We start from the raw sequence: 230,686 nt of genomic DNA, 5'->3' as shown, positions 1-230,686 counted from the left end.
ATTCATCCGGCTTATAACCAACTCCACAGATGACAAACCCGTCGCCGTCGATTGCCGGCAACTCAAGATCGGTCGCGCGAGACACCGACGCGAGAAATGCCCGGATACCATCGTCAGGTTCTGTCGGTGTCACCTCACACACTCGCAATGCGCACAATGTCGAGGTCTCATCCATCGACGAGATCCACGTGAGATACCGCCGAACAACAACGTCCGTGCGAGCGATGGGCATCGTGAACGAGTGCGTGTTTCCGACGCCTTCTTCACTGCGAACCGAGGCCGACCCAAGATTGATACAGGCCAATTGGCCAACCACGCTCAGCCCAAGGCCGAAGCCCTTGGTCTCCTTCGTGTGAGATACCGTATCTGGGCGGAAGCACTCGCCCACGCGAGCGAGTTGGTTGGGGGTCAGCGCCGAACCGTGATCAATCACATCCAGCCTGACGGCCTCCGGACCATCGAGATGGGCACCAACCACCACGCGCGAATCCGGCGGTGCGGTCTTGATCGCGTTGACCACGAGGTTGGTGAGGGCGCGTCGAGCCCGCTCCAGATCGACGTAGACCTCGGGTAGATCCGCGCCGGTCTCACGCACGAGCTCGATGCCGTGCGTACGTGCCCGCTCACTCAGCCTGGACCAGCAAGAATCGAGGATCGCGTCCACACCATGGGCCCTTCGATCGACCCGCAGCGTGCCGGCACGCAGCTTGCCGCTATCAAGGAATTGTCAACGAGTTCGGCCAGGTCCCGCGTGGCGCACGAGATGAGGTCCAGAAACTCGCGGTGCTTCTCGTTCACGTCGCCGCCGATTCCGTCGGCCATGATCGAAGCGAACTCCTGGATGACCGTCAGCGGCGTGCGAAAGTCATGAGCCACATCCTCGACGAATCGATGGGCCGATTCGGACAATTCCGAGAGCCGCTCGCTCTTCTGCCGGAGATCCTGTGTTACGGTCTCGAGCTGGCGCGCTAAATCGGCAGCGTCAGCACCATAATCGGAGCTCACAGCATGGGAGTTGTTCGGCTGGCCATTCGCTGCCACGCTGGACCCCTTTCGCCAGCATGGAATCGGTCCCCCTTAACGGATGATGGAATGGTCTCGACGACCATCGCTCGACCGGGTCTGCCTGTGCGGACCAAGCACGACTGGGGCCAGTCTGATAAGCCCAGCCGCACGCAACGGAGCGTCCATAACGCGGCCGGCGTACTCACGAGAGCCGCTGGACGAGCCACCACAGCGCGATCGCGGCGATCACCACCGAGAGCGGCAGCGTTACTCGGGTGCGATACCAATCCTTCCCCCGCCACCAGCCCAAGATCCCAAAGGCGACCACGAGGATCGTCGCGTGCCCGACCTCCACGCCAACGCTGAAGCCAACCAGACCGAGTACGAGCTGGTCCCGCGGCAAGCCGATGGTGTTGAGCTCGGTCCCAAAACCCAAGCCGTGCGCCAGCCCGAATACGAATGCCGTCGCGCCACGCCACGGGCGCGACTCGGTCACGAACACGTTCTCGATCGCCACGAACGCGATCGACCCGGTGATCACCGGCTCGACGATTCCCGGAGAGACGCGCACCACGTCGAGCGATGCGACGGCCAGCGTGCACGTGTGCGCCAGGGTGAAGACCGATGTTTGCAAGAGCAGATCTCTGAGTCGCGTATTCAACAGGAACAACGCCAATATGAACAATTGGTGGTCCGTTCCCTCCGGCACGATGTGGCGATATCCCAGGACCACGTACCGCCAACCGATGCCGAGCCAGCCCGGCGATTCCACAATGACAGCTTCCTCGCCCGTCCCCCCATTCCCACCTTCTGGCTCGGGCACCCCCACCATCGACACGTCAACCGCCGGCGAGACCTCGGCGACACCCAGCGGCAGGTACACCGCCTCGGTCCCCGGCCGGTGTACAACCAGGAACACCCCATCGAGCACGTGGGGCGCACGCATCGACAGGGCGGTCGCGCCCGTCGGAAGCCCCGCACGCAACACAAATTCCATCGTGACGGGCAGCCGAAGAGACGGGTTCTCCGTTTTCCAGGTTTCAACCGCACCCAGCGTGGGGGCTTCCACGATGTCAAACGGGATGCGACGCCCATCGGCGATCAACTCGAACCCGGCCGCAAACCGCTCACGCCCATCCCGCAGCGCCGCGGCCAGTGTGTCGGCCGGGCCCTCGAGCAGCTCGTACATCTGCCAATCCATGACGCGGGCCGACGTGTCGTTGAGCGCGTACGCCAGCGCGTCGTGTGTCACGATGACCTCGACCACGCCGCCGTGCTCGCCCTGGCTGACGCGCACCTCCGCCACCGTTGGCACCGTCGGATGTGCGTCGACGCACCCGGCGACCAGCAGGGCGATGGCGATGCAGGCGCGGATCATCGCGGGGAACTATCGAGCAACGTATCGATGGCCTGCTCGGTGAGCGCCTGGTCCCAGATGGTCAGGCCCGCGAGGTCGCCCCCGAACTGGTACCGCCGGTCCCACGGGTCGAGCGGGGCGATCTGGATGAGGTTGGCGTCATCAGACAGCCGCACCGTGCGCTGGCCGATCAGCTTGCCGTCCTTGTACAGCTTGCCGACACGGCCGTCGTAGGTCGCGGTGATCATCTGCCACCGGCCCGTGTCGTACTGCGTCCGGCTGGGCACGTCCTGGTTATGGCTCCACATGTGGACGCCGCTGGCGAACTTCGTGAGGTACCGCGCCTGCCCGCCATTGCGCGCGTCGCAGTTGCCGAAACCGACCAGCACCGTGTGGTTCGTCGGTTGCCCCTCCATCTTCGCCCACACGTTGATGGTCCATGGGTCACCGGCGTTGACAGGAAGGCCTGGCGTGTTCTCGATGGTCGAGCCGTACTGGCTCTTGTCGATCGTCTCCAGCGAGAACACCGGCCCCGAGATCACGAAGGTCTGGCGATGTGTATCGAGCCCGTTGCCGGCCGGCGAGCGATCCTGCACCGCACGAGTGAGCAACGTGTAGGGCGTGCCCATCTCTGGAGCACTCGCCAGGTCGATCGTCGCGGCACGGAAGTCGTTGTCCATCTCCACACGCCGCACGGCGATACTCGGATCGAGCTCGAAGTTTCCCGGCCCGAGTTGCTTCACCGGCTCGGAGAACTCAACGCGGATCTGCGGCATCTCGTACATCGCAAGGACGCTCCGCACGCTCGGGCACGTCTCGTCAACCACGCGGACCGTCCGGGTCTGGGCGGGCCCCAGTGTCCCTTGGGTGTCGACGGCCGCGGTGCTGATCGTGGTGGTCTCGGTGAGCGTGATCGCACCAGAGTACACGGGGGAATCCGTCGTCGGCTTCGAGCCGTCGGTGGTGTAGTGGAACGAGCCGGGTTGCCAGTACAGGCTGGGCTCGATGGTCGCCTCGATAGTATCGGTATAGGCCCCGTTGCGGCCGGTGGGCACGCCGGCGACCTCGATCACGGGTGGTCGCTGCTGGTGGTCGTCCAGCGTATCGAACAACGCACGGGCGGGCTCGGCGGTCGCACCGACACGCGCCACACTGGCCGCAAGAATCTTGATGCGCGGATCGTCGGGCAGCGTGACGGTGCGGGTCCCCTCGGCCAGCTCGATGCTCTTGCGGAACACGTAGCAGTAGCGGTAGATCGCGTCTTCACCACCAGAGTGGTGATGCGAGGCGTACCAGGCGATCTCGTCGGGCTTGATGAAACCCGGTGTCAACCCGATGATGTCGCTGCGCCCCCAGGGATAGCGCGGGTCGGTCACGTCGCCCGGCCATTCGCGGTGGTCCCACTGGCCGACGTAGCCGTCCCAGGCCGGGGCTCCCAGATAGTGCTCGTCGCCGTTGATGCTGACGAACGCGTGGGCGTCATCGTCACTCGAAGCCAGCAGCAGGTAGAGCGTATCGAAGTCGCCCATGGGGAGTTGCAACTCCTGGCCACGGCACGCCATCGCGTTGTTCTCGTCGGCCTCGCCGAGTTGGAATTCAACGCCGCCGAGCGTCAGCGCCGGGGGCAATTGCTCGGCGGGGTACGAGCGGCCGCTCGCCATGCCGCCGGCGGTACGGTCGGCGTTGGTGCTGATAGCATCGGTGTTGTACCGCAACCGGACGGGCCGGGATTCGGGCTTGGAGGCTCGGGTCGCAACCTCGTCGATGGTCAGCGCGATCGCCTGGAGGCCATAGCTCCCGATGTCCGTCTCGATCGCACCGTTATTGATCGTGAGATCGGCGAGAGCACGCTCCTGGCCATCGACGAGCCGGGCCCCGGAGATCATCCCGAGATCGCTCCCGATGGAGATGTTGTTCGCTGCTTGGCCCGACTGCTCACGCAGACGGATCACGATCTCGCCGGTGTCCTCGGCCTTCTTCATGGCCTGGACGCTCACGGTATCGCTGCTCAGGCTCAGGAGCGAGACCGACTTGCCCAGGTCGCCAGCGTGCGAGGTCGTGCGGAACGGGATGAGTGGCTGGTTGAGGCCGGCGGCGTTCGCGAAGCTGCGCCCCTCGCGCCAATCTCCAGCGTGGCCCTGGACGGCGTAGAGCACGTGGTGGCGGCCGATATCCTGGCTCTGCTGGTCTGGGTAGCCGCCGCGCACGCCGGGGGTGAACAGCAGCGTGAGGCGGACGGTGCTGTCGTCGGGCTTGTCGGCGGCGTACTTGCTGTCGCACATCACGGTCGTGCCGAAGTCGCCCGAAGTATCGGTCAGGTCGAACCACTGGTGGAAGAGGTACTCGTATTGGTTCGGGTGGCCGTTGCCGCGTTCGGTCGTGCCCAGGTGGATGTCGTAGGTGGCCGTCGGGTTGCTTGCGGTGAGCGGGAAGGCGGTGCGGACGCTGCGCTCGCGGGTCTTCCAGTCGATGTCGGTGTCGAACTCGACGCGCTGGCCTCCGCTTGCCAATCGGATGCGCTGGGTGAAGGTCGATCCTTCGGCCTCACGCGTTACCTGCACGGCGACGCGGGCGGGGCCGTTCTCGATGACTTCGACGCTGACCGGGCCACTCTCTCCGACGAAAGCCTTCGCGGGCAGTTGGCGGTCGGCCCAGTCCATGTTCCACGCGGGCCACTGGCTGGGGTTCTCGTAGTGCAGGCCGATGCGCGCGGGGGCGCTGAGTAGCTCGGTGTCGGCCTGCTTGTCGAAGATGGACTCCACGTCGCCGCGCGCATTGAGCTTGACGATGTAGTTGCCGTTCTCCAGGCGGCGGCCGTCGGGGGTGATGCTCAGCTCGCTGGAGCGGCCGGGGAACTCGTTCTGGCTCAGCCGCACGTCGAAGGCCGCAAAGCCGATGGAGGGGACGGTTCCCGTGAATGCGATGCGGGCGACGCCGTGGTCATCGGCCCAGAGCACCTGGGCGGGCACGGGCTCGCCCTCGGCGTTGAGCACGACGACAGCCTTGGGCGCTTCGCCCTCGAAGGGGATTTCGGCCTCAACGAGGTCGTGGCGATCCCACGAGAGCGGGTTGAAGACGATGACCGATGTGCCCTGGGCGGTCGTGTCCATCGCGCCGATGATGGCCGAGGCCGAGTCGGCCAGGACCGCGCCAAACTGGTTGGCGGCGATGACCTCGTCGTTCCAGGAAAGGTCGTAGGCCAGCGGCACGCTGGTGCCGGGCAGGATGTCGTGCATCTGCGAGCCCAGGACCAACTCCCAGGCGTCTTGCAGGCGTTGGCCGGGATAGTCGCGCGCGCCGAGGAGCATCGCACCGACCGCGGCCTTCTCGGCGGCGTCGGCGAGTTGCTCGTTCTTCCGGTTCCAGCGCTTCATATAGGCCTGGGAGCTGATGCTGCCGGCCGAGTGCTCGATGAGCTGGAGCTCACCGGTGTAGGTCGGCAGGGCGGCTCGCTGCTCGGGCGTGATGGCCTCGAACATCATGTCGGCCCGTTGGGCGATGACGTTGATCTTCGCGTCCTTGTTCTTGCTGTTGGCCACGCTCTGCTCGACGAGTGCGACCGACGGCTCGCGGGGTGCGCCGCCCTGGTCGCCCACGCCGTAGTAGTGGTAGTCGACGTAGACACCCGATTCCTCGCCGTTATTGTTGATACGCTGGAACCAGCTCTCGTCCTTTGACAAATCGGTGCGCACGTCGGCGACGTAGGCACCGGGATCGAGGGCGGCGATGATGGAGTTGCCGTCGGGGCCTTCCCACACGCCCACCTTGAAGGGGATGGGCGTGACGGCGTTCCATGTGAGCTTCTGGGTGCTGAAGCCCTTGAGTCCGCTATGGGCCAGCAGGCTGGGCAGGGCGGCGGGGAAGCCGAAACAGTCGGGCAGCATGAACTCGCTGCTGGTGACGCCGAAGGTGTCTCGCGTGTACTTGTTGCCGTAGAGCACGTGGCGGATCTGGGACTCACCCGAAGGCACGTTGGCGTCGTTCTCATCGACGGCGGACCCCGAGGGGAACCAGCGCCCCTCGGCGACATGCTTCTTGAGGGTCTCGAAGTCCTCGGGGTAGTACTCTTCCATCATGCGGAAGCGTCGGGTCCCGCCGAAGTTGAAGACGTAGCCGGGGTACTTCTCGAAGCGGTCGAAGTTGTGGTGGAGCGTGTTGGGGATGAACTCGCGGATGGTGTCGTGATAGGTCCAGCGCCACTGGGTGTCGAGGTGGGCGTAGCCGACGACGAAGAGGGTGGGCTCGGTCAGATCGATGTCGGCGGGGTCGGGCCGGGTGTTTTCGACCTGATCTTGGGCGTGGCCGAGGGTTGAGGCTATTGCCACCGCCATGCCCGCCGCCGCCCGGATGATGCTGTTCATCGTCTTGCTCCGTCTGTTGGGGGCGTTTGGCCCCCGAATCCGTGAAGTGAACCCGTCGAGATCGATGGTACCCCGGCTGGTGGGCGTGTCGGCCAGGGGTGGGTGGATGACCGGCAGATTGCGCGGCAGGGCGGTCGTGCGGCTTCGAGTGGGGTTTGTTGGTACGATTGGCGCTTCGGGCGGGTTGGTCCGGGCATGGACTGGGGGCTGGCGATGGACGCGATCGTGCAAGAACTGAAAAAGCTGCGGCAGCACCTGCTGACGGGGGTGTCGTTCGCGATCCCGTTCATCGCGTGCGGCGGTATTCTGATCGCGCTGTCGCTGGCGTTCGCACCGAAGATCGAGGGCATGGGTCTCGGCGAGAGCTTGGCGCTGCTCGAGCCCGAGTGGGCACGGAACATTCTGCTCACCACGCTGGCTATCGGTGGCGCGGCGTTCACGCTCATGCTGCCGGTGCTGGGCGGGTACATCGCGTACTCGGTCGCGGGCAAGCCGGGACTCGTTGCGGGCATGTTGGGCGGATGGTTCAGTGGGAATCTGGTGGTGCCGTGGGACAACGCGAGCGAGTCGGTGAGCGCGGGCTTCCTCGGTGCTATCGTGGCGGGGTTGATCGCGGGCTATGTGGTGCTGGGGCTGAAGCAGATTCCGGCGAACAAGTTTGTCAAGCCGTTGATGCCGATCCTCGTGATCCCAGTCATCAGCGCGCTAGTGATCGGTGTGTTGATGCTGCTCGTCATCGGGCCACCTATCGCGGCGCTGATGGCGTGGATGACCGCGGGGCTTGAAGGCATGCAGGGCGGCAGCGCTGTGCTGTTGGCGGCGCTGCTCGGGGCGATGATCGCATTTGACATGGGCGGGCCGGTGAACAAGGTCGCATTCTTCTTCGCGGCGGGACTGATCCAGGACGGGAACATCCTGATCATGGGCCCCGTGGCCGCGGCAATCTGCACGCCGCCGCTGGGGCTCGGGCTGGCAACGGTGATCGCTCGGAAGATGTGGCGTGAGGACCAGCACGAGGCAGGCCTGGCCGCGCTGGGCATGGGCATGATCGGCATCACCGAGGGAGCGATCCCGTTCGCGGCGGCCGATCCGTTGCGCGTGATCCCGTGCATCATGCTGGGGTCGATGGCCGCCAGCGTGACGGCGATGCTGGCCGCAGTGGGCAACCACGCGCCGCACGGCGGTCCGATCGTGCTGTTTGTTGTGGAGCACAAGCTGATGTATATCGTCGCCATTGTGCTGGGCACCGTGGTGACGGCGGCGGCGGTTCTGGCTGTGAAGAAACTGACCGGTGGGCTGCCACCCGAAGAGGCGTCCGCGTAGGAGACTCGGTATGAAGATTGTTGCCGTTACGGCCTGCCCGACGGGTATTGCGCACACCTACATGGCCGCCGAGCAGATCGAGACGTTTGCCAAGCGGGCCGGCCATGAAATCCGCGTCGAGACGCAGGGCTCGATGGGGATCGAGAACGAGCTTAGCGCTCAGGCCATCGCCGATGCGGACGTCGTGATCTTCGCGGTAGACATCGAGGTGGAACAGAAGGAACGGTTCGAGGGCAAGAAGATCATCCAGGCGAGCGTGTCCGAGGCGATCAAGAAGCCCGAGGCGCTGCTGGCGCGTGCGGGTGGGTGATGGCGACGAAGGCCGAGCATCGCTTCGTGTGCCGCCTGGCCAACGGGCTGCACGCCCGGCCGGCGAGCGTGCTGGCTGAGGCGGCGGCGGGGTTCGTGTCGAGTATCGTGATCGAGCGAGAGAATGGCGAATCGGCCGACGCGCGGAGCGTGCTGTCGATCGTGGGGCTCGATCTGCAGCGCGGGGATGGCTTCGTGGTCCGCGCCGACGGGCAAGACGCTCCAACCGCGATAGCAGCCCTGCGCGAATTGATCGAGACAGGGTTGCACGAAGACGAGCACGTGCCAGTCGCCAGTAGTGAATGCCGCCTGCCGCCGGTGTTGCGGATGCTGGGCGTGGAGCACATCCGGGGAGTTGGGGCGGGCGGTGGCGCGGGCATGGGTACGGCGGTGTGCGTGGGTGGGCTGTCGTTGCCCGCGGCCGCACTCGACGCGGGCTCTCGCGGCCCTGATGCCGAACTTGGTGACGCACGCCGGGCGGTGGACTCTGCTTCGAACGAACTGGCACGGCGATCTTCCGAATCGAACGACGCCACCGAGGCGGCATTGCTGCGGGCGCACGCGCAGATTGCGGGTGATGCGGCGTTGTGGGCGGCGATCGAGTCTCGCGTGCGTGAGGGCGAGACGGCGGCGCGGGCGGTCGTCGGGGCGGCCGAGGAGATGGCGTCAAAACTGCGCGGCGTGCGGAGCGCGTACGTGCAGGAGCGCGCGATCGACGTGATCGACATTGCCATGCAGCTCGTCGAACGGTTGTTGCCCGGGTCGATGGCGGCGGCGTGCCCGGCCTTGGAGCAGGGCTCAGTGGTGTTCGCCGAGATGCTGACGGCGAATCAGTTGCTGGCATTGGATCGTGGGCACTTGCGAGGGCTGGTGCTCGGAGGCGTCGGGCGGACGTCGCACACGATGATCCTGGCACGCGGCATGGGGCTGCCATGCGTGATCGACGTGGCGGGCGCGCCGGCGGTCGTCCACCCAGGTGACACCGCCGTTGTCGATGGGGATGGCGGATTCGTGATCTCGCCCGTGAACCAAGAGGTCCGTAGGTTTTACGAACGCGAGCGATGGGTGGACGAACGGCGGCGCGCGAGGGTGTTGCCCGTCGTCTGCCAGCCCGCCAGAACGGTCGACGGCCAGCTCGTCGAGGTTGGTGTGACCGCTGTTGATGCGGCTGAGGTGGCAATGGCGATCCGCAACGGCGCGGATGGGGTTGGGTTGTTTCGTACGGAATTTATGTACCTCGAACGCGAGGCACCGCCACCGGAGGACGAGCAGCGCGAGGTGTACTCGGCGGTCATCGAGGCGGCGGGCGGCAAGCCGGTGATCCTGCGAACATTCGATATCGGCGGCGACAAGCCTGCACCGTATCTCGGATCCGGCCAAGAAAACAATCCGTTCCTGGGTATTCGCGGCGTTCGGCTCTACCAGCGACAACCCGAGCTGTTGCGAGCGCAATTGCGGGCGATGCTGGCGGTTGCCGATGGGCGGCCGGTGAAGATCATGGTGCCGATGGTGGCGAACGTACGAGAGATGGTGTGGTTCCGTGAGCACGTGGAGACAATCGGGAGCGGGACCCAGATCGGGATGATGGTCGAGGTTCCTTCGGTCGCGTTATCCATCGATCGATTCGCGCCGCACGTGGACTTCGTGAGCATCGGCACCAACGACCTGTGCCAGTATTGGATGGCGGCGGACCGCGGGAACCCGGGCGTGGCGGGCCTGTGCGACGAGTTACAGCCGGCGTTCTTGCGGGTATTGACGCGGATCGTGAACGACGCGAAGGCGGCCGGGTTGTGGGTGGGTGTGTGCGGCGAGATGGCAGGACGCGTTGAGAACGTGCCGCTGATGCTCGGGCTCGGAGTGGACGAGGTCAGCGCTGGACCCGGGGACGTTGGTGCGATCAAGCTGGCAGTGTATGAGGCGGATGCGGGGCGGTGCCGGGAGCTGGTGCGTCGGGCGTGCGAGTTGGATCATGCCGACGAGGTGCGTGGGCTGCTAGCGGACTTTGCGTGGCGCGCGGAATTGGAGGCGCCGGCGGTTGTTGATCGGGCGTGCATCGAAGTGGGCGTCGACGCGGTCAGCAAGGCCGAGGCCATCAAAGCGGTGGTCGACCTGCTTGGGATCTCTGGTCGAACGGACAAGCCCCGTGCTGTCGAGGAAGCGGTGTGGGCGCGCGAAGCGGCGTACTCAACGGGGCTCGGGCACGGGTTCGCGGTGCCGCACTGCAAGTGCGCCGCGGTTCGGTGGCCGACGCTTGCGGCGGTGAGGCTGGCCGAGCCCGTGGATTGGGACGCCATGGACGGGAAGCCCGTGCACACGGTGCTGCTTTTGGCGATGCCCGACGGGGAAGCGTCTGGTGGTGGCGCGGCACATCTGAAGATCTTCGCAGCACTCGCCCGCCGGCTGATGCACGAGGGTTTTCGCGAGCGGCTCGGAAGCTGCGCCGACGGCCAGGCGATCGAGGCATGCTTGCGCGAAGAAGTGGCCGTGTAGGCCGAATGGTGGCCGTTATTCGCTGAGCGTAAGGCACCAGAGTTCGTGGGTGCGGTGGTGGCCCCCGGTAATCTTGTGCTCCTGGGTTTCGGGCTGGTGGACGAAACCGATTCCTGAGAGCAGCGCCTGGGCGCGTGTGTTGTCCGGCTGGACGTACGCGCGAACCGAGGCAACACCGAGGCCCTTGGGCAGGTCGTTGAGCGCGTGCTCGGTGACGGCGGCACAAGCCTCGCGAGCGATGCCCTTGCCCCGCGCATCGGGGGTGAGCCAGAATGCGAGCTCGGCGTACCACTCGAGGCCGCGTTCGATGGTGATGAGGTTGCACGCGCCAAGGACGGTCTGCTCACCGTCGTTGCGATCGAAGATGGCCCGGCGGAGGGCACCCCCGGTGCGCAACCCCTTGGCGGTCAGGTCCAGTTGGCGTTTGACGATCTGGCGTGCTTGCTCGCCGGGCAGGTTGACGCCGCTGGCGCCATCGCCCGACGCGATCAGAGCATCGATGGCCGACTCGAACGGGCCGGTATCGGCGGGCGTCGCGGGGCGAATCGAGAGACGAGTGGTGTCTAGGCGGGTGCCGGGGGTGTCGTGGGCGAAGACCTCGACGGGAAGTGAAGGTGCGGCGGCTTCGATCTTGGTGCGATTGGGTGGGGTGGGCATAGCGTTGTCAATAGGCGTGCAATCAGACGCGACAGGCGACTCCTACTCCGATCGGTAGTGTCGGCCCGATTGTGGGTGAACGTGTACAAATGCCCGAATCGAACCGGACTTACTCTACGGTCACGCTCTTGGCCAGGTTGCGCGGCTTGTCGACATCGTGCCCTCGTAGCACCGCGGCGTGATAGGCCATGAGTTGCAGCGGCACGACCGCGACGATCGGGCTGAGGCACTCGGGCACGTCGGGGATGTAGAACACATCCTGGGCGTGGTTGCCGATTTCCCGGTCGCCTTCGGTAGCAACAGCGATGACGTGGCCGCCGCGGCTGCGAACCTCGCTGATGTTGCTCATGACCTTCTCGTACTGGCTTCCCCGGGTGGCGATGAAGACCGCGGGCATGCCCTCGTCGATCAGGGCGATCGGCCCGTGCTTCATCTCGGCGGCGGGCATGCCCTCGGCGTGGATGTAGCTGATCTCCTTGAGCTTGAGCGCACCCTCGAGGGCGGTCGGGTAGTTGTACCCACGGCCAAGGAACAGCCAGTTCTCGCGTTCGATGTATTTCTCGGTGATGGCGCGGATGGAGTCGTTGAGCTCGAGGACCTTCTCGATCTTGTCGGGGATGAGTTCGAGTTCTTTGATGAGTTTGCCGCACTGCTCGGGGCTCATGAAGCGGCGGCGGGCCATGAACAGCGCGATCATCGTGAGCACGGCCACCTGGGCGGTGAACGCCTTGGTGCTGGCCACGCCGATCTCAGGGCCGGCCCGCAGGTACACGCCGGCATCAGTCATGCGAGGGATGCTCGAGCCCACGGCGTTGATCACGCCCAGCGCCAATGCGCCGCGTTCTTTGGCCTCGCTGAGGGCCGCCAGCGTGTCGGCGGTTTCGCCGCTCTGGCTGACGGCGACAACGACGGTGCCCTCTTCGATGATGGGGTTGCGGTAGCGGAATTCGCTGGCGTACTCGCACTCGGCGGGGATCTTGGCGAGGTCCTCCAGGAGATACTCGCCGATCATGGCCGAATGCAGGGCCGTGCCCTGGGCGGCCAGGATAACGCGTCGGCTGCGTACGAGTTGGGGCGCGAACTGGCGAAGGCCGCCCAGCACGACCATGCCGTCGTCGCTGTTGAGGCGACCCCGCATGCAGTTTCGCAGGGCGGCGGGCTGCTCGAAGATCTCCTTCTGCATGAAGTGGGCGTAGCCGCCGAGTTCGATCTGCTCGAGGTCGAGCTCGAGCTGCTCGACCCGGGGCGTCACGGGCACGTTGTGGATCGTGCTGGTCGTGAACTTCTCGCGGGTGATCTTGCAGACGTTGTAATCGTCGAGTGGGAAGGCCTGGTTGGTGTGGGCGACGATGGCCGAGGGATCGGACGCGACGACATACTCGCCGTTGCCCACGCCAACCAGGAGCGCGCTGCCCTTGCGCGCACACACGAGCGTGTCGGGCTCGTTCTCGCACACGACGGCGATGGCGTAGGCGCCGGTGACCTCACGCAGCGCGGCTTGGACCGATTTTTCCAGGTCCATGCAGTGCTCGGGGTCGTAGAGCTCGCCGATGAGCATGGCCAGGACCTCGGTGTCGGTCTCGCTGGTGAAGGTGTGGCCGCGCTCGGTGAGGTAGGTGCGCAGGGCGCTGTAGTTCTCGATGATGCCGTTGTGGACCAGGGCGATGCCGTTCTTGTCGTCACGGTGCGGGTGGGCGTTGGCGTCGGTGACCCCGCCGTGGGTAGCCCAGCGGGTGTGGGCGATGCCCAGGGTGCCCTCGAAGGTGGCGTCGCCCTCGACCATGGCCTCGAGGTTGGCCACGCGGCCGACGGCCCGGGCGACATGCAGGCCGCCGTCGATGACGGCCATGCCCGCCGAGTCGTAGCCGCGGTACTCCAGGCGCTTGAGGCCCTCGATGAGCAGGGGGCGGGCCTGGCGGTGGCCGAGGTAGGCGACTATTCCACACATATACCGAATCTCCTGGTGGCGACCCCCGCATCCGAGCCGGGGCGATCCCAACGGTACACGATCGGCGTTCGGGGGGTTCGGGCTTGGGCTTGCTGAGCAAACGCGAACGCCGAGGACAAGTGATGGGCTATCGGACGAAATGAGGGGCCCTGTGCCCGCACCTACCCTTGGAGATGACCGCGACTAGCCCCGTATCCACCGACGCCTCCAGCCTCATCAACCCCCTGACGATCGCCGGCCGGACGGTGGACAGCCGCCTGTTTGTGGGCACGGGCAAGTACGCGAGCTATGACCTGATGCAGCGGGCCCTGGAGGCCAGCGGCTGCCGCGTGGTGACGGTGGCGGTGCGGCGCGAGCGGCTGGTGAACGAGAAGGGTGAGAGCCTGCTGGACTATGTCGACACCGGGAAGTACACCATCCTGCCCAACACGGCGGGGTGCTTCACGGCCGATGACGCCGTGCGTGTGGCGCGGCTGGGGCGCGAGCTGCTGAGCCAGATCGACAACACGGGGCAGGACTGGGTGAAGCTGGAGGTGCTGGGCGACAAGCGCACGCTGCTGCCCGACCCTGTGGGCACGATCGAGGCGACCAAGACGCTCGTCGACGATGGCTTCAAGGTGCTGGTGTACTCGAGCGACGACCCGATCGTGGCCAAGCGGCTGAAGGATCTGGGCGCGGCCAGCGTGATGCCGGCGGGCAGCCCGATCGGCAGTGGGCGGGGCGTGGTCAACCAGGCCAACATCGTGCTGTGTCTAGAGGCGCTCAAGGAGAACGACCCGGACTATCCCGTGATCGTCGACGCGGGCGTGGGCAGCGCGAGCGACGTGGCGGTCGCGATGGAGCTGGGAGCCGACGGCGTGCTGCTGAACACCGCCATCGCGCACGCGAAGGACCCGGTGGCGATGGCCCACGCGATGCGCATGGCGCTGGAGGCGGGGTACCTGAGCTATCGCAGCGGCCGCATCGAAAAGAAGCTGCACGCGACGGCGAGCAGCCCGTTCGAGGGGGCGATTAGTTATATTCCGGGGGAGTGATCACTCGGAATGTCCAGCCCGGTACACGTCCGTTGGCACGCCCGCGAAGCCCCAGTTCTGCTCGTCGACCTCGTCGATGACGATGTGGGTGGACTCGGGGCGTTTGTCGAGCACGCGGGCCAGAGTATCGGTGATCTCGGCGATGATCTGGGCCTTCTGGTCGCGCGAGGCGGCGGGGGTGATGCGGACGTTGACGTAGGGCATGGGCGGGCTCCTTTGCTGGGTGCTCCTTCGCACCCGGTGGCGAGGGGTTTGGGCGTGCAATGCGGGCTTCGAGCTAGCCGAGCACCGGCAGCATCACCGCCATGGCCGCGGCAACCAGCAGGATGGCACACAGGAAGTACCGTGCGGCGACGCGGCGGCCGTTGCACCCGCCGGCGTGGACCGCCGCGACGTACGCCACGCGGGCAGACACGATGCCCGCGGGCACGCCGATGGCCAGCATGAGCAGGCCGTACGAAGTCAAGAAGAATGCCGAGCCGCCCGCGCGGAAAGCCAGCGCGATGAGTGCGACAGGGGCGCTAATGGCGGAGATGATCCACGGCGCGAGCACGTACACGCGCGTGCAGGCCGGCACCGGAGGCGGGTCGGTGGCCTCAGACATGCTGCCTTCTGCCCTCGGCGGCCTCTTGGGTCGGCGCATCGGTTGCCAGCCGCCGCTGGACCTCGATGACCAGCGTGTCGTCTTCGGGCACGCCGTGGCGGCGGGTGTCGAGCTCGCCGATGATGCGGCGGGGCCAGTCGCCTGGCTCGCAGTTCGCCGCGGCGATCATGGCGGTGAGCCACTGGCGGCCGATGCATTTGCCCTTGTCGTTGCGGGCCTCCATCGCGCCGTCGGTGTAGGCGATGAGCATGTCGCCCGGCATGAAGGTATGGGCCTGCGGGTCGGCGTGGAAGTCCTCGGGCAGGCAAGCACCGAGCACGATGGCGGTCGAGTCGAGCTCTTCGATGGTGCCGTCAACACCGCGCAGGAACATGGGTGGGTGGCCGGCGTTCGCGTAGGTGAGCTCGTTGGTGGTCGGGTCGATGCGCAGGCAGACGGCCGACGCGTAGATGCTGTGCTGGGCGAGGGTGAGATGGACGTAGCGGTTGAGCAACCCCAGCACGTGGCCCGGCTCGGCGTGTGGGTTCTCGGCGAAGATGCGTTCGAGCTCGCCGTGCAAACGATTGACCGTGAGTGCGGCGGCCAAGCCGTGGCCGGTGACGTCGATGAGCACGACGTTGACGGGTACGCGGCCCTCGATGCCCGGGCTCTCGTGGAAGAAGAGGAAGTCGCCGCCGATCTGGCGCATGGGCTGGTAGGTGTAGCGGAAGACCATGTCCCCCACGTCGCGAGGCTCGGGGAAGAGGTCCTCGTGGATGCGGCGGGCGTCGGTCATCTCGCGGCGGACCTCGCCGTAGCGGGCCGAGAGGAACCGCATCTTGAAGCTACGCATGCGGGCGGAGTGCTTGACAGCACAAACGGCGAAGCCGGGCCCGACGAAGAATGGGAAGAAGATCAACCAGAACCAGTTCGCGTTCGGCGGGAGGTTGACCGCCATTAGCACGACGGCGTGGAGGGCGAGCACCACGCCGATGGTGTGGTAGACCTCCTTGGGCGACCAGGGCAAGAACAGGCACGCGAAGAAGAACGCCATGCCGAAGTTGAGCGTTGCCCCCGGGAAGCCCGCGATGGCAAAACTCGTTCCTGGAACTTCCAGGAAGTACTGGGCGAGCCCGATCGTGCCGACGTAGAGCAGGAGTATGCGCGTGAGTTGGAGGATCGCGGGCTTGTCGGGGCGGCTACGCAGCACGCGGCGGAAGAACCAGACATACACGGAGATGTCGACGCCAGCGATGATGAAGGTCCACACGCGTGTGGACAACGGTGCTTTCGAGAACTCGCCCCAGAACATCAGCACGGCGAATAAGCCAATCGCCCAGAACGCGAGATTGAACCCCAGAAACCACAAGAACCGCCGGCGCAGCAGTTGCCCCGTCTCGACGTCGAACTCCTGTGCGAACTCGCTTGTGAAGTTGGCGGTGGCCATGTTGGTGTCTTGGTTCGCTAGTGAGAGTCTCGATTCGCGCCGGGCTTCCACAGCACGTCGCCGGTGGGGTTGGCAATACGACCCAGCACGAACAGCAGGTCGCTCAGCCTGTTGAGGTATCGGATTACGTTGGCATTCGTTTCGTCGGGCTCGGCTTCCAGGGTGGCCGTGGCCAGGCGTTCGGCCCGCCTCACGATGGTCCGGGCCAGATGCAAGCCGGCTGCGGCGGGCGTGCCCCCGGGCAGCACGAAGCTGGTGAGGGGCTCGAGGTCTTCGTTGAAGCGGTCGATGAGGGCCTCCAGGCGATCGATCTGGCTGGGGATGACCCGGAGGCGTTCGCTCTCCTTGCCATCGTCCTTGATCGGCGTGCAGAGGTCGGCCCCGCAATCGAACAGGTCGTGCTGGAGGGACTCGAGGATGGACACGAACCCCGCGGCGGGCTGGCCGGCGTCCTTGCAGGCGATGACGGCCAGGCCCAGGGCGGCGTTGGCCTCGTCGGTGGTGCCATAGGCCTCCACGCGAGGATCGGCCTTGGGCACGCGGGAGCCGTCTCCTAGACCGGTGGTGCCGTCGTCGCCGGTGCGGGTATAGATCTTGTTGAGCTTAACCATCCGGCTAGTCTACGGCCATGCCCCCCACCGCCCCATCCGACGCGGCCACCAACCTTCGTGGCCTGACCAAGCGATGGCGGCTGCCAGAGCCCACTGGGCCTCTGGACGCCTCGCTGCCGCCTCTGGTGGCCCGGGTGCTGGCGGGGCGGCCCCACCTCGACGCGGCGAGCCTGGAGCCCAAGCTGACCGGGCTGCACGACCCCTCGGGCATCCCGGACCTGGACAAGGCCGCCGAGATGCTGCTGGAGGCCGGGCGGGCGGGCGAGGTAATCGCGATCTATGGCGATTACGACGTCGATGGGACGACCGGATCGGCCATCCTGCACCACATCATCCGCGAACTCTGCCCCGATGCGAGGCTGGTACACTTCGTGCCCCACCGCCTTCGGGACGGCTACGGCGTGCATGTCCACGCGATCGAGAAGCTGGCCTCCGACGGAGCCGGGGTCATCGTGACGGTGGACTGCGGGATCACCGCCAACGAGCCGGCCACGCGGGCCCGGGAATTGGGCGTACGGCTGATCGTGACCGACCATCACAACCCCCCCGCCACCGCCGACGAGCTCCCGAAGGCCGACGCCGTGGTACACCCTGGGCGGCCCGACTCGGCCTACCCGTTCGCGGGGCTGTGCGGGGCGGGCGTGGCGTTCAAGCTAGCGTGGCGGATGGCGACAATGGCGGGCGAGGGCGGCCGGGCGGCACCGGGGCCCCGGGCGTTGCTGCTGGACCTGCTGCCGCTGGCTGCGCTGGGAACCGTCGCGGACGTATCGCCGCTGATCGACGAGAACCGGATCATCGTCACGCACGGGCTGGCGTTGATGCGGCGGACGCGGATTCGCGGGCTGGCGACGCTGGCCGGGCGGTGCGTGCGTGAGAATCGGCCGGTGGGCGTGGGCGACCTTGGGTTCCGCCTCGGGCCGCGCATCAACGCGCTGGGACGGGTGGCCGACGCGGGTGAGGCGATCGAGTTGCTGACCACGGGCGACGAGGATCGGATCGCGGCCATTTGCGACACGATGGACGAATTGAACCAGCAGCGGCAGGCGATCGAGAAGCGGATCGTCGAGCAGGCGTGCGAAGAAGTCGTGCGGCTGGGTATGGATCGGGATGAGCACCGGGCCATCGTGCTCGCGCACGAGGATTGGCACCCGGGCGTTATTGGCATCGCGTGCTCGCGGCTGGTCGAGCGGTTCGGGCGGCCGACGATCCTGATGCAGCGCGACGCGGACGTGTGCAAGGGATCCGGGCGCAGCATCTCGGGCTTCAACCTGCACGGCGCTGTACACGCGTGCGCGGATCATGTCGAAGGCTTCGGCGGCCACGACGCGGCGATCGGGTTGCGCGTGTCGTCCGATCGACTCGGGGCTTTTATCGAGGCGATGGTCGCACATGCGAATTCGCGATTGACCGTTGAAGACCTGACACCCGAGGTCCGAATCGACGCCGACGCGGGGCTGCACGAGCTCGACGAGAAGGGCATACTGACGCTGGAAAAGCTCGGACCGTTCGGGCGCGGCAACCCGACCCCCCGGTTGCGGCTGCGGGGCATTCACGTGTCCCAGCCGCCGACGCTCATGGGTTCGAGCAGCGCCCACCTGTCGATGTTCGTGCGCGACGACGCGGGCTCAACGCTCAAGCTCGTCGGCTGGGGCTGGGGCCGCCACGCCGAGAAGATCAAGAACGGAACGACCCTGGACGTGGTGATCACGCCCAGGGTCGAAGAGTACCGCGGTCGCCGTTCGGTGCGCGGCGAGATCGCCGACGTGCGAACGGCTGATTGAGTCGAGGCTTATTGGCCGTCGTCGGGCACGCCGACGAAGGTCTTGGCGTACTGCGCGTCGAGGGCCGCGATCATGCGGGTGACGCTCTCGTTCTCGGGGTCCAGCTTCTGAGCGGCCTCGAAGCTGGAGCGGGCCAGGCCGGGCATATCGGCCTGCTGGGCGATGAGGCCCCGCAGGATGAGCGGCGCGGGATCGCTCTCGCTGCGCTGGATGGCCAGGTCGAGGCTGGCCAGGGCGCCGTCGAGGTCGCCCGTGCCGCGCTGCTGCAGGGCGCGGAGCAGGTAGCCCTCGCTGCGCTGCGGGGCCAGCGCGATGACGCGGCCGGCGGCGCGACGCACGCGGGCCATGTCGCGAAGCTGGTAGCAGACGTGGCCGAGCTGGATCCAGGCGTCCAGGTCCTTCTCGCCGCCGCTGGTTTCCGTGAGGCTCACGAGCACGTCGCGGGCCTCGACGGGGCGATCGACCTCGACCAGGCAGCGGGCACGCATGTGCTGGAGGTCGCGGCGGGTCTCGAACTCTTCCTTGCTTAGCAGCTCGGCGAGGTTGTACTCTGCCTCGGCGAAGCGGCCTGAGGCCAGCTCGGCGCGGGCGAGGTCTTCTTGCACACCGGGATCATCCGGAGCCAGGAACCGGGCCTCGGTGAACCACTCGGTCGCCTGCTCGGCATCGTTGCGCATCATGGCGATGTGGCCCAGGGTCTGGCGCAGGCCGGCGTTGTGCCGGTAGATTTCCAGGCGATCCTTGAGGTAGGTCTCGGCGTCGTCGGTGCGGCCGATGTCAATAAGCATCTCGGCGGCGGCGACGGCGTAGATGGCACGGGCCGTGTCGAGCTCGGCGGCGCGCTGGTAGCGTTCCATCGCACTCTCCTTCTCACCAATGCGTTCGTAGGCAACCCCCAGGAAGTACTGGGTGTCGACGTCTTCGGGATCGAGGATCTCGGCCTTCCCCAAGGAGGCCATGGATTCCTCGAAGTTGCCCAGTTCCATCATGATGCGGCCGCGGAGCACGTGCGAGCGCACGACGCTGTCGTTGAGCGCGATCGAGCGATCGATGTGGTCGAGGGCCTTCTGAGGATCGCCCGAGAGGAAGGCCTGGCGGGCCATGTCCCACTCGGTACCGCTCTTCATGCCGGCCATGCGCTCGGCAGCGTTAATCCGGGCTTCCTTGGCGGTGCGACCACTGCCCGAGCAACCGGTCAGGGCCATGGCTCCCACCACCGCACCGGCCAGCAGCGCAAGCTTGGCGGTCCGCGTCATCGTGTTCATGCGTCGTTCGTTGTGCATCGTCCTGCGTCCTCTCGCCGCCCGCCTTCTCTGGCGGGCCTGGGCTTTTGGACGCGTGGTACTGCACGCGTCCGACTGTCCTTACCTTCGGCCCTTTTGGGGCCACGCTGAACCCGCCCCGCGTGCGCGGGGCGGGTGTGATGGGTTATCAGTCCTTGGTTGGGTTCTCGGAGGTCGTGCCCCCGAAGATCGGGCCCTTAAAGGGCGCGTCCTGCGGAGTCGAGGTCTCGACCGTGGAAGCCTCGGGCGTCGAGGTTGCGGCGGATGCACCCTCGGCATCCGAATCAACCCAACTGGCGGGCTCGGTGTAGCCGTCGCGCGACAGCGTGGGCGACCACTCGAACTCAGAGAAGCTCAAGGAATTCAGCAGGGCCTCACCCAGCGCGTCGTCGATCTGGGCCTCGATCGGGCTCGACTCGTCGAAGTCGGGCGACAAGCCGACGGGCTCGGGCACCTCGAACTCGGTTGTCGATTCGATCGTGGTCTCGACCGACTCGCCGGACTCGGTCTCGGCGGTCGCGATCGAGAGCGGGGCGTCGACGCTGGTGGTCGAACCCGAATCGATCACTTCGAGATCGGTGAGGCTCGCCGGATCATCGGTCGAGGCGATCACCGGGGTGGTCGTCTCGGCGGCCTTGAGAGCGGCTTCATCGGCGGCAGCCTTTTCTGCAGCGGCGAGTGCGGCTTGCTGGGCAGCAACTTCCGCGGCTTCCTGAGCGGCGATGGTCTCGAGCGGCAGCACGCGGATGACCTTGCCCTCTTCGACGTAGCCCAAGCCCTGGCTGGGAAGGACGGCGTCGAGGGTCTCTTCGAGCGACAGGCCGTAGAGCGAAGCGCTCACGGTGCCGGCTACCTCGGGAGAGACGATGATGCTGCGGCGGGCCTGGCTCGACAGGTCGCGGAGCAGGCCGGGTAGCGGCGCGTCCTCGATGTTGATGTCGAAGGTGCGCGCCTCGCTGTCGAAGGCGATGGCGGGAACCTCGGGCTCGATGGTCGTCTCGACCGGCTTTTCGGTCGCATCGGCGGCGGCACCGATCTCGGCCTGAGCGAGGCTGCTGATCCAATCCGAATCCTCGAACGCGGTCTCGCTGGTAGTGCCTTCGGTCTCGGACTCGCGGGCGTCGGCCAGTTCGGTGTCGTCGAACGTGTCCTCGGTCGCTGCGAGAGCCTCGGCCTCGGCTGCGGCGGGGTCAACGGTTTCGATATCCGTCTCGGTGGTGGTGTCGGCCGGATTGGCCTCGGCCAGTTCGGTCGTCTCGATGGTGACAGGCCCGGTCGACTCGGCCATCGGCTCGCCGTCGATCGACTTGAGGATTGTCACGTTGCCGGACTCGACCTGGGTATCGCTGGCGGCGATGGTGGTGTCACCATCGGTCATGAGCGAGGCGCCCGCGTCGCCCATGTCGACCTGGGTCGGCTCGAAGAGGTCGCCGTGCTCGTCGAGGAAGAGGTCCATCTCGGTGTTGAAGGTGCTCTGGAGCACGCTCATAGCCGGCCAATCGCGCGTATTGGAGGTCAGGCGCTCCAGCAGCGAGCGGGCCTGCGGCTGGTTGGGGTTGAGCGAGAGCGAGCGGCGGACGCAGTACAGAGCCTTCTTGGTGTTGCCCTCGCCGGCGTGCTGCTGGGCCTCGACGAGCAGGCGCGAGGCCTGCTTGTCGCGGCTGAAGGGCAGCAGGCCCTCGCGGGTGCCGGCCACGGCGCTGTCGATGAGGTTCTTGGCGCGCTCGGCGTGCTCGGACATGATCTGGTCGTTGATGATCGTGGGCGTGATCATGAAGATGATCTCGGCGCGATCGGTGCTGTCCTCGCGGCCGCGGAACGGCGCGCCGATGAACGGCAGGTCGGCGATCCAGGGGAGCTGGCGGCGGGTGTACTGGGTCCGCTCGCGGAAGAGGCCGCCCAGGACGATGGTCTGCCCGTCGCGGACCATGACGTTGGCGGTCAGCTCGTTGGTGGTCTCATCGGGGATGGTGACCGCCGAACCGCCCGAGTCGGTCGCGTCGCGGATGACGGCTTCCGACACCTGGGGCTTGAGCTCCATGCGGATGAGTCCGTCACGCGAGACGAACGGCCGGAAGTAGAGCTGGGTACCGGTATCGAGGAACTCGACCGTCTGGGTCGTGCCCGTCTGCGTCGTGGTGCTGCTGAGGTAGCCCACACGCTCGCCCACCAGCACGCGGGCGGGCTGGCGGTTGAGGGTCAGCACCTTCGGGCGTGCGATGATCGTGGTGTCGGTCACCTCGTCGAGCACGCGGAGGAAGGCGGCGAAGTCGCCAGCGACGACACCGGCCTTCAGCGAGGCCGGGCCATCGACGCGGCCGATGCTCGTGTTGACGGCGTTCGCGGTGCCGTTGTTGCTGCTGGGCAGGGCGGTGGGCGAGCCGGTAATGTCCTCGCCCTGGCCGTTGATCAGGTTGTTGGCGGCGTTGAGCGGGCCGCCCAGGAAGTCGCCGAAGTTCATGTTGCCGATAATCGAGAAGTCGACGCCGAAGGCGTTGTTCTCGGTGAGTGCGGCCTGGAGGATCGTGGCCTCGACCAGCACCTGGCTGGGCTTGGTGTCGATCTGCACGAGCAGGTCGCGGATGGCGTCCACGTTCTCCTCGAAGTCGACCACGACGATGAACGCCTCGGCGGCCATGTCGTCGGCACCGATGGGCGCGTTATCGGGGATCTGGAACGGCGCCGTCTTGCCCGGTGCCTTGATCTGCCCGTTCTCGCTGAGCAGGGCCTGGGCAAACTCCGCGGCGTCGCTGGAGTTGATGTAATCAAGGGGGATCACGGCCGTGGTGCGCTGGCGGCTGCGCTCGACCAGCTCGGCGATCTCCTCGGCGGTGTAGACGTAGATGAAGTTGCCCTCCTCGACGTAGCCGAAGCCGTTGACGTGGAGGATGGCGTCGAGCGCCTCGTAGAAGGTCACCCCGTAGAGCGTGGCGGTCACGGTCGCGGCCACGTTGCGGCTGGCGACGATGTTCCGCTGGCTCTGGATCGAGAGCATCTGCAGGACGTCGGCCAGCTCTTCGTCGACAACGTGGAGGTCAACGATCAGGTGCTCGTCGACCGAGATCTCGCCCTGCATGGGGAGCTTGGTGTCCTCGGCGCCCTCGGTCGCTTCCGGGACGATGAGGTCGGGCGTCTTCTGGAGCGAGAAGGCATCGCCGGCCTGCGCGAGTGCGGCGGGGCTGCCGGCCAGGGCGCCAAGCGCCGCGGCCGAAGCTGTGGTCAGCGTCACGTTCTTGGTCGACGCGGTCTGCTTGTTGCTGTGAACCGTCATTGAGTGTTCCCTCGATCCGTGGTAAGTCAGTCCATTGCCTGATGGTCACGGCCCCTGCGGCTCGCCCACGGCAACAACCCACCTATTCCTCGACACACAGACAACCGCACTCGCCTACCCATCATCACAAATCGAAACAACCGGCCAACCTGTGCCGGGTGGGCAAGGCGTGCCGGTTGCGAGGGATGTGTGGGTTGGCCTAGCGGCCTGACGGCACGGCGTCGCGATCGCGACGATCGGGCGTGACCACCTGCCGCTCCTGCGGCTTGGGCTCGGCGTAGGCCTGACGCGGCACGTCGGTCACGAGCCGCAGACGGAGCCAGATGAGCGCGGTGAAGAGGAGAACCGCCAGCGCGATGCCAAAGCCCGAGCGTCCGAAAAACGCGAGCCACTCGTGACGGGCAGGGGCGGCCGTGCGATCGTCTGAGCTTTGGGTGGTTGTCGCCATGGCAGGATGCCTCCGACAAGTATGTCGGTCGGCACGCGGTGGCGATTGAGTGGAACTACGGCCTTCCGACCGGCGGCCGGCTACTCGCGCTCGACCAGGACGCGGCCGGTGTAGGCTTCGACGGTGATGCGGAAGGTCTGGCCGATGGCGTCGCGGATGCGGATCACGCCGCCAGAACTGGGCCGATCGCCCGTCGCGGTCTCGACGGGACCGCCGAGCTCGTCGAAGATCAGGATGTTATCGCCATCGAAATCGACCTCGATGATCGCGGCGCCGGCGGTCCGGTCTTCATCGAAGGTCACGTCGTACCGCGCCCCATCGCGGGTGATATCGAAGAGCGCATCGACGTCCGGATCGATCACCGAACCGCGGACCTCGCACAGCACGTACCGGCCCTCGCTCTCGAAGAAGACGATCGCACGGCGGGTCTGGTACGCCACGGCGTCGCTCTGGGCGAAGGTGATGTCGGCCACCATTTCGCGGACCGCGGCCTGGATGCGTAGGTTGCCCGCCGAACTCATCGACGGGACCACCATCGCGGCGGCCGTCCCGAGAATGGCAACGACCACCAGCACTTCGAGCAAGGTGTACGCGCGAGCGCGCATGGGTGGTCCTTTCGGTTACGGGAGCTTGGGCAGCGGGAAGTCCTGGTCGTCGAAGCCGCCGGCCCAGATGCGGCCCGTGTTGGCGTCGTAGATCCAGGCATGATCGGTCTGGAAAGCCGCGTCGGGCGTGTCGCTGTAGGAGATCACGCGACGGTTCTCGCCGCCGACGTACGCGTTCACGGGCGGATGCATGAGGTAGTTGCTCGTATCACCCACGATCTCGCCCCAGGTGCCATCACCCTCTTCGATGGTTGGGAAGGCGTCCTCACGCGAGCGATAGACCACCACGTGGCGGCGGATCTTGCCCAGGTCGTACAGCGTCGCGTTGACCTGTGACTCGGACTGGGCCCCCACCATCTGTGGCACGACAATCGCCGCGAGAAGCGAGAGGATCACCACCACGATGAGGATCTCGACCAGCGTAAACGCGGCCCGGATACGACCCTTGACCTGAGCCATGCTCGAATACCTCCGTCGAATCCCTTGCACCGCAAAGCCCGACCCGGGCGGTAGCCCGGGGCGGACGAAAATCATGCAAACCGGGGAGGTTTACGGCTCGATCCACTCGCCGGCGCCCTCGTCGAATCCGTTCATCCAGATTCGACCGGTGGCCTCGTCGTAGATCCAGCCATCGTCACCAGCGGCGACGGCGGCGGCAGGAGCTGCCACGCCAGCGGCCAGGGTGGCGGTGCCGGTGCGGGGGTTCTGCGGGGGAGTACGCAGGTAGTCCGCGTTCACGATGCTCAGCCAGCCACCAGCGGGCTCGGTGAGCGGGTCGGCGGCATCACCAGTAAAGATATTGGCGATCGTGGGGGCCGTGCCGTTGTTGCGAACGCGGAACAGCTCGATCTGGTTGCGAACCGTCTGGAGCTGGCTCTCCGCGCTGCTCACCTGGGCCTCTTCACTGGCACTGGTGAACTGGGGAATGACGATCGCGGCCAGAATGCCGAGGATCACCACGACGATCAGAATTTCAACAAGCGTAAACGCCTTACGAACCTGTGCGCGCATCATTGCGTGCCCTCCATGGGTACCCGTCGACCGAGCTCTCGCCGAACCTCTCGGCATCGCGTCGTCACGCTCGCACGGGCGACCTTCTGTCAAACAAACCCCGCGGCGGACACCATGCCCGCCACGGCCGCTATCAGCATCGGATTCGCTGCCGCTGCAGTCCGGCTCTTGAACATCGTCGAGCGCGAAACGGTGTGGGTTGTGACGGCTGGCGGTGCTGCGAGGGGCGTTGGAAGGGTTTTCGGTGTTATTGAACGTGGCGGATGTCGAAAATCGCGCACGAAAAAACCCGGGCTTGCACCCGGGCCTCGTTCGGATCTCGATTGTTCTCGGAAGTTCTTAGCCGCGGTCGTCGAGGATCAGGCCGGCCAGGTCCTCGCTGGGCACGCCGAGCGAGCCGAGCAGGCCCGCGGCGGCGATGGCCTCGGCGTCGTTGCCGTCACGCGCGATCTGCAGCAGTCGCTGGATCTGACGCTCGAGGAGCTGATTCCCGTTGCGGCGGGCCGAGTTGGTCGTGTGGCCGAGCAGGGCAACACGCTGGGCGCCCTGGGCCTGGATGGCGCGATCGAAGATGGCCTGCTGGGCGTTCGCCTGGCCGATCCAGGAGAGCAACTCGGCCAGGCGGAGCTCCATGAGCCCGTCGTCCTGCTCGAGGGCCTGGACCAACTGGCTGGTCGCGTCCGACGCGATGATGACCTCGTTCTCGGAGATCGCCAGTTCGAGCAGCGCGTCGATCGCCTCGGCGGCGTAGATCGTCGCTTCCTCCTCGGATATCGGGCCACCGAGCGAACGCTCGGACAGGTCTTCGATGGTCGCACGCATCTGCTCGCTACGGATGCCGGCCGTCCGAACGGCGATGGCACGATCGGAGCCGTACCGACGATCGAGTTCGATCTCGGCGGCACCATCGGAGAGCATGAGCAGCGGGGCGGCCATCAGGCGGTTGGTCGCGCGCATCTGGGCGACCAGGCCCACCGATTGGTCGAGCGGTAGGCTGGCAACAACGAGATCGACACTGGAAGCCGATTCGTACTCCTGTTGGAGGGCGCCGAGCGACTCGCCGGCCGGGCTCACGCGGTAGCCCATGCCCTCGAGCATGCGTTGCAGGCCGCGGCCCACTTCTGGATCGCTGGCGACGACCAACGCGTAGCGATCGGTCGCACCACGGATGGACGAGGCGAGGATCGGAGCGACCAAGTCGCTGCGGTCGAATTGCGAGCGGGGCTGCGCGTTGGCGAAGGCCAGGGCGGCCTCGTACTGCACGCGGCGGTTGGGGTAGGTCAGCGACGCGACGAGCGGCTGGGGCGTGCCGGCGGCGCCAACCCACAGGTCTTGGCCGCCGGCGGTCCGGCCGATGGCCTCGATGGCCTTGCGCGCGAGCTGGGTGTTGCTCGTCGCCAGAGCCCGGGACAGGACGTTCTGGGCGATCGTCGAGCCCGAAGCAACAGCATAATACATCGGCTCACGTAGGCCCAGGTCGAGGTTGGCGTCCTCGGGGCGCTCGATATCCAGACGCAGGTACGACGCGACCCAGAGGGCGGCCGCCGACGCGTTGGGCGTGCGCACCAGGCGGAGCGAATCCTCGCTCAGACGCATGGCCATCATCTCGTGGTACACCGGCGTTGGGATCGAGCTGAACAGCAAGCCGCCGGCGGTCGCCTCGTAACGCCACATGGGCTGGCTCGCCTCACCCGGGAAGCTGGTGACGCTGGCGTCCTCGGCGGAGTAGTTCTCGGCGATCTGCACGTAGAGCTCGTTCGCGGGGGCGCCCTGGGCGTCGATGACGCTGTCGAGCGCACGCTCGGCCGCCTCGCGGACGGGGCCGTTGCTGGTCGTCTGCGCGATCTCGGCCAGGAAGGGGGCGGCCGTGTCATAACCGATCTGGCCGAGCAAGTCGGCGATGGCGCGCTGGGTCTGCGGCGCGGTGTCACGCATTGCCACACTCAGGGGCATCACCGCCTGCTGTCCCAGTTGCACCAGCACGGCGCGGACTTCGCGGACCAGAGCCGGATCGGCACCCGCATCGATCACACGCAGGAGCTGAGGCACGGCGTACTCGCCGGCGGCCACCAGTCGCTCCTTGGCGATCAGCCGGCCGCGCAAAGGGCCGGTCAGCATGGCGATGTTCTCGGCGATCTCCTGGGGATCGCGGGCGCGCTGGAGGCGGCCTTCGCTGTACAGCTTGCGGAGCGCGGCGGCCTGCGACTCGGCCAGGCCGGCGCGGATGGCTTCGCTCACCGCACGATCGAAGCGATCGCCCAGACCGGCACCCTCGACGAGATCAACGAACTCGCGAGGGTCGATGCCACGCCCGAGAAGCTGGGCGGCGTAATCGGCCGCGACATCGTCGCGGTCAATAAAGACAAAGTGAATGAACTCGTCGAGGAGTTGGCGATCGGTCAAGCGATCGGGGCCCTCCTGGGCGAGGGCCGGGGCGGCCAGGTGCGTGGATAGGGCCAGTGCCAGGCAGCCGGCGAAGGTTGGCAGGGTCGATCGCGAGAACATGGGCACGAGCTGCACTCCTCTACTTCATTCAGTTCGGTGAGGCCAGAGTCAGTTTCTTGAGGCCTGAAGCGGGTCCACGCCGATCCCGATCGGGCCGGAACGGGCCCTGCCGGGGGTCGTGAGGATAGACCAGCGCCGCCCCGATGGCTGGCTCGGGAAAAACGGACGTGGCCTCGGTGGGTGACGGTACGGGTCTCCCGCCGGATGGATGCAGCCCGATCGCCCTCCTCGGGGGGTGTTCGCGATCGGATCTGGGTGGCTCTCAGGCTCTGCTTCGCTGTCGATGGCCGGCTGGACGTCCATTGCGCTTGCTGGGGTTATGCTGAGCCGATAGCTCGGGCGGATCGTCCCAAAAGCGGCTTTCCCACGCGGGAATGTCCGCCTAACCCACAGAAACAGCAGAGTTTACGGCGTATCCATCGCCTCCCGCGTTAAGCGATCTACCGGCGCAGCCGATTCCATTGGCGTCCGCAGCAGGACGCCGCGCTCGGGGCGCTGGCGAGGGATGTGAGGTGTGCCCATGCCGTTCGAAAAGGACGTGCTGACGACCGGTGAAGTAGCGGAGATCTGCAAGGTCGCCCCGCGAACGGTGAGCAAATGGTTCGATTCCGGGGAGCTCGAGGGTTATCGGATTCCGGGGTCGAAAGACCGCCGGATCCCCCTGCCGGCCCTGGTCAAGTTCATGAAGAAGCATCGGATGCCCCTGGACGGGCTGAAGACCACCGGCACGCGGGTGCTGCTGGTCGACAGCGACTCGGCCGTCGTCGAGGGGCTGGGCAGCATCATCGCCGAACAGACCGACTACGAGGTCTCGACGGCGGCGACGAGCTTCCAGGCCGGCATGCTCTGCGAGAAATTGCGCCCGCACGTGCTGCTGATCGACATGCACCTGGGCGAGAACGAGGCGATGCAGGTCGTGCAGATGGTGCGATCCAACGACCACCTGGCGATGACCCGCATCGTGGCGCTCAGCAACCGGCTGACCGATGGCCAGGCCCAGGGCCTCAAGAGCCAGGGCTTCGACGCCTTCCTCCGCAAGCCCTTCCCGGCACGCGAGGCGCTCCGGATCATCGAGGCGATGACGACGATGGTTTGAGCCGGACTCACACGCGGAACAGAACTCAACGAGCCCACGTCGACGGACGTGGGCTCGTTTCGTTTCTTTCGATGTGTACGAAACGAAGAGGTCCGCGAGCTTACGCTCGCGGCTCGGAAGGACGTGCTAGAGCGTGCTGAGCGTCGCCGCCACGATGTCACGCGCGGCGGCGAGGTCTCGGCGATCGATCATCTCGGTGACGGTGTGGATGTACCGCGTGCCGCAGACGATGCCGACGGCCTTGGCACCGGCCGCCATCTGCTGGGCGGCGGCGCCGTCCTGGCCGCCCCGCGCCAGGATGGTGCGCTGGTAGGCGATGCGCTTCTTCTTGGCGATCGCCTCGACCTGGTCGACCAGGTCGTAGTTGGCGATGAAGCTGCCGTCCTGGATGTGCAGCCCGAAGCCCTTGCCGTGCTGGTTCACGGCTTCGGCGTCGGGCACGCCCGGGGTGTCGCAGGCCAGGGAAACGTCGATGCCCAGGCCGATGTCGGGCTTGACGGCGTAGGCCGCGGTCTTGGCGCCGCGCAGGCCGACCTCTTCCTGGGTTGTGAAGGCGACGACGACCTCGCACTTGTGGCCGTTGCCGCTCTTGTGGAGCTTGCGGATGCTCTCGATGCCCAGCCAGCAGGCGAAGCGATTGTCGAGGGCCTTGCTGACGACCTTGGTGCCGATCTCGATGAGCGGCTCGTCCATGACGACGTAGTCGCCGATGCGGACCTTCTCCTTCACCTCGTCGGCGGGCATGCCGGTGTCGACGAAGAACTCCTTGACTTCGGGGACCTTGTTGCGCTCTTCGGGGCCCGAGATGTGGACGGGCCGGCCGCCGGGGTTCATAACAGCTTTCAGGTCTCCGCCGCTGGTGCAAACCAGCACGCGGCGGCTGAAGAGGTTGCGCGTGTCGAAGCCGCCGGCTGGGTTGACACGAATAAAGCCCTTGTCGTCGATGTGGCTGACGTAGAAGCCGATCTCGTCCATGTGGCTGAGGATCATGACGCGTGTGGCGTCGGCCTTCTTGCTCGAGCTGGCCTTCTTCTTGGTGGACTTCTTCGAGGACGAGCCCTTGGCCCTGGGATATCGCGTGCAGATGAGCGATCCCATGGCGTCGGTGTGCGTCTCGTCGAAGAGGCCGTCGACCTCTTCCTCGATCAGGGCGCGGACGCGCTCCTCGCGGCCCGGCACGCCGGGGGTCTCGCACAGTCGCTTGAGCAGGTCGATGTTCAGGTCGTCTTTCACGGGGTCGCTCCTTCTCGATGCGTTCCGACCGGGGGTTTCCGGCCATGGGTAGGCTCCCAGTCTACGGCCCAATCGCTCAAGGGGCTTAGCATGGGGCATGGCTACCCAGAGTCCCATGCTGGACCTCTACCGAGAGACCGAAACCGCCCTGCACCCCTATGGCGACCCGGCCCGCGGGCTGCTGGTGCCGATGGTGCACGAGCACGTCGAGCTTGAGTATGCCGCCATCCGCAAGGGGTGCGCGCTGGTCGACCTGCCCCAGCGGGGCACGATCGAGGTCGCCGGGGCCGATCGGCTGGCGTTCCTGAATAATCTCATCACGCAAGAACTGAAGGACCTGGAACCCATGTGGAGCGTGCGGAGCTTCTGGCTGAATCGCAAGGGTCGCATCGATGCCGACCTGCGGCTGTGCGATACGGGTAACGCGACCATCATGGCCGCCGACGCGCTGGTTGCAAGCACGACCGCCGAAGCGTTGGCCGAGTTCGTGTTCACCGAAGATGTCACGCTCACCGACGCGACCGAGTCGATGCATCGGCTCGCACTGCACGGGCCGCTGGCGGCACCATCGCTGATGGCGGTGGCCGATACGGACGAGCACGTGGGCCTCGAACCGGGCCAGGCGATGACCGCGATGGTGCGCGGCGCGAGCGTGCTGGTGGAACGCGAGGACAGCGCGGGCGAGATGGGGCTGATGTTGACCATGCCGACCGAGGCTGCGCGATCGGTCTATAACGCGCTGGCAAGCGTGGAGGGTGTGCGCCAGTGCGGCTGGATGGCGTACAACATCGCGCGCATCGAAGCGGGCTGGCCCTTGTTCCAGATCGACTTCACTAGCGAGAATTTGCCCGGCGAGACGGGCGTGCTGCACGACCGCGTGTCGTTCACCAAGGGCTGCTATCTGGGGCAGGAGGTCGTGGCGCGGATGCAGAGCCTGGGCAAGCCCAAGCAGATGATGGTGGGGTTGCGAGTGGGCCCAGCTCAGGAAGGGCGGCTGCCCGGCGAGCGAGCCTCGATCTACGCCGACGAGGAGTCTGAAATGGTGATTGGCACGGTGACCAGCTCCACCATCGCACCGATGCTCAGCGCATCGCCCATCGCACTCGCCCAGGTGCGCACGGCGCACGCCGATGCCGGGACGAGGTTGTATGTCGAGGCCGAGGGTGATCGCGTGGCGTTCGAGGTCCAGCCTCAGCTCGCGTTCTGGTCGGCCACGCCCGCCCGGCAGTAGGTCAATTCGACGTCTTCGCCAACGCGTCGCACACGACCGAGCCGCAGCGTGACGCCCGCAGAGAGCGCGGCGGCCACCCGCCCCACCGCCACCGAGCGGGCTAATTCGTCGCCCAGCAGCAGCGGCGCGATGTAGGCGATCGCCGTGTCGACTACGTCGGCCTCGAACATCGAGCCGAGCAGGCCCGCGCCGCCCTCGACCATCACGGTGCAGATGCCGGCTTCCTTGTGCAACAACTTGAGCGTCTCGCGCAGGTTGAGCCCGCCCGAGCCGGCCGGGCAGCCCAGGATGCGGCAACCCGCCTTGGCGAGTTCGGCCCGCTTTGTCTCGCTTATAGCGGCGGTCGCGAGTTTCGATTCGCAGCAGATGATCGTGGGCGTTTCCCTGGCCGACTGCACGAGCTGGCGATCGAGGGGGATGTCCAGGTCGGCGTCGAGAACCACTCTGGCTGGGCGCATGCGCGGGTTGCCATGGCGCACGGTGAGGGCGGGGTCGTCGGCCATCACCGTGCCCATGCCGGTCAGGATCGCATCGACACGGCCGCGCAGGGCGTGGACGCGGCGGCGCGAGGTGGCGTTGGAGATCCACTGGCTGTCGCCCGCGCGGGTGGCAATGCGTCCGTCGAGGGTCTGGGCCCACTTGGCGATGACCCAGGGGCGGCCTTGCTCGATGCGCTGGCGGAACGGCGCGCTCACCGCGATCGCCAGCGGGCTCGCGTCGCTCTGCCGCACACGAACACCAGCGTTGGCGAGAATGGCCGCGCCGCCCCTGGCCAGGTTATTGGGATCGGCCGCAGCGTACACGACCTCGCCGATGCTGGCTTCGACGAGCGCGTCGGTGCATGGCGGCTGCTTGCCCGTGTGCGCGCAGGGTTCGAGTGTGACAAACGCGGTTGCGCCCCGCACATCGTGGCCGTTGGCGCGAGCGAAGTCGAGTGCCCGTGTCTCGGCGTGCCGACCGCCGTACCGGCGGTGCGCTCCGACACCCAATACACGATCCCCACGCGCTATGACACAGCCCACCAGGGCCCCATCGCCAATGTTCCCAATACCCAGCATTGCCAAGCGTGCGGCACGGTCGAGCATCGTCTTGTCGTGGGGGTCGGGCACGGGGCGATGATAGAGAGTTGGTATCAGGCCAGCCGGATGAGCGACCGGAGTTCCTGGTCGCTCAGCGCCCCGTCCATATCGGCCAGCCAACGCCGCGCGTCGGTGGTGTAGCCGGCGGTGGGCTTGACGCCTGCCCGGCGTTGGCTCCAAAATGCGTTGAACCGTTCCATGCTCAGCTCACGCACCAGCTTGGCCTGCATCGATGCGAGGGCGACCGGGAAGTGCCCGTCCTCGGCCTTGGCCTGCACGCGGATGCGGGCGTTGGGCAGATCGGCGAACTCGTACGTGCTTGCCTCGGCGGCCTCGGCGAGCGTGCGCAAGGGCCGGCCAAAGACATGGCTCAGCGCCGCCTCGTACCGCGTCCGGCCGCCCTGGCGGTCGATGACGATGCGGGTGTGGACCTCGCTTGCCCCACGACCATTTTCGTCGATGGCGTTCTCGATCAACTTGATGATGTGCGGCGCGTGCTCGGCGATGGCGGACAGGGTCGTGTTGGCCTTCGAGCGGCCACCGGCGACCATCGCGTTAAAGCGCGCCTCGTCGGTGCGCGCGACGCGGAGCAGGTCGACCCCCACGCCCGCGTGCTTGAGCGTAACACACAGGGCATTGGCGGCGATGGCCGCTTCGGCCGCGTCGGCGTGGGCTGGGCATGGCGTTGGCTCGCCGGCGTACCAATCGAGCGAGCCGGGCGTGACCGCGAGAGCCTCGAACAGGTCCCGGTCGCTGCGGGGCATGGCACCGGTCATCGCCTGCACGAACCCCAGCACGCTCCGCTCGGCCTCGGCCAGCCTGCCCGCGCCATGGGCCATCGGCTTGCACAGCTTCTTGCTGTCGGCGACGGCGAGGCGGGCCTTCGAATCTCGTGGAGATTTGCAGACCGCGGCCTTGAGGTGGGACCAGAGATCGGGCACGCCGTCGTCGGGCTTCCATCGCTCCAGACGCATCGCGGCCACGCCCACGCACAGCGGGCCCAGCATGGGGCCGTAGCCCGCTTCGTCGATGCCGATGTAGAGGAGCACAGGCGATTGTTGGCGTTGGCCCCAAGACACGCCGGGCACCGACCCCAACCCGACCGGCCAACGTAGAATCGCCCGATGCAACCCCTACGCCCCACCCGGCCCATCTTCGTTGGCAATCAGAGTACCGGCGTCGTCCAGATCGGCGGTGGCCTCGACGGCACCCGCTCGGCCCCGGTCAGCGTCCAGACCATGACCGCCGGCTACACGCACGACGTCGATGGGTGCGTGGCGGAGATCCACAAGCTCCAGTCGGCCGGGGCAGACATTGTGCGGGTGGCAGTGCCCGAGAAGAAGGACACCGAGGCGCTGAGGGAGATCCTGGCCCAGACCAGCGTGCCCATCGTCGCCGACGTCCACTTCCACTTCAAGCGGGCGCTCGAGGCCGTCGAGGCGGGTGTTCACAAGATCAGGCTCAACCCGGGCAACATCAACGATCGCGAGCAGGTGATCGAGGTCATCAAGGCGTGCAAGGACGCGAAGCTGCCAATTCGCGTGGGCGTCAACGAGGGCTCGATCATCGAGCGTCGTGACAAGCAGGCCCGCGCGAAGGAACTGGGCGCCATCTTCGGCGAGCACAAGCATGGGTACATGCTGGCCATCATGATCGCCAAGCTCGAGGAATACCTCGACATCTTCTACGAGCAGGACTTCCACGACGTGGCCATCAGCGCCAAGAGCATGGACGCGACGATGGTGATCGATGCGTACACCGAGATCAGCAAGCGCTTCGACCACCCGCTGCACCTGGGCGTGACGCACGCGGGCCCAAAGGAGACCGGCTGTATCCGGTCGGTCGTGGCGCTGGGCACCCTGCTCGCGAACGGCATCGGCGACACCATCCGCATCAGCTACGCCAACGACCCGATCTATGAGGTGCAGGACGGGCTGGAACTGCTCTACACGCTGGGATTGCGCGATCGCATTGGCGCGGAACTCATCGCCTGCCCCACGTGCGGTCGCATCCAGGTCGACCTGTTTTCGCTTGTTCAGGAAGTGCGGGCCAAGCTCGAGAGCGATATCCAGGTGCCCATGAAGGTCGCCGTCATGGGCTGCGTGGTGAACGGGCCGGGCGAGGCCGAGGGCGCCGACGTGGCCGTCTTCGCCGGCGACCGTCGCGGCATCATCTACGTGCAGGGCGAGAAGGTCGCCAACGTGAACGAGGACGAGATCCTCGATCGGCTGCTCAAGGAGTGCCTCGATTTCCAGGCGGCCGTCCGCAGCGGCACGGCCAAGCTGGGCGAGAAGAAGGTGGACATCGTGCCGCCAGACCCATTGGGCGAGCTCGGCAGCGGGTGGGAGAAGATGGCGGCCGAGCGGATCAAGGGGGCGGATTTGACGATCGGAAAATCGAACTAGCTCAAGGCTAAATGAATAGCGGCTTTCGCCCAGCGGCTTGGCGAATGCAGGCAACCTGGCCCGCATGATACATGGTGTGCATCGCAAGACCGCTCAGGCACTGGCCAACCGACTCGAACTTCGGACCCGGCCAATCGTTATCGTGGCAGTGTGTCTGCAGATTCATATCGGGCATCGAGCCAACCCGGGAAAGCAACTCTGATCACACGGTGTCGAGTTCATCGAGCAAAACGCCATACGCTGGACCGATTGGCGCAGGCTGGGCCGGAACAGATCCGATCCCGAACGACTGAATCCAGTTCTGGTACCGATGGGCTTTACCATCGAGATACTGATCCAGCACCGCCGCCTCAGACACAACAAGGTGCCCCGCAAGCCAATAGCAGTGCGGACCAGCATCGGAGTGAGACCGAACCGTTGGCGCGTCGGCCATATCCCTCAACAGCCCCATCGCAAAGCCATGCGAATCACGCAACGATGCCGCGATCAGGTCGGTCGATGCCATGTTCTCACTCCCTCTGGTTCCGAGCCGCAATCAATACCTCAGTACACTTTCACCGCCGGCGGCTTGTCATTGGTCAATCCCGCCGCCGCCAGGCACTCGTGCAACGCATCGGCGTCTCGCGTCGTGAACGCCCCGCGGCTGAAGCTGTCCAGGTCGAACACGCCCCAGCACTCGCCGTGCGAGTCGAACAGCGGGATGACCAGTTCGGCCAGATCCTTCGGATCGCACGCGACGTAGCCCTCGCCCAGCGTCGCGACGTCGCGCACGACGAGCGTCGTGTGCTTGACGAACGAATGCCCGCACGCGCCGTGCATGCCGATGGGCGAGCAGGCGGGCTTGTCTCGCCGGGGGCCCAGCAGCATCTGCTCGGCGTTCTCGGGGTCTGGCACGTAGAAGCCCAGCCACGAGACGTCCTCGTCCGCCAGCGCTTCCCAGGCGCAATCGACAAGGCCCGCCATCCGCGTCGCGCGATCGCCGGTAAGGCTTCGGCAGGCGGCCAGCAGGCCTGTGTAGTCCCGCGAGCGGGGCTGGGTTTCGGTCATCGCCCCGTCTCGATCGGAATCAGAGCGTGGCCGAGGTGTAGGGCAGCAGGCCCATGAAGCGGGCCCGCTTGATCGCCTGGGCGATCATGGCCTGCTCCTTCGCGGTGGTGCTCAGACGCTTGCGGCCGTAGATCTTGCCGTTGGGGCTCATCATGCGGCGCAGGTTGTCGGCGTCCTTCCAGTCGACGTACACGACGCCGGTGCCGGAGGTGCGAAGGACACTCTTCTTGTTGGGTCCACTGCCAAAGCGGGAAAAACGGCTCATGCGGGCCTCCGTCGTGGTCCTGGGCGCCCGAGGCGAGACGATCTCGCATTGGGGCGCGACGGGAATCGGGCGTAAATTAATCCCAGCGGGGCTTGGGCGGCTCGTCGGCCGCCGGCTGACCCGTGGGCGGGGATGATAGCGGGGTTGGCCGCACCGGGTCCACCGCGATGGGGGTCTGGTCCGAGGCCGGTCGGGCCGGGGCGGTCGACGCGGGCTCGCGAGCCGCGTCGATTTCGCCCTTGGAGGATGCCAAGAGGCGATCGAAGGACAGCCGCCCGCCGCCGCGGATGAGCAGGTACAGGCAACCCGCCCCCAGCACGCCGTTACGCCAGAGGTGGCAGGTGCCCACCACGTCGCCGCAGGGGAAGTTGAAATCGCCGAAGCAGCCGCACTTGACGTTGAGGTCTTGAATGATGACCGACGCAATCGCCCAGATGAACACGCCCACCGCGCTCAGCAGGATGAACGACGCCGATCGGGTCCACAGGCCGAACAGGATGAGCACCGCACAGATCGCTTCGGCCCACGGCACGGCAAAGCTGGCCAGGACGACCAGGTGCTCGTGGTCGATCACGCTGAGCATCTCGAACGCGCGGATCGACTCGGCGAATGCTTGCGTCGCGTCGTTGCTCTGGAGCTTCATGAACGCGGCAAAGCCGAACACGCCCGCGATGAACAGGCGGACGAACAGGGTGACGATCAGGTCGATGCGCTGCCCGGTGGTCACTTAGCCACCCCCTACGGGTTCGGTCGGGTGGCCCGCGGCCTCCCACGCCCCGAAGCCGTCGTGCATGATGTAGACCTCGGCGTAGCCCCGGCCGATGAGGCGCTGGGCGACGTTCTCGGAAGCATCGCACTCGCCGCCCCCACAGAACACGATGACCGGGAAGGCGGGCTCGAGTTGGTTGAGCACCTGCGCGCTCATGCCGCTGATGAAGTGGCGGGTCTCGAGATGGAAGGCCCCCTCGATGGTGCCCACCTCGCGCTCGGCGTCGGTGCGGGCGTCGACGAAGGGCATGCCCTCTTCCCATAACTCGTACGCGCGGGCGACGGAGATGTAGTAATCCGGAAGGTCTCCGGCGGTGTCTGGGGGCTCGACCGGCACTGGCACAGGGTCGGGCGTGCCGGGCTCGCCGCCGGGCAACTCGTCGCCGCCGTTGGATTCAGATCGCTCGGGATCACTGGCTGCATCCGAACCCTGCTCGGGAAGTCCGGGTTCGATGATGCCCCGCGCCTGAGCACGAGCCCGGGCATCTTCGATGTCGCGGGTGATCGGCCACACCATCGAGTGCGCCACGGCGGCCCCGAAGGCCACAATCAGGATGATCGTGACTCTGCCAACGAAACGCATGCTCACTCGCCCGAGCCGGCCCGGCTATCGACGACGCGACCGACGTAGGGCAGCATTACCAGCTCTTCGAGCGGCACGCTGGTGTGGACGACGAAGTTGCCGCGAATTCGGCCGGCCTGGGCGATGCTCGGCAGCACGATCTTCACGCGGTAGGCGTCCACGGCCTTGCCGTTGGCACCGGCCTCGGGGTCGATGGGCTCGACCGAGAAGTCAACGGGCATCGTCGCCATCCCGGTGGGCTGCAGCGGGCGCAGTTCGACGCCGGTAATCTTGAACGGCTCGTTGCGGCCGTGGCGGACCTCGATGACCTCTTCGAGCTCGCGGCCCACGTGGAGCGTGCCGAGCGACATACGCATGGGGTTGATCACCACATCACCGTCGACGCTGGCCGCCACAGGCACGTTGATGAGCTTCTTGCGCTCGTCGTTGGCGCGGATGACGGCGATGGCTTGCGCACGACCGGGAGGCGCGTCTTCGCGGAGCGTGACGAGGATGTCGGTGCGCGACACCGTCTCGCCCTCTTGTTCCAGGGCGTCGGTGCCCAGGATCTCGACGTCGAAGTATTCGGCACCCGGCCCGACCAGCGTGACGTGGTAGGCCTCGAAATCGCTCTTCATGCCGGTCAGGCTGATGAGCGTCTCCTTGCGGGTGTGCTTGGCGACGCTGCCCATGTTGACCTGCATGGGCTCGATGGCAACCAGCGGCTTCACGAACGCCCGAACCTTGACGGCAGCCATCGGGTTGGATCGGTCGTTGGTGCGGAACGTCACCGTTTGCTCGTGGCGCCCCGGGGCCTTGCCCGTGGGGTCGAACGTCACCGTCACCTCGCACGACTCGCCCGGTTCGAACTCGTTCTTGGGCATGTTGGCGGCCGTGCAGCCGCAGGTCGTGCTGGGCTGGGGCACGTTGAGGATGGCGTTGCCCGCGTTGCGGAAGCGGATCGTGCCGGTCGCCGGTTCGGTGTCGAGGATGGTGCCGAAGTCGATGATCGGCGTCTCGAGCTCGAACACCGGCTTGGCGTTGTCCTCGCCGTTCTGGCCTTCCTGCTCGGTCTGAATGATCTGCGTTGCCGGCTGGAGGCCCGTGGACTCGTTGCCCTGGGCCAGCGTCGCCGGCGAGAAGGCCAGTGCCATGCCCAACCCAAGGCTGGCCAGGATCGTGTTCCGTCGCTCGTTGCTCATCGCCTTCTCTCCTGCTGAACGGGTGCGATCGCACCCGGGCCTCGCGCTCCCCGGCTGTCTGCGGCACAAAGCGGCCGCTCCAACACATTGTTCGGCCCTCGGGCCGCCATGTCAGCATACCACAAGCGTGGCCGCCTGCCCACCATGAAGCGCAAGCCAGCCTAAACCGTCACGACAGCCCGGTATCCCCTTTTCGGACCAGGAGATACCGGGTAAATCCCAATCAGATTACTCCATCGCGTCGGCGAGGCGGTTCAGGGCGTGGGCGTAGCAGGCCGTCCGCATGGAGATCTTCTCGGACTGCATCAGGTCGAAGACCTGGTTGAACGAGTCGGACATGATCTCGCCCAGCCGCTCGTGGACGGTGTCGAGCTTCCAGTAATAGCCGCTGATGTTCTGGCACCACTCGAAGTAGCTCACCGTCACGCCGCCGGCGTTGGCCAGGATGTCGGGCACCACCAGGGCATCGGTCTTGGCGATGATCTCGTCGGCTTCCTTGGTCAGGGGGCCGTTGGCCAGTTCGATGAGGACCTTGGCCGACACGTTGCCGGCGTTGTCCTTGGTGATGGCGTTCTCAAGGGCCGCGGGCACCAGCACATCAACATCGAGTTCCAAAAGATCCTCGTTGCTGATGGCCTTGCCCTGGCTGGGCAGGCGGCCGGTATCCTGCTTGGCCGACAACGCGGCGGGCACGTCCAGGCCACTCTCATCGTAGATGCCGCCGCGCGAGTCGCTGACGGCGACGACCTTGTATCCCGCGTCGTTCGCCAGGCGCGCGAAGTGCTGGCCGGCATTGCCGAAGCCCTGGATGGCCACGGTGATATCGCTGGTGTCCCACCCACGCTTCTTCTCGATCTCTTGCAGGCACACGAACCCACCGCGGGCCGTGGCATCGTCTCGGCCGAGCGAGCCGCCGCGGGACACGGGCTTGCCGGTGATCACGCCGGGGTAGCGGCCGCGCTTGATGGTGTCGAACTCGTCGCTCATCCAGCCCATGATCTTGGCGTTGGTGTACACGTCGGGGGCGGGCACGTCGATGTCCGGGCCCAGCACGTCGGCCATGCCGCGCATGTACCCACGGCTGAGGGACTCGAGCTCGCGCTCGCTGAGCTTGCGTGGGTCGACGATGACGCCGCCCTTGCCGCCACCCAGGGGGATGCCGACGGTAGCGCACTTGAAGGTCATCCAGAACGCCAGGGCCCGCACCTCCGCCTCGCTCACGTCGGGGTGGTAGCGGATGCCGCCCTTTGCCGGCCCGCGCACCGTGTTGAAACGGCAGCGGTAGCCCGTGAAGATTTCGAGTGATCCATCGTCCTTGCGGACGGGGATGGAGATCTCTGTAAACCGCTCGGGGTGGCGCAGCGTCTCGACCGTGTCCGAGTTGGCCCGGCTGTGCTTGGCGGCCAGGTCGAGCCGGGGCAGGGCCTCGTCGACAAACACGTCCGGGGCCTTGGCCGATTCGGGCTTGGTGGATTGGCTGGCACTGGGCTTGGCTTCGTCAACGAGTACGTTCGGGGCCATCGGCATCTCCTGTGGTAGATCTCTTGTGCGAGAAGTATCCGCATGGGGCGATCGGTCTTCGAGTACGCCCGCCGTTACATTCGGGGGAACCCTGTCAGCCCGAGTCCCCAGCCGGGGCCCTGAAGGCCAGCCGGGTATAGGCCAGCCCGAAGCCCAGCCGCACGGCGTTTCGCTCCGTCGGGATTCCGGGCTGGCACTCGATCACCGCCGCCGAGCAGCCCTCGGCCTGCCCCTGGAGCAGCCGCCTAGCGATGAGCGCCTGCTGGATGCCCCGGCGGCGGAAGCCCTCGCCCACCACGGCACCCCAGAGTGAGGCCACCCTCACCGACCCTTGGCCGGGTGAGGGCTCGACCGAGATCACTTCCATGCCGCAGGTGCCGGCCAGCTCGCCATCGATGGAGGCGAGGAAGCCGCGGGACCGCGGATGGACCAGGCTCCTGACGGTCGCCTCGAGTTCGCCCGCGGATGGCTCGATGCCCTCAGGTGTAAAGCCCCACGTCGTGTGCTCGGCGTGTGCCCGCAGATGGGCCTCGTGGTCGGGGTCGAGCTTCTCAACAGAAAGGCCGTCGATTTCGGGGATCTTCACCGGCCCCGACAGGCTCCGGGCCAGCACTCGCTCGGTCTCATCGAGCACGAGCCCCGCGTCGGCCGCGACAACGTACGCGCTCTGGCCGCTCTCGTCGGTCAGGTCGATGCGCGGCCGGCCGCCCCGGCTGGCGACATATTCCGCGATGTATCGTGCACCCTCCGGGGTGAGCGGTGTATCGATCCCGCAGCCGATGGCCCCACACAGCCAACGCACGCCCCGCTTGTATGCCACCACGCCGCCACCATGCTCGGCGGGAATCGGCTCGTGCTCGTCGGCCAGATCCGCGAGCACCAGCATCTGCCGGCGTTCGTTGATGCGCATGATGGCGGTGGAATCGAGTTCTCGGGCCATGGGTGCAACTGTACCGAACCAACCAACACCGGGCGCGGGGCCCAAGGAGAGAGAACCCGCACCCGGCGTTGGATGGAACTACTCCGCTTGGCCTTAGCAGCCAGACACGAAGGCGTTCTGAAAGCAGAGGAAGTCGAAGATGTTCAAGGCACCGTCGCCGTTGCAGTCGGCGGTGGCATCACCGGTCGCGAACGCGTTCTGGAACGCCAGGAAGTCGAAGACCGTGAGAACACCGTCGCCGTCCATGTCGGCGTAGCAGCTCGTGTCGAGGAAGGTCACGGTGCCGCTCACGTCGCCCGTGCCGGTGAGCGGGTCGACCTGCCAGCGGCCCTCGAACTGGATGTGGTTCGAGCGGTTGCCGGCGATGTCTCCGGTGCCCGCAACGACGACCACGATCTGGTCGTCGGTAATCGGCGGGCTTAGCTCGACGATGATGTCGGCACCCGGGCGTGCGGGCGGTGCCGATGGGGGCGCATCCTTCTTGTCGATGGCGTTCGAGATGTTGACTGCCGCCCCGGCACCCACGACGGTGCCCGCGCCCACGCCACCGACGCTGCCGAGCGCACCGCCGACGAGGATCTCAGCCGCATACACCCACCACTTGGGCTTGAGGCTACCGCCGTCGTCGGCGACCTCGCGATAATCGAGCGTGGTCAGGTTGCCATCGGCATCGGTGCCCCAGAGGCCATCGATGCTGCTGTGCCACTCCTCATCGAGGATGCTGCCCGAGCCCTGGACACGCGACTCGAAGCCGTCGGGTGTCGGCGTCAGATCGCCGAAGTAGTCGAAGTTCATCGTGCCGCCACAGACGTCGCCCTGGCCAACCAGGGACCACTGCTGGGGGTTGAAGCTTCCGCTCACGTTCATCTGGCCACCCGAGCACGTTTCCCAGGCCGAATCCGGGTCGCTGGTCTGCATGTGCAAGCCGTGCAGCATGCTCTCGATCATCATCTGGACATTGGCGTGCTCTCGCACGCGGAGTTCCTGATCCTGGGCGCTGGCGACAGTACCGGCCAGCAGGGACAAACCAACAAACGACTGCACAGCGATAGCGCGAACACGCATGAGACACCTCCACGATGTGTTGAAGAACTCGGCCCCGGGGTCCGGCCGCGATGCTGACTGCACCGCTGCCCGCCGGCCCCCATCGGCCAATAGGGGAAGCGTGCGATGGGGCGATCACTCACGTGACAGCCGCGCACATTCATGAAGTTTCTGCCAGGTTTGCGCATAAGCACCTATTCTCGTGCCATGCCGACTGCCAAGAACAACGCCCAACCCATGACCTACCGCTGCACCCTCCTGCGCGCCGGCCGGCTATTGCTCGACGCCGGCGGCATGTTCGGGCTCATCCCCCGCGTGGTGTGGGAGACCATGGTCGACCCCGATGACAAGCACCGCGTCGAATTGCATCACAACTGCCTCTGGCTCGTCGGCACGCAGGACGACCCGGAGTTGGGTAGGCCCCGCCAGGTCATCATCGAGGCGGGTACGGGCGACAAGCTCGACCCCAAGATGGCGGGCATCTTCGGCCTCGACGGCCGCACCGTCGAGACCGCGCTCACCGAGGCCGGCGGCGATCCGACGAAGATCGACGACGTGGTCATCAGCCACCTGCACTTCGACCACGCCGGCGGGCTGACCCGGCGCCTCCGGCCGGGCGAGAGCCCCGACTGGACGGCCGGCCCAAAGCAGGCCAGTGGCGATGCGAGCCAGGTGAAGCTGACGTTCCCCAACGCGACCATCCACGTCCAAGAGAAGGAGTGGCACACCGCGCTCGCGGGCGATTCGGTGATGACCCGCACGTATTACGCCGACCACCTCGCGCCAATCGAGGGCAAGCTCAAGCTCCACGACTCGCCCCGCCCCTTCGAGCCCGGCCGGGTGCCCCACAAGAACGAGCACCCCGCCCTGCCGTGGGAGCGGCGGACCACGACCATCCTGCCGGGCATCAAGGTCTTCCTGACCCCGGGCCACACGTGGGGCCAGCAGGCGATGTGGTTCACAGACGACAGCAATCGACAGGTGGTCTTCACGCCCGACGTCATGCCTACCGCCTGGCACAGCGGCAAGGCGTACAGCCTGGCCTACGACGTGGAGCCCTACACCAGCATGGTCAGCAAGACCTGGCTGCTGAGGGAAGCGGCCGAGCGCGGGTGGACCCTGGTGCTCGACCACGAGCCGGGCGACCCCTGGCGGCGCGTCAAACCCAACAATCGGGGCTGGTACGCCCTCGAGCCCGCTGGAACCGCGTAGGCGAACCGCTCAGTGCCTAGGGGTCTACCATCGGCCATGCCCCCCGCGGTGAACGACACGGCGGCGTCCAAAGCCCGACCGCAGGCCGACATTTCGGCCGCCGAGGACTCCCGCGCCGACGCCGAAACCGAGCCGGGCGAGGCCCCACAGGCCGAGGCCTCCACCCGGGGCACCAAGCCGCGCTCGGGCCAGAAGAAGAAGCGCAAGCGCACGAGGTGGGTCCGGGTCGAGGCTTTCATCAGCCGCCTGAGCACCCGCAACCACTTCTGGCACCGCGTCTGCTCGCGTATCTGGCTGCCGCAGGCCTACTTCAGCGGCATCAAGATGAAGATGATCGACGCCAAGACCTTCGAGGCCGTGGTGCCGTTCCGCCGCTTCAACCGCAACTGGTACAACGCCATGGCCGGGGCAGCCCTGCTGGGCAACGCCGAGATCGCCGGCGGCTCGTACATCTTCCGCGTGTGCGGGGCCGACTGGACGGTCGTGTGCAAGAAGCTCGAGTACAAGTTCCTCCGTCCCTGCCTGGGCCCGGCGGTGTACCAGATCGAGCCCGAAGAGGACATCGAGGCCCTCATCGCCGCCGGCCAGGAGTTCAACCTGACCATCAAGATGAACGTGGTGCAGCAGCTCCGCCGGCCCAGCGACCGCGTGAAGCGCGTGGGCGTGGCAACCTCGACCTTCCATGTGACCCCCAAGGCCCACCAGCGCAGCCGCGGCCGGCTCAAGTAAGCGCCCATGGCCGGGCCCTCCATTCCATCCGCATTAACAAGAACGTCGCCGCTTGCCGCGCTGGGCTGGGGGTTCTACCTGGCCGTGTCGTGGACGTGGGTGATCGGCATGATCCTGCCGGCGCTGCTGCTGCGTGATTTTGGCTGGTGGTCGCTCGCCGTGTTCCTGCTGCCCAATGCGATCGGTGCAGCGGCGATGGGTACGGTACTGAAGAATGCTGAGGCGGCCCAGCGGTTGCGACTGAACCACAACAAGGCGGTCCAGTGGTTCTCGATGGTTACCATCGCCTTCCACCTGTACGTGCTGGGGGCCATCGCGCTCTCAACCGCTGGATTCCCAAGTTCGAAGGGCCAGATGGGCGTGCTCATCTTCGGTGCGATCTTCGCGGTGGTGCTGCTCACCGTGCGTCACTGGCTTGTCACGGCGTTCCTGGTGTGGCTGACCAGCATCGGGCTGGCCATCGCCTACGCGGCCACGGACTCGTCGGTCGTGCTCAACAACCCACAGGTTTTTACCGACACTCCAACGAAGGACCTACTGCTACTCACGCCCGTCGTCGTGTTCGGCTTCGCGCTGTGTCCATACCTCGACGCCACGTTCTTGCGCGCCCGGGCAGCTACTTCACCGACGGCCGGTAAGCTCGCGTTCGCCTTCGGCTTCCTCGTCCCGTTCGTCATCATGATCGGCTTCACCGTGCTCTACGCGAGCGCCATCGCGACCGGCCACGCCGTGGGTTGGCGGCTCATCCTCGCGCACCTGGCGATCCAGGCCGGATTCACACTCGCCGTCCATCTCCGTGAAGCCAAGCTGAACCTGCCACAACGCGGCATCACGCTCGGTGTCACCGTCGCCACCTTCGTGACGCTCTGGTCGCTCCCCGACGGCCCCATCCCCTGGGCCGACGACATGCTCGCCTGGGAGATCGTCTACCGCCTGTTCATGTCCGCCTACGGCCTGTTCTTCCCTGTTTACGTCCTGTTCGCCGTAGTCCCCGACGCCCTGAAGATGGGCTCGATGCCCCGCGCCGGCCGGGCCGTCACGGCCGTCACCATCGCCGCCGTGATGCCGCTGTACACGCTGGGGTTCATCGCCCGCCAGGAGCAATGGCTGCCCCTCGCCCTGGGCCTCATTCTGGGCGGCGCGTTCGTCACCTTCACCATGCGACGCCGAGCCGCGAGTACCGCCCATGGCTGAAGCAACCTTCCTAGCTGCGGCTGATATCCACCTGGGCCGGCCCATCGCCAGTCTGCCGGATTCGTTGCGCGATGACGCGCACACGCTCGGCCCCTTCGGCGCGTTCGATCGCATGATCGATCTCGCGGTCAAGGAACGCGTCGACGCCGTGCTGCTGGCCGGCGATGTGGTCGACGACGACGGCGCGTACTTCGAGGTCTTTGCCGCCCTGCAAGACGCGGCCCGGAAGCTCGACGGCATCCCGATGCTCGCCATCGCTGGCAACCACGATGCCAATGTACTACCACGGCTGGCCGACGCCATCGACGGGCTCACGCTCCTGGGCAAGGGCGGCACTTGGCAGAGCCACACCGTCCACGCTGGCACTGGGGGCGTCGAGATCCTGGGCTGGAGCTTTCCCGACACCCACTGCCGAACGTCGCCGTTCGAGACCCCGCCACCAAAGAGTACCGGCCGGCGCATCGCGATGCTGCACGGCGATGTCGACACGCCCGGCAGCGTGTACGCCCCGTTCACCGCCGCCAATCTGCGCGAGTACGCGGCCGACGCGTGGTTGCTGGGACACGTCCACAACCCGTCGCACCAACGGCTCGGGGCACCCACCCCCGCCGGTTACCTCGGCAGCGCCTGCGGGCTCGACCCGAGCGAGGCCGGCCCGCGCGGCGCGTGGCTCGTGCGGTGCGATCCGCAAGGCGTACGGCTCGAACATCGCGAGATCGCCCCGATCGCCTGGGCGAGCGTCACGCTCGACGCCACCGGGCTCGATCCCGATTCCCTCGACGCGGCGCTGCGCCAGAGTGCCGAAGAAGCCTCGGCCGCGTTCCAGCATGCCAGGACCGTTGGCACGCGGATCGCGCTCGTTGGCGAGCACGACGCCTGGCAGTCTTTCAACGACCGCGCCCGCAAGATCGAGCCCGGCCAGCCCTGGCAGCACCACGACGCCCGCGTGTTCATCGACAAGATCGATGCCCGCCTCACGCCGCGGTTGCCGCTCGCCGCGCTCTCGAAAGAACGCACCGCCGCCGGCCGCATCGCAAGCCTGATCCTCGAGTTGCAATCGGATGGAGCCGGCGAACTCGTTGCCGAAGCCGCGACCCGGTTCTCCAACCTCTCGAACGATCGCAACCTCCGCGTGCCCGACATCGGCGAGCACACGCTGCCCGCGCCCGACCCGCGTACCACGCTCGCACGCGAGGCCCGCGCCATGCTCGGCGAGCTGCTCGCCCAACGCCCGGCGGAGGCGAACTGATGCGCGTGCGCTCCGTCGACATCCGCCGCAGCCCGGGCATCTCGGAGGGGTTCAAGGTCCACGAGTTCAGCGATGGCCTGACCATCATCGAGGGCCGCAACGAGTCGGGCAAGAGCACGCTGGCGGGCGCGATCCGCGCGTTGGTCTGGCCGCAGCGCAGCGCAACACTGCGCGCTCGGGGCGAGTTTTACGCCGACGCGAGTCGGTTCAACGCCTTCGTCGACCAGCACGGTGGCGGATGGGAAGGCGACGCGCCCGCGGTGCCCGATCCAAGCGCCGGCCGCGGCATGATCGTGGGCATTGGCGACCTCTGGCACGAGGACGAGCACGACCAGGCCGTCCGCAACGCGATGACGCGGGAGCTCCAGGGCGGCTACGACCTGGCGGCGCTGCACGGCACCGCCCAGGCCAGCTCGCCCACCAAGCCCGCCCGCGAGGCGCGTGAGGCCGAGCGACAACTGAACAACGCCCGCAACGCCGCCCGCGCGCTCATGGCCAAGGAAGCGACGCTCCCGGACCTGCGCGCCCAGGCCGATCGCGGCCGAGCCCATGCCGCCCGGCGATCACAGATCAAGGCCGCCATCGAACGCCTCGACCTGCTCGAACGGCTCGCCGCGCAACGCCACGAGCTGGAACCCATGCCCGAGGGCGCCCAGCGTGTCACCGGCAACGAGGAACAACGCCTGCGAGCGATGCGCGCGGCGATCGATGAGGCTCAGGCCGCGATCACCCAAGAGCACAACGCCGCCCGGGAAGCACGCGGATCACTCGATCGGCTTGGCCTGCCCGAGCACGGCGTCCCGCTCGGCGACCAGCAGGTGCTGACCGATCTGGCCAGCGAACTGGCCGCGGTCGAGCGGCAGCTCAGCGAGGCCACGCGCCGCGCTTCGCAAGCCCAAGCCGAAGCCGACGCGACCACGACACCGGCCCGCGTGCTCAACTCCGATGAACTCACCAATCTCGAAACAGCGCTCGACGCGGCCCACCAGGCCCGCGAGCAACGCGCCCGCGACAAGGCCGCCGCGGAACAATGGGTGCCGCCGGCGGTAGGGCGTCAGCCCGCGGTGCTGCCGGTTGCGATTCTCGTGACCGCCCTGCTCGCCGGCACCGCCGCGGCCATTGCGAGCGCGTGGATCTCGGTGGGTTTCTCGGTTGTCGTACTCGTGCTTTCCGTCCTCCTGCTCCTACGCAAGCCCGAGAGCCTGGCCGACCCGCTCGCCGAACTCCGAGAACGTGCCGAACGCAGCGAAGCGAGCTACCAGGCGTGCGTGCAGGCCGTCCGCGAGATCGCCGGCAACGACGACACGCTGACCTCCACGCTCGCGATCGCCACCGCTGCCGACCGGGCATCGAGGCACGACAAGCTGCTGACCGACCTGCACGGCGCACGTGCGGGCGTCGAGGCGCTCGGTGCCGAACGCGACGCTGTCTTACGCCGCGCCGCGGCCTCGCTCTCGCAATACACCGAGGAGCCCTGCACGTCAGCCGACGACCTCACGCGCCAGCTCGCCGATCTCAAGCAACGCGCCCAAGAGCACGCCAGGCTGGCACAGGACGCGACCCAGGCCGATCAGCGTGCAACCCAGAACGAGCAGAGGCGTGACAGGGCCCGCCGCGACTACCAGACCGAACTGGAGACACTCAGCCTCACCGAAGACCGCCTGCCCGAACTGAGCGAGTGGCTGCGCTACCGCGAGCCCGCGCAGCGGCTGGCTTCGCAGGTGCGAGAGAACGAGGCCCTCCTGAAGGGCCTGGACGAGTCGCTGGCTACCACTCGCGACCTGCGCGGGCTCGATCGTCCGGCACTCGAGACCAAGCTCAACGCCTGCGACACCGCCGAAGCCCACGCGGACAAGCTGCGACAGGACATCGGCGGCATCGAGAGCGAGATCCGAAACGCCAAGGCCGGTGCCGATGTTAGCCAGGCCCTGGCCGGCCTCGAACGTGCCGCCCAGGCCGTCGCCGATGCTCGCGACCACGAGTGCGCCAAGGCCGCCCGCCGCCTCATCCTCGACCATGCCATGGCGAGCATGGAACGCAACGACATGCCAGCCCTCGTACGCCATGCCGATGAGTTGCTCATCCGATTCACCTCGAACGCCTACGGCCTGCGCATCGGCGATCGTAGCGAGCCGGTGGTCTACGACCTTCGCGCCGGGAGCACCAAGAACTACGACCAGCTCTCCACCGGCACGCGAGCGCAGGCGTTGCTCGCGATGCGGCTGGCGAGCGCGCTCGAGGCCGAGCGACGGGCCGGCTCGACCCCGCTCCCCCTCGTCCTCGACGAGCCCCTGGCCACCACCGACGATCAACGCTTCGAGGCCGTCGCGCGAGCCATGTTCGAGTTGGCCGTTGAGGGCCGCCAGCTCATCTATCTCACCTGCGAGCCCGCGCACGCGCACCGCCTCGAACGCCTAGCCGCCGAGCATGGCATCTCGAGCGCTCGCAAGAGCCTCGATGCGATACGTGGCCGCGAGGCGACCGAGCGCAATCCAGCGCGAGCGATGATCGAGCCCAAGCCCGTACCCACGCCCCAGACAGTTTCTCGCGAGGGGTATCTGGAGTGGCGCGGCGTCGTGCCCCTCAACCCCTGGGCCAGCACCGATGCCATCGACCTCTACCACGTGCTCCCCGAACACCTCGACACGCTCCATGACCTGAAGCTGCGCGGCATCACCACCGTGGGACAGCTCCTTGATCTTGCCCGCCGGCAGGGCGAGAAATCCCAATTCCCAGAATTCGTTCTCGCGGCCCAGGTCACCACCCGGCTCATCGAGGCCTGGCGTCAGGGCCGCGCCAGGCCCGTCGAAACCGCGGACCTCGTCGAGTCCAACGCCGTCAGCGACACCTACCTCGATCGGGTCGTCGAGTTGAATTCCAGCCTCGGCGGCTCGGCCAGGGCGCTGATGGACGCCATCGAATCGGGCGGGGTGAAGGGCTTCCGCGCGAATAAATCAGAGCAACTCCGCGATTGGCTCGGCGCCCGGGGCCTGCTCCCCGTCGTGCCTCCCGAACCCAGGGCGGAGGTACTCAGGCGGGCCCTGGGCGACCTGATCATGGGTATTTCGAACCAGAATCACAGCTTCTTGCTCACGACCTCCAACCGGTTGCTCGACCTATTGGATTCCCCAAACCCACACCCGAATGAAGCGCCCGCCGATTTACAGGCGTAACCATCAGGACACCCAAGCCCAATCCACCCCGGCCATGGCCCGGATAGGGGTTTGCGATACATTGAACAGGCGGGGCCCGTGCCCACGCGTTGTCATCGATATGGGACCAAAATCCGAATTCCGGCAAGAACTGTTGGCCGGCACGCCCGTATCGGGGGCATTCTAGGGAGGTTTCAGAATATGCATTCCAAGATGGGACTCGTTCTTTTGTGCGGCTTGGCCATGGGCTTTGCCGCTCCGCTGACACCGGCCGATGACGCGCTGCCCGCCGATGCGGTCACGCTGCAGACCCAGCCGGGCCAGCACCCCACCCTCACCCTCGACGGCCAACCGTTCCATCAGGCAGCCGGCGCTGTGCTCGACCTGGAGCAAGCCCGGGTGCCCGGCAGCGAAGCGATCATGATGTCGTGGACCGAGGCGACTGCGCAGGGCGAGGTCGGCTACACCGCCATCTCGCTTACGGGCCAGCGCGTCGAGCGCGTGGCCCCCAGCGCGGACACCATCCGCCTGCGCTATGCCGAGTTCGACCCCGATCAGTCCACGCCCGCCATCCCGGGCCAGCTTGCCGCCGCGCCGGGCAACGACGCGTACATCGTGCAATTCATCGGCCAGCCCGTTGAGGCCGCCGACCTCGCGCTCGAGGCCGCCGGCGCGACCATCCTGCGCGCGTTGCACGACCACGCCCGCATCGTGCGCATGGGCCCGGACGCCAAGGCCGCCATCGAAGCGATGGGCATCGTCCGCTGGGTGGGCAACTACGAGCCCGCGTACAAGCTCGAAGAAGAGATCCTCCAACCGCTCGTGCTCGGCGGCGCGTTCGCTGGTACGGGCGCACGATACTCCATCGAACTGCTCACCGACGGCAACGCCGCCATGGACCGCATGGCCCGGGTCGTCACCAACATGGGCGCGGCCGTCAACCTCACCGTACCCGAAGTCGGCCGCTTGGAAGCCACGCTCACCCCCGCCCAGATCCTGGCGATCGCCGCCGACAGCGACGTGCTGTTCATCGACCGCTGGCAGGCCCCCGAGAACGACATGAACCTGGCCCGCTCCATCGGTGGGGCCAACTACATCGAGGGCATCACCGGCTTCTCGGGCGAGGGTGTGCGAGGCGAGGTCATGGACAGCGGCCTGCTGCGGACCCACCAGGAGTTCACCGCGATGCCCCCGCTGCTGCACGGCAGCACGGGTGTCGACAGCCACGGCACGGGCACCTACAGCATCAATTTCGCCCGCGGCGCTTCGAGCATCGCCCGCGGCATGGTGCCCGACGCGCAGGGCATCTTCGCCAGCTACAACTTCGTGGGCAACCGCTACGCCCACACCGCGCAGCTGATCAACCCCTCGTTGCCCTACCGCGCCGTGTACCAAACCAATAGCTGGGGCAGCGGCCTGACCACGACCTACACCACGGCAAGCAGCGAGATGGACCGCATCATCTTCGACATGGACATCCTGATCACCCAGAGCCAGTCGAACCAGGGCAGCCAGCAATCTCGCCCGCAAGCGTGGTCGAAGAACATCGTGTCGGTCGGCGGCGTCGCCCACCGCAACACGATCACCAAGGCCGACGATTGCTGGTGCAGCGGTGCCAGCCGGGGTCCGGCGTCCGACGGACGCATCAAGCCCGACCTGACCCACTTCTTTGACTTCACCCGCGCTGCCCACAGTTCGAGCGCGAGCGCCTACCAGGAATTCGGCGGCACCAGCGGTGCCACGCCCATCGTCTCCGGCCACTTCGGCGTGCTCTTCCAGATGTGGAGCGAGGGCGTCTTCGGCAACCCGACCTCGGGCGGCGACGTGTTCGATGAGCGCCCCTCGTTTACCACCGCCAAGGCGCTCATGATCGCCTCGGCCGACCCGTACAACTTCACCGGCACGAGCACCGCCACCGACAAGGCCCGCGTCAAGCAGGGCTGGGGCATGCCCGACCTTCGCCCGCTCTACGACGGCCGCGATGAGATCTTCATCGTTAACGAAGACGACGTGCTGACCGAGTTGCAGACCGCGGTCTACCCCCTCAAGGTGCCCGCGGGCACGCCCGAGCTGCGCACCACGCTCACCTGGGCCGACCCCCAGGGCACGACTTCCAGCACCGTCCACCGCATCAACAACCTCGACCTCAAGATCACTTCGCCAAGCGGCGACGTCTACTGGGGCAACGGCGGGCTGAACGGCGGCATCTGGAGCACGACCGGGGGCTCGGCCGACACCGTCAACACCGTCGAGAACGTGTTCGTGCAGAATCCTGACGCCGGCACCTGGACCGTCGAGGTTTTCGCCGCCGACATCAACGTCGACGGTCACCGCGAGACCGGCGGCCGCGATGCCGACTTCGCCCTGGTGGTCATGGGTACCGATGGCCTGGCCGCAGCCTTCGAGCTGCCGTTCGAGGACGACTTCCCCGACCTCGACCTGGACACCGAGAAGTGGATCGAGGTTTCGGCCAGCACCGGGCCCACCTCGCTGGGCATGAACCCGCCCAGCGAGCCGTACAGCCTGCTGATGCTCAACGATGCCACGCTGGCCTCGTCACGCATCAACGTGCCGATCGACCTGATCCCCGACATGCCCGTCGAGGTCGCGTTCCACAGCCAGCACCGTGGTGTCGAATCGGGCAAGACCCTGAACGTCGAGTACTACAGCGGCTTCCACGGCGAGTGGCGTGACCTCACCGAGGTCGTCTCCGATGGCAGCGACCAGACCACCTTCACCGCCAGCGCGACCACCATCCCGCTGGACGCCTACGGCGACGGCTTCCGCGTGCGTTTTACCACGCCCGGCAGCGACGTCACCGACTTCTGGTACATCGACGACGTCCGCGTGCAGATCGTCAGCGACGACCCGACCTGCCGCGCCGACCTCGATGGCGATGGCAGCCTGACCATCTTCGACTTCCTCGAGTTCCAGAACCTCTTCTCCAGCGGCGACCTGGCCGCCGACTTCGATGGCGACGGTCAGTTGAACATCTTCGATTTCCTGGCGTTCCAGAACGAGTTCGCCGCCGGCTGCTGAGCGCGATTCTCAACCTAGATTCGACAAGCCCGGGCGCGAGCCCGGGCTTTTCATCCCAACCAGGATCGCTTGCCGTTGCAATACCCAGAATCCAACACGAACCGAAACCCAGCACCAGCTTACTCCAAAGGAAGCCTCGTGCCCAAGTTTGCTACCTCGGCCATACTTTCCGTCGTCCTCTCCTGCATTCCAGTTGCCACGGCCTTGGCCCAAACCCAACCACGATGCGGCGAGTGGTTGCCGTTGACCGGTCCCGATGGTCAAGGTCTCGACGGCAGCGTCCGCGCCATGGCCACCTTTGACGGCGGCGACGGACCGATGCTCTACGTCGGCGGAGACTTCGTGACCGCCGGCGGGCAACGCTCGCCCTACTTGGCCCGCTGGGACGGCGAGCAATGGCACACCGTGCCGGGGCTAGACAGTCCAGGGTCGGAGTTAGACGCCTTCGTACGCACGCTGTACGTTTGGGATGACGGCGCGGGCCCCGCCCTCTACGTGGGTGGTGGATTCACCATGGCCGCGGGACTCTTGGTCAACCACGTCGCACGATTCGACGGTGCCGAGTGGTCGGCACTGGCCGGGCCGGACGGCATCGGCACCAACGACCGACTCAGCGAGTTGCACGCCCACGACGATGGCTCGGGCGAAGCCCTCTACGCGTCGGGATCGTTCATTGAGGCGGGTGGCGCAGCGGCCAATCGTGTGGCACGATGGGATGGCTCGGCATGGTCTGCCGTGGGCGACGGCGGCGACATCAACACGCCCGTCATCGGATTGGAGACCTACCAGGGCGACCTGCACGCGGCGCTGACCTATCTGAGCGGCGGCGCACGACGCGTGCCCGGCGTGGCGCGATGGGATGGAGAGACATGGTCACGCCTGTCCGGGCCCGACGAGACGTACTGGACCGAGCAGGTCTGGCCGTTAACCGCGTGGGACGACGGGGACGGAGAGCGGCTGTACGCGGGCGGCTCCTTCACCATGTCGCGAATGGGCGAGAACTTTGCCTACAACTTCGCGTGGTGGGACGGCCAGCAATGGGACGGCATCGACTTCTCAACCTTCCTTGCCTCACAGGTGACCGACATCCTGCCATTCGACGACGGCGACGGTGAGAAGCTGTACGTCTCGGGCCGCTACCGGAGCCCTACCGGGCGATTGCTGGCCGTTGGCCGCATTGTCGACGGCCGGGGCCAGGATCTTCAGAACGCCCCGAACCCCGTCGGCCGCGTGCTGGGCGTGTTCGACGCGGGCGACGGGCCAGCCCTGCACGTGGGTGGCGACTTCCCAACGCTACTCGGCCTGCCAGGGGGCACCCAGCCGGGCTACATCGCACGATGGCGACCGCGCCGGGCCTGCCCCGCCGACGTGAACGGCGACTGCGCTATCAATCTCTCGGACTTCCTCGAGTTCCAGAACCTCTTCGCCGCCGGCGACGACCGTGCGGACTTCGACGGTGACGGCCAACTCACCATTTTTGACTTCCTGGCCTTCCACAACGCCTTCGACGCCGGATGCCCATAGCTCCGCCAGCAAATTCGCTCAACCCCTTGACTCCCACCCGCCGATAGGAAAGATTCATCAATGCCCATGCGCACCGCCAGCACGACCACCCTCAACGGGAAAGCCAAAGCCAAAGGGACCAAACCCTCCGGCGACGGTCGCGTGCGCGTCCGCTAAACACCCTTGCATCCACAATCGCAAGGCCCGCCGGAACCATCCGGCGGGCCTTTTTCGTGTATCCATCCAGTTTCCAACACGCGGAATTACTCAGGAGCCAATCTCATGAGCCAGATCGCACCCCCCAGCACCGAGACCCTGACCGCCACCTGCCCCGAGTGCGGCTCGACCATCACGCTCGCCCGGGCACCCCGACGCCACGAGATCGTCCGCTGCCCCGATTGCGGGGCCGAGCTCGAGGTGACCAGCGTCGAGCCGATCACCCTGGCGCTGGCTCCCGAGGTCGAGGAAGACTGGGGCGAGTAAGCGGCTTGCCAAGAGGACCACACCCATGCGCATCACCCTGCTGCACACCCGCGTCCGCGTCGAAGAGCGGCTGCTGCTCGACGAATTCGAGCGCCGCGGCTTGGCCGTCGACCTCGTCCACGCCGACGAGGCGGTGCTCGATCTGACGGCATTGCGTGAGCCCAGCGACGAGCCGCACGTGCTGCTCGACCGCTGCCTGAGCCACACCAAGGCCCTGGCCATCGTCCGCGCATACGAATCGCGTGGGGCGATCTGCCTCAATCCCTCCGCCGTGACGCACACGTGCGGCGACAAGTTGCTGACCACGCTAGCACTTACTGACGCGGGGGTCCCATCACCGCGCACGGTCGCCGCATTCAGCCACGAGGGCGCGGTCCAGGCCGCCGAACAACTCGGCTACCCCGTGGTCATCAAGCCCTGCGTGGGCTCGTGGGGTCGCATGGTCGGCCGATTGAACGATCGCGACGCGCTCGAGGCCGTCCTCGAACACAAGATCGCCCTGGGCGGCCCGCAGCACGGCGTGATCTACCTCCAGGAACTGATCAACAAGCCCGACCGCGACATTCGCGCCTTCGTCGTCGGCGGACAGACCATCGCCGCCATCATGCGCCACGGCGAGCACTGGATCACCAACACCGCGCGAGGCGGGCGGGCGGAGGGGCTGCCCGTCTCGCCGGAGTTGGACGATCTCTGCCAGCGTGCGGCCTCGGCGGTCGGCGGGACGGAACACAGCCTGCTGGCAATCGACCTCATGGAGTGCCCGCAGCGCGGCCTGCTCGTGTGCGAGGTGAACTCGACCATGGAGTTCCGCAACTCCATCGAGACCACAGGCGTCGACATCCCAGCACGGATTATCGACCACGCGATCGAAGTTGCCATCAACCAGGCGGTGGTCGCTTGAGTGCCCTCAAGCCGGTCAGTGTGGGCATCATCGGTGGCGCGGGATACACCGGCGGAGAACTCCTGCGCCTGCTCGCCGCCCATCCGCACGCCACGGTCGCGTGCGCAACCTCGAGAGGCCGAGCCGGCTGGCCCATCGGCAGCATCCACCCCAACCTCCGCGGCGTGCTCGACCTCTCGCTCATCGATCCGCAGGATGTTGATCCGGTCGACGTGCTGTTCCTCTGCCTGCCCCACGGCGAGACGGCAGCCAACATCGAGCACTACGCGAGCCTCGCACACCGCGTCATCGACCTCAGCTCGGACTTCCGCCTGCGCGATCCCGATCTCTACGAACGCACGTACGGGCAGCCCCACCCGACCCCCACCTGGCTCGACCGCTTCGTCTACGGCCTGCCCGAAGCCGACCGCAACGAATTGATGGACGCCCGGTTCATCAGCGGCGTCGGCTGCAACGCCACCGCAATGAACCTCGCTCTATTGCCCCTCGCCCGCGCGGGCCTCATCGACAGAGTGATCGCCGACATCAAGGTCGGTTCGTCCGAATCGGGTGCCGAGCCGAGCGCCGCCAGCAACCACGCCGAGCGCACCAACGCCCTGCGCACCTTCGCCCCCACCGGCCACCGCCACAGCGCCGAAGTTCGACAAATCTGCGGCGAGTTCCCCCTCCACGTCACCGCCACCACCACCGATCTCATCCGCGGCGTGCTGGCCACCTGCCACGTGCTGACCAACCGCGAACTGACCGACAAGGAAGCCTGGCAGCTCTACCGCAACGCGTACGCCAGCGAGCCATTCGTCCGCGTTGTGAAGGAACGGCGCGGCCTCTACCGCCTGCCCGAGCCCAAGATCCTCGCGGGCACCAACTTCGCCGACGTGGGCTTCGAGATCGAGCCCGATGCGAACCGCGTCGTCGCGCTGTGCGCCATCGACAACCTGGGCAAGGGCGCCGCCGGCTCCGCCATCCAATGCATGAACCTCGCCTGCGGCTTCGACGAGACCGCCGGCCTCACCTTCTTCGGTCTGCATCCCGTTTAGGAGATCATCATGATCGTCATCAAGATCGGTGGGGCCGAGGGCATCGGCCCAGAACTCGCCTGCGACGACATCGCCGCCCTCGTCGCCGATGGCCAGCAGATCGTCGTCGTCCACGGCGGCTCGCACGAGACCAACACACTGTCACAGCAACTCGGCGTCGAGCCGCGGTTCATCACCAGCCCCAGCGGCCACACCAGCCGATACACCGACGCGACGGCCATCGACATATTTCAGATGGCCTGCCGCCGGCTGAACGCTCGCATCGTCCGCATGCTCCGCGAGCGCGGCGTCGACGCGGCCGGCCTGAGCGGCATCGACGGCGGCCTGTGGATCGGCAAGCGCAAGGCTGCCATCCGCGCGGTCGAGGGTGGCACCACCACGATCATCCGCGACGACCACTCGGGCATCATCGAGCGCGTCGACGCGAACTTCCTGCACGCCGTACTCGGAAGCGGCAAGGTCCCCGTGCTCTGCCCGCCCGCAATCAGCCACGACCACCAATCCATCAACGTCGACGCCGACCGCGCCGCGGCCATCACCGCCGGCTCGCTGCACGCCGACACGCTCGTCATCCTCTCCAATGTGCCGGGCCTGCTGCGAGCGTTCCCCGACGAGACCACGCTCATCCCAAGCCTCGCACGAACCGACCTCGAAAGCGCCATCGAACTGGCCCAGGGCCGCATGAAGCGCAAGGTGCTCGCCGCGGGCGAGGCCATCGACGCGGAAGTCTCTCGGGTCATCCTCGCCGATGCACGCCGACCCAACCCCATCCAACGCGCCCTGAGCGGCCAAGGAACCACCGTCTCGTGACACCAATCACCGACCAGCAAGCCATCGACCTTCTCCACGACCTCGTTGCCATGCCCAGCGTGTCGGGCGATGAAGCCCAAACGGTCGCGCTCCTCGTCGATCGCATGTCCGCCCTGGGCTACCGCGCGCACATCGACGACGCCGGCAACGCCGTGGGAACCATCGGCAGCACCGACGCCGATGCCATCGAGATCATGCTCCTGGGCCACATCGACACCGTGCCCGGCCACATCCCCGTGCGCATCGAGGACGGCATACTCTGGGGCCGCGGCTCGGTCGATGCCAAGGGCCCACTGTGCGCCTTCACCATCGCCGCGGCAACCGCAACCATCACCGACAACACACGCCTCGTCGTCATCGGCGCCGCCGGCGAAGAAACGCCATCATCCCCCGGCGCGACGCTCGTCCGCGATCAATACAGGCCCCACGCGTGCCTCATCGGCGAGCCCAGCGGCTGGGAACGTTTCGCCATCGGCTACAAGGGCCGCCTGCTCGCCCATGCAGTGTTCACGCAGGACGCCGGCCACTCCGCCGGCCCGCACGGCTCGGTCGCCGAGCGCGCCATCGCCTGGCATCGCGACATCGCTGCGCACATCAACGAATGGAACCAGGGCCACGAAGGCCTCTTCGACACCATCCAAACCAATCTGCAAAGCATGAACACCGAAAGCGACGGCCTGCACGACACCGCCCACCTCACCCTGGGCCTGCGCTTGCCCACGTGGACCAACCCCTACGACCTCGAACGCAACGTCCGAGCCGCCTCGCCCGGCATCGAGTTGCGATTCGAGGGCCACGCCGTCGCCCATCGGGGCCCCCGCACCGGCCCACTGCCCAGCACGCTCTCGGCGGCCATCGGCAGCCTCGGCGGCCGCCCCACCGCCACCGTCAAGACCGGCACCAGCGATATGAACACCGTCGCCGCGGCGTTTGATTGCCCCATCGTCGCGTATGGCCCGGGCGACAGCACGCTCGACCACACACCCCACGAACGCCTCGACCTCCCAGAATACCTGCGCACGATCGCCGTGCTGCGGGCCGCGTTGCCCGACCTGGCAGAGATGCTCACACCCTCGCGCTCTGCACCATGAGCCGCTTCATCTCGGCAACGGCCTCGCGAAAACCGGTATAGATCGATCGGCTGACAATCGCGTGCCCGATGTGGAGTTCCTCAACGCCCGGTAGCGCCGCGATCGGCCCCACGTTGTGGTAGTTCAGCGCATGCCCCGCGTTGAACCGCATGCCACGCGCCGCGATCTCCCCGCCGGCCACCGCGACTTCTTCCAGCGCCGCCGCCAATTCGGTGTGCCGGAAGTCGCCCCCGCAATGCATCCACGCGTGGGCGTACGGCCCGGTATGCACCTCGCACACGTCAAACCCCGCGGCGTGCGCCGCCTCCACCTGCGGCAGCGCGGGATCGATGAACGCGCTGACGATCAGCCCCGCCTCTTTGAGTCGCCCAACCACGTTCTTGAGGCCCTGCACCTGCCCAACAACGTCCAGCCCGCCCTCGGTGGTCACCTCCTGGCGTCCCTCGGGCACCAGCATCGCCGTGTGCGGCTTCAGCTTCCGCGCAAAACCGACCATCGCCCCGGTCGCGGCCATCTCCAGATTCAGCCTCACGTTGATCGTGTCGCGCAACCGTCGCAGGTCGTGGTCTTGCACGTGCCGGCGATCCTCGCGCAGGTGTGCGGTGATGCCATCGGCCCCACCAAGCTCGGCCTCGTGCGCCGCCCGCACCGGGTCGGGCTCCACGCCCCGCCGCGCCTGACGCACCGTGGCTACGTGATCGATGTTCACACCCAGTTGGATCATGCTCCAACCATAGCGTGATAGCCTACCTCTCGGCCTCCAAGCTCAGGCTCAGCACCGCGAGCGCGAGTACGTGCCGGCGGTCGAGCCATACGTCGTCGTTATCGGCCTGATCGAGTCCTTCGGCGATTTCCAGCCGCATCGCCCCACCATCGTCCAGCCGGTGCCCGGTCGCGACCAGCGTCCGGCCACGCCGGAATTCCATCCGCTTCCAGGGCCCATTGAACGCCATCACGATCCCCACCGGCCCGGAGATCAAACCCGCAAGGAGCGACGCAAGATTGAGATAGTCACGCACGACCATCACCGACACCTCGGGCGTCGGTCCGGCCGGCGTGGGCTCGTCCTCGCTCAACGACATGCCCACGCTATACAACTTCGCCGCGAGCCCGTTCAACTCCGCGGCTGCGGCGGCGGCCGCTTCCTCTTCAGTCGGCGGCGGCGGATCGATCGGCTCGAACCCGCGCACGCGCCACCTCCCAAGCCGGCGGGCCACATCACCGAACATCCGCTCCTGCTCATCGCGCAGCGCGTACCACGACTGCTGCCCGTTCCGCTCGGCCAGCACCATCAGCGGTGCGCGGTCGAGCCCGCCCGGTAAATCGTCGTGGAAGCGATACTCCCGCGTCGGCTGGAACATGAGCACGACCACCAGGCCAACCAGCCCCACCGACGTCGCCATCGCCAGCCCAAGCAGCGGCGGCAACCCGATGCCAGCGGGCACGAGAAACACCAGAGCGACCGTCGCGATCACGCCAGCCAGCACCGCAAAAAACTTCGCACGATTGACCCTGGGCCGGACCGCAAGCAACAGCCGAACCGCCGAGTCCTGGATCCCAATGCGAATCCGCTCGCCGCCATGGTCCTTGATACGGACCAGCAGGAACTCGCCGCCATCGACCAGCAGGTCGAGTCCATCCACGGGCGGCACGAGCTGCGCGGGATCGGTCGTCGTCATGGCACCGGGCTAGGCCGAACTCGCCTGGTTCATGCCGATCAACGCCTCGTTGCTCTCAAATCGCTTGAGCGCGTTGAGCAGTTGCTCGATCTGTTGCGGCGGGGGCATCGAGAGCAGCCGACGCCGCAGCGCGTTCACCGTCTCCAGTTCCTGCTTGGGCATCAGCAGGTCTTCCTTGCGGGTCCCGCTCGCGGCCAGGTTGATCGCCGGGAACAGCCTCCGCTCGGACACCTTGCGGTCGAGGATCAGCTCCATGTTGCCGCTGCCCTTGAACTCCTCGAAGATCACCTGGTCGCCCTGGCCACCGGTATCCACCAGCGCCGTGGCGATGATCGTCAGCGAGCCGGCCTCCTCGGTCTGCCTCGCAGCACCGAAAATCTGGCGAGGCACCTCCAGCGCCTTGCTGTCGATGCCGCCGCTCAGCGTCCGCCCGCTGCTCGAATACTCCCGCGAGCGATTGAACGCACGCCCGAGCCGCGTCAGCGAATCCAGAATAATCACCACGTCCTTGCCAAGCTCCACCAGGCGCTTGCACCGTTCCATCGTCACCGTGGCGACCTGGATGTGCCGCTCGGCGTCGTGGTCGGCGCTCGACGCAAGCACCGTCACGCGCGAGCTGTCCCAGGGCTTGTCGGGGTCGTCCTTCCCGTGCCCGGTCAGCGAACGCCGGAAGTCGGTCACCTCTTCGGGCCGCTCATCGACGAGCAGCACGAACAATTCCGTCTCGTCGTGGTTCCGCAGGATGCCCGTGGCGATGTCCTTCAGCAGCGTGGTCTTGCCGGCCTTGGGCGGGCTCACCACCATCGCGCGCTGGCCGAAGCCGATCGGGCAGAACATGTCGACCAATCGGCACGACGCCGGACAACCGCGGTACTCCAGGGCCATCCGCGGGCTGGGGTCGATCGTGGTCAGCTCGGCGAACGGCGTCGGCTCGGGCGCATCCTCGGGCGCGATGCCCTCGATCGACAACAATCGATCCGCGAGCGGCGCCTTGACGCCACCACCCGAACGCTGGGGCTTGCGGCCGCGCTGGTTGCGGCCGCGACCACGCCCCTGCTGCCCGTTCTGCCCCACGCTCGCCGTGCGATCGCTCAGCCGCACCTCGACCATCGTCCCGGGCAACAGCCCGAACCGATCCACCATGGAACGGGGCAATATCGGGTCGTCATCGCGGAATTGCACGGTATCGCCCGCAATGGGCCGAAGCCGGACATCCCCGCGCCGTGGTTGGTCCACCAGGCCGGAAAATTTGGTCATGTTGTCTGTCGTCCGCAAGATCCACGCGCCGTGGGACCAGACGAGGCCCTGCTCGCGAAGATCGGCTTTCCTGTGGTATCGGTCCGCCAGGGGCCAACGCTTAGGGGCGCCCCGGCACGACTGCTCTATCAGAGGCCACCCGGGCCCGCATGTCAATCCAACCGTCCGATTCACTTGGGCATTCCCGACGCCAATGGGCGGCCACACCCCGGTACGCATGGCCCGCCGCACCGGATTCGGCTATGCTCGGCCTTTGGCAGACTACGGGGTTATCGGGAGCCCAAAGACCGAACCCCCCGCACCCCAACACATCCCTTCGGAGCCTACGCCCAATCATGGAGGTCCTACGCGGCATCGCGGTCTCGCCCGGCCTAGTCATCGGCCGCACCTTCCTGCTGGAAGACGAGGACCGCCGCGTCGTCCGCCGCTTTACCCCCGCCGCCGGCTCGGCCGAAGAAGCCTCGCGCGCCAAGAACGCCCTCGAGTTGTCCGTCGCCGATCTCGTGACCGTGAAGGAGCGCGCCGAGAAGGAGATGGGCTCCGAAGCCGCCAAGATCTTCCTCTTCCACATCGGCGTACTCCAAGACAAATCGCTTCGCACCCCAATCTTCGAGCGCATCGAGAACGAGCACATGGCCGCCGAGCACGCCGTCGAGGCCACCTTCGGCGACTGGGCCACCCGCTTCAGCAAGATGGGAGACTCGGCCTTCACCTCCAAGGTCGACGACCTCGAGGACCTCCGCAACCGCGTGCTCGGTCACCTCATGGGCGAGCACAACCGCACGCTCGAAGAACTCGATCACCAAGCCGTCGTCGTTGCCGACGATCTCACGCCGTCGCAGGCCGCCGGCTTCAACCGAGAGTTCGTTCAGGCCTTCGTGACCGACCGCGGCGGTCGCACCAGCCACACCGCCATCGTCGCGCGCGCCCTGAACATCCCCGCCGTGGTCGGCCTGCGCGACATCGCGCGAATCGCCGAGGAAGACACCACCATCATCGTCGACGGCCTCGAGGGCGTGGTCATCCTCGACCCCACCGACGAGCAGCTCGACCGCTACAAGGAACGCCAGGCCCGCATGGAGCGGCGCCGGACCGTCCTCAAGGAGCAGGCCTCCGAGCCCAGCATCACCACCGACGGCGTCCACGTCCGCCTGCTGGGAAACATCGAGTTCCCCGACGAGATCGCGCACGTGCTGGAGGTCGGCGGCGAGGGCGTCGGGCTCTACCGCACCGAATTCCTCTACCTCACCAGCGACACCGAGCCCTCCGAAGAAGAGCACTACGATGCCTACCGCCGCTGCGTCGAGCAGATGGAAGGCCGCGAGCTGGTCATCCGCACCGTCGACCTGGGAGCCGACAAGTACACCCAGCACAGCTTCGAGCTGCCCGAGCGCAACCCCTTCCTGGGCAACCGTTCCATCCGTTTCTGCCTGAGCAACCTGCCGATGTTCAAGCGCCAACTCCGGGCCATCCTGAGAGCCAGCGCCCACGGCCCGCTCAAGATCATGTTCCCGCTCATCACCACGGTGCAGGAGCTCCGCCAGGCCAAGGCCATCGTCCGCGACGTGATGGAAGACCTCGTCGAAGAGGGCATCCCCTTCGACCCCGACATCCCCATGGGCATGATGGTCGAGGTGCCCGCCGCCGCCGTCATCGCCTCCAGCTTCGCGCGAGACGCCGCCTTTTTCAGCATCGGCACCAACGACCTGGTCCAGTACACCCTGGCCGTCGACCGCACCAACGAGCGCGTGGCCGACCTCTTCACCGCCATGCACCCGGCCGTCCTGAGGCTCATCCGAGACGTCATGCGGGGGTCCAAGTCCAAGCAGATCCCGGTGTCCTGCTGCGGCGAGTCGGCGGCCGAACTCGACTTTGCCGTGTTGCTGATCGGCCTGGGCGTGCGTACCCTCTCCGTGGGATCGTACTCGATTCCGCAGGTCAAGCGGCTGGTTCGGAGCGTTTCCGCAGAGGAATGCGCCCGCATCGCCCGACGGGCCCTCTCGCTGGAATCGCCATCGGACGTCACCGCGTACGTCCGAGAACGCGTCCGCAAGGTCATGCCCGGCGTCTTCGATTCGGGTGAGGATTAGTCCTCAATCGGCCGATAAACCTCTGGCCGGGCCCGTTTTCACGACCATTGGCCAAACCCCCGACCCGCGTGGGCCGTAGATGTGTGTGGGGCGGGGGAGATCTTCAGGACTCGAGCAACCACGGCCCTTGCATCCCATCGTGTGCCACCGGCCCGCTTTGGCGACTTGATTCATGGCTCATCGCATGAGCCCGACAGCAGACATCGACGCCACGCCCTGAGGCCCCGGATTGGCCAGGCCCGGCAAGCGTCCAACCAACTGGCAAGATCGATTCCGATCGCAGCCGCACACTCCTTGTGGAGCACGCCGAAGTGACCCCCCGAACCGTCCTCGCAGGCCCGACCGCCGCCCACGGGTGTGGCGTCGCCGGCCGCGCGGTGGTGGCGGGCGGCCCGGCCCTCCCAACACGAAAGCGCCCACATCATGGCACGCAGGTCCTCCACCGCTTCCGACAACGGAACCACCAAGTCTGATTCCGACAGCACGACCGACTCGACCAAGAAGACTACTAAGAAGAAAACCTCCCGCTCGCGCCCCTCATCGTCAAGCAGGGGCCGCTCGAGCCGCCCGCAGAGCAACGCCATCGAGTCCAGCAGCGGCGCGCCCGACGCGTCGCGCATGATCGTCAACTACATCCCCGGAGACGAGTGCCGCATCGCCTTCGTCGAAGACGGCAAGCTCGAGGAATACCACGCCGAGCCCACCGGCACCACCAGCCGGGTCAACAACATCTACTTCGGCGTCGTCCGCAACGTCAACACCGCTGTCCAGGCGGCGTTCGTCGACTTCGGCCTCGACGAGCACGGCTTCCTCCACACCACCGACGTCCACCCCCGCTACTTTCCCAAGAACGAGGACGCCGCCGAGCGCGTGGGCCTGAAGACCCCCCGCCGCGACCGACCCCCGATCCAGAAGTGCTTCAAGCCCGGCGACCGCATCATGGTCCAGGTCCTGAAAGAAGGCGTCGGTACTAAGGGCCCCACCCTCACCAGCTACATCTCCATCCCCGGCCGCTACCTGGTCATGATGCCCGGCATGGACAACGTGGGCGTCTCCCGCAAGGTCGAGGACGACGACACCCGCCGCGCCATGCGCAAGGTGCTCGACCAGCTCGACCTGCCCGAGGGCTTCGGCTTCATCCTCCGTACCGCCGGCATGGATCGCACCAAGACCGAGCTCAACCGCGACCTGGCCTACCTCAAGCGACTCTGGGCCGACATGGACAAGCGCCAGAAGGGCAAGAAGGCCCCGCTGGCCCTCTACGCCGAGAGCGACCTGCTGCTGCGGGCCCTGCGAGACCTGGCCGGCACCGAGGTCACCGACATCATCATCGACGACCCCGGCGCCCTCGCCCGGGCCGAGCGATTCATCAAGATCGCCTCGCCCCGCAGCCGCCCCCAACTGCGACAGTACACGGGCCGCGCCCCCATCTTCGCCGCCTTCGGCATCGAGCAGCAGATCCACAACATCCACTCGCGCGAAGTCCCCCTGCCCAGCGGCGGGCGGCTGATCTTCGACGAGACCGAGGCGCTGGTCGCCATCGACGTCAACAGCGGCCGCAGCCGCGGCGCCCGCGATGCCGAGTCCAACGCCTTCAACACCAACATGGAAGCCGCCGACGAGATCTGCCGCCAGCTCCGCCTGCGCGACATGGGCGGCCTGGTCATCAACGACCTCATCGACATGCGCCACGCCAGCAACCGCAAGGCCGTCGCCGAGCGTTTCTCCGAGCGCCTCAAGCGTGACCGGGCCAAGAGCACCATCCTGCCCATCAGCGAGTTCGGCCTGCTCGAGATGACCCGCCAGCGCATGCGTTCGAGCCACGAGCGCACCCACTTCGCCGAATGCAACCTGTGCAAGGGCCGCGGCGTCATCCGCCGGCCCGATAGCGTGGCCGCCGAGGCGCTGCGTGACCTTTCCCTCATCGCCAGCCACGACAAGGTCGCCCGCGTCGAGATGGTTGTCTCGGCCCAGGTCGCCAGCCACCTACTCAGCGGCCGCCGCAAGCAGCTCAGCCGCATCGAGCGCGTCACCGGCGTGATCACCGAGGTCCGTGTCAGCGAGAACATGGCCGCCGAACGCTTCGTGCTGCACGCCTACGACACCAACAACAACGACATCGATATCGACAAGCTGCCCAAGCTGCCCGATCCCGAGCAGTTCCTTGTCGAAGCCGAGGGCCTGTCCGATTCGGAATCCAACCTGTCCGAGTCCATCGACGCCCACGACGAAGACCACGACGATACCCACACCGTCGAGGCCCACCCCATCGAGCTCGATGCCGACTACGACGAGAGCGAGCAGGAAGAGTCCGAAGGCACGGGCCGCCGCAGGCGCCGACGCCGCCGGGGCGGACGTGGCCGTGGTGGCGATTCCGCCCAGCGCGACCAGGAACCTGTCGATACCGACGAGGATGCCGAGCACGACGACCGCCGCGAAGTCCACGACCCGGAGTCCGAAGAAGAATCCGACCGTCCACGCCGCAGACGCCGCCGCCGCGGTGGACGCGGTCGTCGTGGTGGCGGCGATGCCCAGCGCGACGAGGTCGAGGCCAGCAGCGAAGACGACCACGACGAGCAGGCCTCGGCAGACGACCACAGCGAGGCCCACGACGGAGATTCCGAAGAAGCTTCCGATCGCCCCCGCCGCAGGCGACGCCGCGGAGGCCGGGGCCGGAACCGCTCGGGCAGCAGCACCGACTCCGAAGACCGTCGTAGCGACGAGCAGGACGACGAAGGTGAGTCCGACTCCCTCGCCCGCCGCCTGGGCAGCGCCCTCTCGACACCCGTGCACACCGACGATGAGGATGAGGACCAGGACGACGACGCCCAAGAAGACTCCGACCGCCCCCGTCGCAAGCGTCGACGCCGCGGCCGTGGCGGGCGCGATCGTGACGAGCAACCCGAAGTGGTCGAGGAGCCCGTCGCCGTCGCCGATGTGGACGAGGAAGAAGACGAGGAGGACAACGAGTCCCCCACCGTCGAGGTTGTCGCTCCCGAACCCGCGCCCAGCGGCGTCATCGAACCCCGGCCCAAGCGTGGACGCAAGGACGACGACGAGCCCAAGGCCGAGAAGAAGCCCAGGCCGCGTTTTCTGTACGCCGCCCACCGCAAGACCAAGCCCGGCGGACCCGACGGGGGCTAACTCATGACCGCCGCCAGCGGCCACCCAACCACCCGGCGGCTCATCGTCCTGGGCAGCACCGGCTCCATCGGCCGGCAGACCCTCGACACCGCCGCCCATCTGGCATCGCTCGCCAAGGACCAGGGCCGGCCCCCACCCATCGAGGTGGTGGGCTTGGCCGCCGGTCGGCGTGCGCGCGAGCTGCGCGAGCAAGCCGACGCCCTTGGCGTGAAACACACCGCGCTCTGCGAGGGTGAAACCGATGCCGCGACGTTCATCGGCAATGACGCCGCCGAACGCCTCGTGCGCGAGGTCGACGCCGACATCGTCATGGCCGCCGTCGTGGGTGCGGCGGGCCTGCCCGCCACGCTCGCCGCCGTCGAACTCGGCCGCGACGTCGCGCTCGCAAACAAGGAAACCCTCGTCGCCGCCGGCGCGCTCGTCGTCCCAACCGCGCAACGCACTGGTGCCAAGCTGCTCCCCGTCGATAGCGAGCACTCCGCCCTCTGGCAATGCCTGCACGCCATCGCCGGCCCAAACGCCGCACCACCCATGCAGCCGCCATCGCACGTCTCGCGTCTCGTCCTGACCGCTTCGGGCGGCCCCTTCCGCACCGCGTCGGCCGACGCCGTCTACAACGCCACGCCCGACCAGGCCCTGGCCCACCCCACCTGGGACATGGGCCCCAAGGTCACCATCGACTGCGCCTCGCTCACCAACAAGGCCCTCGAGGTCATCGAGGCCCACTGGCTCTTCGGCTTCCCCTCCAGCCAACTCGGCGTGCTCGTCCACCCCCAATCCATCGTCCACTCGCTCATCGAGACCATCGACGGCTCTGTCCTCGCACAACTCGGCATCAGCGACATGCGCCTGCCCATCCAGTTCGCCCTCACACACCCACACCGCGCACCGGGCAACACCCCAGCGCTGGACCTGGCCGCCCTCTCCCGCCTCGACTTCGAGGAGCCAGACGAGCAACGCTTCCCCGCCCTCGCCCTGGCCCGCTGGGTGATCGACACGGGAGGCACCGCCGGCGCCATCTTCAACGCCGCCAACGAGGCCGCCGTCGAAGCGTTCCTGAAGGGCGACATCCCCTTCGGCCGCATCGGCGAGCTCACCCAACACGCCTGCGAGCACGTCGAGGTCACGCCCCTGAACACCCTGCAGGACGCCACGCGGGCCGACACACTCGCCCGCAAGCACGTCGCCGCGCGCATTGTGGCGGCGCTCGCCCGCTGAGACCGCAACCCACACACGCCGAACCCGTATCCTCGGGCATGGCACACCTCCCCTCCCGCCGCGGCGGCATCCTCAAGAAGCTCCTGATCACCCTGGCGATCATCATCGCCCTGGTCGTCGTGCTCGTGGGCTACGAGGCCTTCCTGGCCGTCACCTCCAAGCCCGCCCCCACGCAGAACTACTCCAAGCAGATCCACGACCGAGCCCTCGAGCGCCAACGCGCCCACTTCGGCGGCGGGCTGAACCAATGGCCCCGGTTTGAGGCCGCCATGCGCGAGGTCGACAAGGCCAGCCAGTGGCTCAGAGAATACAACGAAGCGCTGCCGAGCGAGGAGAAAGCCTCGCGTTACAACTACATCAGCTTTTATGTCTTGGTATGGCCCGCTGCCGAAGGCGGAACCCGAGCGCAGTACGAGGTCGCCCGCCGGCGCGCTTTGGAGGTGCTCGATTACTGGCAAGCGATGGGGATCTTCGACCGAGCGACCGACATCGCCGCCCTCGAGCGTGTCGCTGTCCCGCCCATCGATACGCCCACGATCGAGATGATCCTGCCCTATCTGGGCTCGGTCCGCCAACTCGCCCGGGCGCACGCCGCCCGCATGCGCGTGGCTGCCGAAGCGGGCGACGACAGACAATTCCTAACAACGTTTGAGGAAAGCCTCGCCCTCGGCCGCATCACTTCGGGGCAGGGCTTCCTGATCTCCTGGCTCGTTGGCGTCGCGATCGACGCGATGGCCCTCAATCAGCTTGCCGAGTGCCTCCTGCTCCATCCCGTGGCCGAGGAGCAATGGCTCATCGCCGCCGACGCCGCCATCGAACGCGAGCAATTCGAGCTCTACCCGCCGCTCCAGCATGTCATGGAGGACAAACGCCTCGAGACCGCCGACGAGGTCCAACGCTCGTTCACGGCCTCGGGCAGATTCATCCCGCTCGCGCATGCCCGGCTGCTTTACGCCAACGACATGACCTACGCGCCAGATGAGCTCCTGCCCTTTGGCGAGACCAGATTCTCCAACCTCCACGCCCGCCTCTTCCTGAGCCGTCGGGCGGCCGACGCCTGGCTCGATCGCGCCACCGAACTCAGCATTATCTCGGCCAACGCGACGGGCAGCGCCTCTATCGGGGCCGACCGAGCGGTCGAGGCGTTCACCGGCGACGTGACCTGGCGAAACCCGATCGCCGAGTACTATTCGTACCTGGGCCAACTCGCCCGAACAGAACGCGCCCGCCAGATCAACGCCGCCGGCACCCGCGTCATCCTCGCCATCGAGCGCTACCGCCTCCGCAATGGCGGCGCCATCCCCCAAACCCTCGACGACCTGGGCAACCTGCTCCCCGAAGCGCTCCGCACCGACCCCTTCACCGAGCAACCCTGGGATTACCAGCCCTCGCCCGTCACCACGCGCAACGACGGCGATCCGCTCCAGCCGGGCAGCCACGCCTGGCCCTACACCCTGCGCAGCCGCCCACTGCCCGGCAGCCCGCCGTCGGACACGCCCTACCCCATCCACCCCAACCACGGCATCCTCATCACAACACCCATCGAGGCACCGGAATTCGATGAATAGCACGCATTGCTCGCGCCGCCGCGGCGGCATCCTCAAGAAGCTCCTCGCCACCATCGCGATACTCGTCGTGCTCGTGCTGTCCGTCGTGGGCTACGAGTTCTACCTCGGCGCGACCGCCACGCCCACGATCGCGACGAACTACACCGAGCAGATCCACGACCAGACACTCGAACGCCATCGCGCCCGCTCGGGCCCGGGCCTGAACCAGTACCCCGCGTACGAATCGGTCATGATCGAGGTCGACGCGGCCAACGACTGGCTGCGTCAGGAATCCGCCAACCTCCCCGACGACCCGGACAACCCGTGGGATTACATCGACCTCTCCACGATCTACTACGTGCCAGAAGAGGGCACGCCCGAGCAGCACGCCGAAGCGGTACGGCTAGCCACCGACGCGCTGGCCGAATGGGAACGCCGCGGCATCTTCGAGGGTGCGGCCGAGATCTCCGAGCTCGAACGCGTCGCCCGCCCCCCGACCGAAGAGCCGATGGCGAACTTCCCGATGGGTTACCTGGGCACGTCGCGTGCGTTCTCCCGCGCTCTGGCCGCCCGCGCCCGCCTGGCCGCACAACGCGGCGACCACGAGCAGCGGCTGCTGGCCATCGAACACATGCTCGCTCTCGGCCGGCACGCGGCCGACCTCGGCTACCTCATCGACCTGCTCGTCGGCGCAGCGATCCAATCCGTGGGCCGCACGGTGCTGCTAGAGAACCAGCTGTTGTACCCCGTGGGGGACGACCAATGGCTGCAACGCGCCGACGCCATCGTGCAGCGCGAGCTGGTGGAGCTGGCCCCATCGCTCGGGATCGCACTCGACAACGAACGCCTCTACGTCGCCGACATGTTGCAACGCTGCTATACGGACAATGGCAAGGGCAAGGGCAACGGCCGGTTCATCCCGCTGCTGTTCGCCGAAATCATCGGCGAAGACCCCGAAGGAGCCGCAACGAGCCTGACCCCGTTCGGCGACACCAAGCTCTCGAACATCCACGGCCGGCTATTCATCGATCGCGAGCAGGCCAACGAGTGGCTCGACGGCGCGTGGGACCTGCACCGCGCCGCGGCAGTCGCCAAGGGCATGGACGCGCTCGAAGCCGATCGGCGAGCGGCCGAGTACTACCAATCGGCCGACTGGCGGAACCCGCTGGCGATGAATCTGGCGACGTTCGGGAGGGTCGGCACGGCCGACCGCACCCGCCACGTCCAGGCCGCCGGCACACGCGTGCTGCTCGCTATCGAACGCTACCGCCTAGCCAACGGCGGCGACGTCCCCCAATCGCTCGACGACCTGGGCGACCTGCTACCCGACTCGCTCCGCACCGACCCATTTACGGGCCAGCCCTGGGACTACAGCCCCACACCCCTGACCGTCGATCCGTACGGCGATCCGTTGCTGCCCGGTCACCACGCGTGGCCGTACACCCTCCGCAGCCGGGGGCTGCCGGGCGAGGAAGCCGAGCACACGTACGAGAACGACCACCACGCCCACCACGGCGTGCTGATCACGGTGCCGATCGACGGCCCGCAGTATGATGAGCCCGAGATCGATCCCCAGTCGGAAGGGAGCTGACCATGCGGATCTTGCTGGCCATCCTGGTTCTGGTTCCGGCCGCGTTCGCCCAGGACACGCCGCCGGTGGGCGAACAAGCGTTCGCCGCCTTCGCGCGCGCCCAAGCGATCGTGTTCGACCAGGAACAATTCCGGCGCGACCTGCCCGAAGTGTGGGGCGTATCGGTCACCCTCCGGCAAGGACCGCGGCGGTTCACCGCCGACTCGATGGCGTTCGACCAGGCCCGCATCGGGCTCATCGACGCGGTCGCCCGAGAGGTCGAGAAACCAACCGAAGAGAACGCCGAGAACGCGAAGCTCACCGTCGAGCTCGCCGGCCGGCCATCGGCCATCGAGGGCGAGCGTGGGCTGGCCGACGTGGCGCTCGCGATCCGGCCCGGGCTCGACGCCGTAGCCGTGCGCGCGGGCGACTCATCGGCGGTGGTCTTCCCCGATGCCGCTCTGGCCGGCGCGATGCTGCCGACGGACATGGTGGTCGCGGCGCTGCGCGAAGCCCGGGGCGATCGGCTGCCCGTTGGCATCGCCGACGAGCCGGGCGCGTGGGATCGGTACGCCGACGTGGCCGTGCGCCAGGGCGAGGCCGCCGTGTACCGCGCGCCCGTCACCGTGCTGGCCCAGCCCAACGATGCGCTGGCTCCGGTTCTGGTGCATCGCGGCGGCCGGGTCGTGAGCATGGGCGAGCTGACCCCCGATGCGCTCGAGGGCTGGGCGGCGGGCATGGCCGACCACCTGCAACGACGCCGCTACGGCGGGCTGGAGCCCTACGGCCTGCGCGGCACGCTCGATGCGCTCCGCGGCGAACCGACCACACCGCTCGATACCCCGTTCAACCAAGCCCTCGCGGCCCACGCCCTGATGCGGTACGGCACGTCGAACTGGGCACCCGAAGACAGCGCCAGCCGGGCGCGCACCGGGGGTGTGGTGCTGCTGCGGCAGCTCGCGCTGGTCACGCCCGTGCGCATCGACGCGATGGCCGGGCTGGGCGATGAGGCGCCGCTCGAGCCCGAGCCGTGGGGCACCGTCGCATCGGCGGCCATGGTGCTCATCGCGATGGATTCGCTCGAGGCCGACGCGTTCGAGTTGTACCCCGAATTAGCAGCAATGCGCGAGCGATGCGCCCAGGTGGTGCGCCCGGCGGTGAGCCTGTCGATCACCGGATCGGCCGTGTTCGACACCGCATCGCCGGTCACCGCGTACGCCCTGATCGCGCGGGCGATGGTGGCGCTCGGCAACTCGGATATCGCGAATCAGGCAGACAGCCAGATCGGTCGGGCGGCGGCGCGGGCCATCGTCGCTCGCGTCGAGCCCGAGGTGCTGGTACCGCAGATGCCCTGGCTCTTGGCGGCCCTGGGCGATACCGAGCAACTGACCGGGGCCGACGCGCTGCAGCGGATGCGGGGGCTGGTGTGGGAGCACCAACTCGAAGGGCCGGCCGTCGAGGGCGACAATCGCGATCTGGCCGGCGGCATCGTGTTCACCCGCGGCGGCGTGCCGCTGCCCACGTGGCAGACCGCGCGCGCGGCGTCGGCGATGGGCTCGATGCTGCTCGACCCGCGCCTGACGCCGGCCGACCAGCGGGCGGGCGAGTTCCTCAGGATGCTCAAAACGCTGCGTTTCCTGCGACAACTGACCGTGGACGACAGCCTCGGGCATCTGCTGGCCGATCCCGATCTGGCGGCCGGGGGTGTCCGCGCGGCGCTGTGGGATCAGCGGCAGCCGTCGGTGGCCACCAGCCTCACCCTGATGGCCGTGTGCGACGCCCTGGATACGGCGTATCAGCCCTAGCATGCTGACCCTTTTCAACCCCGGACGACCTACAATTCGGCTTCGCTCTACGGCCGTGACGCACGGCATTTGTCTGGTGATTCGTAGGTGGTTTCGGAGGGCTTCGATTGGCCGACGCGCACGATGAGGCTGGGACTCCCCAGAACGGTGATGGTTCGGACGGCACGGTCGTCGGAGCCGGCCGGATTGTCGACCTGGAGATCGATCGCGAGCTCCAGGAAAGCTACCTGACCTACGCGATGAGCACGATCATGGACCGGGCGCTGCCCGATGTCCGCGACGGGCTCAAGCCCAGCCAGCGACGCATCCTCGTCGCCATGAACGACAACAACCTGCGGCCCGGCCGCAAGCATCTCAAGTGTGCGAAGATCGCCGGCGACACGAGCGGCAACTACCACCCGCACGGCGAGAGCGTGATCTATCCCACGCTGGTCGGCCTGGCCCAGAAGTGGCGCATGCGCGTGCCGCTGATCGACCCGCAGGGCAACTTCGGGTCGATCGAGGGCGACCCGCCCGCGGCCATGCGATACACCGAGGCGCGGATGCACCACGCCGCGGTCGACATGCTCCAGGACATGGACCTGAGCACCGTCGACATGCAGGCCAACTACGACGAGCGGCTGATGGAGCCCAAGGTGCTGCCTGGGCGCTTCCCCAACCTGCTTATCAACGGGTCGCTCGGCATCGCCGTGGGCATGGCCACCAGCATGCCGCCGCACAACCCCACCGAGATCCTCGACGCGATCACACGCGTGGTGGACAATCCCGAGATCGAGCTGCTGGAGCTGATGCAGGACGAGCTGGACGAGGCGGGCGAGGTTGTCCGCCTGGGCGTCAAGGGCCCCGACTTCCCGACCGGCGGCGTGATCGTCGGGCGGCGCGGCATCGGCGAGGCGTACGCGAACGGGCGCGGCAAGGTGTACCTGCGCGGCGTGTGCCACGTTGAAGAACTCAACAAGGACCGCCAGCAATTGGTGATCGACGAGATTCCCTACAACCTCAGCCAGCGGAACCTGGTCGAGAAGATCGTCGACGCGGTGCAGGACGAGCGGATCAAGGACATCAGCGATATTCGCAACGAATCGGGTCGGCAGGCCATGACACGCGTGGTGATCGAGCTCAAGCGCGGGGCCGACCCCGCCGTCATCGAGAACCAGCTCTACCAGTTCACGCCCTTGCAGCAGACCTTCAGCATCATCAACATCGCATTGGTTGGGCGCCGGCCGGTGACGCTCGGGCTCAAGGAGATCATCGAGCACTACATCGACCACCGGGTGGAGGTCATCCGCCGGCGCACCGAGCACCTGCTGCGCGAGGCGCGGCGCAAGGCCCACCTGCTGGAAGGCCAGATCTACGCCGTCGTGGATATCGACGAGATCGTTGCCCTCATTCGTGGGAGCTCGACGCGCGAAGAGGCCATCGAGAAGCTGATGGAACGGCGGTATCGCATCCCGCCCGAGCACCCGGCGGCCAAACAGATCCCGCAGCGTTTGCTGGATCATGTCGCCAAGTTCGAAGAGCTCGGCGGCGTGGCGCTCACTCGGCACCAGGCCGAGCAGATCGGCTCGATGCGGCTGATCCAGCTCGTCGGTCTCGAGATCGAGCGCCTGGTCGACGAGTACACCAAGCTGGCCGACGAGATCACCGACTACGAGGACATCCTGGCGAATCGCCCGCGCGTGATGGGCATCATCCGCGAGGACTGCGAAACCATGAAGGCCCGCTACGGCAACGACCGCCGGACGGCCATCGAGGACGCGGTGGGTGAGATCGACATGGAGTCGCTCATCCGCGAGCACGACGTAGTCGTGACCATCAGCCGCGCGGGCTACGCCAAGCGCGTGCCGGCCGAGACGTATCGCGCCCAGGCGCGCGGGGGCAAGGGCATCCGCGCGGGCGGCAGCAAGGACGAGGACTTCGTCCAGCACCTGTTCGTGGCCAGCACGCACGACCACCTGCTGTGCTTCACCAACACGGGTCGCGTCTTCAAGATGAAGGTGTACGAGCTGCCCGAGATGGCGCGGACGGCCAAGGGCCGGGCCATCGTGAACCTGCTGGATCTGAAGGAGGGCGAGAAGGTCTGGGCGTTCCTGACCATCAAGGACTTCGAGGCCAGCAGCCAGTTCCTGACGTTCGCCACGCGCGGCGGCATCGTGAAGCGCACGCCGCTGAGCGCGTATCGCAACGTGAACCGCTCGGGCCTGATCGCCGTGGGACTGAAGGAGGGCGACGAGCTATTCGACGTCTCGCTCACGAGTGGCACCGACGACCTGCTGCTGGTGACCAACACCGGCATGGCGATCCGCTTCTCGGAGGGCGACGTCCGCGTGATGGGGCGCTCGGCCGCGGGCGTGAAGGGCATCGACCTGGGCGACGACGCGAAGATCATCGGCTTGCTGGCCATCCCCATGGTGCCCGACGACGACGATGACGGCGAGGAGCACTGGGCGACCGCGCCAGAGGCGCTCGAGCGGAATCTGTGCCTGCTGACCGTGACCGAGACGGGCTACGGCAAGCGGACGCCCGTGGACGAGTATCGCGTCCAGCCCGAGAGCGGCAAGCCGCGCAGCCAGAGCCGCGGCGGCAAGGGGCGACGCGACATCGCCACCGGCGGTCGAAACGGGATGTCCGTAGCGGCCGTGGGTTTGAGCGAAGGCGAGGAGATCATGGTGATCTCGCGCAGCGGGCAACTCGTGCGCATGGCCGGCGACACCATCCGCGAGGTGGGCCGAGGATCGAAGGGCGTGCGCGTCGTGTCGCTCAACGGGGGCGACGACGTGATCGCCGTGGCACCGGTTGCCGAAAGCGACGACGAGGACGCGGGCGAGAGCGGCGGCGAGGCCGTGTCATGACCACCGACTGGGCCGACGACATCGTGCTGGCCAACCTCGCAGACGAGCCCGCGCTGAGCGACGAGCTCGGTGCGATCCTCGATCGGCTCGAATCGATGGATGACGCCGCACCGCCAAGCGTGGTGCTCGATTTTTCGGCCGTCACGTACATCAACAGCTCGAACATCGCCCAGTTGCTGCGGTTGCGGCAATCGCTGGAGCCTGCGAACCGGCAGCTCAGGCTGGTCGGTGTCGATGGGGACGTGCTCGAGGTGATGCGCACGACCGGGCTCGACCGGGTGCTGAGCTTCTCGCCCGACATGCTGACGGCACTCGCGAGCGTGCAGATCGACCAATCGCCCGATGCGTCGTAGCCTCCCCACGTGAAAGAGAAGGCAACCATGAAGAAGCTCCTGAAGATCGCCGCCATTGCGCTCTTGCCGCTCATCGGACTGGCGGTGCTGGCCGTCGTTCTCGCGTGGGTGTACGTCGACAGCCTGGCCCAGAGTGGCGTCGAGCGTGGTGCGAGCTATGCGCTGGATGTTCCCACCACGCTCGACTCTGCCGACGTGGGGGTGCTCACCGGATCCGTCGAACTCTCGGGCCTGAAGGTCGACAACCCCGAAGGCTTCGAGGCCGAGCACTTCCTGAAGCTCAACAACGCGGACATGAACGTCTCGCTAAACTCGCTGATGGAAGCCACGGTCGAAGTGCCGAGCCTGGTTATTCAGGGCATCGACCTGCGGCTCGAACGAACGCTGGAGGGCGCGAACTACCGCGTCATCATGGACAACCTCTCGCGCTTCGAGGGCGGCGAGAAGAAGGAAGCCGACCCGAGCGCCAAGAAATTTGTCATCCGCACCATCGAGGTTCGCGACATTCGAGTCCAGGTCGACGCCGTGCCGATAGGCGGCGCCATCGGAGACCTGACCACCGCGTCAGTTACCGTCCCGGAAGTCGTGCTCCGCGACGTGGGGACGGCCGGCGAGCCCATGTCGATCGCCGAGATCACCACCGTCTTGCTCAAGGCGATCCTGGCGTCGGCGGTCGAGGTCGGTGGAGGCGTGCTGCCCGAGGACGTGCTGGGCGACATCGGCGATCAGCTTGCCTCACTTGTGGACTTGGACGACGTGGTGGGCAGCATCGAAGGCTTGGGCGAGGCCGCCGGCGATCTGCTCGGAGTACCCATCGAGGCAGCCGAGGGCGTGGGCGAAACGATCGAGGAGGTGGGCGAGCAAATCGGCGGATTGCTTGGTGGCGGGAAGAAGGAAGGCAAAGACCCCGAAGACCCAGGATGATCCGCTCGATCAGCGGGGCTTGGACTTGAACTCGCGCTGGTCCGACAGACGCTCGATCAGTTGAGCTGCCCCGGCGTGGCCGGCTTCCTTCGCCCGACGGGCGTAGGCGAGCGCGGTCGGCCGGTCGCTCGCGCGATCGAGCCATGCCGCTGCCTCGAACGCCAACTCAGGATCCTTGGGGCGAGCGTCGGAAGCCGCGCGATACAGGGCGGCGGCCTCGATGGGCTGCTTGAGCATGCCGTAGCACTCCCCCGCGAGGCGGAGCACCGGCTTGGTCCGCATGGCCTTGTCCGAGAGCGAGCCGATGACCACGACGGCCTTGGACGCGTCGCCCATGCGATTGAGAGCGCGGGCCTGGATGATCTTCCACGCGTCGTTCTCGGGGTCGTGGTGGCGGGCGCGGCCGGCGTGCTGGAGGGCCATCTCGGACTTGTTCTCACGCAGCGCGATCTCGGCGAGCATGCCCCAGATGCGCGGGTCGTCGGGCGAGGCGTGCCGGGCGCGGGCAAGGGCGGCCGTCGCTGGGGCGTAGTTGCCCGCTTCGAGTTCGGCCTGCCCCAGGAACAAGGCGTACTGGGGATTGCTTGGGTCGGCCTCGTGGGCCAGACGCAGGTGGGCGATGGCCTCGGTCTGGCGGCGCAGGCGCGAGGCCAGCGTGCCGGCGGCGAAGTGCAACTGCGGGTCGGTGTTGCCCAGTGTGATGGCCTGGGAGAACTGGTCGTACGCGGCCTGGTCGTCGTCGACCGCGAGGTAGGCCCCGGCCAAGGCGACGCGGACGTCGCGATCGCGGTCGGCCCGGGCGACCATGGGCTCGAGCACGGCCAGAGCCATCGCGGGCTCGCCGTCGGCCATGTAGGTCTGGGCCTGCTCGAGGGCGGCGGTGATGTCGGCCGACTTCACGGCAGAACCCATCGACGCGGCAGCTGCCGACGAGGGCGGCGGCTTGGCACCCTGCCAGAAGACCGCCAACGCGACCACCAGCCCGATGGACAGCAGCCCCACGGCGCACGTGCCCAGGCCCAGCCCCTTGCGGGGCGGCTCTTGGGGCTCGTAGGCCGGGAATCGGGATGGCAAACGGTCCAGGGCGAGCCTGGCCTCATCGCGCGGTGTCATTACCGTTTACTATCGGCTTGCTACACTGGTTTTTCACCCCCAACAGCCCGGATAACTGCCGGCAGACCATGCCGATGCCCCTTCTACCATGCCAGAACTACCCAAGCAATACGACCCGAAAGCCGCCGAAGCCCGCGCATGGTCCCGATGGGACGACGCGGGCGCCTTCGCGGTCGACCCGCGCAGCGTGCTGCGGGGCGACCGGAAGCCGTACGCGGTGGTCATCCCCCCGCCCAACGTAACCGCCCGGCTACACCTGGGCCACGCCCTGAACACCACCGTGCAGGACGCCCTGGTGCGGGCCCACCGCATGAAGGGCTACGAGACGCTGTGGATGCCCGGCACCGACCACGCGGGCATCGCCACGCAGACGGTGGTCGAGCGGAAGCTGATGGAGACCGAGGGCAAGCGGCGGACGGACTACTCACGCGAGGAGTTCGTCGCCCGCGTCCAGGCCTTCAAGGACGACTTCGAGGCGCAGATCACCGACCAGTTCAAGGCCATGGGTGCGTCGTGCGATTGGGCCCGCCAACGCTTCACCATGGACGAGGTGTGCGCCCGGGCCGTGCGGGAGGCGTTCTTCATCCTGTTCCGCGACGGGCTGATCTATCGAGGAAAGCGGCTGGTGAACTGGGACCCGGTGACCGGCACCGCCCTGGCCGACGACGAGGTCGACTCGATCGAGGTCGACGGCACGTTCACGTACCTGCGGTACCCACTCGTACACGCGCCGAAGAACGAGGACGATCCACGGGACACCGAGCCCGTGACCTGGAGCGAATTGGCGGCCCGGGGCTACCCGGCCGAGCACGTGGAGGGCGAGGACGAGCAGCCGGCGTGGATTACCGTGGCGACGACCCGGCCCGAGACGTATCTGGGTGATACGGGCGTCGCGATCAACCCCAAGGACGCTCGCGCCAAGGCGCTGCGGGGGCTTCGCGCCCAATTGCCGATCGTGGGGCGTGTGGTGCCGATCGTCGAGGACGACTATGTGGTACTGCCCGACCCCGAGAGCGGCGACGCGAAGGCGAAGATGGCCACGGGCTTCTTGAAGGTCACGCCCGCGCACGACCCTAACGATTTCGAGCTCGGCCGCCGGCACCACCTATCGATCATCAACGTGATGGCGCCCGACGCGAGCATCAGCGCCGACTATGGCTGGGCCGAGGTCGACCCCGAGGGCGCCAAGGCATCGCACGTGTTCATGGGCAAGGGCCGCGAGGAGGCCCGCACGCTCGTGCAGCGCGAGTTCGAGGCGCGGGGGTTGCTCCAGGGCGTCAAGCCCCACCGCCACAGTGTGGGCCACAGCTACCGCAGCCACGCGCCGGTTGAGCCGTACTACACCGACCAGTGGTACGTGCGCGTGACCGACGACAAGCTGCGCGGGAGCGCGCAGCGGGCGTTACACCGTACGCAACGTGAGAGCGAGGGCTACAAGCCGCGCACGGGCGTGAAGACCGACTCAACCGTCAGGTTCCACCCCGCCCGCTACGCCAAGACGTACGAGCAATGGCACGATAATCTGCGAGACTGGTGCATCAGCCGTCAGCTCTGGTGGGGGCACCAGATCCCCGTGTGGAGCAAGGCCTTCGGCACGTTCACCAACTTCATCGGCGAGGAGGACTCCAAGCAGGACAGGCTCGTCAACCTCATGATGAGCCTGCGTGACCACGACCCCTCGACGCCCATCGTGTACCGCCTGGTGAGCGCGAGCGACATGGGCGTGCCGCTGCGCGATCCCGCCGAGATCCAGGAGTGCGACGACCTGGTGTGCATGGTGTGCGTGCGGCGGCCGGGCGCGTTCGAGACCGAAAAATACGGGACGATCGAGTTCGAGAGCCTGCTCGAAGAAGCCGGCTTCGAGCGCGACCCCGACGTGCTGGACACGTGGTTCAGCAGCGCGTTGTGGCCCATGTCGACGATGGGCTGGCCCGAGCCGGCCATCGCGGGCGAGGAATTCGACGGGCTCCTGGAAGCCTTCAACCCCACAAGCGTGCTCTGCACCGCGCGCGAGATCATCACGCTGTGGGTTAGCCGCATGGTGATGTTCAACCGCTACTTTTTGGCCACGCCCGAGCAGGAGCCCGGCACGGGCCACCAGCCCTTCGACGACGTGTTCATCCACGCGATGATCCAGGACGGCCAGGGCCGCAAGATGAGCAAGACGCTTGGCAACGGCGTCGACCCGGTCGACATCATCGAGAGCCACGGCGCCGACGCGATGCGCTTCACGCTGGCCCACATGACCACGCACACCCAGGACGTGCGCATGCCCGTGGAGGCCGACCCCAAGACCGGCAAGAACACGAGCCCGAAGTTCGACATCGGCCGCAACGTGTGCAACAAGCTCTGGAACGCGACGCGGCTGGCGATGGGCATCCTGGACCAATCCGACCCGCTGCCGGCAACGATCGACAAGAACGCGCTGGGCGTGGTCGACAAGTGGATGCTCTCACGCCTCGGCACGGCTGTCGACGAGATGGACGCCGCGCTCGAGGCGTACAACTTCCACGCCTACGCCGAAGCGTTTTATACGCTCTTTTGGCGTGATTTCTGCGATTGGTACCTCGAAGCCATCAAGCCCACCGCGCGCGAGGACGCCAACCAGCGCGGCGTTCTGAGGCTGGTACTCGAATCGATCCTGCGCGTCGCGCATCCGGTGATGCCGTTTATTACCGAGGCCATCGGCGAGCAACTGGGCCAGCATTCGTTACCAGCGCTGGCCGGTCTGCCGCTCTCGGTCTCGCGCGATGGCGTGCTGGCGACGGCGGGCTGGCCGGTGGTCGACGCCTCGCTCCGAGATGCCGAGGCAGCGGAACAGTTCGAGCGGGCCCGCGGGCTCGTCGGGGCCGTGCGCGAGGTGCGCGCCAAGCACAATGTGAAGCCCCGCCGGATGATCACGCTGCACTCGCCGGTGGAACTGGCCGAAGCCATCGAGCCGGTAGCCGGCGTGGTGCGCACCCTGGCAGAGCTCGAAACCATCTCGACCGACATGCCCAACGGCGAGGCGGCCACCTGCACCTATGACGGCTGGGAGCTGCGTGTCACCAACCTGGCCGACGAGGTGGATGGCCAAGCCGAGCGGGAGCGTTTGGAGCGGCAGATCGCCGAACTCGACGGCTCGCGGAAGACGCTCGAGGGCCGCCTGGGCAACCCGGGCTACACCGACAAGGCGCCCGCGAAGCTGGTGGAGCAATCACGCGAGCAGCTCGAGCGCGTGAAGCAAGAACTCGCGACCGCGCAGCTCGCGTTGGAGCGCCTGAGCTGAAGCGCTACCTCCCGCTGCTGCTGCTCTTGGGCGCACTGCTGGCGGGCTGCGCGGGCGATGCCGTGGGGCCCGACGGCGTCGTCCGCCGCGACCGCTGGGTGTACATGCAGCGCGAGGGCGTGCAGATCTCCACGCCCAACTACCACCTGCTCACCACGGCCCAGCACCTCCCCATCGCGCGGTCGATGCCCGCGTTCCTCGAGGCCTCGCTCGCTCGGCATCGGCGCTTCGCGGGCACGAGCCTGGGCGGTCCGGCACTGCCCAACCCGCCGGGGCGGATGCAGATGTTCCTGTTCGCCGATCGCGAGGAATGGGCGCAATTCACGCGAGCCACGGTGGACGAGAGCGCGCACCCGCTGCTGGCCATCGAGGTGGGCGGGTACTCGGCCGGCGGGCGGGCGGTGCTCTTTGCGCTCCCCCCCGCGTACGACCGCCTGACGCTCAAGATCGCCGCCCACGAGGGCTGGCACCAGTACGTCCAGCGGTCGTTCCGTGAGGCGCTACCCACGTGGACCGACGAGATGATCGCGGTAATGGCCGAGGGGTTCGTGATCGACGCCGACGGCTCGTACCGCTTCGAACCGTTGCTGAATCCCGAGCGGCTCGCACAACTCGGCAGCGTGCTCGACACGGGCCGGTGGCGTTCGCTCGGGGAACTCCTCGCGGGCGACCCCACCGAATTGCTTGGCAGCGAACCCACCCGCGCGGTCGACTATTACGCGCAGCTCTGGGTGCTCGGTATCTACCTCGCGGTCGATGACCAGGGCTGGTCGGGCGTCGAACGCCTCCTCCGCGACGCGGCGCGAGGACGCATGCAGCGCGAGCTCGGGCGACCACGTGCCGGCGATCTCGGGCGCGTCGCGTTCGCGCGATACATCACGTCGGACCTGGCATCCTTCGACGACGGCTACCTGGCGTTCGCGACCACGCTGGTCGAGGAAGCGTCGGCCGAGACGCGATCGGGCTCGACACCCAGGTAGGGCAGCGCCTGCTCCATGATGCGGCGGACGGCTGGGCCGGCGACCTGGGAACCGTAGTAGAGATTGCTGCGGACGACATCCGGCCCGGGGTCTTCGATGCTGACCATCACGACAAGCCGCGGGCGCTCGACGGGCGCACCCGCAACGAAGCTGGAGACGTACTGCCGTTCGAGATACCCGCGAGCCCCGCGCGGGCGGCGGTGCCAGCTCTCGGTGCGCTCGGGGGCCACCTGGGCGGTGCCCGACTTGCCGAACATCGTGTAGGCGAATGGCCCCTCGCTGGGTTCCAGGCGGTTGTCGAGCTTTTTGGCGATGAGCACCATCACGTCGCGTGTGTTGAGTGCGGCCTCGGCCGATACGGCGCGGCGTGCGATCAGGCCGTCTGGCCCGCCCACGCCCACAGCGCTGAGCCGCAGCGCGGGCACGGTGCCGGCGTCGTTGCCATTGCGCGCAAACGCGCAGAACGCTCTGGCAACCTGGGCGACGCTCGTGGTGACCTCCTGGCCGAACGCGATGGAGACATGGGTGTACGTGTTCCAGTTCTTGAGCGAGCGCAGCGTGCCATGGGCCTCATCGGGCAGGCCGACACGAGGTGGTGTGCCAACGCCAAAACGCTCGAGCGCGTCGTGGAACTCCCTTGGCGTGAACCGCTGGGCACCCAACGCCATACCGATGTTCGACGAGTTGACCAGAACCTCCGACCAGGTCTGCTCGCCGTTGACGTGCGAGTCTTGCAAACGCCGGCCGTTAATGAACGTGACCCCGCCCGGCGCGGCCTCGTACACCTCGTCGAGCAAGTCGGGGTGGGCGTCGGTCAGGGCCGACCACACGAACGCCTTGAACGTCGAGCCGGGCTCGTAGGCGTCCTCGACCACGCGGTTGCGCCCGATGGCGGGATCCTGCTCACGCAGCGGATCGGGCCGGACGAACTGGAAGCGTTGGAACAGATCGGGGTGGGGGTCCCACTGCTCGCGCGGCACGCGGTTGTCGGCCCAGGGATAGGGCACGTTCTCAACCTCGCGAAAGACGTCGGCCATCGCCAGCACCTCGCCGGTGGCGGGATCGATCGCGACGACCATCCCACCCGCGGCGTCGGCGTCTTCGACGGCACGCTGCAGCTCGGCCAGCACGATGCGCTGGAGCTCGAGGTCGATCGACAGGTGCAAGGGCGCGGCGGGCGCGGGGGGCGTGGCGGCACCCCGGGCGATCCACAGCGGACGGCCGGCGGCATCGTGCGTGTAGGTGATCGCACCGGGCTGGCCCTCGAGCCGCTCGCGCATCACGCGCTCGATGCCCTCGCTGTACATCGGATCGCTGCCGACCTTCCCAACGATCGACGCGGCAAGATCGCCGCCCACACGATCGCGCGTAGCCTCACGCTCGAGGTGGATGCCGGGCAATGGGTGCGCACGCACGATGGCCAGGCGGCTATCGTCGAGGTGACCGCCGATACGCACGTAGCGGATGAGCGGCTTGGGATCCTCGGCGCCTTCGACCGGCGGAGCGAGCTTTGCTTTGTCAATGGCGACCTGCCGATCGCGGTTCTCGCCCAGAGCGATCTGGATACGGCGGTCGATCTCGAAGTCGTCCTCGCCGGTCATCCACGCCATGGCGGCGGCGAGCTCGTCGATGGTGATCGTGCCCTTCTCGAGTTGCTCGGCGATCTCGATGGGATCGAAGAACACCCGGTGGACGTAGCGCGAGACGGCCAGCGGGCGGCCACGCCGGTCGAGCACATCGGCGCGGGGCACGCCGATCGTGTGCTGCCGTTCACGAGCGTCGAGCACCGACACGATGCGCGAGGGTGGAGCCGCTTGCAAGATCGCCACGCGCACCACGATGGCTCCCAGCATGATCGAGCACGCGATGCCGAGGGCCGGTGCAACCCAGCGGACGCGAAGGGCGGATGGCGCGCTGGGATCATCGCTCATCGGCGGTTTCCAGGCCCACGAGGGCGGCATCGGGCGCGCTATCGCCGGATCCCTCGGCGTCGAGTTCGGCGAGGCGCTCGCGCAGCTCGGCGGGCCCGATGTGCCGGGCGATGTCCGCCCGCAAGCGGCCCGAGGCCTCGTCCACGCGCATCACGCGGAGGCGCAGCGACGCGAACTCGTGGGCGGCCTGCGTTCGGAGCTGGCGAATCGTGAGCAGCGAGGCGGCGATGGCGGCCAAAGCAACGACACTGAATGCCAGCTTGCAGCCGAACGCGCCGCCGATCTGGACCTTCGCTCGCGCCATGTTCAGGAGCTCGGCAGCTTGAGGACCATGCCCGCGCGGAGCTCGTCGGGGTCCTTGAGCACGTCGCGGTTGAGCGCGATCAGCTCGTGCTGGCGGCGGATGGTGCCCAGGACCTCCTGAGAAATCTCGCCGAGCGTGTCGCCCGACTTGACGGTATAGGTCATCGAGTTCGGAGTTGGCCTGGGCGTGCGGTCGCTCGCCGGCTTGTTCGTCGCGCGTGCGCTCTCACGCGTAGGTGTTGTGCCCTGCGTGGGATCAAGGATGCGCAGGGTCACGCCCTCGCGGATCGAGCCGTTGTCGCCGACACGCCCCTCGTTATCCTTGGCGATGCGGCGCCACGTGTTGCCGTCGCCGTAGTACTCGGCCGCGATCTTGTAGAGCGACTCGTTGGCTTGCACGTGGTGCTGCACGACCACGGGGCTCGTCGAGACCCGTCGCGAGACGGGCTGGCCGCGCTCGTCGTCCAGAACGGCCATGCTCTCGATGCCCGAGCCCGACGCCCGGCCCGTGAGGTCGCGGATGCTGCCGGCGAGCCTCTCGGCGCCAACGGCCACGGCGTCGCCCATGCGATCGAGCACGGTCTCCGAGCCGGCGACCCGCTCGCCACCGTTCTCGCCGAGAACGAACTCGATCGGCGCTGGGGGCGTGGTTTCGATGGGCTCATATTCGGGCGCGGTGGCCACGACCGGAGCCTCGTCCTGTGTGGCGCGGACGGCCGCTGCCAACTCACGCTCGGGCATCCGTGTGACCGGCCGGCCGCGGAACTCTTCCTCGGTCTCCGGCAGCGTCACCACGCGGCGGAGGGCCTGGCCTTCGGTCGAATCGACCAGCACGGTCGAGTCGTGTGGGGCGTCCTCGAGGTCGGTCGACCGCGCGGCGGCAAGATGGTCGCTGATCAGCAAACCCACCACCAGCACGGCGGCAAACCCAAGCACCAAAGCCAGCTTCTGCTCACGGGTCAACGGGGCTGTCCCCCTTCCGAGGTCGAGGTCGTCGTCGGGTTCAGTTCGATGGCCCGAAGGCGGGCCGAGCGTGCGCGGCGGTTGGTGGCCATCTCGGCCTCGCTGGGCATGACGGGCTTGCGGGTCAGGCGGCGAGCGGTGCCGGCGTCGGCCAGGGCGGTGAACGCACGCTTGACCATCCGGTCTTCAAGAGAATGGAAGGAGATAATGGCCACCCGTGCCCCCTGGGCCAGCCATCGGCCGCCCGTGTCCGCTGGCCGCCCCACACCCATCTGGGCCGGCCCGCTCTCGCTTGTCTTCGGCCCCACTTGAGACGAGATCGCCCCAAGAAGTGCCGACAGCGCGCCCAGCTCGTCGTTGACGGCTATTCGTAACGCCTGGAACGTCCGAGTAGCCGGGTCGATGCCGCCACCAGAGGTGCATGACCTGACCAATTCTGCCAGTGCGCGCGTGGTGGTTATCGGTTTGGCTTCGCGGGAAGCGACAACTTTCCGGGCGATCCGCCGAGAGCCCCGCTCCTCGCCGAACGCCCACAGAATCTCGGCGATTTCGGCCTCGCTGGCGGTCGCCAGAAGCTCGGCGGCGCTGACTCCCGAGGTCGGATCGAGCCGCATATCCAGCGGCCCATCGTGCTTGAAGGAAAACCCCCGCGAGGGATCGTCCACCTGGGGGCTGGCAAAGCCTAGGTCGGCCAGCAGGGCATCGGCGGCCAGACCTCGCTCGGCCATTGCGGCGGGCAGGCCCGCGAATGAGTCGTGGATCGGCTCGACCCGGATGTCCGGCTGGGCTTGCCGCACCCGGGCCGTGGCCCGCTCGAGCATCGAGGCGTCCAGATCGCCCAGCACGACGGTACCACTGGGGCCAACCCGCTCGGCCGCCATCGCCGCGTGGCCGCCCAGACCGGCCGTGGCGTCGGCGTAGGTCTGGCCGGGTTCCAGGGCGAGCAGGTCGAGCGACTCGGCGGGCAGGACGGATTGGTGATCGAGGGGGAGGGCCATCTCCGGGGATGATTGCACGCGGGACGGGCGGTGGATGTACAGTGGGCCCATGAAAGCACTCATCGCACTGGTTTCCATGGTGTTCGTGCTCGCCGGCTGCTCGCCCCTGGGCCTCACCATCAGGCTGGGCCCCTCGAACGACCAGATGGTGGCCTCCCGCGTGCTCGAGGTGGGCGAGGGCCCGGGCACGCCCACCGATAGGGTCGCGATGATCGTGGTCCGAGGCCTGATCACCGACACCCCCACCACCGGCTTCCTCGGCGAATCCAGCGCCCCCATCGACGCCATGGTCACCCAGCTCCGGCTCGCGGCCAAGGACGACGACGTGAAAGCCGTGCTGCTCCGCATCGATTCGCCCGGCGGCACCGTGGCCGGCAGCGAGACCGCCTACCGCGAGGTCCGGGCCTTCATGGAAAAAACCGGCAAACCCGTGGTCGTCTCGATGGGCGAGGTGGCCACCAGCGGCGGGTACTACCTGGCCCTGGCGGGCGACCACATCATGGCCGAGCCCGGCACGCTCACGGGCTCCATCGGCGTGCTGATCCCCAGCCTGAATTTCAGCGAGGGCATGGCCAGGCTGGGCATCGAGACCCGGTTCGTCACCAGCGGCCCGAACAAGGACCTGGCCAACCCCCTGGCCCCCATGCGCGAGGAGCACTACGAGATCCTCCAGGGCATCGTGCGGGAGTACTACGCCAGCTTCCAGTCGATCGTGCTCAGGCGCCGGCCCATGCTCAAGCCCGAATGGGTCGCCAGGGCCACCGATGGGCGGGTGATGACCGGCGACACCGCGGCGGCCATCGGGCTGGTCGACAGCCTGGGCGGCGTTCACGAGGCCATGGACAAGGCCATGGAGCACGCCGGCCTCGACCGGGCCGTGCTGGTGCGGTACGGATCGAAGGGCAACGCGCCGCGGACGGCCTACGCCGGCGGCACCACACCCACCCCGGTCATGGCCGACCAGTCCATCAACCTGCTGCGCGTCGAGGGAGCCGGCCTGAGCGCCGGAGCGCTCGGGTTGCGGCCTGGGGTTGGGTACTACGTCTGGGTGCCCTGAAGAACCGGGCTTTTGCATCGCAAACGCGGGGGCATCCGATAGGCCCTATTAGAAGTGCGCCCCGGGTGGACCATCCTGCTCTGTGTGCTGACGCTGCTGGGCGTCGGCCTGGTCATGGTGCGCTCGGCCGACACGCGGGTGAACCCAATCCCCACGCCCGAGCCGCTGGACTTCAGCCAGGGCGCGGCCCTGCTCGTTGTGCCCGATCCGCCCGATCCGGTGGATCCCTCGTTTCGCGAGGCCCTGCTGGGCATGGCCACGTCCAGGGCCGCGGTGTACGCCGGTATCGCGCTGCTGGCGACGCTGCTGGCCGCCGCCGCGCCCGCTGGGTTGCTCGACAGGGTTGATTCGCTCGCCGGTGTGAAGCGTCCCGGCCTGTGGCTCGCGGTCGCCGTACTGCTCATCGTGGGCGTGCTGGTCTTGGTGTACATCCCGGGCATCAGCCGCGAGGCCAAGGGCGCCAAACGCTGGGTCGAGCTGACGCTGCCGGGGATCGGCCTGTTCAGTTGGCAGCCCAGCGAGGTGGCCAAGTGGGCCCTGCCGGCGACTATCGCGATCTTCGCCGCCGCCCGTGGGCCGGCCATCGGCACGATCTGGAAGGGCCTGCTGCCCACCGGCATCGCCGTCGCCCTGGTCTGCGGGCTCATCATGAAGGAAGACCTGGGCACGGCCGTGCTCATCGGGGCGGCGTGCGGCGTGGTGCTGCTGGCCGCGGGCATCCGCTGGTGGCACGTGGGCCTGCTGGCGACGGTCGCGATGGCGGCGTCGGTGCAGGCCGTTCGGACCAGTTCGTATCGCATGGATCGGATCACCAGCTTCCTCGACCCCTGGGCCGACCCCGCCGGCACCGGCTATCACATGATCCAGTCCCTGGCGGCCATCTCGGGCGGCGAGCTCACCGGCCGCGGGCTGGGCAACGGGCTGCACAAGCTGGGCTACCTGCCCGAGGACACTACCGATTTCCTCTTCGCCATCATCTGCGAGGAACTCGGCGTGCTCGGCGCGGCGGGCGTCGTGGGCGTGTTCGCGGTGCTCACCTGGGCGTGCATCGGCGTGGTGAAGCACGAGCGGGGCGCGGCGTGCCAGCTCGTCGCGCTGGGCGTGACGGCCACCGTATCGCTCCAGGCCATCATGAACCTGGCGGTCGTTACCGGGCTGGGGCCAACCAAGGGCATCGCGCTGCCGCTCGTCAGCGCGGGCGGCACCGGCTGGGTGCTCACCGGGGCGTCGCTGGGCCTGCTCATCGCGATGGACCGCCGGCAGGCCAGGCGCATGCCCGTGGTCGAGCACGAGCCCGAGCCTCGCCCCAAAGCAGAGCCACGTCCGCATCGCCTCGGTCGCGTGCGCTCGCACCCGGCCGAGGTCGTGGCGTGAGCGAGAAGGCCGGCCTTGGCATCGCGTTCCTCGGAGGGGGCACCGGCGGGCACATCTACCCGTCCCTGGCCATCGCCGAGGCTCTCGAAAAGCTGGACCCGACAACGCACGCCGTCTTCATCACCGGCGATCGGCCCGCCGACGAGCAGTCACTAGCGGGGCAGCTCGTGTTTGGCAACCCTCCCAAGCGAGTCGCGATCGGCGCGAGACCGCCATCGATCAGACCCCGAGCGATGGCCCGCTGCGTTCGCGCTTGGGGCCGATCGCTCCGCGACAGCCGCGAGGCGCTGCGGGACCTGAAAGCCTCGTGCAACTCTGTCGTCGCGATCTCCACCGGCGGCTACGTGTCGGCCCCGGCGGCCCGGGCGGCACGCGTCGAACGCGTACCCCTGGTGCTCGTGAGCCTGGACGCCCGCATCGGCAAGGCCAACCGCTTCATCTCAAAGTCAGCCGCGCACCGACTCGTCGCGCAGAACGAGGGCCCGAGCGGCTGGAACGCCATCGGTCCGATCGTCGGCCAGCGCGCCATCGCGCCGGGCGGCAAGCCCGAGTGCCGGCGGATGCTGGGGCTCGACCCCCACACCCCGACGCTGCTGGTCATGGGCGGCAGCCAGGGCGCAACCTCGATCAACAGGTTCATGGCGGCGCTGGCCGAGAGCACACCCGAGGCACTCGAAGGCTGGCAGGTGCTGCACCTGGCCGGCGATGCGCGCGGGGCGGCCGATACCCAGGCCGCCTACGAAGCAGCGGGTGTCCGAGGCCGCGTCCTCGAACGGCAGAGTCCCATCGGCCCAGCATGGGGCTCGGCTGATCTTGCGCTGTGCCGCAGCGGCGCGGGCAGCGTGGCCGAGGCGCACGCCAACAACGTGCCGGCAATCTTCCTGCCCTACCCCCACCACCGAGACCAGCACCAAGCCGCCAACGCGCAGCCACTGGTCGACGCCGGCGGCGCGGTGCTGCTGGAAGATCGCGTCTCGCCCGGTGCAAACCTGGAAACCGTCGGCCCGACGCTGAGGGAATTCCTCGGTGCGCCCGAGCGCTGTAAAAAAATGGCGGCCGCTCTCGGGTCGTTGCCACGCCAAGACGGCGCCTCGGCGTGCGCCCGGATCCTGATCGAAGCAGCCAAACGGGCCTGAACCCCGCAGAACCGACAGGCCTCGCCGGGCGATCTGGTATACTTGGGGTGATGGGGCAAAACGGCCAAGACCACTTCGCAAAGGCTCAGCATTCCGGGCCCTGCTGCGTGCTGTGGACACCCGCCGGCCAGGAACCACCACGAGAACTCCTCGCGTCGCTCGAACGCCGCGGCTTGGCGTGGGTGGCGGCCCAGGACGGCTACTCGGCGATGGCCGAGATCCTGCTCCGCCAGCGGGCCAGTAACGGCACCAAGTCCGCAGTCTTGGTTCTCGTTCATCCCACAAAATTAGACTTATCGGGCATTGTCGTGGACGCCCTGGGCCGCTTTGCGGGGCCCGTGGCGGTCTGGCGGTACGATCCTGAGGCCCATCCGGTGCTCGCGGCGGCCCAGCGGCACGAACTGGCGACCGTGTTCGTGCGAACAGAGTCCATAGAGCCAAGGCCCGTCCGCGCGCCAGAGCCGAAGCCGAAGCCCCCCTCTCCCAAGGAAGAGGAGGACGAGCCCACGGCTTCGTCGCTGCTGAGCGATGACGAGTTGAGCATGCTGCTGGCCGAGAGGCCCGAGCGTTGAGCGGCCTTGGCGGAAGGATCCTGGGAGTGAGCGTGGGCACCAACGGCACGACACCGCAAGACCAGAGCGCCCGCCACAGCACGGGCGAAACCCGGGCCGAGGGCCCGGCCCGGATCGTGCTCGTCGGTCGCACCGGGCTCGACGGCGTGCTGGCCGCACCGTCGAGCACCGAACTCGTGCGTGTGCGCAGCGGCATGGACGCGTTGGGCGAGGTCTCGGCCTGGAAGCGCGATGGCCACGCCGCTGGCGAGCAAGTGGTCGTGCTGGGTGAGGCCGTCGACGCCGATCCCTCGCTGCTGCGGGCACGCCGATTCGTCGAGGCGTTGCGCCGGCTCGACCCCGAGGTCCGCGTGCTGGCCGTGGGCCGGCCCTTGCACGACGAGGGCGAGGGCGCTGAGGCCTTCGACGGCTGGCTTGACATCGATGACCCGGCGTACTCCTCCCGTGTGCTGCTCCAGGGCCAGCGCAACGCGAGGGCGATGCCGCGCGAGAGAATAGCGCCGAGCAAACCGGTCGAGGTCGCCGCGCCCGAGTTGCCGCACGCGGCGGACGACGACGCCGAACTCGTCGCGCTCCTGCTCGAGGACAAGGGCGTTGTGTCCGCAGCGATCGAACTCGCGTCCGGCCGATTGGGCGTGCCGTTAGAGCTCCGGGACGTTGCCGACGCGCCAGTGGGCCCGGGGCGCGCGCCCCTACCGGGGATTGATGGCAGGGTGCTCGTCGGCCCACGCGCGACCGGCGAAGCGCTCGAACAGGCCGCGGCATGGCTGGCGGGCTGGATCAAGCTCGAAGCCCGGCAGCGCACGCTCGCGATGCAGGCCAGCACCGATCCGCTGACGGGTGCCTGGAATCGGCGATTCTTCGACACGACCCTCGCCGACGCCATCGAGCAGGCGGGCGATGCGAGGCGCGACCTCTCGGTGCTCGTCTTCGACATCGACGACTTCAAACGCTACAACGACCAGCACGGGCACGAGGCCGGCGACGAGATCCTGTGCCAGGTCGTGCAGTTGCTCCAGAGCGTCATCCGGCCCACCGACAAGGTCTGCCGCATCGGCGGCGACGAGTTCGCGGTGATCTTCGACGATCCGTCGGGCCCGCGTGAGCCGGCGAGCCGCCATCCGACGTCGGTCGTGGGCGTCGCCAAACGCTTCCAGCAGCAGGTCGCCACCAAGCGATTCCCCAAGCTGGGCGACGACGCGCCGGGGCGGCTCACGATTTCCGGAGGTCTCGCGACGTTCCCGTGGGACGGGCTCGACGGGGCCTCGCTCGTGCGCGCCGCCGACCAGCGGGCGCTCGAGAGCAAGCACCAGGGCAAGAACGCCATCGAACTCGGCCCCGTCGATCAGCACGACGGCTGATCCAAATCAACTCCTATCGCGCCGCACCAACACCGACGCGTAGCAGCGTGGTGTGCCCCATCGGCGCTGCCGGATCGCACACGAACGACACGCGGTCGGCGCACGCGGCGGGCACGACCACCGTGTGCCCCGCGTGGATCGGCAAATTCGCGGCGTCGTCGCCCTTGACCACGACCTCGCCCACGCCGCTCACGAGCATCAGCACCTGGCAGCGGCCGTCGAAGACAAGCGGGATCTCGTCGCCGCCGTGCGGCCGGGCCTCGTCGATCGAGAACGCGTCGAGCGCGCACAGGCGTCCGGCCTCATCACCCGGCCCCAATCGGGTCGTGGCGGGCGGCGGCCCTTCGAGGATGCACTGGACCGCCTCGTCGAGGTGCAACTCGCGCCCCGTTCGGCCGTACTCCTTGGCCCAGTCGTAGACACGGAAGGTCGTGTCGCTGGGCGTCTGCACCTCGGCCACCAGCGTGCCCGCGCCGAGCGCGTGGATCGTGCCGGTCGGCAGCGCGTGCAGGTCGCCGACCTTCGATGGTGCGCTGTGCAGCATGGCGGGCACGTCACCGCCCTCTCGCGCGACGGTGCGGATGTCTTCGGGTGTCACGCCTGGAGCCAGGCCCTTGAAAATGCGCGCACGCTCGTCGGCCTGCGCCACGTACCAGCACTCGGTCTTGACGTGCGCATCGGCGTTCGATGCCGCGTACGCCTGGCTCGGATGCACCTGCACCGACAAGTCCTCTCGCGCGTCGAGGTACTTGACCAGCAGCGGGAAGCGGCCGTCGAGCGACGCCACCGAACCGAGCAGGTCGGCACCCCACATGGCCACGGCATCCCGGATGGTCTTACCCTCCATCGCGCCACGCGCGATGATGGACGACACCCCGCCGCCGCCCGCGCCCGACGAGCTCGTGGCGTCGAGGTCGGCCAATTCCCAGCTCTCGCCGATGTTGGCACTATCGGGCAGGTCCTTGCCCAGCGTGGCCAGACGCCGACCGCCCCAGACCTTCTCAAAAAGCCTGGGTTCGAGTACGAAGGGCAGCGGTATTGGTGCATTGGGCGGCACGGGAGCGCGCTTAGGCGTTCTCGTTGGCCACGGGATCGATCGCCATGCCCGAGACGGTGGCCTCGAACGCGACGCGATCGCCCACCAGCCCCTGGACGTTCGCGCTGAAGCGGCGGCGGCCGAACTTCACCTCTTCGCCCAGCACGATGAGCTCGTCGCCGGGGGCAACCATCGAGCGGAACGCGGCGTTCTCGATGCGCAGGAACGCGGCCAGGTAGGGCTCGCTCTGCCGCGCCAGGAACATGAAGCACGCCAGCTGCGCGCCGGCTTCGATCTGGAGCACGCCGGGGAACATGGGCTTGCCCGGGAAGTGGCCCGCGACCCAGAAGTCGTCTTTTGAAATGGTCTTGGCCGAGATGGCCTTCGTGAAGCCCTCGTTGTGCCAGATGAGGCGATCGATCAGGCGCATGTGCCCGCGATGGGGCAGCACGCGCTCGACGCCGGCCGCGTCATACACCGAAGCCGAACGATCGATGCCATCGAGAGAGAATAACAAGCCCTTGACCTCCCCCGATGCGGACGCGGGGCCACCACGGGCGCTCGCGCCCGCGGGGCTGGTGACCGAAGTGTCGCTCGAGATCGTCGGCATCGGGTTCGATCAGTCCTGCTTGCGCATCTCCAGGACTTCCTTGCGGAGATCCTGAGCCAGGTTCTTGATCTCCTGCATCGCCGTACGAACACGCGTGCCGGCGGCCTTATTGCCCGCCTTGACCTTGTCCATGTCCTCGGCGATGGAATCGAGGACCTGCTTCATCTGCTCATATTTTTCCATGGACTGGTCTCCCACATAAGGCCCGGTGCATTTCGGCCCCACGGGCCGGCTGTGATACTTCCCACCCCCAACGGCCGGGGCAAGCGTGGGCACCGCCCCAAGACACCGGAGCGGGCCAATTCGAAAAATTCCGACCGAACAGCGTCCTGCCAGACCCCAGTCTATCCCCCCAGAGTCCTCACGGAACGCTCCAGCACCGCCAGGGCACCACTTAGGTAGATCCCGTCGCCCTCGTGATCGAGGTTGGCTGGGGCCGCCGCCGAGGCGATCAGCCGCTTGCTCTGGAGCAGCCTGGCGTAGTCGGGCTCGACCGGCAGGCCCGCGTCCCGGCGGGCCCGGGCGATCCGTGAGACGGGCTTGAGCCCGTACAACCGCTCGCTGCGGCCCCAGAACTGCCGCTCGAGGTACAGGCCGTCCTCGGCCCAGTGGCCCGGGCGAACCAGCCCCAGGTCGATCAGGGCACACTTCTGGCCCTCGTGGCCGTGGCCGTTGTTCGACGCCTGCCGCCACATGGCGTTGGCAGGATGCACGTCGCCGTGCAGCCAGGCGTTGACCGGGCGCGCCTTCCACATCGAGAGGGCCTCGGGCAGCAGCTTGCGGGCGTGCTTGAGGGCGTTGTTCCAGTGCTGGGCGTCGGGGACGGCCCCGTCGTGGGCCATCTGTCGCGCCTGCTCGTGGGCGTGGGCCCAGTCGGGGTCGAAGGCCGTGCCGTGCGGGTCGAACTGCCGATGGGCCCGGATCTGGAAATCGCTGGCGGCCTCGATCAGAGCCTCCAGGGCGTGCTTATCGAAGCTGGTGGCCACCGTGCCGCCCTCGAACCGCTCGACGACCAACCAGCACAAGTCGTACGAGCCCAACTGATCGGCCGACGCCAGCACGCGTGGGGTCGAGAGGGTCTGGCAGTCCGGAGAGGTCCAGCCCCGCTTCCAGCACTCGCCCAGGGCGGTGGCCCAGCGTCGCTCGACCGGGCCGACGGGCACCTTGACCATGCACGGCACGGTCTGGCCGTCGTCAAGGGTCCACGTCGAAAAACCGGTGGCGGCGCCGCCGCGCTGCCAACTGGTCCGGAACCATTCGATGTCACCGAGGTTGTCCCCCGCCGCCTGCTTAACGGCCGGGGCGAGCATGGCCCCGAGCGCCAGCGGATCGCTGGAGTCCAGAGCCGTCGCGTTGGGCTGCGGATCGGCCATCGCCGGGTGGCGCCTCCCTTGCCCGAAGCCCAGGCCTTGCGTGCGGAGTCGTCCTAACCCCGGCAAGCCTGAACGAACACACTGTACACGCCCAAACCGAGCGGACCGTTTCCGCTAAGCTCGGGGTGCCACTGGATCCCTACGTAAAACGACCGCTCGGGGTTGTGGATAACTTCCACTACCCCATCGCGCGCAACCCCCGCCACGGCCAGTGAGCCCGCATCGGCGACCGCTTGGCGGTGTCGGCTGAGTGGATTATCGGAGGCTGTCGTGAGCCAATTTGGTGCGCCCAATTTTGCCTCGATGGCGTGGGGCTTGTGCCAATGCGCCGCCCAGGCCTCGCCCAGCGTGTCGGGCAAGTACTGGTCGAGCCGGCCGCCGGCCAGCAGGGCCATCATCTGCATGCCGTAGCAGACGCCGAGCGCGGGCAGGTTGGGGTGGCCTTCCAACGCGGCAATGAGCGCCGCGTCGTAGCTCTGGCGGAGTTCTTCCACGGGCGTGATGCGGGGATCCGTGGGCTCGCCGAATGGTTCGGTGCGTGGGTCGTCTCCACCAATCAGCAGCACGCCGTTGACGAGCGAAAGTTGCTCGGGGATCTGCTCAACCACTGGCGGCAGGACGATCGGCAGGCCCCCGGCGGCGATGATGGCATCGATGTACGTCATGCGGCAGCAGGAGCGCGGGGCGGGCGGGGCCGCGGGGTCGCTGCTTGGCGCGATGTCGACATCGCCGGCGATGCCGATCAGCGGGCGAATCCTTGGTTGCTGGCCCATAGCCGGCCTCCATGCCGATGGTGCGTTCGAGCGGCCCGTGTTGGGGCGTGGGAGTATGCTGCGCCAATGCCCAAGAAGCCGGTGATCATTGCGTTGGCGGCGGCCATCATCATCGTGGTGGCCTCGATGTGGCTGCTGCGAACACCATCGGCCAGCGCGACCGCCGGGCCGCAGCCGGTTCTCGATACCGACGCCGCGTCGATCGTCGCCTTCGAGACAACGGGACAGGATGGCGGCATCAGCCGCGTCGAAAGGACCCTGTTGGGCTGGCAACTGGTGGGCGAGAGCGGCCCGCCGTGGGCCGTCCAGGATGGTCGAGCACGCGCCGCGGCGCGCATCCTCGCGGACCTTCGGGGCCGGCCGGTGGAAAGCCCCGGCGAGCTGCCACCGGTGGCCTCGACGCTGACCATCACCGATGCGCGAGGCCGGAAGATGTCGCTCGGCCTGCGCGAGCCGGTGGTCGGCGGGCGGCGTGTGATCGACCGCATCGACGCCGACGGCACCATGCAACGGTTCTCGATCGACGAGCCGTTGTACGAGGCGTTCGCCCAGACCGGGCTGTCGGCGTGGCGGGACGAGGGGCTGCTCGGGGCGCTGCCGGGCCGCCCGGCGCGGATCGAACTGACACGCGGCGCCTCCACGCTGGAGCTGGCGCGCGTCGAAGGCAGGTGGTCCTTACGCGCGCCGGTCGCCACCCGCGCCGGTGGCGACGCCGTCGACGGCCTGCTCCAGGCCATCGCGCGGTTGCGCGTCGAACGGTTCGGTGAGCCCGCGCCGCCTCTGCTGGACGCAGCCGAGCCGGTGACCATCACCATCGAGGCCGACACCAGCACGCCGGGCGAAGACCCCGCGCGACCGATGCGCGCCACCGAGCGCGTCATCCTGACCCTGCACGGCCCGGCGGATACGGGCGGCCGGCTCACGCTGGTTGGCGTCACGCGCGAGCGCGCGGAACGCCGAGCGGATGCGAGCGTGGAATCGCTTGGCACCACCTACGTCGCCCTCGACCTCGAACCCCTGCAACAGGTCACGCTCGAAGCCCGTGGATTCGTCGCCACCACGGCGCTGGAGGGCGACGCGTCGCTCGTCGCGGGCCTGCGGCTCGATGACCGCGAATACACACGCACCGCCGACGGCTGGGCCGAGGGCGAAGTAGCGTTGCCAACCGAACGCGCCGCGGCTTTGGATGCCATCGCCGCAATGCTCACTACAACGGCGATGTCTGGCGTAGAACTGACCGAAACCCCCCAGCCGCTGGGCCGCGCTTCGCGGCCCGTCACGGTCAACGCAACGACGATCTCGGGCGACCCCCTCGGCTCCGCCGATGGACTGACGCTCATTGTCGTCGAAGCGCCGGGCGGTGCCGCTGGTGCCCTGATCGTCGGTGGTGGCGTGACCCGCGAGTATCTCGACGCGCCGAGCCTGGCCGCGTCTCGCGCCGCACTCGTGCTGAGCGAACCGGTCGTTCCTGACGACGATCAGTAACCGCTGGAGACCATCTTGGCGGCGCGCTCGCGGATGCCGTCGAGCAGGTCTCGCACCTCCGCGGCCATGGTGCTGTTGGGGAACTCGGCGATGATCCGCTCGCCGTGGTTCGATGCCTCGACCCATCGCTTGTCGCGCACGGCCAGCTTGAACTTGGCACCCAGGTTGTCACGCGCCTTGCCGATGACGCCACGAGCCACCTCACGGAACGGGGCGGCCTCGTCCTCGCGCAGGTGCTGGTCGAGCCGCTTGAGCAGCTCCATGGCTTCTTCGACGCGATCGTCCTCGGCGGCTTCCAGGAACTGGCGTTCCAGGTCGGCCTTGAACCGCTCGACCTCGCGATGCACCCGCTCGGGGGCGGCCTGGGCGCGCGGAGAATCGGGGAAGGTCCGCGCGATGCGGACGGCCTCGCGCTGGGCCTCATCCCACTGGCGGTGCAGCACCAGTTCCTCAAGCTGCGCGATCGCAGACCCGAGCTGGTGTTCGAGCGTTGCCCGGCGGGATCGGTCGATGCGGCGCCGGAAGTCTTCGGCGTCCTGGCGATACCCAAAACGGTCGGCCAGTTCGCTCGAGAGCACCAGGGCGGCATCCCAGTCTTCGGCGGCGATGTCTTCTTCGATCGCACGACGCAGCAGCGTGCGCTCGCGCGTGCGATGCAGCACGCGGCGGGCGTCGTCGCTGAGGGCGGCCTGCTCGCCGAGGGATCGCAGGGCCATGGTCGTGGTGTGCAAGTCCTCGCGGGTCTTACGGACGTCGCGGACGAGGTACACCAGCCCGACCGACGCGGGCGCGAGCACGACGGCCAGCACCATGGCCAGCAGCCCCGCCACGCCCATGCTCTCGGGCACGAGCAGGCCGGCGGTGGTCACGACTTCGCCGGGCGTCAGCGCCGCCTGGGGGTCGCCCGACAGGAGTCCCTCGATGTCGATGCCCGCGGCGCCGGCCACCGCGGCCGGTCGGAGGGCCCACATCACGACGGCGGCCGCGCCAAGGGTGAACACGAAGCCGTGCACCAACAGGACCAAAGCCATGGGCCAGCGGCTGGGCCGGGCCTTGGGCACGTTCGGTTCGGGAGCGTTGTGCACGTTGGGATTCGTCTCGGGCTGCTGATGGTGGCTCATGGTTCGGCCCTCCATGCCGGTTCGGCGCATCCCCGCCTGAACACTATAACGGCTTTGGGGCCGTCTTGATGCACTCCAAGATGCCCAAACGGGCCGATTCCGGCCTTGGTTCGCCCCTGTGGCCGCCCGTGCGGGCCGGGAAGGTGGGTACACTGGGCCTATGGAGCCCATCGATATTTCCGGACTCGTGCCCGAGCAAGGCAACAGTGCCGCCCTGTGGACGATCAGCCTGGGCCCCTTCGAGTCCAACACGTACGTCTACACGCCCGATGGCGCCAACGCGTGGGTGGTTGACCCCGGCTTGGGACCCAAGGCCGTGATCGACCAGGTCAAGGACGCCGGGCTGGGCGTCACGGCGGTCCTGCTCACCCACGCTCACGCCGACCACATCCTGGGCCTCAACGACTTCATGGACGCCTTCGCGGGGACGCCCCTGCTGATCCACGAGGCCGAGAAAGACTGGCCGAGCGACCCGGCGCTGAATCTCAGTGCCGCGTTCGGCACGCCGTTCAGCGGGCCCGAGCCCACGAGGCTGCTCCAGCACGGCCAGGAGATCTCCATCGGCGACGAGGCCTGGACCGTCCGGCACACGCCGGGCCACAGCCCGGGCGGCTGCGTGTTCGTCGCTCCCGGCGGTCGGCTGGCCATCGTGGGCGACACGCTCTTCAGCGGCAGCGTCGGGCGGACCGACTTCCCCGGCGGCGACTTCGATCAGTTGGCCGACAGCATCCGCCGCGAAATCTACTCGCTCGACGGCTCGTGCCTGTGCCTGCCGGGGCATGGCCCCACGACCACGGTGGCCCAGGAGCGGTCGCACAACCCGTTCGTACGCCGATAACCAAAACACAAACCGGGATCGACCGCAAGGCCGACCCCGGTTTGCTCCAAGGAGGGGACACCGCTGAAGCCGGTTGCGTTTAGCAGCCGGCGTCGAATTCGCTTTGGAACGCCAGGAAGTCGAACAGGGTCAGGCTGCCGTCGCCGTCGAAGTCGGCAAGGAGGTCGCCCGAGCTGAAGGCGCTCTGGAAGGCCAGGAAGTCGAAGATGGTCAGGTTGCCGTCGCCGTCGAGGTCGACACGGCAATCACCACACTCGAGGCCCTCGATGATGAACGCGTCGATGGCGACTTCCATCACCGAGTCGTTGGGGCTGTCCGAGACGGTGAATCGCACCTGCACCTGATCGGTCAGGCTGATGTGGTCGGACAGGGTCCATCGCATGTTGGACCACGCGTCGCCGCCCATCGAGTGGTCGACCTCCTCGAGGGTCACCCAGCGGGCTCCCGCGTCGTCGGTGATCTCGATCAGCAGGCGATCGCCATCGGCAACGCCGGCGCGCTGGTCGTCGTTGGAGAACCACCGGGCGTAGCTGAGAACGGCGTTGCCCGGCACGCTGGTGAGGTCGAACACCGGGGTGGTCAGCGAGGTGGGGCCGCCGTCCAGGTCGATACCGCGATCGGAGCCGGTGAGGTAGGCGTTGCCCGAACCATCGAAGTCGGCCCCCGGGGTGCCGCGGAAGCCATCGGGCTCGCCAAGCTCCCAGCCGCCCTCGGCCACGTCGCCGCTGATGGCCCACCCGGGCGCGCTCTGGAAGTCCTGGTTGACCGTCGTGATCACGGCGGTGGCCGCCAGCGCGTCGAAGGCGGTCGTGGGGGCGCCGAACGGCTCGATGGTCTCGCGACCATCCGACGTCGCGCGGACGTAGTACTCGACGACCTCGCCGCACTCGAGCGTCGGGAACGTGGCCTCGAACTGGTCGCCGCCAACGGCGACCAGTGGCGCACTCTGGAACGCGCCGCCCTCGACCGAGTAGAACAACTCGGCCGAGCCGGGATCGAGCGTGCCGTCGACCTCGATGATGGTCACCTCGAAGCTTTGCGGCGAGCCGGGATCGACCAGGTCCAGGTCGGGGACGGAAATCTCGATGCCGCGGATGGGCGGGCAGCAGACGCCCAGCGGGTTGGCGAGCGCATCCTGGAACTCGGGACGGTCGATGGCCGTCCCGTTGTTGCCCGACGTGGTGCTGCAGCCCGCGTGGGTGTGGACGCCGATGGCAAGGCCGGTGGTCTCGTCGAGCACGGGCGAGCCCGAGTTGCCGCCGCTGGTATCGGTCTGGTACGAGATGCCAAAGCCGTCCTTCGCGACGTACGGCCCGAGGTGGGTCTTCTGGATCTGGTTCCACTCGCGGGGCACGCCGCTGCCGGTCGTGCCGTAGCCGGTGATGCGGATGTCACCGGTCGAGATGGGGGCTTCCATGGCGAGTTGGTAGAACTCGCCCTGGGCCTGGCCGGCGGTCAGGCCGGTGTCGCTGTTGGGGAAGGCGCCGAAGTAGGCCCAGTCGTTGCCGATGCCCTGGCCGCCGTTGCTCTGCATCGAGTCGTCGTCGACGGGATACTGGTCTTCGGGTGCGGCCATCACGATGGAGCCGGTCGAGGTGCTCATGGGCACGTTGAACTCGACCACGTCGGCGCTGAACGTGCAGTGGCCGGCCGTGATGAAGCACTTGGCGCAGTCGTCGATGAGCCATGCCGTGCAGCCAACAGGCAGCAGCCGGGCGTTGCGTGCGTCATCGGAAGGCATGCGGTCATCGGTCGGGCCACAGATGCTGTCAAAGCCGGCACCCTGGGTGAAGCCGCTGCCGGCGGTCAGGCCGTCGATCACCACGCGGCCGACGCCATCGCCCGGACGGGCCAGCACCTCGACCAGCAGCGTGTCGCCGTTGAAGTAGGCGGTCTTGTGCTTCCACTGCTTGATGGTGTGGCTGGTCAGGTGCTGGTCGTGCTCGTCCTTCAGGCTCGTGATACGCAGCCGCATGTTGGCAGGCAGCACCGTCGACTCGGCATCGAACCGCACGCGGCTCCACCCCGCACCGGGCGCGGTCAGCGTGGCGCTGAAGATGACCTCCTCGCCCTGGCCGGCGCCGGGCAGGCCCAGCGGGCCGCTGTCCAAATGGCTCACCACGTCGTACTGCTGGAGCGGGTCGGCGACCTGGGCCTGGGCCGAGGCCGTCACGCTCAGGGCACCGCCGCACACGCACGCCATCATCATCGCCGCCAGGCCGCCCCGGCGAACGCTCTTCGATACCTTGGTGAGATTGCTCACGGTCCACTCCTCGGAATTCAGTGGGCCCTTGGCGACCCGTAGGGTAGGGAAAACAAAGAACCCCAACACAACCCGAGCGGTCCCCTGTCCGGCCGGCGTGCTGATGGCGTCTACGCCGCCTCCCAGAGGCTCGTTTCGCGCCACTTACCCCCCGACGGGTCGCAACCATCGATCGAAGGACCGGTATGGTGTCCCATGCGGCTCGAAACCACTCCACCAGCCGTTGCGAGCAGGGTCCGGCTGATGCGGTCGATCACGCTCTGGACGCTCCGCCTCGCGGGGCTCGCGATGCTCATCCGGGGTGTATACCTGTGCCTCAACCGGTTGGCGTTCGGCCTCAGCCAGGCAGACATCGCCCGTGGCTGGAACGCCCACATGGGCGTGGGCGAGAGCCACATGATGGCCGCCGGCGTCGCCGCCACGATCTTGGGGCTCGCCCTCATCCTCACTGCCCGACCGCTCAGCCGCCTTGCCATCGCCATGCCCGACCCGGGCTGCCCGGCGTGCGGGCACACGGGCGAGGTGGACGGGCAGGGGCGGTGCGTGGAGTGCGGTTGGAAACTGACGAGCGACAACGATGCTCCGGGTTCGAGCACCGATGGCGAGCCAGATTCGGGAAATTCGGCTTCATAGATTGGAAAAACCCAACCGAAATCTCCTTGGGAATCCAATGGATTCTGGTATACTGCTCACAGTGATCATGGATCATTAAATGGGAACTGCCAGCAGAGAGGTGGGGTCATGATGAAGCGCGCCGCAACGATTGCCCTAGTCGGAACCATCACCGGAACAGCCGTGGCGCAGGAAATCTGGGCCGGGTACGACGTTGAGTTCAGCAAGACCGACGGTGCCGACTGGACGCTGCCTGAGAATCAGGATCGCCTGACCGACGCCGTGTGGATCACGCGCGCGGACACGCAGGGCATCTTCAACATCGTGACCGAGAGCAGCTATACAAAGAGCTTCAGCCCCGAGGACACCCGCTGGGCAGCGGGCACCACAGCCGACCTCGGCTCGCTGGTGTTTGATTGCTGGGAGTGCCTGATTACCCGACCGTCGGTCATCACGCTTGTTGGCCCATTGGTCGTTCACCTGGTCAGCGAGGACATCTACATCGACATCCAGTTCACGGGATGGACCGGGGGCGGCGCGGGCGGCGGGTTTGCGTACATTCGAGGTACGAGGCCCGACACCTGCCGGGTTGACCTCGACGGCGATGACGAACTCACCATATTCGACTTCCTGGCCTTCCAGAACCTGTTCGACGCGGGAGACCTTCTTGCCGACTTCGACGGCGACGAAGAACTCACCATATTCGATTTTCTCGCGTTCCAGAACGAGTTCGATGCCGGCTGTCCGTAAGGGGCCTGATTCAGACCTCGACGCCTTCCGGCGCACCGCTTGATACAGCCAGCAGCGCCCGCACCTGCTTCTCAATGCCAGCCGCGTCGAGCCCCACCTCGGCCAGCTGCGCCTTGCGGCTGTCCTGCTTGATCCAGCGGTCGGGCATGCCGTGACGGCGGACATCGGCGTTCCTCAGGCCCATCTCTTCGATGGCTTCGAGCACGGCGCTGCCGAAGCCGCCCAACAGGGTGTGCTCTTCGAGGGTCAGGATGGGCACGCCGGCCTCGACCAACTCGCGGATGAGCGAGCGATCGACGGGCTTGGCGAAGCGGGCGTCGTAGACGGCGATGCTCGCGTCGCCCGCCATCGCCTCGGCCGCTTGCACCGCGGCGAGCGCCGGCACGCCGAAGGCGAGGATGGCAGCGTCGGGTTTCTCGCTCGGCTCGGTGAGGAGTCGGGCCTTGCCGAGCTCGAATGGCGGGCACGAATCAGCGAACCGATCGGACACGTCGTCGCGCGGGTAGCGCACGCTCGACAGCCCCCGGTCGTACTCGCGCATGAACTCGAGCGAGGCGATCAGGCTCGACTCGTCGATGGCGGCCATGATGGCCGCGTCGGGCAGCGTGCGCAGGAGCGAGACATCGGCAAAGCCGTGATGCACCGCTCCGTCGCCGCCCACCAAACCAGCACGATCGAGGCACAGCCGCACCGGCAGTCCCTGGAGCGAAGCCTCCTGGAAGGCCTGGTCATAGGCCCGCTGCAGGAATGTGCTGTACACCGCGAAGAAGGGCTTGGATCCGGTCTTGGCCAGGCCCGCCATCATGTCGAGCGCGTGGCTCTCGCAGATGCCCGTGTCCCAGACTCGGCTGGGAAACTTCTCCATCGCCGGCGTCGTGCCGGTGCCGTCGGGCATGGCGGCGGTGCAGGCGACGACCGACTCGTCGCGCTCCATCAGGTCGACCAGGGCATCGCCGAACGCGCTGGTGAAGCTGCGCCCGCCGCTCTTGACGACGACCTTGCAGCCCTCGGATTCGAGCTCCTGCCCCTCGCTCGCGGTGAACGGCTGGGGCGAGTGGAACGTCCGCGCGTCGCCCTCGGCGAACGCGAAGCCCTTGCCCTTGACGGTCTTGACGTGCAGCACGCACGGCCGATCGAGGTCCTTGACCGTTTCGAGGAACTCGATAAGCGTGGGCAGGTGGTGGCCGTCGATGGGGCCGACGGTGAGCAGACCGAAGTGCTCGAACCAGGTGTTCTCGGGGGCACCGTCGCCGACCATGGCCTTGGCGGCCTCGCCCATGCGGTGGTAGGCGTCGCGGATGGCCTCGCCGCCGGGCACGCCCTTGAGCAACTCCTTGGCGTTCTTCTTGAGCCCGGTATAGGTGTGGCTGACGCGCACCCGATCGAAGTGCTGGGCGAGCGCCCCCTGCGGGCCGGCGATGGACATGCCGTTGTCGTTGAGCACGACCAGCATTTGTCGTTTTAATGTGCCGGCGTTGTTGAGCCCCTCCATCGCGACGCCGTTGACGATCGACGAGTCGCCGATCAGGGTCACGACGCGGCGGCCATCTTTACGGGTCTTTGGGTCGTACGCCTCGCCGTTGAGCGTGTCGCCGCGAGCCATGCCCACGGCGGTGGAGATGCCGGTTCCCGCGTGGCCAACGCGGAAGAGGTCGTACTTGCTCTCGTCGGGCTCGGGGAAGCCGCCCATGCCCTCGCGCGTGCGCAGCTTGCTCAAGAGCGGCAGGCGGCCGGTCAGCAGCTTGTGGGGATAGCACTGGTGGCCGACGTCGAACAGCAGGCGGTCCCAGCCGAAATCGAACACGCGGTGCATGGCGATGGTCAGCTCGACCACGCCCAGGTTGGGTGCCAGGTGGCCGCCGGTGCGCGAGACCTGCTCGCAGATGGCCGCCCGGATCTCGCCGGCCAGCTGCTCGAGCTGATCCATGGACATCTCGCGCAGGCTTCCAGGGCCGGTCAGCGTGTCCAGTAGTGCCATGCGAATCCTCCAAATCCCGTGCCGGCCGACAAAAGGCGGCCCCCAACCCTATTTCTTAGGCGGAATCCCAATTGTTTTCAATGATTCTTGAAAATATCAGGATGATCCCTCCGCCCGAGAACCCCGACCCCATCGGCCTCATCGCGTTCGGCTGGCCAGCACACGTGCCAGATCGGCCAGATCTCCACCACCCTCGCCCATCGGCTCGATCACCGACAGGCACTCGTTCAGCAATTTGGCGACTTCGGCTCGCGATGCCTCGACCCCCAGCACGCCGGGAAAAGTCAGCTTGCCGGCCTCGGCATCCTTACCCGTGCGCTTGCCCGCCTGTTCGGTCGATTGCTCGACATCGATCAGGTCGTCGACCACCTGGAACATCAACCCCACCGCCTCGGCGTATCGGGTGATGGCATCGAGGTTGGCCTCGCTGGCCTTCGTGCTGATCGCGCCCATCCGGCAGGCTGCCCGGAGCAACGCGCCCGTTTTCCAGCGGTGGATCAGCCGCAACCGCTCCTCATCATCCGACACGCTCTGATCGAACCCGCCCAGCGAGTCGAGGGTCTGGCCGTCGATCATCCGGGCGCTGGCGTCGGCCAATTCGCCGATGAGCACGCCCGAGAGGGCGGGGTCGCTCACGCGATGCGCCAACGTCCAATAGGCCGCGTTGAGCATGGAATCGCCGGCGAGCAGGGCGGTGGCCTCGTCCGCGTGCACGTGCAGGGTGGGCTTGCCCCGCCGCAGATCGTCGTCGTCCATGCAGGGCATGTCGTCGTGGACGAGGCTGAAGGCGTGGACGAGTTCGACCGCAACGGCGGCGGGCAGGGCGGCCTTGGTGTCTCCGCCGCAGGCCCTGGCGGACATGAGGGTAAGGGCCGGGCGCAACCGCTTGCCACCGACCAGGACGGCGTAGCGGGCCGCCTCGTGCATGGGTGCCGATTGGCAGACGGCGTCGATGACCTCGCTCAACTCACCATCCACCAGCGACGCCAACTCAGCCACGCGCGACTGCATGCGGGCTTCCAGGGCATCGAGTTGGGGCGCGGGCTGGCCGGTCATGGGGCATACGGTACGATCCCGACCCCTTCGGCACCGGAGCGACAGCGTGGAAGCCCTTCTCACCGCCATCAGGCATTGGTTCGACGTCGGCGGCTGGGTCATGCTGCCGCTGGCCCTGGTCAGCCTGCTGGGGCTCACGGTGGTGTTCGAGCGATCGCTGTTCTGGGCCAGGCTTACCGGGCCGGCGGTCCGCACGCGCACCTCCAAGCTGGCGGCCAAGCTGCGGCAGGGTGAATTCGCCGGCGTCATCAAATCGACAGCAGAGCGGCGAGACCCGTACTCCCGGCTCGCGCGAGATCTCTCTGGGGACGTCACCGAACCCATCGGCGAGGCCCAGTCCCGCGAGGCGATTGAGGCCCAGCGGTACGCCGTCGAACGGTTCCAGGGGACGCTGAGCATCATCATCACCGCGGCCCCGATGCTGGGCATCTTGGGAACGGTCACGGGCATCATCACGAGCTTCGCGGCCATCGGCGAGGCGGGCGACAGCGACCCGAGACTGGTGGCCGGCGGCATCGCTCAGGCGCTGTACACCACGGCCTTCGGCCTGGCGATCGCCGTCGCGGCGCTCTTCCCCTACGCGATCTTCAAGGGGCTGGCCGATCGGGCGCTGACTCGGCTGGAACTCCTAGCCGCGTCGGCGATGGAAGGGTCCGCCAAAACGAAGCCTACAGGCCCGCCATCTGCCGGATGATCTTCTCGAGCTTGGCCGGCACCGGCAGCACGCTGAGCCTCGCCTGTCGCACGAGCTCGAAGTCCTGGAAGCGATCGTCGGCCTTGATCTCCTTGAGCGTCACGGGCGTCTTGGCCTTCTTGCCGGCCGACACGTCGAACAGCGGCGCCTTCATCTCGCCTTTGCCGTTGAGGCCCGGGTCGGACGGATCCTCGTAGGGATTTGTGACGATCTTGACCACGCCCATGATGGCCTTGTCGTCGCCCGTGTGGTAGAAGAACGCCTCATCGCCCTTGCGCGTGGCGCGCATGTGCATGCGGGCAGCGTTGTTGGCCACGCCCGTCCACGCGGTGCGTTTGTCCTTCACCATGTCGTCCCACGAGTAATCGCCAGGCTCGGTCTTGATCAGCCACATCGCCATGCACCAGGATAGCCAAAAACAAACAACCGCGTGCTGGGCACGCGGTTGCTCAGAATTTGGCATGGAAGTTCGGAGTTTACTGGGGGGCCTTGGCCAGTTCCTTACCGGCCTCGCACTTGCCGCAGCAGGCGTCGGCATCCTCGCCGCAGGCGTCGGCATCCTCGCCGCAGGCGTCGGCATCCTCGCCGCAGGCGTCGCCCGCGCAAGCCGAGCCGCACTCGGCGGCTTCGGTGGTGGTCGAGATCATCTCGACCTCGGCGGCCTCGCTCGAGCAGGAGGTCTTCTCCGAGCACGAGCTCTCGCAGCTCTCGGTGGTCGTGGAGATCATCTCGACCTCGGCGGCCTTGTCGGTGCAGGCGGTCTCCATGCCGCAGGCGCTCTCGCTGCCGCACGACTCGCCGGCCGCGTCGGTCGCGACCAGGGTGGCGGTGCTCTCGCTGCCGGCCTTCAGGGCGCAGCAGGAGTCACCCGTGCTCTCTGTGGAAACGGCCTGGGCGTTCATCTCGGTGCCGCTGATCGGGCAGGTCGAGCAGTCGCCCGACATCATGCGGTAGCCCGCAACACCCAGTACGGAAAGGCCGGCGATCGTCGCGATCACGATGCTGGTGGTCGAACCCTTGCGCTTCATCTGCTGCCTCCTGAAAAGGTCGTGTCTCGCCGGGCCGAATTCGGAAGGCAGGCGAGCGTCAATTGGTGCTTGAGTCCCCCAAGCGTATCCACCGCACGGCACGCTGCCAGCGGCTTCGCATACACAAGATACCTGATTCGGCCCGATTTGTTCCCGATCTCAGAAAGGTTTGTCCCTTATAGGGATATCTCCTAGAAGGTGAGTGTCCGGCCGATAACGGCGGATCCGCCCGGATTCACCCGCACAACCCACGCCGGACGTTCAGGCCGGCTGCGCACTGGCCGATGACGTCCTGGGACTCGGATCCAGGTACGCACGCCCGAAAACAGGTCGGCCAATGGCACCACACGAAGACCAGCACCATGTCGAAGGCGGCCCCGATATCGGGGAGCGCGAGGGCTACGAGCACGACGGAGATGCCAACGAGGCCCACGACCCGCACGACGCCGACGTCGACAACGTGCTGGCGTCGATCGAACAGGAGTTGAGCGCCCTGGTCGAGCGGTGCGAGCAGACGGCCGCCCAGCATTCCAAGGAACTCACCCAGCGCCAGGCCGAGATCGATCGCACCATCCAGATCGCCATGAAGCGGCAGGTCGAGATCGACCGCCAGACCGCCGAGTTGCGTGGTCTTGCGGACGAGGTCGTGCGTTCCGAGGCCCAACTAGCCGAACGCAAGCGTCGCCTGGCCGCCCGGCTGCGCCGCCGCCGAGAGCGGATGTCGGCGCTCACGACCAGGGCGGTGGACGACCACGCCCGTGAGGCGGCCGAGGAGTTGGAAGCGCGGGCCCAGGAACTGGCCAAGCGCGAGGCGAGCCTCGCGGTGGATTCGGATGCGATCAAAGCAGACGCCGAGGCGGTCGAGCAAGAAGCGGCCCGGCTCAAGGAAGTCAGGCAACTCGTCGAGGAGCAGGCGGGCCTGACCGCCGAGCATGCCCAGAGCATGGAATCCCTGCTGCACAAGCGCGAGCAGGCGTCGCTCGAACTGATCGAACGCCTGAGCGATGCTTGCGGCCTCGCGAACCGCGTGCGCGACCTGAGCGACCAGGTGCGCGAGGGTCGCTTGGAAGTGCGCGAGAGCGCCGAACGGGCAGAGGAAGCCGGGCACGAGGCCGCGGAGGCTCGCTCTGCCCTTGATGCTGCACGAGCGCGGATCGCGCAGCTCGAGTCTCGCGTCGAGGGCCTAAGCCGAGAGAAGCTGCTGATGGAACAACGTTCTTTGCGTTTGGAAGCAGACCTCGCAACCCGAGAGAGCCACTTGACCCAGCGCGAGCAGCGCGTGCAGAAGGAGGCCCTGCGCCTGGCCGACGACCAGGCCGCATGCGACTCCAAGCTGCGCGAGCTTGGCGACAAGCTTTCCGAGAGCGAGCGACGCGAGCGTTCGCGTCGGCTCGACCCCCGCACGCCGCTGGCAATCACCTCGATGCCACTGCCCGTGAGCGTGCGCCGCCGCCCCGAGCTACGGCTGGTGAACTAGGCCCAAAGAGCTATGAACGAGACGAACATGGACCAGAGCACCAACGAACAGCAACGCCTCACCTCCGCCGGCCTGACCGAGGATATCCGAGGCGTGATGTCCGACATCGAACGCCGGCTCGACCGCCTGCGTGTAGCCCACGCCGACCGCGAACGCGAGCGAGAAGAGCTCGAATCACGCAGCGCGGCTGTTGAGCACAAGGCGCGGGAGCTCGATGCCGCGGCAACGGAACTCGCCGAACGCCAGCAGGAGCACGAGCGGGCCGTTGCTGCCGCCGAGGCCCGGTTCGTCGAGCTCGATCAGCGCGAGGTCCAGGCCCGCGAGGCGTTCGAGAAGGCGAAGTCCGAGCACGACGCCGTGCGCAACGAGCTGGCCCGGCAGAGCGAGCAACTCGAACGCGATCGCGAAGCATTCGGCACCGAACGCGAAGGCTTCGAGGCCGAACGGGCTCGCACGCACGAACTGGCAGAGGAAGCCGCCCAGCAGGTGAAGGACGTCGAAGACGATCGGGCAGCGCTCGAAGCAACCGCCCGCGAGATCGACGAACGGCAGAAGGATCTGGACGACCAGGCCTCGACGCTGGCCGAGCGCGTGCGCGAGATCGAGCAGCAACGCCAGGCCCTTGACGCCCGGGCCGAGCAGCTCAAACAGCAGGACCAGAAGCTGGCCAACCTGAGCCGCGAGGCCGCCGAGCAGCGCGAGAAGCTCTCGGGCGATAGCTCCGACCTGGAGCAGCAGAAGCAGTGGCTGGCCGAGCAGACCAAGCAGGCCGACGTGCTCCGCGCCCGCGTGAAGAAGCTCGAAGACGAACTCGAAGCGGCCAGAGAGCAGCTCGCAGAAGCCTCGCAGACGCAGGTCGCGTCGGCCGAGATCGATGAAACGGTCGCCGAGGAACTCGAACTGACTCGCGGCAAGCTGCGCGACGCGGCCGGGATCATCGCCAAGCTCCGCGAGCAGGCCGACCGGGCAGGATCGGGCGGCGATGCCCAGCCCGCGAGCCCCGACGGCGAGCACATCCGCCGTCGCCAGCGGAGGCTTCGCTTCGTTCGCCAGACGCTCCAGCAGGAGCACGCCAAGATCGCCAAGGCCAGCGAGTTGATGCGACAGCGATCCGCCGCGTTCGTCCAGCAGGGCGCGGGCGGTGTGGCAACCCACGCCAAGACCAAGCCCGCCGCGACCGGCCCCATGGCTGCTATCGCACGGATGGGCATGGGCATGGCCGGCGTCGCGGTGGCCCTCGCCGTGCTCGCGGGGGTGAGCTGGATCGCCGCGGGCGAGATCGCGGCACCGACGTACGCCGCCAGCGTCACCGTGGCCCACGATGCTCGGGGCCGCGAGGTGCTAGCCGAAGATCTGGCCGGATGGCAGGCCTTCCACGAATCGCTGATGGACGACCCGCGGTTCTACGAGTTCGCCGCCGATCGCATGCGGCAGCGCGGCCTGCTGGAGTTGGGCGACGCGGTGTCGGTCAAGGCGTTCGTCGAGGGCTCGGTCAGTTGGGTCTCTGGACGAGACGGCGAGCTGATGATCGAAGTCCGCGAGCAAGGCGCGGGCCGGGCCCGGCGTGTCGCCGAGACGCTGGCGATCGCGCTGGTGGGCCAGGCCAACACCGCCCGCGAACGCCGCCCCGATGGGCTCCCCAGCGTGATCTCCAAAGAAGCCACCCCGGACGATCGCCCGCTGACCAACGAGCAACCGATGCTTGCTGGCGGGGTGTTGGTGGGGCTCGCGCTGGTGAGCGCGGCCCTGGGCGGGCTTGTGTCACGCCGCGTGAAGCGGGTGCGCGATGAGGTCGCCGCCGAGGGCCACACCGACATGAACGACATGGGCGAACAGCACGAAGGCCGCATCAACATCGGTTGACCGCGGCCTCCTCGTGGTGTGCATTTTTGTTTGACGCCGGTGTTAGATCGCGATGGTCGCGTCGAGCATAACCTGACGCATACCGGTGGCCACGTTGACGCTCACCAAAGCAAGACGCATGCCGTTGTCGAGCGTGATATCTTCGATCCGCTGGCGGGTCAGGGGACCCTCCGAAGCGAACTGGCGGATCGTGCGGCCGATACGGCCGTTGGCGTCGAGCGTGACCAGTGCGTATTCGACATTCTCTTCGGTCGGAAGGAACTCACAATTCAGGTAGGCGAGTTGCTTCTCGTCGAGGTGTTGCAGCGTAACCGCCACGTTGGATGTGGGATCAACCGGCGTGAAGTAAAAGTTCTTCGCCAGGTGTGGCCTGAGCAGGAGGTCTCTCGCTTCGGCGCCATACGCACCGACCGCGCTATCGAGGGCCACCTTGCCCTCGAAGCGATCGTTGAGATCCTGGTACCGGAGCGTCGAGTGGCCAAACGCCACGCCGAACGCGACCGCAGCGGCAGCGGCGGCGATGGTCCCGATGCGCCAGCCGCGAGAAACCCCCCCACTCTTGCGGATGCTCAGGGGGGCGTCGTCGTCGGCTTCCGAAGCCTTGGCGACCGCGTCGGCCAGCATGGCTTCACGCACGGCGGAAATGACCCGGCTGCGCATTTCAGGTGATGGGGATACTGCGGGCAACACGCCCTCCAAGTTGGCTAAACGGGCCTGCTCGTCGCGCACGCGCAGTTGCGTCGCGGGCGGAGCGGCGTCGAAGGCCGCGTCGAACTCGGCGGATTCATCCTCCTCGAGCATACCGAGCGCGTCAAGGACAGCGAGTTCAATGAGATCGATAAGGTTCATGTGGCGGATTCCTCGACAGCTCTCTCTCGGAGACGTACCAGCGCTCTGCTCAGAGCGGACTTGACCGTGCCGATGGGCGTGTCCAATTCCTCGCCAATCTGCCGGAGCGTCTGCCCCCCTAGATACGCACGAACCACCACGCGCTGTTGCAGTTCGGGCAAGGTCTTTACGAGTTCGAGAACGTCTCGATAACGCTCGTCTTGCTCCAGATGCTTCATTTCGCCCGATCCATCGCCGGGCATGTTGCCGCTGGAATCCCCTAATGCGGTCGTCTTCAGCCTCGCCTGGCTCCGACGGAGCCGGTCGACGAGGTGCCGCCGGCTGAGCAGCATGACCCAGGTCACCAGGGCGGCCCGCTTGGGGTCGTAGCGGTCGGCGGTCTTCCAGAGGCGGACGAAGATCTCTTGGACGGCATCCTCAGCGTCGGCCCGCGTGGGCATGGTCTGGTAGGCCATCCGATACACGAGCGAGCCGAAGCGGTCGTAAAGATCGCCTAAGGCGGCCTCCTCACCGGTCGCGACTCGGCTCATCAATTCGAGATCAGCTTTTGGGTCCCTTGGATGCCTGGTCATATCCCACCTGCCGAGCCGGGCTATACCGGCAGCACGGATATGCCAGCCGATGGCCCAATGTTTCTATTCGTTACGCAACCGATCAGGATCCGTGCGAAAATTTCCGATCGATACGACCAAGTGCCCAACTCGAGCAATTTGATTGGTATATGTTTGGATAATTACTGTTCGGATCTTGACGAAGAGCAAATAAAAGCCTTGTTTTCACCTATTGCTTTCGTGTATACTTGACGCACACGACCAGCCGCTTGGGGAACGCGGATGAGTGGGGTGACCGTGAAATTACGTCCAATGAGCCAGATTCGGCATGCGACTCGCGGACCTCGGGGTCACCGAGGGGCGTTTTCATTGGTGGACGTCATGGTCTCGATCGCGGTTATTACGGTGCTTATTTCGTTGATGATGCCCGCGATCTGGAAGGCCACCGAGACCGCCCACCGCGTCGTGTGCTCGTCCAACGTTCGGCAGATCGGCATTGGTATGCTGATGTACGCCGACTCGAATCAGGACTACATCCCCCCCACCACGTTTTATGACCCCTCGGAGAATCGGGCCGAGCAAATGCTCATCTTGCGGCTTTCGGGCGTGTCGTCGGCCCCAACCGATTTCAGTCCCGAAACCGGAGGCTGGGACGGGCTGGGCCTGCTCTACCATGGCGAGTATCTTGACAACGCCGCGTGCTTCTATTGCCCCTCGCACGATGGCGCGCACCCGATTTCGGAGTATTCGGATAGCTTTGGTGACATTCCGGCGATCGTTGTTGGCAACTACCAATACCGCGGAGCGGGTCCCGATGGCCAACGCCACTTGGGCAAGATCGAACCCCGCCGCACGGCCCTCATCGCTGATGGCATGCGTCTCCGCAGCGACTACAACCACAACGACGGATCCAACGTCATGCGCGCCGATCTCTCGGTGACATGGTTCCGTGATTACGGTGGCAGGATCTTGTCCCGCTTGCCCCTCGATGAGGCCAGTGCCCGGTCGTCGATTGTTATGGAAGCCTGGGATCTCATCGACCGCCAGTTGGATGGCGGAGGATCAGACCGGGGCGATTCGGGTTCACCCAGAGTCAACTGAGACGGCGACTCCAAGTCGTGTTGGATGCGGAGTTGGGCATTGCCCCACTCCGTTTTTGTTTGGATTTATCGCGTGAAGTAGATTCTTCGACCCTGCGGGACCAACCACCGTACCGTTGTGTTCTGCGGGTTTCGCCCGACGGATGGAACGAGCGGGCACACACCTGAAACACGAGTCACCGAGGAGGATCGATCATGGGTACCCATCGAGCCCTGGCGGGCACGCTCACCGGCCTGCGAGTTGTTGTGGCCATCGTCGTGCTGCTGGCCTTGCTGCCAGCAACGACGCATGCCCAACTCTCTCCCGATCGCACGTACTACGGATTCGATCGTGAAGTCCCAGTCACGGTGGCCATGCCCGAGGGACAAGAGGGCGAGACCAGCATCGTGCTGTTCAACGCCAGGGGCGACCGGGTTGCGCGGGCCGAGGTGCTCCCCGGCCGGGTCGACCTTGCGAGCTTCTTCCCGATCCTTTGGGACCAGACAACGCCCATCGTGCTGTACGCGCAGCTCTTCGTAGGAGCCGAGGGTGGTGAGGGCGGCGAGGGCGATCAGGCCAATGGAACGCCCGTCGGTGCCCCGCTGGTTGTGCAGCCGATGGTCACGCCGAGGCGCGCTTCAACGGCCAGCGGCCAGATCGAGTGGGACAACGCACCTCGGATCTTCTCGGGCCTTCGTATTTATGTCGACAAGTTGCTGAAGCTGAACACCACGGAGGGCACGATGGTGTTCCGGCTCCGTCCCGACGAGGCGCCCAATACCGTGTGGCATATCCGCGAGTTGGCGGCCGGCGGCTTCTACACCGACATCGCCTTCCATCGTGTGCTCCCGACGCACCCCTCGGGCAAGCCGTTCGTCATCCAGGTGGGCGACCCGATCGCGACGGGCAACGGCGGGCCGGGTGTGTTCATCGATCTCGAACCCAGCACGCTCGAGCACGATTTCGGCGTGCTGTCGATGGCCCGGACCCCGGACCCCGATTCCAACGGCTCGCAATTCTTCGTCGCGCTCAGCCGCGAGGCGACGGTCCACCTCAACGGGGTGTACACGGCCTTTGGCGAAGCCGTCGAGGGAGCGGAGGCGATCGTGGCCATCGAGCGCACGCCCCTGGCCGACGCCCGGAAGGGCAAGCCGGTCGAGCCGCCCCGCATCACGACGGCCGAGCTGGTCGACGCGCCGCCCTTTGGCACCGGGCCCGAGCCCGTGACGCGGCCGGTCAATCCCGGCGCCGGCGAGCGATAGCCGGCGAGGCTCGGATCAGAAGCTGTACGACAGGCCCGCGTGGAGCATGAGCGTGGGGTCGGTCTCGACGCGGCTGAGGCGGTTGCCGTCGCTGTCCTTGACCTTAAAACGCCGCCAGAGCTGCGAGCCCACGCCGGCGGTGACCTCGACCCCCGGCGCGGGCGTCCAGTTCACGCCCAGCATGAGGTCGATGGCCTTGTCCTGGAACACGCCATCGGGCGCAAAATCGGTGTCGTCCAGGCGGAATTGGCGCTCGTCGTAGCCGGCCTTGAGGTTGAAGGCGAGCTCTTCGGTGGCTTGGTACGAGAGGACGGCGCCACCGATGGTGGCCAGCTTCAGGGTCCATTGCTCGGCGAGCTGGAACTCGGCGTCGACCTGGGGGATCGGGAAGATCTCGGTGTCGTTCTCGAGCTGGCTCTGGGCGAACACGGTCACGCCCAGCGTGACGGTTGGCGCAACGCGGTAGGTGGCGCCCACGCCAGCACGCCAGACGATGGAGTCGCCCACGTCAGCGGTGCGCTCGCGGGCGACCCCGACACCGCCCACGGCCAGCACGCTCCATCGCCGGTCAATGGCGTGGGCGACGAGCAGATCGAAGTTCTGGCGGGTGAAACTGCTGAATGGCGCGCCGTCGACGGGGTCGAGGCCGAACGCCCCGTCGAAGTCGTAGTGGGCGAACTCGTTGCTGACGTCGAGGATCATCTGGGTGCGCTGCGAGGCGAGCCAGGTGATGGAGAAGTCGGTGCGCGTGCTGACGGTCGTGGCGTCGCCCCCGCCGCCAATGTGCGGCACGCTCTGGGCGTCGATGGACGCGCCGACCTTGTAGAGAAATCGAGGCCGGGACGGCTGCTGGGGCTGGGCGTCCTCGGGGCCAGCTTCGGGCGCAGCCGATGCCTGCGCGGGCTGCTCGGGAGGAGCTTCCTCGGATTGGGCCATGGCCACGGGCGCGGCGAATATGAAGCAGACGGCGATGGCAATTCGCATGTGGGGCTCCTGGGCCGGACCGTGGCAAGACCGGGCGGGGCAGCAAGGATAGTCTCCACTAATCTCGTGGGAATGGGGGGCCAGGGATGCCGCCGCCAGTGGATTGGTGGCGTTGTGGCTGCTGGCGTTGGCGGCGGGTCTTGATCGACCGCGGAAGATGCTGCGGTGCCGTGTGGCACGCTGGCCTGCGGGCCGAGGCGGTGCAGCCCGATCGGATTACAGCGTGCCCGGAGTGCGGCGTGGGGTACGTACGGGCGTGGCGGGGGGTGGTCGCGTTGGGTGCGCCCGGCACCATCTTGTGGCTTCGGCAACGAATGATCGCCTGATCAAGCGAGGCCTGCCCGGCCCCATCGAGCCCCATAGGATGGCCGCCATGACCCCACCAGCCGCCCCAGTCGCTCCCACCGATCCCGCCACCAAGCCAAGCCTTCCCGGCGACGGCGAGCCGCCGCTGCTGTCTGTAAAGAACCTCAAGACCCACTTCCCCGTCCGCAGCGGCCTGCTGCAGCGGGTGACAGGGTATGTGAAGGCCGTCGATGGCGTTAGCTTCGACCTGGGCCGGGGCGAAACGCTGGGGCTCGTAGGAGAGAGTGGCTGCGGCAAGACCACGGTCGGCCGGACGCTGCTGAAGCTCATCCCCGGCTCGGGCGGCACGGTGACTTTCGAGGGCAAGGATGTCATGAGGGCCCAGGGCGCCGAGATGAAGGCCCTGCGGCGGGACATGCAGATCATCTTCCAGGACCCCGCCGGCAGCCTGAACCCGCGCATGCGGATCGCCAGCATCGTGGGCGAGCCACTGATCGTCCACGGCATGGTGAAAGACCGCCGCCAGCTCCGCAAGCAGGTCGAGGAACTGCTCGTGCGCTGCGGCATGCCCGCGGCGGCGGCGGATCGGTACCCGCACGAGTTCAGCGGCGGACAGCGCCAGCGCATCGGCATCGCCCGGGCGCTCGCGCTCGAGCCCAAGTTCATCGTGTGCGACGAGCCGACGAGCGCGCTCGACGTGAGCATCCAAGCCCAGATCATCAACCTGCTAACCGACCTCCAGGAAGAGTTTGGGCTGAGTTATCTCTTCATTAGTCACGACATGGCGGTCATCCAGCACGTGTGCAAGCGCATCGCGGTGATGTACAAGGGGCAGATCGTCGAGACCGGCTCGCGCGACGACATCCTGAAGAATCCCCAGCACCTGTACACCAAGAGCCTGCTGAGCGCCGTGCCCGAACCCGACCCGAGGCGGGTGAAGGAGCGGGTGATCTTCGAGGGCGGGGCGATGTAGGCGGTCCCCGCGGGGCGATGGGTGAATTCGGGTTCACCCCCGGGCAGGGCGGGCCGTTGGGGCATATATTCCAGTTCGTAACACCGGCATGCCGCCGGGGCAAACATGGAGAAGCAGCATGGACCGCAACACCGAAACGAAGACAAGCTTGGTTCGCACCGCCCTGACTGGAGTGCTCGTCGCGATGGCCGTGGCCGCCGCCGCGTGCAACACGATGGAAGGTGCCGGTGAAGACGTTGAGGATGCCGGTGAGGCCGTGCAAGATGCGGCCGATGGCTGAGAAGACCTAGAACACCGACGAATGAAGCGGCCAACTTGGCCGCTTTTCTATTGGCCTTCGTCGACGCGCACATCGGCGAGGCGTTCGAGGTAATCCTTAGGAAACTCCCAAAAACCGGTGTCGTCGTTCTTCACGAGCCCCCGTTGCTCGGGCGAAAGTCCGTAGATCAGCAGCAGGCCCACGTCGCCGCTGACCCAGGGGTCGCGTTGGTAATAGCTGTGGCCCAGCAGGTCGCCGAACTTCTTCTCGGCCCGGGACACGTCGATGGCCTCGGTGTGGTCGAAATGGTGGATGGCCTCGAGCTCCCAGTCGTGCAGGTGGCCGACCGAGTCGCCCAGGCGGTCCTGGTGGCTCAGCCAGCGGCTGAGCGAGAGGGCGCGGTCGCTGCGATTCGCGTAGAACACGACGCGCTCGGCCATCTCGTGGAAGCCGTCTTCGCGGGCGGCGAAGAAGCCCATGAGGTCCATGTCGGGCGCGGCCAGCACGAAGCGGCCGATGCGGAAGCGTTCGAGCAGTTGCTCGCGTGATAGGTCGTGGTTCATCAAGCGCAGCTCGCGCAGGCCATGGATGGCGATGGGCGAGCCCGCGCTGTGGGCGATGATGTGGATATTCCGCGCGTTGGTATTGTCGGCCAGGAACTCGATGAGCTGGCGGAACTGCCGCGTGGCGTAGGCGGCGTTGGCGGCGTTGGCCTTGTCGGCGTTGTAGCCCAGGATGGCGTGGCGACTGGGCCAGGCGAAGCTGAGCACCACGCCCTTGCGGCCGGCGAAGTGCCAGAACTCGGCGGCCAGTCCGGTGTTATCAGGGAAGGTCGTGTTGTAGCCGTGGACGTAGATGATGATGTCGGGGCGGTGGGTGTCTTCCAGCAGGCCGTTGAATGCGCCGAGCCAGGAGTCGACGCCCGCCGGGTCGATGGCCTTGTGCGTCTCGTCGATCGCTTCGGCAATCGCGGGGATCGGCAGTGTGCCTGGCATCACGCCGTGGTGCTCGTAGCCCGCGAGCTCGACCTTGGGCGATTGGCCCGTTCGCTTGTCGGTGCTCGAAGCCGCAACGAGTTCGTCCCAGGCTCGCTCCGCACCGATCTCGACACGAGCGATGCCCAGGCGGGTGAGCGGGCTGCGCTCGTCGTCGAAGGGGTGGGTCGCGTCCTCGGGGACCGCCGGCCGGCGCACGCTGGCGATGAATACCGGAACCGATCCCTGGCGAGACTCTGGAACCTCGGCGAACGGATCGACGATGCCAAGTACGATCGACTCTGGCGTGGGCATGAGGCGTTGGGGCTTGCGGGCGCAGGCACCGGTGGTGAACAAGACGATGCTGAGCACGAGAGCGAGGAACTTGGCCATGGCTAAGGCTATCCGCGCTGATTCGCTGTGAAGAGGAGGCGGCGGAGGTCGTCGCGGAGAAGGCCGAGGGCGGAGAATTGCTGGACGATGGCGGTGAGGGCGGCGACCAGTATGACAATGGGCACGGTAGATATGAGGAACCGCAAGAGGGCCCGCATCAAGCCTCCGCCGGGTGCTTGGACTCCGAACCCGTTGAACCCGATCTGGACGACCGCACCCGCACAGACGACGAGCACGGCGATGAGCGACTTCTTCGCGAGCGACATGGCCCGACGGTTCGTTGCTCGGCGAGCGATGGCACGCAGATATACGGAGCCGCAACTGTGCTGCACGATGAAGAGGATGGCGACCGCGGGACCAAACAACGCGAGGACCGCGGGCACGACCAGGCTAAACACGACAAAGAACACCAGCGTCGCGATCAGCGCCACCGCAGACCATCGGGCGCACGTGGCACTGCGTGTGTCGGCGTGCTGCGAGAACCTCGGGTCGGGCGTGGTAACCAGCCACCACCCGGCGACATACGCGCCCACACACACCATCGCCGTGACGACGACCAAGACCTCGGACGCCCACGAGGGCAGCGTCCATGGCAGGATCATGCCGAGCACGATAGACACGACAATTCCACCGACGAGGGTGATGACGATCATCCCGATCGCGACGCGCACCAGCCACAGCCCGCGTTCGAGGCGGGCAAGGTAGGCCGGGCTTGCGTGCACGAGACCCTCGCCATAGAACGACTCGACGACTGGCGCGCCGCACTCTGGGCAGGGACCGTCCGCGTCGAGGCCCTTGAGTTCGTACCCGCAGCTGATGCACGGCATGGCCGAAAGCCAGCCGCAGCCCTCGCATGGCTCGTTCAGCGATCGGCCCGTGAGGTCTCGCCCGCACTGCCCGCACACACGCTTTGGAGCAATGGGTCGTGGACTTGGGAAGGTGCGTTTGGGATTGGCCACGCGGGATGCTAGATCGGGCGGCCCGAGAAACGCGGCGTGCCAGGACGGAGATCGTCACTATGATCAGGCATGACAAGGCGATGGGCTTCGAAACGTACTTGGACCGCGATCATCGTGGCCATCGTGCTCATGGGCGGCTTTGGAATCGGTCCGGCCGTGCTGCTCTTGCCTTCGGATGGGCCCGAACTCTCCGAGTCGGAGCGCGAACGCTTCCGGCTTGCGGAAGGCCTGTTGAGTTGGGGCACTTTTAGAGGCAAGAGCCGCGACGAAATCCAAGCGATCATGGGCGTGCCCGAGCAGACCGACTATTTCAGTGATTGGGACGAGGTCTACGTCTTGGGCCCCGAACGCGGTTGGTTGTCGATCGACCACGAATGGCTGGTCGTGAACTACGACGATCAGGGCAAGGCGATCGAGGCCGCGATCTTGTCGGACTGAGCCATTACAGCAGCCCCTTCGCCCGCGGATAACTCCCCAGCACCGTCAGCCGCCGGCACTTGGTCTTCGCATCCTCGATGGCCCCCACCACCGCCTCGTCCTGCATGTGGCCGGCGGCGTCGATGAAGAACATGTAGGTCCAGTTCTCACGGCCGCTGGGGCGCTTCTCGATGTGCGTCAGGTTCACGCCGTGGGCGCGGAAGACGGCCAGCACGTCGGCGAGCGCGCCCGGCTCGTCGCTGGTCTCGAAGAGCATGCTGGTCTTGTCCTGGCCGGTGCGGCCGGTGCGCTCGCGGCTGAGGATGACAAAGCGGGTGATGTTGTTGGCTTGGTCCTGGATTGATTCGATGAGCACGTTCAGGCCGTACAACTCGGCGGCGAGCGTGGTGCCGATGGCGGCGCTGCCGGGACGGGCACCGATCGCGCGGGCCTTCTCGGTTTCTTCGGAAGCCGTAATCGCTGCGCGGCTGGACGACGCCGCGGGGATGAGCTCGGCCTTGGGGTACCGGGCCGTCAGCCAGTTCTGGCACTGGGCGAACACCTCGGGCTTGCTGTGGATGCGCGTCACGTCTTCGGCCGGACAGCCGGCCATGAGGGCATGGCGCACGGCGACCTGGGCCTCGGCGTAGATCGACACCTCGCCAGCGTTCTCGATGAAGGCGTCGAGCGTCTCGACGATGCCGCCTGCCGTGCTGTTCTCGATCGGGGCGAGGCCGTAGTCGACGTGGCCCTTGATGACCTCGTCGAAGACCGCGCCGATGCTGGTGACGCTGGCGAACTCGACGCTGGCGCCGAAGTGGGCCCGGGCGGCCAGGTGCGAGTACGAGCCGGCGGGGCCGAGGTAGCCGATGCGCAAGGGACGCTCCAGTGCGAACGAGCCGCTCATGAGCTGGCGGTAGATGGCCTCGATCGTGGTGTCGCTGAGCGGGCCCTTGTTGCGGGCCTTGGCCCTGTCAAGCACCATGCGCTCGCGATCGGGGGCGTAGATGGGCGTGCCGTCGCTCTGCTTGCGCTGGCCGACCTCGACGACCAGGTTGGCCCGCTCGTTGAGCAACGCCACGAGCCGCTCATCGGCGTCGTCGATGAGGCGGCGGAGGTCTTCGAGTGGGCGGGGCTGGGCTTGCTGATCCATGCCCCAATTATCGGATGGCAACGGCCCCGGCGTGAGGGCGATCGCCCATTAGGGACACCCGGCATCGAAGGCGTTCTGGAAGGCGAGGAAGTCGAAGATGGTCAGGGAGCCGTCACCATCGAAGTCGGCGGCTGGGTCGCCAGACATGAAAAGATCTTGGAACGCAAGAAAGTCGTACACGTCCAAGAGGCAATCGCCGCTGAGGTCGAGACGGCAGCGCGGCCCAGGCTGCCAGCGGGCGAGGAAGCTGGGGCCACCGCTGAAGTCAATGAAGTTTCCGGCGACGTACAGTGCTGGCCCCGACCCGTCGTCGTGAACAAACATGTCGAATCCGCCCGAATCGACACCCTGTTGCAGTGGCTGTATTTCACCATCTCGTAGGCGGCCGATGCCCGATCGCTGTGCGATCTCGTTGCCGCTCACGAAGAGCGTTTCACCCGAACCATCATCGAAGGCCACGATGTCGATTGGCTGAAAGGGCAGCGGCAAGGCTGGATCCATCGGCGACCAACGCGTGCCGTCCCAGTTGGCCAGCCGTGTCGCGATATGGTCACCACCTTCCCGGATCCCGAAGCGTCCACCAGCCACCAGCACCTCCGCGCCATCGATGGTGTGTGGCAGCAATGGCCAGAACTCGTTGCTGAGTACTTCCTGCCCGGGCCCAGCGGGCACCGACCACTCCGAGCCATCAAATCGCCCGATTCCTGCGCCAGTGGCATCTCCAAGCCTGATGAATCGCCCCGATGCGTAGAGGTCGCCGGCGAAGCTGGTCATCTCGTATACCGCACCATCGGTCGGACCGCTCTCTCCGGCCGTCGACCAAGCGATGCCGTCCCATCGATGCACGCCAGGGGCAGGTTGTGCTGGACCAAACACGAAGTCGCCACCAACATACAAGTGCTCGCCATCGCCGAAATCGTGCGGCTGGATAGCAATTACGCGGCCGAGCAAGCCGGGCAACGATCGATCACCGAGCGTGGTCCACGTCGCACCGTCCCAGCGGACGATGCGATTGGCGTCGAGCCCAGCAGCCGTGGAAAACGCGCCACCCATATAGAGCGCCGGCCCGGTGCCGTTGTCCCACACCTCTAGCGCGATGACGCGGCCGTCCAGCTCCAGCCCCGGGCCGACAAGCCCGGGGACCGCCGACCAGCGTGTACCGTCCCACCTCGCTAGACCCGGCGCTCGCACTTCGCCGAACACGGGATCGATGATGACCTCGAAGTTGCCACCGGCATAGAGCATCGGGCCGGAGCCATCATCGAACACGATCATCTCGGAGATTCGGGCGCCAGCCTCGGGGAACCCGCCACGAATGGTTTCGATCAGTGGCACCCACTCCCCACACACCGACTGGGCGGACGCCACAGCAGCCGAGCAGCACACGGCTGCGAACAGAGTACGAGCCAACTGGAGAGTGGGATGGGGCATGGCGTATCTCCTTCGTACAGCCAGCATACAAGAAACCGGCCGGCTATGCAAGACCTTTTCAGCGTCTCAATCAGCCATGCGCACAAAGAAAAACGCCCGGATGACCGGGCGTTGAAGAAAGCATTGCTGGATTGGTGCTTACCGCTTCGAGAACTGGAAGCGGCGGCGGGCACCGGGCTGGCCGGGCTTCTTGCGCTCGACCTTGCGGGCGTCGCGGGACAGGAAGCCGGCATCGCGGAGGGCGTCCTCGAGGCTCGGGTCGTAGTCGCGCAGGGCGCGGGAGATGCCCAGGCGGACGGCCTGGGCCTGACCCATGTAGCCGCCGCCGTTGCAGCGGACGACCACGTCGAAGCGGCCCTTGGTGCCGGTGACGTCCAGCGGCGAGTACACGTCGGCGCGGTCGCGATCCTCGGTGAAGTACTCGGTGACGGGCTTGAGCTTCTTGCGGGTGCACTGGATCTGCACGTCGCCCTTGCCCTCGTCGGCGGCGGGCTTCATGCGCACGCGGGCCACCGCGCTCTTGCGGCGGCCGGTGCCCCACCACCAGCCGTGGCGGTCGGGCGGGACGGCCTCGCGCACCTTGCGGGTCATGGGCCCGCCCTGGTCGGTGCCCTCGTCGGCGGCGACGGCCTGGGCCAAAGCGCTGCCGCCCAGGAGGCTCGAGCCGCTCTGGCTGGCACCGGGGGTGGTTTCGGTCGAAGTCGGGGTGTTCTCGTCAGCCATTAGAGCTTCATCTCCACCGGTTGCTGGGCCTGATGCGGGTGCTCGCCGCCCGCGTACACCTTGAGCTTCTTGAGCATGACCCGGCCGAGCCGGTTCTTGGGCAGCATGCGACGGACGGCGTCCTCGACCAGCATCTCGGGCCGGCGCTCACGCAGCGAGCCGAAGGTCTCGACCTTGAGGCCGCCGGGGTAACCCGTGTAGCGGGTCCGCACGCTCTGGGCGTCCTTGCGGCCCGTGAGCTTCACGGCCTTGGCGTTGGTCACGACGACGTAGTCACCCGTGTCCACGTGAGGGGTGTACTCGGGGCGATGCTTGCCCATGAGCACCTGGGCGATCTCGGTGGCCATGCGGCCGAGCACCTGGTCCGTGGCGTCTACCACGTGCCAATTCTGCTCGACCTCACCGGCCTTGGCCATATAGGTTTGCCGACGCATTGCAATCTCCTGCGGCCGGCGACACAAAAAAACGTCGCCGGGGGCACTTCACATACGCCGCCTACCGGGCGGGGCGGGCACCCAGGCTGGTGGGCCGGGGTGCAAGATTGACCATCTCGGTCCGCCGGGCGGGGCAATGGCCACCAGCCACCACCGTCAGGCGTGAGGGGAAGCGTAGACCCGCTCTCCAGCCCGTCAAGCCCCACACCCCCGCCACCGGCGAGGTGGCTGGCCACCCGGGGTGGCCCGGGCCCCTCCCCTGGCCGATGATTGGGGCGATGGACGAGCATGACCAGACCCCCGGCGAGCTACACCCCCCCACCGAGCCGCCGTCGCCGACACCCGGGCCCCCACCCGACGCGGGCTCTCGCGGGGCGGCCCGCCTGGCGTGGCTGGTGTTGCTCGTGGTGCTGCCGCTGGTGGTGGTCATGCAGCAACTCCAGGCGTATGGCGGCCCGGAGGTCGACAAGTCCAAGATCGCCGCCCCGCAGGGCGAGGATGTCGAGATCTCGGCCCGGCTGGGCACGCGTGTGGCGTACGGCTACCCGCCAGCGGCATCGGCCCTCCAGCAGCAACTCGACGAGACGGTCATGACCCCGCTCCAGGAATTCCGCGCCGCCGTCGCGGCTGGGGAACTCGTTGGCCCCGAAGAAGCGGCCGACCGGCTGGACGGGGTTATCAACGATCTCGAAGGTGGAGCAAAGAAGTACTACTACCCCGGCGACCCCGATGACGAGGCGCGCAAAGCCCAGTTGCTGACCGATGCCCAAACGCTCAGGGACTACTACCGGGACATTGCCGAATCGGGCGATGCCGCCGAGGCGCTCGACGATGACGTGCTCGAAGGCATCATCGAGCGGCACGGCTACTTTGGCGAGCTCGCCCGCATTGCCAAGCTGCCTGAAGACCACGAACTCCGCGAGGAGCTGCTCGACGGCGCGATGCCGCCCTTGGTTCTCATGACCGCCATGATGGTGCTCATCGGCGTGTGCATCCTCGCCGGGCTGGGACTGGGCATCACGGCGATCATACTGATCGCCGGCAAGCGTGTGCGAGTCGCGATGGACAGGCCCATGCGTGGCGGGAGCGTGTACCTCGAATCGGCGGTGCTGTTCGTGGTGGGCTTCGCGTTGATTTCGGCCACCCAGACGATCGCGGCACAGTTCGGCGAGACCGCCGAGCTCGTCGCGGGCCTCCTGGGCACACTCGCCCAATGGCTGCTGCTGCTCGTGCCGTTGTGGCCGCTGCTCCGCGGCGTCTCGTGGGGCCAGCTCCGCGACGACCTCGGGCTGCGGGCACCGAAGGGCGTGATGGTCGAGATCCTCGCGGGCGTCGGGGGCTATCTCGCGTTGCTGCCACTCCTGATGGCCGGCGTAGGCATCATGCTCGTGCTGCTGGGGGTCCAAGAGCTGATCTTCCCGAGTGATCCCGATGCCGCGGGCCCCTCCAATCCCATCCTGGAGATGGCCCGCTCCCTGGACCCGTTCATCCTGGTACTGCTCTTTGCGCTGGCCACGATCTGGGCACCGCTCTGCGAAGAGCTGATCTTCCGCGGCGCGCTGTTCCGCCACCTGCGATCACGCATGGCCATACCACTCGCGGCCATCCTCAGCGCCCTGGTGTTCGGCATGATGCACGGCTACGCGGGCGTCCAGCTCATCCCAGTCACGGTCATCGGCTTCAACTTCGCGTTGATCCGTGCGTGGCGCGGCTCGCTCTACGGCTGCATCGTGGCTCACGCGCTCAACAACGCCGTCGTGCTCACCCTGCTGTTCGCGTTCGCCCACGTGCTGTTCGGCTGAGCGGCCTAGACCAGCACGTCAACGAGGCCGGTGATACCCAGCAGCACGCTGACCATGCCGTTGAGCGTGAAGAACGCCATCGGGATGCCCGCGGCCCCACGCTTGGCCAGCACGACGTGCTCGTACACCAGTAGCGCGATGGCAGCGACCACACCGATACCGAAGACCACGCCGAACTTTGGATCGGCGATCAACACTCCGATCAAGCAAGCAATCGCGCCAACGTGCATGATTCGGCTGAGTGTGTTCGCGCGTTTCCAACCAAAGCGTGCTGGGATGCTCCGCAGGCCCGCCTCCCGGTCGAAGTCCAGGTCCTGCAGCGCGTAGATCGCGTCGAAGCCGGCGACCCACAGCAGTACCATGCCCGCCAGCAGCCAGAGTGCCGGGTTGGAGAGTGTCTCGATCCCACCAACCGCGATCGCCGCGGCCAGCGGGCTGGCCGCCAGCGCCCCGCCCAGGAACACGTGGCACAGCCAGGTGAACCGCTTGGTGAATGAATAGAACGCGATCCACGCCAGCACGGGCGCGCCCAAGATGGCCGGCCACCAGTTACCGAAGAACACCCCGAAGAGCGCGCACGCCGCTAAAAACAGCCCGGCGCACGCGGCCAGCGTTGTCCAGCCCGCCGCCGGTGGCAAGGTGCCCGAGGCGAACACGCGCCCCCTGGTGCGGGGGTTGGCCGCGTCGATGGCCCGATCGGCCATGCGGTTGACCACCATGGCCCACGTCCGGGCCGCCACCATGCACACCAACACCAATGCCAGCAACCCGGCCATGCGGGGCCAATCGACACCACCGGACCCGACACGCGGAGCCACCATGAACGCGCCAAGCACCGCAAACGGCAACGCGAACACCGAGTGCGCCAGCTTGATGTCGCGGGCGATGAGCGCGATCGCACCCTGGGCCGGGCGGACGGTCTGGGCGTGTGGGGTCATCACCCAAATGTACGCCCTGGCCGAATAGAAAACGCCCGACCAGCATGGTGCTGGCCGGGCGAAGGGAAGCTCAGTCGAGTCGCCGGAGGTTGATCAGTTGCAACCCGCGCCGAACTGGTTCTGGAACTCCAGGAAGTCGAACACGTTGAGCACCGTGTCGTTGTTGAAGTCGGCCCGAGGATCGCCGCTGCTGAAGAAGGTCTGGAACGCCAGGAAGTCGAAGATATTGGTTGCACCGTCCATGTTCAGGTCGATGCGGCAGAACTCGTCGACGCTGACGCTATCGATGAACCACGCGTCGGCGGCGTCCGACCCGATGGCCGAGATGCGCAGCCGGAACTCGGTGCCGCTGGCCTCCAGGGGCAGCTTCCACTGGTTCAGCACGAACTGGTTCTGGTCGCTGCCATCGGACTGGATCGCACCCACCGGCTCCCAGACCTCGTTGAAGGTCGAGAAGTACTCGACGCGGAGGAACTTGCCGCTCTCCACGAAGCGGTGCTGGGACCAGATGCTGACGAAGGAGGGCTTCACGCCCGGGGCGGGCACGTCGTGGCGGGTCGTGGTCAACGTGCCGCCCGGCTGGAAGGTCAGGGCGTTGGGCGCGGTGAACGGGTTGAGCACCGACGGGGTGATGAGCACCGATGAAGCCTCGGCCCACTTGTCCGGGTCGAGGTCACGCGACGCGTCGAAGTTGTCGATGAACGGCAGCGGCTGCGGATCGGGCTCGGTCACGAGCTCGGTCACGCACGGCACCGCGTCCAGGAAGTTGCGGATGATGTTCTTCGACGAGTTGCCGAAGCGGCTGATGTCGCCCGCGCACCCGCCGATACCTGCGCACATGATGCGGCAGTCGCCGCCGGAACAGTGCGGGGCGTTGTTGTTGTGCCCCAACTCGTGGGCATGGACCGCGATGCGGGCCCCCGTGCCGAGCGAAACATACTGGTTTACGTTGTATCCGCGGGTGGTCGTGCAGGTGCCCGACAGCCAGGCCACGCCCAGCGTGCCACCGGCGAAGTTCCGCCCGCTGATCAACGAAGCCGTATCGCGACGGACGGTCGAGTGACGCGTGCGCCACCAGTTGGTCATCTGGTTAAGCAGGCCACCACCATCGGACGTGGTGTACGGATCGTCGGGATCCGACCGGATGATAATCGTGGTGATCTCGATGGCCGTGTCCACGTCACGCTCGTAGATGTTCGAGACCGCGTTCACCTGGGCCTCCACGGCCGAAGTGACCGACGCCTCGGACGAACCGCGGAGGAGGTAGAACTCGTGGTCGGCGTCGATGGCCAACTCGAGCAACAGCGTCTCATCCACACCGGGACCGTCGGGATTCTCGTTGTTGAACAAGCCGCCAAGTGGGTTATCCACCGTACCGCAGACACCGCCAACGGCCGAGATGTCGTCTGCGTTGAGGTGGACGACATGCAACGAAGCGTCCGCCCCGGGCACGCGCTCGCTCAGGGGCTGGACGATCCAGGTGCCCCCAGCGCCCTCGCCGAGCGAGATGACGGCCGAGAGCGAGCCCTCGAAGAAGCCGGCGGTGATGCTGCTGCCGGGCACACCCTCGACAACCCCGCGATACGTCGTGGGGGCGGGCGGCACGATGCGCTTCAGCGAGCCATCGGCCTGCTGCGCCAGCACCTGGAAGTCGGGCGAGCGCAGGCTGTGCGGCCACAGGTCGATCGACACGGCCTGCTCGCCGAGCATGACCGACGTGCTGATCGAGCCCTGGGCATCGACGTTGAAGCCCATCCGCTCGATCGAGTACTCGATCAGGTCATCGAAGACGAGCGGCGATTGCGGCCCGCTCGCGGCGGGTGCGCCCTCTTGCGACAAAGAGCCCTGGGCCAGCGAAACCGTGGCCGAGGCGAAAAACGCCACCGCACACGCCAACACGCTCGCGGCGGACCCGCGAGTCAAAGAACGTCCGATCATGAAGATCAACCTCCCCGGATGTGCCCCGCCGAGCTTGGTCTCGAGCGGGACGGGTTGACAAGACCCGAACATGAGCACACAGGCAGGCATGCTCCGGGTCATGGGTACGCGGGGGGTTAGCCCCCCCTCTCACGAGGCGTTACGGCAACAGCCCGCCCGACTTGTGCAACCTACCACGATTGCTCGCTTCGGGCCAACGCGAGCCCGCCGTGATGTCGTGTTTCTGACGTCTGACGGTTTATCGGGCCATATACGTACACGACGACCCGGCATGCTTATGCTGGGCGATATGGGCGAGAGCAACCTAGACCGGCTCCGGGGGCTGATGCGTGTTACCAGCCAGCCGGCGATCACCATCGCCACCGCTGAGGAGGTCTACGCCCTCGACCTCGTGCGGGATACCGCCGCCGACCAGGGCATGGTGTGCCACCGCTGGACGCTCACCGGCGGGTTGCAGGACGCGGCCGTTGAGGACGACGGCCGGGCGAGCGACACCGCGGCTCCCGAGAAGGCCCTGCGGCAGATCGCAGGCAATCGCCAGCCGGGCGTGTACGTGATGCTCGACCTGGGCCACCACATCGACGAGGTGAAGGTGGCTCGGGCGCTGCGCGAGGCTCTGTTTCGCGCCAACGAGCAGGCCCAGCTCATCGTGCTCATCGACCACGAGCGCATCAAGGAGCCGGTGCTCCGCCAGTACGCGGCCGAGTTCGAGATCATGCCGCCCGAGACCGACGAGATCGAACGGCTCGTGCGCACGCAGCTGCGCGCCCACCACCGCCACACTCCAATTGAAGTCGACGTCAAGCGCAGCGAGTGGGACGCGATGATTCGCAACTTGCGCGGGCTCACTCGCCGGCAGATCAAGAACATCGTGGCCGAGGTCGTCCGCGACGACCAGCGCTTCGACAGCGGCGACTTGCCCCGCATCGTCGCGCGCAAACGCGAGTACGTCCGGGCCGATGGCTTGCTCGAGTTCATCGAGGCCCCCGCGACCCTCGAAGACATCGGCGGGCTCAAGACGCTCAAGAGCTGGCTCTCCAGCCGGCTGCTGACCACCGAGGCCGAGGCCGAGGAGCACGGGCTCGACTCGCCCCGCGGCGTGCTGATGCTGGGCGTGCAGGGCGCGGGCAAGAGCCTGTGCGCCAAGGCCATCAGCGCCGCCTGGAAGCGGCCGCTGCTCCGGCTCGACCCCACGGCCCTGTACGACCGCTTCGTGGGCTCGAGCGAGAGCCGCCTGCGCGCCGCGCTGCACCAGGCCGAGCTCATGGCCCCGATCATCCTGTGGATCGACGAGATCGAGAAGGGCTTCGCCTCGATGGGCTCGGGCGGCACCGACGGCGGGCTCAGCCGACGCATGTTCGGCAGCCTGCTGACCTGGATGCAGGAGCACCGCGAGCCGGTGTTCATCGTGGCGACGGCCAACGACATCGAGAGCCTGCCGCCCGAGCTGATGCGCAAGGGCCGCTTCGACGAGATCTTCTTCGTCGACCTGCCGGGCGAGGACGGCCGCCGGGCGATCCTGGAGATCCACCTGCGCAAGCGGCGGCTGGACGCGGCCGACTTCGACCTGGACAAGCTCGTCAAGGCAACAGATGGCTTCAGCGGCGCCGAGATCGAGCAGGGCATCATCGCCGCGAGGCACGAGGCGTTCTCGCGGCGTGAGAAGGTCTCGACCGAGAGCCTGCTGGGCGTGCTCAAGGCCAGCCCACCGCTCAGTGTGACGATGGCCGAAAAAGTCGCCCAGCTACGCCAGTGGGCGCAGGGGCGATGCGTGATGGCGGACTAATTGAGAAGAGCCCGGGCTTGCGCCGGGGCCTCGTTCGGACGAGAACTCAGCCGTCGTCGCCCGTCTCGATCAGGTTGATCTCGAGCCAGCGCTGGGGGATGTCGTCGCCGCTGGGCGAGTGGTGCCAGCCCTCGAGCGTGCCGCGGACGAAGCGGAAGAACACCGGCTCGTCGTGGATGTGGCCAAAGTTGGAGCTCTCGAAGCGGTACACGCGACGGTCGCGGACCTCGTAGATGAGCACGTCGCCCGAGTCGTGCTTGCGTGAGCTGCGGAAGACGGCCTCGGGGAAGATCTTGCGGAACGCCTCCACGGTCGTGTCCGGCCCGAGCTTGCCAAGTCGCGCGTTCTCGGCCTGGCTGAAGCTGGGCACGTCAGCCTTGGAACGCACCACCGGGGCGCGGTCCTGCTGGGCCGAGGTGAGCGGCGCTTTGTCCTCGACGATGTACTCCTTCTTGCCGCCTCCGATCGAGAAGACGCAGCCCTGGGCGAGGAGCATTGCGCTCGCAAGGCAGGTGCCGATGAGCAGGCGGGTTCGCATGGTGTTCGGTCGCATCACTATCTTCCTTTTCCGTTGGGGAGGTCACGAGTTCGTCGTCCACTGGTATATGGGAAGTCGCTCAGGTTAGTTTCAGCAAACTTATCGAATCTGCTCAGACCCTGAAGATCGCCCCCATCTTCTTGCCCAGCAGGGCGCTCGCGCCCACCAGGGTCACGGTCAGCAGGGCCATGCCCCAGACGCCCATGGCGCTGGCGATGTAGGGGCCATCGCCCTGGCGGTTGCTGAAGGCATAGATCGCCCGGGTGATCGGCCAGTCGTCCTGCTTCTGGGCGAGAAGCAGGCTGTCGGAGACCTCCAGCATGCTGAAGGCGAACACGAGCAGCGCCCCGGCGATGATGTTGGCCACGATGAGCGGCAGCACCACGCTTCGGATCGCCCGCATCCGCGAGGCACCCAGGTTCAGGGCGGCCTCTTCCATCTCGCCGCTGGTCTGCTCGAGCCCCGCCACCACGGCGCGCACGATGTAGGGCAGCCGCCGCACCGCGTAGGCCAGCACGAGCAGGGGGATGGGGTTGGGATTCACGCCCACGACCGACACCACGCCATCGAGCGGCGCACCGAGCTCGGTGAATCCCAGATCGAGCGTGCCGCGGAAGGGCCACGCCAGGCTGACGGCGACGAAGCCGAAGGCCAGCACCAGCCCCGGCACGGCTAGCGGCAGCATGCATAGCGTGTCGAGCACGCTTCGCCCGACCGCCCGCGTGCGCACGATGAGGTAGCCCACCGTCACACCGATGGAGACGTTCAGCAGCACGGCCAGGGCCGAGTAGAACAGGCTGTTGGCGATCGAGCGGAAGGCGGCGTCGCTGCCCAGGGCCACGCCGAAGTGGGCCATCGTGAAGCTCTTGGGCAGCAGGCTCTGGTACCACTGGCCCACGCCGCTGAAGCTCATGAGGATGACGCCGACGTGCGGGGCGACAGCCAGGATCGTGACCACTAGGAACGCCGCCGCCGCCAGCCAGCCCTTGGCACCCTTGAGTGTCACCTCGCTACTGGCGCGCGTGGCGCGGGTACTCATGGCGTATCCCCGCCGGCCGAAGGCCAGCTTGCCCGCGGCGTACGCGAGGAGGGAAGCGGCCAGCAGCACGAACGTGAGCGCGTAGGGCCGGGCCGAGCCCTCGACCTCGCTGAGCCCGTAGAAGATCTGGACGGACGTCACGCGGTCGTAGTCGAACATGAGCGGCGTGCCCAGCTCGGTGAACGCCCAGATGAAAACGATCGTGCCGCCGGCGAACAGGCCCGGGCGGATGAGCGGCAGCGTGATTCTAGTGAAACGGCGCCACGGGCCCGCACCCAGGTTCTCGGCGGCCTCGTTCATTGCCGGGTCGAGATTGGCCAGGGCCGCGGTGGCGTTGAGGTACAGGATTGGATACAGGTGCAAGGCCTGCACGATGATGACGCCCAGGCCCTTGGCCTCGCCCATCACGTCCCAGTCGGTGCCCAGAAGGGTGTTGATCATGCCCTCACGGCCCATGATGGCGCGGAAGCCGATGGCGCCGACGAACGGCGGGAGAATCAGAGGCACCAGGATCATGGCGCTGAAGGCGCCCTTGAGCGGGAAGCGGTGGCGGGCGGCCAGCAACGCCAGGGGCACGGCGATGGCGGCGCTTAGAAGGGTCGTTCCGGTGGCGATCCACGACGCGTTGAACAGCCCCTCGCGCGTGACGGGGTCTCGGAACACGCGCAGGACGTGGGTCAGAGTCCATCCGCCGTCGCCGCTGGGATCGATCGCGAACCCGCCGCGGATGGTCAGGATGATCGGGTAGATGAGCGCCAGGCCCAGGAACGCGATGAGCAGCACGACCAGCGTCTGCTCGATGAGCCGGCGCAGGGCCAGGGCGTGCATGGGCTCAGGCCTCCGCCTTGACGGGCTGGTTATTCAGCGACTGGCCCAGCGTGAGCACGGTGGCGTTGCCGCGATCGAAGCTGGCCAGGTGCTCGCGCAGGGCGGGCAGCGTCACGGCGTCGATCTCGGCGACACGCTCCTCGAGCGTTCGGCAGCGAGCCAGCTTGCGGTAGTCGCTGGCCATTGCGCCCGCGCGGGCACCCGTCGATTCGCCGCCGAAGACGATGCGGGACTTCAGGCCCACGCGGGCCCGCTCGAACTCTTCCTCGGTGGGCCCGCCATCCGGCGTCGCCAGACGGTCGAGTTCGGCCTGGAGCACCTCGAGCGATTCGGCGGCCCGCTCGGGCGTGGTGCCCACGTACGCCGTCAGCCAGCCGGTCTCGCGTTCGGCCGTGTAGCCGGCGTGGACGGCGTAGCACAGCCCCCGCTTCTCGCGCACTTCGGTAAACAGCCGGCCCGACATGCCGCCGCTGAGCACCGCCGTGGCTAGGCGCTCGCACGCGGCCTCGGGCGTGCCATCGCGTGGGGCTTCGCGGATCACCATGACCTGGACCTGGGCACCATCGTCGTCGACATGGGCCCGGCCGCGCTGCGGCGTGCCGGTGGCCATGGGCTCGCTGGCGGTGCCCGTCCAGCCGTCGAGGGCCTTATTTAATGTCTCCTGGGCGAGTAGCGGATCGACATCGCCCGCGAGCGCGATGAGGCTGCCACCCGGCACGAACCCTGTGTTCAGGAACGCTTGGGCGGCGGCGTGGGTGCAGGCCTCGAGGCCCTCGCGCGTGCCGTAGGTCGAGCGGTTGAGCGGTGCAGGCAAGTGGCGCGCCATCGCCTCAACGCCGGCCCATTCCTGCGGATCGTCGGCGAGCGCGTCGAGTTCCTGCAGTGCGAGGCTCTTCGCGGGATCGAAGGCGTCCTTGTCCATGGACGGGCGCACGATCATGTCGGCCAGCAATGGGACCGCCTTGTCCAGGTCCTGGCCCACGAAGGTGGCGGCCAGGCGGCTGGTGCGCACGCCGGTGTCCAGGCTCCGGCTGACCCCGGCCGCGTCGAGCGCGTCGGCGTGCTGGCGGGAGTTGAGCCCGCCCGCGCCCCTCTGGACCATCTCGGCGACGATGCCGGCCAGCCCCAGCTTGCCCTCGGGCTCGGCGGCGGCACCGGCGGGTAGGGTCCAATTCAGGGCGCAGCTCTTCACGCCGGCCATGGGCTCGACCAGCAGCACCGCCCCGCATTCCAGTTCTCGGATCTCGATAGCCATAGGTGGGCGCAGTTTAGCGGACGCTGACGGGGCGGGCCGGACGCGGCAGGACCGGCACGATCATCGCGAAATTACCCAATCCTCGCGGACGCGGGCCAGCGAGCCACAAGAGAGGCGGGGCCAGGGCCGATCTCTTACTTATCTAGAAGAGGGTCGCGATGTCGAAGGAACGCTCCAACCTGCGCCGGATTGTGGACGTGGTCGCCCTGGGCCTGTGCCTGGTGGTGGTCACGCTCGTGGTGATCCAGCAGACCCGCAGCGAGTCGGTCGAGAGCGTAGTGGTACGCACCGAGCTGTCGCTTGCGCACTTTCACGAGGTCCTGAAGGTCCAAGCGACAACCAGTGGCGTGGCTGTCAACGGCCGCGGGTGGCCCAACACGATCGAGGGCCACTGGTTTGAAGACGACCCGCCCCGCAACCACCTGCTGACCGGCGATCGCCCCTGGGTGGAACTCGCGCCCGCCGAAGACGCCGACCGCGACCATCCAGCCGATCCCGTCGCGTTCGACATGGGCGGCCAGAAGGCCGCGAGCTTCTGGTACAACCCGTATCGGGGCGTGGTACGCGCAAGAGTTGCGCCCCAGATCAACGAGGATGAAACGCTCGCGTTGTACAATCGCGTGAACGGCGTGTTCCTGGCGACGCTGGCCCCCGAGGGCGGCCTGCGCAACGCCGAACAGGAACACGACGAAGCGGAGCGGCTGCGCGAGATCTCCGAGCGTGTGCGGCAGATGGCCGAGTCGACGGGTGCCGTCGCCGCGCCAGACAACGTGGTGAAGGTGCGTCGCGTCGATCCAGAGAGCGAAGCCCCCGCTATGCCCGAACCCGAAACCCGGCACCAGAGCGAGCCCGATCCGGTTGCAGAGCAGCCGGTGTCCGAAACAACCGATGACCCATCAAAGACCCCCGCCGATCCCGCGCAGGAGCCCCAAAAACCGCTCTAGGCGTGCTCTCAGGGCCCCTGGGGGGCCATTTGGGGTCAATGCCAGCGTTGTGCGTCGTGTCGTCCAACGCCCGGTTTCCGGTCGACGAGCCACTCCGCGGCGCGGTGGACGCCGCGCGCAACAGTGGCCCGGTGATTGGGGCTTGTGTGTTGGCTCGATCGTCTCATCGGCGCCGTCGAAACGGGCGAGATACTTGGTAACGGCACCCGCTGCGCGAACCGATGCGACGGCGTGTGGACCGAAGTGCGCGCCCCATATTGCGTGTTTTCGATCTGCTCGCGCAGCGCGCCGACGGTACCGTATGGGGTCTCAACCTTACCGGAACGGTGCCATTCAGTGATTGACGAACAAAAATTTTTGCATTTCGTGCAAGAAATTTTTCGGACCATCTGGATGCGTATGACGCACCCCGCGGACGTGTTGGGCACAACCAGAACCGATGCGTCGGCAGCCGGTCTCGCGAGCGCCTCCAGGTGTTCGCGCCCGAGCGTGGTCGTGCCCGCAAACGATGGTGCCGGGTGTGTGCGAGCGTGCTGGCTCGAGTCATGCACAGCGTGGAAATTCGAGAAATTTACGAGGAATTCGTGATTTTTTGATCGGCATCGAGCGCTTGCGCGCGCGGATGATCGCGATTGATGCGTGCCGTGGCAGCGAACTGATCGTCGAGCGAAGACAGCGTGACAACACGATCGCCAACGGTGCCCGACGCGCCCACGACCACGACGATGGGCGCGTGTTGCGCGGGGCGTCGTTGGTCGTTCGGGCGTGAGCGGGACTCGAAAAAAATGTGGACGAATCGGAAAGTTCTTGTAGACTACTCAAGCCGTATGGGTAACAGACCCGATACACGCTGCGCGCGCCCTTTGTCCGCGGAGATGCCCGGCCCGCAATTTTCGGCGCGTGTAGTGACAAGGCGAAGCCGGGCATCAGAGCAGGAGTTTGCTCATGGCGAAGAAAGCCGCAAGGAAGAAGGCCACCCGCAAGAAGGCGGCCAAGAAGACCACGCGTAAGAAATCGACCCGCAAGAAGGCCACTCGCAAGACCGCCGCCCGGAAGACTGGTGCCCGTAAGAAGGCCGCCAAGAAGACCACCCGGAAGAAGGCCACACGCAAGAAGGCGGCCAAGAAGACCACCCGGAAGAAGGCGACTCGCAAGAAGGCCGCCAAGAAGACCACCCGGAAGAAGGCCACACGCAAGAAGGCGACCCGCAAGAAGGCCGCTAAGAAGACCACCCGGAAGAAGGCAACCCGGAAGAAGGCCGCACGCAAGGCTGGTACCCGGAAGAAGGCCACACGCAAGAAGGCGACCCGGAAGAAGGCCACACGCCGCTCCACCGTCCGCCGGTGAGTTCAGGAGCGTCTTGAGTCCGCTCCGGCGGAGTCATCGAGACGTACATCCCAGTGATGCTTTGCGACGGTCCGGTTCACGCCGGATCGTCGCTTTTTGTTGGCGCACGCGCCGTGGCTCGCGTCGGGCAACAATCGCCCATGTCACAGGCGAACGTTGATGAATGCCGGCAAGCCCGCAGCCGGATGCTGGCCAACCTCGCGGGCGTGCTGGTGTGCGAGGCCGGGGCCGAGCCGTGCCGGCTGGTCGCGGCCGAGCGGGGCGGCTCGGTGACACTGCCGATGCACCGCGATCTGGACGAGGCGGGCCAATGGTCATTCGCCGCTCCGCAGGAACTGGACCCAGCGATTGAGCTGTGCCTCGAACCGGTTGATGGCTCTCAGGGCGACCTGCCCGAGCCCGACGAGATCGAGGCCGACCGCTGGCTGGCGTACCACGGCTCGACGCCGCCAAAGTGTCGGTTAGTGTCGCTTGCGATCTCGTTCGCTCGGTACGCCGGCGGCGATGGTCGGACGCGCGTGGCCGAGGAGGTGCTGACACCGAATCCGCTGCGGTCGGCGGTGCCCGCGCTGTGCAAGCTGCTGAATAGTGACAAGGCGAGGCTGGCCGAGGCGTGCGCTCGGCTGACCGGCGTGCGGCCCGAGTCGCCCGTCGCGGTCGGGGTGGACGACTCGGGCGTGCATGTCAAGGCGGCGTTCGACGTACTCCGGCTTGGGTTCGATGAACCGGCGATGGACGAGGCCGCGGCCCGGGCGGCGATCGGGGAGGTGCTGGATGGGTGAGCGGCCCACGAAATTGCGAGAAGCACATGGCCATGTGTTCGCGCACGGTCGTTCGCTCGAGATGGTCCAACTGGAACGGTGCACGACCGCCCAGGAAATGCTCGACGCGATCGCGGACGCGGCGGTAGGTTCGTCGCTCGTGCTTGCTCACGGTGCGCGGCCCGAGGCGTGGATCGAGCCGGGCTGGCCGACGCTCGAATTGCTCGACCAAGCCAGCCCCAAAGCAGCGGTCGCAGTGTGGTGCTTCGACTACCACGCGATGATGGTGAACTCGCACGCCATGCAGGCCGTGGGTATCGACGCCAGCAGTGCCGATCCCGAGGGTGGCCAGATCGGTCGGCTGGCCGATGGCAGGCTCTCGGGCGTTCTATACGAAGCGGCGGCCGGCATGGCCTGGAATCATCTGGAACCCCAGGGCATCGATACGGCCGTGCTCGAGAGTGCGATCTGGGACTTGGCCGAGCATGGCTTCGTCCGTATCCATGACATGAAAGCCCAAGTCGGGCTCGGCAGGGCACTGGCCGGGGTTTTGGGCAACAGCCCAGTGGAGTTTGTGCTGTATCCCCTCGTCCAAGACCTCCCCGAGACCCTCAAGACTCGCCACGACTGGCAATCCGACCAGATCCGCCTTGGCGGCGGCAAGATCTTCGTCGACGGCACGCTCAACTCGCGTACGGCCTGGATGCTCCACCCCTTCGCCGACGGGCGGAGCGAGCACCCGAGCGGCATGCAACTGATGAGCGACAAGGCGATCGAGGACGCCATCCGGCTGTGCGCGAGCGAGGGCGTGCAGCTGGCGGCCCACGCCATCGGCGATGCGGCGGTGCGGGCGGTGTTGGACGCGACGCAGCGGGCGAGGGTGCCGCGTGGCACGGTGCGCATCGAGCACGCCGAGGTGATCGACGAGGCGGACGTGCCACGGTTTGCCGAGCTTGGGGTCATCGCCAGCGTGCAGCCGTGCCACTTGCTGTATGACATCGAAGCGTTGCGGCGTGCGTGCCCCGATCGGCTGGAGCGCGTGCTGCCACTGCGCGAACTGATCGACAGTGGCATGACGCCGGGCCGCGACATCATGTTCGGCAGTGACACTCCCATCGTGCGGCCCGACCCGGAGGATTCGATCCTGGCGGCGACACACCGGGGGCGGGCGGGCATGCCCCGGGAGGAAGGCATCGCGCCGGGGCAGGCTATCTCTCAAAAAGAGGCGTGGGCGTGCTTCGACGCGGATGCCTGAAAGTAATTGTTTGCCCGGACGGCCGCATGCTCTTTGAGAACCATTCCAGCTTTGTATTAGAATGATTCTAATCTACGGCCATGACCACTCTCGGTAAAAAGCTCTGTAAAGAGGAGGCCCCAACCCATGACGACCCCCAAGAGCACCGACGGCAAGCACGGCCAGGGCAAGTGCCCGGTGATGACCACCGCGGACGGCAACCCCATCGGCATGCAGCAGGCGATGACCGCCGGCTCAAGGGGCCCGCTGCTGATGCAGGACGTGCAGTTGCTCGAGCAGATGCAGCACTTCAACCGCGAGCGCATCCCCGAGCGTTCGGTGCATGCCAAGGGCAGCGGGGCGTATGGCACGTTCACCGTCACCCACGACATCAGCAAGTGGACCAAGGCCGACTTCCTGAGCAAGGTGGGCAAGACCACCGAGGTCATCTCGCGGTTCAGCACAGTGGCGGGCGAGCGCGGGGCGGCCGACGCCGAACGTGACGTGCGTGGGTTCGCGCTGAAGTTCTACACCGACGAGGGCAACTGGGACATGGTGGGCAACAACACGCCCGTGTTCTTCGTGCGCGACCCGTACAAGTTCCAGAACTTCATCCACACCCAGAAGCGCGACCCCAAGACGAACCTGCGCGACATGGACATGCAGTGGGACTTCTGGAGCCTGTGCCCCGAGAGCCTGCACCAGGTGACCATCCTGTTCAGCGATCGCGGCCGGCCGGTGGGCTACCGCCACATGCACGGCTTCGGCAGCCACACGTACAGCTTCATCAACAAGGACGGCGAGAGGGTGTGGTGCAAGTTCCACTTCAAGAGCCAGCAGGGCTGCGAGAACCTGATGGACGAGGAGGGCGACGAGCTCATCGGCCAGGATCGCGAGAGCTCCCAGAAGGATCTCTTCGAGGCCATCAAGAAGGGCGACTACCCCAAGTGGACCATGAAGGTCCAGGCCATGACCCAGGGCGAGGCCGACGCCTGGGAGAAGAAGACCGGCTGGAACCCCTTCGACCTGACCAAGGTCTGGCCGCACGACGACTTCCCGCTGCACGAGGTGGGCGTGCTGGAACTCAACCGCAACGCCGAGAACTATCACGCCGAGATCGAGCAGGCCAGCTACAGCCCCAGCGCTCTGGTGCCGGGCATCGGCCCGAGCCCCGACAAGATGCTGCAAGCGCGGCTCATGAGCTACGCCGACGCCCACCGCTACCGCGTGGGTAACAACTACCACCAGTTGCCGGTCAACAAGCCCAGGTGCCCGGTCTTCAACAGCCAGCGCGACGGGCAGATGGCCACCGCCGAGAGCTACGGCAGCCGGCCGAACTACTGGCCGAGCAGCCGGCAGGGCATGCCCGACACCGAGCCGCAGTACAAGGACCCGGCTTGGGACCTGGGGCAGACGACCGTCGACCGCTTCGACAGCACCGTCGATCATGACGACTACACCCAGCCGGGCAACCTGTACCGGATGTTCGACGACGCCCACAAGGACCGTCTGGCGACGCGCATCGCCGGTGTGTTGGGGCAGGCCAGGAAGGAAGTGCAGATGCGGCAGCTCTGCCACTTCTTCCGCGCCGATGAGGATTACGGCAAGCGTGTGGCCGACAAGCTGGGCGTGAACCTCGACGAGATCATGCAGGCTGCTGGGAACGGCCAGGCCACCCACGCCTGACCCCCCACACACGACTCAACCCTTGCTCTCTCGGGCGGGCTCTGGCTTTCGGGTCGGGCCCGCCTTTCGTGTTTACGGGCAGCCGGCGTCGAAGGCGTTCTGGAAGGCCAGGAAGTCGAAGATCGTCAACTCGCCGTCGCCGTCGAAGTCGGCGATAGGGTCGCCCGTGTCGAAGAGGTTCTGGAACGCCAGGAAGTCGAAGATGGTCAGCGATCCGTCGCCGTCCAAGTCGGCGCGGCACGCCGCCATCGGCCTGGTCCACACATGCGCCGCTTGGGTAAACGTTCCTCGCGCCTGGCCCACGACGTAGAGCGTCTGGCCGTCGTGCCAGATATCCGTGGTGACCACGCGATCGAACCCATCGGGGATCGGCAGCGGTTCACGCGAGGCGGCGGTGCCGTTCCAGACGAGCGGCTGGTTGACCTCCACGCCCACCTGCCACCCATCGTGCATCGCGTAGATGACGCCCGGGCCCAGGTTCTCCCACGACTCGGCCGTGCCGCGCCACAGGGCCGCGTGCGACACGCCATCGATCCACACTTCGCCCCCCTGGATGCCCGCGTCGGCGGCATTGGCGGAGGACCGCGAGGCGCCGGCGGGGTGGAGGTCGACCCAGGAATCGGCGGTGCCCCGCCAGAGCCCCGCGCGCCGCGTCTCGTCGAACAACGCGCTACCGACCTGCACGCCGTCGTGAACGCCCAGGGCCAGCGACACCCGAGCGCCCGCGGGCATGAGATCGACCACCGAGGCCGCCGTGCCGGTCCACAGCGCGGCGCGCTCGGTGACCGGCTCGGTCCAGGTCCAGCCGACCTGCTGCCCGCCGTGGGTGGCAACCGCCGTGGAGTGCGAGATCCCGTGGCGATCCTGGGTGTGCAGGCTGACCCACGTGTCCGCCGACCCGCTCCACAGGCTCGCACGATTCTCATAGATCCCATAGAAAGATCGCAAGTAGTTCACTGACCCGACCTGCTGTCCCTCGTGCGCACCCAGGCACTGCGAGCCGTGCTGCAGCGACGGGGGCTGGAGGCTTACGAAAGAATCGGGCGTGTACTCGCTCCAGAACCCGGCCTCGCCGTTGCTGCCCACGGGAACGCCGCCGTCGATCCCATGCGCGGACGCGAAGGGCTCGCCGGGCACCTGCAAGTTGGTGTACTCCCATTGGCCGTACGCGACCGACGGCACGAGCGCCAGCGTTGCGATGCACGCCGCCGCGGCCATCGAACGGCCGCCGGCCCCGATCCTCGATCGTGCCATGCGAATCCTCGATCGTGTCATACCGATCCCCTTTTCTTGGCCCGGCCGGTGGTGCTCGGGGCGGCCCCCCACGGATGGCCGGGAGAAGCTTATCACGGATCCGCGGGCGACGCCCGGGGATCACCCCCACGACCCCCCGCCCCCCCACGACCCCCTCCACTCCACCAACCGGAGGCCGCGGCAGCCCGGCCGGGGGCGAGAAGGGCGTGCACCACGGCCGTGATCGCTCGAGGCAACACGGCGAGAGCGTGAAGGATCACAACCAAGCCGTGAAGGAACATGGCCAAAGCGTGAAGGGACATGGCAATGGCGTGAGGGAACACGACGAAGGCGTGAAGGAACATGGCAAGAGCTCAAGGGAACACGACCTCGGCCCACGCCTTCGTGACCGCCGGGCAGGTCTTGGTGGCCAACCCATAGGTTTTGGTGATGGCCGGCGTGGGTTCGCGGACCAGGATCGCAACTTCACGAACCAGAACCGCCGGTTCGAGGACGAGAACGCGGGTTCCCGGAACGCCCGGACGGTTCTCGGGCTTCCCGGTCGACTTCCTACCATCCAACATGCCCCCTCGCCCCTTCGAGATCGTCAGCCCGTTCCAGCCCATGGGCGACCAGCCCTCGGCGATCGAATCGCTCGTCAAGCGCCTCAACACGGGCGCGGATTCGGCCACGCTCCTGGGGGCGACGGGCACGGGCAAGACGTTCACGATGGCCAACGTCATCGAGCGGCTGGGCAAGCCCACGCTGATCATCAGCCACAACAAGACGCTGGCCGCCCAGCTCTACGAGGAGCTCAAGGAGTTCCTGCCGCACAACAGCGTGAACTACTTCGTGAGCTACTACGACTATTACCAGCCCGAGGCGTACATCCCCCAACGCGACATCTACATCGAGAAGGACGCCAGCCGAAACGACGACCTCGACCAGCTGCGCCTGGCGGCGACCAGCAACATCCTGAGCCGGCGCGACACGGTTGTCGTCGCCAGCGTGTCGTGCATCTTTGGCTTGGGCTCGCCCGAGGCGTACGGCGACAAGGTGCTTACGTTCAGCAAGGGCGGGCGTGTCGATCGGCGGCAGTTGTTCGCGTCGCTGACGGCGATGCAGTACAAGCGGAGCGATTACGAGTTTTCTCGCGGCCGCTTCCGGGCCCGTGGTGACGTGATCGAGGTGTGGCCGGCGTCCGAGCGGTTCGCCGTCCGGCTGGATTTGTTTGGTGATGAGCTGGACCGGCTGGAGCTGATCAATCCGACTTCTGGCGAAGTGCTCGCGGATGAGGAGACGTTCCACCTGTTCCCGGCCGTCCACTACGTGCTGCCCGAGGAGCAGCTCGGGAGCATCTGCGACGATATCTCCAGGGAGCTGGACTCGCGGGTGCTGGAACTGCGAGCCGAGGGCAAGCTGCTGGAAGCCCAGCGGCTGCTGGCCCGCACGAAGTACGACCTGGACCTGCTCAAGGAGACCGGGAGCTGCCCGGGCGTGGAAAACTACAGCCGGTTCTTCGATGGGCGCATGCCCGGCGAACGGCCGTTCACGCTGATGGACTACTTCGATTACGCGCCGCGGCCGGGCGAAGAAGGCGCGAAGATGATGCCGCGAGCCAAGAGTGACGACCAGCTTGTCCGGCGTGACGACGAGCGGCGGGCCAAACGCCCCAACATCGATGATTGGCTCGTGATCGTCGACGAGAGCCACGTGACGCTGCCGCAGGTGCGGGCGATGTTCAACGGCGATCGCATGCGCAAGGAGACGCTGGTGGACCACGGCTTCCGGCTGAGCAGCGCCCTGGACAACCGGCCGATGCGCTTCGAGGAATTCGAGCGGATGGCGCCCCAGCTCATGTTCGTGAGCGCGACGCCCGGGCCGTACGAGCTCGAGCGCACGGGCGGGGAGATCGCCGAGCAGGTGATCCGGCCGACGGGCCTGCTCGACCCCGGCGTGGAGGTCAAGCCCGCCGACGGGCAGGTGCCCGACTTGCTGGAAGAATGCAAGGCCACAGTCGCGCGCGGCGAGCGGGTGCTGGTGACGGCGCTCACCAAGCGGCTGTGCGAGGACCTGGCCAGCTACCTCGACCAGAACGGCCTGCGGACGCGGTACCTGCACAGCGACATCGAGACGCTCGAGCGGCTGGAGATCATCACCGACCTGCGCGAGGGCACGTTCGACGTGCTGGTGGGCGTCAACCTGCTGCGCGAGGGCCTCGACCTGCCCGAGGTGGCGCTCGTGGCGATCCTGGACGCCGACAAGGAGGGCTTCCTGCGCAGCCCGACGAGCCTGATCCAGCTCATGGGACGTGCGGCGCGGAACGTTAATGGCCGGGTGGTCATGTACGCCGACAAGGTCACGCCCGGCATGCAGCACGCGCTGGACGAGACCGACCGCCGCCGCGAGAAGCAGACGGCCTACAACGAGCAGATGGGCATCACGCCGGCGACGATCAAGAAGGAGATCCGCCGGGGCATCGAGATGCAACTGCGGGCCCGCAAGACGGCACGCGAGGCGGCGGGATCAGCCGAAGAGGCGTTCGACATCGCCGAGTTGCAGCGTGAGCTGGAGGCCGAGATGCTCGAGGCGGCCCAGTCGCTGGAGTTCGAGAAGGCGGCGCGATTGCGCGACCAGGCCCGCAAGCTCAAGGAGCGGCTGGCCCAGGGCGATACGGCTAAGGTGCGGCGGAGCGAGCTCGACGAGGGCAAGCAGAACAAGCGGCAGCGCCGGAGCAAGGCCGGCAAGCCGGGCACGCCGGGCAGCAAGCCGACGAAGCGAAAGAAGCGGACGAGCGGATGAAGACCAAAGAGAAGTTCAAGACCTACTTCACGGGCTTCGGGATCGGGCTGATCCTGGTTGGCTTCATCGTGTACGCCCGCTGGAAGCACGCGCAGGCGAACCCGCGCTTTCCGCCGCAGCAACAGCAGCAAGCCCCTATCCCCGCAACGCCGTAACCGCCTCGGGCAACTCGTCGGCCAGCTCGCCGGGCGTGAGCCCCGCGTCTGCGTGGTGCTTCTCGCGCCAGAGCCTGGCGGCGTGGGCATGGGCGACCACGGCGCAGCGGGAGATCTCGAAGAGCGTGAGGTGGCCGTCTTCGGGCATCAGCCTCGCGCGATCACCCAGCTTCGAGCGGGCGAGTTCGTGCGTGACGGGACGGGCGTGCTGGGCGATGAAGCCGCCGATGAGGCCGGCCAGCACATCGCCCGTGCCGCCGGTTGCAAGGGCAGAGTCGGCGGTGCCATCGCCCCAGGTCTGGATGCCGTCGCTCACGACGGTGCGGGCACCCTTGAGCACGACCACGCACCCCAATCGCTGGGCAAGTTGCTCGGCGGCCCGGGGGCGCTTGGCGTCGTCGGTCGCGTCGGTTTTCATGCCCAACGCCTTTGCCAGTCGCGCGAATTCACCGGGGTGGGGCGTGACGACGGCCGGGGCGTGGAAATCGAGGGCGAGCTGCGTCGTCTCGCTCAGCTCGTTGAGCGCGTCGGCGTCCACGACCACGGGCGTGAGCTGTTGCTGGACGGCGCGGAGCGCCAGGGCCGCTGGACCCGGCCCGCGACCAAGACCCGGGCCGATCACCACAACGCCGGCGTCCTCGAGTTCTTCGTCGAGCACGGCGACGGCGTCGCTGGCGATGATCGAGCCATCGGTGTTCGTCGGGAGTGCCTTTCCCGTGCAGTGGTCGGCCAGCGTCAACGCCTCGTTGAGCACACCCTCGGGGCACAGCAGCCGCACGAGGCCGGCCCCGGCACGACCGGCGGCTCGCGCCGTGAGCGCGGGGGCACCGATCATCCGGCTCTCGGCCAGCGCGCAGCCGCCCACGACGGCGACGCGGCCGAAAACGCCCTTGTGCCCGGTGTCCTTGCGGGCGGGCAAGCGCGGCGCGGGGAGGCTCTCACTCAACGGGTCGCCTCCACCTCGATCGAGATCGTGCCGAGGGTTGGAGCCAGGCCCTGCCACAGGTCGTTGGCGTTCGAGCCATCGGAGATCGAGAGCGCGATCTGCGTTACGTGTCGCGGGCGGAGGCGATGCGTGGCGTCGAGGTCGACCCAGTGCGAGCCTTCCTCTCCCTCGATCAACGCCTGCGTCCACACGTGGTACACGAACGCTGGCGGGGCGTTCCGACTGCCGGCCTCATAGCTCAGGCCCGCGACGAGCTTTGATGGGATCCGTTCAACACGCAGCAACGCCGCCAGCAATGTGGCATGCTCGGTGCAATCGCCCTCACGATCGCGAGCGACGGTCGCGGCGCTGGCCAACGCAATGTCCAGGTTCTTTCGGTTGATGTACCGATGCACGAAGGCCCGCAAGGTTTCGGCCTTTGCCCCGGGTGTCGCGGCCGGCGGCAGGCTCCTCGTGGCACGCTCGGCCAGTTGTATCACGAGCTCGTCCCCGACTTCCAACAGATCGGTGGCGGCGAGCAGCGCCTCGTGCTCCTCATCGGTCAGTTCCACGGTGTGGCCGGTCTCGCCCAATTCGACGGTGACCCGCACCGCGTCATCATCGATCCGCTCGGCGGTCTGCGGCCCGGTCGTGAGCGAGGGCGTATCGGCATTGCCTCGAAGAACGAATGCCGCCGAACGCAGCCGCTGGTAGCCCCGGATCGCACGAGAAGCCGAGACGCGGGTCGCGTCGATCAGGTCGGGTGGCTTGGCCAGCGCCCGGCGTGCGGCCGCCTCATCGCTCAGGCGGATCTCCTGCACCACCGCGCCGATCGAGGTCCGGGCACGCACCAGGTCGCCGTGGGCGTCGATCCACTCGTCGACCACGCGCTGCTCGTCGCCGCGGCGGGTCTCGAAGCGGACCGTCTCGAGCCCGTCGACGGCTTCTTCGCCGATGCGCTTGCGCAGGGTGGGCACGGGGTCGAGGCCGCTGAGCGGGTCCAGCACACGCGTGCTGATGCTCTTGTCGCCCTCGGCGATGTGCCGGGCCAGGTACGCCCGCTCGGCGTCGGGGCCGACATAGACACCCTGGGGTGATGGCAGTGTCTGGTTCTGGCCGTCGCGTTCGAGCGTGACGTCCTTGCCATCAAATCGCCATGCCGCCTCGTCGTCTTCGACGCCCTCGATCGAGCGGCGCATCGACAGCACGTTGCCGCCCCGGCGCTCGACGACCTCGCTGGTGAAGGCCGTCACGACGACCGAGCCCTGCCGCCCCACCGCCACGCGCATCGCGGTGATGGTAGTCACGGTCTCGCCCGCCTCGCGCCGCTCGATGGTCATCCAGCCGGCGGGCTGGCCCTGGAGCTCGACGACGTACCAGCGGGTGTCCGCCAGCACGGTCGCCACGCACAGCAGCACGCCCAGGATGGCAACAAAGCGTCGCATCGCCCAATCGTAGTGGCACCCGGCGTGGGTTGTCGGGCACGCTGGCGCTCTGTCGGGAACGCTGGCGCTCTACGGTTGCCCGTGATCGACACCCACTGCCACCTGACGTTCCCCGACTTCGAGAGCCGCGTGCCCGAGGAACTGGCCGAGGCCGCCCGCCACGGCGTATCCGGCTGCATCACCATCAGCACCACGCCAATCAACGCGCTGGACTGCCTCCGGCTCGCCACGACCTACCCCAACGTCTGGAGCAGCGCGGGCATCCACCCGCTGTACGCCGACCAGGGACCGTTCGACGCCACGCCGCTGCGGACCTGCATCGCCCACGAGCGGTGCGTGGCCTGGGGCGAGCTCGGGCTTGACAACCACTACAACGAGCCGACGCGAGCCCAGCAGGAGCCCGTGCTCCGCGACCAACTCGCCCTCATCCGCGAGATCGACACCCCGAAGAAGGGCACGGCCAGGCCCGGCGCGAACAAGCCCATCGTCGTCCACTGCCGCGAGGCGTTCGACGACCTCATCCCGATCCTGAAAGACAGCGGCATACCCGGCGAACGCTTCGTGTTCCACTGCTTCACGGCCGGCCCGGCCGAGGCCAAACAAGTCCTCGACTTCGGTGCCATGATCAGCTATACCGGCGTGGCGACGTACAACAACGCGAAGGAGGTGCTCGAGGCCGCCGTGCTGACGCCGGCGGACCGCCTCATGGTCGAGACCGACGCTCCCTACCTGAGCCCCCAGCGCGTGCGTGGGCAGCGGCCGTGCCGGCCTTGGATGGTCTCGCTGACCGCCAAGATCATCGCCGGGGCGCGGGGTGAGTCGTACGAGGATTTCGAGCGAGCAACCGACGCGAACGCGGAGCGGTTCTTCGGGATTCGCATCCCGAGCAATACCTGAGCGCTACGCGGTGCGGACCGCGAAGTTGAGGCGTTGCTCGGCGATCTGGGTCAGCGTGCGGTCGGCGTGGCCTTCCTCTTCCAGTGTCGTCGTCAGCACCTCGGCGTCGTCGTGCCGGCCGAGCTTGCTGGCGAACGCGCGGGCCACGCCGTAGGCGGCCATCTCGTAGTGCTCCACGCGCTGGCAGGCGGCGACGATCGCGGCGTTGCGCACGGCGTCGTCCTCGGTCTCGGCCAGCACGTCCTCGCCTTCCTTGATCAGGCCCTCGATGCCCTTGCACTTGTGGCCGCCGGGCTCGAAGTCGAGGTTCTGGAACAACCGCTCGATGCGCGCCAGGTGCTCCTGCGTCTCCTTGCGGTGGCTCTCGAGCGCCTTCTTGAGCTCATCATCGCTGGCGGCGCTGATCATCTTGGGCAAGGCGTCGAGGATCTGGCTCTCGGCGCTGTGCAGGTCCTTGAGCTCGTGGACGTAGAGCTTCTCGAGGCTGTCGATCTTCATAGCTGTATCTCCCTTGGTAAGAAATTCGTGGGGCGCGTGCGTTCACCCGCCCTGCGGCATCGCGGCGGTGGCCCGGGTATGGGTGAAGGACGCCGTGAGCATCTCTTCGGTGTTCCCCTTGGCCTTGCACAGCACCTTCTCGTGCGGGTGCGTGACCTGGCTCCGACCGCTCAGCACGCCGTCGGCCTTTTCGTCTCCGACCAAGCCGGCCGCGTTGCAGTACGCGAAGACTATGTCGTTCTCGAACGACCTCGCCACACACAGCGAATCTATGAGTTCGATTTCATCTTTTGCCACGCCCCGGCTCTGTTCCGCCCGCCGAGACAGCGACCAGTATGTTGGCGACACGACGAGCTCGGCCCCCAACCGCGACATCTCGGTGAACATCTCGGGGAACGCGATGTCCCAGCAGATCGTCAGGCCCACCATGCCGTGGGCCGTCGGGAACACCGAGACGGCCAGCCCCGGGGCGAGCGTCGCCTTCTCGGTTTCCCACAGGTTCACCTTCCTGTACACCCCCGCGACCGAGCCATCGGCGTTGATGTAGTGCGCCGCGTTGCAGAGCACCGGCCCGACCGCGCCCGCCTCGGTGACCGACCACGAGCCGGGCACGATGTCGATCTGGTGCTTGACCGCCAACGCCTGGAAATACGCGAGATACTCCGGAGCGTGCTGCACGTACAGCGTCTGGCCCTCGAGCGGCCCGGTGACGGCGTCTTCGGGGAAGACAACCAATTGGGCGCCGGCCTTGGCCGCCTTCGCGACGAACTCGGCCATATTGGCAAGATTCGCCGGCGGGTCGTTGGGGATGACGTTCAGTTGCACGAGGGCGATCGAGAGTTTCATGGTGGCTCACTGGGGGTGGGTGCGTTCCGGACGAACACGCATGATAGCTCCGACGGTTTCCCGGCTTTGCCGCGTGAAGCGTCGTTCATCCCAATGAGTTTCTCGCGAGCGCGCGAGAACGCCCGCGCGGGCATCGGGCCCCGCGCGGGCGTTCGGCACACCAATCGTGTTGGGGGCTCAGGCGGCCTCGGTCTCGATCGCCCCGGCGGCCATGGGCCCGCCCGCGCTGCCCTGGTTGCCGAAGTTGGTCACCGAGGGCTCGCTCCACTCGCTGGCCACACCGTTGCTCAGCGTCGTGCGCACGCGGTAGAGGACCTGCCGCAGGCCCACCGGCACGGCCTCGTCGATGAAGCTCTTCTTGCCGATGGTGGCCAACGGCGTCCACGAGCCGAACTCGCCGCTCAGCAGCACGGTCTGCCGCTGCACGTCGAAGGTCGCGCCGCCGCCGGTGGTGACGGTGAAGGCGACCTCGATGGTGCCGTCGGTGCGCACGCGGGTGCTCACGTCCTCGGGCTGGGGCGCGTCGCTGCGCGGCGTCGGCGGGGCGGGCGGGTCGATGTGGGCCCGCTGGTACACGTCCGGGTCGCCGCTCTCCTTGGCGTAGCCCTCGACGATGTCGATGAGCCCGCCCAGCTTGGTGCGCAGGCCGGCGAAGGCGTTGCGCTTGCCGGTGCTCGCCGCTTTCGCGGCGCTGGCGCTGGTCGTCTGGCTGGTCTTGGCGTCCTGAGCACTCGTGAGGCTCGTGCCCAGGCTGGCAACCTGCTCGGCGCTCAGGCCGATGTCGGGCGGCGTGCCCTGCCCGCCGCTCCACACGGCGAAGAGGTTGGCGGCGTACTGGAGGAGTTCGGCGTCCTTGATCGGTTTTCTGGGCATTGGATCGTCCCTGATCGGTGGACGCCAGCACGAATCGCGACGCCCTCGGTGCCCGCCGCGCCCGCGGGACCTTCCGGCGGGCAAGCGGCGGCTGTCGAGGATTGCATCGGGGGGATCGGGGGGCGACTTCAGTCGGAGGCAAGATTTTTTTGAAAAAGAAACTTTGCGGCGGGTTCGGATGTGCGGGCGATTCCGCCGGAGGAGGCGGAGGAGGATGGGTGAGGGCGGGGGCGTCTGACCCGCTCCCCCGCTCCCAGCGGGGGAGCTGTCGAGGTCTTCCGAGACTGAGGGGGTCTTCAGATTAGTCAGGGAGCGGTCGCGGGGGTTGGACGCAATGCATCACGCGATGGGCTTCGAGAATGCCAAGACCACTTCGCGCCGCATCCGCCCCTCGATCGCGGAATCCGCGCCCTTCTTAGGTGGTGGCAGATACCGGCGGTTGGCAGGCAAGGCCCGAGACTTCTTGTCGTCAAGGACGAGCCCGTGCATTTGCGCCACGGCTTCCACGATGGCCGAGTTGCGTACGAATGTCCCCCGCACGGTCGAGTCGCCGACCACATACACCGCGCGCCCGTCCGCTCTTAATACGCGAGATACCTCGGACAAAGCGCCGCCCATGTCGAGGACGTAGCGTGACAGCAGTCCCGAATCGCGGCTTGAGAGCTTTGACTTTAGTCCCAACTGCATGATGAGCGACTGAACCCACGGCGATGCCATAGCTACCTGGGATGATGCTTCAGCGCCAACACTATCACCGCGAATCATTCGCAACTCGTCAACGTTGTAGCCCATCCATACAAGTGAGAACTTGCTGCATCGCATGTAGTCAATGGCGTTGAGATACGGCGGCGATGTCAATACCAGATCGATCGACTTTGACTCAATCTGTAATTTCCGTGCGTCGCCGTGCTTGACAACGGCCCTCGGTCCAATTCGGCCAGAACCAGACTTCGGGCAGTTTGAGATTACGGCGTCGACTGCTGCGATGAACCGGTTGAAGGGTTTGACCGGTGCTGTCGCAAACTTTTTGTGAGGCCGACTATGCGACAGATCCATCGCCAGCGAAGCGCCCGCACTCTTGGTAATGATGAGGCGCGAGAAGCCGCACCAGAGGACGTCACGAGTCGTCTCATCACGGACACGACTGATTGCAATAGAGAGGGCCGCTAGCTGGACGCGCGCGTAGTCGTCGAACCAATAGCGGATAAACTTGCGGGTCTCGCTATCGCTGCCTGTTGGGTAGGCCGAACCGGAGGATAGCGTGCGACAGGCGTGCTTCGCGCGAGCCAAGACCTCCGTCGCCTTCTGGTTCACGCGGTGCGGATCAACCGTTCGAGTCCAAACCCCAGATAGCAAGACGGCAAGGGGGTCAAGGTCCATACCGATTGCCCTATGCCCCTTCGATCGCGCGACGGCCAGAACCGTGCCCGACCCCGCCATAGGATCAAGCACCCGGAGCGGAGTTTGGCTCTCGCCCAGCGCATCAAGGGCGATACCCGGAGCCATTCGCGCGGGAAAGGGATGGATTGGGTTTCGCCCAAGTGTCTCGAAGATGGTCTGATTGTGTGACTTCAACATACAATAATTGGCTCATTAAGCGTACGTGATGCTTGGCTCTAAGATCAGTCTTTATCGACAATATGAGCCTTCGTAGCCGACTCAATGGCAGCCAAAACATTTTCCGGGCTCTGATTGAGCTCGACGGTCCGCTGGTTAGCGCTTATCTCTCCGCCTGTCATCGTTGCCATTCCCTTGCAAAGTTCAATAAGCTCATCGTTGGTACGCACCTTGTACGACGGCTTGTCCTTTCCCAGCGCAACTCGTAGAGCGCCGTACTCAACTGCCGCCATCTCGTAGTCCTTCTGTAACCCGTGGATCGCGTTGACAACCTGGGCATACGGCGGTATCTCCACGGGTTCCTCCTCCACGCTATCGACCCACGCTTTGCACTCCTCGGGTAGGCTGCACGTCTGGAGCATCTCACGGATACGCGCCAAGCCGAGGCGTTTAACTGGGCGAAGTTGGACCAAGCGCGCAAGATCTTCGATGTGAATCGCCGTTATAGTCCGTGGCTCACCCTTCGCTGCAGAGTTCTCCCTGTCGGCCTTGATTTCCTTGGCCAGGGCACTTTCGTTGCCAGGAGTGTGACTAAACGCAGGAGCTACGACCATCGCATGTTCGCACTGGGCCTCGTCACGATGCCTCGCGATTGCGGAGGGACTGAACGCTCTCGTCTTTAGTCGGGCACCTTCCTTTTGCTTGCTCTTGGCCTCCAGCGTCACGGCGTATCGCCTTGGTTGATTGCTGCCATCCGCCGCAAGCGGCGCCTTAGCCACCCCGTCGGGCTTACCATTGCCCCCAACTCGCGTTGCCTCGAACCCGAGACTGCGAAACGCTTCGACTACCTCAATTTCAAGCCTGTTAACGTCGTTTTTAGCATTGCGGAGACTATTCGCGACGGTCAAAGCTGTGCGTCGGCCGGAATCTTGGGCTACGAACCGGAGGAGTTGGTCTCGGGCGGACATAACGTCGTCAATTTGATACTGATCAAAGCCTGTTTGATATAGCTGAGCCTCCAGCAATACCTCCGACAAAGCAAAGACCTCAAGCGGAAGCCCGCTGGTCTTACTTGTAAACTCGTCGAAGTACGCCCCTACAAATGGATGCAGGCCATTGATTCTCAGCCGTCCCGTGACAGCGTCATACACGGCTATCCCATCATCGGTCGTTGCGTCATACGAAAAATCGATGCCTGCGACAAACCCATCGCTGGAACTAGCCCGCTCTTCCAATCGCTCGACTAGCGTGTTTCGCTCAGCCTCAGTAGTTGCCGCAGGCACAGCTACGTACCGCGACATTATATTGCCTTCGAGAGCCGCTCGTACGATCTCAACAATGGGCCGGCGTAATATGCTCGCCGGGCTGCCAGCTAGTTTACGGGATAGCTTGGTGCTGGGGTCTTCCTTCTCGTCATGAGAATCCACTGCCTTGCGGACATGATTGAAGATTGCTCGAAGTATGTTTCGAGCGTCTTCAAGAACTGGTCCTTCTCGAATTTTTTCCCGATCAGACTGCAGGAATGCATCCAAGCCATCCATATGCACGACCACACGCATGCGACCAAAGGTGCCATGTCGCAGTTCGTCTGGTTTGATGCCAAAGTGGCCATCGGTGACATTTATTAGCCGGCCGAGGACGTAGACGAAGAAGCCGTTACTTCGCCCTAAGTCGTCTGATTTGCCACCGAGTATGTCTTTGTACGCTTCCGCATATCCCCATATCCGACCCAACGGCCCATACACGAGGGCATAGCGATCAATGGCACCTGCGGGCTTGTCTTCATCGAACTCGGCCTCCACGGTGTCAGGCGCAGGCTTTGGCAACTTGGTGATGTCTTTCCCCAGTACCCATCGCTTAATCCTCCCTTTACCTGCCTTGCTCGCAGTCAGTTTGTTGCCATTCAAGTAGATGCTAAAATCATCACGGAGCGGCAAAGCGGTTCGCAACACCCACTCAAGCACGCCTGGGCGAATCTCGTGGACCTTGTCCTTCAGATCCGAGAGAATCGCGAAGGTCCAAGATTTTGACGACGCCTTTCCAAACAGCTTCAGACCGGTCTTCTTGAACGACGCCGTATTTGTCCACGGCTTGAGCGCGGCCTGTGCTTCAGCAACTGACAGCTCTCGTAGGGCTATCCTTACCGGCGTTTTAGGTTCAACACCATCTTCAACGCGCTTGTCGATCTTGCTGTAATCCAGTGAAGTTGAGTAGTACTTACCGTCCTTCTTGCTGATGTGTGAATAGCGGGAAGCTAGGACGTATGTGGCGAGCTTTCCGATACCAAATTTGCCGATTTGCTGGCGACCCTGAGGTAGCTTGGAGAGGTCTCGTTTGTCGCTAATGCCAATGAGCCAATGTCGTTTGAGGCCTTCGTCGTCCATCCCCTCCCCATCGTCGAGAACGCCGATCGTGGCACCCTGCTCATGGAGGTCCGCAGGCATAAAAACGGCGACCCGTAGCGCACCAGCGTCAAAGGAGTTGGCGACTAGTTCTTCCACCGCTTTATTCGGGCTGGCGTACAAGCCCTCGGAGAACAGCGAAACGATCTTGTAGCTTAACCGTACGTCAATGTCTGACGTCTTCGTCCCGGCGGTGGCAAAGGCTGGTTCTTGCGCCATAGGTGTGTCAGTCCGTTCTCGGGAGAGTTTGGCAGTGGTCCGTTCGTGGTCGACACAGGGGTTGGAGGACGTATGGCGGGCTCCGACCATCGCCAGCGTATGCGGGTGGGATCGAGAAATACTCCTCGCCCTGTAGCATTGCCCTGCCCCCCCGCGTCACCGCGGGGGTTCGTCGGAGCCCGCGAAGCGGAATCCAATTCAGAAGACCGCAGCCGCCAGCACGAACACCACCACGCTTCCCACGCCCATCACCACGGCGGCCAGCAGCATCATTTGAATGCAGCCCGAGCAGCCGATCTTGTCGTTGGGGTCGGGTTTGCGGTGGAGTTGCATGGGGGAGGGTAGTGGAAAAGCAGGACCCCCTCACCCCAGCCCTCTCCCCGGGGACGGGGAGAGGGAGGCAAGCCCCCCTCCGGCCTCGCTTCGCGTCGGCCACCTCCCCCGCCGGGGGCGGGGGAGGAAACCAAGACCCCCTCAGTCTCGGAAGACCTCGACCCAACCCCCCACGGAGTGGCCCGCTGGGAGCGGGAATAAGCCCCGCCGCCGGCCCTCGCCCTCCCCAACCACGCGTGCGACGGCCGGCCCAAGGCCCGCGATGGGCCACCGACGCCGTGCCATCGCCCATCGAGCCAGTGCGGTGCCCCATCGGACGCATGCAATGGGCCATCGGACGCGTGCGACGGGCCATCGAGCCCGGGCGATGCCCGATCGAACGCGTGCGATGCCCCGCCGAAGGCTTGCGATGCCCCATCGCACCGGTGCGAAAAACTCGATGATGCCGCCGGCGGGCCCGAAAAACCCCGTTGCCAGGCCGTGGGGGCGGGTTGGGCGCGGCGATGGTCCAGATAAGTTTGTGGCCCGGGTCCAGATAAGTCTTTCATGGGCGACGGGTGCTTGGACGTTGTGGGATTCGGGCGTTCTTGGCTCTTCGCCGCTCGGCGGGGCCGAAGACGGCCGCGCCAGCGCTCGACCAACGGGGGTGTTCTTGAGCGCTCGCGTGGCTCGCTTGCGGGCTACCGCCCGGGCCGCTCAGCGGCCGCGCCTCCCGCATGCGCTCTCGCTCGAAGGCTCGCTCGGCGGATGCTGCGGCGTTGTGGTGTGCTTGAGCGCTCGCGTTGCTCGCTTGCCGCCTGACGGCCGGGCCGCGGGAGCGGCCGCGCCTCTGTGGTGATCCCCTCCGGCCCTTCCCTCCGCTTCGAGCCCTTCGCGACCTTCGCGGCCTTCGCGACCTTCGCGTTCAAGAAAGAAGGTCCGGCTGCTCACGCAACCGGCTCGGTAGGAGCGGTCCCCCCAACGCGCCAGTTCCTCACTCTGCGCCCTCTGGGACCTCTGTGTTCAAGATAGAAAGCCCAGGCTCGCGCCAGGGCCTCGTCAGCGGCGTCCGAACATCTTCTCGAGATCCCGCATCGTCAGCCGCACCGACGTGGGCCGGCCGTGCGGGCAGCTCGCGCTGCGCTCGACCTTCTCGCGGAGTTCTAAGAGCGCCGACAATTCCTGGTCGCTCAGGGCGTCGCCGGCCTTGACGGCGGCCTTGCAGGCCATCATGTCCAGGACCTCGCGCAGCGCGTCTTCCTGGTCTTTCGGGAGGTCGTCCTTCTCCAACAAATCGCCCATGAAGTCGGCCGGGTCGACGCCGCGGCTGAACAGCAGGCTGGGGAACGAGTGCACCGCCACGCGCGTGGGGCCGGCGGCGGTGGCGTCGATGCCAAGCGTTTGTAAGATCGAAGCCAGCGCTTCGAGCTTCTCGGGCGCGTCGGCCACGCCCACCATCGCGGACGTGAGCAGGCGCTGGCTTTCTAACGTTCCCTGGCTGGCCACGCGAGACCGCAACGCCTCGAACATGACCCGCTCGTGCAGGGCGTGCTGGTCGATGATGACCACGCCGTCGTCGTCGTGGGCGACGAGATAGCTGTCGCGGATCTGCATCGCCCTTCGCATCCACGGGCCGTCGGGCACGCGGTCGATCCCGGTGGGCTCGGGATTCTTATGTTCGATCTGCGTCGTGGGTTGCGGTTCGGGGCGATTCAGGACGGCGTGCGCCTCGGCCTCGGTGAACCGATCCGCCGCCTCGCGCGCGGCCTGCGTCATCTCGGTGGCTTGCGGGCCCTTAAAGATCGCCCCATCGGCGGGTACGAACGGCTGCCAGGGGCGAACGCTGCGCGGATTGACCTCTTCAAGGGAAGCAGTCAAATCCTCGCCCGCGAGCGCATCGCGCACCGAGCCGTGCACCGCGGCGTGGATGGCCGACGAGTCCCGAAAGCGGACTTCTGCTTTCGCGGGATGCACGTTCACGTCGACCATGCTGGGGTCGACGTCGATCAGCAGCACGGCGACGGGGTGCTTGCCCGGCTCGATCAGGCCGCGATACGCCTCGCGCAGCGCGTGGGCGATGCTCGCGTCGCGGATGACGCGGCCGTTCAGCACGATCCACTGGCCCTTGGCGTTCCCGCGCGCCGCGTGGGGCCGGCCGACCAGGCCCCAGAGGTTCACGTTGTACGTCTCGGCTGCGGTTCCCTTGGCCTCGATCATCGCGTCGGCGAGGTCCTCGCCCAGAATGGAACGCACGCGCTGCGGCGCGCTCTGGTCGGCGGGCAGGTCGAGCGTGGTGTGGCCATCGCACACCAGCGTGAAGCCGATCGCCGGTCGCGCGAGTGCGAGGCCCTTGACCGCCGCAACGCAGCGCTGCTTCTCGGTCTGGGCCGTTCTGAGGAACTTCCGCCGAGCGGGCGTGTTGAAGAAGAGATTCCGCACCTCGATGACCGTGCCGGGCGCTCCGCTGGCGGGCGATGGCCCTTGCACGCTCGCTCCCTCGACGACCAGCTCGGTCGCCTCGCTCGCGCCACGCGTGCGCGATCGGATCCGCAGCCGGCTCACACTGGCAATGCTCGCCAGCGCCTCGCCCCGGAAGCCCATCGTCGAGACGGCGTCGAGGTCATCGGGCGAGGTAATCTTGCTCGTCGCGTGCGGGGCGACGGCCACGGGCAGCTGCTCGGGCGACATGCCGCAGCCGTCGTCGGCCACGCGGACCAGCTCGATACCACCGGCCTCCAGCTCGACGCGCACGCTCGTCGCCCCGGCGTCGAGCGCGTTCTCGACCAGTTCCTTGACCACCGAGGCCGGCCGCTCGACGACCTCGCCCGCGGCGATCTGGTTGACGACCAGCGGGTCGAGGGCGCGGATCTCGGGCAGCTTGTCATGGGGGACGGGAGGCATGCCGGGCATCGTAGTAGCACGCCGGGGCTACGCTGGGTGATGCCAACCAACCCCGACACGATCGACACCGCCGCGTACGCCCGGGCAGCCCGCGAGGCCGTCGCCAAGGCCGCCATCGTCTGCCGGGCCGTGCAGGCCCGCCTGGACGACCTTCGGGCCATCACCAAGGACGACAAGAGCCCGGTGACCATCGCCGACTTCGCCAGCCAGGCGGTCGTCGCCCGTGTCCTCCGCGAGCACGTGGGCGATTCCCTTGTGCTCGTCGGAGAAGAGGGCAGCGCCTACCTCCGCGAGCCCCAGCACGCCGCGCACCTGCAGGCCGCCCTCGAGGCCACGCACCTCGTCTGGCCCGATGCGACGGAGGCCGACATCCTCGACGCCATCGACCTCGGTGATGCCGAACCCACCGACGACCATTGCTACTGGACGCTCGACCCCATCGACGGCACCAAGGGCTTCCTGCGTGGCCAGCAGTACGCCGTCGCACTGGCGTGGCTCGACCACGGCGTGCCCAGTGTGGGCGCGATGGCCTGCCCGAACCTGCCAATCGCCCACGACGCGCCACTGGACAAGGTCGACGCCCACGGCAGCATCTACCTCAGCGTCGCCGGCGAGGGCACGCTCGAGGCGCCACTGAGCGACCCGACCGCCGACGCCACGCGCATCCTGCGCAGTGACGTGCCCGATGGCGACGCCGTGAGCGCCTGCATGTCCGTCGAAAAGGCCCACAGCAGCACCGACGACACCGCCCGCGTGATGGAGCGCGTCGGCCCCTCGCGTGAACCGGCGCGCCTCGACAGCCAGTGCAAGTACGCCGTCGTGGCGAGAGGCCAGGCCGACGTATACCTTCGCCTGCCCACGAAGAAGGGCTACGTCGAGCGCATCTGGGACCACGCCGCCGGCGCCCTCGTCGCCACCGAGGCGGGCTGCGTCGTCAGCGACGCAACGGGCCTGCCGCTGGACTTCACCCACGGTAAGGGCCTGGAACGCAACCGCGGCATCGTGTGCGCGCCCGCGGGCGTGCACACGCGGGTGATCAAGGCGATCCAGGAACTCGGGCTGCTCAGTTAGCCCTCCCGCTTTACCACCAGCACGCACCGATCGTCCACCACCTCTTCTTCGCTGAACGCCCCCACCGCCACGCGGATCGACTCGGCGATGGCATCCGGGTCGGCGTCGGATTGCGAGATCGCCTCGTCCAGTCGCTCGAGGCCGAACTGCTCGCGGTGCTCGTCGAAGGCCTCGATCACGCCGTCGGTGTAGAGCACCATGCACTCGCCTGGCCCGAGCACGCCCGCGGCGCCCACGGTGTCGAGGTGCTCCAAGATGCCAAGCGGCGGGCTGGCGTCGCCCTCGATGGCCTCGACCGAGCCATCCGTCCGGCGGAGGCGCGGCACATGGTGGCCGGCGTTGGCGTAGGCGAATCGGCCGTCTTGCGGGTAGAAGCCCACGAAGATGGCCGTCACGAACCGCTCGCCACCCAAAGACTCGAACAGCACGCGGTTCACATCGGTCACCACCGTGTTGGCGGGCCGGCCGAACGCGCGATAGGCCATCAGCACGCTGCGCAGCATGCCCATCGCCACCGACGCGGGCGGGCCGTGTCCCGAGACGTCGGCCACGACCGCGCCGATCTGCCCGTCGCCAAAGTCGCGGAAGTCGTAGTAGTCGCCGCCCACTTCCTCGCTGGGCTCGTACCACACGGCGAAGCGCAGCCCCTCGACCGTCGGCGGCGCGGGGGGCATGATCGACCGCTGCGCATCGAGGATCGACGCGAGCGAAGACGACAGGCGATCGTTGAGACCCGAGACACGATTCACCAGGTCCTCTCGCTCGCCGGCCATCGACATCAGGTTGGCCATCTGCGCGAGGAGCAGCAGCTCGGCCTCGCCAATGCTCCACGGGGTGGATCGGAAGAACACCGCCCACTCGCGCGCCTCGCCCCGCCGATAGATGGGCAGCACGACCGCGTGCGAAGGCAGATCCTGCCCATCGAACAACACCGCATCGGCGGGCCGCGTCTCGATCTCCATCTTTGTTGGTCGGTCGATCGCCGCCAATTGGGCCAGCAGCCCTCCGTTCGAGCTCGCTGTCGCGCCCGGCTTCCACGCGCCCTCGGGCGTCAGGATGCGCGGATCGAGCCCCTCCTCGGGCAGCTCGATGATGTTGGTGATCGTGTACCAGCCTGGGCGCTCGTCCTCCCAGCGGAAGCCCACGAACAACTCGGCCCCGAACATCGCGCGCATGCGGCGCAGCAGGCGGAAGCCATGCTCGGCCAATGACGTGGCCTCGCTGGCCTCGCGCATGAGCTCGACGAAGTCCATCGAGCCCGCCGTTCGTGTCGGGGAGGGTGGCGGCACCCCCAAGGGTACTCAGCAGCCCGACCGCGAAGCTACTTTGAGCGGTAAATCAGCCCAGGAGATCGAGCACGCGCGCCTGGTTATCCAGACCCGCGCTGATCGCCGCCAGCGTGGCCTCGGTGCGGATGTTCCCGCGAATCAGCCGGGCGCTCTCCTCGGCGAAATCGGCGTCACGGATGGACGACCGGGCGGCCGAGAGCGACTCGATCTGCGTGCCGATCATCGCGAGCCTGGGCGAGATGACGTTCTTACTGAGCGCGCCGAGCGCACCACGCTGCGTGTTCACCTGCTCGCGGGCACGAGCCAGGATGCGCTGCGCCAGTTCGGGGTTCTCCAGCAGCGAGCCAACACCACCCGATGCCACGTCGGTCAGCTGCACCTTCACCGCGTCGGGGTCGACGATGATGTCGCCGGTCTCGGTTTCTGTGGGCTCGATGTCGTACACGTCACCCAGCTTGGTCGGGTCGAGGCTGGCGATGGTCTCAGAGGTGCCATCGCCCAAGGGCACCGAGAACGAGCCATCCAGCAGCTTCTGATCGTTGAACTCGGCGCCGCCGGCCAAGCGATCGATGGTCTGCATGATCGAGTCGAGCTCGAGTTGCATCGCCTCACGCTCGGCCTCGGACGTGCCGGCGGTGTTCGCCGCGGCGACGGCCAAGCCCTCGGCCTCGATGAGCAAGCCCGAGATCTCGGAGATCGCGCCGTCGGCCGTGTTGACCACCGCCTGGCTCCGATCGAGCGCGCGGCCCTCGGCCTCCAGCGACGCCAGGGCAGCACTAATTTGTTCGCTCGAGATCAGCCCCGCGGGATCATCCGACGCACGGTTGATCCGCAAGCCCGTAGACAATCGCTCGAGGGCGGTGTTGCGATCGGCCTGGTTGATGCCCAGGATGCGCAGGCCCGTGTTGACCGCTGAAGAGCCAAATCCGATCGGCTGCATGGCGGTGCCCTCCCATGGCACGTGGATGCGGACGACACGCCACACGACGAACGCCCACACCAAACCAATCGCATCCACACGGGCAGAAACCCACAGCGAACCAACACACCGACGCGAATTCGCGCCGGCACCATCGGTCCGATCGGAACGATCGGCTTTCCTCCCTGCGCTATCGGGCTAGATGGGTGCCAACTTCAGGCCGGTTCGGCGGCGGGGCCAAACAACCCCTCGACGAACGCCTCGGGGTCGAAGGGCTGCAGATCCTCGGCCGTCTCGCCAACTCCGATAAACTTCACCGGCACGCCGCACGCCTCGCGCACGGCGATCACCACGCCGCCCTTGGCCGTACCGTCGAGCTTGGTGATGACTAGCCCCGATAACGGCACCGCCCTGGCGAAGTGCTCGGCCTGGGCCACCGCGTTCTGGCCGCTGGTCGAATCGAGCACCAGCAAGGTCTCGTGCGGCGCGCCCTCGATGGACTTGCCGGCAACCTTCGCGATCTTCTCGAGCTGGCGCATGAGCGACTCTTGTGTCTGCAACCGACCGGCCGTGTCGAGGATCACGACATCAACGCCGCGCGACGCGCCGGCAGCGCACGCGTCGAACGCCACGGCCGCCGGATCACCACCCTGCTGCCCGCGCACGACGTCCACACCCATGCGCTCGGCCCACACCTCGAGTTGGCGAACCGCGCCCGCGCGGAAGGTGTCGCACGCGCCGAGCAGCACGGTCTTGCCATCCTCGCGGAGCGCGTGGCACAGCTTGGCAATCGTCGTCGTCTTGCCTACGCCATTCACACCAGTCACCAGCAACACGGTCGGACCATCGCCAGCGTACTTCAGGCTCAGGTCCTCGGGCGGCCACATCGCCGAGACCGACCGCTTGAGGTAGCCGATCGCGTCCTCGCCCTTCTCGAGCTTGCCCGCCTTCACGTCGGCGCGCAGGCCGTCGATCAGCCGCCGCGTGGCCTGCACGCCCACGTCGGCCCGCAGCAGCACGGCCTCGATCTCCTTGATGAGTGTCTCGTCAAGCCGCCGGCCGGTCACCAAGTCGCGCAGCGGGTCGATCAGCACCGACCGCGTGCGCTTGAGCGAGTCCTTGATCTTGCGACCCAGAGACTTCAGCACGCCTTGGGCTCCACGGAGTCAACAGGCTCGACGGTCTCCACAGTTTCGGCCCCGGCGAGCCTGCGCATGGCCGCGTCGAGCAGCGCGTTCACGAAGCTCGGGCTCTTCTCGGTGCTGAACATGCGGGCCATGTCGATCGCCTCGTCGATGGCCACCTTGGGCGGTGCCTTGGCAGAGGCCATCTCGTGGTACGCCAACCGCAAGATCGCGCGATCGACCGCCGGCTGCCGAGACACGGGCCACGCCGGGCTCAGCTGCTCGAACAATTGGTCGGCGTCACGCCGGCCCGCGTACGCCTCGATCGCCAGCTTCTCGGCCTGCCGAAGCTCGCGGGCTTCGAGGTCCTCGCTCTCGTTCATTACCGACTCGCGCAAGGACTCGAGCAATCGCTCGCCCGGCGCATCCTGCGCCTTGTTCGCGTCGAGCCCGTAGAGGATCTGGAACGCCGCGATGCGTACACGCTGGGCCGAGATCATGCCGACCCCTTGCCGTTCGCGCTCGCGACCGCTGCCTTGTCGGCCCCACCCGCCAGGGGCGGCATGGCCTGTGGCGAGAGCATCTCGGGCCGGTTCTGCATGGCCGCCACGCGCAGCCGGCGCAGCTCGTCGATGGCCTCGAGCGCCGCACCCATCGCCTCGGTCCCCTTGTTGCCCTTGGCCCCGCCGGCTCGGTCCTTTGCCTGCTTGTCGGTGTTGGCCGTGATGACGCCGAAGCACACCGGCACGCCCGTCTCGGCGGCCAACCGCGCCAGCCCCTGGGCCACCGCGTCGTTGATGTGCCGATCGTGGCTGGTCTCGCCGCGGATGACACAGCCCAGGGCCACCACCGCCTCGAAGGCCCCGGTCCGCAGGGCGGCCGAGCTCATCGCGACCAGCTCGAAGGCCCCCGGGGCCCGCAGGACGGCGGGCTTGGCCCCCGGCCACCGCTTCGCTAGGGCCTCGATGGCCCCGTTCAGCATGGGTCCCGTGATGGAGTGGTTGTACCGGCTCACGACGATGGCCACCGGCGGGGCGTGCTGGGGATTGGGCTCAGGGTTCGGCATCGGACCATCGTAGGGGCCGCCCGGGCTCCGCTTTGGTCTCATGTCGGCAGTACCATCGCCCCGTGCGGCAACGCCTGGTCAAACTCACCGACGTCCTCCAGCTCACCCGCTTTGCCACGGCCTTCGCCGCGGTGGGCAACGTGTGGCTGGTCATCTTGTGGACCCGGGCCAACCCCGACGAGCTGACCGCCCTGCCCATCAACGCCCCCATGCGGACCGCCCCGCTGGCCCTGCTGCTGCTGGGCGGGGCCGTCGCCGCCATCGGGCTCTACGCCTTCACCCTGGGGCTCAACGACATCGTCGACCGCCGCCGCGATCGGGCCCTGGGGGCCGACCGCCCCATCCCCACCGGCCGCATCGGCCTCGACCTGGCCACCATCGTGGTGGCCGGCTCGGTCTTCGCCGCCGTGCTGGGGGCCTCGTTCTTCGGCACCGCCGCGGTTCGCCTCACCGTGGTCGTCGCCGCCGCGGCCCTGGCCTTCAACGTCGTGGGCAAGTTCGTGCCCGGGGCCGGGCCCTTGCTGCTGGGCCTGATCTTCGCCGGGCACATGGTGATCCCCAACATCCAGCTCCACTTCGTGTGGCCCGTCGTCGTGGTGATGACCCATGCGCTGGCGGTCGAGTGGGCGGCCTGGGTCGTCGGCCGCCGCAGCCCGGCCATGAGCCGCCGCGCCGTCGCCGCCATCACGCTGGGCTGGCTCTTCTGGGCGTGCGTCATCCTGCTGATCGGCTCGTACAACACCAGCGGCATGGCGACCTGGCCCGACTGGCCCAACCGCCTGAGCGCCCTGCTCATCGCCGGCCTGGCGGTCACCTTCGTCATCTACATGACCCATAAGGTCCGCAAGACCGGCCCCGGCCCACGCGCCGCCGAGAAGCTCCGTCGGTACGGCGCCATCTGGCTCGTGCTCTACGGCGTGGTGTGGGTTGTCACCGAGGGCTACTGGATGGCCGCGGGCATCCTGGCCGGCCTGGGCACCGTGGGCCTGATCGTGATGACCGTCGCCCGCGAGGCGTACCACCTCGCACACCAGCCACTGGGCTACCGGCGATGATTCGGAGCGGGTGACGTGCGTATTTTCTTGTCGAACTACTTCTTCGTTCGACCACACTCGGGGCAGGTCTTGCCAACGACCCGCCGGAGGTCGTAGTCGCATCGCACGCACCGGCCAGCCATGCGGCGGCGGAGAGAGCGCAGAAGCTCGAAACCCGTGAAGAGGCGAACCACGAGGCCGCAAAGAAGAGGGTGTTGGTCACCGCTGCTTGTGCGATGACGCCGAACGGCATTGAGAGGGCCTGGGGTGGCCACCCGGGAACCGGAGCGCGTTTGAGCGCGTCGATCTTGATCTGTCCTTCTTCGACATCGGTCTTCTGCAGGCCGGAAGCGGCGAACGTGTGTTCGTGGCCCACTATGCTCTCGAGCATCGGCATCGGCCATCCGACACGCGTCGCATAGAGGAAAAAGTTGTCCGCTTCCATCGCAGCCATCCGCCCTGTAAGGTAAGCCGGCGGAAACGACGCGATCTGATCGTCGATGCGTTGGCTAGGTGGCGAGTTCGCCGTCGCGTCGAGGTACTGTTCGGTCATGCTGCCCGCCGGCTCGTTGACCATTTCCTCGAGTTGGGGCAGGAACGCCAGCATTTCACGCTCTCGCTCTTCGGCAAAGTCCGCCCCACCAATCTCCAGCACCCGATCGGCACGGCGCCGATGGTGCTCCGACACCTGATTTGCGCCGTCGAGCCGATCCCCGTTCCACGATTCGGTTTCCCAACCCGGGTATCGATTCACCTCCTTCTCGAGGAGCCACGGCTCAACGACACCAACACCTTTGGCATGCCGTGCCCACCAAGGTTGATACCAACCGGCCCACATGCCGACAGTGAGCCCCCACGCCACCAGCCACGCGGTAGCGAAACCAAGGGCGATGCACAGGAGTGCTCGTCGGATCCAGCGGGACATGAAGCATGATACCGAACCCACGTCGAGGTCGGATACCGCGATTTAGAACAAGCCTAACGCGTAGAAGATGGCCGTGAACACAAGGTCGGCGATCACCACCGCCACCACGCTCTCGACCACCGTCCGCGTCGTCGCCGCACCCACGCCCGCCGCTCCGCCGGTGACGCGGAGGCCGTTGGAGCACGCGATCACGCCGATGAGCAAGCCGAACACCAGGCTCTTGGCCACGCCCGTGAAGAAGTCGACCAACTTCACCTGGAAGAGCAGGTTCTCCCAGTACACCACGAACGGCAGGTCGATCACCAGGATCGACACCCCGATCGATGCGGCGATCGACACTAAACTTGCGAACACGCCCAGCGCACCCATGCACGTGCACGTCGCGAACACACGCGGCACGACGAGGAACCGCACCGGATTCAACGCGTGCGCTTCGAGGGCCTCGATCTCCTCACCCACCACCATCGTGCCGAGTTCGGCGGTGATAGCCGCTCCGGCGTAGCCCGTCAGCACGATCGCGCTGATCAGCGGCCCCAGCTCGCGGAGCACGGCCACGCCGATGATGTTGGCCAGCTTGTCCTTCTGCCCGAGCTCGCCCAGCGGCGGGGCCATCTGCAGGCTCAGGATGAGCCCGACCGCCGCCGACACGAGACAAATAATCGCGATGGATCGCACGCCCACGCGGATGATCTGGGTGTTGATCGCCGACGACCCCATGCGGATGCGCGGGTCGAACACCGATCGGGCCAACCAGACGAACGCCTGCTTGAGCAGGGTGAGCATGTCACCCACGTGATCGAGCGTCTGCACCACCACCGCACCCACGGCCCCGAACAAGCGCACCATGCCTACACCGCCGACGCGGCGTCGATCGCCTCATCGATCGTCGCGGCCATCGGGAACACCGTGTCCAGGCGCGCGATCTCGAAGATCGAACGGACCCGGTCTTGCAACGCGCACAGCACCAGCCCCACATCCTTCTTGCGGCTGAGTTGCAGGCCGCGCACGAGCGTGGCCACGCCCGAGCTGTCCATGTACGTCACGCCCGAGAGATCAACGACCACCGCGCCCTTGCCCTTGATACGGCCGATCGCGTCCTGGAGCGCGGTCTGCAGGTCGGGCGAGCGCATGATGTCGACCTCGCCGGTCAGGCTCACGACCATCATGCCCGGCTGCTGTTCGCGGATGTCGATCCCGCTAGCCTGGGCATCGTTTTGCTCGCTGCTCACGCTCCACCTCCCGCCGGCCCATCCTTGCTCGTTCGCTCCCCAGCCGGTTGGGAACATGTTCCGCTAGCACACCGCGAATCGTCGCATCCTTCGGTCAACGCTCGCGTTCGCTGGGCGCTGGGCCCGTCGAGCCGCTTTACGAGCGTGAGCCTCATGCCAGCGTGTTCCCGCGGGGCATATTCGGCGCAATCCACGACCTGGCGGATGATGTGGACGCCCAGCCCGCCGGGGCGGATGTCGTCGAGGTCGCGGCCCTGGATCTGGTCCGGGTCGACCTGCTGGGCCTCGTCCTCGATCACGATGCACACGCCCGGCCCCTGCTCGCCGTCGTCGTCGAGCGGCCAGATCTTCATCCAGATCGGCCGCCCCAGTTCCTGCTCGTACCCATGGCGGATCACGTTGCACAAGGCCTCGTCGACCGCGAGCGCGAGGTGCGAGCTGGAATCGTGCGAGAATCCGAGCCGCTTGGCCACGCCGGCCACCATCTCGCGAGCACCGGCGAGGTAGCGAACATCGCTGACCACCCGCAGCACGATGTCGGGCGGAAACTCTTGCACTTTGCTGGGCAGGCTGTCGGTCATCGGGTGGGCGGGTTTCCCTGGGTCGTCTCGAGAGCGGCCGCTACTGGGCTTCGGTCAGCGCCGGCTGGGGGCCATAGGTGGCGTCCAGCCACTGTCTCCATCGGTCGATTGCCTCGCGGCGCTCGCCCTCTGAGGCCCAGGGATCGTAGCCGAAGCGGTCCCGGGCCGTTCTCTCCAGCGCCGCGATGGCCAGGGTCCGCAAGGCCGGGTCGTCCGAGCGCAGGCTATCGACCATGCCCTGCAGGTCCTCATGCGTGGGCTCTCGGGCGCTGGCGACAACCGCCCGGATGCGCGAGCCGGCGTCGGGGGCCTGGAAATCGGCCGGCAGCGACGCCCGGCAACCCGCCAGGGCCAGACCGACCATCGCACAGACCAAACCCATCCACCGCATGAGACACGATAGACTGCGCGTCGGCCACAGCCGCTGGCATATGCTTCGCGCTTCCCCAAAATGCGGAGGCATCCCCCGAATGATCCCCACCCCCACAGACGAAGTCGTCCTTATCGTCGACTTCGGCTCGCAGACGGCCCAGCTCATCGCCCGCCGCTGCCGAGAGCTCGGCGTCTGCGCGATGATGGTGTCGCCCAAGAGCACCGCCGCGGAGCTGGCCAAGGCCAACCCCAAGGCCATCATCCTCTCGGGCGGCCCGGCCAGCATCGAGGACGCCGGCGCCCCCGCCCTCACCGACGGGCTGCTCGACATGGGCCTGCCCGTTCTGGGCATCTGCTACGGCATGCAGATCGCCTGCCACAAGCTGGGCGCCCACGTCGAGAAGGCCGACCACCGCGAGTTCGGCCGCGCGGCCCTTGACGTCGCGGAGAACGACGGCCTGCTGAGCGCCATCCCCGGCAAGACCACCGTGTGGATGTCCCACGGCGACCAGATCAGCGAGCTCAAGAGCCACGGGTTCAAGATCCTCGCCCGCACGCCCACCTGCCCCGCCGCCGCCGTCGCGCACGTGCAAGACGGCGTCCGCTTCTACGGCGTGCAGTTCCACCCCGAAGTCACCCACACGCCCCACGGCATCGACATCCTCCGTAACTTCCTCTTCGAGATTTCCGGCTGCAAGGGCACGTGGCGCATGGCCGATTTCGCCCAGACCCAGCAGGAGCGCATCGCCGAGGCCGTGGGCGACCAGCGCGTCATCTGCGGGCTCTCGGGCGGCGTCGACTCGGCCGTGTGCGCGGCCCTGCTGCACAAGGCTATCGGCGACCAGCTCACCTGCGTGTTCGTCGACACGGGCCTGCTCCGCAAGAACGAACGCCAGCTCGTCGAATCGACCTTCAAGGACCACTTCGATGCCGACCTACGCGTGGTCGACGCGGCCGACGACTTCCTTGGAGACCTCGCCGGCATCACCGACCCACAAGAAAAACGCCGCCTCATCGGCCACCGCTTCATCGAAGTCTTCAAGGACACCGCCAAGGACATCCCAAACGCCAACGTGCTGGCCCAGGGCACGCTCTATCCCGACGTCATCGAGAGCGGGCAGGGCCACGGCGGCGTCTCGGCCACCATCAAGCTGCACCACAACGTGGGCGGCCTGCCCGCCGAACTGGGCTTCGCGCTCGTCGAGCCCCTGCGCGACCTGTTCAAGGACGAGGTCCGCACGCTCGGAGAGGTCCTGGGCCTTCCCAGCCAGATGGTCTGGCGCCACCCTTTCCCGGGTCCGGGCCTGGCGGTTCGGGTGCTGGGGGACATCACCCGCGAGAAACTGGCCGTGCTGCGCGAGTGCGACGAGATCGTGCTCGAAGAGATCATCTCGGCCCAGCTCTACCGCCAGACCAGCCAGGTGTTCGCCGTGCTGCTGCCCGTGCAGAGCGTGGGCGTGATGGGCGACGGGCGGACCTACGAGAACGCCATCGCCGTCCGCGCCGTCGAGAGCGAGGACTTCATGACCGCCGACTGGGCCCGCCTTCCGTACGACGTGCTCGCGCGCATCAGCAACCGCGTCATCAACGAGGTCCGCGGCGTCAACCGCGTGGTCTACGACATCTCGAGCAAGCCGCCCGCCACGATCGAGTGGGAATAAAAAACAGGCCCGCGCCTTGGGGACGCGGGCCTGCCGAAGGAGAAAGCTTGAGTCGTGCTTACGCGGCGTCGCGCTGGCCCACGTTGATCGTGGTGCCAGCGGCGTTGCGCAGCTCGCTGGGGTTGCCGTGGGCGGTGAAGCCCGGGCCCTGGAAGCCGACCGGGAAGCCGGGCTGGCCGAAGCCGTTGAACACCTGGCCGGTCGTGTTGAAGGGCTGGCCGACGGGCGTGTTCCAGCCCTGGTTTCCGAATTGTCCGGCCACGAGCTGCGTGGGCAGGGTGCTATAGCCGGTCACGCCGACGGGCACGAAGCCCGGCTGCGACTGGTTCAGGGTACCGGTGTTCACGCCGGTGCCGACGCCGGTGGTGCTGTTGGTGGTGTTCCCGGTGATCGGGTTCACGGGGCTGCCGCCGCTCACCGGCGAGTAGCCGCCGACGCCCTGGCCGTTGTAGCTCGGGGTGCCGAAGCCGTTGAACGAGCCCGTGCTGCCGCTGATCGGCGAGCCAACAAAGCCGCTGGGGATGCCGCCGCCAAATCCGGTCAGGCCGGGCTGGACGAACTGCGAGTTCCAGGGCGTGAAACCGCCGCTGATGGGCTGGCCATAGACACCGCCGAAGGGCGTGCCGATCGGCGAGAAGCCACCGAAGCCGCTGGTGATGTCGGTACCCAGGCCGTTGGTCCAGCCGGTGTTGATGCCACCGTTGAAGCCCCAGGGGCTCAGGCCGAACTGGTTGAAGCTCTGCCCGCCAAAGGGCGTGCCGAACGACGAGCCGAAGGGCGTCGAGAACGAACCGAAGCGACCGCCGAGGGCCGACCAATCGCCGGTGGACAAGCCAGTCGGCAGGCCGCCGAAGTTGCTGGCAAACGGGGTGTTGAACTGGCCGCCAAACGGCGAGATGCCGGTCGACCCGAACGGCGAACCGAACGAGCCGAACTGGCTGGTCACGGGGCTACCAAACTGGCCGCCAGCAAAACCGAACTGGCCACCGAACGGGGTGTTGAAGCCCTGGTTCCAGATGGGCTGGCCAAAGGCCGGCTGGCCGAAGCCCAAGCCGCCGATGGGCGAACTGGCGAACGGCGTGGTGGGCGAACCGAACTGGCCGCCAAACTGGCTCGCGATCGGGCTGCCAAAAGTGCCACCAATGGGGCCGCCAAACTGGCCGGCGAACGGGGTCGAGAACGGGCCAAAACTGTTGTTGAACATGGGGATTCCAATCTGGCCGAAACCGGCGCTGTTGAATGGGCTGCTGAACGGAGAAGCAAACGACGAAACGAACGGGGTGCCGAGGGAGCCGGCAAACAGGGTGGCGCTCGGGGCGCCGTTGATCAGGCTGTCCATGCGAACAACTCTCCTTATGTCGCGCCAACCGTCGCCGGCGGGCAACCGAGCCCCCAAGAGCGCGCGACCATCGCGCAACCCCGATCGGGGCCCAACCTCGTGTCTCAATAACCCAAAGTGATGAACGTGCCAGCCGGCCTCCTGCCCTGGCTGGCACCCCTTGTTTCGGCTCCCCAAGCCGGGGACTTTGCCCGATCCGCGTAATCCCGATTTTTTTCGCCGAACGCGCAGTTTCCGCCTGTAGCTTGCCGCCCCGTCCGGCTCGCATCGGCGTACTTCCACCCATCACGGAACAAACCACGGGCCTCGGGCGTCCAATCCCATGGCGGCACACCATCGCCCGCCACCCTGCAACGCCTGCCCGGTTCAGCGGTACACAGATGGAGCCCACAACCGGCGGCCCGGAGCCGCCGATAGGATGACCAGCGGCCACACCCCCGGCCGCACCGACATCCGGGCAGGAAACCAAGGGCCCCACGACGAGTGGCGGCCCGACCGAGCCGGCAAACGGGTGCCCGCATCCCACCCGTTCAACCGTCCGATAAAGGAGGCCGCCATGCGTCGCCCCAGTTCGTCCCGCACCACTCCCGCGCTCGCCCTCGGCTTGGCCGCGCTCCTGGCCGGCCCGGCGGTCGCCCAGACAACCCCCGCTACGGGCGAAGCCGGCGCCCCCGCGCAGTACACCAGGACAAGCGCCAAGCCCGAGGCCATCACGCTGTCGCGCATGATGAAGCCCATCACCGCCGACTTCCAGGACCTGACACTCCGCGCCGTCATGGACTACATCGTCGATCAGACCGGCGCCAACCTCGAGATCTTCTGGTTCGACGAGCGCTCAGGCGTGGGCCTCGACCCCGAGCAGATCATCAGCCTGAAGGTCGAGAACCTGCCGGCGATCACCGTGCTCGAGCGCGTGCTGACCAAGGCCGAGGACGCCTTCGGCAGCGGCAACAACTGGCAGATGACCGAGTGGGGCGAGATGCAGGTCGGCCCCACCACCCGCCTGAACCGCTTCAACCGCACCGTGATCTACGACATCAACGACCTGCTGTTGGTGCTGCCCGAGTATCCCGAGGTTCCGCAGATTGACCTCCAGCAGGCCCTCCAGAGCAGCCAGGGCGGCGGCGGGCAGAGCCCGTTCCAGGATCAGGGCGGGGGTGAAACCGAGGAGCAGCCCATCGAGGAGCGTGCCGAAGAGATCCTCACCCTCATCCAAGACCTGGTCGAGCCCGATCACTGGATCGAGAACACCCGTGGCTCGATCCGCTACTTCAAGGGCACGATCATCGTGCGGGCGCCCGACTACGTGCACCGCGGAATCGTCGGCTACACCTACTGGCCCACGCGCCGCATCAGCGCTGTGGTCGAGGGACGCCGCTACGTCACCATGGGCGTCGACACCGGCATTTCCACGATCGACGGCTTCGGCCAGCAGCCCGTGAGCGCGGTCGTCGGCGGCCGCATCGTCTCCAGCGACCCGGCCGACCCCGGAGGCGGCGGCTAAACGAGCCACAACAACGCTGACCCGCCCGAGCACGTAGGCTCTGCCAAGGAGAACATCCATGGCAGAGCCTCGCGTCGTTCGTGTCAGCATCGGCAAGGACCACTACCACACCGACATCACCGCCGGCGGGCACACGCTGGTGGCCGACGAGCCCAAGAGCGTGGGCGGCACCGACGACGGGCCCGATCCCTACGCCCTGCTGCTCTCGGCCCTGGGCGCGTGCAAGGCGATCACCGTCCGCATGTACGCCGACCGCAAGGGATGGCCGCTCGACCGGCTCGAGATCGACCTGAGCCACCAACGCCAGCACGCCAAGGACTGCGAAGACTGCGAGCAAGAAGATGGCATTATCAGCGTGATCGAGTGCACGCTCTCGGCCCATGGCGACCTGACCGACGAGCAACGCTCACGGCTGACCGAGATCGCCGACAAGTGCCCGGTGCACAAGACCATCACCGGCGCGAACCACATCCGCACCAAGCTGACCTAAGTCAGATCCCAGCCGAGCCGCGTACGTGAGCACGCCAACCATCACCCCTCACTCGGCGCAACGATCGTCGGCTGAGGCGTCTCGGGCGGAGGCTGGGGCGGATTGTGCCACAACACCAGATACGTCCACACGCACCCGGCCAGGAACGCCTGCACCAGACCAACCCACCCGACAATCTGCTTCACGTGCGGCTTGTCCTTCAACGGCGCACTCGCACGAGTCGCGCCCGCCACGGCCAGCGTGCCCGCTCGCACCATCGCCTTCTCGGCAACCGGCTTCGCAACCCGTATCGCACGCTCGGCGTGCAGCTTCCAGCCCTGCTTTGGATGGGGCGCAGGCGCGACCGGCTTTGTCACGATCTCGGGCTCGGGGGCGGGCTCGGCCTTCGCCTGTTCGGGGACGGCGGCGGAGGGTGCCGGAGCCGACTCGGCTTGGGGCGTCTCGACGGATTCGCTCGCGGCGACCGGCTCGGGCTGGTCGCCCTCGGCTAGCTGCGCGTCGGCCAGAGCCGCGAGTTGCTCGTCGAGCTCGCCGATCAGTTCCGCTTCATCGGTCGGCAGGTTCGGCGAGCGGTCTTCGGGCTCGGCCAGAGCATCAGCCCGCAACAGCGAGTCTTCGGCATCTTGGAGCGACTCTTCGGGTAATTCGAGCGGCTCGGCCGACTCGTCGACACCCATCTCGGCCAGCGGATCCTCGAACTCGCCTGAAGCTAGCAGCGACTCGAGCTCCTCGTCGAGTTCTTCTTCCAGATTCAACGGGCCTACCGGCGCGCCGTCGATGTCGTCGGTGGGCGGCTTCTCGTAGCGCTCGGGCTCGATCAGCAAACCATCATCGAGCTGGGTGTCGTCTCCGGCAGCCTCAGCTTCAGACGCGGGCTCGGATGCGGCTCCAACCTCGGGCTCGGATTCAGGTTTGGGATCGACACCCTCGGGTTGGGATTCGACTTCTTGCTCGGGCTCGGCGTCCGCCACAGGCTCTGGCGCGTTCGCCTCCTCGACAACCGATTCGGGTTCGTCGACCACCTCGGCCTCGGCAGTCGGCTCGGGCTGGACCTCTGGCTCGGCCACCTCTGCTTCGGCTTCGGCTTCAGGCTCGGGCTCGGGCTCGGCTTCGGTTTCCGGCTCTGGCGCGACCGGCGTGGGGGATTCTGGTTTCGGGTCCGGCTTGGCGGCCGGTTCTTCGGCCAGCAACTCGGCCAGCGGCTTGTCGAGGGCCGAACCCACGCGGGCCACCTCACTCGACGAAGTCTCCAGCGCATCAAGCAGGGCATCGAGCCGCTCGCCGATATCCTCGATCTTCGAGATGTCCTCGGCTTGTCGTGCCATAGGCCGCAGCGTTCATCGACCGAATCGGACCCCGACTGAAGATCTCGGACCTGCCCAACTTCCCGTCCGAGAACCCAAGTTCACAACCATAGAGCCCCGACATGCACCACCTCATCGTCGACACCCTCGACCCGGCCCAGACCGAGATGGCCATCGAGGGCGAGCAAGCCCGCCACGCAATCCGAGTCCGCAGGATGGAATCAGGGGAGCCCCTCATTCTGATGGATGGTGCCGGCCGCACGGCCGAGGCGGTGATCGACGGTACCGATAAAAATGGACCCCAACACTCGTGGAGACTCCTGGTCGGGATTACCCGGCATCGCGAGCACCCGCGCCCGAGCCCCGAGGTCAACATCCTGTGCCCGGCTCCCAAGGGCGACCTGATGGAAACCATGATCGACGAGCTCAGCCAGGCCGGGGCGGCGAGCTGGCGGCCGCTGGAAACCCAGCGCACCGAGCGTCAGCCCAAGCAGGCCAAGATGGATCGCCTCGCCAGGATCACCCGGGAGGCCGCCAAGCAGTGCGGCCGGCCCTGGTATCTCGAATTGGCCGACGGCGTCGCCTTCGAGGACGCCATCACGCTGCCAGGGGCCGTGCTGGCGGATGCGGGGGGAGCCACGCCCACGCGGGTTCTTGCTGATGCTCCGTCGGAGACGTGGTCGCGGGGCATCCACGTGCTGGTGGGCCCCGAGGGCGGCTTTTCGGACCAGGAGCGAAGCATGGCCCGGGATGCCGGGTTGGCCACCGTGGGCCTGGGGCCGCACGTGCTCCGCATCGGCACGGCCTCGGTCGTAGCGGCCAGCGGGTTCGTGATGGCCGCCCGGGAGTCCTGGTGACAAACCCGTGACCGGCCGATCGCAACGGGCCGGGGGTTGGGACGTATCCCTTATAGATCGCGCCCTTGTCAGGCGGGCGCCGGTCGAGCCGATAGCCTGTCGTAGACGCCTCTTTGCCCCGCGGAGCCCACGCCATGGCCAGCACGCAAACCGGACACGCAAGCGCCAGGAAGCTGCTGGGCCGCCTGTCGCGGATCCGGCGTGAGGCGAGGCTGCTGCTGGTCTCGCGTCGTCTGGGCTGGACGATCGCGGCGGTGCTCGCGGGATTGGCGCTGGTGGGCCTGTTCGACTTCGCGGCCCGGCTGCCCCAATGGGTGCGCTACGCGGCGCTCTTCGGGGCCCTCGCCGGCGGCGGCTGGGCGCTGGTGCAGTTTGTGTGGCCCGCGTTGCGGATGAGCCCGAGCCTGACCGATGTCGCGCTACGACTCGAGAGCGGCCGGCCCGACCTGAAGGGGCGGCTGGCCAGCGCGACCGATCTTGCCCGCAGCGGCACGCTCGAGCCGCGATACGAGCCATTGCTGGACAACCTCTCGCGTGACTCGCTGCCCGACCTGATGAAGCGCCCGCCCACGCTCCGCGCCCTTGGCGTGTGCCTGCTGGTCGTCGCGTCGATCGCGACGTACGCCGGCATGCAACCCGACATGGCCAGGCTGGGCGCCACGCGCGTGCTCGCGCCGTGGACCGGTGTGAAGTGGCCGTCGCGGACGGCCGTAGAACTCGCCGAACTGCCGAGGTTCCACCCGCTGGGCGATCCGATCGCTATCCGTGGCCTGCTGACACGCACCGATCGGCCGGTCGGCCGCACGCGCGTCGAGGCGTGGTACCGCCTCGACGGCGGAGCGCCCCAGAAGCTCGCGCTCACCAGCCAGGGCGATCCCGCCAGCAACGCGGGCCCCGAAGTGTTCGAGCGCTTGGTCAATCCGGCCGCCGAAGCGCTGCGGCAGACCCAGCGCGTGACGATGGAGTTGTGGCTGGAGACCAGCGACGACCGGACCGACACCACGACGATCGAACTTGTGCGGCCGCCTCGCGTGATCCAAGCCAGCGCGCGTGTCGAACCGCCGGCCTACGCCCAGGACGCCTCGGGCGCGCGCGTGCTGGGGCTTGGCCGCCAGAGCGAACGCATGCCACTGGCTTTGGGCGGAGAGGATACCGCCGTGCTGGGCCCGGTGCTGGCCGGCTCGGTGGTCGAGATCGACCTGCGATTCAACACGGCCGCGACGCCCGACCTCTCGATGGGCGTCTCCGACGGCACAGGAAGCGAACAAAACGTGAGCATCGAGCCCATGGCCGACGGCCTCGGTGCTGTGGTTCGGCTCGAAGCATCCACGCCGGCATCGCTCTCAATCGAACTCGGTGACGAGCTTGGCATCACGTCCAGGCGGCCGCTGGTGATCGCCCTGGACGTGCTGGCCGACGCCGATCCGACGGTGGCCGTGCTGGAACCGGCGCAGGATGAGTCGGTGCTGCCGACGGCCACGCTGCCGATGGTGGGCGAAGGCCGTGACGATTTTGGGCTGGTCTCGGTGGTGCTGGTTGCCGAACGCGCGACGCCGCCCGCGGGCAGCCAGGGTGCGCCGCCCGAGCCGGTGGGCGAGACCATGGAGCTTGCTCGATGGAGCGACACAACCGCCCCCCTCGAAGCGCGCGCGGCGGCGGTCGTCGAACTGACACGATTCGACCTGGATCCGGGTGATGAGTTGCTCGTGACCGCGCTGGCCGCCGACCTCCGTGGCGGCAAGGCGGTCGAGTCGGCCACGCGTCGGATCCGGATCATCGGCGAGAGCGAACTCGTCGACCAGTTGCGCGCCGAGATGGCCGCCGTGCGCGAGAGCGCCAAGCGCCTCGATCGCGCCCAGGGCGACGTGCTCGATGGGGCGGCCCAGCTTGGCGAGGCCCGCAACACCGACGATGACGGCGACCTGGCGCGCGATCAGGGTGACCTGACCAGCCAGCTCTCCCGCCAGGCTGAGACGGTGCGCGAGGTGGCCGAGCGGGCCGAGCGCAACGCGCTGGACGACCAGGAACTCGACGAGCTCTTGCGGCTGGCCGAGGAGCACCTGAACGCGGCGGCCGAGCAATCGGACCGGGCCGAGGCGTCGCTCGGGCAATCGGGCCGGGCGCAGAGCGAGGACGAGCAGCAGCGGGCCCGAGAGGCCGCCGAGCGCGCGCAAGAGCGGGTTCGTGACGAGTTGGGTGGATTAGTCGGATTACTCTCGCGCGACGAGGACGAGTGGCTCGCGCGGCGTGACCTCGATCGGTTGATCGAGCAGCAGCGTGAACTCCAGGAACAAACGGCCCAGGCCGAGACGCAGACCGCCGGCCAGTCGCTCGACCAGCTCTCGCCCGAGGACCGCTCGCGCGTGGAGCAGATCGCCCAGCGCCAGGCCGAGCTTGCGAGACGCGCCCAGGAGGCGCTCGACCAGCTCGCCGACCGGGCCGAGGCGATCGCCGAGAGCGATCCGGCTCGCGCCGAGACGCTGCGCGAGGCGGCCGAGCGCGGGCGCGAGGGCGAGGCCCCGCGTGAGATGCAACAGGCCGCCCAGCAGGCCGAGCAGAACCAGATGTCGTCGGCCCAGCAGAGCCAGCAGCGGGCGCTCGACGCGCTCGAGGACGTGACCGAGCGGCTGGACGAGGCCGGGCAGGACCGCGACAAGGAACTGCGGCGCGTGCTGGCCGAGCTTTCGGCGGCGATCGAGGCGTTGATCGCGCGGCAGGAGACCGAGATCAACCGCCTCGAAGCGGCGCAGGCGGCGCGCACGTTCGACGGGCTCGACGTGGCGATGATCGGCATCTCGCGTGACACGGCGGCGCTGGCCCAGGATCGGGCCGCGGGCGACGAAGCGCTGGCCGGGATCGCACGCAAGCTGCTGGATGCGGCCGAGTCGCAGGACGCGTCGATCGTCGCGCTGCGGTCGAACCCGCTCGACGACGCCGAGGCCTTGTTGCGAGAGCGTGAGAGCCTGGAGCACCTGCAAGCCGCACTCGACGAGGCTCGGGTGCTCGACGAGCAGGCCCGCCAGCGCGAGCTGCAACGCCAGCGGCAGGAGCTGCGCAAGGCCTATGCCGAGGCGCTGGCCGCCCAGGCGACCCTGCGCGACGAGACCGCGTCGTACGCCGACCAGGAGCTGTCGCGGCGGCAGCAGATCCTGGTGCGCCGCCTGGGTGGGCGGCAGAAGAAGCTACACGCCGAGCTCGACGACGTGCGCAAGAGCACCGAGGGCCTCGACGAGGCGACGGCGTTCCGGCTCGCGCACGATCGCATCGATCGCGCGGCCGAGCGGGCGAGCGATTTGCTCGAGGGCGGCACGGTGTCGGGCGACACGCTGTACTCGCAGGACACGATCATCGCGGTGCTGCGCGGGCTGATCGAGGCGCTCGACAGCAGCACGCAGCGCGGCGAGCGGGAGTTCGCCGACGCGAACGAGGGCGGCAACCAGGGCTCGGGCCAGCCCGGCCAGCAGGGAGAAGAAGAGGGCGTCGTGCCGCCGATGGCCGAGCTTCTGTTGCTTCGGACCATGCAGGTCGAGGCGGCGCAGATGACGCGGGCGATCGACGACGGCGTGCTCGGGCCCGAACGGATCGAGGACGCGGGGCTCTTGCAGCGTGAGTTGAGCGAGGCGGCCAGCGAGCTCGTGCAGCGCTTGAACGAGCAATCTGGGCAGCAAGACCCCGCCGGCGCGGCGCCGCGGTGGCCGCTGGGTTTTGGTATGCAGGAGCAGGACACGCAGCCAAGCGAGCCTGAGCAGAGCGAGCCCCAGCAGAGTGGCGATGAGCCCACGCTCGACGAGTTGCTCGGCATCACCAACCCCGGCGATGTCAGCGAGCGGCCCGACGGCGACCTCGAACGCGAACTCGAGGGCGGGCTGGCGGGCGCGTTCCTGCGTGCTGTCGACCTGATGGAGCGGGCGTCGACGCGGCTCGATGGCGATCGCGAGACTGGCCTGGCAACGCAGCGTGTGCAGGAAGAGGCGATTGCCGCGCTCGACCAATTGATCGAAGCTGCCCGCAACCAGCAGAACCAGCAACAACAGCAGCAGCAACAGCAACAACAGAACCAGCAGCAACAGCAACAGGCCCCCCAGCAGCAACAGCAACAACAGGGCGACATGCAGGAGACACAGCAGAATCCCGATCCGCAAGGTGTGCAAGGCCGGCCGCAGCAGGGCGGGGCACTGGGCGACGAGGCTGCCGTAGGCGCCACGTGGGGCGCTCTGCCGCCGCGCGTGCGTGAGGCGTTGCGGCAGGGCTCGTCCGACGCCTACAGCGCGGTGTACCGCGCGATCACCGAGGCGTACTACCGCCGGTTGGCCGAGGAGGCTGGGCGTTGAAACGAGTGGCGTGTGTGTTGGCGATGGTGGCGCTGTGCGGCGTGGCGGCTCTGGCGCAGGAAGCCCCGGTGCCCGCCGACCCGATGGTGGAGATCACGCCCGAGCTCGACGAGAGCGTGGCGCTCGGGCTCACGTTCCTGGCCAGCCAGCAGAACCCCGACGGGTCGTTCGGCGACGGCGCGTGGGGACGCGGGATCGCGGTCACGTCGCTGGCGGCCCTCGCGTTCATGGCCGACGGGCAGATGCCCGACCGTGGGCAGCACGGAGAGGTCATCCGCAAGGCGCTCGAGTACGTGCTCGATCGATCGGGCGAGAGCGGGCTGCTGGCCGATGACCAGGCGCCCAGCCCGATGTACGGGCACGGGTTCGCCGCGCTGTTCCTGGGCGAGGTCTACGGCATGAGCGGGGGCGACGAGGCCCAGCGGGAGCGTCTGCACGAGGCGCTGGTGAAAGCCGTGCGCTTGATCGAACGCTCGCAGAACGACGAGGGCGGCTGGCGGTACAACCCCGTGCCGACCGACGCGGACGTGAGCGTCACTATCTGCCAGGTGATGGCGTTGCGCTCGGCCCGGAACGCGGGCATCGAGGTGAGCAGCGAGGTCATCGACAACGCGGTGGACTACGTCAAGCGGTGCCAGAACCCCGACGGTGGGTTTCGCTACCAGGAGCGGAACGGGTCGAGCGCGTGGCCCAGGTCGGCCGCGGGCGTGGCCACGTTGTACTACGCCGGCGAATTCACCGACGAGGCGATCGATCCGGGGGTGAACTACCTCATCCGCGAGGCGCTGCCGGGGCAGGGCTTGCGGCGCGGGTACTTCTACTACGGGCACTATTACGCCGTGCAGGCCATGTTCTTGGCCGGCGGAGACGCGTGGCGCACGTGGTGGCCCGCGGCTCGGCGGGAGTTGATCGACCTGCAAGACGGCAACGGCGCATGGCCCGATCGCACGGTAGGGACGGCTTATGGGACGGCCATGGCACTCATCGTCTTGCAAATGCCCAAGCGGTACCTGCCGATCTATCAGAAGTAGGACAGCAGCAGCATGACCAGAATTACGAGGGCGTCCATGAGCCAACGCACGAGTCCATCACGGCTGTTCATTGCTTCGAGTATTGCGCTGCTCGCGGCCGTTCCGAGCGTGCGCGGCCAGGCGTCGCCCGATCGCGTCGTGATCGACTCGGAGCTCGGACGCCAGCTCGTGACCGAGGTGCGTTTCGAGGAAGGGCGGATCTCGTACGAGCGCGGCGGCCAGACCCAGAGCATGGCACTCGACGGGTCGGTCGTGGCGCTCGTGGAGCCCAGCGGCGTCGCGCCCCGGCCGCGGGATTCGTGGATCGAGCTGGCCGACGGGCAGCGGTTCGTGGGCATGCCGGTGTACCTGAGCACCGCCGAGGCGGCCGCGTTCGAGGAAGCGACGGGAGACATCGGGCTGGCGTGGAGCACCCCGCTGCTGGGCACCCTGCGTGTCCCGCTCGACGCGCTGCGTCGGATCGTGCTGAGCGAGAACTCGACGCCCGCCAAGTACGACGAACTGAATGACGTGCTGGTGCTGGCCAATGGCGACCGCCCACGCGGCCTGCTTGAGCGGGTCTGGCCCGACGTCGTGCTGGACGTGGACGGGCAATCACGCACGTTCGAGCTGACGGCGATCTCGTCGATCACGCTGGCCAACCCCGATGCCGAGCATGCCGGCTCGCGTGTGTGGCTCAGCGACGGATCGATCGTGGCTGCGAATGGCATCGAGACCGTGCCCGATGGCGTCGAATTGGATCTGGGCCAGCCCCTGGGCAACGACCACCAGATGCTGGTGCCCCTCACCATGAACGAGGTGCTGGCGGTGGCCTTCGAGAGCGGCGGCGTCCGGCCGCTGGCCGATCTGGGCACCCCGAAGTGGACAGAACTGGCCGGATGGACGCTCCCGCCGGTGGTGGGAGACCCGAATCGGATCCTGCTCGGCTCGTCCGACGTGGAACTCGTTGGCCCGGTGGCCGCGTCATGGGCGTTGCCCTCGGGCGTCCGCCGCGTGGCGATCCGGGCGAGGCTCCGGGACGACTGCCGGGTCTGGGGTGACTGCGGCGTGACCGTCCGGATCGGCGAGGTCGCCGAACTCACCGAGCGGCTGCACGGCGAGCGGCCCGAGGCGACCTTCACCATCGATGTGCCCGCCGGCATGCCTTTCGGCGAGCTCGAGGTCCGCGTCGAGGAGGGCCAGGGCGGGACCATCCAGGACCGCGTGATGCTGGACGGGTTCGTCCTGTTGTCGAACACCACCGGCTGAAACACCGCCAGACGGGTGGGAATGGACTGATTGGCGCGGTTTTTGCGCCAGTTACTGGCCATTCACGATTCTTGTTGTACCTTGCTTACTGGAGAGTTCGGTGGGTGTGTGCGCCCCGCCGGCGTAGACGCAAGCGCGTCAGCGTTTGCCGTTGCGCGATTGGCTGTGGGTGCGACCGCGCAACTGGGAGGTGGAGATGTCACGCCTTTGGGCTGGAGTTCGTAGGGTCGGAAGCGTGGTTGGGGCGACGCTCATGGCCGCCTCGTCGGCCAGCGGTCAGATCGATCCCGGCGACATGGGCATCCGCACCATACACGCCGACGAAACCGCCAGCGTGGCGCTCAAGGCGTTCTCGCGGACCGGCGAAGAGATCATCCACGGCGGCGAACAATCCATCCAACTCGACCAGGCGTTCCAGAGTATCGGCCCGCTGCTTGGCGGTCCGGACGTGGTCGAGGCCAAGTGGTCGGAGATCCGCGGCACCGGCCTGAACGTGATCCAGTTCGAGTTCCGCTCTCGCGATGGCAGCGCCCTGGTACCCAGCGACTACCTGATCGAGGGTGAAGAGGCCGAATTCATCGGCTGGGAGATCGGCGGGAGCGATCCGATTGAGTTCCTCGACTTCGCCGGTGATATCACGGTGACCGAGTACAAGATCTTCGTGAGCGAGAACGGCGGCATCGACTTCACCGTGTTCGATCTGACCAGCTCGTTCCTGAACCCCTGGGACGGCACCGACATGGACCGCACGCTCCCGCTGCGGACTCCCGGCGGGCCGGTCGAGTACAACCTGATGATCGTGGAATACGAGTACGAGTACACCGTGCCCGCCCCCGCGACGCTGACGCTGCTGAGCGGCCTGGGCCTCACGGGCCTGCGACGCCGCCGGGGCTGAAACGCCCGAATCCCTCCCCTCGCGGGAGGCACACCGATCTATACTGGGCCATGTGCGATCTGAAGCGCGTGGCCTTGTTCTTTTTTGTGTGCGTGGTGCTTGTCGGCCCGGCGATCGCCCAACGCACCGAGCTCGAGCTCTCGCAGCGGGGCTGGGAGGCCGCCCAGGCCACCGAGCCCATGGACGAGGACGAGGCCTACATACGCGAGGCCTGGGCGATCCTGCTCGGCGGGCAGCCCGGCAAGGCCAAGACGATGCTCACCACCTGGCTGCGCGAGAACCGCTCGGGCACGAACCAGTGGATCCCGCTGGCCCTCCTCGTGCGCGGCGATGCCAAGGTGGCCCTCGACGACGAGTACGACGCGCTCTACGACTACGAGGAGATCGCGCTCAAGTACGCCGGCAGCCCCGAATTCGTCAAGGCCGCCGAGCGTGAGATGGCCATCGCCATCGATTACATCGAGGGCAAGCGGCGTAAGTTCCTCGGCCTGCGCATCAGCAGCGCGCGGCGCGATGGCGAAGAGTTTCTGACACGAATCGCCGAACGCTTGCCGGGCAGCCAACTCGCCGAGCGCGCGATGCTCGAGCTCGGCGCCCACTACAGGCGGACGGGCGAATTCGGACTGGCCCGGGACGTGTACAGCATCTTCCTCGAAGCCTTCCCGACGTCGACGTTCTACCGGGCGGTGCTGCTGGCCCGTATCGAAGCGACCTTCGCCCAGTACAACGGGCCGGAGTACGACGGCTCGGGGCTCATCGAGACCGAGGAACTGCTGGACGTGTACGAGAGCAAGTACCCCGGCGACCTCGAGGTCAGGGCCGAGCTCGACGCCCTGCGCGTGCGCATCGACGAGAGCCAGGGGAAGCACCTGCTGGTCACCGCCCAGGTCTACCTCCAACGGGGCGAGAAGGCATCGGCGCGCTACGTGCTCCGGCGGCTGCTCAGCGATCACCCAAGGACGACGGCCGCGCAGGAGGCGATCGACATGCTCCGCGACTGTGGCTGGCTGCGCGAGGGAGAGATTTCTTGAAGCCGCTCCTGCTGGCCGTGGCTCTCGGATTGGCGGCGGTCGGCTTCGGCTGCGCGAGCGATCCGACCCAGGGGTACAGCTTCTCGTCCTCGTACGATGCGCGGGTCGAGAGCATCGCGGTCAACGTGTTCCAGAACGAGACGTTCCACCCCGGCCTCGAGACCGACGTGACCGGGGCGTTGATCCGCCGTGTCCAGCGCGACACACCCTGGAACGTCACCAGCGCTGGAACGGCCCAGACGACCCTGAGCGGGACCATCCGCGACGTGCAGATCCGCCGGCTGACCCAGGACACCGATGGCGGCATCACCCAGCAGGCCGCCGTGCGGGTGGTGGCCGACTTCGAGTGGCGGAGCAACGTCACCGGGCGTGTCCTGGCGCGGCAGATCAACGTCGCCGTGACCGAATCGTTCATCCCCGCCGCGGGCGAGCCGCTAGAGGTCGGGCTCTCGGCAGCCGCCGACGAACTGGCGGGGGTGATCCTGGAAGCCATGCGTTCGGTATGGTAACGATCCTGGCGGCCGTTTCGGGCGTATCACGCTTGCCACGGGGGCTCGGAATGCTGCCAGAGCCGGGCAGGTTGGTGTTGTTGGCAACCCTTGGCGGCGGCAGATGGCGCCAGACGGTCTCTAGGATGACCGCCGGTCGGGCCGATGCTCGGGGCAGGAACAGGAACGATGGCGGCCGGCGAGTGTCGGCACCCGCGGAGTGTGCATGCGTCCATTTGCGATGAGCCAGCAAGACCAGAACCCAAAGCAGCCCCCCAATGGGAAGGGCGGACCCGAAGGCGGGCCGGGTGGCAAGCGGCCCGGGCAGCAGCCTGCCGGCCCGGCCATGCCCCAGGGGCGGATCATGATCCTCGTGGTGGCCCTGGTGCTGCTAGGGGTGATGGTCATGTTCATGCTGCAGAGCGGGCGGGGCGAGCAGATCACCCTCCAGCAGTTCTACAGCCTGTACGACGCGGGCCAGATCGAATCCGAAAGCGTGGTGATCTCGGACTCGGCCGTGCGTGCCGTCCGGCTCGACGGGCCCGACAGCAGCGATCGCACGACGGTGCGCATCGACATCAACGCGACCACGCGCGAGACCATCGGCCGCCAGATCCTCGACAAAACAGGGCTGAGCGCGAAGAGCCAACCGAGCAGCAATTGGCCCGTCTACCTCATGCTGGGCCTGCCGATCGTGCTGTTCGTCTTCCTGATCTTCATCTTCCTGCGCAGCCTGCGCGGGGCCGCGGGCGGGGCGGGCATGCTGGGCAGCTTTGGCAAGAGCCGGCACAAGGTCTTCAACAAGGAGATGACCGGCGTCAACTTCAAGGACGTGGCCGGCATCGACGAGGCCAAGGACGAGGTCTCGGAGATCATCGAATTCCTCAAGACGCCCAAGAAGTTCACAAAGCTGGGCGGGCGCATCCCGCGCGGCGTGCTGCTCAACGGGCCTCCCGGCTGCGGTAAGACGTTGCTGGCCAAGGCCATCGCGGGCGAGGCCGACGTGCCGTTCTTCAGCATCTCGGGCAGCGACTTCGTAGAGATGTTCGTGGGCGTGGGTGCCAGCCGCGTACGCGACCTGTTCAAGCAGGCCAAGGACAACTCGCCGTGCCTGATCTTCCTTGATGAAATCGACGCGGTCGGCCGCCGGCGTGGCGGGGGATACAGCTCGGGCGGGCACGACGAGCGTGAGCAGACGCTCAACGCCATCCTCGTCGAGATGGACGGCTTCAACGCCACCGACGGCGTGATCGTGATCGCGGCCACCAACCGGGCCGACGTGCTCGATCCGGCCCTGGTGCGGCCGGGCCGTTTCGATCGCCAGATCTCGGTGAGTTTGCCTGACCTGAAGGGTCGGCTCGAGATCTTGAGCGTGCACGCCAAGAAGGTGAAGCTCGGGCCCGACGTCGACCTCGAGAAGATCGCGCGCGGCACGCCCATGTTCAGTGGTGCCGATCTTGCGGCCATTACGAACGAGGCGGCCATCATGGCCACCATGGAAGACAAGGACTTCGTTGAGCACGAGGACCTGGAGGAGGCCCGCGACAAGGTGAAGTTCGGCCGCGCCGGTAAGAGCCGCGTCCGCGAGAAGGACGAGAACAAGCTCGTCGCCTACCACGAGGCCGGGCACGCCGTGCTGCAGGCGTTGCTGCCCGACGGCGACCCGCTGCACAAGGTGACCATCATCCCGCGTGGTGGCATGGGCGGGGCGACCTTCAGCCTGCCCGAAAAGGACCGCATGGGCTACGGGCTCAAGTGGATCCTGGCCACGCTCAAGGTCATGTGCGGCGGACGGATCGCCGAGGCGCGCGCGATGGGCGACATGTCCAGCGGCGCGAGCGGGGATATCTCGCAAGCCACCGAGCTGGCGCGCACCATGGTCACCGATTGGGGCATGAGCGACAAGCTCGGCTTCCTGCGATACTCCGGCAGCGACACCCGCGATAGCTTCGTCCCCGACAAGGCGTACGGCGACCGCACGGCCGACCTGATCGACCAGGAGGTCCGCCGGATCGTCGACGAGGCCTACGCCGAAGCCAACACCATGCTCGAACAGAACTGGGCCAAGGTGGAAGCCGTGGCCGAGGCGCTGCTGAAGCACGAGACGCTGACGGCCGAGGAGGTCCACCTGCTGATCGGCGGCGGCTCGCTCAACAAGGCGTCGGTCTCGGACCTGCTGCTGGCCGAGCGGGACCGCAAGCCCAAGGCCCCCGAGCCCCAACGCGACGACGAACAGGGGCCGGAGTTGGCGGGTGGGATGTCGCCCAGCCCGGCGTAGATCTGATCCACAACGAGGCCCTGGCGCGAGCCTGGGCTCTTGGGTGCTCCAGGAGCCCAGGCTCGCGCCAGGGCCTCGTTTTTTTGGGACTCAACACGAACACCTGCCAAGTTGACACCTCTGGGGTGACTGGCGTGAGTGCTGGCAGCGCCATGGGCACGCTTGCGGTGGTCTGGTGGGGGTGGATTCGCCCCCATCAACAGGCACGCGGCTTGTAAGCAGCAGGGCGTGGTTCCATCGCCATCCAACCCGACCAGTTCCAGCCAGCCTCGGCTGAACCTGCTGCTGAGCGATGCCAGCCGGCCCGACCAGTCTTGGGCCGATCGGCTGCCCTCGCTGCTCGAGCCCATGGGCGTCCGCACGATGCGGGCCCACTCGGGGACGGAGGCCACCAAGGTCATCTCCATGATGCCCATCCACATGGCCGTGGTCGACCTGGCGTTGCCCATGGACACCGGCTCGGCCGAGGACGGCGGGCTGCGGCTGCTGGAACTGCTCCAGCGGACCGAGAGCCGCCCGCCGACGATCGTGATCCGCCGGGCGAGGACGGCCCGGGAGGCCAGCCGCGAGTCGATGCGGGCGTTGCTCGCCGACGCGTTCGCGGTTGTCGATCGCCCGAGCCACCACCGGGACGTCGAGCTGTTATTGGAGGTGCTGCGCCGCGTCCTGGCGCGCCACTATCGGGGCCAGTGGCCCGAGGCAACATGAACAACCGGCACGCGCCGGTGGCCGATCGCCGTGGAGGGCGGGGCGGCCACCGGGGCGAACGCCCTTGGATCGATTCGAGACACACACACCCAGCGCCCAAATGGATTGGGCCTTTTGCAGAGGAGCGATGCACGATGGCCGCGACCAAGACCCGCAAGAAACTGAACATCCGCCCGCTGCACGACAAGATCATCGTGCGGCGTGACGAGGCCGAGACCCAGACCGCCTCGGGCATCTTCCTGCCCGAGACCAGCAAGGACCGCCCCAAGACCGGCGTGATCGAGGCCGTCGGCGACGGCGCGCTCAACACCGAGACCGGTGATCGCGTGGCCCTGGAGGTCAAAAAGGGCGACCGCATCATCTTCAGCAGCTACTCGGGCACCGAGGTCAAGCTCGACGGCGACGAGCTGCTGATCATGACCGAGGCGGACGTGCTGGCGGTGCTCGAGGGCTGATTCGATAGCCCACGGCGGAAGGGGCGGTCCTCATGACCACCGACGAGCTGCGCGCAGCACTCAAGGAACTGACCGGCGGGCGTGACGCCACGTTCGCCTTTACCCATACCGGCGAGCAGGCGTCCCTGCTGCTGGTGCCAAACGCGATGCTCGTGCCCGAGGAGGGCGACCACATGGTCAAGGTCACCGACGGGCAGAACATCGCCATCATCGACGCCGCGAGCGTCGCGTGGGTGCGGATCGGTCCGCCCCAGCTCAACAAGTAAGAATTTTTACCACAGAGGCACAGAGGCGCAGAGAAGAGAGGGGATCGGGTAGGGAGAAGAGAGAAAGAGAGATTCGGTCCTATCTTCGCTCTGTGCCTCTGCGCCTCTGTGGTAATCTCGATTCAAAAGGAACAGCACCATGGCAGCAAAAGACATCGCCTACGACAACGACGCGCGCGAGCGGATCCTCCGCGGCGTGCAGAAACTCGCCCAGGCCGTCAAGGTCACCCTGGGCCCCTCGGGCCGCGTGGTGGTCATCCAGAAGTCCTTCGGCGCCCCCACCGTCACCAAGGACGGCGTGACGGTCGCCAAGGAAGTCGAGCTGGACGACCCCTACGAGAACATGGGCGCCCAGATGGTCAAGAGCGTCGCCAGCAAGTCCAGCAAGGACGCCGGCGACGGCACCACCACCGCCACCATTTATGCCGAGGCCATCTATAGCGAGGGCCTGAAGAACATCACCGCCGGCGCCAACGCCAACGAGGTGAAGCGCGGCATCGAGAAGGCCGTCGCCGCCATCGTCGACGAACTCAAGAACATGTCCAAGAAGGTCTCCAGCAGCAAGGAGATCGCCCAAGTGGGCACCTGCAGCGCCAACCAGGATGCCGAGATCGGCGACATCATCGCCAAGGCGATGGACAAGGTCGGCAAGGACGGCGTCATCACCGTCGAGGAGGGCCGCAGCCTCGAGACCGAGGTCGAGCTGCTCGAGGGCATGCAGTTCGACAAGGGCTACCTGAGCCCCCACTTCGTCACAGACGCGGCCAACATGGAGTGCGTGCTCGAGGACTGCTACGTCCTCATCCACGAGAAGAAGCTCAGCAACGCCAAGGACCTCGTCCCCATCCTGGGCAAGGTCGCCGAGAGCGGCAAGAGCCTGCTCATCATCGCCGAGGACGTCGACAGCGACGCCCTAGCGATGCTGGTGGTCAACAAGCTGCGCGGCGTGCTGAAGGTCGTGGCCGTCAAGGCGCCCGGCTTCGGCGACCGCCGCAAGGCCATGCTCGACGACATCGCCGTCCTCACCGGCGGCACGGCCGTGATGGAAGAGCTGGCCATCGACATGGAGAAGCTCGAGTTGCGCGAGCTGGGCCGGGCCAAGAAGGTCATCATCGACAAGGACAACACGACCATCATCGAGGGCGCCGGCAAGAGCGCCGACATCAAGGGCCGGATCGACCAGATCCGCCACCAGGTCGAGGCCGCCAGCAGCGACTACGACCGCGAGAAGCTCGAGGAGCGGCTGGCCAAGCTGGCCGGCGGCGTCGCCCAGATCAACGTCGGGGCGGCCACCGAGGTCGAGATGAAGGAGAAGAAGGCCCGCGTCGAGGACGCCCTGCACGCCAGCCGGGCGGCCGTCGAAGAGGGCATCCTGCCCGGCGGCGGCACCGCCGTGCTCCGCGCCCGCAAGAAGCTCGAGGCCCTGCGTAAGAAGCTGGGCGGCGACGAAGGGCTTGGCGTCGACATCGTCTGGCGTGCCGTCAGCGCCCCCATCAAGCAGATCGCCAAGAACTGCGACCTGGAGGGCTCGCTCATCGCCAGCAAGGTCGAGGAGAGCAGCGACGCGAGCTTCGGCTTCAACGCCCTGACCCGCGAGTACGGCGACCTGGTCAAGATGGGCGTCATCGTGCCGACCAAGGTCGAGCGCGTGGCCCTTGAGAACGCCGCGAGCGTCGCCGGCCTGCTGCTGACCACCGAGGCCGCGGTGGTGGAGCGGAAGGAGAAGAAGGCGAAGGTGCCGATGGCGGGTGGGGATGATTTTGATTATTGATTGAAGCGGCTAACCACTCTCTTAAGGAGCACCGGCATTACCTCTGCCGGTGCTTTTTATTTGTCGATACATGTATACGATACCATGTCAATGGATCCTCGTCGGGATGTTCAGCTAGAAATCGTCTCACTTTGTCGAGCACCTTGTGGTGAAAACCAACTTGTTTCATACCAGACCCAGCGGGGCCGTGTCGATAGCACATCGATTCATCATCATGGACATTCAACTCACGCATAATCCCAGTAAGCACCGATGTTGATATCTTCAGTTTTTGGGCAACTTGCGTATGGGTCAACTGAAAATCATCTGCCGGATTGATGCGCCTATATGCCACAGCAGGTGCACTGCCATCTACCTCGATTCCTGAAACCCCAGGATTCTTCTTTCCAACGAGGCTCACACTCAGAGTTGGGCCGGTTCCCTCCATGGTGATTTGGATCGCGGAGCACATCGGCAAATGATCTTCGAGCGGCTCTTGCCGATCAACCGCCCTCACGATCGCATCAACTTGCTTCTTTCGGGCCCCTGGCAACAACTCGTCTTCGGGCCGATCCTGACCGAGAACCAACTCCAAGTCTGCAAGCGATCGTGCGGCATTTCTTGCCGCCTGAGCCTCGCCAGCCTTGGATAGGGCATATATCTGGGAGCGTTTTCGATCCAACAGTACACCAATATCCACAAGCGGCACAGTGCAAATAGGCAGCACTCTCGATTCGATTCGATCAGCCAGCCGCTCAAAGAAAACATCATCTAGAACCTTGTCGAAAAGCTCGACCCCCGTTTTTGCAAGAAGGTATAGCTCTGCTTCATCCAAAACAACAAGGTCGTGGTATGCGCCGCCACGTACATTCTTCAACCATTGCAAATATTTCCAATCTTGATATGAGATAAACTTGGCAGAATCTTTTGTATGGGCAATCTTGCTTGCACGATCGAACGAGATTGTCTGCTCCCGACTCGATTCCTTAATAGGCTCGCCGTATTGGATGAGGGACGCCTTGAGCAATTGTTCAAACGCCCAATGCAACTGAACCAACACAGTGTCCATTCTCAAATGGGCACTACTAGCGTTAAATGTATCAATTGTTAACCGCAATGCACAAATAGATTTTTCTAGATGTGGCCTGGCATTCTTCTTGATTCGACTCTTTGCGATACGAAGCATGGCGACCCAAAACTGATTCTCATTCAATTTGCGTTTCGTGCGCTGATTGTAATTGCGAAACGCTGAGTCGAATGTCGAGCTATACGGCAGTCTGTCAACCGCGCCTCGGCTTCGCGGCATAACGGACCGGAGCGCCTCTCTGTCTATTACTACGTCGGCTGCGAGGCCACTAGCATGTCTGCGCCTAGCGGCACCATCTCCGCCAGCTTTTCGAACAGCTAGGACGACGTGCCAGAACTCAGATCGATTCCACGAACTCAATCGGCCGGTATTAAAGACTGCACGACAACGATCAAATTGATCTGTGTACGGCCAGGAATCTGTGGGCATTTCGGTGTCGTCAATAATCTGACGAACCAGCTTCCGATCGTCGGGCGAGTACTTTCTAGCCATGAATCGGACTATAGCCTGAATCAGCCAATGTAGGTATAGTTCCTAGTCGCTCACACCACCCCACCCCCCTCAAACACCCTCCCCAGCCCCACACCCCCCACCACGCACACCGCGGCCAGGCCCAGTTGGGCCAGCACGCCGTGCGCGAGCATGGGCAGCACGCACATCGCCAGGCCGGCGACGAGGATGGCCGGGCGCTCGGCCTTCTTGCCATAGATGAACAGGGCCATGCCCAGCAGGCCCACGAACAGGGCGACGGCGATCTCGGGGGTGGACATCGAGTTGAACAGTGGCATGCCCTGGTAATCGGACCGAAGGCAACGGGACTTGACCGCGGGGCCACGCGGCGGCCCTCCCGGTCAGCGCCGGAGCCATCTTCTTGAGGAGGAACGCCGCTCTGGACTCGACCGGAGCCATGGTTCTCGAGAGGAAAGCCCCTCCGGTCTGGACGGGAGCCATCTTCCCCGAGAGGAATGCCCCTCCGGTCTGGACGGGAGCCATCTTCCTCGAGAGGAATGCCTCTCCGGTCTAGACGGGAGCCATTTTCTTCGAGAGGAAAATCATTTCCGAGCGAAAGAAAACCGTACCCGAAGGTTACGGGGTTGTTTTCTGTTCGTATCGATCCGGCGAATGTTTGGGTTGATGGTCGGGCTGATGGCCTTGGGGGCCTGGCACCCACGCCCACCAAACGACCAGGGCCGCTCCCCCCAACTGGGCAAAAGGGAAGCGGCCCCGCCGTTCGGAAAAATATCTTGGGCACTATGACAAACAAGAATGCCCGTGCCCCCGATATCGGGCGTGGGGCGGGCGTAGTTGAGTGTGAACGAGCCCCTCGCGCGAGCGAGGGGAATGGACGCCCGAAGGCCACCCGTGCCCACTACTGATGATTGCGTACGTAGTCGACCGCCGCGAGCCGGGACGCCTCGGTGTTGATGTATCGCGTGCTGGCCATCTTCGTCCACACACGCTTGCGCGTCCCGATCGCCCCGCTCTCGCGAAGCCGACGCGTCGCCCACGACTTGAGCTGCGCGACGACGACCGCGGGCGCGTGGCTCGGCGCGGCGATGACGACGTGGACGTGGTTCGAGCGGACATTGAGCGCGTCGATGCGCCAGCCGCGCAGCCTGGCGTGGTCCTCGATCGCCCTCGTCACCAGTTCTCGCATCTGCCCATCCAGCACGAACGGGCCCTCCGCCATCGACACGGCGACACGCGCTTCGCGTGATGGGTCGGGGAGCAGGGCGTCGGTGCCGGGCGTGTTGTGGGCGTCGTCGACGCTTCCTCGTTCGTCGCCGTGGACCCGGGTGCCGTAGGTGGTCCAGGTGAGGAGGTAGGCGAGGAGGGGCATCTTCGAGTGTTGGACGCGTGGGGTGCTTGGGGGTCTATTCCCCTCGCTTGCGCGAGGGGCTCGTTGACTCGGTTGTGTCGTTCTTTACTGGCTCTTGGCCAGCACCGCCTCGTCGACGCCCAGGTACTCGTACATGTGCTGGTCGTAGGCCTCGGCGTCGGCGTCCTGGCTCAGGTCCAGGCGCAGCTCGTTGATGACCTTCGTCCCCTGGCCGATCCAGGCGTCCCAGGTCTCCTTGCTGATGTTCTCGTAGATCCACTGGCCCACGGGGCCCTTGAAGGGCGGGCGCGGGAGCTGGTGGCCGCGCTTGCCGGTGCGCTGGCAGATGAAGTCGCCCTGGTCGAGCTCGGCGGCGGTGGGCTGCTTGGTTTGGACCTCGGGCACGGGGGCGCCGAGTTCTTCGAGCAGGGCCTTCATGGCGTTGGCGGGCATGCGGTCGCCGCGTTCGGTGGCGCTCTTGAAGCCGGTGGTGATGAGCTCGATGGCCTCTTCCTTGAGCTCGGCGGCCACGAGCTGCTCGCCGGCGAGCTGGTAGGCCTTGCTCATGGCGGGGTTGAGCTCGATGCAGCGCATGTAGCTGGCGGCGGCGTCTGCGGGCCTCTCGGCCTGGGCGTAGGCACCCGCGAGCGAGAAGTGGGCCATGTCGTTGTCGGGGTCCTCGCGGCACATGTTCTCGAACTGGGCGATGCGGGTCTCAAGGTCCATGGTGCCTCCTGGGGCGTGTTGAAGGGCCCAAAGAGGATGGTATGGGGCGGGCCGGATGCGGGGAATCGCCCTTGGCTCCGGTGCGGGTTTGTGGTAGGCTGTGGTGACAAGACCAACTGCCCGGGACTTCCACCCGCAGGAGCCTCAATATGCGTGGTTATCGAACCCTTGCCGCTGTCTCTGCCGCCGCCCTCCTGAGTGCCGCCGGGACGGCCCAAGCCACCTGGTCCATCCTGCTGGTGGACACCCGCACGGGCGAGATCGCCCTGGGCAGCGCCACGTGCCTGACCAGCTTCGACCTGCGGGCCAACACGCCGGTGATCATCACGGGCGTCGGGGCGGCGACGGCCCAGAGCTTCGTGGACTCGTCGGGGCGCAATCGCGTGCGCATCCGCGATGGGCTGGCGCTGGGACTCACGCCCTCCGAGATCCTGGCCGACCTCTCGACCTTCGACTCCGGCCACCAGACGCGGCAGTATGGCATCGTCGACACCACGGGGCTGGCCGCGACGTTCAGCGGCACGGGTGCGGGCGCGTGGGCGGGTGGGACGACCGGTGAGATCGACGGCGTGATCTACGCCGTGCAGGGCAACCTGCTGACCGGGCCGGCGGTGGTCGACGACGCGGTGGCGGCGATCATCACGACGCCGGGCGACCTGGCCGAGAAGCTGATGGCGGGGATGGAAGCGGCCCAGGCCAAGGGCGGCGATGCGCGGTGCTCGTGTACGCCGCTGCCGATCCCGTGTGGTACGCCGCCGGCGGGATTCCTCAAGAGCGCGGATATCGGGTACATGATGATCGCGCGCACGGGCGACACCGACGCGTGCAACGGCATCTACCAGGCCGACCCGCCCGTGCGCGACGTGGCGATCGGCGACACGCACGGCGACGGGCTGCCCGACGTGCTGGTGGCCGACCAGCTCGGCGACCGCATCGCGACGCGCGCCAACGCGGGCGGCGTGCTGGGCGACATGCCCGTGCTGCTGGATCCGACCTTCGACACGCGCTTCGGCCGGGCCGAGCGGATATTGCTGCTCGACGTGACGGGCGATGGCGTGGACGACCTGATCGCCCACGACACCAACGCCGGCGCGATCGCGGTGGGCGTGGGTATCGGCGCGGGCGCTTTTGGCGAGCCGGTGCGCACGAGCATCGCCGCGGATGAGGGCGCGCTGCTGGCGATCGATCTAGACGGCGACGGCGGGCCGAGCGATCTGTTCGTGGGCGCTTCGAGCGGCGGGCAGGCGGCCGTGCTGCGCAACGATGGAGCCGGCGGCTTCACGGCCGAGTCGCTGATGTTCGCCGGCGATCCTCGGCAATGGGCCGTGGGCGACCTGGATGGCGACGGGCTGGACGACGTGGGCTACGTGACGGGCTCGGGGCTCGTCGTGGCGGTGCTCAACGACGGATCGGGCGGGCTCGCGCTCGGGCCCATCGGCAGCAGCAGCATCGACGCCTCGACGCTCAAGGCGGGCGACCTCGACGGCGATGGATCCGACGAGCTGGTGGGCATCAACCGCTCGTCGCGCGAGGCGGTGGTCGTGAGCCTTGGGGGCGGCGTGTTCACCGAGGTCACCGCCACGCTGCCGCGAACGCCCCACTCGGCGGCCATCGGCAGCGTGACCGAGGCTGGCACGGCGCAGTTCGTGGTGGGCGTCAGCGATACCGCGGCCGACCTGATGACCTTCCGCATCGACGGCGGCGCACTCACGCTGGTCGACACCACCGGCTCGGGCCTGCTGCCGCGCAACTTCGAGCTGGTCGACCTCACGGGCGACGGCTTCGACGAGCTGGTCGGCACGACCGGGAGCAACGTCTCGGTCATCGGCAATCAATCCGGCACGTTCGCCTCCGGCCCGGGCTGCGGCGCGGGCGACTACTTCATGAACTTCAACGTCGCGTTCCAGAGCCGCAGCGACCCCGATCCGGTGTTCCAGCTCCGAGATGATTTCGACGACTGGCGAAGCGACCTGGTTGGCCTGACCGACGGCGTGATGAGTTCGGCAACCCTCGACGACGACACGATCGCGCCGGGCGAGAGCACGACGCTGCGGATCGAGCTGCGCGATTGGCAGGGCGCGGTCGCGGACATGAGCACCGCCGTGCCGCGGGTCATCATCGGCGGGCCGCCCACGATCAGCCTGGGCACACCCGTGTCATTGGGCGGCGGCGTGTGGGAGGTCGACCTGATGGCCACCGCCGGCAGCGACGCGGGGACGGCCGAGGTCACGATCGTGATCGAAGACACGGGCGAGCGGCCGGTGACGCTGATGCCCCCGCCGGTGCTGGAGGTGGGCACCTCCTGCTACGCCGACCTGGACGGCGACGGCGAGCTGACGATCTTCGACTTCCTGGTGTTCCAGAACGCCTTCGACGCGGGCGACCTCATCGCGGATTGCGATGGGTCGGGGGCGCTGGACATCTTTGATTTTCTGTGTTTTCAGAATGCGTTTGGGGCGGGGTGCCCCTAGAGCCGGGGCCTACAATAAACTTAATGCCCACAACCTCCATAGTTGAGATTCTGAGTCTCACCTCGAATGCATTATCAATGTCGGTTGCAACACTGGCAACAGTTGCTGGTTCTGTCATTGCTACCGTCGCGCTCATCTGGACTATCTACTGGAATAAGAGCGAGCATGATGCCAAGCCACAGTTCTTCGTCACCACCGGCGACTGTGTGGATAGCGACCCTTTCCTTCAGCGTGTGCCGTATCGGATGTGGGTGAGGGTTGCCAATACCGGTAAGAGCACGCTCCTGCTGGATGGAGTTGCGTTGACAGGGGCAGCAACCGCCGATGACCCATTTCGACATGCGGTCAACGCAGAAAAGTCTCGCAAGGAAAACCAAGCGTTTCTCAAACAAATTGGTCGGGCACCGCCGCTTGCCGCAATTTCATCGGACAAGGCAATCGAAGTGCCCGCACAAGACTCCTACGTAGCAACACTTCCACTCTTCACATTCAAACTACTTGAGATTCCCGGTACTTACTGGGGAGTTGAAGTTATAAGCCGAACCGGTGAAGTGTGGCGAATTCCTGCAGCGCGTGTCGCGATGGGCGAGCGTGGATTGCCGAGATTCTTGCTCGACAACAGGCTGATCCCGGATGCACTCAAATTAAAATCTTGGTACAATCGGGAAATGAAATTGACTCTTGCAAGAATTCGCCGGCAAGCTCAGACAGAGCTCTATAACGAGTGGAAGGCAAAAGCGAGCAAAGCAGGCTAGCTCACACCGCCTCTACCACCATCGCCACGCTGTTCCCACCGCCCAGGCACAGCCCCGCCAGCCCGCGCTTGGCGCCGGTGCGATTCATCTGGTGGAGGAGGGTTGTCAGCACGCGGGTGCCACTGGCGCCGATGGGGTGGCCCAGGGCGACGCCGCCGCCGGCGACGTTAAGCTTGTCCTCGGGGATGCCCAGCTCCTTGATGTTGCTGAGCACCTGGGCGGCGAAGGCCTCGTTGAGCTCGAACAGGTCGATGTCGTCGATGGTCAGGCCGGCCTTCTTCAGCACGTTCTGCACGCCGGTGATCGGGGCGGCGAAGATGTCCTTGGGCGCCACGCCGCTTGTGGCGTAGGCGATGATCTTGGCCATGGGCTTGATGCCAAGCTCGCTGGCCTTGGCCTCGCTCATCACGATGGTGGCCGCCGCGCCGTCGTTGATCTGGCTCGCGTTGCCGGCGGTCACGGTGCCGGCCTTGTCGAAGGCGGGGCGCAGCTTCGAGAGGCCCTCGGCCGTACTGCCCGGGCGGATGCCCTCATCCGTCGAGCAACCACCCTCGGGGCCGGGCACCTTGCGGTTGCCCAGTTGCTCGCCGGTGAGCGCGACCATCTCGTCCTTGAACCAGCCCTCGCTGGTCGCCTTCTCGGCCCGCTGGTGGCTCTGGGCGGCGAAGCGATCCTGCTCCTCGCGGCTGATGTCGTACTTCTGGGCGATGTGGTCGGCGGCGTTGCCCATCATCCAGCACTCGAAGGCGCAGGTCAGGCCGTCGTGGGCCATGACGTCGACGAGCTTGGTGTCGCCGAACTTCACGCCCTGCCGCACGTGGGCGAAGTGGGGCGCGCCGGTCATGTTCTCCATGCCGCCGGCGACGACCACGTCGTTGTCGCCGGCCTTGATCGACTGGGCGGCCATCATGACGGCCTCGAGGCCCGAGCCGCAGACCTTGTTGATGGTCTTGGCGCTCAGGGTGTCGGGCAGGCCGGCCTCGAGCCCGGCCTGGCGGGCGGGGTTCTGGCCCAGCCCGGCCTGCAGCACGCAGCCCATGACGCACTCGTCGACCATGTCGCCCTTGAGGGCGGGGACGGCATCCATCGCGGCCTTGATGGCGTAGGCACCGAGCTGGGGCGCGGGCGTGCCGGCGAGGCTGCCAAAGAACTTGCCGATGGGGGTGCGCTTGGCGGCGACGATCACGGGTGTGTTGCTCATGCGGGCTTTCTCCGAGGGAAAGGCACGCCCAAGGCGATCGGACCTGGGGCGGCAGTGTTTGGGTATCGGCCGGATGCGGCAGGGCCGGGGGGAAAGTATAGAACCGACCAGCGCGTACGCTGGCCTCATGAAGACACCAACCTCCCTCACCGCCGTGCTGTTCTCCGCCGTTTCCGCGTTCGCCCAGTGCCCCGATTTCATCCTCGACGACGGGTCGGGCGGGTTCACCATCGGGCCCAGCGAGTTCGACGCGGTGATGACGTGGGGCAATTACTTCGACGTTGAGCCCTCATGCCCGTGGATTAGCGAAGTGAGCGTGTCGTTCTCGGGCAGCCTGCCCGTGGGCACGCCGCTGACGATCATCGTGTACAACGACCCCGATGGCGACGGCGACCCGACCAACGCGGTACCGATCTCGGCCGCCTCGCACGCGTCGCAGTCCACGTCGACGAGCACCTTCGCGACGTACCCGATCCGCCCCACGAACGTTGGGCCCGATGGCGGGTTCTTCGTGGCCGTGGCCGCGTTCATCCCGCAGCGCCAGTCGGCCGCGCGCATGGACCAGGACACGCTGGGCGTGCGGAGCTGGCTGTTCTACGACGGCGATCTTCTGCCGGACCCCGGCGCGGCCCCGTTCATCCTGCGCATGAGCGATAGTCCCTTCAACGGCACCTGGATGGTGCGGGCCCGGGGGCAGGCCGACGGTTGCGCCGTCGACCTCGACGGTGACGGTCTGGCGACAACTTTCGACTTCCTGGCCTTTCAGAACGCGTTCAACACCGGCGACCTGCTGGCGGACTTCGACGGCGACTTGGCGTTGACCTTCGCCGACTTCCTGGCCTTCCAGGCGCTGTTCGCGGCGGGCTGTTAGTGTTATAGGACGTTTGTACGGGTCATTCGGTTCGTGACGACACCGCGCGTGAGTTGCGCGGCAGCTTTTCGTTGGGGTATTGAGCGCGGTGGATGTTTCGGGTATATTGGAAGGCAATCGAGGGACAATCACCCGCGTTCCATGGATCGGGTGCTTCGTCCGGATACACAGCGGAAGATCGAGAGGGCTTAATCATGATTGCGAAGAGTGCGATGTCGGCGTGCGGGCTCATCCTGGCCGCGGGTGCCGCCCCCTTGATGGCGCAGCAGCAGGATTCGCCGATCAAGAACCGCCCCGAGCAGGACGAGCGGCGCAGCTCGCTGGTCCAGCGGTCGTACTCCACGGGCTGGGCGCCCTGGCTGCCGCTTGGCATGCCCGATGGCCCGGGCGTGGACGATCCGGCGATGTTCCCCGACGAGTACCGAACGATCAACGGGCGATTTAACAATCCCGTGATCCCGTGGTACGGCTCGGTTGGCGTGCCGTTCGTCCGGCGCGTGCCCTCGGCGTATGGCGATGGCGCTGGTCGCATCCCGGCGCGCAGCGATGGGTCGAGCGCCCGCGCGATCAGCCAGGCCGTGGTCGATCAGGACGAGGTGCTCATGCCCAGCACGACGGGCAACTCGAACATGTTCTGGCTCTGGGGCCAGTTCCTCGACCACGACATCGACGAGACACCCATCGCGGTACCCATCGAAGAATTCGACGTGGTCGTGCCGACGGGCGACCCATGGTTCGACCCCGGTGCCACCGGCTCTCAGCTCATCTCCCTCGACCGCTCGGGGTACCAGCTCGTGTCGGGCGTGCGCGAGCAGGTCAACGCCATCACGGCGTTCATCGACGCGTCGAACGTGTACGGCTCGGACGCGCCGCGGGCCGCCGAGCTCCGAACGCTCGACGGCACGGGCGAGCTCAAGACCAGCGACGGCGACCTGCTGCCCTACAACGTCAACGGCTTCCCGAACGCGCCCACGCATCGCGACCCCACGCTGTTCCTCGCGGGCGATGTGCGGTGCAACGAGCAGGTCTCGCTGACGGCCCTCCATACGTTGTTCGTGCGCGAGCACAACTACTGGGCCCGACAGATCCGCGCCGCCAACCCGACCTTCACCGGCGACGAGGTGTACGAGCACACCCGCGCCATGGTGGGCGGCATCATGCAGGCCATTACGTACAACGAGTTCCTGCCGATCCTTCTTGGAGGCGATGCGCTGCCGCCTTACGTCGAGTACGACGCCGGCGTGAATCCCGGCATCTCGAACGTCTTCGCCGCGGCGGGCTTCCGCATGGGCCATTCCATGCTGCCGACGTTCCTGCCCCGCATGGATAGTGATGGCACGGAAGCCGACGAGGGGCACCTCTCGCTCGCCCAGGCGTTCTTCTTGCCCGCGCACATCGAGGACCACGGCATCGACAGCGTGCTCCGCGGCATGGCCATGACCGTGGCCCAGCAACTCGACGGCCACATCATCGGCGACGTGCGCAACTTCCTGTTCGGCATGCCCGGCGCTGGCGGATTCGACCTCGCCTCGCTGAATATCCAGCGCGGGCGCGACCATGGATTGGCGGATTACAACACGATTCGTGAGACCTTTGGCCTGCCGCGCGTGATCGAGTTTGGCAACATCACCGCCGACGTGCAGATGCAGGACAAGCTGGCCTCGGTCTACGCTGATTGCGACCAGATCGATCCGTGGGTGGGCATGCTCGTCGAGGACAAGCTCGATGGCACGATGGTCGGCCCGACGCTGCACGCGGTGCTGGTCGACCAGTTCACACGCCTTCGCGATGGCGATCGGTTCTGGTACGAGGCCTACCTGCCCGGCGACATGGTGGATCTGGTGAACCAGCAGACGCTCTCGACCATCATCCGCCGCCACACGAGCATCGGCGAAGAGATCGGTGACAACGCCTTCATGGCCCCGCCGCGCTGCCTGGCCGACTTGGACGAGGATGGCGAATTGACCATCTTCGACTTCCTGGCCTTCCAGACGCTATTCGATCAGGGCGACCTGCGGGCCGATTTCGACGGCGACGGCATGCTGAGCATCTTCGACTTCCTGGTGTTCCAGAACGCCTTCGACGCGGGCTGCGATTGAGCGGGTCAGCCGCCGCGGTTGCTCGGGCCGGCGGGTTCGCCCGCCCCCAGATCGAGCGCGCGGTCGAGCAATTCCTGTTCGGCCTCGCGGTAGCGCGTGAAGCTGCTCATGAGCTGCTCGTGCAGTTGCTCGATGGCGCGTTGCCGGCCGGGGATGTCGACCGGCCCTTGCTCGTCGGTGCTGAGTGAGATGAGGCTCTCGCTGGCGGCACGCAGGTCGCTAGCGGCCTGGGCGAACGACCGGGTGGCGTCGTAGATCAGCTCGCCCTCGAGCTCGCGCGTGGTCGGACGCTGGAGGAGCCGCCACGGGCTGCGGCGGACCTCGAGCATCGTCAGCTTGGCCTGGTCGCTGGCCAGGCGGAGATTGGCCGATGCACGTCGTATGCCGGGGGCTTCGGCGTCGAACATCGCTCGGGCATCGGTAGCGAATTGGGCGCCCTCGGCACTGGCCGTACGGGCGTTCTCGACGGTCTCAAGGGCTGCGGGCATGATCTCCTCGTTCGTGCGCGTCGTGATTTCTGCCAGGTCGGCCAGCACGCGATCGATGTTGGGGCGGTTCGTGTCGATCGTGTCACGCACGCTCTCGATCACTTCGGCGAGTTCGCCGGTGCGTTCGTCGATGCGTTTGGCGAGGCTGGTCACGACCTCGACGCCCTCACGCGCGTCGGCCACCATGGCCTCGAATTCGTCGCCAACGCGAGGCAGCCGGGTGCGCAGGTCGCTGGTGATGGTCCTGGCATCATCGAGTGCCGAATTCAGCCCGTCGACAGCCTCGCCAACGCGGGGCTCGACGTCGGCGAGGATGCGGCTCACCCTCGCGGTCGTCTCGGCCAGAGACTGGATCGACATGCGGATGTTCTCCATGTCGTCGTCGTTCAGGCCCGTCTGGGCGAGCAGGCCGGGCGATGGGCGGCCGTCGAATTGTCCGCCCTCGGCAACTGGCTGGGCGGTGCCGACGCTGATGAAGTTGACCACGGTGCCCGTGCCAAGCAGGGGCACCTCGAGGCGGACAACCGCGTCCTGGTGGAGCACGAGGTCTTCGTCGACTTCGATCCGCACGTCGAGGTGGTCGCTCTCGCCCAAGCGGACGTCGGTGACCTTGCCGACCTTCATGCCGCCCACGCGCACTTCTGCACCCGGGGCGAGCAGGCCGGCGTTGTCGGCCAACTCGAACCGCACGACATACTGGGTCGTCGAGACCAGGGCCGACGTGAGATCGCTCAGGATGGCCGTCACGACCACCGCCAGCGCCACGGCGGCGATAAAGAACGCTCCAACAATCGCGTTTCGTCCACCGGGCGGCGGCATGGCGTCCCTGCTCCCTTTCGGCGTGCCCCGGTTTGCTCGGGAGGCCCGCAAGATCCTCTCGGAGCGTCAGGCCCGCAACATGCGCCTGAGCCGCTCGAGTACACCCTCGTCTTCGGTCTTTGGAACGATACGCGAGGACTCCACGCTGCGCACGCCGGGCACCCTTGGTCGCGACCCCAGGATGTCCTGTTCCCAGTCGCTCTCGCTGTGGCGTTCGCTCAGCGGCCCCTCGGCCAGCCCGCGCAGGAACTGGTGGATGATCTGCTCATCCTCGCTCAATGAGGCGAGCTCGCTATCGGGTACATCCCGCACCCGCTCGAACCACGCTTTGGGCTCGACGGCCAGCATCCGCCCCTTGTCGAGCATGGCCATGCGGTCGGCGATGGCGAACGCTGAATCCATCTCGTGCGTCACCACCACGCAGGCGATGCCGAGCTTCTTGGTCAGGTCGAGCAGCAGGCGGTCGATCTGGGCGCTGGTGATCGGGTCGAGCCCGGCGCTCGGCTCGTCGCAGAACAGCAGTTGGGGATCGAGCGCCATCGCGCGGGCCAGGCCCGCACGTTTCTTCATGCCGCCGGAGATCTGCGCCGGGAACAGGTCGGCCGCCTCGCGCAGCTGCACCTGCTCGAGCTTGATCTTGACCTGGATGTCGATGATCTCCTGGCTGAGCCTCGTGTGCTCCTGGAGGGGCAGGGCCACGTTCTCGGCCACGGTCATGCTGTTGAAGAGCGCCCCGCTCTGGAAGAGGATGCCGAACTTCAGGCGGACCTTGTTGAGGGCTTCCTCGTTCAGGCCGCAGATGTCGTTCTCGAACATCCGGATGCTGCCCTGGTCGCTCGAGAGCGAGCCGATCATCAGCCGGAGCATCGTGCTCTTGCCCGAGCCGGATCCACCCATGATGACCATGGTCTCGCCGGGCATGACCTCGAGGTCGATGCCCTTGAGGATCTCGCGCCCGTCGAAGCTCTTGCGCACGCCCTGGACACGCAGGATCGGGCCGCCCTCGGCGCGGGATGGCATACGTCAGCCTTCGCCGGGCTCATCACCACCCGCTGGATCGGCCGGGTCTGTTGGGTCGGCCGGATCTGTCGGGTCGGGTGTCTCGCCGGGCAACGCGGGTGGGACAATCGCACCCTGCCCGCTGGGCGTGGGCAGCATCCAGACGATGTCGCCGCCCGGGTCGTAATACCCCACGTTGGTATAGGAGACCCCGGCAGAGGATCCTGTTGTGGGCACGATCAGCATGAAGAGCACGGCCCCCTGGTCATATCGCATGGCCAACGGGATGACACCGTAGCTGCTCTGGGGGTACTCGCCCTGCACGTCGACCTGCGCATTCTGCATGCGTTGGCCGACCTCCATCATCAAGCCGACCGCATCCATAAGACCCTTGGGAGGATCCTGTTGGGCCCCGTAGTGGGCGTTGATTGACGATGCGAAAGCATCAAGCTGCGTCTGGTCGAGTTGCTGCGCTTGAGCGCTGACCAGCCTGCCCTGGACGGCCTGGAGGTCTCGGTTCTCGACCTCAACGAGCACGACGCCAAGATTGGTCCACTCTCGTCCCACGGCTCCGGCACCGAAGATGAGGGCCACGTTGATCGCGCCGGCGATCAGGCCGATGACGATTGCCGCGATGGCCAGGCCGCCGCCCTTCTTGCGGCTGCCCGACATCGAGATGAGCACGAGCGCCAGCACGCCCAGCAGCAGGCCGATCGGGCCGATGCCGGGGATGCAACAGGCAATGAGGCCGATCAGTGACACCACGAAGGCGAAGACGGCCAGGATGCTGGTCTTGGGCTCGAGGTACTCGGCACCGCCGCCGAAGTCGTTGGGCTGGGCGTAAGGATTGTCGCTCATGCCTCCAGGGTAGCCCGCTCAGAAGCCGGTCAACGGAGGCAACCGACAGGCCGCGGTCGACTTAAACGGTTGCCGTCACCACCTGGTGGGCCTCAACGATCGCCTCGATAGCCGAGCCAACCTCAGCCTCGGTCGTGAAACGCGAGAGGCTCACCCGCAGCGAGCCGGCGGCCAATTTCTTGTCCAGGCCCATCGCGCACAGCACCGGGCTGGGCTCGAGCGAGCCGCTGCTGCACGCCGACCCGGCCGACACGCACACGCCCATCTCGGCCAGCGTCAGCAGCATGATCTCGGCGTCGACGCCGGGGATGGCCAAGTTGGTCGTGTTCCAGAGCCGCTTGCTCGGGTCGCGCGGGCCGTTGACGCACGCCCCCTCGATGCGGTCGAGCACGGCGGTTTCTAGGCGGTCGCGCATAGCGGCGATGCGCGACCGGTTCTCGGGGTCGGCCAGCCACTCACCGGCCCCCCTGGCGGCCATGCCGATACCCACGATGCCCGGCACGTTCTCGGTGCCGCCGCGGCGGCCCAGTTCCTGCGAGCCGGGTGTCTGCTTGCAGAGCTTCACGCCCCGGCGGATCCACAACACCCCAATACCCTTGGGCCCGTGGAACTTATGGGCGCTGAAGGTGAGCAGGTCGAAGGGCAGGGTCCGCACGTCGGTGTCCATGCGGCCCACCCACTGCGTGCCGTCCACATGCACCGTCGCGCCGGCTTCCTTGGCAAACTCGGCCAGTTCCTTGATGGGCTGGATGGCACCGGTCTCGTTGTTGGCCCACTGCACGCTCAGGACGGCGACGGTGTCGTCGATGAGTTCGCGCGCCTTCTCGAGATCGATCGCCCCGCCGCAGCCGATGGGCAGCCAGCGGACCTCGACCTTGCCGCAGTCGCCGAGGTTCCTGGCCAGGTCGCGCACGGCCGAGTGCTCGACGGGGCTGGTGACCAGGACGGTGCGGCCATTCTGCTGCTGGGCTTGCTCGAGCGCGCCGCGGATGGCGATCTGGCAGCTCTCGGTGCCACCCGAGCAGAACACCAGCTCACGCTGGCCCGCGCCGATGAGGTCGGCAACCGATCGCCGGGCCTGCTCGATGCGCGCGCGGGCGGCTTGCCCGGGCCTGTGGACGCTGGAGGGGTTGGCCCAGCAGTTCTCGAGGCACTCGCACATCGCCTCGACCACCTCGGGCAGCGGGCGTGTGGTGGCGTTGTTGTCCAGGTAAGCACTCACGGGCGCAATCAGACCCCCAAGAAAAGCGAGTGGAGCAACCGGCGGGTCGCTCAGACCCTGTCGTCCTCTTCGCTTTCTTCCTCTTCCTCATCGTCCTCTTCGTCTTCGTACTCGTCGTCGTCTTCCTCGTACTCCTCGCCCTCCTCATCCTCGTACTCGTCTTCTTCGTACTCGGCCTCCTGGGCCTTCTGCCGCTCCTCGAGCAGCTCCTTGAGCTGGTCGGGATTCAGCACGCGGACGAGGCCGTCCTTCAGGCGGCGCTGGGCGAAGTTGATGATGAGGCCGAGCTCGAGCTCGAGGGCCCGCAGCTTGGCGCGCGTCTGCAAGCGCTCGCCCGTGCCGACCTCGCCCGGGCGGGCGACCAAGTCGACGATGAAGCGGTCCTCGACGAACAGCGACGCGGTGACCTGGCCGATGAGCTGGTCCTGGTACTTCACGTCGATCTTGCGGTCGGCGGTGTGCTCGATGCCCGCCTCTTTCATCTCGACCTGGAGCGCCTTGTTGTACATCTCGATGGGCAGGCCCGGGCCCAGGGCCTTGTGCACCTCGATGGCGCAGCCGATGACGCGGCGGCTGATGTCGGTCAGTTCGGGGTCGAGGGCGCTCAGCGGGATGCCCTGGCGATCGTGTCCGCCATGGCCACCATGGCCGCCGCGTCCGCCCTGACCGCCACGCCCACGCCCGCGCCCCCCACCACCGCCGTGGCCGCCGCGACCCCGGCCGCCGCCCTGACCGCCACGGCCCCGGCCACCGCCCCGATACTCGCCCCTGTCGTTGTAGTCTCGCCTGTCATTGCTCATATTCGAAGTGCTCCAAAGGGTCGGGCCGGGAGTGGCCGGGAATGTGCTGATGCTTGGGGTACGTGCCCCTTGGCTGGTTCGTTCCAGGGTTCGCCGAATCGGCGGCCGGTTTCGGGGTCTCGCGTTTCGGGGTCTCGCGTTGATGGGGGCCGGGCCAGCGGGCTGGGAAGGGGCTCCGTAGGTGGAAGGAAGCGGTGCGGGGGCAGGCCGGCCCGAATCGCCTACTCGCGGGATCCCCACAGGGTACCACAGCCAAGGCAATCGCACCACCCTGGCCGGGCCGCCCTAGATCGTTGGCGTCCGCCCGCCGTCGACCGCCAGCACCGTGCCGGTGATGTACGAGGCCGCGGGCGTGCAATAAAACGCGACCGCGGCGGCGACCTCCTCGGCCTCGCCAAGCCGGCCCATCGGGATGCCAGCCAGTGCCTCGGCTTTGACCTTGCCGGCGTCGGTCCCCTGCCGCTCGGCCTTGGCGTCGAAGAGGCTGCTCAGCCGGGCGGTGTCGGTGAAGCCCGGCAGCACGCTGTTCACGGTGATCCTGTCCTTGGCGACCTCGCCGGCCAGGGTCTTGGCCCACGCCGCCACGGCCGCCCGCACGGTGTTGCTGACGCCAAGCCCGGGGATGGGGCACTTCACCGACGTGCTGATGATGTTGACGATGCGACCGAAGCCGTTGCTCTTCATGCCCGGCAGCACGAGGCCCGCCAAGTTCTGGTTGTTGATGAGGTGGGCGGTTATGCCTTTGAGGAATGCCTCGCCCGTGGCCTCGGCGATCGGCCCACCGGGCGGCCCGCCGGTGTTGTTGACCAGGATGTCGAAGCCGCCCGCCCGGTCGAGCGCCCCGGCGGCCTCGTCGAGCACCATGTCGGGATCGTGGAAGTCCGCGATGGCGATGTCGTGCTCGATGTCGTTGACGACTGGGAGTTCGGCCATCGCCTCACCGAGGCGCTGGGGGTCGCGGGCGAAGAGCGTGACACGAGCCCCAAGCGAGGCGAGCGCGACAGCCGACGCGAGACCGATGCCCTGGCTGGCACCGCAGACGAGGGCGGTGCGGTTGGAGAGGTCGGTGTTCATGAGGGAGGGTATGGGCAAGACCGACCATGAACGCGCCGTGGCTGATCTGCCGGATCGCTGGCCATCGAATCGAATTGTTGTATATTGGACCTATTGGCGGGCGATACTCGATCTCCCGCAAGATTTTCTATCTCGCCGGCTGCACGCTCGATGTTCTGTGTCACCGGCACCATGGAGCCAATGCCATGACAATTAGCATCCGGACACTCTGTCTTCTCGCCGGTGTCGCCGCCATGCCCGCCGCCGCGATGGCGCAAGCCATTGAGATTACCGCCGATGGGCTCGGCACCCTGCCGGGAGAGACCGTGACCATCACCATGAGCGCCAGTTACGGCGGCACCGACTACGCCCTCGCTGGCATCGCCACCAGTGTGCTCATCAACGAGGCCCAGGGGACGTTCGACAATCTGCGGCTGGTGGCACCCATGGACGGACCCGGCACAACTGAAGGTGTGCTTGGTGCTGGCAGTATCGACGGCATCCTCGCCGGCCAGCTCAACTTCCCCACGGCCGGGATCTACGCCGACCCGACCAACCCAATCGCGTTCTGGGAAGCCGACTTCACGGTCGACGACGTGTTGAGCGGGCCTGTGATCTTGGATATCGAGACCGTGACCACGAGGTATGACACGTATATCGACCGTATGAGTTCGACCAGTGAGAGCCGCTTGGCCGATCTCGAAGAAGGAAGCCTGATCATCGTCATTCCCGCGCCAGCGGGCGGGCTGGCGTTGCTGGGCGGGCTGGCGTTGGCCGGCGGTCGGCGTCGCTGATCCAGCCGTGACAGCAGCACAGCATCGGCCAGCATCCGAACCATGCGGATGCTGGCTATTTTTATGATCGGTGGCGGCTGGCATAGCAGCCAGCGGGTGGAATCGACCCATGAAAAGGTGGCGCGCAGGATCCGATCTCTGGTATATTGGGTGTGGCTGACCCGTTGCATAGCACTAAGAGGAGTAGAGATCATGACCCGTGCCGCCGCCACCATCCTCGCGATCGCCGCCTTGCCCACCGCGGCGGCAGCCCAGGCCATCCACTTCGACATTGATGGCCCCGGCACCCTGCCCGGCGAGACTGTCACCATCACCATGAGCGCCAGCTACCCATCCGGCGATTACGCCGTCGCGGGCATCGCCACCAGCGTCCAGATCAACGAGGCCCAGGGCACCTTCGACAACCTTCGGCTGGTGGCCCCTATGGACGGGCCGGGCACGGTGCCGGGCGTGCTGGCCGCCGGTGGCATCGATGGCATCATCGCCGGCCAGCTCAACTTTCCCACGGCGGGGATCTACGCCGACCCGACCAACCCGATCGCGTTCTGGGAGGTCGACTTCACGGTCGACGACGTACCGAGCGGGCCGGTGATCCTGGACATCGAGAGCGTGACAACGAAGTTCGACTCCTACGTGTCGATGGATAGCTCGCTCAGTGTGAGCCGCTTGGTTGGATTGCAAGAGGGTGCAGCACAGATTATCATCCCTGCGCCGGCCGGCGCGTTTGCATTGCTTGCCGGCTTCACCCTCGCGACGCGCCGGCGGCGGTAGGCTCGGCCTCGCCCATCAGCCTCTTGCACAGCACGTCCACCAGCGTCGGCCCCTGCCGGTATGCCTCGGGTGGGCGCCAGTAGATCTCGTGCAGGGGCCTCAGCGTGTCGCCATCGCGGCGCTTGGCCCCGCCGCTGCTAGGCGTGAGGCTCGTGAGCGAGCCGGCGATGCCCTCGAGCTTGTCCAGCACCGGGCGGGGGTCGGCCGCGAACAGGATCACGTCGGCCCCGCGCACGGCGGCGCTGCTGACGCCGGCCTTGGCCAGCGCCACGCGCAGCTCGGCGAGGCTCAGCAACCGCTCGACCTGCCCCGGCGGCTTGCCGAACGCCTCGGCCAGGTCGTCACGCACGGCGGTCACTTCTTCCATACTCGACGCGAGCGACATGCGTCGGTAGGCGGCCATCCGCCGCACGTCGCCGGGGATGTAGCTGGCGGGGATGTAGCCCTTTAGGCCAACATCGAGCGCGATGCGGCTGTGCGTGACCACCCGGTGGCCGCCCATCTCCTGCACGGCCTGCTCGAGCAGGCGGCAGTACATGTCGTACCCCACCACCGCGATATGCCCCGACTGTTCTGAGCCGAGAAGATTGCCCGCGCCGCGGATCTCCAGGTCGCGCATGGCGATCTTGAAGCCCGCTCCGAGCATGGCGTATTGCTCGACGGCCGCCAGGCGCTTCTTGGCCACGGCGCTCAGGATGCCGTCCTCGGGCAAGAGCAAGTAGCAATACGCCCGCCGGCTCGAACGCCCGACGCGGCCGCGGAGCTGGTGGAGGTCGGCCAGACCAAAATTGTCCGCGTCGGCGATGACCATCGTGTTGGCGCTGGGCTGGTCGATGCCGCTCTCGATGATGGTCGTGCTCACCAGGATGTCCGCCTCGCGGCGCACGAACTTGAGCATGACCTCCTCGAGCTGGCCGCCGGGCATCTGGCCGTGACCGATGACGATGTTCGCCTCGGGTGCCAGCCCCTGCACCTCGGCCGCCCTGGCCTTGATGTCCTTCACGCGATTATGCACGAAGAAGACCTGGCCCTCGCGCGCCAGCTCGCGGGCGATCGCCTGCTCGATGCGCGTGCGATCGAACGGCATGACCTCGGTCACCACGCTCTGCCGCTCGGCCGGGGGCGTGGTGAGGCTCGAGATATCGCGCAGCCCCAGCATCGCCATGTGCAGCGTGCGCGGGATGGGCGTGGCGCTCAGCGTCAGCACGTCGGCTTCGGTCCTGAGCCTGAGCAACTGCTCCTTGTGCTCGACGCCGAAGCGTTGCTCCTCGTCGATGACGACCAGGCCAAGGTCGGCAAACCGCACGTCCTTGCTCAGCAGCCGGTGCGTGCCGATGATGACGTCGACCTCACCCTGGCGCAACGACTTGAGCGTGCTGTTGGCCTCCTTGGTCGTCTTGTAGCGTGAGATCGACTCGACGCGGAATGGGTACGCCGCGAAGCGCTCGCGGAACGTCCGCTCGTGCTGCTCGGCCAGCACCGTGGTCGGAACCAGCACCGCCACCTGCTTGCCGAACTCGGCCGCCTTGAACGCCGCGCGTACGGCCAGCTCGGTCTTGCCAAAGCCAACATCGCCGCAGATGAGCCGGTCCATCGGGCGGGGGTTGGCCATGTCCCGCTTGATGGCGGCCATGCCCGCGAGCTGGTCGTCGGTTTCCTGATACGGAAACTCGGCCTCGAACTCCTTCTGCCACGTCGTGTCGGCGGGGTAGGCGATGCCCGGGCTGGCCTCACGCGCGGCCCGCACTCGGAGCAACTCGCCGGCCAGGTCCTTGACCGACTCAGCGACTTTCTGCTTCTGGGTTTTCCACCGCGCCCCACCCAGCTGGCTGAGCGGCGGCGTACCACTGAACCCGCCCACGTACTTCTGCACCAGATCCACCTGTGTGGCCGGAACGTGCAGCCGGGCGCGGTCCTTGAATTCGAGGGTCAGGAATTCCTCGATGTTGAAGTCGTTGGGCTTCTTCTTCTTGCCCTTGGCGGCCTTGGAAACGTCCGTGCTCCGGCCCGCGCCGTCGATTTCCATCAGGTTCAGGCCAAGGAACCGTGCGATGCCGTGGTCGGCGTGGACGACGTGATCGCCGGGCGCGAAGTCCAGAAACGCATCAACGGTGCGTGCGCCCTTGAGCCGTGCGTGTCGGCGCCGAACGGGTGCGCGTCCCAGCATCTCGTGCAGCGGCAGTACGGCGATGGTGCCCTTCTGACGCCACACGAACCCGTGCGCGATCGCCGCGTGCCAAGGCTCCAGATTCGTGACCCCCGCCTCTTCCATCAGCTCGCCCAGGCGGCTCAGCTCGCCCGGTGTGGCGCACGGCACCAGAACCCGCGCCTTCGCTTCGGTGGCCCACTTCCCCGCGGCCGCGACAACCTCCGTCGCGCTCTCGGCGCCGGCTGCCTTGAAATCCGGCGGCCGCTCGACCGGAAGCAAAATCTCGTCCGCATCGCCCGTGCTCGAATACTGGTTCACCTCGGCGAACGCGTGCAGCCGCTCTTGCGCGAGCTTGACCACGGTGGTGTGCGCGATCACTCCCGACTCGGCCTTCACCCGCTCGTAATACCCGCGGCCCTGTTCGCTGACCTCCAGCGTCTCGACCAGCACGCCGAACGCGTTGGCGGGGCAGTGCTCGATAAAGCACACGCCCTCGCCCTGCTCCACCCCGCCCTCGATAGCTGCGGGTAAGTCAACAGCGTCCATCGCCGAGACGCTGGCCAGGCTCTGCACGTCGATCTCGGCGATGCGGTCGACCTCGTCGCCGAAGAAGTCCAGACGCACCGGAACGGACGCGTCCTGGTCGGTTCCGGGCGCGGCGGGGAAGACATCGACGATGCCGCCGCGCTGGGCGAATTGCCCCGGCTCGTCGACCGCGTCGACCCGCTCGTAGCCCGCTTCGCTCAACCATCGGACCAACTCGCCCGGATCGACGCGATCACCGCGTTTCACCGCCTTGCTGAGCGCCTCGAGCGCTTCGGCCGGTGGCGCGGGCTGCATCCACGCGTGGATGGAACCCACGGCGACGAAGGGCTTGCCCTTCTCACCAAGCTCGCGAACACGCCGCACCGCCGCCACGCGGCCCGCCAATGCCCGGGCCGACGCCCCGCCCGGCCCGGCCTCGATCGCCGGCAGCTCGACAACGGCCAACCCAAGGCACTCCAACTCGTCGGCGGCGTGTTGGGCATCCTCGACATGGGCGTGGATGAGCACGGCCGGCCGCTCGAGCTTCTGGGCCAAAGCCGCCGTGGTGAACGAGGGCGAGGCCCCGATCGCGCCGCGCACGCGTGGCCGGCCCTTGCCGTCCATGGTGTGGGCAAGGTCGCTAAGGCCGCCGAATTCTGCGAGCAACTCGTGCAAGCGCGGGTGATGTTAGGGCGCGATCCGCACATACGGGCGGACATTCTCGACCGTCACCGGACCGATGCCGCTCACGCGCGCGAGGTCTTCGATCGTGCGGAATGGCCCCCGGCTGGCACGATCCTCGACGATCGCCGCCGCCCGCGAAGGCCCGATGCCCGGCAGCAGTTGCAACTGCTCGGCGCTCGCGGTGTTGATGTCGAGGGCCATGCCCGCTTCCAGCTTGGGCACGGGGGCGTGTTCAACGCCGGGCCGCGGCAAGGTGTCCTGCACTTGGCCTATCGGCGCGGGTTGTATCGGATCGGCCGCACCGCTCGTGGGCGTGCCGGCACGCGGCTCGACCTGCTGGGGCACGAATACCACCGGCTGCGGCGCGGGTGTGGGCGTGGTCGCCAGGCTGTAGCCAACGCCGGCCAGGCCGACGCCGGAGATCAGGAGCGCCGCCACCCACCGCGAGCTCTGCGGAGATGGCCCGCTCGCGTTCACCCTTGGCCTCCACCCTGCACGCCCGAGCGCACGGCCTGCCTCAAGCCAGCCATCGCCGCCAGCCCGGGCCTGGGTGTCCCGCCCGCGTCGACGAGCCCGGTACCGCCAACGGTCCTCGCGGTGTCTTGCGCGAGCCCCCAGCACACCGAATGGACGTAGGGCTTGGCCGCCGCCACCGCCATCGTGCGGGTGATCCAATCGGCCTGCACCTGGGCAGACCACGCGCCGTCCCACGCGCCGCTCTCGTCCTCGGTCCCGGTGGGCTTCGAGGGGCAGGCGGCAAACGTCACCGAGATCGGCCGGTCGAGTGCCGCATAGCGGTCGAGCACCTCCGAGAACGCCATCGCGTCGCGCACGGCCGCGGCGGTGCTCGCGTCGGTCAGGTCGACACGCAAACCGATGGCGTCCACATGCGTGCCGCTCTGGGCGATCAACTCGGCCAGAAGTAATGGCGGCACCGATCGCTGCGAACGAGCCGCGTACAGCGCGAATGGGTCGACCACCTCCACCTGCACCCGGCCCTGGGGCTGGAGCTTGCGTGTCACCATCGAGGCCACCCGCAGCAGGTCGGCGATCTGCTCGAACCGCAGCGACAGCGCGCCCTCCACGCCCAGCGACGACGCGAGCGTCCACCACTGCACGGTCCGGCGGTACCGCGTGACCACCTGCCGCACGTGCTCGTACACCAGCTCACGCAGCGTGTCGTAGTCGTTCTCCCAGATGAACAGCCACTCGGGTAGCTTGCCAGGCCCCAGGTCGAGTACCGGGCCGGCCACCACGGGCAGCTTGCCCTTGCGCACGGCCCACTCGATCCACCGATCGGTCGCGGCATACTGGTACTTGCCCTCGGCCGGCTCGATGGACGACCAGGGCATGGGCACGGTGATGAAATCGGCCGCCTTGACCAGCGCCGCCTGCGCTGGAGGCTCGAAGCCGTTCGGATCGACCGCGCACCCCACGCGGGCCACGCCCGCCAGCGTCACGCCGTGGGCCTCGGGCGCCTTGACCACCGCCACGGGCTTGCCCGCGGGCCGGCCGATGGACCGCTCGGCCCGCTCCATGGCATCGCTGAACCACGAGCCGTCGGCCCGCGCGGCCAACCCTTCGGCGACCGCCTGGACCACCAGCAACTCGCTGGCTTCGGCCGCGTCCCGCAGCGCACGGCGCGACTTCTCCTCCGCCGCGACGATGTCCGGGTCGTCGGCCTCCAGGCCTTCTTTCTGCACGCTCCGCCACGACACCAGGGCCGCCGAGAAGTCTTCCCGGGCCCGCTCGAACGTCACCAGCGCCGGATGGTCGGCCGGCAGCATGGCCAGGTTCCATTCTTCCAGCGCATTAAGGAACCGCATGAGTTGCTTGCGGGCGAGCTCGAGCGAGAGCAGGTAGGGCCACTCCCGCTGGGGCAGCAGTGTCGTCGTCAGCAGCACTTCTCGCTCGGGCCTCGGGCCAATCTCGCCCTGGCCTAACGGAAACAGCACCTCGAGCGACACAGGACCAGTGTTCGTGGGCGCCACGGTCAGGACGCCGTGCTCGATGCGGACCTCGCCTGGGGCCGTCGCCCCGTCGGCCGCGACGATGCCCGCGTGGGCCAACGGCCAGCCATCAGCCGGGCCACCATCGCGATGCACGAAGAACTTCAGCATCCGCCTGCGTCTCTCCAAGGGGCCAACCATTGGGCCAAGAAGTGGCCACACCGGCCTTCGGGCCTCACCTTGGGCCACGCTCTCTACCATATGGCCATGCCACGCGCCGAGCCGTCCAAGGGGGCCACCATAGCCCAAACCCGCCTCGCCCTCCCGCTGCTGCACCGCGGCAAGGTCCGGGAGGTCTACGACCTGGGCGACGGCCGCGTGGCCATCGTTGCCACCGACCGGCTCTCGGCCTTCGACGTCGTGCTGCCCACGCCCATCCCCGGCAAGGGCCGCGTGCTGACGGCCCTGTCGTCCTGGTGGTTCCGATGGCTCGAAGCTAAGGGCCTGGGCCCCACCCACTTCATTAGCGACCAGGCCGACCTGCCCACCTCGGCCTTCGACCTGCCCGACGCCACCGACCCCGCCAGCGGCCCGGCCGACCTGGCCGGCCGCACCACCATCGCAAGGCGGGGCGACATCATCAAGCTCGAGTGCGTCGTGCGCGGGTATCTCGAAGGCTCGGGGTGGAAGGACTACCAGAGCAGCGGCGCCGTGAGCGGCGTCGAGCTACCCAATGGTCTCAGGCAGTGCGACCGCCTGCCCGAGCCGATCTTCACGCCCAGCACCAAGGCCGAGCCGCCCGAGCACGACGAGCCCATCTCGGTCGCTGAGGCCTCGAAGATGCTCGGCGCCGACCTCGTCGGCGATCTCAAGGAACGCTCGCTGGCGATCTACGCCGCCGCCACCCGGCACGCGGCCGAGCGCGGCATCATCCTGGCCGACACCAAGTTCGAGTTCGCCTTCCCCCTCGACCACGACAAGGGCTCGCGCGAGCCGATGCTGGCCGACGAGGCGCTCACGCCCGATAGCTCGCGATTCTGGCCGGCCGACCAGTACGAGCCGGGCCACGCCCAGCCCAGCTTCGACAAACAATTCGTGCGCGAGTACCTGAGCGAGCTCGTCGGCAAGGGCGCATGGGACAAGAGCGCCCCCGGGCCGGATCTGCCCCAGGGCGTTATCGCCCAGACCGCCGAGCGGTACGAGACCGCCTTGCGTCTGCTCACCGAGTAGCGATCTACTTCTGCTCCTGGTCGAGGTCCCGCCCGCGCTCGCCGAACTCGCGGTCGAGCATCGCGCGGAAGGCCGGCATGCCCTCGGGCTCGGGGAAGACCGTGTCGAAGCTGCGCCCATCGACGAACGCGTTGCCCTCCTCGTCGTCGAACAGCGGCTTGAATCGCATCACCATCTGGTCGTACGCCCACTTTCGCAGCTCGGGCGGCGCGTTGTAATAGCCACGCTGGGCAAGATCAATCTGGAGCAACGGCAAGATGTTGGCGAACACCTGCCCGACCACGAAGTCGAAGCGGCGGTCGAGGAACTCCATGCGTCCCGTGCCAGCGGCGCTCTCGCGGACCTGCTGCTCGGTATAGGCCGCGTGGTACTCCTTGGCGTACTGGATGCTCGACTCGAAGATCTCGTCATCGCCGCCGATCAGGCCGGTCAGGATCGCGTCGTTGAGCGAGCCCACGATCTCCTGGAGCGCCACCGAGGGCGAGCCCAAGCGGTTCTCCAGTTCGGCCCGCACGAACCGGTCGATGTCCTGCGCCAGCCACTGCGCCCGTCGCGGGTCGTTGAGGTTGGCAATATCGAAGTTCGCGAGTTCGTTCTTCATCTGCCTGGCACGTTCCACATCGCCGCGCCGATAAATGAACCGGATCGCGTCCTTCATCATGTTCTCGTAGCCCGCCGAATACGAGCTGTACGCCCGCTCCTCGCCGTCGTAGTAGCTGCGCTCGATCACGTCCCGCAGGATCTCGCCGTACACCGGGATGTACGCCGGATCGGGGATGCCAAGGTAGAACGGCCGCCGGTCACCACGGTTGAGCATCATGGCGTTGTAGTCGAACCACAGGCCGCCGGTGCGCCAGAGCTCCTGGATCGATTGGACCACGAGGCGATCGGTGTTGATGAAGTCGTAGTCCTGCAGGTTCACCGCATCGATGCGGGTCATGCCGCCCTCGACGCCCTTCTGGCCCCAGTACAACGCGTGGGACGCGGGGTGGCGCCAGTCGAGCGGGCCATAGGTACTGGTGTACCGCAGCATCCGCCGCGGCTCCATGTTAAAGTCCTCGATCAGCACCTTGCGACGCGTGAAGGCCAGCAGGTCCTCCAATGCCTCGGCGAACTCGGGATCGTGGACCAACTCGGTCGTGTCGCGGAATCGCTGGTCGCCCGATTCGCGCAGCTCGGGCCACACCGCCGAGGCCCGGGCCATGCGCACCCGCGTAGTCGTCTTGAGCAACTGCTGCCCGGTGGGATCGATGTCGAGCGCCGCCAGTCGATCGACGAGCTCGCCCACCTTCGGATTCTCTTCGATGACCCGATCCAGCGTCTCGGGCGCTTCGACGATGGGCTGCAGCCACTCCTCGAAGAGCGCGATTCGGACCTCACGCTTGTTGTTGCCGGGGTCGGGCATCGGCGGCGGGCCCAGGAGCTCGTGCCACTCGCCGGCCAGTTGCAGCTTGTAATACCAGTGCGCGTCGTCGGCAAAGGCCTGCACCTTGTGCAGGAACAGCCACGCCAGCTCCTTGTGCACCACCATGTCCGTCGGGTTGTGCTTGACGCCCTCCATCCGCAAGAGGTCGATGCCCTGGCTCACCCAGTTCCACCGCTCGGTCTCGGTGTTGGTGGTCACCGAAATGTTGTACGCCATGTTCCAGGCGTGGAAGGCCCACACCTGCGGGAAGCGCGGCTGCAACCGCGTGATCGCACGCGCCAGGTCGACCGCCTCGTAGTACTTGCCCTCTTCCTTGAGCTCGTTGGCACGGATCCACAGGATGTTCACGAACAGCCCGCGGAAGGCCCCCATCGCGATGCCCAGGGCCACCTGCGGGGGGTCGCCCTCTTCGGCGCGCTCGGTGTAGGTGAGCTTGTGGCGGCCGGCCGAGGCCGTGAGGTCGGCCGAGACCAGCCCGGACAGGCCGAGCAAGGCAAGGCACACCACCACGGCGATTAATTGCGTCAATCTGCCCTGCGGCATGGCTCAGCGCCTCCAAAGTTCTTCGGGCCTCGCAACGCGCCCACCACTGCTACGCCGGCCATTAGCTACCGGATCGCGCCGGGTTACTGCCCGGAATACATCGCCAACTCACGCGAGCGGAACACGAACCAGCCGGCCCCGAACAGCACCACACACCAGAAGCCCAGGACGACCATGCCCTGAGCCACGCTGCCCCAAGATACATACTCGCCCTGCACCAGCTTATCGGTTGGGTTCAATTCGGCGTACACGCGGAAGATCCAGATCACCGCGGCCGAGATTGTCTCGACCACCGCCAGGATGGCCGGCCCGATGCCCTCGCCGAAGAAAGGGTTGTACACCTCGAGCGAGTCTTCCAGAAACATCGCGCTCTCGGCCGCAAAGAACGCCCCGAACGCCACCAGGCAGGCCACCGGGAAGCTCAGCGCCGTCGAGGCGGCGATGGCCAGCAGCGACAGGAACGCCAGCTTGATCCAGAGCACCACCACCACGCGCACGAAGTTCATGCGATAGCTGCCCACGCTGTAGCTCAGCTCGAGCCCACCGGGCGGGAAGGTGATGGTCTTGGGGTTGCCCATGACGCCGATCTCGCCGTTTCGACCCTCAACGAGCGTCCCGTTGATGATCGTCAGCTCGAGCGTGCCGTCCTCGTTGATAGCCGACGGCGGGATGTCGTCGATGATGAGCGTCTGGGCGAGGCCCACCTCGCGTTCGTATTGGAACCCGCCCGCGTCGAAAAAGATGCGGTAGAACTCGTCGGGCAGGTTGGCACCCGACTCCACCCGGTACCGCAGCAGCAGCGGCGCGTCCTGCTGGGCGGCCTTCTCGAGCCCGCTGAAGGTGTACGTCTTGGGCTGGCCGGGATCGATCGATCGCAGCCGGATCGTAAAGTCCTTGTACAAATCATCGCGCACCTGCGTGCGGGTCTGGTCCTCCTGGACCATCTCGTTGAACGAGTCGAGCGCCTCGCGCTGCGTGATGAACTGGTCGACGATCGCGTCGAATTCCTCGCCATTCTTGGTGATCGGCATGTCGATGCCACGGGCCACACGGGCTTGCAGCACCTGGTTGTGCAGGATGCGCCGGTCCTCGCTGATGGCCCCGGACCCCAGCTCGACCCCACGCGCGACGTACGCCTCGCGTTCGCCGTCGGCCGGCTGCTGGCGGAGATACTCGGCGAACATGAAGATGCCCGCCCCGCACACCAGCAGCAGCGCCGCGTTGAGCGTGACCACGCCCAGCCACTTGCCCAGCAGGTACTTCCACACCGACACGGGCTTGGTCATGGTCTGCCAGATGATCCGATCCCGCTGCTCGAAGCTGAGCGTCGCCACCGAGAGCAGCAGCGTCAGGATCGCGATCATCCAGAACGCGCCGGCCGTGCCATATTGCAGGAACGACTGCATCCGATACCGCAGGGGCGTGCCCTCGTTCAGCAGCATCGGCACGGCCGCCAGCCCCAGGATGAGCAGCACGATGAAGACCAGCGAGATCTTCATGCGCACCGCCTCGGCCAGCACGTTCCGCGCCACGGCGAAGACCGGGCCGGAAGCGACCGACAGCAGCAGCCGGAGAATCTCCAAGACGGCGGTGAAGGCAAACGTCAGCAGCGTTGCGCCAATGATGATGTGCGCGAGCGCTTCAACGTTCGGACCGGCGCGCTCGTACTGGACCATCAAGAGCATCGGGCCCGCGATGAGCGCCACCCCGGCAAACAGCAACAGGTACGTCAGGTAAAGGCCAAGCCAGATGATGACCAGACTCAAGCCCAGGGCCAGCACGAGCCCCAGCGTGACGGCGACCGGGCTCCGGTCCTGGGCCAGCACGTTCTGGATGATTCTTTGCTGCCGCTCGATCTGGGCCCGCATCTCGGCATCTTCGATGGCCGACGTGTCAAAAAACTCGATGTTGTCACTGGCCCGCGCGTCCGAATTCGAGATCGCGAGGTACGTGATGCCCCCGGCGATCGCGAGAGCCAGCATCAGCACCGACGCGACGATCTTGAACCCGCGAGACTTCTGCAACCGGTCGATGCGAGCCCACAGCCGGCTCATCGCGCGCCGCCCCGCTTCTCGGGCGAATCGTCCGCATCGGGATCGTCACCATCGGGGTCGTCCATGAGCGAGCCGATCATGCCAAGGTCAACGGCCGGGTCAACCTCGGCCGCCTTGGGCTTGGGCTCGTCTTCGAGCAGGTCCTCGACCACGGCATCGTCGACGGCCTCGGGCTCGGCCGCGGCTTCGGGCGCAGTTTCCGCTTGCGGCTCGGGCTCCTCGCGAACAAGGTCGCTGATGAGCGCTTCGCCCTCGGCTGGCTTCTCGGCTTCCGTCTGCGACCGCAGGAAGTCCGCCGTCATGCCACCGTGCGTAGCCCCGGCTGTCTCCAGACGCTCGGCCTGGGCATCCTCAACGATCTTGAGGAACAGTTCTTCCAGCTTCTGACGCGGATGGGACACCCGCTGGACGGCCTTCGCTCCACCGCTGCGACGCCGGATGACCTCATCGATCTCGGCCAAGGTCTGCTCGTCGAGCGTGTCGGTTTCGATCGTGGTCCGGTCGGTGGCCTGGAGCAACTCGTCGCGTGTGCCCTCCTGGCGGATGCGTCCGCCGTAGAGCACGACCATGCGGTCGACTACGTCTTCAACATCGGCAAGCAGGTGGCTCGAGAGCAGCACGGTCTTGCCGCGGCGGCCCATCTCGACGATCAGGTCCTTCACCTGCCGCGTGCCGATGGGATCGAGCCCGGTCGTCGGCTCGTCGAGGATGAGCAAATCGGGATCGTTGATGAGCGCCTGCGCCAACCCGATTCGGCGTTGCATGCCCTTGGAATACTCGCGCACCTGCCGGAACTGTGCCGCCTTGAGCCCCACCATGTCGAGCAACTCGTCGATGCGCTTCTGGCGGGTGCTGTGGTCGAGCCCGAAGAGCCGCCCGTAATAGTCCAGCGTCTCACGCGCGTTCAAGAACGGGTACAAGTAGCTCTCTTCGGGCAGGTACCCGATGCGTTTCTTGATCCGCACATCGCTGGGAGACTTGCCGAATACCGCCACGCGGCCCTTGGTCGGCTTGAGCAAACCGAGCAGCACCTTGATAGTTGTGCTCTTGCCCGAGCCGTTGGGCCCGAGCAATCCGAAAATCTCGTGCGGCCTGATCTCGAAGGTCACGTCGGTGACCGCTCGGGCGCGCGAACGCATCCAGAAGTCTCGGAAGTTCTTGGTCAGACCCTGAACGGCGACGACCGGGCGGGCCGACTCGCTCCCGCCAGTCGTCATCCCGCTCTCCGTCTTGGTTGCCGTTTGCGTCATGCCAATACCCGTTCCTTCGTCGAATCAGCCGCCGAACTCACGCAGGTCGGTATCGGTCTGGAACTGTGCCTCTTGCTGGCGGCGGCGGCGGCGCTCGACCGCGTCCACGTTCAGCCGCTCCTGCGCGATCTCGTCGATCAGCCGACGGACGTCGGGGTCGGGGTTCACCAGCAGGTTGATCGGGCCGCGCGGCAGCATGATCACTTCCACGATGTCCCGCGACAGGAACCCCGTCATCATCCGCGACCAGTCGCTCTGCAGCACCAGTTCGGGATTCTCGCGGAACAACGGCAGCTTCGCCTGATACGACGCGAGGATCAGCTGGGCCGACAGGGCCGACTTCACCCTCAACTGCTCGGCGTTGTTGAGGATCTGCGAGACCTCTCCCGAGACCGCGAACGAACGCACCTCGCCGTCAATCTCGACCGGCTCGCCGGCCATGAGCTTGTGGATCCGATCCAGGATCACCTGCTGCTCTTCGGGCTCACCGAGTTCCACGGCAGCTTCGTACAGGTTGATCTGCTCAAGGATGGCCGGGGCCGCCGCACCCGCCACGCGGTTGAGCTCGTTGGACGCGAAGCTCTCGGCCTGGACGCGCCGCGTCTGCGACTGGCTCTCGGCGGTCTGCACCTCGGTGAACGCGCTCCACACGCTCAGCGGCGGCGTGCGTGCCCGCATCGACATCTGCTGGACCACGATGCCCGCGTCGATGGCCTCAAGGGTCTCTTGGGCGATGCTCTGGGCCCGGCCGGCCACGCCGCCCGCACCACCGGTCTCCCGCAGCAAGTCATCGATCGCCGTCGTCGACACCGCACGAATCACGCCCCGCGCGACCGCGGTCCGCACGATCTGCTCCTCGTCCGCCGGGGTGATGTTGCTGGCAAACTCCCGCGGGTCGGCACGCCGGTAAACCACCGTCCACTGCGTGTGGACGAGGTTCTGGTCGCTCGTGATCAGCGCGCCGTCACGCTGCGGGTCGAGCGATCGCTGCGGCGAACGTGCCAGCTCTTCCAGCGAGCGGCCGCGGTCACGATCGCTTATACGGAACCAGAACTCGGCCTCGAGCTGCACCGTCTGCTGGCCGGTCTGCACCCGCACGAGCTGGCTCAGCGGATAGGGCGGCCCCCACGTGATGCCCGACTGGGAGATCTCGGCCGAGGGGCGCCCGAACAGCACCTGGATGCCGGCCTCGCCCGCGTCCACGGTGCGGAAGCCGCTGGCGAAATAGATGACCACGAGCCCCACGATGGCGACCTGCAAGATGCGGTACATCGTGCGGAACGCGGCCGCCAGCGACTCGTTGGCCGCGTGCATGTCGTTGATGGCCTGCTCACCGGTATCGGAATCGGTGCGCAGACGCACCGAGGCCTCTCGCGTCGGTGCGGCGCTCGATCGGTCCTCACCCAGCGCGGGCAGCATCGCTTCGAGCGAGTCGCCATCGCCCGGCTTGCCACCCTCGGGCGTTGGGTTGCCCGGCCCCTTGTCGGTCGGATCACTCATCGCCTCGACCCTCCCGCGCTGCGTCGCCGTCCGCGTCCTCGCCAAGAAACACGTCCGTGCCGGGGATGTCGCCGGGCTCGTACGTCTGGAAGAGCGAGGGGTCCAGCAGGCTCAGGCCGGGCGTGTCGGTCGAGAACAGCAGCGTCGCACGGCTGAACATCGCTTCTTCGAGCAACTCGAGATTCTTCAGGTAGATGGCCAGCCCGGGCACCTCGGTCATCTGCTTGAGGTAGCGCGCCGCCTCCACGTCGCCACGAGCACGGATCTGCTGGGCCCGAGCTTCGGCAAACTCCAGGATCTTGCTCGCATCGCTCCGGGCCTTCGAGCGGATCGCGCCCGCCTCGCTCTGGCCGCTCTGCTGCAGGCCCGTCACGATCCGGGCGCGGTCCTGACGCATGCGTTCCAGCGCGGCCTCGGTCGTGGTCTGGGGCAGGCTCGTGCGAGCGATGCCCGCCTGCACGACCTCGATGCCGAACGCCCGCTCGCCCTGTCCCTCCAGGGTGTCCTTCATCTGCGCCAGCACGCGTCCTTCGAGCTCTTCGAGCTTCGAGGCCCCCTCGTCGGGCGTGAACAGGTCGCTCATGGAGTACGCGCTGAGTTCGGACATGGCGCTTCGGAGCGAGTCCTCGACAAGCGTGGCGGCGGATTTGTAATGGTCGGCCGCCCGCGGACCAGAATTGCTGAACCTGCGGTAGAACGTCCCGACCTCTTCGGGCTTCACACGCCAGATGGCGAACGCGCCGACGATCAGCTGCCGATCGTCGCGGGTCTGGTAGGTCTCGATGCGCGCCTGAGACAAACGGTTCGTCGTTTCGTACTTGGTCACGCTCTCGATGGGATAGAACAGCTTGCCTCGCAAGCCCGGCTCGACGATCTCCTGCTTGACCTCGCCAAAGCGTGTCACGACCGCCGCCTCGGTGAATCGAACGGTGAACGTCATCGCGTACACCACCAGGACGCCCACGAAGAGGATCGCCACGCCGAACGTTATGAAGAGCTTGGTCTTGGCCATGCCAGAAAACACTCCTGCTGCGTCGGACCCGCTACAGGCCCGCGGAATCACCGTCGCGAAAGGTCAGTTGTCGCCCGAAGACGGAGAGAAATCGTCCTGCAAGACAGCGCCCGACTGCCGGTCGTGCGTGCCGTCGAATTCAATGGACACGATGCCGCCGCCTGGCACGATCATCACGCGCTTCCCATCGAGCGCGCTGAAGAAGCGTTCGAGATAGAGCTGCGCCCGGAAGTAGGGGCGGTTGGCCCGGTCGGCCGTGGCCTGGCCCATGGCCAGCTGTGCCTCGCCCCACTGGCCCATGTGCCGCTCCCAACGCTGCGCCTGGGCATCGGCGATCAGCGAGGCCGCCTGCCCGCCCGCGTCGGCCAGCAAGCCGTCGATCTTCAGTTCCTGCTCGATGATGCTGTCTTCGAGCTGCTCGTCGAGTTCGGCGTCGCGCTGGGCCTGCAACCGACCCAGGGCGTCGATCTCGGCGACGATCTCGTCGGCCAGCTCGACCGAACCCACGACCTCGGTCAGCGAGCGGATCGCCTCGGCCTGGGCCGCGTTGAGCTGCGCCTGGTACTTCTGCTCCTGCTCGACCACCTGGCCGAACTGCAACGCCACCGCCGCCGGCGGCGATACGCCCGCCACGCCCACCGACAGGATACGAACCACCGGCTCGCCGTTCTGCTTGGGGTTGGCCGCGATGAACTCGCGCTCGAGCCGCTCGCGGATCTCGCCGGCCATCTCCGCACGCTTGGCCCCCAGCAGCTCGTCCACGCGTGTGCGAACGAGGTATCGCATCACGACCTTCTGCGTCAGGCGGTCGAGCATGTCCAGGTGCGCGCCGTCCTGAGTAAACAGGTCCCACGCCTCGACGTCGTCGATGGTGTACCGCACCGGAACCTCGACGCGCAGCATGCTCAAGTCTCGGCCAAACTCGACCTCCGAACCAGCCTCGACCTCACCGCGCGAGGGCTGCACGAGCATCGTCGACTCGTTCTCGGCCTGCAGGTTGGTCCACAGGTACGCGTTCACGTCGATCGCCCGCTTTGCGCTGGCACCAAGGATCTCGCGCACCGTGCTCGTGGAGTACCCCGTCAGCCTTGGCTGGCGATTATCGTCGCGCTCGTAGAACCCGGGAACCTCGATGCGATCGATCGGCCAGGGCAGCTTCGGTCGAAGCCCGGGTTGCACATTGGCCTGGACGACACGCCCGAAGCGCGTGTGGATGCCCTTCTGATCGGGTCGCACCACCACGAACGCCGACATAAACCAGACCAGCAGGCCCGCGAACAGCACCAGCACCCACGCGCGCCGCGTGAGCAGCCGGTACATCCAACTCCGAGACACCTCGTAGCCAAACTGGTAATCGATCGCCCCGCTGACCGACTCGGCCACCATCTCGGGCGCGGCAACCGGGCCCAGCAGCCGAGAGGCAAACGGCGGGCGGAACCCCTCGTCGGGCTTCCGCGGGCGATACAGCTCGAGCAGGAAGTTTAGGATCGCCTCGGCCCCGAACACCACGAGCAGGACGGGCGAGACGTAGAGCATCGCCCGGATCACGTCGTTGGTGCCGAGCTGGTCGACCACGTGGCCCACGCCGATCAGCAAGCCGAACAGGGCCGTGCCCGCCGCGATTGTCGCGCCGCCTTGCAGCGCCTGCCACGCCGGGCGTTTGGCCATGCCAGCCGTGTACCGGCTGAACATGAAGCCGATGACCGCGACCGCGAGGCCGATGGTCAAGCCGACCAGCTCATGCGGCGGGGCGACAAAATTATCAGGATCGGCCAGCTCCCTGCCCGGCAGGACGCGCAGGGCACCAGCCAGGATGAGCGCCGCGCCGAACACCAGCCCGATCGCGGGGATGGCGATCGTCCGGACCAGCTTCAGCCGCCGGCCGGCGACGCGCAGCCCGCCCTCGGCCTCGTCGAACACGGACGACGTCGCCGCGTCGGTGGCGGCGAACGCCTCGGCTTCCATCGCCTCGATGCGTTCGCGGCGGTGCTGGTCGAACAAGATCAGCAGCACGATCCAGGGCAAGAGGCCGATCAGCGCGAAGATCGCCCCGGTGATCGCCGTGGGCTCGCGGCCCACGATGCCGTACACCAGCAGCCCCACGCCGAACACGCCCTGGAACACCAGCCCCAGGATGCTGTGGCTGGCCGCACGCTTGTAGGTATTGAAATCACCCGACATCCAATGGTGCTCCAGACAATGACGCTCCAGCCAGTGCGGCCCCAGACAAGAACCTGCCCATTCTCACGCCCAGAGCCCGTGCTTTCCACACGCGCGTGGGTCGATCCGCAACTCGCTCTCTCGCCGCCCTCCCCAAGCCACGCCGATAGGCCAGAACCCGATAGGCGCACCAGGCAGCTACGAACCGCCACGCCCGGGGTTCGCACCCGGGGGGCAATAAAATAGCAGCCCGGACCGACCCCGAGGGCCATCCGGGGCGAATCATTGCCACGCTCGTCCGCCGCAAGCCCGAATCGGCAACCGATCGACCACGACGGGGAGGCCCATGCTCAGCCAGCTCTTCACCATCGCCCGCAACACCTTCGTCGAGAGCGTGCGTCAGCCCATCCTCCTGCTGCTGGTGCTCATCAGCGGGCTCCTCCAGATCTTCAACACCTGGACGGCCGCCTTCAGCATGGGTCGAAGCAGTTCGGCCGAGGTCTACGGCGACAATAAACTCTTGCTGGACGTGGGCTTAGCGACCATCTTCGGGGCCGGCGTCCTCATGGCGGCGTTCCTTGCCACCGCCGTCATCTCGAGCGAGATCGACCGCAAGACCATGCTCACCGTGGTCAGCAAGCCCATCGCCCGCGGGTGGGTCGTCCTGGGCAAGTACCTGGGCGTCGCCGGTGCCATCACCGGCGCTGTCATCATCATGCTGGCCTTCCTGCTGCTGGCCATCCGCCACGGCGTGCTCTCGACCGCCGGCGACCACCTCGACATGCCGGTCATCCTCTTCGGGTTCGGGGCGGTCATCGGGTCGCTGCTGCTGGCCGCAGCGGGCAACTTCATGTACGGCTGGTCGTTCAACCAGACCGCCGTCACCGCCATGCTGCCCTTGGTGCTGCTGGCCTATCTCGGCGTGCTGTTGGTCTCCAAGAAGTGGGAGATCCAGCCCATCACCACCGACCTCCCCTTCAAGATCATCACGGCGTGCTCGGCCATGGTGCTGGCCATCCTCGTGCTGGCCTCGGTAGCGACGGCGGCCTCCACACGGTTGGGCCAGGTCATGACCATCGTGGTCTGCGCCGGCGTATTCCTGGGCGGCCTGCTCTCGAACTACTTCCTGGGCCGCCAGGCCTTCAGCAATGACATCGTCGGCGTGGTCGCGCAGGCCCAGCCCGCCGAAACCGGCAGCGACGACCCCTCGAGCAGGGGGGCCATCATGGAGGTCACGCTCAAGGAGCCGCCCCGCATCGAAGTCGATCCGGGCGACCCCTTCTATTACGGCCCCAACCCCAACGGCATGGCCCTGGTCACCGGCAATTTCGAGCCCTTCGAGGGCGACCATACCGACACACCCACCCTGTTCGAGGCCGGCACGCCCACCGGCCTCGTGATTCTGGACGCCGACGGTAAACGGCTCACGGTGCAAAATATCGGACGTAACCCCCTCGGCCTCTTTCGTGCTCCAGAACGCGAAGACTACGTCTTTACGACACCGACCCACGTCGAACCGCTCGCGGCCACCCTGTGGGCCGTGGTGCCAAACATGCATTACTACTGGCTGCTCGACGCCGTCACGCAGAACAGGGACGTGCCAACCTCGCACCTACTCAAGATCGCCGGTTACGCCGTCTTGCAGATCGGCGCGTTCCTGTCGCTCGCGATCGCGCTGTTCCAACGCCGGGATGTAGGGTAATCCCGCAAAACCGCTGGCCACGATTTGCGTAGCATATTCCTGTCAGGGTCCGACTAAAATCAGCGGTCGGATGGCGGTCGTTCCCGCCGTACACGAAAGCCCGGGCTATCCAGTTCCCGGCACGAACCGAATCGGAGGCTCCCCATGTCATCACTTCTCGACGGCATCGATGTCGCGGACAACAGCAGTTCTTCCAGTTCCTCCGGCGGCCCCAACCCGAAGGTCATCAAGGGTGCCATCGCGGGCGTGCTATTCCTGCTCGCCGCCGTCGTCCTGGCCATGAACTTCGGCATCATCCCCGCCCCGTGGGGTGGAGATTCCGTCACCAACAAGCAAGGCGAGTCGGTTGAATACGTCCCGCCGTCTGATGCCGAGGTGAAGGAGCACACCGAGAGGCTCAAGCAGGAAGAGGAAGAATTCATCCGCCGCGGCGGAACCATCGGCGGCTCCTGAGATCACACCGGCCGGGTTGTGTCCGACCGATAGCTTGAGCAGCCCGGATCCCACAGCGGACCGGCCAACACCGGCCCCTCGCGAGGAGGTTATCTGATGTCTTCATTGCTCGACGGTATCGATGTCAAGGATCCGAGTACCCAGAAGCCGAAGTCGTCGGGTCCGAACCCCAAGGTCATCAAGGGCGCCGTCGCCGGCGTGCTGTTCGTTGTCGCCGGCGTGTTTATTGGCATGCAGACCGGGCTTATCCCTTCGCCGTTTGGCGGGCCGGTTCGCAACAGCCAGGGTCAGGTCGTGACGCCAACCCCGGCGCCGCAACAGACCGAGGCCGAGCGGCAGAAGCTGGCCGAAGATCAGCAGAAGTTTATCGAAGACGGCGGCTCGATCGGCGATTCGTGAAGCCGCACCGGGCGGAACCAGCCCGGCGGCCGATCTCCAAACAGAAGCCACGCTGAGCCCGTCACAATTACTCTTCGTCGTTCTCGGCGTTCATATCACCAAGCTGGCGGAAGCACGCCTCGTAGCCAAGCAGCAGCAACGCCACGGCGTTGCTGCTGTTTTCGCTGTCGAACGCGTCGGCCGGCACGTTCGCGGGTGAGCGGAACGTGAACAGCATGTCGTCGGACCGGAAGTGCTCGAAGGTCGGCCGCGGGCCCTCGTAGCCCAGGTCGACCATCTCCTCTTCGATCAGTTCGTCGAGCTTGTCGCCCGAGTGGACCAGCTCGGCCTCGATCGACTCGCTCTGCCACCTGTCGGCCATCTCGAGTGCGACCCACACCTTGCCACCATCCCAGCGCACGCGGTACCAGGCCTGCTCGGCCGACCCATCGGCCCGGCAGTCGAGCCGGCCATCGGCCACCTCGCAACTAGCGAACACGCCGGCCTTGTCGGCCTTCTGGCGGACGTTGTCGAGCAGGGTGGCGAAGGCCGCGGGGGCGGCGCTGGAGGTCGATCCGGACTGGGGCATGGGCCCTCCTCAGGCTTGGTCGGCGGTGCCGAGCGTGCGATGCGCATGGTACGCTCGACAGCCGACGGCTCGGTCGCTATGCTCACCCCGCGCCGGGAATCCCGGCTCGCCCCTCTTTGCCCAGGTGGCGGAACTGGCAGACGCGCTACCTTGAGGTGGTAGTCCTGGAAACAGGGTGGAGGTTCGAGTCCTCTCCTGGGCATTTCTCTGGCCGCTGGCCCGTCCGATAGCCGGACACCGGCCCCCGCACAACCCGATCGACCACTCCAGATCAACCCCGGTGCTTTTCGGACCGATGGTTTGGTATTGGGCCGCGCGCCCATCGATAGGGAGCCCGTCATGTCCAGCACCAAGGCCACGCCCGTCCTGAGCGACGCCGACTTCGACGCCCTCGCCAGGATCGTCCACGACCGCGCGAGCGTCCGACTCGACCCCGAGCAACGCGAGGGGTTGCAATGCCGCCTGGTGGGCCGCCTGCGAGAGCTGGACCTCGACACGTTCGCCCAGTACGCCAAGTTCCTCTCGATGGGGCCCTACCAGCACGACGAGTTCCAGGAACTCCTCACACGGCTCGACCCGAGCGAACCGGCCTTCTTCGACCACCAGGCCCAGATGGAGGTCTTCCAGCACACTGTGCTGCCCGAGCTGATCGAGGCCCGCAAGGACACCAAGCACCTGCGCCTCTGGTCGGCTGGGTGTGGCAACGGCGCGGAGCCCTACACGCTGGCCATGATCGTCCACAACACCCTGGGCGTGCGCGTTGGGGATTGGCATATCGAGATTCTGGGCACCGACCTCTCCGAGCGGCGCTTGGCCATCGCCAACAGCGGCACCTACGACACCGCCGCACTGCAAGCCACGCCCGACCACCTCAAGCGACGCTACTTCAAGCAGAACGCTAGCAACTGGGTGCTCAGCGACGACATCCTGCAACTCGTCGGCCTCGAGCCCCACAACCTGACCGACCGCTTCGGCGCGAGGCAGTACGGCACGTGGGACGCCATCTTCTGCCGCGACACACTGTCGCGCTTCGATGACGACACCCGGCGGCAGGTGCTGGGCACCTTCCACGACCAGCTCGCCGGCGATGGCACCTTGTTCGTCGGCCCGAACGAGATCATCCAGCCGGGCCAGCCGCCGTTCGTCGCGCGAGCCGAGTGTGATGGTGCGGGGTATAGCAAGGGCTGAGCCGATCAAAAAACGCGCCCGACCCACGTCTGGATCGGGCGCGCGAAGGGCAAGGCGCCGGGCCGCCTTTCGGCGGGTGGGCACGTGTCTGCAGCGTCGGGGCTTCTTACTCGCCCGCCTCTTCGCCGGCCGAGCGGGCCAGCATGTCGCGGAGGTAGCGGTTCTCGCGGCGGGTGGCTTCCAGATCGAACACGAGGTACTTCACGCTCAGGCGGAGGTAGTCGAGGGACTCCTGCATCTCGCCGATGGCCTTCTTCACGCGGTCGTGGCGGGTCTTGGTCTCGTCGGCGAGCTGGCGGAGGCGATCGCGCTCGCCCTCGGGCATGTCGTTGATCTTGGTGAGCAGCTCGCCGAGCCGGGTGTGGAAGTCGCGATCGTTCATGGTGGCCTCCGTCGTTCGTATCTCTGCGTGTTGTCCGCCCCCGCGGCCTGTGCCAAATACAGATACAACCGCCGCGCCGCCATGCCAACCGCCGGGCACCAATTGCGCTCAGTCCAATAAAAACCGCCCTGACGACTTACCAGGGCGGTTCTCGGTCCATCTGTGACGGCTGGGCGAAACGGGGCCTCGTGGCCGCGTGTCCCGGCTGTGGTGCCCGGTCAACGCCGGACGTTGCGTCCGCGCAACACGTCCTGGGCGTCGTTGGGCATCTGCAACGCGATCCGGCGGAACTCGGCCTCGTTCTCGTGCTTCATCGTGCGGCCAAGATTTCGAAGGTGGTCTTCCAGGGCCCGCCGGAACTGGACGAAGGCGTTCTCGATCTCGTGGCGGGGAAGCTCCGATAACGGATCGACCAGCCCCGTCTGCGTCGCGGCCCAATCGATGAGCGAGCCGCCGCCCCCGTGGAAGCGGAACATGGCCCCTGTATCACGGAATCGGTCGGGCAAGGGCCGCAGGGCGTCAAGCAGGTGCTCGGGCATGGCGATCATGCTGGCGATCAGGGCGGCGGGCTGGAGGTTGACCGGGCCGCCCTCGGTGGGTGCGAGTGCGGGCGAATCGATCACTTCCCGCACGCCCGCTCGGGCGAAGCGGATGCGGACCTTGCGGGTCGGCTCGCTATCGATGATCGTGGAGATCACGCTCAGCACCTCGCCGTGCCCCCACTCGGGACGCGTCGACAGGCGGACGCGGTCGCCCTTCTTCACTTCGGCCACGCTGCTTTGCACCCCTGCCCTCCTCGGCTCTGGGTCTTCGGAGCCGATGGTAGCTCCCCGAACTGGGGGCTGGCGGCCTACTATTGGGTTCTTCGCCAAGGACAGCCCAGCGCCACCCGGCGATCCGGTGTGGGTGCTGATTGTGCGTGCTGTGCATCATCTGGGAGCCCCCAACAGCCATGATCGAAGCCCTCAAGAGCAACGAGATCGCCAACAAGGTCGGCGGCCGCTTCAAGCTGACCGTGCTGATCCAGCGCCGCCTGGTCGAGCTGCTGGACGGCTCGCGGCCGCTGGTCGACCGCAAGGGCCGCAGCGACCTCGAGGTGGTGATCGACGAGATCATGCAGGACAAGATCACGCTCGAGTTCGTCGAGCCGGTGACGGCCGACGAGCTGCCGCCCGCGCCCACGCGGTCGCGCGAAGCGCTGCTCTAAGCGAATCGAATGGCGGCCCAGCCCCAAGCCGACCTGACCGGCCGCCGTGTCCTCATCGGCGTGACCGGGGGCATCGCCGCGTACAAGACGGCCACGGTGGTCAGCCGCCTGAGCCAGCGCGGGTGCGACGTGCGCGTGGCGATGACCGAGGCGGCCACGAAGTTCGTCACGCCGCTCACGTTCGAGTCACTGAGCGGCAACCCGGTGGTCACCGGCGTGTGGGACCACCACGACCCGGGCGACGTGCAGCACGTGAACCTGGCCGACCGTGTTAATCTGGCGCTGATCGCACCATGCACGATGGACTGCCTCGCGCGATTGGTGCACGGCCACACCAGCGATCCGATCACGCTCATCCTGAGCGCCATCGATCGCGCAAAGATACCCGTGCTGCTGTCGCCCTCGATGAACAGCGTGATGCTGGCCCAGCCCAGCACGCAACGGAATATTGCACAACTTCGTGAAGATGGCTATCAGATCCTCGACGCCGAGAGCGGGTGGCAGGCGTGCCGGCACGTGGGGCCGGGGCGGATGCCCGAGGCGGAGACGCTGATCGAGGTTGTTACTGAGGCGTTATTACGTCGTTAGAAACTACGAGCCATCGCTCTCATCCTGATCGGCCGGCCCGACGTAGATCACGATATCGCCCCGCCCTTTGTCCTCTTCGGCCAATTCTTCGCTCCAGCGATCGACCATCACGATGCTCAGCACGTCGGCGCCGGGGCGCATGCGCTCCAGGTAGTGGCGCGTGGCGCCGTCGAACTCGACGTGGAAGCGGCCGATGACCAGGGCGACGGGCTCGTGGCCAGCCTTGAGCGCGGTCGCCACGCTGTCGGCCATAGTGGCGTCCCACATGAGTTGCGAGCGGAGGAAGTCTTCTGGGCCCGACTCGCCGTGCATCATGTCGGGGCCGCCCATGAGATCGATGAAGCGGTCGCGGTAGGCTTGGGGTCCGTCGCCCCGCGGCAGCACGAACGTCGACCGCTGCGCTGGGCTGAGGTCGCGGAGGTGGTCGTACCCCTCGGTGCGCGCGAGGCGGACGT

General features: G+C 66.9%; 195 protein-coding genes, 1 tRNA gene and 1 pseudogene (2 of these 197 only partly in view). 90 read left to right on the top strand and 107 right to left on the bottom strand.

Features of this window, described 5'->3' with window-relative positions; genetic code table 11:
• The 4 genes from NCW75_01205 to NCW75_01190 all read right to left on the bottom strand — a co-directional run.
• Window positions 1–664 carry the 5' portion of an ATP-binding protein gene (locus NCW75_01205; protein ID UYV12918.1) on the bottom strand. 188 nt of this gene lie to the left of the window's left edge, so only the first 664 of its 852 coding nucleotides appear in the window; it begins with the start codon at window positions 662–664; its stop codon lies off the left edge, out of view.
• A complete protein-coding gene (locus tag NCW75_01200) occupies window positions 628–1,041 on the bottom strand; it encodes a hypothetical protein (protein ID UYV12917.1) in 414 nt (137 codons plus the stop codon). The genes NCW75_01205 and NCW75_01200 overlap by 37 nt, the downstream gene beginning before the upstream one ends.
• A gap of 166 nt (window positions 1,042–1,207) precedes the next feature.
• A complete protein-coding gene (locus tag NCW75_01195) occupies window positions 1,208–2,383 on the bottom strand; it encodes a HupE/UreJ family protein (protein UYV12916.1) in 1,176 nt (391 codons plus the stop codon).
• Window positions 2,380–6,723 (bottom strand): chitobiase/beta-hexosaminidase C-terminal domain-containing protein, encoded by a 4,344-nt coding sequence (locus tag NCW75_01190; protein UYV12915.1) that lies wholly within the window; start codon window positions 6,721–6,723, stop codon window positions 2,380–2,382. The genes NCW75_01195 and NCW75_01190 overlap by 4 nt, the downstream gene beginning before the upstream one ends.
• A 195-nt stretch (window positions 6,724–6,918) precedes the next feature.
• Here NCW75_01190 and NCW75_01185 point away from each other — a divergent pair, with 195 nt between their 5' ends.
• Genes NCW75_01185 through ptsP (NCW75_01175) form a run of 3 tightly spaced genes read left to right on the top strand, consistent with a single transcriptional unit; the run spans window position 6,919 to window position 10,845 of the window.
• Entirely contained in the window at window positions 6,919–8,046 is a 1,128-nt protein-coding gene (locus NCW75_01185; protein UYV12914.1) for a fructose-specific PTS transporter subunit EIIC, read from the top strand.
• A gap of 10 nt (window positions 8,047–8,056) precedes the next feature.
• Entirely contained in the window at window positions 8,057–8,356 is a 300-nt protein-coding gene (locus tag NCW75_01180; GenBank protein UYV12913.1) for a PTS fructose-like transporter subunit IIB, read from the top strand.
• Complete coding sequence (ptsP, locus tag NCW75_01175; protein UYV12912.1) at window positions 8,356–10,845, top strand: phosphoenolpyruvate--protein phosphotransferase; 2,490 nt, start codon at window positions 8,356–8,358, stop codon at window positions 10,843–10,845. Before NCW75_01180 ends, ptsP (NCW75_01175) begins: the two co-directional genes overlap by 1 nt.
• 15 nt (window positions 10,846–10,860) lie before the next feature.
• On the opposite strand, the gene NCW75_01170 is transcribed toward ptsP (NCW75_01175), so the two are convergent.
• Window positions 10,861–11,502 carry a GNAT family N-acetyltransferase gene (locus tag NCW75_01170; GenBank protein UYV12911.1) on the bottom strand — a complete coding sequence of 214 codons (642 nt, stop codon included), beginning with the start codon at window positions 11,500–11,502 and terminating at the stop codon, window positions 10,861–10,863.
• A 109-nt stretch (window positions 11,503–11,611) separates the two neighbouring features.
• A complete protein-coding gene (glmS, locus tag NCW75_01165) occupies window positions 11,612–13,450 on the bottom strand; it encodes a glutamine--fructose-6-phosphate transaminase (isomerizing) (protein ID UYV12910.1) in 1,839 nt (612 codons plus the stop codon).
• Between the two features lie 215 nt (window positions 13,451–13,665).
• On the opposite strand from glmS, the gene NCW75_01160 reads away from it, so the two are divergent.
• Window positions 13,666–14,484 carry a thiazole synthase gene (locus tag NCW75_01160; GenBank protein ID UYV14211.1) on the top strand — a complete coding sequence of 273 codons (819 nt, stop codon included), beginning with the start codon at window positions 13,666–13,668 and terminating at the stop codon, window positions 14,482–14,484.
• On the opposite strand, the gene NCW75_01155 is transcribed toward NCW75_01160, so the two are convergent.
• The 4 genes from NCW75_01155 to NCW75_01140 form a co-directional block, all read right to left on the bottom strand.
• Entirely contained in the window at window positions 14,485–14,688 is a 204-nt protein-coding gene (locus NCW75_01155) for a 4-oxalocrotonate tautomerase family protein (GenBank protein UYV12909.1), read from the bottom strand.
• Between the two features lie 73 nt (window positions 14,689–14,761).
• The gene (locus tag NCW75_01150) at window positions 14,762–15,088 is read right to left on the bottom strand and encodes a hypothetical protein (GenBank protein UYV12908.1); all 327 of its coding nucleotides are present in this window, start codon (window positions 15,086–15,088) and stop codon (window positions 14,762–14,764) included.
• Entirely contained in the window at window positions 15,081–16,514 is a 1,434-nt protein-coding gene (locus NCW75_01145) for a serine/threonine-protein phosphatase (protein ID UYV12907.1), read from the bottom strand. The genes NCW75_01150 and NCW75_01145 overlap by 8 nt, the downstream gene beginning before the upstream one ends.
• Window positions 16,515–16,531: 17 nt before the next feature.
• Window positions 16,532–17,125, bottom strand: coding sequence for a cob(I)yrinic acid a,c-diamide adenosyltransferase (locus NCW75_01140; protein ID UYV12906.1), 594 nt, complete (start codon window positions 17,123–17,125; stop codon window positions 16,532–16,534).
• 17 nt (window positions 17,126–17,142) lie between these two features.
• Here NCW75_01140 and recJ point away from each other — a divergent pair, with 17 nt between their 5' ends.
• Complete coding sequence (gene recJ, locus NCW75_01135; protein ID UYV12905.1) at window positions 17,143–18,906, top strand: single-stranded-DNA-specific exonuclease RecJ; 1,764 nt, start codon at window positions 17,143–17,145, stop codon at window positions 18,904–18,906.
• An 8-nt stretch (window positions 18,907–18,914) separates the two neighbouring features.
• On the opposite strand, the gene NCW75_01130 is transcribed toward recJ, so the two are convergent.
• The 7 genes from NCW75_01130 to NCW75_01100 form a co-directional block, all read right to left on the bottom strand.
• A complete protein-coding gene (locus NCW75_01130; GenBank protein UYV12904.1) occupies window positions 18,915–20,189 on the bottom strand; it encodes a hypothetical protein in 1,275 nt (424 codons plus the stop codon).
• 148 nt (window positions 20,190–20,337) lie between these two features.
• The gene (locus NCW75_01125; protein ID UYV12903.1) at window positions 20,338–23,460 is read right to left on the bottom strand and encodes a hypothetical protein; all 3,123 of its coding nucleotides are present in this window, start codon (window positions 23,458–23,460) and stop codon (window positions 20,338–20,340) included.
• Window positions 23,461–23,659: 199 nt separating this feature from the next.
• Window positions 23,660–23,908 carry a hypothetical protein gene (locus tag NCW75_01120; GenBank protein UYV12902.1) on the bottom strand — a complete coding sequence of 83 codons (249 nt, stop codon included), beginning with the start codon at window positions 23,906–23,908 and terminating at the stop codon, window positions 23,660–23,662.
• An 80-nt stretch (window positions 23,909–23,988) separates the two neighbouring features.
• Window positions 23,989–24,513: a prepilin-type N-terminal cleavage/methylation domain-containing protein gene (locus NCW75_01115; GenBank protein UYV12901.1), complete on the bottom strand. Its 525-nt coding sequence runs from the start codon at window positions 24,511–24,513 to the stop codon at window positions 23,989–23,991.
• Between the two features lie 15 nt (window positions 24,514–24,528).
• The gene (locus NCW75_01110; protein ID UYV12900.1) at window positions 24,529–24,972 is read right to left on the bottom strand and encodes a type II secretion system GspH family protein; all 444 of its coding nucleotides are present in this window, start codon (window positions 24,970–24,972) and stop codon (window positions 24,529–24,531) included.
• Window positions 24,973–25,062: 90 nt separating this feature from the next.
• Window positions 25,063–25,527, bottom strand: coding sequence for a prepilin-type N-terminal cleavage/methylation domain-containing protein (locus NCW75_01105; protein ID UYV12899.1), 465 nt, complete (start codon window positions 25,525–25,527; stop codon window positions 25,063–25,065).
• Window positions 25,528–25,863: 336 nt separating this feature from the next.
• Window positions 25,864–28,029: a HEAT repeat domain-containing protein gene (locus NCW75_01100; GenBank protein ID UYV14210.1), complete on the bottom strand. Its 2,166-nt coding sequence runs from the start codon at window positions 28,027–28,029 to the stop codon at window positions 25,864–25,866.
• A 520-nt stretch (window positions 28,030–28,549) separates the two neighbouring features.
• Here NCW75_01100 and NCW75_01095 point away from each other — a divergent pair.
• On the top strand, window positions 28,550–29,125 hold the full coding sequence (locus NCW75_01095; protein ID UYV14209.1) for a response regulator: 576 nt from the start codon (window positions 28,550–28,552) through the stop codon (window positions 29,123–29,125).
• Window positions 29,126–29,251: 126 nt separating this feature from the next.
• Here the strand turns inward: NCW75_01095 and NCW75_01090 are convergent, their stop codons facing one another.
• Window positions 29,252–30,358, bottom strand: a complete 1,107-nt coding sequence (locus NCW75_01090) for a M20/M25/M40 family metallo-hydrolase (protein ID UYV12898.1) — start codon at window positions 30,356–30,358, stop codon at window positions 29,252–29,254.
• A gap of 97 nt (window positions 30,359–30,455) precedes the next feature.
• Between NCW75_01090 and NCW75_01085 the strand changes: the two genes are divergently transcribed.
• On the top strand, window positions 30,456–31,589 hold the full coding sequence (locus NCW75_01085; protein UYV12897.1) for a hypothetical protein: 1,134 nt from the start codon (window positions 30,456–30,458) through the stop codon (window positions 31,587–31,589).
• Here NCW75_01085 and ribD read toward each other — a convergent pair.
• A complete protein-coding gene (gene ribD / locus NCW75_01080; GenBank protein ID UYV12896.1) occupies window positions 31,550–32,698 on the bottom strand; it encodes a bifunctional diaminohydroxyphosphoribosylaminopyrimidine deaminase/5-amino-6-(5-phosphoribosylamino)uracil reductase RibD in 1,149 nt (382 codons plus the stop codon). The genes NCW75_01085 and ribD overlap by 40 nt on opposite strands.
• 23 nt (window positions 32,699–32,721) lie before the next feature.
• Window positions 32,722–33,717: a hypothetical protein gene (locus tag NCW75_01075; GenBank protein UYV12895.1), complete on the bottom strand. Its 996-nt coding sequence runs from the start codon at window positions 33,715–33,717 to the stop codon at window positions 32,722–32,724.
• Between the two features lie 75 nt (window positions 33,718–33,792).
• On the opposite strand from NCW75_01075, the gene ispG reads away from it, so the two are divergent.
• Window positions 33,793–35,073, top strand: coding sequence for a flavodoxin-dependent (E)-4-hydroxy-3-methylbut-2-enyl-diphosphate synthase (gene ispG / locus NCW75_01070; protein UYV12894.1), 1,281 nt, complete (start codon window positions 33,793–33,795; stop codon window positions 35,071–35,073).
• Between the two features lie 202 nt (window positions 35,074–35,275).
• Here ispG and NCW75_01065 read toward each other — a convergent pair whose 3' ends face one another.
• From NCW75_01065 to NCW75_01025, 9 genes are all read right to left on the bottom strand, one after another.
• Entirely contained in the window at window positions 35,276–35,578 is a 303-nt protein-coding gene (locus tag NCW75_01065; GenBank protein ID UYV12893.1) for a hypothetical protein, read from the bottom strand.
• 38 nt (window positions 35,579–35,616) lie between these two features.
• Complete coding sequence (locus NCW75_01060; GenBank protein ID UYV12892.1) at window positions 35,617–36,120, bottom strand: GAF domain-containing protein; 504 nt, start codon at window positions 36,118–36,120, stop codon at window positions 35,617–35,619.
• Between the two features lie 19 nt (window positions 36,121–36,139).
• Entirely contained in the window at window positions 36,140–36,385 is a 246-nt protein-coding gene (gene rpsR, locus NCW75_01055; GenBank protein UYV12891.1) for a 30S ribosomal protein S18, read from the bottom strand.
• Between the two features lie 76 nt (window positions 36,386–36,461).
• Window positions 36,462–37,112, bottom strand: a complete 651-nt coding sequence (locus NCW75_01050; protein UYV12890.1) for a DoxX family membrane protein — start codon at window positions 37,110–37,112, stop codon at window positions 36,462–36,464.
• On the bottom strand, window positions 37,113–37,736 hold the full coding sequence (locus tag NCW75_01045; GenBank protein ID UYV12889.1) for a rhodanese-like domain-containing protein: 624 nt from the start codon (window positions 37,734–37,736) through the stop codon (window positions 37,113–37,115).
• Window positions 37,737–37,738: 2 nt separating this feature from the next.
• On the bottom strand, window positions 37,739–38,917 hold the full coding sequence (locus tag NCW75_01040; protein UYV12888.1) for a DUF1573 domain-containing protein: 1,179 nt from the start codon (window positions 38,915–38,917) through the stop codon (window positions 37,739–37,741).
• A gap of 228 nt (window positions 38,918–39,145) precedes the next feature.
• Complete coding sequence (locus tag NCW75_01035) at window positions 39,146–40,438, bottom strand: Glu/Leu/Phe/Val dehydrogenase (protein UYV12887.1); 1,293 nt, start codon at window positions 40,436–40,438, stop codon at window positions 39,146–39,148.
• Window positions 40,439–40,532: 94 nt separating this feature from the next.
• On the bottom strand, window positions 40,533–41,378 hold the full coding sequence (locus NCW75_01030; GenBank protein ID UYV12886.1) for a GNAT family N-acetyltransferase: 846 nt from the start codon (window positions 41,376–41,378) through the stop codon (window positions 40,533–40,535).
• Window positions 41,379–41,471: 93 nt separating this feature from the next.
• Entirely contained in the window at window positions 41,472–42,443 is a 972-nt protein-coding gene (locus NCW75_01025) for a hypothetical protein (GenBank protein ID UYV12885.1), read from the bottom strand.
• Window positions 42,444–42,629: 186 nt separating this feature from the next.
• Between NCW75_01025 and NCW75_01020 the strand changes: the two genes are divergently transcribed.
• The 12 genes from NCW75_01020 (at window position 42,630) to NCW75_00965 (ending at window position 58,822) form a co-directional block, all read left to right on the top strand.
• Window positions 42,630–43,634, top strand: a complete 1,005-nt coding sequence (locus NCW75_01020) for an MBL fold metallo-hydrolase (GenBank protein UYV12884.1) — start codon at window positions 42,630–42,632, stop codon at window positions 43,632–43,634.
• Between the two features lie 36 nt (window positions 43,635–43,670).
• Window positions 43,671–44,363, top strand: coding sequence for a hypothetical protein (locus NCW75_01015; protein UYV12883.1), 693 nt, complete (start codon window positions 43,671–43,673; stop codon window positions 44,361–44,363).
• 6 nt (window positions 44,364–44,369) lie between these two features.
• Window positions 44,370–45,557: a hypothetical protein gene (locus NCW75_01010; GenBank protein ID UYV12882.1), complete on the top strand. Its 1,188-nt coding sequence runs from the start codon at window positions 44,370–44,372 to the stop codon at window positions 45,555–45,557.
• Window positions 45,550–46,806, top strand: coding sequence for a DNA repair exonuclease (locus NCW75_01005; protein UYV12881.1), 1,257 nt, complete (start codon window positions 45,550–45,552; stop codon window positions 46,804–46,806). The genes NCW75_01010 and NCW75_01005 overlap by 8 nt, the downstream gene beginning before the upstream one ends.
• Window positions 46,806–49,979 (top strand): AAA family ATPase, encoded by a 3,174-nt coding sequence (locus tag NCW75_01000; protein UYV12880.1) that lies wholly within the window; start codon window positions 46,806–46,808, stop codon window positions 49,977–49,979. Before NCW75_01005 ends, NCW75_01000 begins: the two co-directional genes overlap by 1 nt.
• Window positions 49,980–50,171: 192 nt before the next feature.
• Window positions 50,172–52,997 carry a S8 family serine peptidase gene (locus NCW75_00995; GenBank protein ID UYV12879.1) on the top strand — a complete coding sequence of 942 codons (2,826 nt, stop codon included), beginning with the start codon at window positions 50,172–50,174 and terminating at the stop codon, window positions 52,995–52,997.
• Between the two features lie 288 nt (window positions 52,998–53,285).
• Window positions 53,286–54,521: a hypothetical protein gene (locus NCW75_00990; protein UYV12878.1), complete on the top strand. Its 1,236-nt coding sequence runs from the start codon at window positions 53,286–53,288 to the stop codon at window positions 54,519–54,521.
• Between the two features lie 261 nt (window positions 54,522–54,782).
• Complete coding sequence (lysW, locus tag NCW75_00985) at window positions 54,783–54,983, top strand: lysine biosynthesis protein LysW (protein UYV12877.1); 201 nt, start codon at window positions 54,783–54,785, stop codon at window positions 54,981–54,983.
• A gap of 25 nt (window positions 54,984–55,008) precedes the next feature.
• The gene (gene lysX / locus NCW75_00980; protein ID UYV12876.1) at window positions 55,009–55,884 is read left to right on the top strand and encodes a lysine biosynthesis protein LysX; all 876 of its coding nucleotides are present in this window, start codon (window positions 55,009–55,011) and stop codon (window positions 55,882–55,884) included.
• On the top strand, window positions 55,881–56,921 hold the full coding sequence (gene argC / locus NCW75_00975; protein ID UYV12875.1) for an N-acetyl-gamma-glutamyl-phosphate reductase: 1,041 nt from the start codon (window positions 55,881–55,883) through the stop codon (window positions 56,919–56,921). The genes lysX and argC overlap by 4 nt, the downstream gene beginning before the upstream one ends.
• A gap of 9 nt (window positions 56,922–56,930) precedes the next feature.
• On the top strand, window positions 56,931–57,731 hold the full coding sequence (locus NCW75_00970; GenBank protein ID UYV12874.1) for a [LysW]-aminoadipate kinase: 801 nt from the start codon (window positions 56,931–56,933) through the stop codon (window positions 57,729–57,731).
• The gene (locus NCW75_00965; GenBank protein ID UYV12873.1) at window positions 57,728–58,822 is read left to right on the top strand and encodes a [LysW]-lysine hydrolase; all 1,095 of its coding nucleotides are present in this window, start codon (window positions 57,728–57,730) and stop codon (window positions 58,820–58,822) included. The genes NCW75_00970 and NCW75_00965 overlap by 4 nt, the downstream gene beginning before the upstream one ends.
• Here NCW75_00965 and NCW75_00960 read toward each other — a convergent pair.
• Genes NCW75_00960 through rho form a run of 3 tightly spaced genes read right to left on the bottom strand, consistent with a single transcriptional unit; the run spans window position 58,797 to window position 61,758 of the window.
• Window positions 58,797–59,546: a pyridoxine 5'-phosphate synthase gene (locus tag NCW75_00960; GenBank protein UYV12872.1), complete on the bottom strand. Its 750-nt coding sequence runs from the start codon at window positions 59,544–59,546 to the stop codon at window positions 58,797–58,799. The two genes, NCW75_00965 and NCW75_00960, sit on opposite strands and share 26 nt — an antisense overlap.
• Before the next feature lie 22 nt (window positions 59,547–59,568).
• The gene (locus tag NCW75_00955) at window positions 59,569–60,501 is read right to left on the bottom strand and encodes a hypothetical protein (protein UYV12871.1); all 933 of its coding nucleotides are present in this window, start codon (window positions 60,499–60,501) and stop codon (window positions 59,569–59,571) included.
• Between the two features lie 9 nt (window positions 60,502–60,510).
• Entirely contained in the window at window positions 60,511–61,758 is a 1,248-nt protein-coding gene (rho, locus tag NCW75_00950; protein ID UYV12870.1) for a transcription termination factor Rho, read from the bottom strand.
• A 335-nt stretch (window positions 61,759–62,093) separates the two neighbouring features.
• On the opposite strand from rho, the gene ptsP (NCW75_00945) reads away from it, so the two are divergent.
• The 9 genes from ptsP (NCW75_00945) to NCW75_00905 all read left to right on the top strand — a co-directional run bounded on the left by ptsP (NCW75_00945) (window position 62,094) and on the right by NCW75_00905 (window position 77,261).
• Window positions 62,094–63,848 carry a phosphoenolpyruvate--protein phosphotransferase gene (ptsP, locus tag NCW75_00945; GenBank protein UYV12869.1) on the top strand — a complete coding sequence of 585 codons (1,755 nt, stop codon included), beginning with the start codon at window positions 62,094–62,096 and terminating at the stop codon, window positions 63,846–63,848.
• 423 nt (window positions 63,849–64,271) lie between these two features.
• Window positions 64,272–66,992 carry an Rne/Rng family ribonuclease gene (locus NCW75_00940; GenBank protein UYV12868.1) on the top strand — a complete coding sequence of 907 codons (2,721 nt, stop codon included), beginning with the start codon at window positions 64,272–64,274 and terminating at the stop codon, window positions 66,990–66,992.
• Window positions 66,993–66,995: 3 nt separating this feature from the next.
• The gene (gene dxr, locus NCW75_00935; GenBank protein ID UYV12867.1) at window positions 66,996–68,210 is read left to right on the top strand and encodes a 1-deoxy-D-xylulose-5-phosphate reductoisomerase; all 1,215 of its coding nucleotides are present in this window, start codon (window positions 66,996–66,998) and stop codon (window positions 68,208–68,210) included.
• A 38-nt stretch (window positions 68,211–68,248) separates the two neighbouring features.
• Window positions 68,249–69,778 carry a hypothetical protein gene (locus NCW75_00930; GenBank protein UYV12866.1) on the top strand — a complete coding sequence of 510 codons (1,530 nt, stop codon included), beginning with the start codon at window positions 68,249–68,251 and terminating at the stop codon, window positions 69,776–69,778.
• On the top strand, window positions 69,771–71,348 hold the full coding sequence (locus NCW75_00925; protein UYV12865.1) for a hypothetical protein: 1,578 nt from the start codon (window positions 69,771–69,773) through the stop codon (window positions 71,346–71,348). Before NCW75_00930 ends, NCW75_00925 begins: the two co-directional genes overlap by 8 nt.
• Before the next feature lie 2 nt (window positions 71,349–71,350).
• A complete protein-coding gene (locus NCW75_00920) occupies window positions 71,351–73,132 on the top strand; it encodes a hypothetical protein (protein ID UYV12864.1) in 1,782 nt (593 codons plus the stop codon).
• 107 nt (window positions 73,133–73,239) lie between these two features.
• Window positions 73,240–75,984 carry a DNA gyrase subunit A gene (gyrA, locus tag NCW75_00915; GenBank protein UYV12863.1) on the top strand — a complete coding sequence of 915 codons (2,745 nt, stop codon included), beginning with the start codon at window positions 73,240–73,242 and terminating at the stop codon, window positions 75,982–75,984.
• On the top strand, window positions 75,981–76,337 hold the full coding sequence (locus tag NCW75_00910; protein ID UYV12862.1) for an STAS domain-containing protein: 357 nt from the start codon (window positions 75,981–75,983) through the stop codon (window positions 76,335–76,337). The genes gyrA and NCW75_00910 overlap by 4 nt, the downstream gene beginning before the upstream one ends.
• A 9-nt stretch (window positions 76,338–76,346) precedes the next feature.
• Window positions 76,347–77,261: an AsmA family protein gene (locus tag NCW75_00905; protein UYV12861.1), complete on the top strand. Its 915-nt coding sequence runs from the start codon at window positions 76,347–76,349 to the stop codon at window positions 77,259–77,261.
• Window positions 77,262–77,270: 9 nt separating this feature from the next.
• Here NCW75_00905 and NCW75_00900 read toward each other — a convergent pair whose 3' ends face one another.
• The gene (locus NCW75_00900; GenBank protein UYV12860.1) at window positions 77,271–78,374 is read right to left on the bottom strand and encodes a tetratricopeptide repeat protein; all 1,104 of its coding nucleotides are present in this window, start codon (window positions 78,372–78,374) and stop codon (window positions 77,271–77,273) included.
• An 88-nt stretch (window positions 78,375–78,462) separates the two neighbouring features.
• Between NCW75_00900 and NCW75_00895 the strand changes: the two genes are divergently transcribed.
• Window positions 78,463–81,642: a valine--tRNA ligase gene (locus tag NCW75_00895; GenBank protein ID UYV12859.1), complete on the top strand. Its 3,180-nt coding sequence runs from the start codon at window positions 78,463–78,465 to the stop codon at window positions 81,640–81,642.
• 26 nt (window positions 81,643–81,668) lie between these two features.
• Window positions 81,669–82,622, top strand: a complete 954-nt coding sequence (locus NCW75_00890) for a hypothetical protein (protein ID UYV12858.1) — start codon at window positions 81,669–81,671, stop codon at window positions 82,620–82,622.
• Here the strand turns inward: NCW75_00890 and NCW75_00885 are convergent.
• Genes NCW75_00885 through rsmH form a run of 4 tightly spaced genes read right to left on the bottom strand, consistent with a single transcriptional unit; the run spans window position 82,550 to window position 86,817 of the window.
• Complete coding sequence (locus NCW75_00885; GenBank protein UYV12857.1) at window positions 82,550–84,553, bottom strand: penicillin-binding protein 2; 2,004 nt, start codon at window positions 84,551–84,553, stop codon at window positions 82,550–82,552. The genes NCW75_00890 and NCW75_00885 overlap by 73 nt on opposite strands.
• Window positions 84,543–84,857 carry a hypothetical protein gene (locus NCW75_00880; protein UYV12856.1) on the bottom strand — a complete coding sequence of 105 codons (315 nt, stop codon included), beginning with the start codon at window positions 84,855–84,857 and terminating at the stop codon, window positions 84,543–84,545. The genes NCW75_00885 and NCW75_00880 overlap by 11 nt, the downstream gene beginning before the upstream one ends.
• 2 nt (window positions 84,858–84,859) lie before the next feature.
• Window positions 84,860–85,819: a LysM peptidoglycan-binding domain-containing protein gene (locus NCW75_00875; GenBank protein UYV12855.1), complete on the bottom strand. Its 960-nt coding sequence runs from the start codon at window positions 85,817–85,819 to the stop codon at window positions 84,860–84,862.
• Window positions 85,816–86,817 (bottom strand): 16S rRNA (cytosine(1402)-N(4))-methyltransferase RsmH, encoded by a 1,002-nt coding sequence (gene rsmH / locus NCW75_00870; protein UYV12854.1) that lies wholly within the window; start codon window positions 86,815–86,817, stop codon window positions 85,816–85,818. The genes NCW75_00875 and rsmH overlap by 4 nt, the downstream gene beginning before the upstream one ends.
• 49 nt (window positions 86,818–86,866) lie before the next feature.
• On the opposite strand from rsmH, the gene sppA reads away from it, so the two are divergent.
• The 5 genes from sppA to NCW75_00845 are packed head-to-tail and all read left to right on the top strand — an operon-like array spanning window position 86,867 to window position 92,317.
• Entirely contained in the window at window positions 86,867–87,874 is a 1,008-nt protein-coding gene (gene sppA / locus NCW75_00865; GenBank protein UYV12853.1) for a signal peptide peptidase SppA, read from the top strand.
• A 54-nt stretch (window positions 87,875–87,928) separates the two neighbouring features.
• The gene (locus NCW75_00860) at window positions 87,929–89,248 is read left to right on the top strand and encodes a putative lipid II flippase FtsW (protein ID UYV12852.1); all 1,320 of its coding nucleotides are present in this window, start codon (window positions 87,929–87,931) and stop codon (window positions 89,246–89,248) included.
• A complete protein-coding gene (locus NCW75_00855) occupies window positions 89,245–90,384 on the top strand; it encodes a UDP-N-acetylglucosamine--N-acetylmuramyl-(pentapeptide) pyrophosphoryl-undecaprenol N-acetylglucosamine transferase (GenBank protein UYV12851.1) in 1,140 nt (379 codons plus the stop codon). Before NCW75_00860 ends, NCW75_00855 begins: the two co-directional genes overlap by 4 nt.
• Before the next feature lie 50 nt (window positions 90,385–90,434).
• Window positions 90,435–90,956 (top strand): hypothetical protein, encoded by a 522-nt coding sequence (locus tag NCW75_00850; GenBank protein ID UYV12850.1) that lies wholly within the window; start codon window positions 90,435–90,437, stop codon window positions 90,954–90,956.
• A gap of 26 nt (window positions 90,957–90,982) precedes the next feature.
• Window positions 90,983–92,317, top strand: a complete 1,335-nt coding sequence (locus tag NCW75_00845) for a GGDEF domain-containing protein (protein ID UYV12849.1) — start codon at window positions 90,983–90,985, stop codon at window positions 92,315–92,317.
• Window positions 92,318–92,330: 13 nt separating this feature from the next.
• Here NCW75_00845 and NCW75_00840 read toward each other — a convergent pair whose 3' ends face one another.
• From NCW75_00840 to NCW75_00820, 5 genes are all read right to left on the bottom strand, one after another.
• Complete coding sequence (locus tag NCW75_00840; protein ID UYV12848.1) at window positions 92,331–93,374, bottom strand: class I mannose-6-phosphate isomerase; 1,044 nt, start codon at window positions 93,372–93,374, stop codon at window positions 92,331–92,333.
• Window positions 93,375–93,384: 10 nt separating this feature from the next.
• Window positions 93,385–93,963: a hypothetical protein gene (locus tag NCW75_00835; protein ID UYV12847.1), complete on the bottom strand. Its 579-nt coding sequence runs from the start codon at window positions 93,961–93,963 to the stop codon at window positions 93,385–93,387.
• A gap of 9 nt (window positions 93,964–93,972) precedes the next feature.
• On the bottom strand, window positions 93,973–94,146 hold the full coding sequence (locus tag NCW75_00830; protein ID UYV12846.1) for a hypothetical protein: 174 nt from the start codon (window positions 94,144–94,146) through the stop codon (window positions 93,973–93,975).
• A gap of 161 nt (window positions 94,147–94,307) precedes the next feature.
• The gene (locus NCW75_00825; protein ID UYV12845.1) at window positions 94,308–95,336 is read right to left on the bottom strand and encodes an aminoglycoside phosphotransferase family protein; all 1,029 of its coding nucleotides are present in this window, start codon (window positions 95,334–95,336) and stop codon (window positions 94,308–94,310) included.
• 53 nt (window positions 95,337–95,389) lie between these two features.
• Window positions 95,390–96,109 (bottom strand): gamma-glutamyl-gamma-aminobutyrate hydrolase family protein, encoded by a 720-nt coding sequence (locus tag NCW75_00820; protein ID UYV12844.1) that lies wholly within the window; start codon window positions 96,107–96,109, stop codon window positions 95,390–95,392.
• Window positions 96,110–96,175: 66 nt separating this feature from the next.
• On the opposite strand from NCW75_00820, the gene NCW75_00815 reads away from it, so the two are divergent.
• Window positions 96,176–97,594 carry a DUF4340 domain-containing protein gene (locus tag NCW75_00815; GenBank protein ID UYV12843.1) on the top strand — a complete coding sequence of 473 codons (1,419 nt, stop codon included), beginning with the start codon at window positions 96,176–96,178 and terminating at the stop codon, window positions 97,592–97,594.
• On the opposite strand, the gene NCW75_00810 is transcribed toward NCW75_00815, so the two are convergent.
• Window positions 97,588–98,715, bottom strand: coding sequence for a hypothetical protein (locus NCW75_00810; protein ID UYV12842.1), 1,128 nt, complete (start codon window positions 98,713–98,715; stop codon window positions 97,588–97,590). The genes NCW75_00815 and NCW75_00810 overlap by 7 nt on opposite strands.
• 160 nt (window positions 98,716–98,875) lie before the next feature.
• On the opposite strand from NCW75_00810, the gene NCW75_00805 reads away from it, so the two are divergent.
• Complete coding sequence (locus tag NCW75_00805) at window positions 98,876–99,553, top strand: MBL fold metallo-hydrolase (protein UYV12841.1); 678 nt, start codon at window positions 98,876–98,878, stop codon at window positions 99,551–99,553.
• 79 nt (window positions 99,554–99,632) lie between these two features.
• On the opposite strand, the gene NCW75_00800 is transcribed toward NCW75_00805, so the two are convergent.
• Window positions 99,633–101,816 (bottom strand): hypothetical protein, encoded by a 2,184-nt coding sequence (locus NCW75_00800; GenBank protein ID UYV12840.1) that lies wholly within the window; start codon window positions 101,814–101,816, stop codon window positions 99,633–99,635.
• 195 nt (window positions 101,817–102,011) lie between these two features.
• On the opposite strand from NCW75_00800, the gene NCW75_00795 reads away from it, so the two are divergent.
• Both NCW75_00795 and NCW75_00790 read left to right on the top strand, forming a co-directional pair.
• On the top strand, window positions 102,012–102,449 hold the full coding sequence (locus tag NCW75_00795; GenBank protein UYV12839.1) for a hypothetical protein: 438 nt from the start codon (window positions 102,012–102,014) through the stop codon (window positions 102,447–102,449).
• 108 nt (window positions 102,450–102,557) lie between these two features.
• Window positions 102,558–103,178, top strand: a complete 621-nt coding sequence (locus NCW75_00790; protein UYV12838.1) for a hypothetical protein — start codon at window positions 102,558–102,560, stop codon at window positions 103,176–103,178.
• Between the two features lie 10 nt (window positions 103,179–103,188).
• Here NCW75_00790 and dxs read toward each other — a convergent pair whose 3' ends face one another.
• Both dxs and NCW75_00780 read right to left on the bottom strand, forming a co-directional pair.
• Window positions 103,189–105,156, bottom strand: a complete 1,968-nt coding sequence (gene dxs / locus NCW75_00785; protein ID UYV12837.1) for a 1-deoxy-D-xylulose-5-phosphate synthase — start codon at window positions 105,154–105,156, stop codon at window positions 103,189–103,191.
• A gap of 138 nt (window positions 105,157–105,294) precedes the next feature.
• Complete coding sequence (locus NCW75_00780) at window positions 105,295–106,212, bottom strand: polyprenyl synthetase family protein (GenBank protein UYV12836.1); 918 nt, start codon at window positions 106,210–106,212, stop codon at window positions 105,295–105,297.
• A gap of 46 nt (window positions 106,213–106,258) precedes the next feature.
• Here NCW75_00780 and NCW75_00775 point away from each other — a divergent pair, with 46 nt between their 5' ends.
• Window positions 106,259–106,906: a MotA/TolQ/ExbB proton channel family protein gene (locus NCW75_00775; protein ID UYV12835.1), complete on the top strand. Its 648-nt coding sequence runs from the start codon at window positions 106,259–106,261 to the stop codon at window positions 106,904–106,906.
• Here the strand turns inward: NCW75_00775 and NCW75_00770 are convergent.
• Entirely contained in the window at window positions 106,881–107,306 is a 426-nt protein-coding gene (locus tag NCW75_00770) for an EVE domain-containing protein (GenBank protein UYV12834.1), read from the bottom strand. The genes NCW75_00775 and NCW75_00770 overlap by 26 nt on opposite strands.
• A gap of 76 nt (window positions 107,307–107,382) precedes the next feature.
• Window positions 107,383–107,934, bottom strand: coding sequence for a hypothetical protein (locus NCW75_00765; protein ID UYV12833.1), 552 nt, complete (start codon window positions 107,932–107,934; stop codon window positions 107,383–107,385).
• A gap of 337 nt (window positions 107,935–108,271) precedes the next feature.
• Here NCW75_00765 and NCW75_00760 point away from each other — a divergent pair, with 337 nt between their 5' ends.
• Together NCW75_00760 and NCW75_00755 are read left to right on the top strand one after the other, a co-directional pair.
• Window positions 108,272–109,411 (top strand): hypothetical protein, encoded by a 1,140-nt coding sequence (locus NCW75_00760; protein UYV12832.1) that lies wholly within the window; start codon window positions 108,272–108,274, stop codon window positions 109,409–109,411.
• A gap of 27 nt (window positions 109,412–109,438) precedes the next feature.
• The gene (locus NCW75_00755; protein ID UYV12831.1) at window positions 109,439–111,274 is read left to right on the top strand and encodes a hypothetical protein; all 1,836 of its coding nucleotides are present in this window, start codon (window positions 109,439–109,441) and stop codon (window positions 111,272–111,274) included.
• Between the two features lie 42 nt (window positions 111,275–111,316).
• On the opposite strand, the gene NCW75_00750 is transcribed toward NCW75_00755, so the two are convergent.
• Together NCW75_00750 and NCW75_00745 are read right to left on the bottom strand one after the other, a co-directional pair.
• Window positions 111,317–112,123, bottom strand: a complete 807-nt coding sequence (locus tag NCW75_00750; GenBank protein ID UYV12830.1) for a hypothetical protein — start codon at window positions 112,121–112,123, stop codon at window positions 111,317–111,319.
• Entirely contained in the window at window positions 112,120–112,653 is a 534-nt protein-coding gene (locus NCW75_00745; protein UYV12829.1) for a sigma-70 family RNA polymerase sigma factor, read from the bottom strand. The genes NCW75_00750 and NCW75_00745 overlap by 4 nt, the downstream gene beginning before the upstream one ends.
• Before the next feature lie 393 nt (window positions 112,654–113,046).
• Here NCW75_00745 and NCW75_00740 point away from each other — a divergent pair, with 393 nt between their 5' ends.
• Both NCW75_00740 and NCW75_00735 read left to right on the top strand, forming a co-directional pair.
• On the top strand, window positions 113,047–113,775 hold the full coding sequence (locus tag NCW75_00740) for a DUF1559 domain-containing protein (GenBank protein ID UYV14208.1): 729 nt from the start codon (window positions 113,047–113,049) through the stop codon (window positions 113,773–113,775).
• Between the two features lie 194 nt (window positions 113,776–113,969).
• A complete protein-coding gene (locus NCW75_00735) occupies window positions 113,970–115,016 on the top strand; it encodes a peptidylprolyl isomerase (GenBank protein UYV12828.1) in 1,047 nt (348 codons plus the stop codon).
• 15 nt (window positions 115,017–115,031) lie between these two features.
• Here the strand turns inward: NCW75_00735 and NCW75_00730 are convergent, their stop codons facing one another.
• Window positions 115,032–116,000, bottom strand: coding sequence for a DUF6268 family outer membrane beta-barrel protein (locus NCW75_00730; GenBank protein ID UYV12827.1), 969 nt, complete (start codon window positions 115,998–116,000; stop codon window positions 115,032–115,034).
• Between the two features lie 373 nt (window positions 116,001–116,373).
• On the opposite strand from NCW75_00730, the gene NCW75_00725 reads away from it, so the two are divergent.
• Together NCW75_00725 and NCW75_00720 are read left to right on the top strand one after the other, a co-directional pair.
• Complete coding sequence (locus tag NCW75_00725) at window positions 116,374–117,279, top strand: ATP-binding cassette domain-containing protein (protein ID UYV12826.1); 906 nt, start codon at window positions 116,374–116,376, stop codon at window positions 117,277–117,279.
• A 118-nt stretch (window positions 117,280–117,397) separates the two neighbouring features.
• The gene (locus NCW75_00720; protein UYV12825.1) at window positions 117,398–117,559 is read left to right on the top strand and encodes an entericidin A/B family lipoprotein; all 162 of its coding nucleotides are present in this window, start codon (window positions 117,398–117,400) and stop codon (window positions 117,557–117,559) included.
• A gap of 47 nt (window positions 117,560–117,606) precedes the next feature.
• Here the strand turns inward: NCW75_00720 and NCW75_00715 are convergent, their stop codons facing one another.
• Together NCW75_00715 and NCW75_00710 are read right to left on the bottom strand one after the other, a co-directional pair.
• The gene (locus NCW75_00715) at window positions 117,607–118,905 is read right to left on the bottom strand and encodes an alpha/beta hydrolase (GenBank protein ID UYV12824.1); all 1,299 of its coding nucleotides are present in this window, start codon (window positions 118,903–118,905) and stop codon (window positions 117,607–117,609) included.
• Window positions 118,906–118,913: 8 nt separating this feature from the next.
• Window positions 118,914–119,864, bottom strand: coding sequence for a hypothetical protein (locus NCW75_00710; protein UYV12823.1), 951 nt, complete (start codon window positions 119,862–119,864; stop codon window positions 118,914–118,916).
• Window positions 119,865–119,933: 69 nt separating this feature from the next.
• Between NCW75_00710 and NCW75_00705 the strand changes: the two genes are divergently transcribed.
• Window positions 119,934–120,302, top strand: a complete 369-nt coding sequence (locus NCW75_00705; GenBank protein ID UYV12822.1) for a hypothetical protein — start codon at window positions 119,934–119,936, stop codon at window positions 120,300–120,302.
• A 4-nt stretch (window positions 120,303–120,306) separates the two neighbouring features.
• Here NCW75_00705 and pheA read toward each other — a convergent pair whose 3' ends face one another.
• From pheA to rplM, 4 genes are all read right to left on the bottom strand, one after another.
• Window positions 120,307–121,434, bottom strand: coding sequence for a prephenate dehydratase (gene pheA, locus NCW75_00700; protein ID UYV12821.1), 1,128 nt, complete (start codon window positions 121,432–121,434; stop codon window positions 120,307–120,309).
• A gap of 48 nt (window positions 121,435–121,482) precedes the next feature.
• Window positions 121,483–122,865 (bottom strand): hypothetical protein, encoded by a 1,383-nt coding sequence (locus NCW75_00695; protein UYV12820.1) that lies wholly within the window; start codon window positions 122,863–122,865, stop codon window positions 121,483–121,485.
• Window positions 122,866–123,003: 138 nt separating this feature from the next.
• Window positions 123,004–123,456 (bottom strand): 30S ribosomal protein S9, encoded by a 453-nt coding sequence (gene rpsI / locus NCW75_00690; GenBank protein ID UYV14207.1) that lies wholly within the window; start codon window positions 123,454–123,456, stop codon window positions 123,004–123,006.
• Window positions 123,457–123,587: 131 nt separating this feature from the next.
• Window positions 123,588–124,022 carry a 50S ribosomal protein L13 gene (rplM, locus tag NCW75_00685; protein ID UYV12819.1) on the bottom strand — a complete coding sequence of 145 codons (435 nt, stop codon included), beginning with the start codon at window positions 124,020–124,022 and terminating at the stop codon, window positions 123,588–123,590.
• 278 nt (window positions 124,023–124,300) lie between these two features.
• On the opposite strand from rplM, the gene NCW75_00680 reads away from it, so the two are divergent.
• A complete protein-coding gene (locus NCW75_00680; GenBank protein UYV12818.1) occupies window positions 124,301–125,824 on the top strand; it encodes a CPBP family intramembrane metalloprotease in 1,524 nt (507 codons plus the stop codon).
• A gap of 5 nt (window positions 125,825–125,829) precedes the next feature.
• Here the strand turns inward: NCW75_00680 and ubiA are convergent, their stop codons facing one another.
• The gene (gene ubiA / locus NCW75_00675; GenBank protein ID UYV12817.1) at window positions 125,830–126,762 is read right to left on the bottom strand and encodes a putative 4-hydroxybenzoate polyprenyltransferase; all 933 of its coding nucleotides are present in this window, start codon (window positions 126,760–126,762) and stop codon (window positions 125,830–125,832) included.
• A 93-nt stretch (window positions 126,763–126,855) separates the two neighbouring features.
• A complete protein-coding gene (locus NCW75_00670) occupies window positions 126,856–128,700 on the bottom strand; it encodes a M12 family metallo-peptidase (protein UYV12816.1) in 1,845 nt (614 codons plus the stop codon).
• Window positions 128,701–128,989: 289 nt separating this feature from the next.
• Here NCW75_00670 and NCW75_00665 point away from each other — a divergent pair, with 289 nt between their 5' ends.
• A complete protein-coding gene (locus tag NCW75_00665; GenBank protein UYV12815.1) occupies window positions 128,990–130,486 on the top strand; it encodes an AAA family ATPase in 1,497 nt (498 codons plus the stop codon).
• Window positions 130,487–130,532: 46 nt separating this feature from the next.
• On the opposite strand, the gene NCW75_00660 is transcribed toward NCW75_00665, so the two are convergent.
• The 3 genes from NCW75_00660 to NCW75_00650 all read right to left on the bottom strand — a co-directional run bounded on the left by NCW75_00660 (window position 130,533) and on the right by NCW75_00650 (window position 134,146).
• On the bottom strand, window positions 130,533–131,039 hold the full coding sequence (locus NCW75_00660) for a hypothetical protein (protein UYV12814.1): 507 nt from the start codon (window positions 131,037–131,039) through the stop codon (window positions 130,533–130,535).
• Window positions 131,040–131,136: 97 nt separating this feature from the next.
• On the bottom strand, window positions 131,137–132,891 hold the full coding sequence (locus NCW75_00655) for an iron ABC transporter permease (GenBank protein ID UYV12813.1): 1,755 nt from the start codon (window positions 132,889–132,891) through the stop codon (window positions 131,137–131,139).
• 4 nt (window positions 132,892–132,895) lie between these two features.
• Window positions 132,896–134,146 (bottom strand): insulinase family protein, encoded by a 1,251-nt coding sequence (locus NCW75_00650; GenBank protein ID UYV12812.1) that lies wholly within the window; start codon window positions 134,144–134,146, stop codon window positions 132,896–132,898.
• A 158-nt stretch (window positions 134,147–134,304) separates the two neighbouring features.
• Between NCW75_00650 and NCW75_00645 the strand changes: the two genes are divergently transcribed.
• The 6 genes from NCW75_00645 (at window position 134,305) to NCW75_00620 (ending at window position 140,118) form a co-directional block, all read left to right on the top strand.
• A complete protein-coding gene (locus NCW75_00645; GenBank protein UYV12811.1) occupies window positions 134,305–135,090 on the top strand; it encodes a hypothetical protein in 786 nt (261 codons plus the stop codon).
• A gap of 592 nt (window positions 135,091–135,682) precedes the next feature.
• Entirely contained in the window at window positions 135,683–135,859 is a 177-nt protein-coding gene (locus tag NCW75_00640) for a hypothetical protein (protein UYV12810.1), read from the top strand.
• Window positions 135,860–136,035: 176 nt separating this feature from the next.
• Entirely contained in the window at window positions 136,036–136,437 is a 402-nt protein-coding gene (locus NCW75_00635; protein UYV12809.1) for a hypothetical protein, read from the top strand.
• 140 nt (window positions 136,438–136,577) lie between these two features.
• The gene (locus tag NCW75_00630) at window positions 136,578–137,219 is read left to right on the top strand and encodes a hypothetical protein (protein ID UYV12808.1); all 642 of its coding nucleotides are present in this window, start codon (window positions 136,578–136,580) and stop codon (window positions 137,217–137,219) included.
• Window positions 137,212–138,453, top strand: coding sequence for an amidohydrolase family protein (locus NCW75_00625; protein ID UYV12807.1), 1,242 nt, complete (start codon window positions 137,212–137,214; stop codon window positions 138,451–138,453). The genes NCW75_00630 and NCW75_00625 overlap by 8 nt, the downstream gene beginning before the upstream one ends.
• A gap of 180 nt (window positions 138,454–138,633) precedes the next feature.
• A complete protein-coding gene (locus NCW75_00620) occupies window positions 138,634–140,118 on the top strand; it encodes a catalase (GenBank protein UYV14206.1) in 1,485 nt (494 codons plus the stop codon).
• A gap of 72 nt (window positions 140,119–140,190) precedes the next feature.
• On the opposite strand, the gene NCW75_00615 is transcribed toward NCW75_00620, so the two are convergent.
• Window positions 140,191–141,372 (bottom strand): hypothetical protein, encoded by a 1,182-nt coding sequence (locus tag NCW75_00615; protein ID UYV12806.1) that lies wholly within the window; start codon window positions 141,370–141,372, stop codon window positions 140,191–140,193.
• A gap of 353 nt (window positions 141,373–141,725) precedes the next feature.
• Window positions 141,726–141,935 carry a hypothetical protein gene (locus NCW75_00610; GenBank protein UYV12805.1) on the bottom strand — a complete coding sequence of 70 codons (210 nt, stop codon included), beginning with the start codon at window positions 141,933–141,935 and terminating at the stop codon, window positions 141,726–141,728.
• Window positions 141,936–141,942: 7 nt separating this feature from the next.
• Between NCW75_00610 and NCW75_00605 the strand changes: the two are divergent.
• Together NCW75_00605 and NCW75_00600 are read left to right on the top strand one after the other, a co-directional pair.
• A pseudogene (locus tag NCW75_00605) lies at window positions 141,943–144,153 on the top strand (excinuclease ABC subunit UvrB).
• Window positions 144,150–144,308, top strand: coding sequence for a hypothetical protein (locus tag NCW75_00600; protein ID UYV12804.1), 159 nt, complete (start codon window positions 144,150–144,152; stop codon window positions 144,306–144,308). Before NCW75_00605 ends, NCW75_00600 begins: the two are co-directional and overlap by 4 nt.
• On the opposite strand, the gene NCW75_00595 is transcribed toward NCW75_00600, so the two are convergent.
• The gene (locus tag NCW75_00595; protein ID UYV12803.1) at window positions 144,289–145,254 is read right to left on the bottom strand and encodes an NAD(P)H-hydrate dehydratase; all 966 of its coding nucleotides are present in this window, start codon (window positions 145,252–145,254) and stop codon (window positions 144,289–144,291) included. The genes NCW75_00600 and NCW75_00595 overlap by 20 nt on opposite strands.
• Window positions 145,251–146,678, bottom strand: coding sequence for a transglutaminase family protein (locus NCW75_00590; protein ID UYV12802.1), 1,428 nt, complete (start codon window positions 146,676–146,678; stop codon window positions 145,251–145,253). Before NCW75_00590 ends, NCW75_00595 begins: the two co-directional genes overlap by 4 nt.
• An 81-nt stretch (window positions 146,679–146,759) precedes the next feature.
• Here NCW75_00590 and NCW75_00585 point away from each other — a divergent pair, with 81 nt between their 5' ends.
• Window positions 146,760–147,575 (top strand): TatD family hydrolase, encoded by an 816-nt coding sequence (locus NCW75_00585; protein UYV12801.1) that lies wholly within the window; start codon window positions 146,760–146,762, stop codon window positions 147,573–147,575.
• Window positions 147,576–147,578: 3 nt separating this feature from the next.
• On the opposite strand, the gene NCW75_00580 is transcribed toward NCW75_00585, so the two are convergent.
• The 6 genes from NCW75_00580 to mutL form a co-directional block, all read right to left on the bottom strand.
• A complete protein-coding gene (locus tag NCW75_00580; GenBank protein UYV12800.1) occupies window positions 147,579–148,073 on the bottom strand; it encodes a ferritin-like domain-containing protein in 495 nt (164 codons plus the stop codon).
• A 42-nt stretch (window positions 148,074–148,115) separates the two neighbouring features.
• Window positions 148,116–148,919, bottom strand: coding sequence for a carbon-nitrogen hydrolase family protein (locus tag NCW75_00575; GenBank protein ID UYV12799.1), 804 nt, complete (start codon window positions 148,917–148,919; stop codon window positions 148,116–148,118).
• A 177-nt stretch (window positions 148,920–149,096) separates the two neighbouring features.
• Window positions 149,097–149,792: a hypothetical protein gene (locus NCW75_00570; GenBank protein ID UYV12798.1), complete on the bottom strand. Its 696-nt coding sequence runs from the start codon at window positions 149,790–149,792 to the stop codon at window positions 149,097–149,099.
• A 339-nt stretch (window positions 149,793–150,131) separates the two neighbouring features.
• Window positions 150,132–151,106, bottom strand: coding sequence for a hypothetical protein (locus NCW75_00565; protein ID UYV12797.1), 975 nt, complete (start codon window positions 151,104–151,106; stop codon window positions 150,132–150,134).
• Window positions 151,107–151,414: 308 nt separating this feature from the next.
• A complete protein-coding gene (locus NCW75_00560; GenBank protein ID UYV12796.1) occupies window positions 151,415–153,970 on the bottom strand; it encodes an ATP-binding protein in 2,556 nt (851 codons plus the stop codon).
• 1,371 nt (window positions 153,971–155,341) lie between these two features.
• Entirely contained in the window at window positions 155,342–157,183 is a 1,842-nt protein-coding gene (gene mutL / locus NCW75_00555; protein ID UYV12795.1) for a DNA mismatch repair endonuclease MutL, read from the bottom strand.
• A gap of 39 nt (window positions 157,184–157,222) precedes the next feature.
• On the opposite strand from mutL, the gene NCW75_00550 reads away from it, so the two are divergent.
• Window positions 157,223–158,254 carry a 3'(2'),5'-bisphosphate nucleotidase gene (locus tag NCW75_00550; protein UYV12794.1) on the top strand — a complete coding sequence of 344 codons (1,032 nt, stop codon included), beginning with the start codon at window positions 157,223–157,225 and terminating at the stop codon, window positions 158,252–158,254.
• On the opposite strand, the gene NCW75_00545 is transcribed toward NCW75_00550, so the two are convergent.
• The 5 genes from NCW75_00545 to ribH all read right to left on the bottom strand — a co-directional run bounded on the left by NCW75_00545 (window position 158,251) and on the right by ribH (window position 162,652).
• Window positions 158,251–159,543 (bottom strand): serine/threonine-protein phosphatase, encoded by a 1,293-nt coding sequence (locus tag NCW75_00545; protein ID UYV12793.1) that lies wholly within the window; start codon window positions 159,541–159,543, stop codon window positions 158,251–158,253. The genes NCW75_00550 and NCW75_00545 overlap by 4 nt on opposite strands.
• A gap of 49 nt (window positions 159,544–159,592) precedes the next feature.
• The gene (locus tag NCW75_00540) at window positions 159,593–160,561 is read right to left on the bottom strand and encodes a flagellin (protein UYV12792.1); all 969 of its coding nucleotides are present in this window, start codon (window positions 160,559–160,561) and stop codon (window positions 159,593–159,595) included.
• A gap of 116 nt (window positions 160,562–160,677) precedes the next feature.
• A complete protein-coding gene (gene ftsY, locus NCW75_00535) occupies window positions 160,678–161,610 on the bottom strand; it encodes a signal recognition particle-docking protein FtsY (GenBank protein ID UYV12791.1) in 933 nt (310 codons plus the stop codon).
• Window positions 161,604–162,086 carry a transcription antitermination factor NusB gene (gene nusB / locus NCW75_00530; protein ID UYV12790.1) on the bottom strand — a complete coding sequence of 161 codons (483 nt, stop codon included), beginning with the start codon at window positions 162,084–162,086 and terminating at the stop codon, window positions 161,604–161,606. Before nusB ends, ftsY begins: the two co-directional genes overlap by 7 nt.
• Window positions 162,083–162,652, bottom strand: coding sequence for a 6,7-dimethyl-8-ribityllumazine synthase (ribH, locus tag NCW75_00525; GenBank protein UYV12789.1), 570 nt, complete (start codon window positions 162,650–162,652; stop codon window positions 162,083–162,085). Before ribH ends, nusB begins: the two co-directional genes overlap by 4 nt.
• Before the next feature lie 62 nt (window positions 162,653–162,714).
• Here ribH and NCW75_00520 point away from each other — a divergent pair, with 62 nt between their 5' ends.
• A complete protein-coding gene (locus tag NCW75_00520) occupies window positions 162,715–163,707 on the top strand; it encodes a hypothetical protein (GenBank protein ID UYV12788.1) in 993 nt (330 codons plus the stop codon).
• 946 nt (window positions 163,708–164,653) lie between these two features.
• Here the strand turns inward: NCW75_00520 and NCW75_00515 are convergent.
• Genes NCW75_00515 through NCW75_00500 form a run of 4 tightly spaced genes read right to left on the bottom strand, consistent with a single transcriptional unit; the run spans window position 164,654 to window position 166,812 of the window.
• Complete coding sequence (locus NCW75_00515; GenBank protein ID UYV12787.1) at window positions 164,654–165,457, bottom strand: ABC transporter permease; 804 nt, start codon at window positions 165,455–165,457, stop codon at window positions 164,654–164,656.
• A 2-nt stretch (window positions 165,458–165,459) separates the two neighbouring features.
• Complete coding sequence (locus tag NCW75_00510) at window positions 165,460–165,840, bottom strand: STAS domain-containing protein (GenBank protein ID UYV12786.1); 381 nt, start codon at window positions 165,838–165,840, stop codon at window positions 165,460–165,462.
• Window positions 165,837–166,421: an ATP-binding protein gene (locus NCW75_00505; GenBank protein ID UYV12785.1), complete on the bottom strand. Its 585-nt coding sequence runs from the start codon at window positions 166,419–166,421 to the stop codon at window positions 165,837–165,839. Before NCW75_00505 ends, NCW75_00510 begins: the two co-directional genes overlap by 4 nt.
• A 40-nt stretch (window positions 166,422–166,461) precedes the next feature.
• A complete protein-coding gene (locus tag NCW75_00500; GenBank protein ID UYV12784.1) occupies window positions 166,462–166,812 on the bottom strand; it encodes a hypothetical protein in 351 nt (116 codons plus the stop codon).
• A 79-nt stretch (window positions 166,813–166,891) separates the two neighbouring features.
• On the opposite strand from NCW75_00500, the gene guaA reads away from it, so the two are divergent.
• Complete coding sequence (gene guaA / locus NCW75_00495; protein ID UYV12783.1) at window positions 166,892–168,454, top strand: glutamine-hydrolyzing GMP synthase; 1,563 nt, start codon at window positions 166,892–166,894, stop codon at window positions 168,452–168,454.
• A 58-nt stretch (window positions 168,455–168,512) separates the two neighbouring features.
• Here guaA and NCW75_00490 read toward each other — a convergent pair whose 3' ends face one another.
• Window positions 168,513–169,793 (bottom strand): hypothetical protein, encoded by a 1,281-nt coding sequence (locus tag NCW75_00490; GenBank protein ID UYV12782.1) that lies wholly within the window; start codon window positions 169,791–169,793, stop codon window positions 168,513–168,515.
• A 556-nt stretch (window positions 169,794–170,349) separates the two neighbouring features.
• Here NCW75_00490 and NCW75_00485 point away from each other — a divergent pair.
• Both NCW75_00485 and NCW75_00480 read left to right on the top strand, forming a co-directional pair.
• Window positions 170,350–171,297 (top strand): hypothetical protein, encoded by a 948-nt coding sequence (locus tag NCW75_00485; GenBank protein UYV12781.1) that lies wholly within the window; start codon window positions 170,350–170,352, stop codon window positions 171,295–171,297.
• A gap of 58 nt (window positions 171,298–171,355) precedes the next feature.
• The gene (locus NCW75_00480) at window positions 171,356–171,787 is read left to right on the top strand and encodes an OsmC family protein (GenBank protein UYV12780.1); all 432 of its coding nucleotides are present in this window, start codon (window positions 171,356–171,358) and stop codon (window positions 171,785–171,787) included.
• Window positions 171,788–171,828: 41 nt separating this feature from the next.
• On the opposite strand, the gene NCW75_00475 is transcribed toward NCW75_00480, so the two are convergent.
• A complete protein-coding gene (locus NCW75_00475; GenBank protein UYV12779.1) occupies window positions 171,829–173,112 on the bottom strand; it encodes a hypothetical protein in 1,284 nt (427 codons plus the stop codon).
• Between the two features lie 101 nt (window positions 173,113–173,213).
• On the opposite strand from NCW75_00475, the gene NCW75_00470 reads away from it, so the two are divergent.
• From NCW75_00470 to groL, 12 genes are all read left to right on the top strand, one after another.
• Window positions 173,214–173,948 carry a 16S rRNA (uracil(1498)-N(3))-methyltransferase gene (locus tag NCW75_00470; protein ID UYV12778.1) on the top strand — a complete coding sequence of 245 codons (735 nt, stop codon included), beginning with the start codon at window positions 173,214–173,216 and terminating at the stop codon, window positions 173,946–173,948.
• Between the two features lie 134 nt (window positions 173,949–174,082).
• Window positions 174,083–178,279: a hypothetical protein gene (locus NCW75_00465; GenBank protein UYV12777.1), complete on the top strand. Its 4,197-nt coding sequence runs from the start codon at window positions 174,083–174,085 to the stop codon at window positions 178,277–178,279.
• Window positions 178,280–178,284: 5 nt separating this feature from the next.
• The gene (locus NCW75_00460) at window positions 178,285–179,310 is read left to right on the top strand and encodes a terpene cyclase/mutase family protein (protein ID UYV14205.1); all 1,026 of its coding nucleotides are present in this window, start codon (window positions 178,285–178,287) and stop codon (window positions 179,308–179,310) included.
• A gap of 36 nt (window positions 179,311–179,346) precedes the next feature.
• Window positions 179,347–180,558, top strand: coding sequence for a hypothetical protein (locus tag NCW75_00455; protein UYV12776.1), 1,212 nt, complete (start codon window positions 179,347–179,349; stop codon window positions 180,556–180,558).
• 196 nt (window positions 180,559–180,754) lie between these two features.
• Complete coding sequence (locus NCW75_00450) at window positions 180,755–181,453, top strand: hypothetical protein (protein UYV12775.1); 699 nt, start codon at window positions 180,755–180,757, stop codon at window positions 181,451–181,453.
• A gap of 50 nt (window positions 181,454–181,503) precedes the next feature.
• Entirely contained in the window at window positions 181,504–182,484 is a 981-nt protein-coding gene (locus NCW75_00445; protein ID UYV12774.1) for a hypothetical protein, read from the top strand.
• On the top strand, window positions 182,481–182,993 hold the full coding sequence (gene lptE / locus NCW75_00440) for an LPS assembly lipoprotein LptE (GenBank protein UYV12773.1): 513 nt from the start codon (window positions 182,481–182,483) through the stop codon (window positions 182,991–182,993). The genes NCW75_00445 and lptE overlap by 4 nt, the downstream gene beginning before the upstream one ends.
• Before the next feature lie 205 nt (window positions 182,994–183,198).
• Entirely contained in the window at window positions 183,199–185,250 is a 2,052-nt protein-coding gene (gene ftsH, locus NCW75_00435) for an ATP-dependent zinc metalloprotease FtsH (GenBank protein UYV12772.1), read from the top strand.
• 228 nt (window positions 185,251–185,478) lie between these two features.
• Complete coding sequence (locus tag NCW75_00430; protein UYV12771.1) at window positions 185,479–185,958, top strand: hypothetical protein; 480 nt, start codon at window positions 185,479–185,481, stop codon at window positions 185,956–185,958.
• A 134-nt stretch (window positions 185,959–186,092) separates the two neighbouring features.
• Window positions 186,093–186,413, top strand: a complete 321-nt coding sequence (locus NCW75_00425; protein UYV12770.1) for a co-chaperone GroES — start codon at window positions 186,093–186,095, stop codon at window positions 186,411–186,413.
• 32 nt (window positions 186,414–186,445) lie between these two features.
• A complete protein-coding gene (locus NCW75_00420) occupies window positions 186,446–186,679 on the top strand; it encodes a hypothetical protein (protein ID UYV12769.1) in 234 nt (77 codons plus the stop codon).
• Between the two features lie 139 nt (window positions 186,680–186,818).
• Window positions 186,819–188,450, top strand: coding sequence for a chaperonin GroEL (gene groL / locus NCW75_00415; GenBank protein ID UYV12768.1), 1,632 nt, complete (start codon window positions 186,819–186,821; stop codon window positions 188,448–188,450).
• A 37-nt stretch (window positions 188,451–188,487) separates the two neighbouring features.
• On the opposite strand, the gene NCW75_00410 is transcribed toward groL, so the two are convergent.
• The 4 genes from NCW75_00410 to NCW75_00395 form a co-directional block, all read right to left on the bottom strand.
• Window positions 188,488–189,642, bottom strand: coding sequence for a hypothetical protein (locus tag NCW75_00410; protein UYV12767.1), 1,155 nt, complete (start codon window positions 189,640–189,642; stop codon window positions 188,488–188,490).
• A 416-nt stretch (window positions 189,643–190,058) separates the two neighbouring features.
• Window positions 190,059–190,304, bottom strand: coding sequence for a hypothetical protein (locus NCW75_00405; GenBank protein ID UYV12766.1), 246 nt, complete (start codon window positions 190,302–190,304; stop codon window positions 190,059–190,061).
• A gap of 581 nt (window positions 190,305–190,885) precedes the next feature.
• Window positions 190,886–191,356: a transposase gene (locus NCW75_00400; protein ID UYV12765.1), complete on the bottom strand. Its 471-nt coding sequence runs from the start codon at window positions 191,354–191,356 to the stop codon at window positions 190,886–190,888.
• Between the two features lie 84 nt (window positions 191,357–191,440).
• The gene (locus tag NCW75_00395; protein UYV12764.1) at window positions 191,441–192,061 is read right to left on the bottom strand and encodes a Fe(2+)-trafficking protein; all 621 of its coding nucleotides are present in this window, start codon (window positions 192,059–192,061) and stop codon (window positions 191,441–191,443) included.
• Between the two features lie 149 nt (window positions 192,062–192,210).
• Here NCW75_00395 and NCW75_00390 point away from each other — a divergent pair, with 149 nt between their 5' ends.
• Window positions 192,211–194,532 carry a DUF1028 domain-containing protein gene (locus tag NCW75_00390; protein UYV12763.1) on the top strand — a complete coding sequence of 774 codons (2,322 nt, stop codon included), beginning with the start codon at window positions 192,211–192,213 and terminating at the stop codon, window positions 194,530–194,532.
• A gap of 23 nt (window positions 194,533–194,555) precedes the next feature.
• Window positions 194,556–195,287, top strand: coding sequence for a hypothetical protein (locus tag NCW75_00385; protein UYV12762.1), 732 nt, complete (start codon window positions 194,556–194,558; stop codon window positions 195,285–195,287).
• Between the two features lies 1 nt (window position 195,288).
• On the opposite strand, the gene NCW75_00380 is transcribed toward NCW75_00385, so the two are convergent.
• A complete protein-coding gene (locus NCW75_00380) occupies window positions 195,289–196,488 on the bottom strand; it encodes an acetyl-CoA C-acyltransferase (GenBank protein UYV12761.1) in 1,200 nt (399 codons plus the stop codon).
• A gap of 127 nt (window positions 196,489–196,615) precedes the next feature.
• Between NCW75_00380 and NCW75_00375 the strand changes: the two genes are divergently transcribed.
• On the top strand, window positions 196,616–197,359 hold the full coding sequence (locus tag NCW75_00375) for a hypothetical protein (GenBank protein UYV12760.1): 744 nt from the start codon (window positions 196,616–196,618) through the stop codon (window positions 197,357–197,359).
• A gap of 194 nt (window positions 197,360–197,553) precedes the next feature.
• The gene (locus NCW75_00370) at window positions 197,554–199,458 is read left to right on the top strand and encodes a hypothetical protein (GenBank protein ID UYV12759.1); all 1,905 of its coding nucleotides are present in this window, start codon (window positions 197,554–197,556) and stop codon (window positions 199,456–199,458) included.
• A 5-nt stretch (window positions 199,459–199,463) separates the two neighbouring features.
• On the opposite strand, the gene NCW75_00365 is transcribed toward NCW75_00370, so the two are convergent.
• The 6 genes from NCW75_00365 to NCW75_00340 all read right to left on the bottom strand — a co-directional run bounded on the left by NCW75_00365 (window position 199,464) and on the right by NCW75_00340 (window position 205,718).
• On the bottom strand, window positions 199,464–200,765 hold the full coding sequence (locus tag NCW75_00365) for an MlaD family protein (protein UYV12758.1): 1,302 nt from the start codon (window positions 200,763–200,765) through the stop codon (window positions 199,464–199,466).
• Window positions 200,766–200,831: 66 nt separating this feature from the next.
• Entirely contained in the window at window positions 200,832–201,785 is a 954-nt protein-coding gene (locus NCW75_00360) for an ATP-binding cassette domain-containing protein (protein UYV12757.1), read from the bottom strand.
• A gap of 3 nt (window positions 201,786–201,788) precedes the next feature.
• A complete protein-coding gene (locus tag NCW75_00355) occupies window positions 201,789–202,622 on the bottom strand; it encodes a hypothetical protein (protein ID UYV12756.1) in 834 nt (277 codons plus the stop codon).
• Window positions 202,623–202,683: 61 nt separating this feature from the next.
• Window positions 202,684–203,844, bottom strand: coding sequence for a cysteine desulfurase (locus NCW75_00350; GenBank protein UYV12755.1), 1,161 nt, complete (start codon window positions 203,842–203,844; stop codon window positions 202,684–202,686).
• Window positions 203,845–203,894: 50 nt separating this feature from the next.
• Window positions 203,895–204,389: a GxxExxY protein gene (locus NCW75_00345; protein ID UYV12754.1), complete on the bottom strand. Its 495-nt coding sequence runs from the start codon at window positions 204,387–204,389 to the stop codon at window positions 203,895–203,897.
• Window positions 204,390–204,929: 540 nt separating this feature from the next.
• Complete coding sequence (locus tag NCW75_00340) at window positions 204,930–205,718, bottom strand: SDR family oxidoreductase (GenBank protein ID UYV12753.1); 789 nt, start codon at window positions 205,716–205,718, stop codon at window positions 204,930–204,932.
• Between the two features lie 185 nt (window positions 205,719–205,903).
• On the opposite strand from NCW75_00340, the gene NCW75_00335 reads away from it, so the two are divergent.
• Both NCW75_00335 and NCW75_00330 read left to right on the top strand, forming a co-directional pair.
• Entirely contained in the window at window positions 205,904–206,491 is a 588-nt protein-coding gene (locus tag NCW75_00335; GenBank protein UYV12752.1) for a hypothetical protein, read from the top strand.
• A 192-nt stretch (window positions 206,492–206,683) separates the two neighbouring features.
• Window positions 206,684–207,262: a hypothetical protein gene (locus tag NCW75_00330; protein ID UYV12751.1), complete on the top strand. Its 579-nt coding sequence runs from the start codon at window positions 206,684–206,686 to the stop codon at window positions 207,260–207,262.
• Here NCW75_00330 and mfd read toward each other — a convergent pair.
• The 3 genes from mfd to NCW75_00315 are packed head-to-tail and all read right to left on the bottom strand — an operon-like array spanning window position 207,234 to window position 212,740.
• Window positions 207,234–210,611, bottom strand: a complete 3,378-nt coding sequence (gene mfd, locus NCW75_00325) for a transcription-repair coupling factor (protein ID UYV12750.1) — start codon at window positions 210,609–210,611, stop codon at window positions 207,234–207,236. The genes NCW75_00330 and mfd overlap by 29 nt on opposite strands.
• Window positions 210,612–210,623: 12 nt before the next feature.
• Window positions 210,624–211,097, bottom strand: coding sequence for a helix-hairpin-helix domain-containing protein (locus NCW75_00320; protein ID UYV12749.1), 474 nt, complete (start codon window positions 211,095–211,097; stop codon window positions 210,624–210,626).
• The gene (locus NCW75_00315; protein ID UYV12748.1) at window positions 211,094–212,740 is read right to left on the bottom strand and encodes an endo-1,4-beta-xylanase; all 1,647 of its coding nucleotides are present in this window, start codon (window positions 212,738–212,740) and stop codon (window positions 211,094–211,096) included. The genes NCW75_00320 and NCW75_00315 overlap by 4 nt, the downstream gene beginning before the upstream one ends.
• Before the next feature lie 96 nt (window positions 212,741–212,836).
• Here NCW75_00315 and NCW75_00310 point away from each other — a divergent pair, with 96 nt between their 5' ends.
• On the top strand, window positions 212,837–213,799 hold the full coding sequence (locus NCW75_00310) for a phosphoribosylaminoimidazolesuccinocarboxamide synthase (protein UYV12747.1): 963 nt from the start codon (window positions 212,837–212,839) through the stop codon (window positions 213,797–213,799).
• Between the two features lie 4 nt (window positions 213,800–213,803).
• Here the strand turns inward: NCW75_00310 and NCW75_00305 are convergent, their stop codons facing one another.
• The 6 genes from NCW75_00305 to NCW75_00280 all read right to left on the bottom strand — a co-directional run bounded on the left by NCW75_00305 (window position 213,804) and on the right by NCW75_00280 (window position 223,765).
• Window positions 213,804–215,768: a hypothetical protein gene (locus tag NCW75_00305; protein UYV12746.1), complete on the bottom strand. Its 1,965-nt coding sequence runs from the start codon at window positions 215,766–215,768 to the stop codon at window positions 213,804–213,806.
• Window positions 215,769–215,851: 83 nt separating this feature from the next.
• A complete protein-coding gene (locus NCW75_00300; protein UYV12745.1) occupies window positions 215,852–217,822 on the bottom strand; it encodes a hypothetical protein in 1,971 nt (656 codons plus the stop codon).
• Complete coding sequence (locus NCW75_00295; protein UYV12744.1) at window positions 217,819–219,072, bottom strand: ABC transporter ATP-binding protein; 1,254 nt, start codon at window positions 219,070–219,072, stop codon at window positions 217,819–217,821. Before NCW75_00295 ends, NCW75_00300 begins: the two co-directional genes overlap by 4 nt.
• 24 nt (window positions 219,073–219,096) lie before the next feature.
• A complete protein-coding gene (locus tag NCW75_00290) occupies window positions 219,097–220,572 on the bottom strand; it encodes an SPFH domain-containing protein (GenBank protein ID UYV12743.1) in 1,476 nt (491 codons plus the stop codon).
• Window positions 220,565–221,584, bottom strand: a complete 1,020-nt coding sequence (locus NCW75_00285) for an SPFH domain-containing protein (GenBank protein UYV12742.1) — start codon at window positions 221,582–221,584, stop codon at window positions 220,565–220,567. The genes NCW75_00290 and NCW75_00285 overlap by 8 nt, the downstream gene beginning before the upstream one ends.
• Before the next feature lie 63 nt (window positions 221,585–221,647).
• Window positions 221,648–223,765, bottom strand: coding sequence for an SPFH domain-containing protein (locus NCW75_00280; GenBank protein ID UYV12741.1), 2,118 nt, complete (start codon window positions 223,763–223,765; stop codon window positions 221,648–221,650).
• A gap of 325 nt (window positions 223,766–224,090) precedes the next feature.
• Here NCW75_00280 and NCW75_00275 point away from each other — a divergent pair, with 325 nt between their 5' ends.
• The 3 genes from NCW75_00275 (at window position 224,091) to NCW75_00265 (ending at window position 226,298) form a co-directional block, all read left to right on the top strand.
• On the top strand, window positions 224,091–225,446 hold the full coding sequence (locus tag NCW75_00275) for an ABC transporter permease (GenBank protein ID UYV12740.1): 1,356 nt from the start codon (window positions 224,091–224,093) through the stop codon (window positions 225,444–225,446).
• A 144-nt stretch (window positions 225,447–225,590) separates the two neighbouring features.
• Window positions 225,591–225,899 (top strand): hypothetical protein, encoded by a 309-nt coding sequence (locus NCW75_00270; protein UYV12739.1) that lies wholly within the window; start codon window positions 225,591–225,593, stop codon window positions 225,897–225,899.
• A 96-nt stretch (window positions 225,900–225,995) separates the two neighbouring features.
• A complete protein-coding gene (locus NCW75_00265) occupies window positions 225,996–226,298 on the top strand; it encodes a hypothetical protein (protein ID UYV12738.1) in 303 nt (100 codons plus the stop codon).
• 67 nt (window positions 226,299–226,365) lie between these two features.
• Here NCW75_00265 and NCW75_00260 read toward each other — a convergent pair whose 3' ends face one another.
• Window positions 226,366–226,866, bottom strand: a complete 501-nt coding sequence (locus NCW75_00260) for a hypothetical protein (protein UYV12737.1) — start codon at window positions 226,864–226,866, stop codon at window positions 226,366–226,368.
• Between the two features lie 118 nt (window positions 226,867–226,984).
• On the opposite strand from NCW75_00260, the gene NCW75_00255 reads away from it, so the two are divergent.
• A tRNA-Leu gene (locus NCW75_00255) sits at window positions 226,985–227,068 on the top strand.
• A 137-nt stretch (window positions 227,069–227,205) separates the two neighbouring features.
• Complete coding sequence (locus tag NCW75_00250) at window positions 227,206–228,054, top strand: protein-glutamate O-methyltransferase CheR (protein UYV12736.1); 849 nt, start codon at window positions 227,206–227,208, stop codon at window positions 228,052–228,054.
• Between the two features lie 106 nt (window positions 228,055–228,160).
• Here NCW75_00250 and NCW75_00245 read toward each other — a convergent pair whose 3' ends face one another.
• Window positions 228,161–228,436, bottom strand: a complete 276-nt coding sequence (locus NCW75_00245; protein ID UYV12735.1) for a hypothetical protein — start codon at window positions 228,434–228,436, stop codon at window positions 228,161–228,163.
• Window positions 228,437–228,654: 218 nt separating this feature from the next.
• Window positions 228,655–229,221, bottom strand: coding sequence for a DUF3553 domain-containing protein (locus tag NCW75_00240; protein ID UYV12734.1), 567 nt, complete (start codon window positions 229,219–229,221; stop codon window positions 228,655–228,657).
• A gap of 167 nt (window positions 229,222–229,388) precedes the next feature.
• Between NCW75_00240 and NCW75_00235 the strand changes: the two genes are divergently transcribed.
• Both NCW75_00235 and NCW75_00230 read left to right on the top strand, forming a co-directional pair.
• A complete protein-coding gene (locus tag NCW75_00235; GenBank protein ID UYV12733.1) occupies window positions 229,389–229,643 on the top strand; it encodes a DNA-directed RNA polymerase subunit omega in 255 nt (84 codons plus the stop codon).
• Between the two features lie 9 nt (window positions 229,644–229,652).
• Window positions 229,653–230,231, top strand: coding sequence for a hypothetical protein (locus tag NCW75_00230; protein ID UYV12732.1), 579 nt, complete (start codon window positions 229,653–229,655; stop codon window positions 230,229–230,231).
• Window positions 230,232–230,234: 3 nt separating this feature from the next.
• On the opposite strand, the gene NCW75_00225 is transcribed toward NCW75_00230, so the two are convergent.
• Window positions 230,235–230,686: the 3' portion of a ChaN family lipoprotein gene (locus tag NCW75_00225; GenBank protein UYV12731.1), read on the bottom strand. Its footprint extends 496 nt past the window's final position; 452 of the gene's 948 nt are visible here — the last part of the coding sequence; its start codon lies off the right edge, out of view; the stop codon is at window positions 230,235–230,237.

It is taken from the genome of Phycisphaera sp. (genome assembly GCA_025916675.1).
In the GTDB taxonomy this organism is placed as follows: domain Bacteria; phylum Planctomycetota; class Phycisphaerae; order Phycisphaerales; family UBA1924; genus JAHCJI01.
The sequence above is the reverse complement of the archived record's forward strand: the minus strand, read 5'-3'. Positions and strand labels throughout refer to the sequence as shown.

Excerpts from the sequence above, each read along its gene's own strand:
- NCW75_00505 (UYV12785.1), bottom strand. The coding sequence starts at position 166,421 with ATGACCGACAGCCTGCCCAGCAAAGTGCAAGAGTTTCCGCCCGACATC.
- NCW75_01140 (UYV12906.1), bottom strand. The coding sequence starts at position 17,125 with ATGGTTAAGCTCAACAAGATCTATACCCGCACCGGCGACGACGGCACC.
- NCW75_00360 (UYV12757.1), bottom strand. The coding sequence starts at position 201,785 with ATGCCATCCCGCGCCGAGGGCGGCCCGATCCTGCGTGTCCAGGGCGTG.
- dxr (UYV12867.1), top strand. The coding sequence starts at position 66,996 with ATGACCGCCGCCAGCGGCCACCCAACCACCCGGCGGCTCATCGTCCTG.
- NCW75_00470 (UYV12778.1), top strand. The coding sequence starts at position 173,214 with ATGCACCACCTCATCGTCGACACCCTCGACCCGGCCCAGACCGAGATG.
- lysW (UYV12877.1), top strand. The coding sequence starts at position 54,783 with ATGAGCCAGATCGCACCCCCCAGCACCGAGACCCTGACCGCCACCTGC.
- NCW75_01180 (UYV12913.1), top strand. The coding sequence starts at position 8,057 with ATGAAGATTGTTGCCGTTACGGCCTGCCCGACGGGTATTGCGCACACC.
- NCW75_00725 (UYV12826.1), top strand. The coding sequence starts at position 116,374 with ATGACCCCACCAGCCGCCCCAGTCGCTCCCACCGATCCCGCCACCAAG.
- ftsH (UYV12772.1), top strand. The coding sequence starts at position 183,199 with ATGCGTCCATTTGCGATGAGCCAGCAAGACCAGAACCCAAAGCAGCCC.
- recJ (UYV12905.1), top strand. The coding sequence starts at position 17,143 with ATGCCCCCCACCGCCCCATCCGACGCGGCCACCAACCTTCGTGGCCTG.
- NCW75_00485 (UYV12781.1), top strand. The coding sequence starts at position 170,350 with ATGCGTCGCCCCAGTTCGTCCCGCACCACTCCCGCGCTCGCCCTCGGC.
- mutL (UYV12795.1), bottom strand. The coding sequence starts at position 157,183 with ATGCCTCCCGTCCCCCATGACAAGCTGCCCGAGATCCGCGCCCTCGAC.
- rsmH (UYV12854.1), bottom strand. The coding sequence starts at position 86,817 with ATGGCCCTCCCCCTCGATCACCAATCCGTCCTGCCCGCCGAGTCGCTC.
- NCW75_00395 (UYV12764.1), bottom strand. The coding sequence starts at position 192,061 with ATGGACCTTGAGACCCGCATCGCCCAGTTCGAGAACATGTGCCGCGAG.
- NCW75_00400 (UYV12765.1), bottom strand. The coding sequence starts at position 191,356 with ATGCCCCTCCTCGCCTACCTCCTCACCTGGACCACCTACGGCACCCGG.
- ribH (UYV12789.1), bottom strand. The coding sequence starts at position 162,652 with ATGCCGAACCCTGAGCCCAATCCCCAGCACGCCCCGCCGGTGGCCATC.
- NCW75_00465 (UYV12777.1), top strand. The coding sequence starts at position 174,083 with ATGGCCAGCACGCAAACCGGACACGCAAGCGCCAGGAAGCTGCTGGGC.
- NCW75_00340 (UYV12753.1), bottom strand. The coding sequence starts at position 205,718 with ATGAACACCGACCTCTCCAACCGCACCGCCCTCGTCTGCGGTGCCAGC.
- NCW75_00315 (UYV12748.1), bottom strand. The coding sequence starts at position 212,740 with ATGCTGAAGTTCTTCGTGCATCGCGATGGTGGCCCGGCTGATGGCTGG.
- NCW75_00745 (UYV12829.1), bottom strand. The coding sequence starts at position 112,653 with ATGAGCCGAGTCGCGACCGGTGAGGAGGCCGCCTTAGGCGATCTTTAC.
- NCW75_00925 (UYV12865.1), top strand. The coding sequence starts at position 69,771 with ATGAATAGCACGCATTGCTCGCGCCGCCGCGGCGGCATCCTCAAGAAG.
- NCW75_00295 (UYV12744.1), bottom strand. The coding sequence starts at position 219,072 with ATGACGCAAACGGCAACCAAGACGGAGAGCGGGATGACGACTGGCGGG.
- NCW75_00335 (UYV12752.1), top strand. The coding sequence starts at position 205,904 with ATGACAATTAGCATCCGGACACTCTGTCTTCTCGCCGGTGTCGCCGCC.
- NCW75_00375 (UYV12760.1), top strand. The coding sequence starts at position 196,616 with ATGAAGACACCAACCTCCCTCACCGCCGTGCTGTTCTCCGCCGTTTCC.
- NCW75_00780 (UYV12836.1), bottom strand. The coding sequence starts at position 106,212 with ATGACCGGCCAGCCCGCGCCCCAACTCGATGCCCTGGAAGCCCGCATG.
- rpsI (UYV14207.1), bottom strand. The coding sequence starts at position 123,456 with ATGACCCGCAAGGTGCGCGAGGCCGTCCCGCCCGACCGCCACGGCTGG.
- NCW75_00755 (UYV12831.1), top strand. The coding sequence starts at position 109,439 with ATGGACCAGAGCACCAACGAACAGCAACGCCTCACCTCCGCCGGCCTG.
- NCW75_00500 (UYV12784.1), bottom strand. The coding sequence starts at position 166,812 with ATGCGGTGGATGGGTTTGGTCTGTGCGATGGTCGGTCTGGCCCTGGCG.
- NCW75_00850 (UYV12850.1), top strand. The coding sequence starts at position 90,435 with ATGGGGCAAAACGGCCAAGACCACTTCGCAAAGGCTCAGCATTCCGGG.
- NCW75_01105 (UYV12899.1), bottom strand. The coding sequence starts at position 25,527 with ATGATGCGCGCACAGGTTCGTAAGGCGTTTACGCTTGTTGAAATTCTG.
- NCW75_00380 (UYV12761.1), bottom strand. The coding sequence starts at position 196,488 with ATGAGCAACACACCCGTGATCGTCGCCGCCAAGCGCACCCCCATCGGC.
- NCW75_01170 (UYV12911.1), bottom strand. The coding sequence starts at position 11,502 with ATGCCCACCCCACCCAATCGCACCAAGATCGAAGCCGCCGCACCTTCA.
- NCW75_00450 (UYV12775.1), top strand. The coding sequence starts at position 180,755 with ATGTCACGCCTTTGGGCTGGAGTTCGTAGGGTCGGAAGCGTGGTTGGG.
- NCW75_01000 (UYV12880.1), top strand. The coding sequence starts at position 46,806 with ATGCGCGTGCGCTCCGTCGACATCCGCCGCAGCCCGGGCATCTCGGAG.
- NCW75_00575 (UYV12799.1), bottom strand. The coding sequence starts at position 148,919 with ATGAAACTCTCGATCGCCCTCGTGCAACTGAACGTCATCCCCAACGAC.
- NCW75_00590 (UYV12802.1), bottom strand. The coding sequence starts at position 146,678 with ATGCGACGCTTTGTTGCCATCCTGGGCGTGCTGCTGTGCGTGGCGACC.
- NCW75_00930 (UYV12866.1), top strand. The coding sequence starts at position 68,249 with ATGGCACACCTCCCCTCCCGCCGCGGCGGCATCCTCAAGAAGCTCCTG.
- NCW75_01010 (UYV12882.1), top strand. The coding sequence starts at position 44,370 with ATGGCCGGGCCCTCCATTCCATCCGCATTAACAAGAACGTCGCCGCTT.
- NCW75_00735 (UYV12828.1), top strand. The coding sequence starts at position 113,970 with ATGGGTACCCATCGAGCCCTGGCGGGCACGCTCACCGGCCTGCGAGTT.
- NCW75_00265 (UYV12738.1), top strand. The coding sequence starts at position 225,996 with ATGTCTTCATTGCTCGACGGTATCGATGTCAAGGATCCGAGTACCCAG.
- NCW75_00330 (UYV12751.1), top strand. The coding sequence starts at position 206,684 with ATGACCCGTGCCGCCGCCACCATCCTCGCGATCGCCGCCTTGCCCACC.
- NCW75_00770 (UYV12834.1), bottom strand. The coding sequence starts at position 107,306 with ATGGCGATGTGGCTGATCAAGACCGAGCCTGGCGATTACTCGTGGGAC.
- NCW75_00245 (UYV12735.1), bottom strand. The coding sequence starts at position 228,436 with ATGAACGATCGCGACTTCCACACCCGGCTCGGCGAGCTGCTCACCAAG.
- ptsP (UYV12869.1), top strand. The coding sequence starts at position 62,094 with ATGGAGGTCCTACGCGGCATCGCGGTCTCGCCCGGCCTAGTCATCGGC.
- NCW75_01145 (UYV12907.1), bottom strand. The coding sequence starts at position 16,514 with ATGGCCACCGCCAACTTCACAAGCGAGTTCGCACAGGAGTTCGACGTC.
- NCW75_01150 (UYV12908.1), bottom strand. The coding sequence starts at position 15,088 with ATGTCTGAGGCCACCGACCCGCCTCCGGTGCCGGCCTGCACGCGCGTG.
- dxs (UYV12837.1), bottom strand. The coding sequence starts at position 105,156 with ATGGCACTACTGGACACGCTGACCGGCCCTGGAAGCCTGCGCGAGATG.
- NCW75_00705 (UYV12822.1), top strand. The coding sequence starts at position 119,934 with ATGACAAGGCGATGGGCTTCGAAACGTACTTGGACCGCGATCATCGTG.
- rpsR (UYV12891.1), bottom strand. The coding sequence starts at position 36,385 with ATGAGCCGTTTTTCCCGCTTTGGCAGTGGACCCAACAAGAAGAGTGTC.
- NCW75_00405 (UYV12766.1), bottom strand. The coding sequence starts at position 190,304 with ATGCCACTGTTCAACTCGATGTCCACCCCCGAGATCGCCGTCGCCCTG.
- NCW75_00620 (UYV14206.1), top strand. The coding sequence starts at position 138,634 with ATGACCACCGCGGACGGCAACCCCATCGGCATGCAGCAGGCGATGACC.
- NCW75_00730 (UYV12827.1), bottom strand. The coding sequence starts at position 116,000 with ATGCGAATTGCCATCGCCGTCTGCTTCATATTCGCCGCGCCCGTGGCC.
- NCW75_00645 (UYV12811.1), top strand. The coding sequence starts at position 134,305 with ATGTCGAAGGAACGCTCCAACCTGCGCCGGATTGTGGACGTGGTCGCC.
- NCW75_00805 (UYV12841.1), top strand. The coding sequence starts at position 98,876 with ATGGAGCCCATCGATATTTCCGGACTCGTGCCCGAGCAAGGCAACAGT.
- NCW75_00610 (UYV12805.1), bottom strand. The coding sequence starts at position 141,935 with ATGTTGGATGGTAGGAAGTCGACCGGGAAGCCCGAGAACCGTCCGGGC.
- NCW75_00885 (UYV12857.1), bottom strand. The coding sequence starts at position 84,553 with ATGAGCGATGATCCCAGCGCGCCATCCGCCCTTCGCGTCCGCTGGGTT.
- NCW75_00580 (UYV12800.1), bottom strand. The coding sequence starts at position 148,073 with ATGAAGATCGACAGCCTCGAGAAGCTCTACGTCCACGAGCTCAAGGAC.
- NCW75_00270 (UYV12739.1), top strand. The coding sequence starts at position 225,591 with ATGTCATCACTTCTCGACGGCATCGATGTCGCGGACAACAGCAGTTCT.
- NCW75_00825 (UYV12845.1), bottom strand. The coding sequence starts at position 95,336 with ATGGCCGATCCGCAGCCCAACGCGACGGCTCTGGACTCCAGCGATCCG.
- NCW75_00390 (UYV12763.1), top strand. The coding sequence starts at position 192,211 with ATGCGTGGTTATCGAACCCTTGCCGCTGTCTCTGCCGCCGCCCTCCTG.
- NCW75_00895 (UYV12859.1), top strand. The coding sequence starts at position 78,463 with ATGCCAGAACTACCCAAGCAATACGACCCGAAAGCCGCCGAAGCCCGC.
- ispG (UYV12894.1), top strand. The coding sequence starts at position 33,793 with ATGCAACCCCTACGCCCCACCCGGCCCATCTTCGTTGGCAATCAGAGT.
- NCW75_01040 (UYV12888.1), bottom strand. The coding sequence starts at position 38,917 with ATGAGCAACGAGCGACGGAACACGATCCTGGCCAGCCTTGGGTTGGGC.
- NCW75_01130 (UYV12904.1), bottom strand. The coding sequence starts at position 20,189 with ATGCACAACGAACGACGCATGAACACGATGACGCGGACCGCCAAGCTT.
- NCW75_00235 (UYV12733.1), top strand. The coding sequence starts at position 229,389 with ATGATCGAAGCCCTCAAGAGCAACGAGATCGCCAACAAGGTCGGCGGC.
- NCW75_01060 (UYV12892.1), bottom strand. The coding sequence starts at position 36,120 with ATGACCGAAACCCAGCCCCGCTCGCGGGACTACACAGGCCTGCTGGCC.
- NCW75_00955 (UYV12871.1), bottom strand. The coding sequence starts at position 60,501 with ATGACGACGACCGATCCCGCGCAGCTCGTGCCGCCCGTGGATGGACTC.
- NCW75_01190 (UYV12915.1), bottom strand. The coding sequence starts at position 6,723 with ATGAACAGCATCATCCGGGCGGCGGCGGGCATGGCGGTGGCAATAGCC.
- NCW75_00365 (UYV12758.1), bottom strand. The coding sequence starts at position 200,765 with ATGCCGCCGCCCGGTGGACGAAACGCGATTGTTGGAGCGTTCTTTATC.
- NCW75_01185 (UYV12914.1), top strand. The coding sequence starts at position 6,919 with ATGGACTGGGGGCTGGCGATGGACGCGATCGTGCAAGAACTGAAAAAG.
- NCW75_00425 (UYV12770.1), top strand. The coding sequence starts at position 186,093 with ATGGCCGCGACCAAGACCCGCAAGAAACTGAACATCCGCCCGCTGCAC.
- NCW75_00920 (UYV12864.1), top strand. The coding sequence starts at position 71,351 with ATGCGGATCTTGCTGGCCATCCTGGTTCTGGTTCCGGCCGCGTTCGCC.
- NCW75_00910 (UYV12862.1), top strand. The coding sequence starts at position 75,981 with ATGACCACCGACTGGGCCGACGACATCGTGCTGGCCAACCTCGCAGAC.
- NCW75_01035 (UYV12887.1), bottom strand. The coding sequence starts at position 40,438 with ATGGCCCCGAACGTACTCGTTGACGAAGCCAAGCCCAGTGCCAGCCAA.
- NCW75_00750 (UYV12830.1), bottom strand. The coding sequence starts at position 112,123 with ATGAACCTTATCGATCTCATTGAACTCGCTGTCCTTGACGCGCTCGGT.
- NCW75_00275 (UYV12740.1), top strand. The coding sequence starts at position 224,091 with ATGCTCAGCCAGCTCTTCACCATCGCCCGCAACACCTTCGTCGAGAGC.
- NCW75_00475 (UYV12779.1), bottom strand. The coding sequence starts at position 173,112 with ATGGCACGACAAGCCGAGGACATCTCGAAGATCGAGGATATCGGCGAG.
- NCW75_00560 (UYV12796.1), bottom strand. The coding sequence starts at position 153,970 with ATGGCGCAAGAACCAGCCTTTGCCACCGCCGGGACGAAGACGTCAGAC.
- NCW75_00960 (UYV12872.1), bottom strand. The coding sequence starts at position 59,546 with ATGATCCAACTGGGTGTGAACATCGATCACGTAGCCACGGTGCGTCAG.
- NCW75_00665 (UYV12815.1), top strand. The coding sequence starts at position 128,990 with ATGGGCGAGAGCAACCTAGACCGGCTCCGGGGGCTGATGCGTGTTACC.
- NCW75_01065 (UYV12893.1), bottom strand. The coding sequence starts at position 35,578 with ATGGCATCGACCGACCTGATCGCGGCATCGTTGCGTGATTCGCATGGC.
- rplM (UYV12819.1), bottom strand. The coding sequence starts at position 124,022 with ATGCGTCGGCAAACCTATATGGCCAAGGCCGGTGAGGTCGAGCAGAAT.
- NCW75_01095 (UYV14209.1), top strand. The coding sequence starts at position 28,550 with ATGCCGTTCGAAAAGGACGTGCTGACGACCGGTGAAGTAGCGGAGATC.
- NCW75_01125 (UYV12903.1), bottom strand. The coding sequence starts at position 23,460 with ATGACGGTTCACAGCAACAAGCAGACCGCGTCGACCAAGAACGTGACG.
- NCW75_00625 (UYV12807.1), top strand. The coding sequence starts at position 137,212 with ATGGGTGAGCGGCCCACGAAATTGCGAGAAGCACATGGCCATGTGTTC.
- NCW75_00260 (UYV12737.1), bottom strand. The coding sequence starts at position 226,866 with ATGCCCCAGTCCGGATCGACCTCCAGCGCCGCCCCCGCGGCCTTCGCC.
- NCW75_00760 (UYV12832.1), top strand. The coding sequence starts at position 108,272 with ATGGCACCACACGAAGACCAGCACCATGTCGAAGGCGGCCCCGATATC.
- NCW75_00655 (UYV12813.1), bottom strand. The coding sequence starts at position 132,891 with ATGCACGCCCTGGCCCTGCGCCGGCTCATCGAGCAGACGCTGGTCGTG.
- NCW75_01005 (UYV12881.1), top strand. The coding sequence starts at position 45,550 with ATGGCTGAAGCAACCTTCCTAGCTGCGGCTGATATCCACCTGGGCCGG.
- sppA (UYV12853.1), top strand. The coding sequence starts at position 86,867 with ATGAAAGCACTCATCGCACTGGTTTCCATGGTGTTCGTGCTCGCCGGC.
- pheA (UYV12821.1), bottom strand. The coding sequence starts at position 121,434 with ATGGATCAGCAAGCCCAGCCCCGCCCACTCGAAGACCTCCGCCGCCTC.
- NCW75_00635 (UYV12809.1), top strand. The coding sequence starts at position 136,036 with ATGGCGAAGAAAGCCGCAAGGAAGAAGGCCACCCGCAAGAAGGCGGCC.
- NCW75_00790 (UYV12838.1), top strand. The coding sequence starts at position 102,558 with ATGATGAAGCGCGCCGCAACGATTGCCCTAGTCGGAACCATCACCGGA.
- guaA (UYV12783.1), top strand. The coding sequence starts at position 166,892 with ATGATCCCCACCCCCACAGACGAAGTCGTCCTTATCGTCGACTTCGGC.
- NCW75_01110 (UYV12900.1), bottom strand. The coding sequence starts at position 24,972 with ATGGCTCAGGTCAAGGGTCGTATCCGGGCCGCGTTTACGCTGGTCGAG.
- NCW75_00250 (UYV12736.1), top strand. The coding sequence starts at position 227,206 with ATGTCCAGCACCAAGGCCACGCCCGTCCTGAGCGACGCCGACTTCGAC.
- NCW75_00490 (UYV12782.1), bottom strand. The coding sequence starts at position 169,793 with ATGGACAGCCTGATCAACGGCGCCCCGAGCGCCACCCTGTTTGCCGGC.
- NCW75_01155 (UYV12909.1), bottom strand. The coding sequence starts at position 14,688 with ATGCCCTACGTCAACGTCCGCATCACCCCCGCCGCCTCGCGCGACCAG.
- NCW75_00480 (UYV12780.1), top strand. The coding sequence starts at position 171,356 with ATGGCAGAGCCTCGCGTCGTTCGTGTCAGCATCGGCAAGGACCACTAC.
- NCW75_00670 (UYV12816.1), bottom strand. The coding sequence starts at position 128,700 with ATGATCGGACGTTCTTTGACTCGCGGGTCCGCCGCGAGCGTGTTGGCG.
- NCW75_01030 (UYV12886.1), bottom strand. The coding sequence starts at position 41,378 with ATGGCCCGAGAACTCGATTCCACCGCCATCATGCGCATCAACGAACGC.
- NCW75_01085 (UYV12897.1), top strand. The coding sequence starts at position 30,456 with ATGGCTACCCAGAGTCCCATGCTGGACCTCTACCGAGAGACCGAAACC.
- NCW75_00765 (UYV12833.1), bottom strand. The coding sequence starts at position 107,934 with ATGAAGCGCAAGGGTTCGACCACCAGCATCGTGATCGCGACGATCGCC.
- NCW75_00420 (UYV12769.1), top strand. The coding sequence starts at position 186,446 with ATGACCACCGACGAGCTGCGCGCAGCACTCAAGGAACTGACCGGCGGG.
- rho (UYV12870.1), bottom strand. The coding sequence starts at position 61,758 with ATGACCAAATTTTCCGGCCTGGTGGACCAACCACGGCGCGGGGATGTC.
- NCW75_00600 (UYV12804.1), top strand. The coding sequence starts at position 144,150 with ATGAAGACCAAAGAGAAGTTCAAGACCTACTTCACGGGCTTCGGGATC.
- NCW75_00445 (UYV12774.1), top strand. The coding sequence starts at position 181,504 with ATGTGCGATCTGAAGCGCGTGGCCTTGTTCTTTTTTGTGTGCGTGGTG.
- NCW75_00795 (UYV12839.1), top strand. The coding sequence starts at position 102,012 with ATGCGGCTCGAAACCACTCCACCAGCCGTTGCGAGCAGGGTCCGGCTG.
- ptsP (UYV12912.1), top strand. The coding sequence starts at position 8,356 with ATGGCGACGAAGGCCGAGCATCGCTTCGTGTGCCGCCTGGCCAACGGG.
- glmS (UYV12910.1), bottom strand. The coding sequence starts at position 13,450 with ATGTGTGGAATAGTCGCCTACCTCGGCCACCGCCAGGCCCGCCCCCTG.
- NCW75_01115 (UYV12901.1), bottom strand. The coding sequence starts at position 24,513 with ATGCGCGCTCGCGCGTACACCTTGCTCGAAGTGCTGGTGGTCGTTGCC.
- NCW75_00310 (UYV12747.1), top strand. The coding sequence starts at position 212,837 with ATGCCACGCGCCGAGCCGTCCAAGGGGGCCACCATAGCCCAAACCCGC.
- NCW75_00970 (UYV12874.1), top strand. The coding sequence starts at position 56,931 with ATGATCGTCATCAAGATCGGTGGGGCCGAGGGCATCGGCCCAGAACTC.
- NCW75_00650 (UYV12812.1), bottom strand. The coding sequence starts at position 134,146 with ATGGCTATCGAGATCCGAGAACTGGAATGCGGGGCGGTGCTGCTGGTC.
- nusB (UYV12790.1), bottom strand. The coding sequence starts at position 162,086 with ATGATCTCGGCCCAGCGTGTACGCATCGCGGCGTTCCAGATCCTCTAC.
- NCW75_00990 (UYV12878.1), top strand. The coding sequence starts at position 53,286 with ATGGCCACCTTTGACGGCGGCGACGGACCGATGCTCTACGTCGGCGGA.
- NCW75_00660 (UYV12814.1), bottom strand. The coding sequence starts at position 131,039 with ATGCGACCGAACACCATGCGAACCCGCCTGCTCATCGGCACCTGCCTT.
- NCW75_00810 (UYV12842.1), bottom strand. The coding sequence starts at position 98,715 with ATGAGCCACCATCAGCAGCCCGAGACGAATCCCAACGTGCACAACGCT.
- NCW75_00515 (UYV12787.1), bottom strand. The coding sequence starts at position 165,457 with ATGGTGCGCTTGTTCGGGGCCGTGGGTGCGGTGGTGGTGCAGACGCTC.
- lysX (UYV12876.1), top strand. The coding sequence starts at position 55,009 with ATGCGCATCACCCTGCTGCACACCCGCGTCCGCGTCGAAGAGCGGCTG.
- NCW75_00630 (UYV12808.1), top strand. The coding sequence starts at position 136,578 with ATGTCACAGGCGAACGTTGATGAATGCCGGCAAGCCCGCAGCCGGATG.
- NCW75_00715 (UYV12824.1), bottom strand. The coding sequence starts at position 118,905 with ATGGCCAAGTTCCTCGCTCTCGTGCTCAGCATCGTCTTGTTCACCACC.
- groL (UYV12768.1), top strand. The coding sequence starts at position 186,819 with ATGGCAGCAAAAGACATCGCCTACGACAACGACGCGCGCGAGCGGATC.
- NCW75_00880 (UYV12856.1), bottom strand. The coding sequence starts at position 84,857 with ATGGCGCGAGCGAAGGTCCAGATCGGCGGCGCGTTCGGCTGCAAGCTG.
- NCW75_00720 (UYV12825.1), top strand. The coding sequence starts at position 117,398 with ATGGACCGCAACACCGAAACGAAGACAAGCTTGGTTCGCACCGCCCTG.
- NCW75_01195 (UYV12916.1), bottom strand. The coding sequence starts at position 2,383 with ATGATCCGCGCCTGCATCGCCATCGCCCTGCTGGTCGCCGGGTGCGTC.
- NCW75_00370 (UYV12759.1), top strand. The coding sequence starts at position 197,554 with ATGATTGCGAAGAGTGCGATGTCGGCGTGCGGGCTCATCCTGGCCGCG.
- NCW75_00820 (UYV12844.1), bottom strand. The coding sequence starts at position 96,109 with ATGGGCCAGCAACCAAGGATTCGCCCGCTGATCGGCATCGCCGGCGAT.
- NCW75_01020 (UYV12884.1), top strand. The coding sequence starts at position 42,630 with ATGCCGACTGCCAAGAACAACGCCCAACCCATGACCTACCGCTGCACC.
- NCW75_01120 (UYV12902.1), bottom strand. The coding sequence starts at position 23,908 with ATGGCGACAACCACCCAAAGCTCAGACGATCGCACGGCCGCCCCTGCC.
- NCW75_01015 (UYV12883.1), top strand. The coding sequence starts at position 43,671 with ATGCCCCCCGCGGTGAACGACACGGCGGCGTCCAAAGCCCGACCGCAG.
- NCW75_00815 (UYV12843.1), top strand. The coding sequence starts at position 96,176 with ATGCCCAAGAAGCCGGTGATCATTGCGTTGGCGGCGGCCATCATCATC.
- NCW75_01025 (UYV12885.1), bottom strand. The coding sequence starts at position 42,443 with ATGCGTGTTCGCGCTATCGCTGTGCAGTCGTTTGTTGGTTTGTCCCTG.
- NCW75_00940 (UYV12868.1), top strand. The coding sequence starts at position 64,272 with ATGGCACGCAGGTCCTCCACCGCTTCCGACAACGGAACCACCAAGTCT.
- NCW75_00615 (UYV12806.1), bottom strand. The coding sequence starts at position 141,372 with ATGGCACGATCGAGGATCGGGGCCGGCGGCCGTTCGATGGCCGCGGCG.
- NCW75_00835 (UYV12847.1), bottom strand. The coding sequence starts at position 93,963 with ATGCCGACGATCTCGAGCGACACTTCGGTCACCAGCCCCGCGGGCGCG.
- NCW75_00385 (UYV12762.1), top strand. The coding sequence starts at position 194,556 with ATGCCCACAACCTCCATAGTTGAGATTCTGAGTCTCACCTCGAATGCA.
- NCW75_00455 (UYV12776.1), top strand. The coding sequence starts at position 179,347 with ATGAGCCAACGCACGAGTCCATCACGGCTGTTCATTGCTTCGAGTATT.
- ubiA (UYV12817.1), bottom strand. The coding sequence starts at position 126,762 with ATGACCCCACACGCCCAGACCGTCCGCCCGGCCCAGGGTGCGATCGCG.
- NCW75_00285 (UYV12742.1), bottom strand. The coding sequence starts at position 221,584 with ATGGCCAAGACCAAGCTCTTCATAACGTTCGGCGTGGCGATCCTCTTC.
- NCW75_01100 (UYV14210.1), bottom strand. The coding sequence starts at position 28,029 with ATGTTCTCGCGATCGACCCTGCCAACCTTCGCCGGCTGCCTGGCACTG.
- NCW75_00900 (UYV12860.1), bottom strand. The coding sequence starts at position 78,374 with ATGACACCGCGCGATGAGGCCAGGCTCGCCCTGGACCGTTTGCCATCC.
- NCW75_00550 (UYV12794.1), top strand. The coding sequence starts at position 157,223 with ATGCCAACCAACCCCGACACGATCGACACCGCCGCGTACGCCCGGGCA.
- NCW75_00995 (UYV12879.1), top strand. The coding sequence starts at position 50,172 with ATGGGACTCGTTCTTTTGTGCGGCTTGGCCATGGGCTTTGCCGCTCCG.
- NCW75_00695 (UYV12820.1), bottom strand. The coding sequence starts at position 122,865 with ATGCCCCATCCCACTCTCCAGTTGGCTCGTACTCTGTTCGCAGCCGTG.
- NCW75_00570 (UYV12798.1), bottom strand. The coding sequence starts at position 149,792 with ATGCCCAGAAAACCGATCAAGGACGCCGAACTCCTCCAGTACGCCGCC.
- NCW75_00305 (UYV12746.1), bottom strand. The coding sequence starts at position 215,768 with ATGCCGCAGGGCAGATTGACGCAATTAATCGCCGTGGTGGTGTGCCTT.
- NCW75_00230 (UYV12732.1), top strand. The coding sequence starts at position 229,653 with ATGGCGGCCCAGCCCCAAGCCGACCTGACCGGCCGCCGTGTCCTCATC.
- NCW75_01045 (UYV12889.1), bottom strand. The coding sequence starts at position 37,736 with ATGCGTTTCGTTGGCAGAGTCACGATCATCCTGATTGTGGCCTTCGGG.
- NCW75_00830 (UYV12846.1), bottom strand. The coding sequence starts at position 94,146 with ATGGAAAAATATGAGCAGATGAAGCAGGTCCTCGATTCCATCGCCGAG.
- NCW75_00355 (UYV12756.1), bottom strand. The coding sequence starts at position 202,622 with ATGAGCGACAATCCTTACGCCCAGCCCAACGACTTCGGCGGCGGTGCC.
- NCW75_00280 (UYV12741.1), bottom strand. The coding sequence starts at position 223,765 with ATGTCGGGTGATTTCAATACCTACAAGCGTGCGGCCAGCCACAGCATC.
- NCW75_00290 (UYV12743.1), bottom strand. The coding sequence starts at position 220,572 with ATGAGTGATCCGACCGACAAGGGGCCGGGCAACCCAACGCCCGAGGGT.
- NCW75_00680 (UYV12818.1), top strand. The coding sequence starts at position 124,301 with ATGGACGAGCATGACCAGACCCCCGGCGAGCTACACCCCCCCACCGAG.
- NCW75_00300 (UYV12745.1), bottom strand. The coding sequence starts at position 217,822 with ATGAGCCGGCTGTGGGCTCGCATCGACCGGTTGCAGAAGTCTCGCGGG.